Source organism: Paenibacillus spongiae (assembly GCF_024734895.1).
Taxonomy (GTDB): domain Bacteria; phylum Bacillota; class Bacilli; order Paenibacillales; family Paenibacillaceae; genus Paenibacillus_Z; species Paenibacillus_Z spongiae.
This window is the reverse complement of sequence record NZ_CP091430.1, coordinates 7,238,185-7,468,870: the sequence shown is the minus strand read 5'-3', so window position 1 is coordinate 7,468,870 and position 230,686 is coordinate 7,238,185. Positions and strand designations below refer to the sequence as shown.

193 protein-coding genes, 1 riboswitch and 2 other annotated features (2 of these 196 running past the window's edge) are annotated in these 230,686 nt (G+C 53.7%); of the genes, 142 read left to right on the top strand and 51 right to left on the bottom strand.

Going from position 1 to position 230,686, the window contains the following annotated elements:
• From L1F29_RS33495 to L1F29_RS33475, 5 genes are all read left to right on the top strand, one after another.
• A protein-coding gene (locus L1F29_RS33495; protein WP_258386277.1) for a hypothetical protein crosses the window boundary here: on the top strand, positions 1-453 show its 3' portion. It extends 930 nt beyond the left edge of the window; the window shows 453 of its 1,383 coding nt (coding positions 931-1,383); the start codon falls outside the window, past its left edge; the stop codon is at positions 451-453.
• 276 nt (positions 454-729) lie between these two features.
• Positions 730-1,062 (top strand): ArsR/SmtB family transcription factor, encoded by a 333-nt coding sequence (locus L1F29_RS33490; protein ID WP_258386276.1) that lies wholly within the window; start codon positions 730-732, stop codon positions 1,060-1,062.
• Between the two features lie 95 nt (positions 1,063-1,157).
• Complete coding sequence (locus tag L1F29_RS33485) at positions 1,158-1,664, top strand: SRPBCC family protein (RefSeq protein WP_258386275.1); 507 nt, start codon at positions 1,158-1,160, stop codon at positions 1,662-1,664.
• Positions 1,665-1,726: 62 nt separating this feature from the next.
• On the top strand, positions 1,727-2,068 hold the full coding sequence (locus L1F29_RS33480; RefSeq protein ID WP_258386274.1) for a DUF1801 domain-containing protein: 342 nt from the start codon (positions 1,727-1,729) through the stop codon (positions 2,066-2,068).
• Positions 2,069-2,346: 278 nt separating this feature from the next.
• Complete coding sequence (locus L1F29_RS33475; RefSeq protein ID WP_258386273.1) at positions 2,347-3,123, top strand: alkaline phosphatase family protein; 777 nt, start codon at positions 2,347-2,349, stop codon at positions 3,121-3,123.
• A gap of 152 nt (positions 3,124-3,275) precedes the next feature.
• Here the strand turns inward: L1F29_RS33475 and L1F29_RS33470 are convergent, their stop codons facing one another.
• Entirely contained in the window at positions 3,276-4,136 is an 861-nt protein-coding gene (locus L1F29_RS33470; RefSeq protein WP_258386272.1) for a hypothetical protein, read from the bottom strand.
• Positions 4,137-4,701: 565 nt separating this feature from the next.
• On the opposite strand from L1F29_RS33470, the gene L1F29_RS33465 reads away from it, so the two are divergent.
• The 10 genes from L1F29_RS33465 to L1F29_RS33420 all read left to right on the top strand — a co-directional run bounded on the left by L1F29_RS33465 (position 4,702) and on the right by L1F29_RS33420 (position 15,064).
• Entirely contained in the window at positions 4,702-6,141 is a 1,440-nt protein-coding gene (locus tag L1F29_RS33465; RefSeq protein WP_258386271.1) for a PAS domain-containing sensor histidine kinase, read from the top strand.
• A gap of 320 nt (positions 6,142-6,461) precedes the next feature.
• Entirely contained in the window at positions 6,462-7,214 is a 753-nt protein-coding gene (locus L1F29_RS33460; RefSeq protein ID WP_258386270.1) for a class I SAM-dependent methyltransferase, read from the top strand.
• A gap of 223 nt (positions 7,215-7,437) precedes the next feature.
• Positions 7,438-7,779: a zinc ribbon domain-containing protein YjdM gene (locus tag L1F29_RS33455; RefSeq protein ID WP_258386269.1), complete on the top strand. Its 342-nt coding sequence runs from the start codon at positions 7,438-7,440 to the stop codon at positions 7,777-7,779.
• 193 nt (positions 7,780-7,972) lie between these two features.
• A complete protein-coding gene (locus L1F29_RS33450) occupies positions 7,973-9,472 on the top strand; it encodes a sensor histidine kinase (protein ID WP_258386268.1) in 1,500 nt (499 codons plus the stop codon).
• Complete coding sequence (locus tag L1F29_RS33445) at positions 9,441-10,142, top strand: response regulator transcription factor (protein WP_258389895.1); 702 nt, start codon at positions 9,441-9,443, stop codon at positions 10,140-10,142. Before L1F29_RS33450 ends, L1F29_RS33445 begins: the two co-directional genes overlap by 32 nt.
• Before the next feature lie 136 nt (positions 10,143-10,278).
• On the top strand, positions 10,279-11,760 hold the full coding sequence (locus L1F29_RS33440) for an S-layer homology domain-containing protein (protein WP_258386267.1): 1,482 nt from the start codon (positions 10,279-10,281) through the stop codon (positions 11,758-11,760).
• A gap of 74 nt (positions 11,761-11,834) precedes the next feature.
• The gene (locus L1F29_RS33435) at positions 11,835-12,524 is read left to right on the top strand and encodes an ankyrin repeat domain-containing protein (RefSeq protein WP_258386266.1); all 690 of its coding nucleotides are present in this window, start codon (positions 11,835-11,837) and stop codon (positions 12,522-12,524) included.
• Between the two features lie 332 nt (positions 12,525-12,856).
• On the top strand, positions 12,857-13,375 hold the full coding sequence (locus tag L1F29_RS33430) for a DinB family protein (protein ID WP_258386265.1): 519 nt from the start codon (positions 12,857-12,859) through the stop codon (positions 13,373-13,375).
• Positions 13,376-13,433: 58 nt separating this feature from the next.
• Positions 13,434-14,204, top strand: coding sequence for an AAC(3) family N-acetyltransferase (locus L1F29_RS33425; RefSeq protein ID WP_258386264.1), 771 nt, complete (start codon positions 13,434-13,436; stop codon positions 14,202-14,204).
• Positions 14,201-15,064, top strand: coding sequence for a metallophosphoesterase family protein (locus tag L1F29_RS33420; RefSeq protein WP_258386263.1), 864 nt, complete (start codon positions 14,201-14,203; stop codon positions 15,062-15,064). The genes L1F29_RS33425 and L1F29_RS33420 overlap by 4 nt, the downstream gene beginning before the upstream one ends.
• 207 nt (positions 15,065-15,271) lie before the next feature.
• Here L1F29_RS33420 and L1F29_RS33415 read toward each other — a convergent pair whose 3' ends face one another.
• Positions 15,272-16,375 (bottom strand): PdaC/SigV domain-containing protein, encoded by a 1,104-nt coding sequence (locus L1F29_RS33415; protein ID WP_258386262.1) that lies wholly within the window; start codon positions 16,373-16,375, stop codon positions 15,272-15,274.
• Positions 16,376-17,033: 658 nt separating this feature from the next.
• Here L1F29_RS33415 and L1F29_RS33410 point away from each other — a divergent pair.
• The 13 genes from L1F29_RS33410 to L1F29_RS33350 all read left to right on the top strand — a co-directional run bounded on the left by L1F29_RS33410 (position 17,034) and on the right by L1F29_RS33350 (position 37,974).
• Positions 17,034-17,819, top strand: coding sequence for a hypothetical protein (locus tag L1F29_RS33410; RefSeq protein ID WP_258386261.1), 786 nt, complete (start codon positions 17,034-17,036; stop codon positions 17,817-17,819).
• Positions 17,820-17,839: 20 nt separating this feature from the next.
• Positions 17,840-18,955: an ABC transporter ATP-binding protein gene (locus L1F29_RS33405; protein ID WP_258386260.1), complete on the top strand. Its 1,116-nt coding sequence runs from the start codon at positions 17,840-17,842 to the stop codon at positions 18,953-18,955.
• A 13-nt stretch (positions 18,956-18,968) separates the two neighbouring features.
• A complete protein-coding gene (locus tag L1F29_RS33400) occupies positions 18,969-21,956 on the top strand; it encodes an extracellular solute-binding protein (RefSeq protein WP_258386259.1) in 2,988 nt (995 codons plus the stop codon).
• 118 nt (positions 21,957-22,074) lie between these two features.
• Positions 22,075-22,932 carry a carbohydrate ABC transporter permease gene (locus L1F29_RS33395; protein WP_258389894.1) on the top strand — a complete coding sequence of 286 codons (858 nt, stop codon included), beginning with the start codon at positions 22,075-22,077 and terminating at the stop codon, positions 22,930-22,932.
• A 74-nt stretch (positions 22,933-23,006) separates the two neighbouring features.
• On the top strand, positions 23,007-23,843 hold the full coding sequence (locus L1F29_RS33390; RefSeq protein WP_258389893.1) for a carbohydrate ABC transporter permease: 837 nt from the start codon (positions 23,007-23,009) through the stop codon (positions 23,841-23,843).
• A gap of 25 nt (positions 23,844-23,868) precedes the next feature.
• Complete coding sequence (locus L1F29_RS33385) at positions 23,869-26,034, top strand: YIP1 family protein (protein WP_258386258.1); 2,166 nt, start codon at positions 23,869-23,871, stop codon at positions 26,032-26,034.
• Entirely contained in the window at positions 26,031-28,472 is a 2,442-nt protein-coding gene (locus tag L1F29_RS33380) for a DUF5696 domain-containing protein (protein ID WP_258386257.1), read from the top strand. Before L1F29_RS33385 ends, L1F29_RS33380 begins: the two co-directional genes overlap by 4 nt.
• 1 nt (position 28,473) lies before the next feature.
• Positions 28,474-29,337 (top strand): carbohydrate ABC transporter permease, encoded by an 864-nt coding sequence (locus L1F29_RS33375; RefSeq protein ID WP_258386256.1) that lies wholly within the window; start codon positions 28,474-28,476, stop codon positions 29,335-29,337.
• A gap of 13 nt (positions 29,338-29,350) precedes the next feature.
• The gene (locus L1F29_RS33370; protein WP_258386255.1) at positions 29,351-30,313 is read left to right on the top strand and encodes a carbohydrate ABC transporter permease; all 963 of its coding nucleotides are present in this window, start codon (positions 29,351-29,353) and stop codon (positions 30,311-30,313) included.
• A gap of 122 nt (positions 30,314-30,435) precedes the next feature.
• Positions 30,436-31,800, top strand: a complete 1,365-nt coding sequence (locus L1F29_RS33365; protein ID WP_258386254.1) for an ABC transporter substrate-binding protein — start codon at positions 30,436-30,438, stop codon at positions 31,798-31,800.
• Between the two features lie 79 nt (positions 31,801-31,879).
• Positions 31,880-33,925, top strand: coding sequence for an endo-beta-N-acetylglucosaminidase (locus tag L1F29_RS33360; protein WP_258386253.1), 2,046 nt, complete (start codon positions 31,880-31,882; stop codon positions 33,923-33,925).
• Between the two features lie 108 nt (positions 33,926-34,033).
• Positions 34,034-36,247, top strand: a complete 2,214-nt coding sequence (locus tag L1F29_RS33355; RefSeq protein WP_258386252.1) for a helix-turn-helix domain-containing protein — start codon at positions 34,034-34,036, stop codon at positions 36,245-36,247.
• Between the two features lie 92 nt (positions 36,248-36,339).
• Entirely contained in the window at positions 36,340-37,974 is a 1,635-nt protein-coding gene (locus tag L1F29_RS33350) for a type 2 periplasmic-binding domain-containing protein (protein WP_258386251.1), read from the top strand.
• 319 nt (positions 37,975-38,293) lie between these two features.
• Here the strand turns inward: L1F29_RS33350 and L1F29_RS33345 are convergent, their stop codons facing one another.
• Positions 38,294-39,367 carry an LLM class flavin-dependent oxidoreductase gene (locus L1F29_RS33345; RefSeq protein ID WP_258386250.1) on the bottom strand — a complete coding sequence of 358 codons (1,074 nt, stop codon included), beginning with the start codon at positions 39,365-39,367 and terminating at the stop codon, positions 38,294-38,296.
• A 178-nt stretch (positions 39,368-39,545) separates the two neighbouring features.
• Here L1F29_RS33345 and L1F29_RS33340 point away from each other — a divergent pair, with 178 nt between their 5' ends.
• The 3 genes from L1F29_RS33340 (at position 39,546) to ade (ending at position 44,551) form a co-directional block, all read left to right on the top strand.
• Positions 39,546-40,217, top strand: coding sequence for a YdeI/OmpD-associated family protein (locus L1F29_RS33340; RefSeq protein WP_258386249.1), 672 nt, complete (start codon positions 39,546-39,548; stop codon positions 40,215-40,217).
• Positions 40,218-40,488: 271 nt separating this feature from the next.
• Positions 40,489-41,505 (top strand): SDR family oxidoreductase, encoded by a 1,017-nt coding sequence (locus tag L1F29_RS33335; RefSeq protein WP_258386248.1) that lies wholly within the window; start codon positions 40,489-40,491, stop codon positions 41,503-41,505.
• A 1,252-nt stretch (positions 41,506-42,757) separates the two neighbouring features.
• Positions 42,758-44,551: an adenine deaminase gene (ade, locus tag L1F29_RS33330; RefSeq protein WP_258386247.1), complete on the top strand. Its 1,794-nt coding sequence runs from the start codon at positions 42,758-42,760 to the stop codon at positions 44,549-44,551.
• An 83-nt stretch (positions 44,552-44,634) separates the two neighbouring features.
• On the opposite strand, the gene L1F29_RS33325 is transcribed toward ade, so the two are convergent.
• The gene (locus L1F29_RS33325) at positions 44,635-45,477 is read right to left on the bottom strand and encodes an aldo/keto reductase (RefSeq protein WP_258389892.1); all 843 of its coding nucleotides are present in this window, start codon (positions 45,475-45,477) and stop codon (positions 44,635-44,637) included.
• Positions 45,478-45,542: 65 nt separating this feature from the next.
• Positions 45,543-46,766 carry an MFS transporter gene (locus L1F29_RS33320; RefSeq protein WP_373876460.1) on the bottom strand — a complete coding sequence of 408 codons (1,224 nt, stop codon included), beginning with the start codon at positions 46,764-46,766 and terminating at the stop codon, positions 45,543-45,545.
• 153 nt (positions 46,767-46,919) lie between these two features.
• Here L1F29_RS33320 and L1F29_RS33315 point away from each other — a divergent pair, with 153 nt between their 5' ends.
• From L1F29_RS33315 to L1F29_RS33290, 6 genes are all read left to right on the top strand, one after another.
• Positions 46,920-47,282 carry a winged helix-turn-helix transcriptional regulator gene (locus L1F29_RS33315; RefSeq protein ID WP_258386245.1) on the top strand — a complete coding sequence of 121 codons (363 nt, stop codon included), beginning with the start codon at positions 46,920-46,922 and terminating at the stop codon, positions 47,280-47,282.
• Between the two features lie 188 nt (positions 47,283-47,470).
• Positions 47,471-48,469, top strand: coding sequence for a substrate-binding domain-containing protein (locus L1F29_RS33310; protein WP_258386244.1), 999 nt, complete (start codon positions 47,471-47,473; stop codon positions 48,467-48,469).
• Positions 48,466-49,935 (top strand): sensor histidine kinase, encoded by a 1,470-nt coding sequence (locus L1F29_RS33305; RefSeq protein WP_258386243.1) that lies wholly within the window; start codon positions 48,466-48,468, stop codon positions 49,933-49,935. Before L1F29_RS33310 ends, L1F29_RS33305 begins: the two co-directional genes overlap by 4 nt.
• Positions 49,910-51,253 (top strand): AraC family transcriptional regulator, encoded by a 1,344-nt coding sequence (locus L1F29_RS33300; RefSeq protein ID WP_258386242.1) that lies wholly within the window; start codon positions 49,910-49,912, stop codon positions 51,251-51,253. The genes L1F29_RS33305 and L1F29_RS33300 overlap by 26 nt, the downstream gene beginning before the upstream one ends.
• Before the next feature lie 31 nt (positions 51,254-51,284).
• The gene (locus L1F29_RS33295; protein WP_258386241.1) at positions 51,285-51,512 is read left to right on the top strand and encodes a hypothetical protein; all 228 of its coding nucleotides are present in this window, start codon (positions 51,285-51,287) and stop codon (positions 51,510-51,512) included.
• Positions 51,513-51,616: 104 nt separating this feature from the next.
• Positions 51,617-52,960: a sugar porter family MFS transporter gene (locus L1F29_RS33290; RefSeq protein ID WP_258386240.1), complete on the top strand. Its 1,344-nt coding sequence runs from the start codon at positions 51,617-51,619 to the stop codon at positions 52,958-52,960.
• 335 nt (positions 52,961-53,295) lie between these two features.
• On the opposite strand, the gene L1F29_RS33285 is transcribed toward L1F29_RS33290, so the two are convergent.
• Positions 53,296-54,288, bottom strand: a complete 993-nt coding sequence (locus tag L1F29_RS33285; RefSeq protein WP_258386239.1) for a DMT family transporter — start codon at positions 54,286-54,288, stop codon at positions 53,296-53,298.
• A gap of 186 nt (positions 54,289-54,474) precedes the next feature.
• Between L1F29_RS33285 and L1F29_RS33280 the strand changes: the two genes are divergently transcribed.
• The 3 genes from L1F29_RS33280 to L1F29_RS33270 all read left to right on the top strand — a co-directional run bounded on the left by L1F29_RS33280 (position 54,475) and on the right by L1F29_RS33270 (position 56,870).
• Positions 54,475-55,359 carry a LysR family transcriptional regulator gene (locus L1F29_RS33280; RefSeq protein WP_258386238.1) on the top strand — a complete coding sequence of 295 codons (885 nt, stop codon included), beginning with the start codon at positions 54,475-54,477 and terminating at the stop codon, positions 55,357-55,359.
• A gap of 34 nt (positions 55,360-55,393) precedes the next feature.
• Positions 55,394-55,627, top strand: coding sequence for a S41 family peptidase (locus L1F29_RS33275; protein WP_258386237.1), 234 nt, complete (start codon positions 55,394-55,396; stop codon positions 55,625-55,627).
• Between the two features lie 265 nt (positions 55,628-55,892).
• Positions 55,893-56,870 carry a metallophosphoesterase family protein gene (locus tag L1F29_RS33270; protein ID WP_258386236.1) on the top strand — a complete coding sequence of 326 codons (978 nt, stop codon included), beginning with the start codon at positions 55,893-55,895 and terminating at the stop codon, positions 56,868-56,870.
• Between the two features lie 475 nt (positions 56,871-57,345).
• Here L1F29_RS33270 and L1F29_RS33265 read toward each other — a convergent pair whose 3' ends face one another.
• Positions 57,346-58,959 (bottom strand): extracellular solute-binding protein, encoded by a 1,614-nt coding sequence (locus L1F29_RS33265; RefSeq protein ID WP_258386235.1) that lies wholly within the window; start codon positions 58,957-58,959, stop codon positions 57,346-57,348.
• Between the two features lie 147 nt (positions 58,960-59,106).
• Between L1F29_RS33265 and L1F29_RS33260 the strand changes: the two genes are divergently transcribed.
• From L1F29_RS33260 to L1F29_RS33210, 11 genes are all read left to right on the top strand, one after another.
• On the top strand, positions 59,107-60,903 hold the full coding sequence (locus L1F29_RS33260; protein WP_258386234.1) for a cache domain-containing sensor histidine kinase: 1,797 nt from the start codon (positions 59,107-59,109) through the stop codon (positions 60,901-60,903).
• Positions 60,896-62,323, top strand: a complete 1,428-nt coding sequence (locus L1F29_RS33255) for a response regulator transcription factor (protein ID WP_258386233.1) — start codon at positions 60,896-60,898, stop codon at positions 62,321-62,323. Before L1F29_RS33260 ends, L1F29_RS33255 begins: the two co-directional genes overlap by 8 nt.
• A gap of 311 nt (positions 62,324-62,634) precedes the next feature.
• On the top strand, positions 62,635-63,990 hold the full coding sequence (locus L1F29_RS33250) for an ABC transporter substrate-binding protein (RefSeq protein WP_258386232.1): 1,356 nt from the start codon (positions 62,635-62,637) through the stop codon (positions 63,988-63,990).
• 171 nt (positions 63,991-64,161) lie between these two features.
• A complete protein-coding gene (locus L1F29_RS33245; protein ID WP_258386231.1) occupies positions 64,162-65,517 on the top strand; it encodes an ABC transporter substrate-binding protein in 1,356 nt (451 codons plus the stop codon).
• A gap of 84 nt (positions 65,518-65,601) precedes the next feature.
• A complete protein-coding gene (locus tag L1F29_RS33240) occupies positions 65,602-68,523 on the top strand; it encodes an extracellular solute-binding protein (RefSeq protein ID WP_258386230.1) in 2,922 nt (973 codons plus the stop codon).
• Between the two features lie 65 nt (positions 68,524-68,588).
• Complete coding sequence (locus tag L1F29_RS33235; protein WP_258386229.1) at positions 68,589-69,521, top strand: carbohydrate ABC transporter permease; 933 nt, start codon at positions 68,589-68,591, stop codon at positions 69,519-69,521.
• A gap of 5 nt (positions 69,522-69,526) precedes the next feature.
• A complete protein-coding gene (locus L1F29_RS33230; RefSeq protein WP_373876459.1) occupies positions 69,527-70,408 on the top strand; it encodes a carbohydrate ABC transporter permease in 882 nt (293 codons plus the stop codon).
• A gap of 21 nt (positions 70,409-70,429) precedes the next feature.
• Positions 70,430-72,520 carry a YIP1 family protein gene (locus L1F29_RS33225; RefSeq protein WP_258386227.1) on the top strand — a complete coding sequence of 697 codons (2,091 nt, stop codon included), beginning with the start codon at positions 70,430-70,432 and terminating at the stop codon, positions 72,518-72,520.
• A gap of 14 nt (positions 72,521-72,534) precedes the next feature.
• Positions 72,535-75,111 carry a DUF5696 domain-containing protein gene (locus L1F29_RS33220; protein WP_258386226.1) on the top strand — a complete coding sequence of 859 codons (2,577 nt, stop codon included), beginning with the start codon at positions 72,535-72,537 and terminating at the stop codon, positions 75,109-75,111.
• Positions 75,108-75,995 (top strand): carbohydrate ABC transporter permease, encoded by an 888-nt coding sequence (locus L1F29_RS33215; protein WP_258386225.1) that lies wholly within the window; start codon positions 75,108-75,110, stop codon positions 75,993-75,995. Before L1F29_RS33220 ends, L1F29_RS33215 begins: the two co-directional genes overlap by 4 nt.
• A 464-nt stretch (positions 75,996-76,459) precedes the next feature.
• Entirely contained in the window at positions 76,460-77,350 is an 891-nt protein-coding gene (locus L1F29_RS33210; RefSeq protein WP_258389891.1) for a carbohydrate ABC transporter permease, read from the top strand.
• Positions 77,351-77,560: 210 nt separating this feature from the next.
• Here the strand turns inward: L1F29_RS33210 and L1F29_RS33205 are convergent, their stop codons facing one another.
• Positions 77,561-77,986, bottom strand: coding sequence for a MarR family winged helix-turn-helix transcriptional regulator (locus tag L1F29_RS33205; protein WP_258386224.1), 426 nt, complete (start codon positions 77,984-77,986; stop codon positions 77,561-77,563).
• A 290-nt stretch (positions 77,987-78,276) separates the two neighbouring features.
• On the opposite strand from L1F29_RS33205, the gene L1F29_RS33200 reads away from it, so the two are divergent.
• From L1F29_RS33200 to L1F29_RS33140, 13 genes are all read left to right on the top strand, one after another.
• Positions 78,277-78,732: a CBS domain-containing protein gene (locus tag L1F29_RS33200; protein WP_258386223.1), complete on the top strand. Its 456-nt coding sequence runs from the start codon at positions 78,277-78,279 to the stop codon at positions 78,730-78,732.
• Between the two features lie 97 nt (positions 78,733-78,829).
• Positions 78,830-79,012, top strand: coding sequence for a DUF2524 domain-containing protein (locus L1F29_RS33195; RefSeq protein ID WP_258386222.1), 183 nt, complete (start codon positions 78,830-78,832; stop codon positions 79,010-79,012).
• A gap of 165 nt (positions 79,013-79,177) precedes the next feature.
• On the top strand, positions 79,178-80,362 hold the full coding sequence (locus tag L1F29_RS33190; protein ID WP_258386221.1) for an NAD(P)/FAD-dependent oxidoreductase: 1,185 nt from the start codon (positions 79,178-79,180) through the stop codon (positions 80,360-80,362).
• A gap of 37 nt (positions 80,363-80,399) precedes the next feature.
• The gene (sigJ, locus tag L1F29_RS33185; protein WP_258386220.1) at positions 80,400-81,248 is read left to right on the top strand and encodes an RNA polymerase sigma factor SigJ; all 849 of its coding nucleotides are present in this window, start codon (positions 80,400-80,402) and stop codon (positions 81,246-81,248) included.
• A gap of 296 nt (positions 81,249-81,544) precedes the next feature.
• Positions 81,545-82,543 carry a LacI family DNA-binding transcriptional regulator gene (locus L1F29_RS33180; RefSeq protein ID WP_258386219.1) on the top strand — a complete coding sequence of 333 codons (999 nt, stop codon included), beginning with the start codon at positions 81,545-81,547 and terminating at the stop codon, positions 82,541-82,543.
• Positions 82,540-83,469, top strand: a complete 930-nt coding sequence (gene rbsK / locus L1F29_RS33175; protein WP_258386218.1) for a ribokinase — start codon at positions 82,540-82,542, stop codon at positions 83,467-83,469. Before L1F29_RS33180 ends, rbsK begins: the two co-directional genes overlap by 4 nt.
• 26 nt (positions 83,470-83,495) lie before the next feature.
• Complete coding sequence (locus L1F29_RS33170) at positions 83,496-84,560, top strand: BMP family lipoprotein (RefSeq protein ID WP_258386217.1); 1,065 nt, start codon at positions 83,496-83,498, stop codon at positions 84,558-84,560.
• Between the two features lie 164 nt (positions 84,561-84,724).
• Entirely contained in the window at positions 84,725-86,269 is a 1,545-nt protein-coding gene (locus tag L1F29_RS33165) for an ABC transporter ATP-binding protein (RefSeq protein WP_258386216.1), read from the top strand.
• Positions 86,266-87,327 (top strand): ABC transporter permease, encoded by a 1,062-nt coding sequence (locus L1F29_RS33160; protein WP_258386215.1) that lies wholly within the window; start codon positions 86,266-86,268, stop codon positions 87,325-87,327. The genes L1F29_RS33165 and L1F29_RS33160 overlap by 4 nt, the downstream gene beginning before the upstream one ends.
• A 1-nt stretch (position 87,328) precedes the next feature.
• Positions 87,329-88,264 carry an ABC transporter permease gene (locus tag L1F29_RS33155; protein ID WP_258386214.1) on the top strand — a complete coding sequence of 312 codons (936 nt, stop codon included), beginning with the start codon at positions 87,329-87,331 and terminating at the stop codon, positions 88,262-88,264.
• Between the two features lie 19 nt (positions 88,265-88,283).
• The gene (locus L1F29_RS33150) at positions 88,284-89,234 is read left to right on the top strand and encodes a nucleoside hydrolase (RefSeq protein ID WP_258386213.1); all 951 of its coding nucleotides are present in this window, start codon (positions 88,284-88,286) and stop codon (positions 89,232-89,234) included.
• 21 nt (positions 89,235-89,255) lie between these two features.
• Positions 89,256-90,194, top strand: coding sequence for a nucleoside hydrolase (locus L1F29_RS33145; protein WP_258386212.1), 939 nt, complete (start codon positions 89,256-89,258; stop codon positions 90,192-90,194).
• Between the two features lie 45 nt (positions 90,195-90,239).
• Positions 90,240-91,625, top strand: a complete 1,386-nt coding sequence (locus L1F29_RS33140) for an ADP-ribosylglycohydrolase family protein (protein WP_258386211.1) — start codon at positions 90,240-90,242, stop codon at positions 91,623-91,625.
• Between the two features lie 86 nt (positions 91,626-91,711).
• Here the strand turns inward: L1F29_RS33140 and L1F29_RS33135 are convergent, their stop codons facing one another.
• On the bottom strand, positions 91,712-92,455 hold the full coding sequence (locus tag L1F29_RS33135) for an SDR family NAD(P)-dependent oxidoreductase (protein ID WP_258386210.1): 744 nt from the start codon (positions 92,453-92,455) through the stop codon (positions 91,712-91,714).
• A gap of 915 nt (positions 92,456-93,370) precedes the next feature.
• On the opposite strand from L1F29_RS33135, the gene L1F29_RS33130 reads away from it, so the two are divergent.
• Entirely contained in the window at positions 93,371-94,300 is a 930-nt protein-coding gene (locus L1F29_RS33130) for a phosphotransferase (RefSeq protein WP_258389890.1), read from the top strand.
• 180 nt (positions 94,301-94,480) lie between these two features.
• Positions 94,481-94,745: a binding site (T-box leader), on the top strand.
• A 144-nt stretch (positions 94,746-94,889) separates the two neighbouring features.
• Positions 94,890-96,530, top strand: a complete 1,641-nt coding sequence (gene metG, locus L1F29_RS33125; RefSeq protein WP_258389889.1) for a methionine--tRNA ligase — start codon at positions 94,890-94,892, stop codon at positions 96,528-96,530.
• A gap of 51 nt (positions 96,531-96,581) precedes the next feature.
• Here the strand turns inward: metG and L1F29_RS33120 are convergent, their stop codons facing one another.
• The gene (locus tag L1F29_RS33120; protein WP_258386209.1) at positions 96,582-97,340 is read right to left on the bottom strand and encodes a class I SAM-dependent methyltransferase; all 759 of its coding nucleotides are present in this window, start codon (positions 97,338-97,340) and stop codon (positions 96,582-96,584) included.
• A gap of 94 nt (positions 97,341-97,434) precedes the next feature.
• On the opposite strand from L1F29_RS33120, the gene L1F29_RS33115 reads away from it, so the two are divergent.
• Together L1F29_RS33115 and L1F29_RS33110 are read left to right on the top strand one after the other, a co-directional pair.
• Positions 97,435-98,409 carry an aldo/keto reductase gene (locus tag L1F29_RS33115; protein WP_258386208.1) on the top strand — a complete coding sequence of 325 codons (975 nt, stop codon included), beginning with the start codon at positions 97,435-97,437 and terminating at the stop codon, positions 98,407-98,409.
• A 108-nt stretch (positions 98,410-98,517) separates the two neighbouring features.
• Positions 98,518-98,874, top strand: a complete 357-nt coding sequence (locus L1F29_RS33110; protein ID WP_258386207.1) for a nucleotide excision repair endonuclease — start codon at positions 98,518-98,520, stop codon at positions 98,872-98,874.
• Positions 98,875-98,982: 108 nt separating this feature from the next.
• Here the strand turns inward: L1F29_RS33110 and L1F29_RS33105 are convergent, their stop codons facing one another.
• Complete coding sequence (locus L1F29_RS33105) at positions 98,983-99,555, bottom strand: DUF4825 domain-containing protein (RefSeq protein ID WP_258386206.1); 573 nt, start codon at positions 99,553-99,555, stop codon at positions 98,983-98,985.
• Positions 99,552-100,229 (bottom strand): permease prefix domain 1-containing protein, encoded by a 678-nt coding sequence (locus L1F29_RS33100; RefSeq protein ID WP_258386205.1) that lies wholly within the window; start codon positions 100,227-100,229, stop codon positions 99,552-99,554. The genes L1F29_RS33105 and L1F29_RS33100 overlap by 4 nt, the downstream gene beginning before the upstream one ends.
• Positions 100,230-100,486: 257 nt before the next feature.
• On the opposite strand from L1F29_RS33100, the gene rlmN reads away from it, so the two are divergent.
• Complete coding sequence (gene rlmN, locus L1F29_RS33095; protein WP_258386204.1) at positions 100,487-101,581, top strand: dual-specificity RNA methyltransferase RlmN; 1,095 nt, start codon at positions 100,487-100,489, stop codon at positions 101,579-101,581.
• 76 nt (positions 101,582-101,657) lie between these two features.
• Here the strand turns inward: rlmN and yedF are convergent, their stop codons facing one another.
• Together yedF and yedE are read right to left on the bottom strand one after the other, a co-directional pair.
• A complete protein-coding gene (yedF, locus tag L1F29_RS33090) occupies positions 101,658-101,885 on the bottom strand; it encodes a sulfurtransferase-like selenium metabolism protein YedF (protein WP_258386203.1) in 228 nt (75 codons plus the stop codon).
• The gene (gene yedE / locus L1F29_RS33085; protein ID WP_258386202.1) at positions 101,875-103,083 is read right to left on the bottom strand and encodes a selenium metabolism membrane protein YedE/FdhT; all 1,209 of its coding nucleotides are present in this window, start codon (positions 103,081-103,083) and stop codon (positions 101,875-101,877) included. Before yedE ends, yedF begins: the two co-directional genes overlap by 11 nt.
• A 413-nt stretch (positions 103,084-103,496) precedes the next feature.
• Here yedE and L1F29_RS33080 point away from each other — a divergent pair, with 413 nt between their 5' ends.
• From L1F29_RS33080 to L1F29_RS33060, 5 genes are all read left to right on the top strand, one after another.
• The gene (locus L1F29_RS33080; protein ID WP_258386201.1) at positions 103,497-103,784 is read left to right on the top strand and encodes a DUF6509 family protein; all 288 of its coding nucleotides are present in this window, start codon (positions 103,497-103,499) and stop codon (positions 103,782-103,784) included.
• Between the two features lie 654 nt (positions 103,785-104,438).
• Positions 104,439-106,223 (top strand): sensor histidine kinase, encoded by a 1,785-nt coding sequence (locus L1F29_RS33075; RefSeq protein WP_258386200.1) that lies wholly within the window; start codon positions 104,439-104,441, stop codon positions 106,221-106,223.
• Entirely contained in the window at positions 106,198-106,941 is a 744-nt protein-coding gene (locus L1F29_RS33070; RefSeq protein ID WP_258386199.1) for a LytR/AlgR family response regulator transcription factor, read from the top strand. The genes L1F29_RS33075 and L1F29_RS33070 overlap by 26 nt, the downstream gene beginning before the upstream one ends.
• Positions 106,942-107,110: 169 nt before the next feature.
• A complete protein-coding gene (gene cstA, locus L1F29_RS33065) occupies positions 107,111-108,904 on the top strand; it encodes a carbon starvation protein CstA (RefSeq protein WP_258386198.1) in 1,794 nt (597 codons plus the stop codon).
• A 350-nt stretch (positions 108,905-109,254) separates the two neighbouring features.
• Positions 109,255-110,664 (top strand): DHA2 family efflux MFS transporter permease subunit, encoded by a 1,410-nt coding sequence (locus L1F29_RS33060; protein WP_258389888.1) that lies wholly within the window; start codon positions 109,255-109,257, stop codon positions 110,662-110,664.
• A gap of 4 nt (positions 110,665-110,668) precedes the next feature.
• Here the strand turns inward: L1F29_RS33060 and L1F29_RS33055 are convergent, their stop codons facing one another.
• Positions 110,669-111,625 carry a TRM11 family SAM-dependent methyltransferase gene (locus L1F29_RS33055; RefSeq protein ID WP_258386197.1) on the bottom strand — a complete coding sequence of 319 codons (957 nt, stop codon included), beginning with the start codon at positions 111,623-111,625 and terminating at the stop codon, positions 110,669-110,671.
• A gap of 332 nt (positions 111,626-111,957) precedes the next feature.
• On the opposite strand from L1F29_RS33055, the gene L1F29_RS33050 reads away from it, so the two are divergent.
• Positions 111,958-113,088 carry a glycerate kinase gene (locus tag L1F29_RS33050; protein ID WP_258386196.1) on the top strand — a complete coding sequence of 377 codons (1,131 nt, stop codon included), beginning with the start codon at positions 111,958-111,960 and terminating at the stop codon, positions 113,086-113,088.
• 193 nt (positions 113,089-113,281) lie between these two features.
• Here the strand turns inward: L1F29_RS33050 and L1F29_RS33045 are convergent, their stop codons facing one another.
• The gene (locus L1F29_RS33045; RefSeq protein WP_258386195.1) at positions 113,282-114,748 is read right to left on the bottom strand and encodes a methyl-accepting chemotaxis protein; all 1,467 of its coding nucleotides are present in this window, start codon (positions 114,746-114,748) and stop codon (positions 113,282-113,284) included.
• Between the two features lie 262 nt (positions 114,749-115,010).
• Between L1F29_RS33045 and L1F29_RS33040 the strand changes: the two genes are divergently transcribed.
• The 3 genes from L1F29_RS33040 (at position 115,011) to L1F29_RS33030 (ending at position 116,619) form a co-directional block, all read left to right on the top strand.
• Positions 115,011-115,325 (top strand): MGMT family protein, encoded by a 315-nt coding sequence (locus tag L1F29_RS33040; protein ID WP_258386194.1) that lies wholly within the window; start codon positions 115,011-115,013, stop codon positions 115,323-115,325.
• Positions 115,326-115,500: 175 nt separating this feature from the next.
• Positions 115,501-116,277, top strand: coding sequence for a helix-turn-helix domain-containing protein (locus L1F29_RS33035; protein ID WP_258386193.1), 777 nt, complete (start codon positions 115,501-115,503; stop codon positions 116,275-116,277).
• A 63-nt stretch (positions 116,278-116,340) separates the two neighbouring features.
• Positions 116,341-116,619, top strand: coding sequence for a hypothetical protein (locus L1F29_RS33030; RefSeq protein ID WP_258386192.1), 279 nt, complete (start codon positions 116,341-116,343; stop codon positions 116,617-116,619).
• A 191-nt stretch (positions 116,620-116,810) separates the two neighbouring features.
• On the opposite strand, the gene L1F29_RS33025 is transcribed toward L1F29_RS33030, so the two are convergent.
• Positions 116,811-117,848 carry an LLM class flavin-dependent oxidoreductase gene (locus L1F29_RS33025; protein WP_258386191.1) on the bottom strand — a complete coding sequence of 346 codons (1,038 nt, stop codon included), beginning with the start codon at positions 117,846-117,848 and terminating at the stop codon, positions 116,811-116,813.
• A gap of 31 nt (positions 117,849-117,879) precedes the next feature.
• Positions 117,880-118,599, bottom strand: a complete 720-nt coding sequence (locus L1F29_RS33020) for a 3-ketoacyl-ACP reductase (RefSeq protein WP_258386190.1) — start codon at positions 118,597-118,599, stop codon at positions 117,880-117,882.
• A gap of 262 nt (positions 118,600-118,861) precedes the next feature.
• Positions 118,862-119,101: a binding site (T-box leader), on the top strand.
• A 48-nt stretch (positions 119,102-119,149) separates the two neighbouring features.
• Here L1F29_RS33020 and L1F29_RS33015 point away from each other — a divergent pair.
• The 14 genes from L1F29_RS33015 to L1F29_RS32950 all read left to right on the top strand — a co-directional run bounded on the left by L1F29_RS33015 (position 119,150) and on the right by L1F29_RS32950 (position 133,594).
• Positions 119,150-119,962, top strand: a complete 813-nt coding sequence (locus tag L1F29_RS33015; protein ID WP_258386189.1) for a GNAT family N-acetyltransferase — start codon at positions 119,150-119,152, stop codon at positions 119,960-119,962.
• A gap of 230 nt (positions 119,963-120,192) precedes the next feature.
• Complete coding sequence (locus L1F29_RS33010; protein ID WP_258386188.1) at positions 120,193-120,624, top strand: MarR family transcriptional regulator; 432 nt, start codon at positions 120,193-120,195, stop codon at positions 120,622-120,624.
• A 54-nt stretch (positions 120,625-120,678) separates the two neighbouring features.
• Positions 120,679-121,431, top strand: coding sequence for an SDR family NAD(P)-dependent oxidoreductase (locus tag L1F29_RS33005; RefSeq protein WP_258389887.1), 753 nt, complete (start codon positions 120,679-120,681; stop codon positions 121,429-121,431).
• 81 nt (positions 121,432-121,512) lie between these two features.
• The gene (locus L1F29_RS33000; RefSeq protein WP_258386187.1) at positions 121,513-122,271 is read left to right on the top strand and encodes an SDR family NAD(P)-dependent oxidoreductase; all 759 of its coding nucleotides are present in this window, start codon (positions 121,513-121,515) and stop codon (positions 122,269-122,271) included.
• 245 nt (positions 122,272-122,516) lie between these two features.
• Positions 122,517-122,960 (top strand): MarR family winged helix-turn-helix transcriptional regulator, encoded by a 444-nt coding sequence (locus tag L1F29_RS32995; RefSeq protein WP_258386186.1) that lies wholly within the window; start codon positions 122,517-122,519, stop codon positions 122,958-122,960.
• A gap of 178 nt (positions 122,961-123,138) precedes the next feature.
• The gene (locus L1F29_RS32990) at positions 123,139-124,086 is read left to right on the top strand and encodes a ring-cleaving dioxygenase (RefSeq protein WP_258386185.1); all 948 of its coding nucleotides are present in this window, start codon (positions 123,139-123,141) and stop codon (positions 124,084-124,086) included.
• Complete coding sequence (locus tag L1F29_RS32985; protein ID WP_258386184.1) at positions 124,086-124,703, top strand: alpha/beta hydrolase; 618 nt, start codon at positions 124,086-124,088, stop codon at positions 124,701-124,703. The genes L1F29_RS32990 and L1F29_RS32985 overlap by 1 nt, the downstream gene beginning before the upstream one ends.
• 246 nt (positions 124,704-124,949) lie before the next feature.
• On the top strand, positions 124,950-126,266 hold the full coding sequence (locus L1F29_RS32980; protein ID WP_258386183.1) for a uracil/xanthine transporter: 1,317 nt from the start codon (positions 124,950-124,952) through the stop codon (positions 126,264-126,266).
• Between the two features lie 327 nt (positions 126,267-126,593).
• The gene (locus L1F29_RS32975) at positions 126,594-127,403 is read left to right on the top strand and encodes an MBL fold metallo-hydrolase (protein ID WP_258386182.1); all 810 of its coding nucleotides are present in this window, start codon (positions 126,594-126,596) and stop codon (positions 127,401-127,403) included.
• Positions 127,404-127,611: 208 nt separating this feature from the next.
• The gene (locus L1F29_RS32970) at positions 127,612-128,721 is read left to right on the top strand and encodes an ABC transporter ATP-binding protein (RefSeq protein ID WP_258386181.1); all 1,110 of its coding nucleotides are present in this window, start codon (positions 127,612-127,614) and stop codon (positions 128,719-128,721) included.
• A gap of 13 nt (positions 128,722-128,734) precedes the next feature.
• A complete protein-coding gene (locus L1F29_RS32965; RefSeq protein ID WP_258386180.1) occupies positions 128,735-130,291 on the top strand; it encodes a glycine betaine ABC transporter substrate-binding protein in 1,557 nt (518 codons plus the stop codon).
• Between the two features lie 254 nt (positions 130,292-130,545).
• Positions 130,546-131,706: an ROK family transcriptional regulator gene (locus tag L1F29_RS32960; protein WP_258386179.1), complete on the top strand. Its 1,161-nt coding sequence runs from the start codon at positions 130,546-130,548 to the stop codon at positions 131,704-131,706.
• Positions 131,707-131,773: 67 nt separating this feature from the next.
• Positions 131,774-132,778 (top strand): asparaginase, encoded by a 1,005-nt coding sequence (locus tag L1F29_RS32955; protein WP_258386178.1) that lies wholly within the window; start codon positions 131,774-131,776, stop codon positions 132,776-132,778.
• 120 nt (positions 132,779-132,898) lie between these two features.
• Complete coding sequence (locus L1F29_RS32950) at positions 132,899-133,594, top strand: copper homeostasis protein CutC (protein ID WP_258389886.1); 696 nt, start codon at positions 132,899-132,901, stop codon at positions 133,592-133,594.
• An 81-nt stretch (positions 133,595-133,675) separates the two neighbouring features.
• Here L1F29_RS32950 and pepT read toward each other — a convergent pair whose 3' ends face one another.
• Positions 133,676-134,914 (bottom strand): peptidase T, encoded by a 1,239-nt coding sequence (pepT, locus tag L1F29_RS32945; protein WP_258386177.1) that lies wholly within the window; start codon positions 134,912-134,914, stop codon positions 133,676-133,678.
• Between the two features lie 398 nt (positions 134,915-135,312).
• Between pepT and L1F29_RS32940 the strand changes: the two genes are divergently transcribed.
• Positions 135,313-135,987 carry a TerC family protein gene (locus L1F29_RS32940; protein ID WP_258386176.1) on the top strand — a complete coding sequence of 225 codons (675 nt, stop codon included), beginning with the start codon at positions 135,313-135,315 and terminating at the stop codon, positions 135,985-135,987.
• 134 nt (positions 135,988-136,121) lie between these two features.
• Here the strand turns inward: L1F29_RS32940 and L1F29_RS32935 are convergent, their stop codons facing one another.
• Positions 136,122-136,691: a beta-class carbonic anhydrase gene (locus tag L1F29_RS32935; protein WP_258386175.1), complete on the bottom strand. Its 570-nt coding sequence runs from the start codon at positions 136,689-136,691 to the stop codon at positions 136,122-136,124.
• Positions 136,692-137,007: 316 nt separating this feature from the next.
• Here L1F29_RS32935 and L1F29_RS32930 point away from each other — a divergent pair, with 316 nt between their 5' ends.
• From L1F29_RS32930 to L1F29_RS32910, 5 genes are all read left to right on the top strand, one after another.
• On the top strand, positions 137,008-138,357 hold the full coding sequence (locus L1F29_RS32930; protein ID WP_258386174.1) for a cytochrome P450: 1,350 nt from the start codon (positions 137,008-137,010) through the stop codon (positions 138,355-138,357).
• Positions 138,358-138,425: 68 nt separating this feature from the next.
• Positions 138,426-138,575, top strand: a complete 150-nt coding sequence (locus tag L1F29_RS32925; protein ID WP_258386173.1) for a hypothetical protein — start codon at positions 138,426-138,428, stop codon at positions 138,573-138,575.
• Positions 138,576-138,617: 42 nt separating this feature from the next.
• Complete coding sequence (locus tag L1F29_RS32920) at positions 138,618-138,911, top strand: ABC transporter permease family protein (RefSeq protein ID WP_258386172.1); 294 nt, start codon at positions 138,618-138,620, stop codon at positions 138,909-138,911.
• A gap of 51 nt (positions 138,912-138,962) precedes the next feature.
• The gene (locus L1F29_RS32915; RefSeq protein WP_258386171.1) at positions 138,963-140,387 is read left to right on the top strand and encodes a sulfatase family protein; all 1,425 of its coding nucleotides are present in this window, start codon (positions 138,963-138,965) and stop codon (positions 140,385-140,387) included.
• 5 nt (positions 140,388-140,392) lie between these two features.
• Positions 140,393-140,692 carry an alkaline phosphatase family protein gene (locus L1F29_RS32910; protein WP_258386170.1) on the top strand — a complete coding sequence of 100 codons (300 nt, stop codon included), beginning with the start codon at positions 140,393-140,395 and terminating at the stop codon, positions 140,690-140,692.
• A gap of 175 nt (positions 140,693-140,867) precedes the next feature.
• Here the strand turns inward: L1F29_RS32910 and L1F29_RS34285 are convergent, their stop codons facing one another.
• On the bottom strand, positions 140,868-142,169 hold the full coding sequence (locus L1F29_RS34285) for a BclA C-terminal domain-containing protein (RefSeq protein ID WP_309252363.1): 1,302 nt from the start codon (positions 142,167-142,169) through the stop codon (positions 140,868-140,870).
• Between the two features lie 271 nt (positions 142,170-142,440).
• Here L1F29_RS34285 and L1F29_RS32890 point away from each other — a divergent pair, with 271 nt between their 5' ends.
• The 6 genes from L1F29_RS32890 (at position 142,441) to L1F29_RS32865 (ending at position 147,799) form a co-directional block, all read left to right on the top strand.
• Positions 142,441-143,733, top strand: a complete 1,293-nt coding sequence (locus L1F29_RS32890; protein WP_258386169.1) for an MFS transporter — start codon at positions 142,441-142,443, stop codon at positions 143,731-143,733.
• Between the two features lie 772 nt (positions 143,734-144,505).
• Positions 144,506-144,712, top strand: a complete 207-nt coding sequence (locus L1F29_RS32885) for a hypothetical protein (RefSeq protein ID WP_258386168.1) — start codon at positions 144,506-144,508, stop codon at positions 144,710-144,712.
• A 174-nt stretch (positions 144,713-144,886) separates the two neighbouring features.
• Positions 144,887-145,669: a YheC/YheD family protein gene (locus L1F29_RS32880; RefSeq protein ID WP_258386167.1), complete on the top strand. Its 783-nt coding sequence runs from the start codon at positions 144,887-144,889 to the stop codon at positions 145,667-145,669.
• Between the two features lie 183 nt (positions 145,670-145,852).
• Positions 145,853-146,218 (top strand): GntR family transcriptional regulator, encoded by a 366-nt coding sequence (locus L1F29_RS32875; RefSeq protein ID WP_258386166.1) that lies wholly within the window; start codon positions 145,853-145,855, stop codon positions 146,216-146,218.
• Between the two features lies 1 nt (position 146,219).
• Positions 146,220-147,113 carry an ABC transporter ATP-binding protein gene (locus tag L1F29_RS32870; protein WP_258386165.1) on the top strand — a complete coding sequence of 298 codons (894 nt, stop codon included), beginning with the start codon at positions 146,220-146,222 and terminating at the stop codon, positions 147,111-147,113.
• Positions 147,114-147,208: 95 nt separating this feature from the next.
• Positions 147,209-147,799, top strand: a complete 591-nt coding sequence (locus tag L1F29_RS32865; protein ID WP_258386164.1) for a hypothetical protein — start codon at positions 147,209-147,211, stop codon at positions 147,797-147,799.
• Between the two features lie 50 nt (positions 147,800-147,849).
• Here L1F29_RS32865 and L1F29_RS32860 read toward each other — a convergent pair whose 3' ends face one another.
• Together L1F29_RS32860 and L1F29_RS32855 are read right to left on the bottom strand one after the other, a co-directional pair.
• Positions 147,850-148,356, bottom strand: coding sequence for a hypothetical protein (locus tag L1F29_RS32860; protein ID WP_258386163.1), 507 nt, complete (start codon positions 148,354-148,356; stop codon positions 147,850-147,852).
• A 116-nt stretch (positions 148,357-148,472) separates the two neighbouring features.
• Positions 148,473-148,823 (bottom strand): hypothetical protein, encoded by a 351-nt coding sequence (locus L1F29_RS32855; protein WP_258386162.1) that lies wholly within the window; start codon positions 148,821-148,823, stop codon positions 148,473-148,475.
• A 381-nt stretch (positions 148,824-149,204) separates the two neighbouring features.
• Here L1F29_RS32855 and L1F29_RS32850 point away from each other — a divergent pair, with 381 nt between their 5' ends.
• Both L1F29_RS32850 and L1F29_RS32845 read left to right on the top strand, forming a co-directional pair.
• Complete coding sequence (locus L1F29_RS32850) at positions 149,205-150,410, top strand: ParM/StbA family protein (RefSeq protein WP_258386161.1); 1,206 nt, start codon at positions 149,205-149,207, stop codon at positions 150,408-150,410.
• Between the two features lie 42 nt (positions 150,411-150,452).
• The gene (locus L1F29_RS32845; protein WP_258386160.1) at positions 150,453-150,803 is read left to right on the top strand and encodes a hypothetical protein; all 351 of its coding nucleotides are present in this window, start codon (positions 150,453-150,455) and stop codon (positions 150,801-150,803) included.
• A 168-nt stretch (positions 150,804-150,971) separates the two neighbouring features.
• On the opposite strand, the gene modB is transcribed toward L1F29_RS32845, so the two are convergent.
• Positions 150,972-151,634, bottom strand: a complete 663-nt coding sequence (gene modB, locus L1F29_RS32840; RefSeq protein ID WP_258386159.1) for a molybdate ABC transporter permease subunit — start codon at positions 151,632-151,634, stop codon at positions 150,972-150,974.
• 281 nt (positions 151,635-151,915) lie between these two features.
• Here modB and L1F29_RS32835 point away from each other — a divergent pair, with 281 nt between their 5' ends.
• From L1F29_RS32835 to L1F29_RS32815, 5 genes are all read left to right on the top strand, one after another.
• On the top strand, positions 151,916-153,232 hold the full coding sequence (locus tag L1F29_RS32835; protein WP_258389884.1) for an extracellular solute-binding protein: 1,317 nt from the start codon (positions 151,916-151,918) through the stop codon (positions 153,230-153,232).
• Positions 153,233-153,591: 359 nt separating this feature from the next.
• Positions 153,592-154,482: a carbohydrate ABC transporter permease gene (locus L1F29_RS32830; protein WP_258386158.1), complete on the top strand. Its 891-nt coding sequence runs from the start codon at positions 153,592-153,594 to the stop codon at positions 154,480-154,482.
• A 17-nt stretch (positions 154,483-154,499) separates the two neighbouring features.
• The gene (locus L1F29_RS32825) at positions 154,500-155,378 is read left to right on the top strand and encodes a carbohydrate ABC transporter permease (RefSeq protein WP_258386157.1); all 879 of its coding nucleotides are present in this window, start codon (positions 154,500-154,502) and stop codon (positions 155,376-155,378) included.
• A 76-nt stretch (positions 155,379-155,454) separates the two neighbouring features.
• Positions 155,455-157,317, top strand: coding sequence for a sensor histidine kinase (locus L1F29_RS32820; RefSeq protein ID WP_309252362.1), 1,863 nt, complete (start codon positions 155,455-155,457; stop codon positions 157,315-157,317).
• On the top strand, positions 157,298-158,476 hold the full coding sequence (locus L1F29_RS32815; protein WP_258386156.1) for a response regulator: 1,179 nt from the start codon (positions 157,298-157,300) through the stop codon (positions 158,474-158,476). Before L1F29_RS32820 ends, L1F29_RS32815 begins: the two co-directional genes overlap by 20 nt.
• A 110-nt stretch (positions 158,477-158,586) precedes the next feature.
• Here the strand turns inward: L1F29_RS32815 and L1F29_RS32810 are convergent, their stop codons facing one another.
• Positions 158,587-159,537, bottom strand: a complete 951-nt coding sequence (locus L1F29_RS32810) for a phytanoyl-CoA dioxygenase family protein (RefSeq protein ID WP_258386155.1) — start codon at positions 159,535-159,537, stop codon at positions 158,587-158,589.
• A gap of 427 nt (positions 159,538-159,964) precedes the next feature.
• On the opposite strand from L1F29_RS32810, the gene L1F29_RS32805 reads away from it, so the two are divergent.
• From L1F29_RS32805 to L1F29_RS32780, 6 genes are all read left to right on the top strand, one after another.
• A complete protein-coding gene (locus L1F29_RS32805) occupies positions 159,965-160,852 on the top strand; it encodes a helix-turn-helix domain-containing protein (RefSeq protein WP_258386154.1) in 888 nt (295 codons plus the stop codon).
• A gap of 177 nt (positions 160,853-161,029) precedes the next feature.
• Positions 161,030-162,034, top strand: coding sequence for an ABC transporter permease (locus L1F29_RS32800; RefSeq protein ID WP_258386153.1), 1,005 nt, complete (start codon positions 161,030-161,032; stop codon positions 162,032-162,034).
• A gap of 24 nt (positions 162,035-162,058) precedes the next feature.
• Positions 162,059-162,931, top strand: a complete 873-nt coding sequence (locus tag L1F29_RS32795; RefSeq protein ID WP_258386152.1) for a carbohydrate ABC transporter permease — start codon at positions 162,059-162,061, stop codon at positions 162,929-162,931.
• 123 nt (positions 162,932-163,054) lie between these two features.
• Positions 163,055-164,785, top strand: a complete 1,731-nt coding sequence (locus tag L1F29_RS32790) for an extracellular solute-binding protein (protein WP_258386151.1) — start codon at positions 163,055-163,057, stop codon at positions 164,783-164,785.
• A gap of 126 nt (positions 164,786-164,911) precedes the next feature.
• Positions 164,912-166,696 carry a cache domain-containing sensor histidine kinase gene (locus L1F29_RS32785; RefSeq protein WP_258386150.1) on the top strand — a complete coding sequence of 595 codons (1,785 nt, stop codon included), beginning with the start codon at positions 164,912-164,914 and terminating at the stop codon, positions 166,694-166,696.
• Positions 166,662-168,218: a response regulator gene (locus L1F29_RS32780; protein WP_258386149.1), complete on the top strand. Its 1,557-nt coding sequence runs from the start codon at positions 166,662-166,664 to the stop codon at positions 168,216-168,218. The genes L1F29_RS32785 and L1F29_RS32780 overlap by 35 nt, the downstream gene beginning before the upstream one ends.
• 106 nt (positions 168,219-168,324) lie before the next feature.
• On the opposite strand, the gene L1F29_RS32775 is transcribed toward L1F29_RS32780, so the two are convergent.
• The gene (locus L1F29_RS32775) at positions 168,325-168,828 is read right to left on the bottom strand and encodes a cupin domain-containing protein (RefSeq protein ID WP_258386148.1); all 504 of its coding nucleotides are present in this window, start codon (positions 168,826-168,828) and stop codon (positions 168,325-168,327) included.
• A 191-nt stretch (positions 168,829-169,019) separates the two neighbouring features.
• A riboswitch (cyclic di-GMP riboswitch) is annotated at positions 169,020-169,112 on the top strand.
• 266 nt (positions 169,113-169,378) lie between these two features.
• On the opposite strand from L1F29_RS32775, the gene L1F29_RS32770 reads away from it, so the two are divergent.
• On the top strand, positions 169,379-170,836 hold the full coding sequence (locus L1F29_RS32770) for a putative bifunctional diguanylate cyclase/phosphodiesterase (RefSeq protein WP_258386147.1): 1,458 nt from the start codon (positions 169,379-169,381) through the stop codon (positions 170,834-170,836).
• 99 nt (positions 170,837-170,935) lie between these two features.
• On the opposite strand, the gene gdhA is transcribed toward L1F29_RS32770, so the two are convergent.
• The 3 genes from gdhA to L1F29_RS34280 all read right to left on the bottom strand — a co-directional run bounded on the left by gdhA (position 170,936) and on the right by L1F29_RS34280 (position 175,313).
• The gene (gene gdhA, locus L1F29_RS32765) at positions 170,936-172,297 is read right to left on the bottom strand and encodes an NADP-specific glutamate dehydrogenase (RefSeq protein ID WP_258386146.1); all 1,362 of its coding nucleotides are present in this window, start codon (positions 172,295-172,297) and stop codon (positions 170,936-170,938) included.
• Positions 172,298-172,734: 437 nt separating this feature from the next.
• Complete coding sequence (locus tag L1F29_RS32760) at positions 172,735-173,718, bottom strand: diaminopimelate dehydrogenase (RefSeq protein ID WP_258386145.1); 984 nt, start codon at positions 173,716-173,718, stop codon at positions 172,735-172,737.
• 305 nt (positions 173,719-174,023) lie between these two features.
• Positions 174,024-175,313 carry a stalk domain-containing protein gene (locus L1F29_RS34280; RefSeq protein WP_309252361.1) on the bottom strand — a complete coding sequence of 430 codons (1,290 nt, stop codon included), beginning with the start codon at positions 175,311-175,313 and terminating at the stop codon, positions 174,024-174,026.
• A gap of 360 nt (positions 175,314-175,673) precedes the next feature.
• On the opposite strand from L1F29_RS34280, the gene L1F29_RS32745 reads away from it, so the two are divergent.
• The 3 genes from L1F29_RS32745 to abc-f all read left to right on the top strand — a co-directional run bounded on the left by L1F29_RS32745 (position 175,674) and on the right by abc-f (position 178,620).
• Positions 175,674-176,207, top strand: coding sequence for a YceI family protein (locus L1F29_RS32745; RefSeq protein ID WP_258386144.1), 534 nt, complete (start codon positions 175,674-175,676; stop codon positions 176,205-176,207).
• 208 nt (positions 176,208-176,415) lie between these two features.
• Positions 176,416-176,559, top strand: coding sequence for a hypothetical protein (locus L1F29_RS32740; RefSeq protein WP_258386143.1), 144 nt, complete (start codon positions 176,416-176,418; stop codon positions 176,557-176,559).
• Between the two features lie 96 nt (positions 176,560-176,655).
• Positions 176,656-178,620 (top strand): ribosomal protection-like ABC-F family protein, encoded by a 1,965-nt coding sequence (abc-f, locus tag L1F29_RS32735; RefSeq protein ID WP_258386142.1) that lies wholly within the window; start codon positions 176,656-176,658, stop codon positions 178,618-178,620.
• Positions 178,621-178,722: 102 nt separating this feature from the next.
• Here the strand turns inward: abc-f and L1F29_RS32730 are convergent, their stop codons facing one another.
• The 7 genes from L1F29_RS32730 to L1F29_RS32700 form a co-directional block, all read right to left on the bottom strand.
• Positions 178,723-179,517, bottom strand: coding sequence for an ABC transporter ATP-binding protein (locus L1F29_RS32730; RefSeq protein ID WP_258386141.1), 795 nt, complete (start codon positions 179,515-179,517; stop codon positions 178,723-178,725).
• Positions 179,517-180,443: an ABC transporter permease gene (locus L1F29_RS32725; RefSeq protein ID WP_258386140.1), complete on the bottom strand. Its 927-nt coding sequence runs from the start codon at positions 180,441-180,443 to the stop codon at positions 179,517-179,519. Before L1F29_RS32725 ends, L1F29_RS32730 begins: the two co-directional genes overlap by 1 nt.
• 91 nt (positions 180,444-180,534) lie before the next feature.
• A complete protein-coding gene (locus L1F29_RS32720) occupies positions 180,535-181,581 on the bottom strand; it encodes an ABC transporter substrate-binding protein (protein WP_258386139.1) in 1,047 nt (348 codons plus the stop codon).
• Between the two features lie 349 nt (positions 181,582-181,930).
• Positions 181,931-182,611 carry a hypothetical protein gene (locus L1F29_RS32715; RefSeq protein WP_258386138.1) on the bottom strand — a complete coding sequence of 227 codons (681 nt, stop codon included), beginning with the start codon at positions 182,609-182,611 and terminating at the stop codon, positions 181,931-181,933.
• A gap of 260 nt (positions 182,612-182,871) precedes the next feature.
• On the bottom strand, positions 182,872-184,068 hold the full coding sequence (locus L1F29_RS32710; RefSeq protein ID WP_258386137.1) for an MFS transporter: 1,197 nt from the start codon (positions 184,066-184,068) through the stop codon (positions 182,872-182,874).
• A gap of 73 nt (positions 184,069-184,141) precedes the next feature.
• Positions 184,142-184,423 (bottom strand): ArsR/SmtB family transcription factor, encoded by a 282-nt coding sequence (locus L1F29_RS32705; protein ID WP_258389882.1) that lies wholly within the window; start codon positions 184,421-184,423, stop codon positions 184,142-184,144.
• A 139-nt stretch (positions 184,424-184,562) separates the two neighbouring features.
• Entirely contained in the window at positions 184,563-185,963 is a 1,401-nt protein-coding gene (locus tag L1F29_RS32700; RefSeq protein WP_258386136.1) for an MATE family efflux transporter, read from the bottom strand.
• 234 nt (positions 185,964-186,197) lie between these two features.
• Here L1F29_RS32700 and L1F29_RS32695 point away from each other — a divergent pair, with 234 nt between their 5' ends.
• Positions 186,198-187,154, top strand: a complete 957-nt coding sequence (locus L1F29_RS32695) for a phosphotransferase family protein (protein WP_258386135.1) — start codon at positions 186,198-186,200, stop codon at positions 187,152-187,154.
• 133 nt (positions 187,155-187,287) lie between these two features.
• Positions 187,288-189,660 carry an ATP-dependent DNA helicase gene (locus tag L1F29_RS32690; RefSeq protein ID WP_258386134.1) on the top strand — a complete coding sequence of 791 codons (2,373 nt, stop codon included), beginning with the start codon at positions 187,288-187,290 and terminating at the stop codon, positions 189,658-189,660.
• Between the two features lie 447 nt (positions 189,661-190,107).
• On the opposite strand, the gene L1F29_RS32685 is transcribed toward L1F29_RS32690, so the two are convergent.
• Both L1F29_RS32685 and L1F29_RS32680 read right to left on the bottom strand, forming a co-directional pair.
• A complete protein-coding gene (locus L1F29_RS32685) occupies positions 190,108-190,830 on the bottom strand; it encodes an amino acid ABC transporter ATP-binding protein (RefSeq protein WP_258386133.1) in 723 nt (240 codons plus the stop codon).
• Positions 190,823-192,355: an ABC transporter substrate-binding protein/permease gene (locus tag L1F29_RS32680; RefSeq protein ID WP_258386132.1), complete on the bottom strand. Its 1,533-nt coding sequence runs from the start codon at positions 192,353-192,355 to the stop codon at positions 190,823-190,825. The genes L1F29_RS32685 and L1F29_RS32680 overlap by 8 nt, the downstream gene beginning before the upstream one ends.
• 203 nt (positions 192,356-192,558) lie before the next feature.
• On the opposite strand from L1F29_RS32680, the gene L1F29_RS32675 reads away from it, so the two are divergent.
• The 3 genes from L1F29_RS32675 (at position 192,559) to L1F29_RS32665 (ending at position 197,408) form a co-directional block, all read left to right on the top strand.
• Positions 192,559-194,556, top strand: coding sequence for an elongation factor G (locus L1F29_RS32675; RefSeq protein WP_258386131.1), 1,998 nt, complete (start codon positions 192,559-192,561; stop codon positions 194,554-194,556).
• A 103-nt stretch (positions 194,557-194,659) separates the two neighbouring features.
• On the top strand, positions 194,660-195,742 hold the full coding sequence (locus L1F29_RS32670; RefSeq protein WP_258389881.1) for a nitric oxide synthase oxygenase: 1,083 nt from the start codon (positions 194,660-194,662) through the stop codon (positions 195,740-195,742).
• A 253-nt stretch (positions 195,743-195,995) separates the two neighbouring features.
• Positions 195,996-197,408 (top strand): HEAT repeat domain-containing protein, encoded by a 1,413-nt coding sequence (locus L1F29_RS32665; RefSeq protein ID WP_258386130.1) that lies wholly within the window; start codon positions 195,996-195,998, stop codon positions 197,406-197,408.
• A 67-nt stretch (positions 197,409-197,475) separates the two neighbouring features.
• On the opposite strand, the gene L1F29_RS32660 is transcribed toward L1F29_RS32665, so the two are convergent.
• Together L1F29_RS32660 and L1F29_RS32655 are read right to left on the bottom strand one after the other, a co-directional pair.
• Complete coding sequence (locus L1F29_RS32660) at positions 197,476-198,507, bottom strand: DUF2332 domain-containing protein (RefSeq protein WP_258386129.1); 1,032 nt, start codon at positions 198,505-198,507, stop codon at positions 197,476-197,478.
• A 148-nt stretch (positions 198,508-198,655) separates the two neighbouring features.
• Entirely contained in the window at positions 198,656-199,390 is a 735-nt protein-coding gene (locus L1F29_RS32655) for a hypothetical protein (protein ID WP_258386128.1), read from the bottom strand.
• Between the two features lie 397 nt (positions 199,391-199,787).
• Between L1F29_RS32655 and L1F29_RS32650 the strand changes: the two genes are divergently transcribed.
• A complete protein-coding gene (locus tag L1F29_RS32650) occupies positions 199,788-200,009 on the top strand; it encodes an enolase C-terminal domain-like protein (RefSeq protein ID WP_258386127.1) in 222 nt (73 codons plus the stop codon).
• A 26-nt stretch (positions 200,010-200,035) separates the two neighbouring features.
• Positions 200,036-200,821, top strand: a complete 786-nt coding sequence (locus tag L1F29_RS32645; RefSeq protein WP_258386126.1) for an SDR family NAD(P)-dependent oxidoreductase — start codon at positions 200,036-200,038, stop codon at positions 200,819-200,821.
• A 201-nt stretch (positions 200,822-201,022) separates the two neighbouring features.
• On the opposite strand, the gene pgsA is transcribed toward L1F29_RS32645, so the two are convergent.
• Both pgsA and L1F29_RS32635 read right to left on the bottom strand, forming a co-directional pair.
• Positions 201,023-201,610 carry a CDP-diacylglycerol--glycerol-3-phosphate 3-phosphatidyltransferase gene (gene pgsA / locus L1F29_RS32640; protein ID WP_258386125.1) on the bottom strand — a complete coding sequence of 196 codons (588 nt, stop codon included), beginning with the start codon at positions 201,608-201,610 and terminating at the stop codon, positions 201,023-201,025.
• Between the two features lie 39 nt (positions 201,611-201,649).
• Positions 201,650-202,495 (bottom strand): SDR family oxidoreductase, encoded by an 846-nt coding sequence (locus L1F29_RS32635; protein ID WP_258389880.1) that lies wholly within the window; start codon positions 202,493-202,495, stop codon positions 201,650-201,652.
• A 332-nt stretch (positions 202,496-202,827) separates the two neighbouring features.
• Here L1F29_RS32635 and L1F29_RS32630 point away from each other — a divergent pair, with 332 nt between their 5' ends.
• Together L1F29_RS32630 and L1F29_RS32625 are read left to right on the top strand one after the other, a co-directional pair.
• On the top strand, positions 202,828-203,907 hold the full coding sequence (locus L1F29_RS32630; RefSeq protein ID WP_258386124.1) for a Gfo/Idh/MocA family protein: 1,080 nt from the start codon (positions 202,828-202,830) through the stop codon (positions 203,905-203,907).
• A 105-nt stretch (positions 203,908-204,012) separates the two neighbouring features.
• Entirely contained in the window at positions 204,013-205,923 is a 1,911-nt protein-coding gene (locus L1F29_RS32625; RefSeq protein WP_258386123.1) for a DEAD/DEAH box helicase, read from the top strand.
• Positions 205,924-206,723: 800 nt separating this feature from the next.
• Here L1F29_RS32625 and L1F29_RS32620 read toward each other — a convergent pair.
• Positions 206,724-207,089 carry a cbb3-type cytochrome c oxidase subunit I gene (locus L1F29_RS32620; RefSeq protein ID WP_258386122.1) on the bottom strand — a complete coding sequence of 122 codons (366 nt, stop codon included), beginning with the start codon at positions 207,087-207,089 and terminating at the stop codon, positions 206,724-206,726.
• A 227-nt stretch (positions 207,090-207,316) separates the two neighbouring features.
• Here L1F29_RS32620 and L1F29_RS32615 point away from each other — a divergent pair, with 227 nt between their 5' ends.
• The 8 genes from L1F29_RS32615 (at position 207,317) to L1F29_RS32580 (ending at position 214,919) form a co-directional block, all read left to right on the top strand.
• A complete protein-coding gene (locus L1F29_RS32615; RefSeq protein WP_258386121.1) occupies positions 207,317-207,547 on the top strand; it encodes a hypothetical protein in 231 nt (76 codons plus the stop codon).
• Positions 207,548-207,568: 21 nt separating this feature from the next.
• The gene (locus L1F29_RS32610) at positions 207,569-208,258 is read left to right on the top strand and encodes a hypothetical protein (RefSeq protein WP_258386120.1); all 690 of its coding nucleotides are present in this window, start codon (positions 207,569-207,571) and stop codon (positions 208,256-208,258) included.
• Positions 208,255-209,457, top strand: coding sequence for a glutathionylspermidine synthase family protein (locus L1F29_RS32605; protein ID WP_258386119.1), 1,203 nt, complete (start codon positions 208,255-208,257; stop codon positions 209,455-209,457). The genes L1F29_RS32610 and L1F29_RS32605 overlap by 4 nt, the downstream gene beginning before the upstream one ends.
• Positions 209,458-210,150, top strand: coding sequence for a hypothetical protein (locus L1F29_RS32600; protein ID WP_258386118.1), 693 nt, complete (start codon positions 209,458-209,460; stop codon positions 210,148-210,150).
• 56 nt (positions 210,151-210,206) lie between these two features.
• Positions 210,207-210,536, top strand: a complete 330-nt coding sequence (locus tag L1F29_RS32595) for a DUF350 domain-containing protein (RefSeq protein WP_373876579.1) — start codon at positions 210,207-210,209, stop codon at positions 210,534-210,536.
• A 318-nt stretch (positions 210,537-210,854) separates the two neighbouring features.
• Positions 210,855-211,592 (top strand): UMP kinase, encoded by a 738-nt coding sequence (pyrH, locus tag L1F29_RS32590; protein ID WP_258386116.1) that lies wholly within the window; start codon positions 210,855-210,857, stop codon positions 211,590-211,592.
• 149 nt (positions 211,593-211,741) lie between these two features.
• The gene (locus L1F29_RS32585) at positions 211,742-212,767 is read left to right on the top strand and encodes an NADH:flavin oxidoreductase/NADH oxidase (protein ID WP_258386115.1); all 1,026 of its coding nucleotides are present in this window, start codon (positions 211,742-211,744) and stop codon (positions 212,765-212,767) included.
• A gap of 280 nt (positions 212,768-213,047) precedes the next feature.
• Positions 213,048-214,919 (top strand): LTA synthase family protein, encoded by a 1,872-nt coding sequence (locus tag L1F29_RS32580; protein WP_258386114.1) that lies wholly within the window; start codon positions 213,048-213,050, stop codon positions 214,917-214,919.
• 114 nt (positions 214,920-215,033) lie between these two features.
• Here L1F29_RS32580 and L1F29_RS32575 read toward each other — a convergent pair whose 3' ends face one another.
• Positions 215,034-216,062, bottom strand: a complete 1,029-nt coding sequence (locus L1F29_RS32575; RefSeq protein ID WP_258386113.1) for a Gfo/Idh/MocA family protein — start codon at positions 216,060-216,062, stop codon at positions 215,034-215,036.
• On the bottom strand, positions 216,055-216,867 hold the full coding sequence (locus tag L1F29_RS32570) for a hydroxypyruvate isomerase family protein (protein ID WP_258386112.1): 813 nt from the start codon (positions 216,865-216,867) through the stop codon (positions 216,055-216,057). The genes L1F29_RS32575 and L1F29_RS32570 overlap by 8 nt, the downstream gene beginning before the upstream one ends.
• A gap of 127 nt (positions 216,868-216,994) precedes the next feature.
• Here L1F29_RS32570 and L1F29_RS32565 point away from each other — a divergent pair, with 127 nt between their 5' ends.
• Positions 216,995-217,834 (top strand): AraC family transcriptional regulator, encoded by an 840-nt coding sequence (locus tag L1F29_RS32565; RefSeq protein ID WP_258386111.1) that lies wholly within the window; start codon positions 216,995-216,997, stop codon positions 217,832-217,834.
• Positions 217,835-217,938: 104 nt separating this feature from the next.
• Here the strand turns inward: L1F29_RS32565 and L1F29_RS32560 are convergent, their stop codons facing one another.
• From L1F29_RS32560 to L1F29_RS32545, 4 genes are all read right to left on the bottom strand, one after another.
• Positions 217,939-219,621, bottom strand: coding sequence for an ATP-binding protein (locus tag L1F29_RS32560; protein WP_258386110.1), 1,683 nt, complete (start codon positions 219,619-219,621; stop codon positions 217,939-217,941).
• A gap of 20 nt (positions 219,622-219,641) precedes the next feature.
• Entirely contained in the window at positions 219,642-220,490 is an 849-nt protein-coding gene (locus L1F29_RS32555; RefSeq protein WP_258389879.1) for a CheR family methyltransferase, read from the bottom strand.
• Positions 220,483-224,181, bottom strand: coding sequence for a response regulator (locus L1F29_RS32550; protein WP_258386109.1), 3,699 nt, complete (start codon positions 224,179-224,181; stop codon positions 220,483-220,485). Before L1F29_RS32550 ends, L1F29_RS32555 begins: the two co-directional genes overlap by 8 nt.
• A gap of 119 nt (positions 224,182-224,300) precedes the next feature.
• Positions 224,301-224,636 carry a YflT domain-containing protein gene (locus L1F29_RS32545; RefSeq protein ID WP_258386108.1) on the bottom strand — a complete coding sequence of 112 codons (336 nt, stop codon included), beginning with the start codon at positions 224,634-224,636 and terminating at the stop codon, positions 224,301-224,303.
• Positions 224,637-224,830: 194 nt separating this feature from the next.
• Here L1F29_RS32545 and L1F29_RS32540 point away from each other — a divergent pair, with 194 nt between their 5' ends.
• Positions 224,831-225,046, top strand: coding sequence for an alpha amylase N-terminal ig-like domain-containing protein (locus tag L1F29_RS32540; RefSeq protein WP_258386107.1), 216 nt, complete (start codon positions 224,831-224,833; stop codon positions 225,044-225,046).
• Between the two features lie 151 nt (positions 225,047-225,197).
• Here the strand turns inward: L1F29_RS32540 and L1F29_RS32535 are convergent, their stop codons facing one another.
• Together L1F29_RS32535 and L1F29_RS32530 are read right to left on the bottom strand one after the other, a co-directional pair.
• The gene (locus L1F29_RS32535) at positions 225,198-226,241 is read right to left on the bottom strand and encodes a sensor histidine kinase (RefSeq protein WP_258386106.1); all 1,044 of its coding nucleotides are present in this window, start codon (positions 226,239-226,241) and stop codon (positions 225,198-225,200) included.
• Positions 226,238-226,909, bottom strand: a complete 672-nt coding sequence (locus L1F29_RS32530; protein WP_309252360.1) for a response regulator transcription factor — start codon at positions 226,907-226,909, stop codon at positions 226,238-226,240. Before L1F29_RS32530 ends, L1F29_RS32535 begins: the two co-directional genes overlap by 4 nt.
• A 192-nt stretch (positions 226,910-227,101) precedes the next feature.
• Between L1F29_RS32530 and L1F29_RS32525 the strand changes: the two genes are divergently transcribed.
• Together L1F29_RS32525 and L1F29_RS32520 are read left to right on the top strand one after the other, a co-directional pair.
• Positions 227,102-227,869 carry an ABC transporter ATP-binding protein gene (locus L1F29_RS32525; protein ID WP_258386105.1) on the top strand — a complete coding sequence of 256 codons (768 nt, stop codon included), beginning with the start codon at positions 227,102-227,104 and terminating at the stop codon, positions 227,867-227,869.
• On the top strand, positions 227,856-230,686 hold the 5' portion of the coding sequence (locus tag L1F29_RS32520; RefSeq protein ID WP_258386104.1) for an FtsX-like permease family protein. Its footprint extends 367 nt past the window's final position; the window shows 2,831 of its 3,198 coding nt (coding positions 1-2,831); it begins with the start codon at positions 227,856-227,858; its stop codon lies beyond the right edge, outside the window. Before L1F29_RS32525 ends, L1F29_RS32520 begins: the two co-directional genes overlap by 14 nt.

Here is a 230,686-nt window from a genome sequence, read left to right as displayed (position 1 = left end):
CATGTGAAGGTAACGCTTCCGGCTCTGCAGAAGGAGATTACGCTGTTTCTGGCGGCCGGTTTCTTCAGCGGCTCGATTGGCGCGACCGGGTTCGGGGCCTATGTGCCCGAAGTGCTGGAGAAGATTCCTCTTCCGATCTCCTTATCGTTCTCGATATTCACGATCGCTCTCATTACACTAACCTCGTTGATCGGTCTGCATCCGATTGTGCCGGTCACGATTCTTGCTACGGGAATCGACCCGTTGGCCGTTCACATCAGCCCGGTATATTTCGCTATTCTATTGCTTGGCAGCTGGGGCATATCGAATCCGATCTCACCGGCCTCCGCGGTAAATAATCTGCTGGCGGGCATGGTGAAGAAGCCGGTGTTCGAGCTCGCCGGGCCGAATTATAAATACGCCGCCGCTATGGCGCTCGTGCTGCTTCTCTATGTGGCTGCCGTGTTTTCCTAGTCAGCCGAATCCAACTGATAATCAACCATCGTGTTATATATTTACCTTTACGAATAGGGCATCCTCATGTTGAGGATGCCCTAAAATCCGTGTAGTAATCTTCAGCGGGATTCGGTCTCAGAAATATTCCTTACATTTCCGAACATGCGCCGGTCATATCCTTGTTTTCAACCAGCAGCAAGAGGAGATCACAATGCCCATGCTTATTTTTGCAAATTTATTCCTTGACTGGAATATTCCTTATAGTGCATAATCGATTTAAGGGAGGTTCATTACATGAATAGCACAACTTTCACTGCACTTGCCGAACCCAACCGGTTGCATATAATCGAACTTCTGCGGGATGGCGGACCGCTCACAATCGGGGAAATTGCTGTCCGTTTGGAAATGAATCAACCTCAGACATCAAAACATGTCCGTGTACTCAGTGAGGTAGGGATTGTAGAGGTAGAGCCGGCCGCTAATCGGCGAATCATTAAATTGCGCTCCGAGCCGTTTCAACAACTCGACAGCTGGCTGGAATCTTTTCGCTCCATGTGGGAAGACCGGCTGGATCGGCTGGATGATTACTTGCGTGAGATACAGGCTCAAGGCAAAGATTCAGATTAACCCTGATTTTCAGGCGTATAAGCGTTCATCTTCCATGGGAGGAAACGGACTGCTTTTTACCCATAACGTGTTCTAAACAAAAGGAGGAAATAATGATGGCAGAAAACCGTGTAACGGAAAGCGGATTGATGATTTCCCGTGTCTTCGACGCCCCTCGTGAGCTGGTATTCAAAGCTTGGACGGAGCCGGAGCGATTGGCGCAATGGTGGGGGCCGAAAGGCTATGAATTGAAAATCGCCAAGCTGGATCTGCGCCCGGGCGGCATGTTCCTTGGCAGTCAGCGCTCGCCTGAAGGGCACGTGATGTGGGGCAAGTTCGTCTATCAAGAAATCGTTGCGCCCGAGAAGCTGGTCTTTATTCAATCGTTCTCCGATGAAGAAGGCAATACGATCCGGGCCCCATTCAGCGGAACGTGGCCGCTCGAGGTCATCAATCACTTAACGTTAACGGAAGACTTAGGAAAAACAACCCTTACGCTTAAAGGCGGTCCTTATAACGCTGCGGATGAAGAGCGTGTAACGTTCGAAGGCATGCGTCCGCATGTCCAACAAGGTTTTGTCGGAACCTTCGATCAGCTCGATGCTTTCTTGGCGAAGACCTAAGCGCAACGATCAAGCAATGCTACGCTGCGAAACTATAATCTTTGGGAAGGAGAGAGACAGTTATGAACCAGGAAGTAACGACATTTATCGAAAGCATCAATCAACCTTGGCAGGTCGAGGTATGCAATCAACTGCGTCAGATGATCCATCAGTCCATTCCGGACGTGGAAGAGCGTATACAATATAAGAAACCGCATTTTTTGAAAAACGGCAAGTACGCCGCGGTAATCACGCCTTCCAAGGACGCTGTTGCCTTCATGATCATGAATGCGGCTGAGCTTGAACTGCCGAAAGGTCAATTCGACGGTCCCCCTGAGAGAAAATGGATCAAAATTCGCGAAGGTCAATCTCCTGATTATGATATGTTGTCCGGCCTGCTTGTTCAGGCTTCCAGCACATTATAATGCTTGATTCATCAAGGACTCGATGCCGCTGTTCCAATAAAAGTCGCCCTCCAACTGGGCGGCTCTTTATTTTTTAGTGGGAAATTAGACACAGGAAAAAATGTGATTGACAGCTTAAGAGGTAAACATATATATTGTTTGTGTATTTATAAGGATTTAGTTGTATTTGATTGGGATTGGCGGTCTGAAATCATCAAGTTGCTTCAGCAAACGTCTTTTTGATATTTAACGGACTCGACGAAGGGTTGTTAGTTCAAAACTGAACAGGAGTGATTCCAATGAGTGAGAAAGTATTGCTGATTTTGGCTGATGGCATGCGTCCCGATAGTTTCGAGAAGTCCGGCCATCCGTTCATTGAAGAAATGAAAGCGGCAGGCAGCTATACCCTGGAAGCGCAAACGGTAATGCCAAGTGTTACTTTGCCATGCCATATGTCGCTGTTTCACAGTGTCCCCCCAGAGCGTCACGGTATATTGGAAAACATCTATACGGCACAGGTGCGTCCTATAGCAGGACTCTTTGAACAGCTTTCAGCGAATCACAAAGTATGCGGATTGTTCCACAACTGGTCGGAGCTCCGCGATCTGGCTCGTCCCGGGTCATTGGCCCACAGCTGTTTTATTTCGGGAGGGACCTATACCTACGAGGCTTCCAACAAGATGTTGACCGACAAGGCGATCGAATACATCAATGAACAATTACCCGACTTCACTTTCTTGTACTTGGGGCTTGTCGATGAAATCGGACACCGGCATGGCTGGATGTCGGATGAATACATTCAATCCGTCTATGATTCATGGGAATGCATTGAGAAAGCGGTACGCGCGATCCCGGAAGATTATACGATCATCGTCACCTCGGACCATGGCGGGCACGACCGCAGTCATGGAACGAATATGCCTGAAGATATGACAATACCAATCCTGATGAAAGGGAGATCGTTTGCTCCCGGGAAGCTCATTCCGAGCGCCAATATCATCGACATTGCGCCGACCATAACGAAGCTTCTTGATGTACAGAGCAACAAAGATTGGGAGGGCCAAAGCCTGATTTAGCATGTTGGAAGGGACTTATTCGAATTCATGTTCCAAGGGGCTATCGAGTCGAACGAAAGGATCGGGCAGTAGACAAAGGGCGCCAACAAGTCGCCCTTTGTTATTTCCTCAGGTTCATTGCTATCTTCCTGAATGTGCTGCAGAATGGTTTTCTAAACCTTCCTCAACACCATCCACCACTTATCATCATAAGAAGGCATCTTGACTTCTTCCAATCCCAGATTGGCCTCTTTGATCCATTCTCGGGCCAGGTTAATGTATGCGCTATGGAAATCCGATGAGTATCCCAATTCTTCATAACCGGCATAGGTACAATTATCGAAAATCATATAGCCGCCTTTTTTCAACAAGCGATTGCACGTATCGATGATATGGATGAAGGGCTCATATGCGGCATCCTTTAATTCTCCGCTGTTATGATACGACATGACCGCCTGAAGCAGCTGCGGTTCGATCGTCCACCAGTTGTTATTGACCGTGTCGATGCCTTCTATTCCGGCGATGATCGTCTGAATGATATCGTTAAGGGCATGGTGAAAGGCGATAACCTCGAATGATTCCTCGCTATAATAGTTCAGAATATTCGCGCCGTCATCTTGAATGATCTCGACATCTACCTGCATCCCTTGTGTCTTCTCGCGAAAGTTCATGGTGAGTTCGTTATTTAAATTGGCGGTCACGTATTTCCCGCCTTGGCCTGCAGAGTAAGCGTTCAGCGCTTTAGGGATATAAACAATATCTCCGGCACCCACCTCGAAAACGCTCGCATTGCGCGGAAGACCCCGATCCTCGAAGATATTGTACCAAGAAGCGGTGTAGTAGAATTCGAGCAACTCGTGACTCATTTCTCCCGAAAGATTAATCGGAACGCTAATAACTTGATTCAATCGCTCCCGTAATTCGTTTGCGCTGAGTTCACCCATTCGGCGAATAGCCTCCGGCGAAAACTCCTTTTGCAGATGCGCTTTAAACTTTCCCGATGCCATTTGCTTGGCTAGCTCATCCGTATTCATCGTCTACACCCTTCCTACAGCTATTATTGTGCATGCTCGTCAAAATAACTATTGAACGTGGAAGCCAGTCAGATGTCCATCTAGATTGGAAAAATTATACTTTATTAAGGGGGGACGAACAAGAAGTTTTTGTGCCGCCTGCCAATCCATATGTTTTGTATACAGCCATTCCTTTATAACTTCACTTTGATAAGTCTGGTCACTTATTTTACAAATAATGTTATTCTCTTTGCGAGGCATATCGGTCTATCTCCAGATCTCAGCGGCTATCGACCGTTTTCACGGCAATATAGATTAAATATTTCTCTGATGGATGCCGAAATCTATATAATATAATAAAATATGGTATACATGATAGATGGACACACATGAACTCTTGAGGAAATGGCCAAACCGAAGCACATATTTTTTTCAATTTGGATAAAGGAAAACAAGCCTTCATGGAGAATGTACAAGTGACTCTACTCTCCTCCTTTGTTTTTGTGTATAGTCAACCAATTATTTTCCAGATTAAGGTTTATGACTTTTTTAGAATTATATAGCCATGAACTGGGGAGAAAATCAGATGAAATCATCTAATGCTGAGGAGTTCGAACAATCTTTGCAGCAAGAGCTCGAGGAGACTTTGCGGGAACAGCAAGGGATGACCTTTCGTTTTGCGAGAATAGAGGATCGTTTTATTCACACCTATTGCGAAGGAAGATTATTACATAAATTAGGCTTATCTTCTGCAGCTGTTGTGGGTCGGGAACTCAAGGAATTCTATCCAATCGAGATGGCAATCGAAAAAGAGGTTTATTATCATCGTGCATGGAATGGCGAAGAGGATGTATCCTATGAAGGCGAGATTAACGGAACCTACTATCTGGCGTCGTTAAGACCGGTGCGGCGGGATGGGAAAGTCGTCGAGGTCATCGCATCAAGCGTGGATATTTCGGAACGCAAGAGAGCCGAGGATGAATTGAAATCAACGAAAGATTTGTTGGAATCATTGATCGGAAACTCGGCCGATGGCATATGCGTTACAGATGTTGATGGCAATGTGATCAGGGTGAATCGTGCTTTCGAGGAAATATACGGCTGGTCTGAGGAAGAGCTGGTCGGAACACATCTCCCGATTTTCACCGGAGACTCCAATGACGAGCTCCGTATGATTTCAGACAAGCTGCAATCGGGGGAAAACATCGTGAACCTGCAGACGATCCGGCAGCGGAAGGATGGCGAATGCATTCATGTCTGTGTCACCATATCCCCCATTAAGAATGCTGAGGGCAGCGTTGTTGCATTAGCCGGAATGACCAGAGATATTTCCGAGCGAAAACGAAACGAAGAGTTCTTTCGAAAGGCCGATAAACTGAACGTAGTCGGACAATTGGCCGCCGGATTGGCGCATGAAATTCGCAACCCGTTAACTTCATTGCGGGGGTTTATCCAATTAATGCGAACAGGCGGCACAGGCAAGCCGGAGTATTATGATATTCTGATCTCGGAATTGGATCGGATCAATAATATCGTCAACGAGTTTTTAATTATTGCCAAGCCGCATGCCGCAAGCTTCCGAACGAACGATATCATCCATATCCTGTCCAATGTCGTTACTTTGTTGGAAGCCCAAGCAGCCATGAATAATATCCAGATTTACTTGGAGACAGAAGATGACCTCCCTCAACTGGAATGCTCCGAATTAGAAATCAAGCAGGTGTTCATCAACCTCTTAAAGAATGCGATCGAGGCTATGCCGGGTGGCGGAGAAATTCGAATCGTGGCCGCCGTACAGCATAATGAGTTTCTTATTCGTATCATCGATCAGGGAGACGGCATTCCCGAGAGTCAAATTCCCCGGCTAGGGGAGCCCTTCTATACGACGAAAGAAAAAGGAACGGGACTGGGTCTGATGATGTGCTACAAGATCATTAACGACCATCAAGGGCGGATCGCCATCGAGAGTATTGTCGGCAAAGGAACAACATTCGAAATCATTCTGCCGCTGAACAGAAAATGTTAAAAGGCCTCCGGCTTGAAATGTGGTAGGATAGAGGTAATCTTTCTAATGAGGTGAAGTGGATGGCATTCCGTATCGTTCGAGGTATTTAGTCGTCGGGCTGGGTCAAAACGCGTACCAGCTATCAAGGGCGAACTATGCCCTTTTGATCACCTCTCAACGACAACTTCGAACGGTGCCCATTGTCAACGCTTGCGTGAAAGCCAAGGGACACCAAAGGACTTTCTGGAACTCGGGACTGATGAATAATCAGGGCTCCTGCTTCAGCGTTCCTGAGCATCCCTTGGCTTCTTTATCATCTCATGGAGAGGATTTGAGGATCAATGAACGAGTTGGAATATAAGCATTTCTACGATCGTGTAGGGAAATTAAACGGTTGGGACTTTAGTAAAGTGAAATGCGTAGCAGAAGGCGTATTGTGGGATTTCTATCATGAAGTTTCCCGGCGGTGCAGGAAGTCGGACTTCTTGCTCGACATCGGAACAGGCGGAGGGGAACAGCTGCTGTCGATTACCGAAGCTGCCTTGCTGCTGGTAGGGATCGATCAATCGGCCGGAATGATTGAGACGGCGAACGATAACTTGGCGAAGGCAAGGAAAGATAATGTGCGCATGCTGCAAATGGATGCGGAGCGGATTGATTTTCCAAGAGGCTTCTTCAATGTAGTATCCTGCCGGCATTCCCCCTTTAGCGCAAGCGAAGCAGCCAAAGTTTTAACCGAGGATGGACTATTCCTGACGCAGCAAGTAAGCGAAGACGATAAAATCAATCTCGCGCAAGCCTTCGGAAGAAGACAGGCCGATGACGGTGCTAATGACGGGACGCTAAAAAATAAATATATCTCCGAATTGCAGGAAGCGGGATTCCGCGATATCCAGTCCTATGACTATGATGCTGTGGAATATTACGAAACGTACGAGGATCTCATCTTCCTGTTGAAGCACACGCCGATCATTCCGGGATTCGGACAAGATGAGAATGACTTTGCGGTACTGGAGCAATTCATACGAGACAATCAAACGAGCAAGGGCATACGGACCAATGCCAAGCGATTCATGATCATCGCAAGAAAATAGGGAGAGAGGCTGCAGCGGTTTTTGAACAGGCACGCGTGCAGAGTAAGATTGCCCATCCCCGGCTAGGCGCACTGGGAGATCAACGAATAACGGCGAAGCCAGCCCTGAACATAACGAGGTTCAGGGCTGATTCTGTCTCTCTTCCTACGCACCGTGATATTTGCGGAATATCAAGCGGCATTGTATAGTAGAACGAATAATAAGGAATGGAGAACCTGATATTATGTCTAACTTGCCTAATTGTCCTACATGTAATTCGGAATACACGTACGAGGATGGAAGCCTCTTTGTTTGCCCGGAATGCGGCCATGAATGGAGCTTGGAATCCGAGACCGGCAGCGGCGAGGATGCGAAGGTGGTCAAGGATGCCAACGGAAATGTCTTGAGCGATGGCGACTCCGTCACGGTCATCAAGGATCTCAAAGTAAAAGGAAGCTCATCGGTCGTCAAAATCGGAACGAAGGTGAAAAATATCCGTTTGGTTGACGGCGATCATGATATTGATTGCAAAATCGACGGTTTCGGCGCGATGAAGCTGAAATCCGAATTTGTGAAGAAGATTTAGCAGCTGCAGTAACCCTCTTGAATTCCCCAATCGATCAGCGGATGCCATCCCGACAAGTTCAACGGAACGGGGTGGCATCCGCTGCAATGCCACGTGTATGCCCTTCCCCTTGTCATGGATTTCATCGAGCAATTTTCATAAACATGTGATAACATGTGTACGATCAAAATCAGGCTCCTTAGAGGGTGAAACCATGTCGATCCGCATAAAAATATTATTGTCTTTTACGGGCATGCTTGTCATCAGCCTGCTGTTCATCTTGTTAACCGCGAGTCTGTATACGATCGCATCCACAGGGGATGTCCAGAGCTTCCGGGATATCTATAAGGTCCATTATCAGATCAATCCGTTGACGAAAGAAGGGGAGTCGATTTTCTTAGAACTGAAATATTTGGCTAAGAATGACCCCGATGAGCTTCAGAACAAAGAATTGCTGCATGAATACGATTTTAAGCTTAAAGTGGAACAGTCCGGTCTCTACGTCAGGCGCGAGAACGAGCAAATCTTCGAATCGCTGACATTCAATCAGCCCGGTCTAGCCCAAGCATTGCCGCTCTATGATTTGAGCAACAATCAGATTCGCAGCACCTTCAACATCGGGGAACGGTTCTATGCGTATGCGAAGTTTGATTACCGCTATTCGGACGGAGCCAAGGGAAGCGTGTTCGTCATTCGGGAACGGAGTCCATTCGCTGAGCTCACGCGCAGGCTGCTGCCCGTTCTCTCGCTCTTGTTGATCGGCGTGCTGATCATTGCCAACCTATTGTTGTACCGCTGGATTACGCGGAGCGTTATTAAACCGTTGGGCCTGCTCAGAAGCTCTGCGGAACGGATTAAGGAGGGCGACCTTCAATTTAAGCTGGATTTGAATTCGAAGGACGAGGTGGGTCAGCTGAATGACGCATTCGAGAGCATGCGGAGAAGGCTGCAGGAGTCCGTGGATTTTCGTTTGCAGGATGAAGAGAACCGTAAGGAGCTGATCTCGAATATCTCCCATGATCTGCGGACGCCGCTTACAACGATTAAAGGGTACATTGAAGGCATTCGGGACGGCGTCGCCAATACGCCGGAGAAGATGGAGAAGTACGTCAATATTATTTATACGAAAGCTGCAAGCATGGATAGGATGGTCGATGAATTATTCTTATATTCCAAGCTCGATTTGAATCAAGTGCCATTCGTATTCGAAGCGGTCGATATCGTCAAATTTCTGGATGATTGCATCGATGAACTGCGGTATGACCTGGAGGACCAGGGCGTAGCCGTTGATTGGGATTACGCTGCAAGAGAAGCGGTCATGGTCTCCGTAGACTTGGAAAAGTTAAAGCGTACGGTCGTGAACATCATTGATAATGCGCTGAAGTATATGGATAACGAGCAGAAGAAATTAGCGGTTTCCCTTCAGGTGGAGTCCGAATGGATAACGATTGCGTTCAAGGATAACGGCATCGGGATCCCGGAAGAGGCGCTTCCTCATATCTTCGAACGATTCTACCGCGCGGAGCCTTCCCGGAACGTATCGACAGGCGGCAGCGGCCTCGGGCTTGCCATCGCCCGCCAAATTATTGAAGGGCACGGCGGTACCATATGGGCGGAAAGCAAGCCGGGCGCAGGGACAAGTGTATGGATTAAGCTGAAACGAATGACAAGCGAAGGAGCGCATAAACGCGATGACTCGAATCCTGATTATTGAAGATGAAACGACAATTGCGCAGCTGGAGCGGGATTATTTTGAACTGAACGGCTTCTCCGTCGATTTATGCCACCGCGGGGATGAAGGACTGCAGCGTGCGCTTCAAGAAGACTACAATCTCATTATCGTCGATCTGATGCTGCCGGGGCTCGACGGGTTCGAATTATGCCGTCATATCCGCGAAGTGAAGGAAGTCCCCATCCTTGTCGTGTCTGCGAAGAAGGAAGAGATCGATAAGATTCGCGCATTCAATCTGGGGGCGGACGATTACATTACGAAGCCGTTCAGTCCAAGCGAACTGGTCGCCCGGGCGAAGGCGCATCTGACCCGGTACGAGCGGCTGCTCGGCAAGCACAAGCCTGCAGACCGGGATGAGATCCACATTCGCGGACTTCATATCGATAAGGCCTCGCGCAGAGTATTCGTACGAGGAGAAGAGGCTGCGATCACGACCCGCGAATTCGATCTGCTCGTATTCCTCGCCAGCCATCCGAACCGGGTGTTCGGCAAAGAAGAGCTCTTCGAGCGCATCTGGGGGATGGATTCGAGCGGGGATATCGCAACGGTCACGGTGCATATCCGCAGGCTTCGGGGAAAGCTGGAGGCCGATCCGTCGAACCCGCAATATATCGAGACGGTCTGGGGAGCGGGATACCGGTTTACGGTGTAATCCGAGGGTGGCGGATTGTTTTAGAAAATGTAATCTTCTGTTTCTTTTTTGTTAATAAATTGTCTCTTCGGAGTTTCTTTCTACCCTCTATTCTATAGATATAGGCAACAACCAACGATAGAGGAGGAATTCCAATATGAACCCTATTTCCAAAAAAGTCGCAGCAATCCTGACAATTGCAGCCTTAGGGGCAGCTTCGCTGCCGAGCGTGGCAACGAATGTACAAGCAGCATCAGTATCCCAGCTTTCCGACCAAGAGATTCAAGCGGCCGTTAAAGAGCTGAATCGGCTTGGCATTATGGAAGGCTATTTGAATAAAATGAATGAAAATAACCAGCTCACCCGCGCTGAACTGGCCAAATTGGTGTACAAAACCTTCGATCTGAAAGATAAGGCCGAGCAGCCGGCTGAGCTTACGGATGCGAATCCGAAAGCCTGGTATTACGATTACGCGGCTGAAGTCGTCGGTTTAGGAATCATGCAAGCCGAGAACGGCGCGTTTAATCCGCAAGGAGCCGTAACGGACGACGAGCTCGTTCAAGTCGTGGCCAAGGCGCTCCAGCGCGATGTGAAATCCGTCCAGCACTGGATGGAAGCCTTCTATACGGCTGGCAGCACCGTATCCCGCGGGGAGACGGCCCACTTGCTCCATACCGCCCGTCAAGCGATTCCTTCCGAGAATGCGAAGATTACAAACGTGAGATCGCTCAATGCCATTACGCTGATCGTAACCTTCGATAAGCCGCTGACGGCGGCCGATGAAGCGTTCGCCAAGGCGAAGGAGGATTTCGTCTTCAGCAGCGGTCTGACATTGACGAATATGCCGCGTCTGAAGACGGGCTCGGTCTCGACCTATATCGTTCCGACATCCGTTCAGCAGCCGGGAATGACGTATACGCTCACCCATAAAGGCAAGAAAGCAGGCTCCTTCGAGGGAATCGGAACGAAATTGGAGATGACAGAGGCAAGACAGGTCGCGGGCGATACGTTCGAGCTTGAATCGTTGAAGGGGAGTGGCGTCGTTGACTACGGATATGTCATCGCAGCCTACAGCGGCGGCCGCGGCGAGAATGCATTCGTCCTGAACGACCGTGAACAGGCGAATGGGACGACCTATCAAGTCATTCCGTCGATGCAGGCTAGACAAGTGACGATTACGCCGGAGAACGGACAGCCGATCGTGGCCAAGTACGTACCGTTCACGCAATCGACGGACGGGAAGCAGGAGCCGAAATTCCGTCTGCCGGAAGGACAAAAGCTAATCCCTGGTGTAAAATATACCGTAACATCGGACTGGGCGAATGTGGCGAATGCTTCGTTCGTAGCCAAGGCATTCGAGCCGCTGCAAATTACGGGCGCTGAAGCCGTAAGCGAGACTTCGATCCAGGTCGCTTTGGCGCAGGATCCGGGCGATGAACTATTCTCCGGCCGCAGTGTTGTTCTAACAGCTCCGAATGGCGACAAGCTTACTGCAACGTACAAGTATTCCAGCCGTAAAGGCGCTGTAGGCGTATTCGATATCGCAGACAAGGGGGCCATGAGCGCGGGTACGGCATACACCGTGACGCCTGCCGGCGAGTGGGCGACTGCCTCTGCGGTAACCGTAACGATGGAATAAACGAAGCTGAAGCGGCGGCTTATACTGAAGCGGTTCCCCAAGATAAGATCAGCAAGCTAAAGGTGGAGATTATCATGAGGAAATGGCTGATGCTGGCACTAGGCTGCATATTCGTCCTTCAGGGCTGTGTCTCGAACGACAGGAAAGAGCCGGAAAGACAGGAGGTACCTATGGATAAACAACTTATTCAAGCATCTGAGCGCGGCGAGATCGAAACGATCGCCAAGCTGATTCAAGAAGGCGCCAATGTCAATGCACAGGATGCTAAGGGAAGAACCGCAACGATGATCGCGACATACAATAACGATGCCGCGACGGTGAAAGTCCTGATTGAAGCGGGTGCGGATGTGAACATCCAGGACGATATGAAGAACAGCCCCTTCCTGTATGCGGGTGCCGAAGGGTACTTGGAAATCCTGAAGCTTACCATCGGCGCGGGCGCGGATCCTTCGATTACGAACCGGTATGGAGGAACGGCCCTGATCCCTGCCTCGGAGCACGGTTATGTGGATGTGGTCAAGGAGCTTCTCACGAATACGGATATCAATGTCAACCACATCAACAACCTGGGCTGGACAGCTCTGATGGAAGCCGTCATCTTGAATGACGGCGGCGAGAAACAGCAGCAAACGGTGCAATTGCTTATTGATCATGGTGCGGATGTGAACATCCCGGACAACAATAAGGTAACGCCCTTGCAGCATGCGCAAGTGAAGGGCTTCAAAGAGATTGAACAAATCCTGCTGAAAGCAGGAGCTAAATAGCGTGTTATGGAATATAAGAGGGGAAGTTTCCGCATGAGAAATCGGCGGGGGCTTCCCCTCTATTACTTTTGTTGCTTGCCGTAAATCGTGCTGCGGTGACTTTGGACTGGGCGTCGGCCTACGCGTGATCAACGTCATGCCACACCCCGAGCTGGAAGCTGCGTGCAGTGCGAATAGAGTCTGCTGGATTCTCATTGCTCAACTCTAATGCTTGGGATAAACTTGTATCTGCGTATATCCTTTTTTGTATCATTATGTATGCTTTGGTTTGTATCATACTGGCTTTACACGCATTGGAGAGACGTCCAAGCCATTTCTAACGGGAGGTTGCTATGAATACAAGACCGGAGCCGGATGAATACCTGCCGGCAGCAGAGCGATACATTCAGTTGGTGCCTAACGGGAATTTGATCGAAATCATGCGCTCCCAGCTCGCCCAATCGCTGTATATGCTGAAGGATTTGTCGGACGAACAGGCCATGTACCGCTACGCCGAGGGCAAGTGGTCCCTCAAAACGGTTGTCGGACATATTGCCGATGTCGAGCGCTTATGGAATTATCGCATTCTTCGGATCGCACGCGGCGATGCACGGGAGCTGGCGGGTTATGACCGCGACACCTTCGCAGAGCTGGCGCCCTTCGAGCATCTCTCCTTGGCCGAAGTGCTGCACGATCTGTCGGCGGTCCGCGAATCGACGCTAACGCTTATCGGTCATCTAGAGGAGGAAGCTCTTCTGCGCCGGGGGGAGTTCAATGGCCACCCCTTGTCCGCACGCGCCGCCGCATTCGTTATCGCGGGTCATGAAAGGCATCATATGAATGTGATTAAAACGAAATATCTATCGTTGTAGGGCATGAATCGATATGAGTGGAACGAATGAAGGACATACACGTTAGGGGGTACTTCGCTTGCATACGAAGACAAGCTTGATGCGGCAGCTGGAGAACGCGGGAATTGAACGGACAGGGACCTTGCTGGTGCATTCATCCATGAAAAGCATCGGAGATGTGGAGGGTGGAGCCGACACAGTCCTGGATGCGCTATCGGAATATATGCAGGATGGACTGCTCGTTCTGCCGACGCATACCTGGTCCTATATTAATGCGGACAACCCTGTATTCGATGTGGAGACCTCGCCTGTCTGCGTAGGCATATTGCCGGAGCTGTTCCGTCAGCGGCCCGGAGTGCTGCGTTCGAACCATCCGACGCACTCGGTAGCCGCTTTGGGCAAGGACGCGGCTTCCTTCATCGAAGGAGCCGAACGTTACGATACTCCCTGTCACCGGCTATCCGCTTGGGGGAAGCTCCTTGACCGAAAGGCAACGATATTGCTGGTAGGCGTCGATCAGCGCAGGAATACGTTCATTCACGGTATTGAGGAATGGATGGACATCCCGGGAAGATTAACCGACGGCCACCAGCAGCTGTATACGGTGCTAAGCAGCGGGAGTAAGATATCGGTGCCGTCGCGAAGACATCACGGGCTGTCATGGTCCGAGCATTTCTGGAAAGTGGAGAAGCTGCTCGAGCAGCAGGGCGCCATCTACCGCGAGCCGTTCGGCGATGCTCCGACGTGGGTGTGCGATACGGTGAGATTGATGGAGATCCTCTCCGGTATGCTGCGGGATAACCCTGATTTATTCTCGGATAATGAACCATTAAAGGAGGAAGTCCGATGAGCTCTTCCGCATTCAAACCGCTGGAGACGGTGATCCGTATTCCGGGGCTGCAGCGCAAGCTGACCATTATGCAAATTACGGACAGTCATCTGACGGAAGCCGATGAACGGGATGACGACAGGGTGCGGGAGCTGGCTGCCGGGAGAACGGATGTCTTTCGCCGGAGCGGATCTCCAGGCACGCTCCAGTTACTAGCAGAGCAAGTGCGGCTTAGCAATGAACTGCAGGTGGATTACACCGTCTTTACCGGCGATATCATTGACTTTCCTACAGAGGCCAATTTCGATCAGATGGACCGGATTTACAGCGGACTGAGCTCACCTTACCTGTATACGGTGGGCAATCATGATTGGAATTTCCCATTCACCGGCGAACGCGATGAAGTTCGGACGGAGGCTTATCCGAAATTCAGCAAGTGGGCGAAGCATGTGCCGGGCTGCGAAATCGGGGAGCTGGACGGGGTTACGATCATTGCGGTCGATAACAGCACGTATCAGTTGAAGGCGGAGCAAGTTAAGCGGATCCAGGAGATCGCGGATCAGGGGCCTTGCCTGTTGTTCATGCACATTCCGGTTGCGATTCCCAGCCTCATTCCCGATGTGGTCTCGGTATGGCGGGCGCCAATCGTGATGGGAGCCGATGAGCAGGACCTGGAACGGCATAACGCAGCCGACCTTATGGCAACCGAGAGCACCGCTTCCTTCTGCCGGTGGGTGAATGAGAGCGACTCCGTATATGGTGTATTCTGCGGCCATGTACACTTTCCTCATCAGGACGCCTTCTCTACCGGGAGGCATCAATATGTGACGCCGCCGGGCTTCGAAGGCGGGTGCAGATTGATTACTCTACTGCCGGGTTGAGGCCCGAGAGACAGCAGCGGAGATGCGGCAGCTGGAAGACCGAAGAAGGGCGTAACAGCCTCGGAGTCGTGTGCCGCGACCGGTGAACTGTAGCTGTAAGACCGCAAAAGGGCGTTACAGCCCGCCGAACCGGTGGTATCATCCCAAACCAAAAAAGCGCCCAAGACCGCGTGAAGTCTTGGGCGCTTTTGTGCGTATCACATGAAGTTACTGAACTGCAGCGAAGGGATTCGCGCCCTTCGGCAGCAATTCGCCAAAAGTAAATGTATACGTAGGGAAGCCGGCTGCATAAGGCGCAATTTCATACTGCTGGTAGAAGATGGCCAGACCGCCTTCTTTGACGTAGAAGTCAGGCTTATCCTTCAGCCCGACGGCTTCGACCTCGAAGGGTTCCTTCTTCATCTTCTCCTTCAGCTTGCTGTCTAGTGTCTGCTTATAGTTCGGAGCCGACTTCAGCAGGTCGCCCAATTCGATCTGCTTTCCGTCCTTAAGCGAGAACGTAAGCCCTTCGCGCACGGTAATGCCATGGGCTCCGCCTGTGTAGCTGTATTGATCGATTACGATGCTGAGCACGCCTTCCCGGTTGAAGGTCACCGCATAGTTTTGCTGAAACCCATACTTCCTCTCCACTTTGCCGTCTCTCTGACCGGCCTGCTTCTCGCTGGCCGCTGCGAAACTCTCCGCTTTCTGCTTGAGCACGGCATTGATGGCCTGCTGTGCTTCCTCTGTCAGACCGCTAACGTGCGGGTAGCCAATTACAATAGAGGCGTTGTTATTGCTTTTGTCGAGCGATTCCGACGTAATCCGAATATCGTTCATGACCCGTTTGCTGATGTCGAGCGATTTCTGGGCAGGATTGTACACCCCTTGGAAGCCCAAATAATCATTCAACAGCTTAAATGGCACATACAAGCGACCGTCCATAATCTTGGCTTCGTCGCTCGTATTGCTGTACAAATAATATCCGTTCAGGTTCGTTGCCACGCCGTACTCCGAAACCTCCAGATTGAGCTTCGTAGAACCGGTACCTGCCGTGTACGTTCGCGTGACGGAATTATAGCTGATCGAGTAGCCGAACGTATCCCGCAGAACCGTAAGTGGAATCATCGTATTGCCATTCAGTGCCTTCCCCTGCTGGGACAACGTCTTCCCATTATATTTCAGTACGACGGAAGGCTGCTGCGCGCTCTGCTTCGCAGCGGTTGAAGCTGCGGAAGCGGCGTATGTAGAAGTCGCTTCCGTGAGACTTGTCCCTCCAAGCAGTATGCTGGCGGCCAATACGGCTGAGCTCCATTTCATCCCTTTGTTCATGATGATTCTCCTCTCCAAAATTTCTCCAAATCTCAACAGCCCATGTCGATTCATTATTCACATAGAATGGTTTACGTAGCACCTATTTCTAATTATACATAGGGGGTTAGAGATAGGTTTACAAACCAGTTACAAGTTATTACCCGGATGAGGTATGACCGGATCAACCATTTATACTGCAAAGGCGTGAAGCTGCAAGTCATTGTTTCGAAGGTGATCGGCGTTCACCGGTTTCCGACAAGGCGGCCGTTCAAGCCGGCAATCGGAAGAGGCCTTTAGGGCCTCTTTTTAAGCTTATTGAATGTAAGACGTTTCACGCGTGCAAATTTCGATAAGGTCTATGGAAGAAACCACCTTCCTCATCAAGGACGGTCCAAGCTGTTTCAACAGGTGTCCGATTTGCTTGATCAAACGGGGGTCAACATGGCGGAAACCGCGCCGCTCCAAGCCGCAGACGAAAAATGATAGGCGAATGGAAAAAGGTTATATGCTGCGGCATCGCGTTCGATTGCCGTTCATTGCCGTGTGCGGACGGCGGTTCCGGTCAATCTTACGAATTGATAGGCAAGCGAATTTTAAATCTTGTTGGGCCTCGGAACGCGGATATACAATGGCCTCACATTCAAGCCGCATGCCGGCAAGGAAAGGGGATGGAGCGTTGCTTGCAGCGTTTCGAACATTAAATCGTCATCCGGGCCTTGCGATATACCCGATTGCGCTCGACTTCTTCGGCTTTGTCCTGGGCGTGCTGCTCATCGGTTTCGGCGGCGATTCCGGGTTGTCGTTTCAGATCGTTCTCGGAATGGGATTGCCTTCGGTTCATCACGCGCTGGATGCCCCCTTGTTCGCGAACGGGATGAATCTGCTCGGCTCGACCGTCAAGCCCGCCTATGCGCTCCCGATTGTGGCAGCGATGCTGCTCCTATCGGCCTTCGCGCAAGGGGGATATATCGCGGCGCTGCGGCAGATCGCGGAGGGGAAGCGGGTCGCCTTCACGCAATATCTGCGATATGGAAGAGACTATTGGCTTCGCTTCGCCTTGTTTAACGCGATCGTGTACCTCGGCAAGATGAGCTGCGTCATGATCGGCGCGATTCTATTCGCGAATATCGGACCGGCGGCCGCGTTCATTCTATTCGTCATCTTGAGGGTCTTATACGCGTATGCGGAATTTACGCTCATCGTCGATAATGCGCGGTTGGTCGAGGCCTTCCGGAACAGCTTCCGCTATATGAAGCAATGCTTCGTTCCGACCGTCTTGACAATGTCGGTCATGTTCGCCGCGGCAGGCTTGATCGGCATGCTGGTTCAGTGGGCATGGACGCCGGCCGTCGTCGCGCTTGGCATCGTCGTTTACGGTTACGTCATGAGCGGCATTCAATTGTCCTTGATGCTTCTTCTACAGCAGGCGCGCCAAGATCACGTGTCCTACATGCATATGTAAACAAACGGAGGGATTTCATCGTGGCCAGCATTTCATTTCATCATGTCTATAAGAAATACGGCAATAAAGATACCGCGGTCGACGACTTCCATCTTTCTGTCGAAGACAAGGAATTCGTGGTGCTGGTCGGGCCGTCCGGCTGCGGAAAATCCACGACGCTGCGGATGCTCGCCGGGCTCGAAGACATTTCGGAGGGCGAGATCTTCATCGGCGACAAGAAGGTAAATCCCATTCCGCCCAAGGACCGGGACATATCGATGGTGTTTCAGAACTATGCGCTGTATCCGAATATGAGCGTTTACGAGAACATCGCCTTCGGGCTCAGGCTTCGCAAGCTGCCCAAGCACGAGATCGATTTGGCGGTGAAACGGGCCGCGCGCGTGCTTGAGATTGGGAACTACCTGAACCGGAAGCCGCGCGAGCTGTCCGGCGGCCAGCGCCAGCGGGTGGCTCTCGGCAGGGCGATCGTCCGGACGCCGCAGGTGTTCCTGATGGACGAACCGCTCTCCAACCTCGACGCCAAGCTCCGCGTGCAGATGCGCACGGAGATCATCGGCCTGCAGCGAAAAATCGGTGTCACGACCATCTATGTCACGCACGATCAGATTGAGGCGATGACGATGGGCGACCGCGTGGTCGTCATGAATCGCGGGGTTATTCAGCAGGTTGCCACGCCGGAGACGATCTATAACCGTCCCGTGAACATGTTCGTCGCCGGTTTTATCGGCAATCCGCCCATGAACTTCATCGAGGGCAAGCTGGAGGAGAACGAAGGGGAGCTTGAATTCGGCACGAGCCGGTTCTCGCTCAGGCTGACGCCGAAGCAGGCCGCGCAGCTGAGAGAGCATAATCTGATCGATCGCACGGTGATCATGGGCATCCGCGCCGAGCATATGAGCTTCGACGACAGCCGCCGCGAGGCTGCTCCCCGCTGCGTGATTTCCGGAGCGATAAGGCTCGACGAATTTATCGGCTCCGACCGGTTCTATCATCTGGACATCAAGAAGGAGAAGAACTTGATCGTCCGTGCCCAGGATCATGTCCGGTTCGATGACCGTTCGAACGTATCCGCGGCCGTCAACATGGAGAAGGCGTTGTTTTTCAGTAAAGATACGGAACTGCTGTTAACCGATTAAGGAGGGCCCCGCAGTGAACCAACGCAGGAAACGCATCATCGGAAAACGCGGCGCTGCCGCATTGCTCCTCGCCTTGCTGATGGCGCTATCGGTCTCCTCGGGCGCCGGCGTCGGCCCGGATATGACGCACGCGGAATCGGCCGCAGCAGGCGAAAGTAAGGGGGAGCAGTCCCTTACGGAGGACATGGAGCTGGGACCGTACTATTCGGAAACAGCGGAGAATTGGAAAAGTGAAGGCGTCGCGGCGGGAACCGAAACCATTCGCATATCCGCCGCGCAGTTCGCGCGAAAGTCGGCGGAGGCGGACGCCGTTGCCGGCACTTATCAAGGGAAGAGCGGCGTCTTGATCTGGCAAAGCCAGAAAGGCTGGGTCGAATACGAGGTGAGCGTAGGGGAAGACGGTCTCTACGAGATGGCGGCCGATTATTATCCGCTCGCCGCAGAACATGGCGGGAGCCGGCAACCGGTCATTCTGGCGGCCCGGATCAATGGCGGTTTTCCGTTCCGGGAGGCGCGCTCAATGGCATTCGACCGCGCATTCCGGGACGTGCTTCCCGCGAAGCGCGACGCGGCGGGCAACGAAATGCGCGCGCAGATCGCCGAAATCGGCGGCTGGAAGACGAAGCCGTTCACGGATTCCGACGGTGCTTACGAGAGGCCGCTCCTGTGGCGCTTGAACAAAGGCGTCAACCGGATCCGCATTGAAGCGATACGCGAGCCGTTCGCGCTCGAAGCGATCACGCTGAAGCCGCAGGAGGCCGTCCCTGCTTACGAAGAGGCGAAACGGGCGTATCCGGCCGATGCTGGGCAAGGCGGTACAGTCGTAGTCGCGGAAGGGGAGAATGCCAGCGCCAAGTCGTCTCCTGCGATACAGAACATGTACGACCGCGACCCGCGGACATCGCCGCGGGCACTGAAAACAATCGCCTACAACACGCTGGGCGGCGCCCGTTGGTCGAAGGGAGGCCAGTCGGTATCCTGGGAGATCGAGGTGCCTGACGATGGGCTGTATAAGCTGAACATGCGCGTGAACCAGAACGCAAGCAAGAACAAGTCGGTATTCCGTTCGATCGAGATCGACGGCAAGCTGCCTTTTCAAGAAATGGCGAGCTATTTGTTCCCCTACTCAAGCAAGTGGCAGGGCCTCTCGATAGCGGACGAACGCGGTGAGCCGTACGCCTTTTATCTGACGAAAGGCAAACATACGCTCACGATGACGGCCAACTACGATCCGTATACGCCCGTCATCGCCCGCATGAACCGGGCGTCGAAGGAGCTGCGCGCGATCGTGCTCGAAATTCGCACGATGACGGGCAATCGGGAGGACAAATACCGGGTTTGGGACGTGGAGCGGGACATGCCGGGGATCACGGAGCGGCTTCGGTCGCTGCACGGTCAGGTGGATGATCTGGTCGAGCGGATGAAACAGATTAACCGTGAGGTGGACGATGTGGCGCAATCGCTTCGGATCGCTGCGAAAGACCTGGACTCGCTGCTTCGCCGCCCGAACAAGATTCCTTATTCGATAACGACGCTCGGCGCCGTCCAAGAAACGCTCGAGTCGAAGAAGGCGGATCTCGCGGCAAGCTCTCTGCAGGTAGACCGGATTTATGTCTCTTCTTACGGAGCGGAGCTTCCGCGCATGACCGCGAACGCGCTGGAAAAGGCGAAGGGGATCTTCAGCTCGCTCGCATATTCGTTCCGTAACGAGGAAAGCTTCGAGACGGGCTCGGAGAACGTGCTGAACGTCTGGATGGTTTACGGGCGCGACTACGTCAACGAGCTGCAGCAGCTCTCGGACGAGCGGTTCACGCCCGAAACGGGAATCAAGGTGAAGATCAATCTGGTCCCCAGCGCGGATATGCTAATTCTGGCCAACGCGGCCGGCATGATGCCGGATGTCGCGCTTGGTGTTCCGGCGAATTTCCCGTTCGACATGGCGCTGCGGAACGCGGCGCTCGATTTGAGCAAGCTGCCCGGCGCGGACGAGTTGTTCGCACGGTACCACCCCGGCACGCTTCTGCCGTTTTACTACGACGGGGGGTATTACGGCCTGCCGGAGACGATCAACTTCAAGGTGCTGTTTTACCGGAAGGATATCCTCCGACAGCTGAAATTGAACGTCCCCGATACGTGGGACGACGTGAACAAGATGCTGCCGACGCTGCTGCAGAACCAGTACAACTTTTACATGGATCCGGCGGATTTCACGCCGATGTTCTTCCAGAGCGGCGTCGAGCTTTACTCTCAGGACGGTACGACGACGGGGCTGGATTCGCCCGAGTCGTTCGCTTCGTTTAAGACCTGGACCGATTTCTACAACAAACGGGGTCTCGACCGCGTCGTCCAAAGCTTCTACAACCGGTTCCGCAGCGGCGAGATGCCCATCGGAGTGGCCGATTTCAACATGTACATGCAGCTTCTTGTCGCTGCACCGGAAATTACGAACGAGTGGGGCATCGCCCCCGTTCCGGGCACCGTCCAACCGGATGGCAGCATCGTCCGCTGGGCGGGCGGCTCGAACCCGCAGAACGCCATGCTGTTCAAGGCAACGTCGGGCGATCGCCGGGAGAAGGCGTGGCAATTTCTGCAGTGGTACGTATCGACCGAGACGCAGTCGGAGTTCGGCCAAAATCTCGAGCAGTTCTACGGGGAATCGTTCCGGTGGAACTCCGCCAATGTGGAGGCGTTCGCGCGCATGCCGTGGAAACGGGACGACCTGAACGTCATTCTGGAGCAGTGGAAATGGACGAAAGAGATTCCGCAGGTTCCCGGAGGCTACATGACGGCGAGGGAGCTGGGCTTTGCCTGGAACCGGACGGCGGTGGACGCGGTTAATTACCGGCTGTCGCTGGAGAAAGCGATCAAGGAGATCAAGCGCGAGCTGGCCCGCAAGGGGAAGGAATTCCATATCGTCGGCGAAGACGGCGAAATTCTGAAGCCGCTTGACCTTCCCGAAGTGACCGAGCCGTGGAAAGGGGTGGATCAGCTTGTCCGATAACGCGCATCAGCTAGCCCGGCCGCAGCCGGCAACACGCCCGAAGTCTGGCACGGGCAGCGCCCTGAAACGGAACGCGCTCTTGCGGGAAATTTGGAAAAACCGGAAATCGTACGCGTATATGGCGCCGTTCCTGCTCCTGTTCGGCACGTTCATCGTGGTCCCGGTCATCGTCGGCATTCTGCTCGGCTTTACCTATTTCAACTCGATCGAGTTTCCGAAATGGGCGGGCTGGACGAATTACCAGATGCTATTCTCGCAGGACATCATTTTTCTGCAGCATATCATTCCGAATACCTTTAAATTCGCCCTCTTCGTCGGCCCTGTCGGCTATGTTATGGCATTCATGCTGGCATGGCTGATCGCTCAGCTGCCGAGCACCCTCCGGGTATGGTACGCCCTTGCGATGTATACGCCGTCGCTTACCGGAGGTCTCGCCCTGGTGGTCGTCTGGCAGGTCATGTTCACCGGCGACCGGACCGGTTATATTAACAGCTTCCTGCTGAACTGGGGGTTCATCGAGAAGCCGATCCTGTTCACGCAGGATAAGGATTACTTGATGACCATCATGATTGTCGTCTCAATCTGGGCAAGCATGGGCCTTGGCTTCCTAGCGATATTGGCGGGCATTCTGGGCGTCGACAAGCAGCTGTACGAAGCGGCCAGGATCGACGGCATCCGCAGCCGGCTGCAGGAGATCTGGTACATCACGATTCCGATGATGAAGCCGCAGATGCTGTTTGCCGCCGTCATGTCGATCGTAGGCACGCTCAAGTCCGGGGGGATCGGCACCCAATTATCGGGGATGAACCCGACGCCGGACTATGCCGGACAGCTTTTCATGAACCATATCGACGATTACGCGTTCACCCGGCTCGAGCTCGGGTACGCGAGCGCCGTCTCGATGGTGCTGCTGTTCGTGACGATCATCGGCAGCCGTTTTCTATGGTATTTATTCGGTCCGAAAGAAGGTGAGTGAGATTGCAAGCGATCACCCGCGCCAGTAAGGCATTCACACGAAGCTGGTCCCGGTACGGCAGCGACATCCGCGGCATGGACAAGATGCAAATCTGGCTGGTTCTGTCGCTCACGCTGCTGTCCGCGTTCATGCTGCTGCCTCTGGTATACATATTCAACCATGCATTCAAGCCCTTGCACGAGCTGTTTCTGTTTCCGCCTACCTTCTTCGTTGAGCAACCGACGATGCAGAATTTCTACGAGCTGCTCAGTCTGACGGAGAGCGCCGTGCTGCCGGTGACGCGGTATATGTTGAACAGCTTGATCGTGACGGTGCTCAGTACGATCGGCATGGTCGTGCTCGGCGCGCTCTGCGCGTATCCGCTGTCGAAGCATGAATTTCCCGGACGCAAGCTCATCTTCGGCGGCATCTTGCTGTCGCTGATGGTCGCCGTCGAGACGATGGGGATTCCACGATACGTCATCGTCAAGCATCTCGGGCTGATGAACACGTACGCGGGACACGTGCTGCCGCTGCTGGCGCTGCCCGTCGGGGTGTTTCTCCTGAAGCAATTCATGGATCAAGTGCCGAACGAGCTGCTTGAAGCGGCCAAACTGGACGGGGCCTCCGATTTCGGCGTTTTCCGCAGAATCATGCTCCCGTTGGTTACGCCGGCAATGGCCACCATCACGATTCTGGCGTTCCAGACGGCCTGGAACAACGCGGAAACGTCCGCCTTGTTCATGCAAAGCGATGCAATGAAGACGCTGCCGTTCTACATCACCACGCTCACGGCCAATCTGGCCAACAACGTGGCGAGGCAGGGCGCGGCGTCGGCCGCGGCACTCGTCATGTTCATCCCGAATTTGCTCATCTTCATCGCATCGCAGCGGAAGGTAATTGCGACGATGGCGCATTCGGGGATCAAGTAAGCATGGTAAAACGGAGGTTAGACTCATGATCAGGCATGCGTTACGAAAGCAGGCAATCCTCCTCGGCATCATCGCGTCGATCTCGGCGCTCTGGTTTCCAATGCAGGTGCAGGCGGAACCGCCGTACAACACCCTCAGCCGGGACGGATACGGCCGATTGATCTATACGCAAGCGGACTATTATCCGGCCAAAGTGATCGCCAACGATATCTACGTCACCAAGATGAAAGACGGCCGGCAAGTCCGCGAGTATTCGCCGCTGAGCCAACCGCAGGACTTGTTCATCGACAAGAAGGACGACATCTACATCGCGGATACGGGCAACAACCGGATCGTGCGATTGAACCCGGAAGGCCAATTCGTACGGGCGTACGACGTGCCGGAGAGCAAGCTGAACAAGCCGCAGGGCGTGTTCGTCGGCGGTGACGGCGCGATCTACATCGCCGATACGGGGAACCAACGGGTCGTGAAGCTCGATGAGAATGGCCGCATGCTAGGCGAATTCAAGCGCCCGGACTCCGGCTACATGAACGAGACGGTGCAGTATGAACCGACCCGCGTGGTTGTCGATGATAGAGGCTTTCTGTTCGTCACATCGAACGGGAGCTATCAGGGCGTTATTCAGCTCGATCCTGACGGCAATTTCTACGGTTTCTACGGCACGAACCAAACCGAGGTCACTCTGATGGATATCGTCCGAAAAACGTTCTATACCCGGGAGCAGCTCAGCCGCGTGATCCGGACGCTGCCCGAGACGATCACCAATTTGTTCATCGACGGCGAAGGCTACATATATACCGTCTCCGGCGGAAAGGCCGAGCAGGTGAAGAAGCTCAATATCCGCGGGGAAAACTTGTGGAAGGATAAGACGTTCGGGTTCAGAATGCGAAATCGCCAAGCGGAGACCGGGGGGAGCGGCGGAAGCGGCGGTTCGGGAACCGGTCAAACGGATGAGAACGAGAACAAAAGGCGGCTGACGGACGTCACCGTGGACAAGAACGGCAACATGACGATCGTCGACAAGTCGTCGAACGCCGTCATGCGCTATGCCGCGAACGGGAAGATGCTCTTCTTCTGGACCGGTCCCGTCTTGTTCGGCACGCCGCAGCTCGGCATCAGCCAAAGCCCGGCATCCGTTGCGTCCGATTCGAAGAACCGTCTGTTCATCCTGGACGATTCGCAGAATTTGATTCATGTCCTGGAACCGACCGAATTCGGCCTCGTTCTGGAAAGAGCGTACGAACAGCTGCAGGAGGGCAAATACGAGGAGAGCGAAGCCAGCTGGAAGGAAGTGCTGAAGCTCAATGCGCTCTATTCGCCGGCGTACCAGGGATTGGCGGAGGCGGCCTTCCATCGGGAGGATTACCGCGCCGCGCTTCATTACTACAAGATGGCCGGAGACGCCGCGGGCTACTCCGACTCGTTCTGGCAGCTCCGGCTGCAATGGTTCCAGAGCAACTTCTCGTATATGGCGAACGGATTTTTCGCCGTCGCTTTCGTCGCGATCGGGGCGGGAAGAATGCGGGGCAGGCTGCCTTCCTTGCGCAAGCGCAAGCGAGTTCCGGGGAGAAGAGGACTTGAACTGATCGGTCAGCTCAGGCATGCGTTTACGATATTGAGGCATCCGCTCGAAGGCTTTGCCGATTTGCGCTACAGCAAGAAGGGAAGCGGCCTAAGCGCGCTGCTGATCCTCGGCATGACGGCTTGCGTGCTGCTCGTGAAGCAGTTCTACACGAGCTTCACGTTCATCCCGATCCCGGGCAGCGACCGGAGCACGACCTTTCTGACCGTGTTCGGCGTCACATGGCTGACCTGGCTTGTATGCAACTACTTGATCGGCAGCATCACGCAGGGCGAAGCCCGGTTTAAGGACGTGTTCATCGGCAGCTCGTACGCCTTGTTTCCGATCGTGCTGCTCGGTCTGCCTCTGGCGGTCGCTTCGAATGTGATGACGATGAGCGAGAGCTCGATCTATCATTTCATCGAAACGGGGATGTACGTGTGGTGCGGTCTGCTATTCTTCTGGAAAATTCAGGCGACGCAGAACTTCGGCGTCGGGGAGACGATCGTCAACATCCTGCTTACCGGCATTGCCATGATCGTGCTGTGGGTGCTCATCTCGATTACATTTGGGCTGTCTACCGAGGTTCAGGATTTCGTGTACACGATTTATCAGGAGGTGTCCATGTGAGCCGTCAGAACCGAATCAAGCGCGTCCGGCTGATCGCTATCGCCGCGATAGTGGCCGGAATCGCCGCGACGGCCGGTCTAAGCGCCGCCGGCCAAGCGCGTCCGCCTTCGGCCGGCTCGCCGTCAACGGTGAAGGCGGCGTCGAGCGCATCCGATACGAAGGCGAAACCGTCCGTAACGGAGACGAATGCCGAAAGCCGCGAAAGCGCGGCCGCGCCTGCCGCTGCCGCCGGCAGCCAATCAGCCGCGGATAGCCCGGCAACCGCCGACAGCGCATCTCCATTTCCGCGGGACGACGAGTTTGTCCCGGCTGCCGACAGCGCTGTGCTGCAGTTAAGGGCGCATCCGAAGACAGGCCATTTTATCGTGATCGACAAGCGAAACGGCAACGTATTCCGCTCATACCCGGATCCGGAAGGCTGGAATGAGGAGGAGGCCGCCGGCGCATGGAAGACGCATATGCAGTCGGCGCTGCTCGTTCGTTATGTGGAGCTGAACAGCAATCAGAAGAACCAAGTGAAAGATACCAACCTGCTCGATCAGAAGGGCGCCGTCGCCGGCTTCGAGCTGACGGAGGGCGGCTTCAAGCTGACGTTCGCGATGCCGGCGATCGGATTCGCGATCCCGGTCGAGGTCCGGCTCCAGGACGATTTCGTGGAGACGCGCATCGTTGACGAAGGGGTGAAGGACGGGAAGACCAAGGACGAGATGAAGGAATACGAACGAATGCGCAAGAACCAGAAGGACCCGAATGCCCGGATATCCGGCATCCGCTTATATCCGTTTCTCGGCGCGGATACGTCGGATTCGCAGGACGGATATCTGTTCGTGCCGGATGGTCCCGGGATGCTCGTCCGGTTTCAGAACGACCGTCCCAGCACGCAGAGCAACTATTACAACGAGCGCGTGTACGGAGAGGACTGGGCGTTCAGCAACAACCGTTCGCTGTCGATCCGCAAGCCGGTCCGCATGCCGGTATTCGGCATCAAATCCGGCGACCGCGCTATGCTTGCGGTCATACGGGACGGGGCCGAGTACGCCAGCGTCGTAGCGGCGCCTTCGCGATCATTCGGCCCGTACAACTGGATCGCGGCCGAGCACGGCTACCGGTTCCCGTATTTTCAACCGACCAACACGCGCAAGACCGAGGGCTTCCTCGCCTATGCCAAAGACCGGACGGAATCGGGACGCTCCGTACGCTACTACTTCCTAGGCAAAGCGGAAGCCGACTACGTCGGGATGGCGTCCCGTTACCGCAAAGCCTTGCTGGAGGAAGAGGGCATGCGCCCGTTACAGCCCAAAGATGCGAACATCAGCCTGCAGATCGGCTTGCTCGGGGCGGACGAGAAGAAGGGCTTCCTCTTCAACTCGTACATGCCGCTCACGACGACTGAACAAGCGGTGTCCATTATCGACCGATTGACCGGGCAAGGCGTGGCCCGGATGTCGATTCTGTATACCGGCTGGCAGAAGGGCGGAAACAGCGACTATGGGGGCCAGATGAAGGTGGATCACCGGATCGGGGGAAGCGAGGGCATGAAGGAGCTCGCGGCGTACGCTCGCAAGAAGAACGGCACGGTGACGCTGGATGGATCTTTCCTCACGTTCAACAACACAGGCGCGAACGGCTTTCGCAAGAGCCGCGACGGGCTTCGCGACCTCGGATCGGTCATTATCGGCGACAGTTCGTCCCCGAACGGCAGGGCATTAACGTTCGTCAGCCCGCGGTTCAGCGAGAACTACATTCTTCGCGACCTCGACAAGGTGAAGGCGCTCGGCGTGGACGGGATCGCCTTCTCGGGAGCCGTCGGTTCTATGCTGAACAGCGATTACAACGATAAGTATGCCGCGACGCGGCAGCAGGCGATGGACATCCAGGAGACGATCATGCGCAAGACGAAGGAGACGTTCGGACGCGTGGACGTTGCGGACGGCAATTTCTACGCGCTGAAGCACGCTTCGAACATGCTTGGCCTTCAGGACGAGTATTCGTTCGACTTGTTCGCCGACAGTTCGGTGCCGTTCGCCCAAATCGCGCTCCACGGGCTGGTCGGCTATTCTTCGGGGTATGCCAACATGGCGGATAACTACCGGGAATATTTGCTCAAGTCGATTGAATACGGCGCCGTTCCCTCGTTCCTTCTGACGTATGAGCAGTCGCAGTCGCTGCTGAAAACCGTATCGCTCGATCATTTGTACAGCACGTATTATGCCGACTGGGCGGATGACATCTCGAGCGCGTACAAGCGCTTCAACGCAGCGCTCGGCGACGTTCAGGACCAGTTCATCGTCGGTCACCGCCAGCTGGATGACGGCATTCGGGAAACCCGCTATGCAGGCGGCAAGCGGATCGTCGTCAACTACAACGATGAACCGTACCGGATGAACGGACTGGACATACCGGCGAAAGACTTTATCGCGATCGAGGGAGGGAAGTGAAATGCGCAAACTCGTGAGCGCGCTGCGGCTGCGCAACATGGAAACATTGCTTTTCGTCGGACCGTGGCTGCTCGGCTTCTTATTCTTCATGGCATTTCCGCTGTTCTTCTCGATGTACATGAGCTTCCATAAAGTAACGGTTCTGCCGTACCGGTTCAAATACGAATTTAACGGCGTGAACTACTACCGCGAGATCTTGTTCGGCAGCTCGGAGCTGTACGACAAGCTGATACCGTTCTTCCAGGAAATCGTCATCATGGTGCCGGTCATTCTCGTCTTCTCCTTGTTCATCGCGATCATGCTCAATCAGAACTTTCCCGGAAGAGCGTTGTTCCGCGTCGTATTCTTCCTGCCGATCATCTTTACGTCCGGTTACATTTTGACCGAGTTCGTGAACCAGGGGGAGGGGACGCTCGGTTTTCTCGACCGGTTCTCGCTCGGCCAATACTTGAACCAGTTTCTCGGCGACAGCTCCTGGGCGAAGCCCGTGCAGGATGTGCTGAACCGGTTCGTGCTCGTGCTTTGGTATTCCGGCGTGCAGATTCTGAACTTTCTGGCCGGGCGGCAGACGATATCGAAATCCGCCTACGAATCCGCGAGAATCGACGGCGCTTCGCCGTGGGAAGTATTTTGGAAAATTACGCTGCCGGCCATGTCGCCATATATTTTGCTCAACTTGATCTATACCGTGGTCGACATGTTCACATTCCCGTACAACCCCGTCATCGAGCTGATCAATACCGGAAACTATGGCTACAACAGCGCGCTGGCATGGATTTATTTCATTATCATCGTAAGCTTCCTGTCGACCGTCTTGCTGCTCTACAACCGAATCAACAAACATGCGGCGGGAGCCGGAAGGTAAGGAGGTGTTCGAATTGAACGTTATCGTGAACAAGCTCAGGGCCGCGAACAGGTGGACCGGCATCGGCCTTGAGACGCTGAGGTACGCCATTCTCGGCCGGGAAATCAACCGCGGTCTCGTGTTCAAGCTGTTTCTATATTGGATTCTGATCATAACGGCATACATCTATCTGAATCCGGTTATGAAGATGATCGTCAAGATGGTCATGAATGAAAAGGACCTGGTCGACCCGACGGTCGCCTGGATTCCGAACGAGATCTATTGGGGTCATCTGGGAAGCGCGTGGCAAGCGCTCAATTACGCCCAGACGCTCACGATCAGCATGATGGTGTCCGGCTTGGTCGCCGTGTTTCACATCATCACATGCGGACTTATGGGGTACGCGCTCGCCCGGATGTCGTTCCCATTCAAGAAGCTGCTGGTGTTCCTGCTGGTTATGTCGTTCATTATTCCGCCGCAGGTTATCGTGCTGCCGATGATCATCATGTATACGAAGCTGGGGTTTCAGAATCATCTGACTTCGCTCGTCATACCGGCGATATTCGGCTTTGGGATCAAAGGGGCGCTGTTCGTCATCATCTTCCGGCAGTTCTATACGACGCAGCCGAAGGAATTGGAGGAAGCCGCGAAGATCGACGGCGCGAGCGCGTTCCGCTTCTATTGGAGGGTCATGTTCCCGCTCGCGAAGCCGGCCGTGCTGATCGTAGGCATGTTCTCGTTCGTCTGGACGTGGAACGACACGTATTACCCGAGAATGTTCCTGGGTCAGACGGACAATGTGCCGCTTGCCATGCAGATGTCGTTCCTCGATAACAGCATCAAAGCGATGCTGAGTCAGGAAGACGCCGCGCCGGTTCTTATCGAGGCAATCAAGATGTCGGCCAGCTTCCTGACCATCGCTCCGCTGCTGGCGATCTTCTTCTTCGCGCAGCGCTATCTTATGGAGAGCGTGGAGCGCAGCGGGATCGTCGAATAGCCGCATGCGGCAGCCTTTGAAGGGAGTGATGTCCTAGGAGCGTTGGCTGAGCAGAGAGAAGAAGCGAATAGGAGCAAGGAACGCAAGAGACCATCAATACCATCATTCAGGAGGATGAACGAATGAAAAGGAATCAAAAAAAGGGGTTGTCGCTCCTCATTATTTCGGTTTTGATGCTTTCCTTACTCAGTGCATGCGCCGGCAAAGCGAACGAGAAGACCGGCGGGAACGAACCGGTTGGCGGGAATGAACCCGCCGAAACGACGGCTGCGAACGATAAGCAGGAACCGGCTCCGGAGAAGCCGCCGGAACCGGTCACTTTGACCTTGATGGCTCCATGGAGCAAGGAGCAGGTGGCGGAGCGGATCGGCGACGCGGTGAAAGAGAAGTATCCGCACATCACCGTGGAAACGACCAGCAAATGGACGGACAAGAAGGATCTCGAGGAGATGTTCGCCAAGAACGTCGTGCCGGATCTGCTGCTCACCACCGACGGCTTCGGCGTGCTGCAAGAGATGGATCTGCTCTATCCGCTGGATGAACCGCTGGAAGGGTTGAACTTCGACTTCTCGCGGATCAGCTCTGGCGCGCAGGAAGCGATCCGTGCTCGCGACCCCGAAGGGCAGGGCCGGTTAATCGGCGTCCCGATCGAGGACGTGTTCGTCGCGCTGCATTACAACAAGGACATCTTCGATAAGTTCGGCGTGCCGTATCCGAAGGACGGCATCACGTGGGACGAAGTTCTCGACCTGGCGAAGAAACTGACGGGCGAACGGGACGGCGTGAAATATTACGGCTTCGCAAGCACGACATCCATGTCGCAAGCCATGACGCAGCTGTCCGCATCCGGCACCGATCCGGAAACGGGCGAGCCGCAATTCTCGAAGAATCCGGCGTTCGAAAAGTTTTATTCGTTGGTGAAATCGTTCGCGGATATCCCGGGCAACTGGGAGAAAGGGATCGCCTACGACTTCTCCAAGAAAGACGTCGCGATGTCGCTCGGCTTGACCTCCAATACGATCCCGTTCTTTCCGGAGGATCTCAATTATGACGTCGTCAGCTTCCCGACCTGGTCCGATCTACCGGGCGTCGGACCGTCGAACCTGCCGCTCAGCCTCGCGGTCAACAAACAGAGCAAGCATATCGAGGAGGCCTTGAAGGTACTCGACCTGCTCATGAACGACGACCAGCTGACAAGATTGTCCCGCATCGGCGTAAGCGTCTCCTCGAGCAACCAAGACATTCTGCAGCAGTTCGCGGCCGATCGCATGAAATCGCCCAAGAACATCAAGGGAATGTACTCGCTGACTCCGGCCAAGCCGGCTCCATACTCGAAGTTCGGCCCGGACATCCTGCTCTACGGAACGAACTTCGTCGGCTCGCAAGTGACGCCTTTCCTTGAGAGCGGCGACGACGTCAAGACCTTCCTGCGGAAAATGGATGAAACGTACGCGGCGACGGTAAAGGAAATTCAGAGCAAGAAGTAACGCTGCAATCCGGGACAGCCGCAATAAGCAAGCGGCTGTCCCGGATTCGGCCATCCGAACGATCGAAAGAGGTGCGATGATGACTGATACGCAAGCAAAGCTGTCGCCTTACGGCCCCAAGCCGGCCGGGGCGCATCAGCCGTCGATGCACGGCTACGACGCGAACGCCGTCATCCATTGGAGTCCGGATACCGATCCGCATGCGAAATATTTTCGCTCGCGCGTCCCGCTCGCCAAGCGGATCCCCGCTTTCGCTCCGACGCAGGCAAAGCCCGGCTTAAGTCCCGATCCGCAGCTGATGAATTTGTCCGCTGACTACGACAAAGCGAATGAAGGGTACAAATACAGCGATACGTTCACGTGCAACCTGCTGAAATTTTGGCAGTACACCGATTACTACGGGTCGTGGCACGGCCTTCCGGTCCCCGGTTCTCCGGAGGACGACCCGGAATACGGCGTCGTCAATTTGCCGAATCCGGCGTATACCGACGCGGCCCATCGCAACGGCGTGCTTAGCTTGGGCTGCTGGTTCTGGCCCCGCAACGAGCGCTTCGCGGACTGGCTGGAGCGGCGGCCGGACGGCACGTTCCCGGCCGCCGACAAGCTGATCGAGATGGCCGGCTATTTCGGCTTTGACGGCTATTTCATCAATCAGGAAGCGCGCGTTTCTGCGGAAGATGCAGCCGAAATGTTCGCCATGTTCAAGTATATGCGCAAGCAAGCTCCCGAGGGGTTTCATCTCCAGATTTACGATGCGATGCTGCCGAACGGGGACTTGCGCTATCAGAACCAGTTTAACGAGAAGAACGCGCCGTGGCTGCTCGACAGCGGGGAACCGGTCCTTCACAGCATGTTCGTCAACTACGCCTGGAACGAGAAGCGCTTGGAAGACTCCCGCGAATACGCCGAAAGCTTGGGCTTGGATCCGTATCATGCGCTGTTTCCCGGAACCGAGAACGACAAATACGGCTACAATCCGCCGTACGATACGCGCTTGATCTTTCCGGAGAAAGGCACGCCGCGCACGAGCTGGGCGGTGTTCGGCACCGATTTCGTCTGGAACCGGTATGCGAATAAATTTGATCCGAACGATCAGGAGGAGGTCTACCGGCGGGAGCGGAGGTATTGGTCCGGCCCGCTTGAAGATCCGACGGATCCGGTAGGCCGCACGTTATACGAGCCGTACCCGGATCCCTTTCACGCGGTCAACCCGAATGAATACCGGTGCTGGGACGGCGTGGCCCATTACATAACAGAACGGTCGATCATCGGCTCTTATCCGTTCGTCACCCGGTTCAATACGGGCCACGGACGGGCGTTTTACCTGGACGGCGTCCTGGCGAGCGCGAAGGAATGGAACAATGCCAGCATCCAGGACATCCTGCCGACATGGCAATGGTGGGTCAAGAGCTTGGGCGATCAGCCTCCTCTGGAGCCCTCCTATGATTACGATGCGGCGTATAACGGCGGATCGTCGTTGAAAATAACGGGCAGCCTGGGACCGGATAATGCGACGGAGCTGAGGCTGTTCAAGACGAAGCTCGCCGCACTGGATGGGGCGGCCTTGTCCGTGACATACCGGTTTGAGGGGGAGCGGCCGCATACCGGGATGAAGGTCGGACTTATATTCGAGGACCGGCCCGAGACCTATATGTGGCTTGATGTCGGGGAACGGTCGGTCGAAGGCTGGAACGAGAAGCGGTTCAACCTCGCGCCGTATGCGGGACGTACAATCGCCGCCATCGGTCTCGGGTTCGAGTCGAAAGCGCCCATCGACGATTATACGATTCATATCGGCGAGCTGGCCATCGTTGCCGGAGAGCCGCTTCCGAAACCGGAGAAGCCAGCAGGCTTTGCGGTCGAACGGTGTTATGCGTCCGGGACCCAAGCGGAATTGTTCCTTTCGTGGGATTTCAAATCCGAAGGTATCTGGTATTACGAGCTTTGCCGGCGCAAGCAAGGCGGAGCGGTGGAAGCAATTGGCCGAATATATGACGAATGCTATTACATCAAGGCATTGGACCGACTCGGCGAAGCGCGGACGACGCTTGAGCTGTCGGCAGTCGGCTTCGATGGGACGGCAAGCGAAGCGGCTTCGACCCCATTCGATTGGCCGGAATGGTAAGGCCCGAAGACGAATGGGCGCGGGCCAGCAGCCGAAATTCCTTACTTGAGCGGTATCTTTTGCAGGTGGTATAATCAATGAATCTTTGATTCGGAAAAGGGGAGTGCGATGACAAAATCTTGGTTTTATCGGATGCTGCTATCGTATCTTCCCGTTTTTTTTATTTTGACGACGATCCTGTTCATCTTATTCTTCGGTGCGCTAAACGAGCAGAATCGGAGAGATGCGATGAAAGCGAACGCGTTTCTTGCCCGTCAGGCGCTTCAATACGTGGACGGTTCACTTCGGGATATCGACTATCGGGTAACCCGGGACATCTTGAACTCCAAGGAGCTGGATCGTTTCTTCACGCAGGCCGATAAGAATGACGTGTACGATAATATCGTAGCCGTTAAGGCGATGAAGGACCTGAAGCTCACCTTTCCGATCATTCACTCCATATATTTCGTGAGATATCGCGACGGATTCGTGCTAAGCGACAAGTCGTCGGGGCTGGTGTATTCGTATGCGGATTCCCCGTTTATACACGCCAATCGCGGAGCCGCGCTCTCCGGAAACTGGACGGGCGTCCGTACCTTCCGCGAATACGCCAGCGATCCGGGGGAGGATGTGATCACGCTGGCGAGGGGGGTTCCTTATTTCTCGGCCAGCCAGACTGGTCTATTCGTCGTCAACGTCAACTTGTCCGAACTGCGAAACAAGATCGATCAGATGTACGACACGGAAATCAGCTTCGTCCATATATTCGACCTAATGGGCAACAATCTGCTCGAGAAGCCGGACCATCGTCCAACCACCCGCGAGGTATTCGCCTCATTCAAGTCGGAGTATACGGGCTGGCAATTTGAAAGCGGTCTCATTAATGGTGGAATCATCCGATTCATGCTGGACATCTATAACGTGTGGTTCGTGTTCGCCATGGCCGTCGTTCTGGCCGGCGTCGGATGGGTCATCTACGTCACCCGGCGCAATTACAAGCCCATCCGTCAGATCGTGACGCTTATCCAATCATCGTCGGGTCAGCGGACAAGCCTGCTTAACGCAAACGATAAGAACGAATTTCTATATATTCAATCGACGCTCGAGAGGATGATGGAGCAGGCGAAGAAGGTTCAGAGACAGTCGGACGAAGATCTTCCGCTGCGCCGCAAATATTTCTTTCTCGGGCTGCTCGAAGGGACGCGACAGATCGGCCAGGCGGAGTGGTCCTCCCAAATGCAGTCATTCGGGCTGCCGGACACGCTTCGCGCCGCGGTCGTGTTCGTCGTCGAGATCGACGATTACGCAGGCTTCCGCAAAACGTACGGCGGGAATGACGAACCGCTTCTCAAATTCGTGCTGTCCACTGTGGTTCAGGAGACGGTGGATATCTTCGATACGTCTGCATGGACGGAGTGGGTGAGCGACCGCAGGATGGCTTGCGTCTTATGGTTACCGGACAACCAGTCGGAGAAGGCTAAGGGCCGTATTTTGGAGTATTACCGGGTATGGGTGGAGCGGGAGTTAAGCTTTACCGTAACGGTCGGTACCGGAACGGAGGTCGATAACCCTTCCGATCTTCGGGCGTCATTCCGGGCGGCGCTCCTGACGCTGGATTATAAGGCCGTGCTCGGCAAAAACCGCATCATCCGCCATGAACCGGCCATGAGCGCGCAGAAAGAAATGTACGGGCATATGAAAGCGATCCATGCGCTGGTGGATCGGTTTCGAATATGCGATGAAGGATGGAAAGAAGAATACAGTCTGTTCTTCACGGAAATTCGAAGGTCGGTGCTGCCAAGACAGGATGTCGTCAGCCTGATGCGCGTGCTGATCGACCATCTTGACCGGGCGATGACCTCTCTGTCGAAGGAGTATCAGGACGTATGGAAGCAGAAGGCGCCGGCGGATCTTCAATATGCGACGGATCAATGGGATACGCTCGAGGAGGCAGAACGGCTATGTCTCGATGTTCTGGACGCCATCTCCTCGGATCTCATGAAGCTGCGCGATTCCAAGCAGTACCGGACCGTCATTCGGGAGGTTCGCAAGTATATTGAAGATCATTACGCCAACCCCAATTTGTCGCTCGACCATCTGAGCGAAGTGTTCCATATGAATGGCAAATATTTAAGCAAGCTGTTCAAAGACGAGTTTGGCGAGAAGTTCGTCGACTTCCTGATGCGTATCCGGATCGAGAATGCCAAGCGGCAGCTGCTGGATACGAAGCGGACGATTCAGGAGATCAGCGAATCGGTCGGGTATCCGAGCTACATCTCGTTCAATCGGGTATTCAAGAACGTCGCCGGCATGTCGCCGGGAGAATTCCGAAAGCGCAATTGAGGCTGGAAGGGCTGATTACGACCGACGGGAATGCTCCAATGACTTCAATCGCCGGGCGGGTCGTACATTCGCTTAGAGACGGAGGGGTTGCATTGAGACGGGTTTTGTGTTTTATCCTTATGCTGACCGCAAGCGTACTCTTATTGGGCTGCGGCAACCTCGACGGGTTGAACGCAACCGGGGAGAGGAGCGAGAAGGAAGAATCAGGGGACGTTACACTGACGTTCTTCGCACCAAAGCGCCAAGCCCCATGGGAAGAGAATGATTTCACCAAACATGTGGAGGAGAAATTCGGCGTCCGTATCAAGTGGAGCGTTGCGCCCGAAGATGCGATGAAGGACAAATCGCGGATTCTGCTGGTCAGCCGCGACTATCCGGAAGTGTTCCTGGAGGGAAATTTCACCCGAACCGATTTGCTCAAATATGGGCAGCAGGGCGTGCTGCTGCCGTTAAACGAGCTGATCGAGAAGTATGCCCCCAATGTGCGGAAGGTCATGGACCAGAAACCATACATGCGTCGTTCCGTTACCGCGCCGGACGGCAATATCTATGCGCTGCCCAGAGTCAATGAATGCTATCATTGCAGCTATCCGCTGAAATACTGGATCAACCAAGAATGGCTGGACAAGCTGGGGCTATCCATGCCGACGACGACCGATGAGCTGTACAGGGTGTTGAAAGCATTTAAAGAAAAGGATCCGAACGACAACGGGGAAGCGGATGAAATCCCGCTCACCGGCGCGCCAAGCCATGCCGTCTGGAACGGAAACATCGACGCCTATTTGATGAATGCCTTCATTTACAGCGACAACGATAAATATTTGTACGTCTCGGGCGGCAAAGTCGAATTCGCCGCCGACAAGCCCGAGTGGAAGCAAGGGTTGGCCTATATGAACAAGCTGTTCCGGGAAGGGCTTATCGATCCCGCCTCCTTCACCCAAAGCGCCCGGGCGCTCAAGCAGCTGGGGATCGGCGAAGGGGACGAGGTCGTCGGGTCCGTGACGACGGCATCGCTCGCCTACTTGATCGATCCGTATTCCGATAATCCAAGGCAGAAGCATTGGGTTGCGGTGCCGCCCTTGAAAGGTCCGGGTGGCGTGCAGCTTGCCGGATATTCCCAAGACGCCCTCGAATTCGAATTCGCCATAACGAACAAAGCGACGCCCGAGCAGCAAGTGGCAGCCATCCGGATCGCGGATTATATGTACTCGGAGGAGGGAGCGCTATACAGCATGTACGGACCTAACGAGGGGATCGGTTGGGGGAAAGCGAAGGCCGGGGAGTTAAACGCGGAAGGCGAGCAGGCCAAATACACGTTCGAAGGCGTTGGAGAAAATGTAAAGGAGCATAACAAGGGCGACCGCTGGGAGCTGCTCGGGCCGATCAATATGTCCGAAGAATTTCGCGGGCTGTTCGCGACGAATCAGGACCCGTTGAGCGGCAAAGGCTATGAGCTGCGCCTCTCGCGAGCGACCAAGCTTTACGAGCCTTATGCGCCGAAGGAAGTCTATCCGGCCGGCGCATTCATACGTCCGGAGGACGCTGATATGGCTGCCGCGCTGACGGCGGCCATCAAGGAATATGTGCAGTTAAACATGGCGCAGTTCATTACCGGCAGCAAGGATCTCGATAAAGAATGGGAATCGTACGTCAATGGATTCGAAGGGTTGAATCTGTCCACATATATGGAGATTTATAGGCGGGTAATGGAGGTAAAAACGGAATAAACACGCGGCCTCCTTCGGACTGGCCGTAGCACGGCAGAACCCGTCCGGTGCTAGTACCCGTGGATGCACGAGGATCCAATCGACATCCTCGGGTCTAATCGCAAGAGGAAGCATGAGACATCGGCGATATTACTGCAAATCTAGAAGAGAATGTGGACACTGGCAGTCAAGACAAAAGACGTGCGTAGTGTGCAGGTACAATAAAGACGGCTCCTTCATTCACATCATGAAGAAGGAGCCGTCATTTTGTTGCGGTAATTCGATTTGTGAAAAGTGGAGCGTTCATCCGTGTCCTCAAACCAACGGTGAGGAAGCGCAGCTATTCTGCCGCTTCTTGCCTTGCGAGCTCCTTCCGTACGATCGGCGCAACTCTGGTGCCGAGCAGCTCGATGGCGCGCATGACGTCGCGATGCGGCATCGTGCCGACGTTCACGTGCAGGAAGAAACGGGTAACGCCCAGATTTTTGCGCAGCAGAATGATCTTCTCGGCAACGTATTCGGGATCGCCCACATAGAGGGCGCCGCGCAGAGTTCGGGCGGCATCGAATGCGGCTCGGTTATATGGCTGCCCCCAGCCCCGTTCGCGCCCGAGGACGTTCATCTGGGCCTGCGTCGAAGGGAAGAATAAATCGGCGGCCTGCTCGGTTGTATCCGCGACGAAACCGTGCGAATGCGTCGCAATCTGCAGCTTCTCCGGGTCATGGCCGGCGCGTGCGGCAGCTTCTTTATAGAGGGCGACGAGCGGAGCGAAGCTCTCGGGCATCCCGCCGATGATTGCGAATGCGACCGGAAGCCCCAGCAGTCCCGCGCGTATGGCGGACTGGGGATTGCCGCCGCTGGCGATCCAAATCGGCAGCGGATTCTGAACGGAGCGGGGGTAGACGCCGAGGTTATCGATGGCAGGACGATGGCCGCCGCGCCAGGTCACTTTCTCCGAAGCCCGGATCGCCAGGAGCAGCTCCAGCTTCTCCTCGAACAGCTCGTCATAATCATCCAGGCTGTAACCGAACAGCGGGAAGGATTCGATGAACGAGCCCCGGCCTGCCATGACTTCGGCCCGGCCGTTCGAGATGCCGTCCAGAGTGGAGAAGGCTTGATAGACACGAACCGGATCATCCGAGGACAGCACGGTAACGGCGCTTGTGAGCCGGATCCGCTTGGTCATCGCCGCCGCGGCGGCCAGTACGACAGCCGGCGCTGTGCCTGCATAATCGGGCCGGTGATGCTCCCCGATTCCATAGACATCCAGCCCGACTTGATCGGCCAGCACGATCTCCTCCACCGCATTGCGCAGACGCTCGGCATGGCTGATGACCGCTCCTGTTACCGGATCCGGGGTGGCCTCCAAGAATGTACTGATCCCTATTTCCATATGGCTTGCCTGGTCGGACATGGACATTCGCCTCCTTCATTTCCTACAGTTTACTAAAATATTTATGGTTTCTCAACTTTAGTAAGCCGTCGGGGGCGGGGGTATTATCGGCATGTCTGGGCAGGGACAATTATTTTGGGCTATAATGAACAGGAATTCATCATGAGCGCATCGGAATCCAAACAGGAGTTGAAGCAAGATGTCGAAATCCATTGTGGACAAGCTGAATTTGCATAAGTACAATCAAGTGGCCATAATGAATGAACCGGAAGGAACAGGCTATTTTACCGGGCTGACGGGCTATGATACGACGCTTAAGGATCAGTCGTATGATCTCATATTTGCTTTTGTGCTGGATATGGCGTCCTTGAGGGAGCTTGTTGACCGGATTATTGAACGTCAGCATCTAAGCAAGAATGGCTACCTTTTCACGGCATACCCTAAGAAGGGAAACAAAGTCTACCCCACCTTCATTCATCGGGATGACCTGTTCGCAGGGCTGGGCAGCAACGAAGAAGGATACATTGGAACAAGCACGGTCAAATTTGCGCGGATGGTCGGATTGGATGATGTCTTCACGGTCGTCGGGTTCAAAGAGGACGCGGGGGCGAAGAATCAGACTTCTTCTAAACCGAGTCAACGCGTAGACGATTATGTCGCGTTAATACCCAATGTGGAGCAGGATCTGGAGGATACGCCGGAGCTGCTCGCCCTTTACCAGTCGCTTACGCCAGGGTACCGCAAGGATTGGGCACGTTACGTATATAGCGCCAAACAAGAGGATACCCGGGCCAAGCGGCGGGAGGAGATGAAGATGATTCTTCAGGCCGGCTATAAGAGCCGGGATCTCTATCGGAAGGATCACTCCTAGCTTGTTTAAAGTTGAAGCTTCGTCCCTTAGGGGCGGAGTTTTTTTGTGTGTATACGCTGTACGCCGCTGCTATACTGTCCAATGTCCATTGGGGCGGAAACTTACTTCGCAGCGGGGGACGGCGATAGCCGTTACTTCTTGGCTCGATGGTTCGAGCTCTCCACAGAATGGTAATTCAGTGGAGGTATTGGGATAAGAATGGCGAATAAACACAAAGTATGGCTTTGCAATCATGAATGGATTGTCGGCACGATATTAGCGGAGGTGGACTATGAAGGCGCTGTTTATTGGAGGAACGGGAACGATTAGTTCTGCAATCACGAAGCAATTGGTCGAACAAGGATGCGAGCTCTACCTGTTGAATCGGGGAAATCGAAACGCGGCTCTGCCAACGGGCGTGAACCTGATTCAAGCGGATATTAATGATGAAGCCCATGTAGCCGAGCTGATCGAGAACCTGGCGTTCGATGTCGTAGCGGATTTCATCGCATTCGAACCGGCACAGCTCGAGAGAGATTATCGCTTGTTTAAGGATAAGACGAAACAATTTATGTTTATTAGCTCTGCTTCGGCGTACCAGACGCCGCTGTCCGATTATCGGATTACGGAAGGAACGCCTTTATCGAATCCGTATTGGCAGTATTCCCGAAACAAGATCGCATGTGAAGATTATCTCATGAAGCAGTACCGTGAGCACGGTTTTCCGATTACGATCGTGAGGCCGAGCCATACGTATGACGAACGTTCCATTCCGCTTGGCGTACACGGAGGCAGGGGGAGCTGGCAGGTGGCCAGGCGTATGCTGGCGAACAAGCCGGTGATCATTCACGGCGACGGCACATCCCTGTGGACGATGACGCACAATAGCGATTTTGCCAAAGGATTTATCGGTCTGATGGGCAATATTCATGCGATCGGCGAGTCCGTACATATCACGTCCGATGAGTCGGTGACGTGGAATCAAATTTACGAGATCATTGCCGATGCGCTTGGCGTTAAGCTCAATGCCGTGCATGTTTCATCCGAATTTCTGGCGGCATGCAGCAAAGTGGATTACAGGGGCGGATTGCTGGGGGATAAGGCGAACTCCGTCGTCTTCGATAATGCCAAGCTGAAGAGACTCGTGCCCGAGTTTGTAGCAACTACCCGTCTGGACCAAGGGATCAAGCAGACGGTTGCCTACATTCTGGCCCATCCCGAGCATCAGACAGAGGATAAAGAGTTCGACGCGTGGTGCGATAAGGTGATCCAGGCATTGGATGCTGCGGCCAGGTCGATAACGGAATAGATCGTCCTATCTGTTGAGGCGCGCTGATTTCGCTGACTGAGACTCTCGTCATTACACTAGCCAACAAAAAAAGAAATAGACCGCCTTGGACAAGGAACCGGTCTATTTCTCGATCGACTGACTGCCCGATAGCCTGCCGCTCTTCAAGCGGCATATACCCGAACCGTAGATGTTAGCCGCATCTGCGGTTCTTCATGGTTGTTGGGCCAAACACAGACTCCTGCACAGGCAGAAGTCCATACGATCGCTGCAGAAGCCCGAATGTCTAGCTGCTATCTTTTTAATCGTACGCTTGATGCGGATACGGGACTCCCTTTCTGTTTTTTTAGACATAGAATCGCTGCAGATGTTGATATTGTTGTACAATGTGCAACCTGACTTCATCCTTTAGCCCCCATTGGGCGAATTATTTTGTACAGGCCTGTTGATTAACCAGATAATGGAATTACGGAAGGCTAGGTTGTTCGCTAAATAGTCTTCTACCCTTTTGTGCCTAGTCAATAGGTCTGTATTTGATATAATTCCTCCGATTACTAACGTCTCTGGTGTCCGCTGCCTCTCCATTTCGGCTCGGTATTCAATAGTAGCGCATCCGATGTCCGTTAGAAGTCCATCCCACCTTCATTCCACGGTATACGGACATGGAATCCGTTATCTGTGACAAACACCTGATAGGGACGAACCATCCGGACATCAGATCCGCTATTCGCACCAAATGGCCGCATTCGCTCCGATAATCGCATGAATAACGTCTTTGGTGTCCGCAACCTCTTCAATTCGGCTTGGCATTCAACAATAACGTCTCTGGTGTCCGTTACAAGTCCAGCCCACCTACATTATACGGTACACGGACATGAAATCCGTTATCTGTGACAAACACCTGATAGGGACGAACCATCCGGACATCAGATCCGCTCACTTCATCATTTGTCGGTTGTTTGAAGGGGGACAATCGCTACCCAAATAGGCGGATTTTTCTATTTTATGGATAATCAAACAGTAAAGTGGTTATGAAATCATGGATTAACCGCTATTTAAGGGGAGTTTTTGTAGAATGTGCAACAATATCCGCATCACCAGTGTTTTTGCCTGTCCAGTGTTGTATAAAATACGGGATTACAAAGCCATATTCAAAACCATCACCGCATTCGCTTGGCTGACAGAAGGATTCGTTTACTTGACCGTTCAAGTGTGCTACTATCGTGAAAATTAGGGTTGAAGCCATGAGAATTCATAAAGGAGCATCAGACATATGACACAGCTTACAAGACACAAGTTAATTGATGCGAGCAGCGTACTGTCCAAAGTCGCGCTGGGGGAGACCCATGCAGACATCGTTATCCGGAATGGAACCTTGGTCAACGTCCATACGGGCGAATTGCTTGAGAAGACGGATGTGGCCATTGCGGCCGGCCGGATTGCCTATGTCGGGCAAGCGAACCATACCATTGGGGACCGGACGGTCGTAATCGATGCGGCGGGAAGGTACGTTTCACCCGGGCTGCTGGACGGCCATATGCATGTGGAGAGCACGATGCTGTCCGTTACCGAATTCTCGAAAGCGGCGTTAGCCAAAGGAACGACCGGAATATTCATGGATCCGCATGAAATCGCGAACGTGTTCGGCGCTGAAGGCGTCAGGCTCATGCATGATGAGGGGCAGCAGCTGCCGCTCAAAGTATTCACGACCTATCCTTCCTGCGTGCCGGCGACCGACGATCTGGAGGATGCGGGCGCAAGCTTAACCGTAGACGATATTAAAGAAGGAATGGAATGGGACAATGTCGTAGGACTGGGCGAGGTCATGAATTTCCCTGGCGTCGTGTACGGCGATCCGAAGATGCGCGGGGAGATCGCAGAGACGATCAAGCATGGCAAGACGGTCACGGGGCATTTTCCAAGCGAAGACGATCGCATGCTGCAGGCTTATATGGCGTCTGGCGTGACGTCCGATCATGAGACGATTACCCGGGAGCAAGGCCTTCACAAGGTTCGCATGGGGATGCACCTGATGATTCGGGAAGGCTCGGCTTGGCATGATGTGAAAGAGGTTATTAAGATCGTTACGGAGGATAAGGTCAACACGGCTAATATCTCCCTCGTAACCGATGATGTGAATCCGCAGACACTGGTCGAGAAAGGGCATATTAACCATGTCGTCCGCCGCGCGATCGAAGAAGGGGTCGACCCTGTCACCGCGATACAGATGGCAACGATCAACGTCGCACGCTACTTCAAGCTGGAGCATGATCTGGGCAGCATTACACCCGGCAAATATGCGGACATTCTCCTGATCGACGATCTGACGAAGGTCGAGCCTTCCACGGTCATTACCGACGGCCGGGTTATCTTCGACAAAGGTGCGTACTGCGTTGATTTTCCGGCCTTCGTCTATCCTGAGCATATTCGCAGCTCCATGAATGTGAAGCGTGCGCTTACGGCGGAGGACTTCAAGCTGCCAAGCCGCGGCCAGCGGGAGAAGACGCAGGTGAACGTCATTCGCGCGATCGAGAACAGCGCCCGTACGGAGAAGATAACGGCCGAGCTCGATGTGAAAGATGGAATCATCCTGCCGGATCCGGGCCAAGACATTGTCCGTCTGGCCTGTATCGAACGGCATCATGGGACAGGCCAAATTTCACTGGCGTTTGCGCATGGGTTTCAACTGAAGACCGGTGCGGTGGCCTCAACGGTGGCGCATGACAGTCATAATCTCCTTGTGATGGGAATCGACGAGCAGGATATGGCCTTGGCAGCCAATGAGCTGATCCGGATCGGGGGAGGCACGATCGTCGTCGAGAACGGCAAAGTGCTGGCCCAAGTACCGCTGACCATTGCCGGCCTTATGTCGGACAAGTCCTTGCTTGAGGTCGTCGAGGAGGTGAAGCAGCTCGATCAAGCATGGAAGCGGATCGGCTGCATGCTGAATGCCCCGTTCATGACCTTCTCCTTGATCGCGCTGCCGGTTATCCCGGAGATTCGCATCTCCAACCGGGGTCTGGTAGATGTTACGGCTTTCAAGCTGATCGATGTGGAGTTACTCTAAATAAGCTGGCCATGAAAGACAAGAAGGCGCCATCCCTTTCGCAGATGAAAGGAATGGCGCCATTATTTTTAGCAGGCAGGCGATTAGAAATTAAAATTGTCAGGATCCGGACCGACACGGAGATTCTGGTTCAGGCCATCGATCCGCGCGACATCTTCTTGAGAAAGCTCAAAGTCGAACAGGGACGCATTCTCGATAATGCGCTGTTCGTTCACAGACTTAGGAATGGTTATAACGCCATGCTGCAGGTCCCAGCGCAGAATAACCTGGGCGGTGGTTTTGCCGTATTTATCGGCGATTTCCTGCAGGATAGGATCGTTAAGCAGCTGGCCTTGCGCTAACGGAGACCAGGCTTCCATCTGAATATTCTGTTCCTTGCAATAGTTCAGCAATTCCTGCTGCGCTAATTGCGGATGGAATTCCACTTGGTTCACCATCGGTTTAATCGTAGCGTTCTTCAATAACGTCTCGAAATGATGGACGTGGAAGTTGCTGACCCCAATAGCCTTGACTCGCTTCTCGTTATACAGCGTCTCAAGCGCCCTCCAGGTTTCCTCATACTTCCCTTTGACAGGCCAGTGAACGAGATATAAATCCAGATAGTCCAGCCCCAGCTTATTCAAGCTTGTCTCGTAAGCAGCAAGCGTGGATTCGTAGCCTTGATCGCTGTTCCACACCTTGGAGGTAATGAATAGGTCCTCTCGGGCAATACCCGTCTCGGCTATGACTTCCCGGATCGCTTGTCCGACGCTCTTCTCATTGCCGTACACAGCCGCGGTATCGATACTGCGGTAGCCTTGCTTGACGGCGGCCTTCACGGCATCGACCAGCCCTGCGCCTTCTTCTACTTTCCACACGCCGAGTCCGAGCCAAGGCATCCGAACCCCGTTATGCAGCGTCGTCGTATCTTGGATATGCTTCGCGATCATCGTAGAAACCTCCTGAATATTGATTTTTGTTTGTAACCTCTATTACTACTTCTTCTTCTTCTTCAATAAACCTCTAAACAAGAAGCAGACACGCACCTGCTTTTCGCTTCGTCTTTTCGTTTCAACGAACGTGCCCAACCGGTTAAAATGACGGCACCAGCAACCATCAGTGACCCCACCCATGGAGTATGAATTAGACCAATCGAGTCTGTCACAATCCCACCCAAGTATGCCCCGATCGCAATCCCGGCATTAAACGCCGCAATATTGACGGCAGAAGCTACATCTAATGATTTGGGCGCATAACGCTCGGCCAGCATAACCACATACACTTGCAATCCCGGTACATTCATGAATGCAAACAAGCCCATAAAGAAAATAGTAATCAATCCGGCGATTTTGTACGGGATGGTGAACGTCAGAATAAGGAGCACGACGGCTTGTACGATAAACATATAGAACAAGGCAGACAGAGGCTTGCGGTTGGCAGCTTTTCCTCCAATTACATTGCCGATGGCTATGGCCACTCCGTAGACAAGCAGAATGATTGCCGCTGCAGGTTCTCTAAATCCGGTTATATCGCGCAGCAGAGGGGATAAATAAGTGAAGACGACAAAGGTGCCTCCGTACCCGATGGCGGTAATGGCGAAGGCAAGCAGCAACCGCCCATTCGTAACCAGCTTCATCTGATGACGAAGGGGCGTCTTGGTTCCTCTGCGCAAATCGGAAGGGATCAAGATCAAATTGGCAATGAAGGCTGCCAGGCCGATCGCAACGATTCCGATAAAGGCAGCTCTCCACCCCCACTGCTGTCCGATCCATGTACCCAAGGGTACTCCTGTAACGGTGGCCACCGTCAGCCCCGAGAACATGATTGCAATTGCGCTGGCTCTGCGGTTCTCGGGTACGAGGTCGGCCGCGATCGTAGAGCCAATCGACATGAATACGCCGTGCGATAGCGCGGAGATGACGCGGGCTGCCAGCAGAACGCCAATCCCGTTCGCAGCTGCGGCCAGACTGTTGCCCGCTATAAAAACAATCATAACCCAAAACAATAGTGTCTTGCGAGGCAACGTAATCGTTAAAGACGTTAATACGGGAGCTCCCAGGGTTACTCCCAAAGCATATAACGAAACGGTTAATGCGGACGTAGTTACCGCTATATTCAGGTCCTCAGAAATAAGGGGGAGAAGCCCTACGCTAATGAATTCGGTAGTCCCAATCGCAAAAGCACTTATCGCTAGCGCAAGGAGCGCTAACGTACTTCTCTTATGACCGAATGACATGTACTCGACTCCTTTCATATGACATCGTTGGCGGCAAGTGTTATTATGAGTGGTTAATATCGTCGTGACCAGTACGTACTTAAAAGTGATATAGGTACTAAAAAGGAACAATTGGCGGCAGCATTCTATTATTTTGATTAGGGGGACTAGGCCGTGGTCAAGAAGAAATATAATATTTCCGTGGAAGCAACCCTGGAGGTGATTGGAGGTAAATGGAAATGCGTCATCCTCTGTCATCTAACCTATGGCAAAAAAAGAACAAGCGATTTGAAACGTCTTATGCCTGCCATCACGCAAAAAATGCTGATCCAGCAATTAAGGGAATTGGAGCAAGACGGCATCGTAAATCGGATCAGCTATAATCAGGTCCCGCCGAAAGTGGAATATGAGCTAAGCGAATACGGATGGAGCTTGAAATCTATACTGGATTCCCTATGCGCATGGGGCGAAACTCACATTATTAAGCACTACGGCGATAAATTTGCCGTCTTAGAAGATAATGTCCTCAATCATTAGAAGAACGATATCCGGGTAAGCCCGCGAAAGAAAACAGCCTGTCAGTCCGATACCGCATGGGATCGGAAGGACAGGCTGTTTTCTTTTATTTTCCCGATTCCGCCTGCTTCGGCAGCGTCAAGCCTTATAATCTGCGCTTATTTCCGCATACTAAACCTGACATTTTCTTAGAAACGACGGGGTGTTCCATGTCAAAACGAAACTGGGCGCCGGGGCTGATCGCCCTGCTTCTTGTTTGCTGCTATGTGCTTGTGCTCGTTAAGTTCTTCTCTTCCACGCTTGCAATCGATCGTCTGGTTCGGCAGATTGAGCCGGGCAAGGCTGAAGCAGCCACTTTGAAGCATGTGGTGCTTATTGCGCAGGAGCTCGATAATCCATTCTGGCGAATGGTGGAGCAGGGGGCAAGCGAAGCGGCAGGCCAGCTGGGGATGAGGATCGATTACATGGGGCCGATCCGGATCAACCCCTCCGAGCAAATGACATTACTTGCGAAATCCATCGCCGCCAGACCCGATGCGATCGTGCTGCAGGGGATATCCGATCCCGATTATGATCGGCTGATTAACCAAGCGGCGGAGCAAGGAATTCCCGTTATCGCCGTGGATGCCGATGAGCCGGGAAGCCGGCGGCTGGCTTACGTAGGAACGGATAACCGGGAAGCGGGCAGGCGGATGGGGGAGCTTGTCGTGAAGGGTGCAGGCGGAAACGGCCGAATCGGTGTCATTATCGGCAGTGAGCGCGCAGATAATCAGCGGCATCGGCTGGAGGGCTTCCGATCGGTTATCGCCATGACGCCCGGATACGAAATCATGGATGTTCGTTCCTCCAATATTTCGCGCATTCAGGCTGCTCAACAGGCGGAGGCGATGCTGCATGAGCACAAGCGGATTGGAACCATCGTCGGCTTCAGCGCTCTGGATGCACCGGGCATTCTGGAAGGGATAAGAGCCTCCGGTCATACAGATGTGCGCGTATTCGGCTTCGATGAAGTAGAGGAGACTCGTCGGGGTCTGACTGAAGGGGAGATCCAGGCAGCTATTGTGCAGCAGCCCTGCGAAATGGGCGCGAAGTCCGTTCATTTATTAGCCCAATATTTCAAGGGGAGAACAACATTGCCGGAGCGGCACTATATCCCGATTCACATTGTCGATGGCGAGCGGATGAAGCGGGCTGCGGGCAGCCCATGAATATGCGCAGGATGCTGCTAATCGTCATACCGGCGCTATTCATTCTGAATAATGCGGTCTTCTTCTTCATCTTCCAAAGCGGAAGAACGGTGCAGCAAAGCTATAATGTGATGATGGACCGGGTATTGCTGTACAAGCAGGCAGACGAACAAACGAAGGGGAGCCTTCGCGCAATTAATGCTTACCTGCAGAATCGAAGTGAAAACAATCTTGCAATCTACAAGAAGACGCGGGATGAATTGAACCGTCTGCTTATTAGCTTGTCGGCGCAGAACACGATTCCGGCTACCGGCCTCATCAACCGCAGTTACCGCAATATGCTGCAAACCTTTATCGAGCAGGAGGCCGATATCATCGGGGCGTTGAACAGTTCATCCCCTTTGGCCTACGCGGATTATTACGAAGCGGCGGAGCGGACGGCAGCCTTCCTTCAGGAGGAGGGCTACCGTCTCATCGACCTGGAGCTGAGCTATTACCAGCCGCTGTATAAGCAAATCCTAACTCAGACGGATGTCATGAATCGATGGGGCATGGCTATTCTTATTCTAAATACGGCGATCAGCGTCATGCTGGCCTATCGGATATCGCTTCGCATTACAAGGCCCATTAAGCAGTTAGTCGAGACCGCGCAAGATATTGCAAGAGGCAACTTCCAAGCTGCCCCTCCCCCGATAGGCGCCAATAATGAGTTCGCGATCTTGTCCGAAGCCTTCGTCCATATGCAGGACAATTTGAAGAAGCTGATCGAGAAGGAGAAAGAAAGCTTGGAGAAGGACCGGCTGGTCAAGGAGCTGGAGCTGGCCGTGCTGCAGAATCAAATCCATCCTCATTTCCTCTACAATTCCTTGAATGTACTGTCCAAGCTGGCCCTGCTGGAGGGGGCGGAGCAGACGAGCGATCTGACCGTATCGTTGTCCAATCTGCTTCGTTACAACCTGCGGAAGCTGGACCGTCCGGTAACGCTCCGTGATGAGGTGGACCATGCGAAGGAATATTTCATTATCCAACAAGCCCGTTTCCGCGAACGCATCCGGTTCGTCACGGATATTGAGGAGGGTGGACTGGACGTTCTCGTACCGGTGTTGACGCTGCAGCCTCTATTGGAAAATATCTTCGTCCACGGCATCGAGGGCATGGAGGAAGGGGCTGTTGTTAAGCTGACGATTGCCTGCAAGATGGATGAGGTATGGGTCGCCATATCGGATAACGGTATCGGCATGAGCGAAGAGGTCCGCGAATCGCTGCTTCACTATGATTCGGAAACCCTGCCGGATCCGGGAGGGCGAGAGAAGGGGCATTCAACGGGGCTAGGAACACGCAACGTATTCAAGCGGTTGGAATTGTTTTACGGGAAGAAGGATATGATAAGCATTCAAAGTGAGCCGGGACAAGGGACGACGGTTACGATACGGATTCCAGCCGCAGGGAAGGAGGACAGGCATGTACCGCCTGCTGATCGCAGATGATGAAGCGCTGGAGAGGGAAGGCATCGAGTGGATCGTGAAGCGGATGATGCCGGATACCTTCGAGATTATTCACGCTGAGAATGGCCGTACCGCCATTCGAAAGGCGGAGGAATTCCATCCTCACATCATTATGATGGATATTCGAATGCCGGGTATTCAAGGCCTGGAAGCGTTAAAAGAAATCAAGGCACAACATCCGAATGTCAAGATGGTCCTGGTTACCGCTTATGAATATTTCGAGTATGCCAAGGAGGCGCTTTCTCTTGGGGTACACGAATATTTGGTGAAGCCGGCCAAGCGGGATCAGATCGCCCTGCTCCTGCAGCGGTTGGTGGTTGAGATTGAGCAAGAACAACGAAGGCGCAATGATGAGCTGGCGGTAAGGGACAAGCTCTTCCAATTGCTCCCGCTGGCGGAAACGGAATTAGCCTTGATATTCATGACCGATCAGGTGAATGAAGTCGAATTGGAGCATCTTGCCGATATGCTGGAGATCTCCATCGGTCACGGCTGTGCGCTCGTGCTTGCGCTGCCTGAATTAGGTGCGGAGAAGAAGAAGATCTATGAGACGGTGAAAAATGCGGCAAAAGGGATCGTCAAGGAACGGCTCGGGTGCGCGGTCAGCTCTATGGTTCATCGCCATATGGCCGTATTCCTTCTCGATAAGCTGCAGACCGGGGACAAGGTTCTAAGGGAAGAGGCGTTTCATTTGGGCAGCGAGCTGGTCGATGTCCTGGAGCGGCACGGCATCGCCATCACAGTAGGCATCGGATCCGTCGGAGCGGGAATAGAAGGAATCCGGAGATCTTATTACGAAGGCGTATTTGCTTCGACGTATGATAACCAAGGGAGGAGCCTGCACCGCTTCGAGGATTTGAACCTCTCTTCTGCAGAGGGGAACGGAGAGCATGCGAACCCGTCCGTAACAGACTCTGGCACGGAGAGCGCCTATGTGGAACAGGCCATCAATCAGATCCGCGAGGAACGCGAGCAGCGGACCGGGAATGTGCTGGACAAAGCCGTATCGTTCATCCGGGAGAGATACTTGGAGGAGCTTTCGCTCGAAGATGTGGCCGATCATGTCCACTTGAATTCGTATTATTTCAGCAAAGTATTCAAGCAGCAAACCGGAGAAACGTTTATCGACTATGTGACAAGACTGCGCATTGGAAAGGCCAAAGAACTCATGAAGGACGGCCAGCTCAGCTTGAAGGAGGTTTGTTACCAGGTGGGCTACAAGGATCCTAATTATTTCAGCCGCGTGTTTAAGAAGGTTACCGGGGTAACGCCATCCGAGCATCGCATTCAGCTTCAATAGTTTGCGGTTCATGGAGCTCGTTGTATATAACGTGGATGTGGATGTGGATGTGGGCGTGGAAGAAGATGCGGTTATAAATATAGAAATAGGAATGGAAGTGAACGTGGACGTGGACGAATTTGTCGTGTGGAGACGAATTTATGCTAGTGCAACGACTGCTCTCGGAATAGGGCGGGGTGGACGCAATAATGTGCTGTTGATGAACAAATTAGTGAAGGGAATAGACCGCAAGCCGGAACAACGCGCATGTTACAATTAATTTCGTAATAACCGTTGTTCAAAAAAAGGCTTGTTTGCAGACTGAACACGCCAGAAGGGATCCTACAAGTGAACGTTAATATAAAGCAAGACGAGCCAGTTAGCATGAAGTTTGTGACGCTAGTATCGATGGTAGCTGCTCTCGGCGGACTGTTATTCGGGTTTGATACGGCCGTTGTGTCGGGTGCGATCGGGTTTATGAAAGAGCGCTTCGACTTGAATGAGCTGCAGGTAGGCTGGGCGGTCTCAAGCTTGATTATCGGCTGTATCGCCGGGGCTGCCAGCGCTGGCGTGCTCAGCGAGAGGCTCGGAAGGAAGAAGACGCTCATTGCGGCTGCGGTTCTGTTTATTATCGGGTCGCTTGGCTCAGCCATTCCGTCTACGTTCAATGGCTATATTATCGCACGAATCATTGGAGGAATAGGGATCGGCCTTACGTCTACGCTGTGCCCGCTCTATAATGCCGAGATTGCGCCGGCCAAATACCGCGGACGTCTCGTAGCGCTCAACCAGCTGGCCACCGTTACAGGCATTTTTCTCGTTTATTTTATTAACATGTGGATAGCTGGGATGGGCGACGATGCTTGGGATGTGTCTACGGCATGGCGGTGGATGTTCGGATTCGGCGTTCTTCCCGGGGTGGTGTTCCTCGTACTGCTGTTCTTCGTGCCCGAAAGCCCAAGATGGCTGATCAAGCAGGGAAGGGCGGAGGAATCTCTGCCGATCTTGCTTCGTATTCATGGCGAGACATTGGCCAAACAAGAAGTGCTGGACATCAAGGAGTCTTTCAAGCAAGAGAACGGCTCGATCCGCCAATTATTCAGTCCTGCCTTGAGACTGGCTCTTATTGTCGGCGTTGGACTGGCTATACTGCAGCAGGTTACCGGCATTAATGCCATTATGTACTATGCGCCGGAAATCTTTAAGCAGACCGGAGCAGGAACGAATGCCGCGCTGATTCAGACCATTCTGGTCGGTTTCATAAACTTTGTCTTTACGATTCTTGCGATTTGGCTCATCGATAAAGTCGGACGCAAGGCATTATTGCTCGTCGGTTCTTCGGTCATGACGATCTGTCTGGCAGTAATCGGACTGGCCTTCCAAACGGGGCATGCTTCAGGGCCGCTGGTACTCGTCTTTATCTTATTGTACGTAGCTGCCTTCGCGGTATCGCTTGGACCGGTCGTCTGGGTCGTGATGTCCGAGATCTTCCCCAACCGCATTCGGGGCAAAGCGACCGCGATCGCTTCCATGGCGCTGTGGGCTGCCGATTATGTCGTGTCGCAGGCATTCCCGCCGATGCTTGCCTCTTCTGGCCCGGCGATCACCTTCTGGACCTTCGGCATCATGGCGCTCGTTACGTTCGTCTTCACCTGGCGCGTGATTCCCGAGACGAAGGGCAAATCGCTGGAGGAGATCGAGTCGCTGTGGGCGCCGGATAAGGCCTAATTGATATGCCGGATGTCCCGCTAGCACGTAATTGGATGAAGGTTGGGCCTCTGGCTCAACCTTTTTCCGTTCTAGCTGGAGGGGGAGCATGCGGGATCGTGAGCTGTAACGCCGAAAAAGGGCGTTACAGCCGCCGGCGGACGAGCCCCGCATGGCTGTAACGCCGTTTTCGGGACTTACAGGAGAGGCCAACATCAGAGAGGCGTTGGATTTAGCAGCAGCCTAATAGAAAGCTGCCTTCGAATTGGGGCGGGACGAGCAGGTTCGCGCCGGCTTCGAAAAAAGGGATGCCCCCTCTGCCATTGTCGATGACAGTTGGGGGCATCCCTTTTTCATTATTGTGCAGTCTTCACGATATCACCAGCAGCATCGCGAGCGGGCGTAAAGGACCTGCGATTCTGGCGGCCGCGAACGGATTTTCGCTGGAGCGCATTGTGACGTATGAGGGCAAAGATAATGAGCAGCGTCCCGATGATTTCGTAGCTGCTGATCCGGTAGCCTTGGAACGCCATAATAATGAATGTGGTAATGGGAACGAAATTGATAAACAAGATCCCGTTAAGCGGGGTCAACAATTTGATTCCTGCATTCCAGCTTAGCAAGGCGGCGAGTCCCGGCACTAAGACCATGAAGGACATTTCATACTTAATTGAGAAAATCGTGTCCCAGGTGGGAACGGGAAGCAGCTGGAAAGCCGAAGCAAGGGTTACGATAACACCGGATACGGCGCTTCCCAGCAAGCAGGTCAACGTTGAATAGCGCAGTATCGACCAGTCGCCAAACCGGCTTCCTCCCATGGAGTACACGACCCACCCGACAACGCCCACAAATATAAGCAGCAGCGGCATAAGATTCTGTCCTGCCATCATGAAGAATGCCAGCTCCCCCTTGGTGATCACCAGCAAGGCACCGGCAAGCGCAATAGCTACGCTTGTGAGCATGGACGCTTTGGGCGCTTTTCGCGTAGTAATCCAGACGACCAGGATCGAAATCATGGGCATGAGCACTTCCATGATGGAGGCGGCGACTGTGCCGGGCTCGCCCATGAGCTGCTGTCCGAGGAAGACGAACATATTATAAACCGTGAAAGCCATCGTTCCATAGATAAGCAGAGCTTTGCCCCGTCCCTCGAAGCGGAACGAAGCTCTCCCTTCCTTAAACCACAACATTGCGCTGAGGATGACTGCTACGATTACGTATCGGATAAACGAGAAGTAGAAAGGATCGATTTGCTGTAAAGCGAGGTGTGCGACGGGGAACATAGCCCCCCACGACATGCTTGCGATAAGGCACAGCAAGGAACCGAGGATGATTTGCTTCTTGAACATGTAATGGTCTCTCCCTAACAAAAGATCTGCCAGCTTCTAGTACATAACTCATCATAGGGGGAGGAATGCCATTAGTAAAATGATTGAAAATAAAGTTTATCATCATTTATAATGATAATAAACATTGCGCAGCATTTGCGTAGATCCATGAAGATCGGAGAAGAGCAATGGAGAGGATGGTGCGCGTTGGATCTCAATGATTTGAACATCTTTCAGACCGTGGCGAAGCATGAAAGTGTCAGTAAAGCGGCATTGGAGCTCAATTATGTCCAATCCAATGTGACGGCCAGAATTAAGCTGCTGGAGAAAGAGCTCCAGACGCCCTTGTTTTACCGGCACAAACGGGGGATGATCTTGAACACGGAAGGCAAGCGGCTGCTGGAGCATTCGCGTGAGATCCTATCCAAGATGGAAGAGCTGAAGCGTGCCTTCCAAGACAAAACGAATCCTTCCGGCGTCCTCGAAATCGGGATCGTGGAGACCGTGATTGCCCTGCCGGAGATATTATCCTCGTACAACAGCAAGTATCCGGACGTTGAACTGTCGTTGAAGGCCGGCGTCACCGATCAGCTGCTGCAAGAGGTTGTGGACATGAAGCTGGACGGTGCGTTCGTTACGGGACCGATCAGGCATCCGTTAATCGATCAGGTTGAGGTTATTCAAGAGAAGCTGGTGCTTGTTACCAAGGGAAGCGGCTTCTCCGTGGAGGATATTACCACGAAGCCTCTGCTGCTTTACAATAAGGGCTGCGGCTATCGCGGAAGACTGGAGAGCTGGATGAAGGTGGAGGGAATTATCCCGAAGCAGGTCATGGAGTTTGGAACGTTCGGGACCATTATCGGCAGTGTAGCGGCCGGTATTGGCATCACGATACTCCCCGAATCCTCCGTTGCCGATCTGGCTGCCAATGGCACCGTGTTCTGTCACCGCATACCGGAGCCTTACCGGGAAGTGACAACGATTTTTATCCGGCGCAAAGACGCTTATCTAACGAACACCCTGCAATGCTTTATAGACGAAATTGAGGCCCGAACGGGCCAGGCGCTTGCGCGGCAGCCGGAACTGACATAGCGACCGGACATAAGGCATGGGATGTTACCCTGGCATGTGCGCGACCGGCCGAGAGCACACATGGGGTTCGACAGGTCAGCCCGTCATGCGAAAATTCGGCGATGATATCGGAATCGGAATCGGCTCGATCCGCTCGTATTTTCCGAGCGGTGAACCGTTCGAAGGCATCGGGATTGCCCCGGATGTCAAGGCCGCAGGCACGCGGGAGGATCATTACAGCAAGCGGGATGCCGCCTTAGAGAAGGCCATAGAGCTAGCGTCAAGCTGATAGCCGACCACTCCAAGCTTAGGAGTGGTTTTCTTATTAGAGAATATAAGTTCCCGCGATACGTTGCTTAAACAACATCAAAGAGAAGAAACGCCGTTCACCGCCAAAGACGGCGTCTGTCGTTTCTACTTGCCGCATCGCAAATAAAAGCAACAAAAAGCAAGGAAAGCCAATTGTAACCGCAGGGAACATGGATTATAATTTTGTGAATAATGGTTTTTTGTTGCTAGTTACCGCTCGTCATATGTATCGGGGGGAAGGCGTAATGGACAAGAGGTTGAAATTTCGCGAAGATGGCACGTTTGTGATCGTACAGTTTTCCGATGTGGAGTATATCGATGAATATGACTACGATCCGGAATCACCCGAGCTTGACCGGTCTACGCAGGCGACGATGGAGCGGATTATTCGGGAGGAGCAGCCCGATCTGATCGTGTTTGCCGGGGATCTCATCGCAAGTGCAAGAACCAAAGATCCGATCCAATCATTCCGTAATGCGGTGGCGGCCGCCGAGCAGAGCCGCGTGCCGTGGGCGGCCGTATTCGGCAATCATGATTCGGAAGGAAGCGTCACGAGAAAGCAGATGCATGCGGTCCAGCTGGAGCATGAATACTGCGTTGCGGAGGAGGACCCGCAGGGAGTGAGCGGCGCCGGGAATTTTGTGCTGAAGGTGCTGAACCGCGATGGGAGAGCTGGAGCTGCGCTCTATTTCTTGGACAGCGGCGACTACCCTTCCGGCGGGCATAACGTTGGCGGATACGATTGGATTCACAGGGATCAGATCAACTGGTATGCGGATCAGTCCCGTGCGCTAACGGAGCAGAACGGCGGGAGCCCGCTGCCGGCGCTCGCTTTCTTCCACATTCCGCTGCCGGAGTACAATGAAGTGTGGGAGGGGCATGTTTGTTACGGTCACCGACTGGACGGCTGCAGCTCCGCGCCCCGGATCAATTCCGGCTTCTTCGCGGCCATGGTGGAGATGGGCGACGTTATGGGCACGTTTGTCGGCCACGACCACGCGAATGATTTTCATGGCATGCTGCACGGAATCCACCTCTGCTATGGCCGCGCGACGAAGTATGTCAGCTACGTCGATAACGTGCGAAATAACCACTTTCCGACAGGGGCGCGGGTCATTAAACTGCGGGCGGGAGAACGGCAATTCGAGACCTGGATCCGCGAGAGCGACGGTACCGTTGTGTTGGAGCAGCCCGAGCATCAGCCGGAAGGGCGCAAGGGATAGGAACCCCATCCTCTATTCCATGATTTTTACAATTCGGATATCTTCTTGTTGTATTTTCTGCAACTCTGGACGGGCAAAAGTGACCTTGATACGTTTATTATTGCATTTTCTACAACAAAACCTCCTGCCGAGAGGGATAACGTGTGGTATCTTACCCACAAAGTTGTATAAAGTGCATCAATACGGCTACTGGGGCTGATTGATGAAGAAAATGTTGTACGTTATACAACACCTTCAAGATTAATTCACATCAGGAATGAAGCGATTAAAATAAGCTTTGTATTCTAAAGTTCATCCTTATGCCTGCTTGAGGTCATGCTCCAGCGCAGCGGGTTGCGTTCACGAAACAAACTTCGCCTCCAGAGGACGGCGTTAGTCTGCCGGATTTCAACCAAAAAGTCTGATTCAAAGAAATCCGTGAACAACAGCGATCGAAAGAACGTTCCGCCTGCGCAGCGGCTTTTACCCCGTCCGCTCAGTCCGGATTCAGCAATTTCTCATTGACCTCCCGGATCGCCTGCTGAAGCCCCATCTCGTTGTATTGGGCGACGATCTCCTGCCACATCTTCACCGGATCGCCCTTGCTGAGCGCGACTTTCGTCAGATCCTCCTGCGGATTGATTGCGGCGCTCAGCTTATCTTTATTCGGCGTGGACAGCGAGATGGTTGAATAGATAAAGGGCGTCGCCCTTGCATGATTAAGCAGCCATCTCATCTCTTCCAGGCTGGCTTGAATATTCCTCTCCCCGTACTTGAACTTGTTGATGTCGTCCAGCCGGTAAGAGTGTTCCAGTCCCCACGCGGCGAGGGAACGCAATATTTCCGTTGAAGGGTACAGCTTCTGGATGCTGACGGGCTTCCCTGTCTTCTCGTCCCGGGGCCGCGTAATGACAATATTGCCATCGAAGTTCACGTAATCCTTCCCTTCGATGCCGTACTGCATCAATTGCTTCCCTTCGGGAGACAGCAGGTAATCATACAGCCGCAAAATCCGGTCCATCTTATCATCGTCCAGCTTCGCGCTGAAATAGCTCTCGGTCCAATAGGTTGGCGCCACATAATAATAGCGGTTCCCGTCGTCTGCCGGCCACAGATGCAGGATCTTCACCGAATCGTAAAAGTCTTTGCCGGGGTTGTAGGTGTTCCATAGTTCGACCATGCCGCTCAAGCTATCGGGGGTTGCTTTATATGCGAGTGCACCCGCCTTGCCCTGCGTGAATTTCTCCACCGCGTCGGCTTCCTTCCTCAGGAAGAAGCTGCTGTCCAGGCCGCCGTCCGTGTACAGCTTGCGGAATTGGACCACGATCTTGTTCATTTCCTTGGACGCGTAATAAGGGATCCACTGGCTGCCCTCTTGAACCCATTGGCTGGCGGCAAATTGCGGGAATGCCGGACTGAACACCCAAGAGAGATAGCTGATGCTGCCTGCGGTTAAGCCGACGGTATCGGGAAGGCCGTTGCCGTCCGGATCCTTTTCGGTAAACGCTTTCATCATTGCGGAGAATTCGTTGAAATTGCCCGGGTCCTGGAACCCCAGCTGCTCCATCCAGTCTTTGCGGACGAAGACGACCCTCTCCAGCATCCACAGATCATTGGTCGGATAGGCGTTACGGGGGAGCATGTACAGCTTCTTATCCCGGCGCAATGCCCGGGTATCGGCAATCTGGGCGATCTCGAATACGTTGGGGTATTCGCTTAGATCATCGGGAAGCGGGCGGATTAAGTTCTGCTTGATCCAATCCGAGTAGATGCCGGGCGAATCATTGATGATCGAATGCGCGAACAAATCGGGAAACTTATCGGATGCCGCCCATACTTTGAACTTCTCCTCGTAATCGGCCCAGCTTACCTGAACGGGCTGGAGCGTCACGTTGAAATCGCGCTCGATCTTTTGCAGAATGTCGTCTTTCTTCTCGAACGCCCTGCCAATGCCCCAGAACGATACGGAGATATTGAGATGCTTGCCGGTCTCACTGGCTGCGTCATTCGACGGACCCTCTGCAGGTACATTGCCATCCCGGCATCCTGCGGCTGTCAGGATAAGCGCTGTTGTCAGAAGCATGGCAACGATAGGCTTGATACGGCTCATCTCTTCACTCCCTGACGAAGTTGTATATGCCAAGAATAGTAATGGAAAAGTGCAGGTAAGTAAAGCATTCTGCCCATCGCACCTAAAAGTGATATAAAATCAATAGCATGACAATACATATCTGCACATGGGATAGGGGAGCATGCCGTGGCATTTTACCGTCGATTGTCCATTCGGTCACAGCTGTCGTTTATCGCGGTATGCATCGCAGCCGTTATGCTGTTCATCATCTCGATCACCTATATTCAGATGTCCGGGATTATCAGCAGCAACAATGAGCAGTACACGAAAGACATGATCGCGCAGATCAAGCAGACCGTCCATTCGAACAAAGACGTTATCGACCGGCTGATGACCAATATTGCTTACAACAATGACGTGCAGAATTATTTAACCGAACCGGAAATCGCGCAGATCTACATGTATTCCAAAAGAATCAGCAGCCTGTTCATCAACATGCGGACGTTGAAGGAGGGGATTCTGGATATCGTCCTCCACGGGGAGGACGGGCGATGGTACGATCTGTACGGCGGGAAGAAGTGGACGGGGCCCTTCGCCCCGATGCTTGCCCCGAAGGATGCGATTCATTATTTCGGCTTGCAGAACTTTGGAGACGCTTACCAGAGTGAGAACTGCATCCTGGTAGGCATGAAAATCAAGTCGTTTCAGTCGGGCGACCGGTTCAATTCGGTCATTGGCACGCTGTTCTTCGTGATCGATCCGACCGCGCTGATCGGCGAGTCCGGTTCGATCGCGGAGCAGCTCGCCACACAATCGTTTCTGGTGGACCGGGAGAATAAGATCATCTCCAGCAGCAATCCGGAGGAAGTCGGCAGCGAGCTGGATGTCATTATCGCGGAGGATACGTCACCCGGCGAATCGCGGAAGATTATCGTGAACGGGCAGACGTACGCCGTCCAGACGGAGGATCTGCCGGAGATCAGCAGCATGATCGTCAGCATGATTCCCGTTGCCGAGCTGCTGCGCGACATCTCGAAGATCCGCAAGCTGGAGCTGGCCGTGTTTATTTTCGGGGCGATCATTATGTTTGCTCTGTTCATGCTGGTCATTAACAATGTGCTGCTTCCGCTCAAGAAGCTGATGGCCTTCATCAGCAGCATCAAGCGGGGGGATCTGAACAAGCTGAAGAACCGGATTCATCTGCAGGGCTACGCGGAAATTACAGTCATGTCCAACGAGCTGAACAGCATGCTGGACGAGGTCGACAATTTGACGCATCAGCTGCTGGAGACGAATGCGATGCTGTATGAAACGGAGCTGGAGAAGAACAAATCGGAGCTGTCTTTTCTGCGCAGTCAAATTAACCCGCATTTTCTGTACAATACGCTGGAAATGGTCAAAGGGATGGCGGCTGTCAAAGGCGCCAATGAAATTCGCGAGATCGCCAAGGCGCTCGGACAAATCTTCCGTTACAGCATTAAAGGCGGGGACAGGGTGGCGCTCCAAACGGAGATGGGCATTATCGAATCCTATATGTATATCCAACAAATCCGCTTCGGCGACCGGTTCCGCGTCCGATATGAGCTGACGGATGAAGCGATGGCATGCCAGATTCCGAAGATGATTCTTCAGCCGATCGTCGAGAATGCCGTCTTTCATGGCTTGGAGACGAAGGAGGAGCAGGGGACGCTGGTCATCAGCGGGAAGGTGAACGAGCAGAAGGAGCTGGTCATTGCGGTGGAGGATGACGGTCTGGGAATCACCCCCGAGCGTCTGGAGCAGATCCGGAACGTGCTCACGCAGCGGCGGCAGGCGATCCAGGACCGGGAGGACGCGCAGGTATCCAGTATCGGACTGGCCAACGTGAATAATCGGATCAAGCTCACCTTTGGCGATATGTATGGACTCTACATCGACAGCACACTTGGAGAAGGAACGATAATACAGCTGGTGATGCCGGCAAGGGGGACTTTACATGTATAAAGTGCTTATTGTGGATGACGAAAGCTGGGTGGTCGAGAGCCTCAAGGCGAGTGTGGATTGGAACAGCCTTGGCTTCGAAGTGGCGGGGGAAGCATACAGCGGATTGGAAGCGCTGGCGTTCATTCAGGCTCATAAGCCGCAGGTGGTATTCACCGATATTCGCATGCAGGGGATGAGCGGGCTTGAATTGATCAAGAAGGGCGGAGAGCTGCCGGATCCGCCGAAATTCGTGGTCGTCAGCGGCTACGCGGAATTCGCGTATGCGCAGCGGGCGCTCAATTACGGCGCTGCGATGTATTGTCTGAAGCCCTATGACGAGCAAGAGATCGCCGATGTGCTCAGCAAGCTGAAGAAGCACCTGGACGCGGCGCAGCAGCTGTCCGATACGCTGCTGCTCCAGATGCTGGCCGAGGAGGGCGGGGGGAGTCCGGATGCCATCAAACGGGAGTTTGACAAGCATGGCATCCGGATCGATGCCGGCCATGCGGTCGGGGCGATGGTTTGCGATGCCGGGGATGGCCGGTTCCCGCAGGTTGAGCATGCCCTCCGGCTGAAGATCGGGATAAGGAAGATGCTCTATATCATGGCATACGATTCGTTAACCGAGGCGGCCCGGAAGCTGGAAGCCGAGTGGCCGGATGGACTGAAGGGTGCCGGCGTCAGCTTCGCATTCACCGATTCCCATATGCTGAAGAACGCGATGGGGAGCGCCAATTTACTGGCCAGCCACTATTTCATTACCGGCTCTGAAGGGGTTAACTGGCATCGCGAGGCTTCGCAGGGGACGTTGAACAAGGTGATCAAACAAATCGGTTCGGCTATCGGCAGCAAAGAATTCGCCGTGCTGGGCGGGCTGTTCGACGAGGCCGGCCGGTTGTTCCAGCAAGAGGGATATACGGTCAAGCATGCCCTTCGCTTGTATAACGTCGTGATTTCCCTCTTATACAGCATGAATGAAGAAGAGAGGGACGGGATGCTATTCAGCTATGAGCAGCTGATGGAGACGTTCCGGAGCTTGCCGGATATGCTCGACTACTTGAAGGGCGTATCGATGAGGATGATCCGCAAGAATCCGGAATACGCCGTGAAGGAAACGGGCAATGAGACGTTCAAATTGATTCTGCAGGATGTCCATGACAATTTCCGCAGCGACATCTCGATTCAGAGCCTGACGCAGAAATATTTCATCAGCCCGAATTATGTGAGCCAGCTGTTCAAGAAGGAAGTGGGTGAAACGTTCACCTCTTATATGACGAAGCTGCGAATTAACTACGCTTGTGAGCTGCTGGAGCAGACGAATTACCTTGTGAACGAAATCGCCGAGAAGGCGGGCTATCACGACTATTTCTATTTTACGCGAATGTTCAAGAAGATGACGGGCCGTACGCCTACCCAGTTCAGGGAGCAGTCGGGCACATGAATTGCTGCTTGAATGCGGGCGTGACAAGGCAGGTACAGTTTGGGTATGCACATGGCTTAGATGCCGTATGGATTTTTATTCGTTTTTGTTATCTTTTGTGCTAACGAGCGTGGATAGGCAGGCTTTCTATGCAGTTAAAGACTTCATTTGCATGAATACTCATCCGGGTCCGTTTCCTCTATAGTTGATCCTATGAAAGCGATAACAATGCTGTGCGTCGCTGATGATCGCTTATGTGGGGATGGTTTCATTCGGATTCGCGTTTCGTTAGTCCGGGGATAGGAACAACATCTGCTGCGAGGTGATCGAAGATGAAGAACAGATGGTTAACGCTTATATTCGCCGCTATGGTTACGGCTGCCGTCTTCGGATTGTTCGCTTCCGATTCCAGGCAATCCTCTCCTGTCTCGAATACGAGTCAAGACAGCTTCTCCGATGATGCGTATCAACGGGCGAAGCAGGATACGGCAATCATCATACAGGATGAAGCCTCGACGAGCCCTCAGGCAGAAGAAGGGCTTGATCTGCAGGGTGAGCCGCTTCGCATCGGACAATGGTGGGCGATGGAGGGAGAGCTGACGGCCGAAGAGCTCGAACGTCAGCGCAGAGTCGAAGCCAAGTACCATACGAGAGTGCAGTATGTGCATGTCCCGCTCGAGCAGGCTGCATCCCGTCTGATTACATCATCCATCGCCGGGCAGCCGGTCGCCGACATTATGATGCTCGAAGTGAACTGGGCGTTCCCGAAATTGGTCGAGGAGGGATATCTGCAGGAGCTTGACGGTTTGATTGATCTGAACGATCCCAAATTCAGCGACAATCCGATTACGATGAAGCACGGCAAATTCAGAGGCAAGCAATATGGCGTTACCCTTCCCTATTCGGAAGCCAACGGACTCTATTACAACAAAACGCTGCTTCAGGAAGCGGGTGTTCAGGACCCATACGAGCTGCAGGAGAAGGGGGAGTGGACGTGGAGCAAATTTATGACGATATGCAGAGCCTTGAAGAAGAAGGGCACGCCTTGTCTGGCCGACTACCCTGTGGAGAACACGACATTCTTCATCTACTCGAATGACGGAGCCGTCGTCGAGGACAACAAGGTGGCCTTCGACAGCCCGAACGCCATGGAAGCGATCGAGTTCATGCGCAAGCTGTACGATGCCGGCGATCTGATCGGCGAAGAAGGCATTATAGAGAGGAATGTCGCATTCGCATACGGCTACCGCTGGGATGCGCTAGGCTATTCGGGCAATCCCGCCATGAAAGACGAGCTCGGGTATGTGTTCTATCCCAAAGGGCCGAGGGCGAAGGATTATATCGTGCCCTATCAGAAGATGAACCTGTGGTTCATGCCGAAAGGGACGAAATATGCCAAGGCCAAGTGGGCTGCCTGGTCGGAGCTGTATGAGATGGATATGGAGAAAGGCTTTAACGTGCGGCTGGAGAAGGAGAAGCCCTACTTCAAATCCGAGCCAAACATGAAGACGCTGCGGAAGATGTTCGACAGGATCAAGCTGGTCGAGTACACGTCTTACATTGGCTTCAAAGAATTATACGAAGAATCGGTCAAAGAAATCATGGCCTGCAGGCAATCGCCCGAATGGGGGATGCAGCAGATCAAAGCGCAGGCGCAGGCGGCCATTGACATATCGCTCAAGAAATAATGTTTTGCCCATCAATATGTAAGCGATTTCAAATAAATCGGGAACAGGGACTTTTAAAGGGGGGATGCCTGGAAGCTCGCGGAGGTCGAACAGCAGTTATCATGCAATACGTGCAGGTTTATTTTTTTTGAAAAAATAATGCTAAAAAATTCTAATTATGGGGGAAATTCGATGAAGCTAATGAAGGCAGGAACCCTAATCCTTATGTTTGCCTTGCTCATCAATGTGTTGGCGGCATGCTCGGGCGGCAATTCGAATCAACCGGCGGCTAATAACACGAACAATAAGACCGATGCAGGTACCGTGGAACCGCCTGCTTCGGAAGAGCCGGCGGAAGAGCCGAAGGAAGAGGAGCCGGTCACGAAAGTGATGGACTTCGGCGGCAAACCGCTTCGCATCGGTCAATGGTGGGGGATGGATGCTTACCTGAACGATGAAGAGAAGGCCAAGCAGAAGAAGGTGGAAGAAAAATTCAATACGAAGATCGAGTATGTCACCGTTACGGATACGACGGCGCGTCTGATTACGTCCTCCGTTGCGGGCGAGCCGTTCGCCGATATCGTGATGATCCCGCTGCGCGAGGCGTTCCCGAAGCTGGTTGTAGAAGGCTATGTGCAGCCGATTGACGACGTTGTCGACTTGGGCCTGCCGGCGTTCGCCGACAATCTGGTCACGATGACCAACGGGAAGTTCCAGGGCAAGCAATACGGGATATCCGAGCCGTATGCGGAAAGCCATGGGCTCTACTATGACAAGACGCTTCTGCAGAAGCTCGGCTTGCCGGATCCTTATGAGCTGCAGGAGAAGGGCGAATGGACCTGGGACCAGTTCGTCGACATGCTGAAGAAGATCAAAGCCGGCGGCAAGGTTCCTCTTCACGTCGATAGCGAACCTCTGCTCGCCTCGATTCTGATTTACACGAACGAAGGCAAGATTGAGGATCCGGCGACGAATAAAATCGCGCTTGACGAGCCGAACACGATGGAAGCGCTGCAGTTCTTCAACGATCTGTACAACGTTCACAAAGTGATTCACAAGGATGAGCAAGCTTCGTTCGGCGACGGCGGCATTGCGTTCGTTAACGGCTACCGCTGGGATAACCTCGGATATGTGAAGGATAAGCCGAACGATATCGGATATGTGTTCTTCCCTAAGGGTCCGAAGGCAACGGAATATGTCGTGCCGTACGACAAGATGAACCTGTGGTTCATTCCGAAGGGCGTCCAGAATGCGGAAGCCGTGCTGTCCGCCTTCACCGAGCTGTTCGAATTCGAGGTGAAGAAAGGGAAGGATATCAAGCTTCAGAAGGAAGAGCCGAACATGAAGAACAAAGAGTCGCTGGATACGATGAGGAAGATGTTCGACAGCACCTACAAGATTATCAATTATCAAGCCTATGTCGGATTGTCCGACGTTGTGGAGGAAGCGTTCAAGAACATCGCAAGCGGCAAAGAGTCGCCGGCCACGGCGATTGAGCGGATCAAACCCATGGCGCAAGGGGCCATCGACGTGTCCACGAAAAAATAATCCACGCTTGAAAACCTGTGAGAGGCGGTACTCCGGGGTTAGTCACACCCGGGGTGCTGCCCTTGCATCCGAAAGGGGTACGCAATGAAACGAAAGAGCAAATATCGAATGGTTGCGGCAGTAGCCCTGATAACGGCAATATGCATTGCTTTACCGCAGCCGGTGCCTCTTGTGACAGGAAGCTATGCCGATGGACCAGCCCCGACGGGTATCGAGCTCGGATCCACGAATAAGGACGGCTACGACCAATACTTGGCCCGATATGCCCAGGCCGCAAGACCGGAACGCGAGCTGACGATTCCTGGTGATAGGTTCTCGAATGCGGAGGGCATGCAGATCAATGTTGTTGACGGAGTAGACGGGGCAAGCGGCAAAGCGATCGAAACCGGAGAATCGGGAATCGTTTCATGGGAATTGGATGTCCAGGATGAAGGTCTGTACAACATCGAGCTGCGTTTTCGCCCCATGGAGGGGAAAGGCTCGGATATCGACCGCGAATTGAATATCGACGGCAAGCTGCCCTTTGCCGAAGCGAAGAATCTCGTATTCCGCAGACTGTGGAAGAACAATGGCGCAGCGGTCCGCGACGATAACGGGAACGACATGTACACCCCGCAAGCGGAAGTGCCGATTTGGCAGGAAGTGTTCGTACAGAGCTCGGACGGACGCCATGGAGAGCCGTATTCGTTCTATTTCTCAAAGGGAAAACACGTCATATCGCTCGTTTCCGCCAAGGAACCGATGATGATTGATTATATAAAGCTTCGCCAGACGGACAAGGTGCCGTCTTATCGGGATCTCTCGGAGCACTATAAGCGGCAAGGATATAAAGAAGCGTCCGGCGCGATGGTCAAAGTGCAGGGCGAGGCGGCGGGGATCAAATCGAGCGCCGTGCTCTATCCGATGATGGACCGCAGCAGTCCGGCCGTGGAGCCGTATGACGTATCCAAGATCCGGCTCAATACGATCGGCTCCTTCAACTGGTCGGAAGCCGGGCAGTGGGTAAGCTGGGACATCGAAGTGCCCGAGGACGGATTATACAAAATCGGGGTGAAATACAATCAAAGCCTGCAGCGCGGAGTAACCTCGTACCGCAAGCTGATGATTGACGGGAAGGTGCCCTTCTCCGAGATGGAGAGCGTGGCCTTCGACTTCTCGTCCGATTGGCAGATGAAAGAAATCGGCGATGGAGAAGAGCCGTATCTCTTCTATCTCACGAAAGGGAAGCATGTGCTCCGGATGGACGTCACGCTGGGCGAGATGGCGCTGTACCTGCGCAGCATCGAATCGAGCGTTCTCGAGCTGAACACGATCTACCGGCGGATTGTGATGGTGACAGGCACGGTCCCGGACGAATACCGCGATTACCAGCTGGATTTGAAATTGCCGGAGATGACCGGCCTGTTCCGCAAGCAAGCCGACCTGATTGCATCGATTGCGGCGCGGATCGAGAAGACGACGGGCGGCAGCAGCGACCGGACGGCCACGCTGAACCGGATCGTGTACCAGCTGCGCGATATGGCGGACAATCCGGATACGGTTACGCGCAGGCTGGAGACATTCAAGTCCAACATCAGCTCGCTCGGATCCTGGATCTTCTCGGTCAACTACATGCCGTTATCCGTGGACTATATTGTCGTCGCTTCGCCGGAACAGAAGATGCCCCGGGCAAGCGCCACGGCATGGGGGAATATCAAGCACCAGGCCGGCACCTTCCTCTTGTCGTTCTTTAACGACTACAATGCGCTTGGCTCTTCCAAGGGGAAGGACGGGGACAAGATCAAGGTCTGGATCACGATGGGACTCGACCAGGCGAAGATCGTCAAGCGGATGATCGAAGAAACGTTCACGCCGGTTACGGGCGTTGCCGTCGATCTGCAGGTCGTTACCGAAGCCGTCCTGCTGCAGGCGATGCTGGCCGGACGCGGGCCGGACGTGGCCTTCTCGGTAGCCAATGATAAACCGCTGAACTATGCGCTGCGGAGCGGCGTGGAGGATTTGTCGAAATACCCGGGATTCGATGAGGTGAAGAAGCAGTTCAGCGACAGCGCCTTCGTTCCTTATTCGTTCAACGGGGGCGTCTATGCGCTGCCAAGCGATCAATACTTCCCTGTGCTCTTCTACCGGAAGGATATCTTGGAGGAGATGAAGCTGGAGGTGCCGCAGACCTGGGACGATGTCTATGCGATGGTGCCGGAACTGCAGAAGCAGAACCTGATCTTCGGCTTCCCTATTCAAGTGCTGGTCAAGACGGGCTCTAACGTGCAGGACAGCGCTAACCTGCCGGTCAACTTCACCTTCGGGACGATGCTCTATCAAGCCGACGGGGAGCTGTACACCAAGGATGGAAAAGCGAGCGCCCTCGATTCGGAGGAGTCGGTGAAGTCCTTCATCCAATGGTCGGAGCTGTACACCACGTATAAGCTTCCGCTGGAAACCGACTTTACGAACCGGTTCCGCAGCGGCGAGATGCCGATCGGAATCGCCGATTATACGAGATTCAACATTATCAGCGTCGTCGCGCCGGAATTGAAAGGGTTGTGGGACTTCACCCTTACGCCGGGCACCAGGCTGCCGGACGGATCGATTCGCCGGGATGTCCCTGCCTACGGAAGCGGGGCGGTCATGCTGAAGAGCAGCAAGCATAAGGAGAACGCCTGGAAATTTATGCAGTGGTGGGCCAGCTCCAAGGTTCAGGCCAAATACGGGCTGGAGAACGAGGCCATATTCGGTCCGGCGGGGCGGTACGCGACCGCGAACATCCAGGCGGTCGAACAGCTGCCATGGCAGGTGAAGGACTACAAGACGTTGATGGAGCAGTGGAAATGGGTGAAGGGCGTTCCGGAAGTGCCGGGCGGCTATTTCACGGGCCGTCATCTCGACAACGCCTTCCGCAGCGTCGTCATCTCCAATGAAGATCCGAGGGAAGCAATCGACAATTATACGAGATATATTAACGACGAAATTAAGAAGAAGCGTAAAGAGTTCGGCTTGCCGAACGACTAGAAAGAGGGGCGATTATCATTCCTGAGCCGGTTCAATCGAGCGCCGGTTTGCCGGCGCAAAGCCATATGGCTGCATCTCCTGCCCGCAGGAAGCCGCACGGCAAGCTGGCGGAGCTTGCAAGAAACGTCAAGCAGCACAGGCAAGGCTATATGCTGCTCGCTCCATACTTTATCTTGTTCTTCATCTTCACCGCGTTCCCGGTCGTAATGGCCTTCGGGCTCAGCTTCACGTATTACAACGTGCTGGAGACGCCCAAGTGGATCGGCTGGGAGAACTACGCGACCTTGTTCATTAAGGACGAAGTGTTTCTGATCGCACTGAAGAATACGTTATTATTCGCGCTCATTACCGGGCCGATCAGCTACATCGCCTGCTTCCTGCTCGCCTGGCTCATTAACGAGCTATCGCCGAAAATCCGCGCCGTCGTCACGCTGCTCTTCTATGCGCCATCCATATCGGGCAATGTCTATTTGATCTGGCAGGTCGGGTTCTCGGGCGATTCCTTCGGCTACGTCAATGCCTTCCTCATCAAGTGGGGATTCATCCTCGAACCGATCCAATGGCTGCAGGATCCCCGATATATGCTGATCATTATTATGATCGTGCAGCTGTGGCTCAGCTTGGGGACGGCCTTCCTCGCCTTTATCGCCGGCCTGCAGAGCATGGATACGACCTTGATCGAGGCGGGCGCGATCGACGGGGTGAGAAACCGGTGGCAGGAGCTGTGGTATATTACACTGCCTTCCATGCGTCCGCAGTTATTGTTCGGAGCCGTTATGCAAATTACGAGCTCGTTTGCCGTTGCCGATGTGGCGACCAGCATGGTCGGATTTCCGAGCCCGCAGTATGCGGCGCATACGATCGTCACCCATCTGAACGACTTCGGGACGATCCGGTTCGAAATGGGCTATGCGTGCGCCATCGCTACGATTCTGTTCGTCATTATGCTCGGCTCCAACCTCGTGATTCAATGGCTTCTCAGGAAAGTAGGGGAATGAACGCCGTGAAACTTACATTACGCCTGCGCAGAGAAAAGAAAGTGAACCGTTCGGTGCCCGTCGACCTCCTCGTCTTTGCCTTTCTGGCGTGTGTGGGAGCGTTCATGGGGGTTCCGTTCGTCTTCATGGTCAGCACGGCACTGAAGCCCTTGGACGAAATGTTTCTGTTCCCGCCGACCTTCATCGTCCGCACGCCGACGCTGGATAACTTCTACGATCTGTTTCTGATCTTCGCCAACTCGTGGGTGCCGCTGTCCCGGTATTTGTTCAATACGTTCTTCGTTTCCTTCCTGGGCACGGCAGGCCATGTCATTCTGGCTTCGATGGCGGCTTATCCGCTTGCCAAGCTGAAGATACCGGGCCGGAACGTTCTGTTCACGCTCGTCGTGCTGTCGCTTATGTTTGCGTCGCAGGTCACGTCCATCCCCAACTACTTGACGGTCAGCTGGCTTGGCCTGCTCAATACGTACTGGGCGCTCATTTTCCCGGCATTCGCCACCTCGCTGGGGCTGTTCCTGATGAAGCAGTTCATGGAGCAAATCCCCGATTCGCTCCTCGAAGCGGCCAAGATCGACGGTGCGAACGAGTACCGCATCTTCTGGCAGATCGTCATGCCGATCGTTCGGCCTGCATGGCTCACGTTAATTATTTTCTCGTTCAAGGGATTATGGGGAACGGGGAGCGGAAGCCAAGGCGCTTCTTATATCTACAGCGAGCAGCTGAAGACGATGGATTATGCATTCAGTCAAATTTTATCCGGCGGGTTCGTGCGTTCCGGTCCGATGGCGGCAGCTGCCCTGATCATGATGACCGTGCCCATTGCGATCTTTATCTTCACGCAGAGCAATGTGATCCAGACCATGTCGACATCGGGCATGAAAGATTAACGATAGAAGGGAGGAGCAGGCTTGGCTATCAGACAGGTTTCAATATGGCTGCTCCTGCTGGGGCTTCTAAGCGCCGGCATCGTGTCGCCGGCGGCAGCGGAGATACCAGATTACGGCTACAACTACTCGTACTGGCGGGAAGCGGAGCCGGCGCCATATCCGTATTTGGCGGAGAGGCAAATCTATGGATCTGCTTTGGGCATCGGCGATTTCAACGATCCGCAGGATGTGTTCGTCAGCTCAAGCGGTCATATCTATATTGCGGATACGAACAACAACCGCATCGTTCGCCTGAATGAGAGCGGAGAGCTGGAAGGCGTCATCTCCTCATTCGACAATGCGGGCAAGAACGACATGTTTAACAAGCCATCGGGCATATTCGTCGACCGGAACGGGGATCTGTTCGTCGCCGATACGCAGAATGGGCGCATTGTCCAGCTGACCGGCGACGGCAGGCTGATCAAGGTGTTCGGCGCGCCGGTCTCCAGCTTCATTCCGAAGGGCTTTCAATACTTCCCGCTGAAAGTATCCGTGGATAAGACGAAACGTCTCTATGTTGTGGCGCAGGGCGCTTATGAGGGCATTATGGAATTTGACGCGCAGGGCAATTTCCGCGGCTACGTCGGAACGAACAAGGTGCGCTTCAGCCCTGCCGATCTGTTCTGGAAACGGATCTCAACGAAGGAGCAGGCCGGTCAGATGCAATTATTCCTTCCGGTGGAGTTCGCGAACATGGACTTGGACGAACGGGGCTTTATTTATGCCGTTTCTTCGGAAGTGAATGCGTCCAGACCGATTAAGCGGATCAATCCGGGCGGGGAGGACGTGCTGCGGCGGGAAGGCTATTTCGACCCGGTTGGCGATATCTCGGCCATTCAAGTCGACGGCAATGAGCAGCAGGCCGTTCAGAACGCGGGCAGCTCGACGTTCGTCGATGTCATCGCCGATGAAAGCGGCATGTACAGCGGTCTCGATTCGAGGCGCAATCGCATCTTCACGTATAACCGCGACGGCAATTTGCTGTACCAGTTCGGCGGAGTGGGCATGAATGCGAACAGCTTCCAGAAGCCGACCGGGATCGCCATGCTGGGCGACCGGATGGCCGTGCTTGAAGGCGGCATGAACCGGCTCATTATCTTCGCGCCGACTCGGTACGGCATGCTCATCCGCGACGGGGTGAAGGCGCACTATAACGGCAAAGTCGATCAAGCGGCCGATAATTGGGAAGCCGTCCTGAAATTAAACGCCAACTTCGATATTGCCTATATCGGCATCGGCAAGGCGCTGCTGAAGAAGGGCGACAACAAGCTGGCCATGGAATATTTCGAGAACGGCAATAATCGGAAGTATTATTCCGAGGCGCTGAAGCGGTACCGCTCGGAATATATGTGGAACCATTTCGGCATCATCATGACCGTAATCATCGCGGTCGCGGCCGCTCTTGTTGCGGCACGCATCTATTGGGTGAGAAGGAAGCCGGCCGTTCATTTCGTGGATACCGGCATTCTGAAGTCGCCGTTCCGCACGATGATCCGTCCGTTCAGCGGCTTCTGGGAGTTGAAGTACGAGAACAAGGGACGAATCGGCATCGCGGTGTTCATTCTGCTCCTGCTCGTCATCACGATGATATTGAAACGGCAGTACTCGGGTTTCATCGTCAATTTCAACAAGCTTGACGAGTTGAACAGCATCAACGAGCTGAAATTCATCGTGTTTCCGTTTCTATTGTTCTGCATCTCGAATTGGTCGCTTACGACATTGATGGACGGAGAAGGGAAGTTCAAGGATATCGTGATGGCCGCAGGCTATGCGATGCTTCCGCTCGTCATTATTTTCCTGCCGCAAATTCTGCTTAGCAATTTCATCACCATCGACGAGAGCCCGTTCTATTATTTGCTGGATTCGATCGCATACTTATGGTTTATTTGGCTATTATTCATCGGAACGATGACGGTGCACCAGTATTCAATCGGCAAGACGCTGCTCACGTTAGCGTTGACCGCGCTTGTGATGGCCTTTCTCGTCTTCCTGGGTCTCCTCTGTTTCAGCTTACTGCAGCAGATGATCACCTTCGTTAAGGCGTTGTATCGTGAAATCATCGTTCGGTTGTAGGGGAGGGAGAAGGCTTGAGACGTAGAGCAGCGAGATGGATGCTGGCCGGCATCGTGGGGATCTGTTTGGTTTCATATCCAAGCATGCTGATGCTGACAACCATGAAGGGTGATAACAAGAAGGCTGAATATGCTGGGACGGTAAGCGCGGAAAGCGCCGCAGATAAGCCGGTTGAAACGGCCGTTGTCACCGGCAAATTGGATACGAGCGTTAGCGGGCTGAGCCTTGTACAGGAGAGCGAATCGCTCCAACTGTACATCGACCCGTCGACGACGGAGATCGCCATCAAGGACAAGCGCAGCGGGCGCATGTGGTATTCCAATCCCATGGACCGGGAGGCGGATGAGAAAGCGGAAGCGATTAACCGCGACAACCTGTCGGCGCAGCTGTCCATTGTCTATAACAACGATAAAGGGCAAACCTTTTATTCGAATAATTTCGCCGAGGCGATCAAGAACAAGCAGTTCGAGATCCAGACGACGGATAAGGGCATCAAAGTGGTGTATCAGCTGGGAAATTTCTCGAAGGGCATGGAGGCCATTCCGCAGTTTATTTCCAAGCAGCGCATGGACGAGAAGATCTTAAGCAAGCTTCAGGACGAGGATATGAAATTCGAAATCGAGAAGCGCTTCTTCCTCGACGAAGAGACGCAGATCTACAGGCGGAAGGAGATGCCGGATTACGTCGTGAAGGATGTCGTCGCCATTCTCGACTTGGCTGGGTATACGGAAGAGGACGCCAAGCTCGACAATGAGCAAAATAAAGGCGGGGAGCAGCAGTCCGCCGCATCCGCGAAGTTCACCATCCCGATTGAATACGCCTTGGACGGGACAGATTTCCTGGTTCGGGTTGCGGCCAGCGAGATCAAGGATTCGCCGGAATTTCCGATCAATTCTGTCCAGGTGCTCGAGATGTTCGGCGCAGCCGGTACGGACCGGGAGGGCTATATGCTTGTTCCGGACGGCTCGGGCGCGCTCATTCACTTGAACAACGGCAAGACGGCCGCTCTCCCTTATGAGATGCCGCTGTACGGCAAGGATCAGACGCTGAGGGATAAGCCGAATGAGCCGAAGCAATTTACGCAAAAATCGCGGCTGCCCGTATTCGGCATGAAACAGGGCGACCAGGCGTTCTTCTGCATCATCGAGGAAGGGGATGCGGTTGCTTCCATCCTGGCGGATGTCAGCGGGCGCGTCAATTCGTACAACCGGGTCAGCGCGTCTTTTCTGCTAAAGCCGATGGAGCTGTTTACGTATCGCGCGGGCCAAGTGAAGAAGGACAGCCCGATGTTCCCCGACATGTATCAAGGCAATATTAAGCTGCGGTACACGTTCCTGTCCGGAGAGTCGGCCGATTACGCGGGTATGGCTAAGTATTACCAAGGATTACTTGTGAAGAATGGGCAATTGACGAAGCTGGATGAAGCGGCGGATACGCCTTTCATTCTCGATATGATTGGCTCCATTCCCTTGCGCGAGACGTTTCTGGGCATTCCTTACCAATCGGTCAAAGCGTTGACGACCTTCGAACAGGCGGAGTCACTGCTGGCGATGCTGAAGAAGCGAGACATGAACAACATCCAGCTTCGTTATTCCGGTTGGTTCAACAAGGGGATGAACCACGATTATCCGGATGATGTCGATATCGACGGCGTTCTCGGCGGTGAAGACGGATTTCGACAGCTGGTTCAATATGCGAAGGAGCAGCAGATTGAGCTGTATCCGGATGTCTCCTTCCTGCGGGTTTACCGGAGCGGACACGGATTTAAGCCATCGCGCGACGGCACCCAGTTCTTATTCCGCAAAGGCATCGGCCAGTACAAGACCGATCTGGTGACGACGAATCGGGATACGTTAGCCTATTACCTGCTGTCCCCGAAGCGGCTGCCCGAGCTTACCGCGGAGTTTATGGAGACTTATGGGAAGTGGGAGGTTGGCGGGATTTCGCTGCGCGACCTCGGCGACGACATGAATTCCGACGTCAAGCAGTCGGCAACCCTCGACCGGCAGGGCAGCGCGGCGATCATTGCGGAAAGCGTGGAGCAGCTGAGCGAGCAGGCCGGAAAGACGATGGTCAGCGGCGGCAATGCGGGCGTGCTTCCCTATGCCTCAACCATTGTGAATGCGCCGCTTGGCAGCAGCCAGCTGAATATTGCCGATGAGGAAGTGCCCTTCTACCAGATGGTGCTGCACGGATTTGTCGATTATGCGGGCATGCCGATCAACATGAACCGCGACCAAAGCTATAAGGCGAGTCTGCTCAAAACGCTGGAAACCGGATCGAACGTCTATTACCAATGGTTCTATGAGAAGCCGTCCGCGGTGAGAAATACGGAATTCGACGACTTGTATTCGGCTCATTATGCGAATTGGTTCAACGAAGCGGTGCGCTATTACCGCGAGGCGAATGAAGTGCTCAAGGGTGTACGGAATCAGGCGATTATCAATCATGAGAAGCTGGTTGACAACGTGTACCGCACGACATACGAGGGCGGCAGGACGATAACCGTCAATTACAACAAGACGGCGGTAACCGTCGAAGGAATGCGCATGGAAGAGGAAAGCTACGCGGTGGGCGGTGAAGAAAGATGAGGAAAAGCGTCACCCTGACGCAGAAGAAGTCGCTGCTGGGCGTCCTGTTCGTCAGTCCTTGGTTCCTCGGCTTTGTATTTCTGTTCGCGATTCCGCTATATCAATCGCTTGTGTACAGCTTTAACAACCTGGCGGTGGCGATCGGCGGGTTCGACACCGAATTCGCGGGGCTCGAGTTCTATGAAGAAATTTTCTACAAACATCCGACGTTCAACCGTCTGCTGCTCGAGTCGATTGTCGATTTGATCATCAACATCCCATCGATCGTCATCTTCAGCTTGTTCGCGGCGACCCTGCTCAATCAGAAGTTCCGCGGGAGAGTACTGGCGCGCGCGGTCTTCTTCCTGCCCGTGCTGCTGGCCACCAATCTGCTCACCATCGAGCAGAGCAGCGATCTGGCGACCGTCGCGCAGACGGTAACAGGGGGCGTCGACGGGGAAGGCTTGAAGAGCAGCGAGCTTGAAGCGCTTATGCTGCAGTCCGGATTCGGCAGCAGCATTACGGGTTACATTACGGGTTCCGTCGACCGGATCTATGAGATCATCAGCCATTCCGGGGTTCAGATTCTAATCTTCCTGGCCGGCCTTCAGTCGGTATCGCCTTCGTTGTACGAGGCGGCCAAGATCGAAGGCGCTACGAGCTATGAGTCGTTCTGGAAAATCACCTTCCCGATGGTCAGTCCGCTTATTCTGACGAACATCATCTACACGGTGATCGATTCGTACAACTACAACAAGCTCAGCGTATTGATCAACGAGACGGCGTTCAAGGCGCTCGACTTCAGTCTCAGCGCAGCGATGTCGTGGGTATATTTCGGCGTGACGTCGATCATCCTGCTCATCTTGGTGCGCGTCGTATCGAGCAAAGTGTTCTATTACGACTAGATTAAATTAAAGCAATTTGGAACACAACCCGCTGCGCAGGCAGAATGTTCTTCCGATCTCTGTTGTTCCCGGTTTTCTTTGAATCCATTAAAGGTTGAAATCCGGGAACAAAGGCGACCGCTAGCGCTTCTCCAGAATCATTCTTCCTGCTCCACTCTATGTACTTTCTTCGCCCAACTTATGTGGATTAAATTACGAAGTGGTTTTCCTACGGAAAATCCTAGCTTATGCTTACGAAGTTGAGTTTCCTTACGGAAACAAAGCTTATGCTTACGAAGTGGTTTTCCTCTGGAAAACCTTAGCTTATGCTTACGAAGTGGTTTTCCTTCGGAAAACCTTAGCCTATGCTTACGAAGTGGTTTTCCTCTGGAAAACCTTTAGGAGGGATTACTCTGAAACACGCTGTGGTGAGAGCCGGCGCAACGGTCACCCGATACGCACAAGAGAAGCAACCGCTCGCCAAGATGCAGCACTGGGCTTGGATCCTCGTCAGGGCGACGCTGGTCACCGGACTTTGCTTCGTCATCCTGTACCCGCTCTTTTTCAAAATATCGATTTCCTTCAAAGCGCGTGCGGATATGCTGGATCCGACCGTGCTGTGGATCCCGAAGCATTTTACGCTCGACAACTTCCGCTTCGCGGCGGAAACACTGAACTATGCCGATACCTTCGTGAACTCCTTGTTCATTTCGCTCCTGACGACGGTGCTGCAGGTGATCTCCTGCTCGCTCGCCGCATTCGGCTTCGCCCGGCTCCGATTCAAGGGAAGCGGGATTCTGTTCGCGCTTGCGGTGTTTACCATCGTGGTTCCGTCCCAGACGCTGATGATTCCGACGTATCTGAACTACCGGTTCTTCGACATCGCCGGTCTGATCGGCCTGTTCACAGGCACGAACGGCGTTAACTTGCTGGACAGCTATTGGCCGTTCATCCTGCAGTCGGCAACGGGAATGGGCATCAAGAGCGGGCTGTTCATCTTTATCTTCCGGCAATTCTTCCGCGGCATTCCGAAGGAATTGGAGGAGGCTGCTTATATCGACGGGTGCGGCGTGTTTCAGACCTTCTACCGGATCATGCTGCCGAACGCCGTTCCTGCGATCATTACCGTGTTTCTGTTCTCGTTCGTTTGGATGTGGAACGACAATTACTACGTCTCGCTGCTGCTGACGCGGATCAAAGTCTTGTCCACCATGCTGCCGACGATGTGGACGGCTACGCAGTTCGAAGACGGCTTATACGCCTATATGATCAAAAATACGGGCGAGCTGCTGTTCATCGCTCCCATTATTATTCTATATATGTTTGTGCAGCGGTACTTTGTCGAGAGCATCGAGAGGACGGGGCTGGTTGGGTAGTCAATTCGACATGTTCCGCTCTTTAAGGGTCTATACTTTCTTTGACCAGGAAATAGGCCGGGTATGTCGAGATAAACATGATGACTAAGGACAAATATGCTAAAGAGAAGGCTCACCTAGCGGCGAGCAAGGGCATCCGATAATATCGGATGCCCTTTACTCATTAAGCGCGATGCTTCTTCATGAACAAAGCCCCCTGGGAAAGGGGGCTTAAGAAGTGAACGTGCGATTGAATTTTTTCATCAGCTGCCCGAACAGGCTTCGTTCCTCATCGGACCAGCTCTTCAGAAGCTCCTCGATTCTGGCTTGTCTGGCGTTCTTGCTCTCCATCAATTCCTCGATTCCCTGATCGGTAATATGCAAGGAGTAGGCTCTCCCGTCCAGCGGATCGGGAATACGGCTCACATAGCCTTTCTGCTCCAGTGCGGCAGCTTGCCTGCTTACGGTGGATATGTCCAGCCGGAATTCATCCGACAGCGCTTTTACGCCGGTAGAGCCGTGATAAGCGATTCGTTGAAGAAGCAGATAGGCAGACTGATCCAGGTTGCCTATTGTTTTATCGGTTGATATGGATGTAAGACGGCGGTGGAGAAGGGTCAATTCGAATTCGATCATGTCCAGTGAATTTTCGCCCATTGTGTTCTACCTCACTGTTTTTTTGCAAGATTAGCACGTAAAGTTATAAAGCACGCGTGGCTGTTCCCGTGCAGGGGGAAGAAACTAGATTCACCGCAGAGGACGGCGAAAGCTGCATCTTCTCAATAAGCCCTATGGTAACATACCTGCTCATGTATTGAAATAACAGCCATCACGAGAAAACGCGTCCATTGACAACCTGTCTATTAGTTGTATAATACAATCAACATATACTTTCATAATACAACTAGTTTGCGCGCAAATCAAATGTACGGGGGGAGGATGGAGCTATGCAAGCGCATGAAATCATGGTACGTCACGTGTACAAGGTAAAGGAGCAGGATACGATCCGGTCTGTCCTCGAGAAGTTTATCGATCACGGTATTAGCGGCCTCCCCGTCGTCAACGACAGGAATGAAATCGTCGCCTTTATCAGCGATGGCGATATTATGCGATTTATCGGGAAGCATAAGGATTTGGTAGTAGATACGTTCTATTTCGTGAATGTCGTTAAAGGGGACGAAGACGAGTTCGAAGACCGGGTTCAAAAAATATTGGATCTCAACGTCATGTCCATCGCGAAGAAGAAGGTGCATAAAGTGAATTGGGATGAGGAATGCGAGAATTTCGCGGCTCTTCTGGGCGAGAAGCAAATCAAGAAACTGCCGGTCGAGCGCAATGGGGTGCTGGTCGGCATTATTAGCCGGGGAGACGTCATCCGGAATTCCTTCAAAGGATTGTTGTAAGCGTAAGCCGGTAGGAGTGATAGCAGCCGTCATGAATAAACCGGCGGACCGTCCTTCATAATAAGGAAGATCGACCTTACGGATGGAGGGTTTCGCCATGCTCGACAATTTGGAGAGCCGCTACGACTGCGCCAACTCGAGTGAGGATCTGCATCAGCTCAAGCAGGAACTCGCTTCGCTTCGGGGACAAGGCTCGAGCAATTTGGAGGCGCAGGAGAAGATCAATCGGCTAGAAAATCAAATTTCGTTTATTATGAACAAATGCGACATCCGTTCCTAAATCGTCAAACAAAGGAAAAGCAAAAGCCTCTTCTACCGGACAACCGGCGAAGGGGCTTTTGTGCGTTGCCCACTGCCCCCAGTTACATCGGCATCGAATTGCGGCGTGTCACAAACCGGAGTCTTATCTCGTTTTATGCTCACAAAGGATAAGGAGTGAGTATTGATGAGAGAAATGACATGCGTCGTAATTGGCGGAGGCTATGCGGGCATTCATGCCGTTAAAGCGATTCAGAAATCGCTCCGGGAAAAATCGGGCAAAGGAACGGTTCGAATCGTTCTAATCGACAAGAACCCTTACCATCTTCGCAAAGTGCTGCTCTTCAAGCCCGCGGCCGGAGACCACGATATTAAGATTCCGCTGATCCAGCTGTTTCCCGAGGAAGTTGAAATCATACAGGTTGCCGTTACAGCCGTCGAAACCGGGGTGAAACGGTTGTTATACCAGGATGCCGACGGCAATGAGCATGCCATGAACTATGATATTCTCGTGCTGGCGGCCGGCAGTGTCGTGCGGCAGCCCGACTCCGAACAGGGCGGCATAGCGCTTACGGGCTTGGAAGCGGCGATGAAGATACGCGCAGCTTGGCGCATGAATCTAACGAAAGCGGCCGGGGAAACGAATGACGAAGAGCGCAGGCGATTAATGACGGTCGCCGTTGCGGGGGCCGGCATAAGCGGTATCGAGACATCCGCGGAGCTGGCGTACTCTGTCCAAGCAGATGCGAAGGCGCTCGGTTTGGATCCGGACGACGTGACGGTAAGGCTGTTCAATGCGCATGACCGGCTTTTCGGCCAGGGACCGGCTAAGGTAGGGCATAAGCTGGAACAGCTGCTTGCCGCTAGCGGAGTTACGGTCTTGCACAGGAGCAAGGTGATGAAGGAGAAGGACGGGAAGCTAACCTTATCGGACGGCAAGACGGCGCCGGCCGGCCTATGCGTGTGGACATTGGGGCTTGCGCCAAGCCCCATGCTGAGCAGGATCGGGCTGCCGCTCACGCCGGATGGTTACGTTGCCGTAGATGCAAGCTACCGGGTTCAAGGCTTTCCAGGCGTTTACAGTATCGGCGATTGCGCGCAAATCGTAGATCCCGCCAGCGGACAGGCGGACGGGAAGACCTGCAAGGAAGCGACCGCCCAAGCGGCACGGCTCGGCAAGATCGTGCTGGCGGATATGGAAGGGCGGCCGGCACCGTCGCATAAGAGCTTCATGGACTTCTTTTGTTTCGGGCTGGGGCCGGAGCAGGGGATCGTATGGACGCGGCAATGGGGGCTGGACCTGATCTTCACGGGAAGACTCGGCTGGCAAATTCGAAAGTATACATGGGATATAGCCAGTTTGTTAAAATAGAAGACATCAAGCGGTGCGTGAAGACAGGAGTGGTGAGATGCAGGAGCTATACAAGCAGTATAAGAATCTGCTGTTTACGCTTGCCTATCAATTGACCGGTTCGGCCTCCGACGCGGAGGATGCGGTACAGGACGTATTTGTTAAAGCCTACGATGTCAATCTGGATCTTGTTGCCGAGCCGAAAGCCTACTTGTGCAAAATGGTGACGAACCGCTGCCTGGATGTGATGAAATCGGCCAGGCGGCGTAGGGAGCAGTATTTCGGCGAGTGGCTTCCCGAACCGATTCTTACGCCGGAGGATGATTCGCTGGAAACGGTTATCCGCGGCGAACTGCTGTCGTATGCGATGCTTGTGCTGCTGGAGAGGCTGTCTCCGGCGGAACGGGCCGTATTCGTCCTTCGCGAAGCGCTCGGCTTCGATTACCCGGTCATTGCCGAGCTGATTGGCAAGAGCGAAGTGAATTGCCGCAAGCTGATCAGCCGTGCGAGAGGGAAGATGGGCATCGGCCTTGAGGAACCGATACGCGCCGAATCGGGAGGAGAGGAATGGGTCCGCCGGTTTCTATCAGCTCTTCATGAGGGGCAAGTGGACACGGTAGTATCGCTGCTGGCGGAAGATGCTGCGCTCATCTCGGATGGAGGAGGCAAAGCAACCGCCGCAATCAATCGTATTGAATCGCGCGATCATGTCATCCGGTTCCTTATTGGCATTATCCGTAAATATCCGCAATACAGCGAAGACGTTCAGCTCGAAGATATCAACGGCCAGACAGGGGTTGTTATCCGCTCAGAAGGGCGGATCGAGACGATTCTGCTCTTCAGTTTCGAGGATGATGTCATACGGAATCTGTATTTCATTCGAAACCCGGATAAACTGACGATCTGAGGCGGAATTGAGAGTAATTATTCAGTTTCATTGGGGCACTTTAAACAAGTGCCCTTTTTGACATGCAGCAAGCCTAATAAAAGGCCATACCAACAATTACCGTAATGTTTCGACTAAGAAAACGCTTGCACGACATTATTCGACATGATATATTGGAATTCAGAAACCGCTTTCTAGACTGACAAGATTTTGAGAAACCGCTTTCTGACCCGTAAATTTGATCAAAATGAAGAAACCGTATTTTTTTTATTCAAGTAAGAAACCGGTTTCTGAAGAGACGAAGGTGAGCTGAGCGTATGAAACCGACCATTCTTCACGTGGCGGAGCGGGCACAGGTGTCCAAGGCTACCGTATCCCGCGTGCTAAACAACAACCCTCAAGTGAAGGAGGAGATCAAGGAGAGGGTTCTTCAAGCCATCGAAGAGCTGGGTTACCGCCCCAGTGCGATTGCGAGAAATTTGGCGACGAGCCGGACGAACATGATCGGCCTGATCCTTCCCGATATTACGAATCCATACTTCCCGGTATTGGCACGCGGCATAGAGGATGCCGCCCACCGGCTCGGTTATGCGCTCTTCATCAGTAACACCGATAACGAACCGGCTTTGGAGAGAGAATATATTCGCAAAATGGTGGAACAACAGGTAGGAGGCATTATTCTTATTTCCTCGGTTATGGACGAGGAGACCGTATCGGATTTAAGCAGTCTGAGGATGCCTATCGTCCTCTGTGACCGCGTCATCGACAATGCGCCTTTCGACGCCGTGCTGATTGATGATTACAAAGCAGCCTATGAAGCCGTCAACTACTTAATCGGGCAGGGTCATACCCGCATTGCCCATCTGGCGGGACCGAAGGACATTCAATCGGCGGAGAACCGCAAGAACGGATATCTGGACGCGATGCGTGAAGCGAATCTGGAGCCGTTTATTAGCCTCGGTTCGTTCAGCTACGAATCGGGATTGCACCAGATGGGCGCCGTGCTCGACGATTACCGGCCGACAGCTTTGTTCGCATCGAATGATCTGCTGGCGCTTGGGGCGATGCAGGAGATTCACCGCCGGGGCATGAGCGTACCGCAGAATGTTGCCATTATTGGCTGCGACGACATTCCGTTCAGCCGAATGTCGAGGCCGCTTCTGAGCACGATCTCGATACCGGCTTACCAAATCGGGGTTACTGCGGTACAGCTGCTCGACGATCAGATAAAGGGGGTGAGCTCCGGCGCGAAGAACGTGATTATGGAACATAAACTTATACACAGAGAAACAAGCGGTGGGGTGGACCAGAAATGAATGCACAAATAGTTGTAGTCGGCAGTTTAAATATGGACATGGTCGTCAGTCTGAACCATCGCCCCGCTCGGGGGGAAACCGTGCTCGGCAGCGACTTCTTCATGAACGCTGGCGGCAAGGGAGCCAACCAGGCCGTAGCGGCGAGCAAGCTTGGCGCCACAGTGGCCATGATCGGGAAAGTAGGCTCGGATCTGTTCGGGGAACAGCTGCTTGCCAATCTGGCGGAAGCCGGGGTCGATTGTCATGCGATCGAGACCATAACGGAGGACGCAACAGGCGTAGCGTTCGTCACGCTGGATTCGGAAGGCGACAACAGCATCGTCGTTGCTCCCGGCGCCAACCTTCGGCTGACCCCGGAGGATGTTGAGCGGCATGAAGAGCTGATCAAGCAGGCGAAGCTGCTCATGGTCCAGCTCGAGGTTCCGCTGGAGACCGTGAAGGCAGCGATTGCGATTGCCAGACGTTACAAGGTTCCCGTCCTGCTGGACCCGGCTCCTGCGCAGACGCTGTCGGAGGAGCTGCTCGGCCTGGTCGATTACATCGTCCCGAACGAGACGGAAATCAAGCAGTTGACCGGCATACATGTCCATGATCAAGTAACCGCCAAGCTTGCGGCCGTCGAGCTGCTCCGCAAGGGCGTCACGACGGTGTTCGCAAAGCTGGGGGAGAAGGGGATCGTCGTCGTCAACGCGAACCGCACCTTCTTCGTGGAGTCATACGAAGTGGATGCGGTGGATTCCACGGCTGCGGGAGATGCTTTCGCCGGCGCGGTGGGTACGGCAATCGTCGGCGGCAAAGACATCTGGGCGGCGGCGAAGTTCGCTTCCGCCATCGGCGCGCTCACGGTGACGCGCAAGGGGGCGCAAGCCTCCATGCCGAGCCTGGAGGAAGCCGAACAGTTCATTAAGCAGGAAGCACACAATTAGAGATGACAAAGGGGAGACTTACATCCATGAAAACCAAAAAGTTCAGCGTAGTCGGCGTTATCTTCCTCTCGATCGCATTGCTCCTCAGCGCATGCGGCGGCAAGAATACCAACAACGGGACTGCTCCAGCGCCATCCGAAACGGGGGGCGGCGAGCAAATTAGCGCGGTCTACTTCGTAAACAGCACATTGGGCGATAAGAGCTTCTTCGACTCCGCGGAAGCCGGTATGAAAAGGGCCGTTAAAGAGCTCGGCATCAAGGCCAAGACGGTCGAAGGCGGCACGAACCAAGCGGACTGGGCGGCAAGCTTGGAGTCCCTCGTTTCCAGCGGCAACTACAACGTTGTCGTCGTCGGCACGAGCCAAATGAAAGATATTACGATTGACCTGGCAGGACGTTATCCGGACGTGAAATTTATCTTCTTCGACGATACGATCGACGGCGTTCCGAATATCTATTCCATGCTGTACTCCCAGAGCGAAGGTTCGTTCCTGGCAGGCGCATTCGGCGCGTTGGTTACAACCAGCACAGAGCTGAAAGGCGCAAATCCGGAGAAAGTGATCGGCTTCGTCGGCGGTATGGATATTCCGATTATCAATGACTTCAAATCCGGTTACGAGCAAGGCGCGCATTATGTTGACAAAGACGTGAAGGTCGTTGCTTCTTATGTCGGGGATTTCTCCAACGCTCCGAAGGGCAAGGAATTGACGATGGCGCAAATTAACTCGCAGAAAGCGGATATCGTATTTAACGTAGCTTCTGCAGCAGGATTGGGCACACTGGAAGGAGCCAATGAAAAAGGCGTATATTCCATCGGCGTTGACGCCAACCAAAACCCGCTGTACCCGGGAAGCGTACTGACATCGATGCTGAAGAACGTCGATCAGTCCATCTTCCGCGCTTTTGAATTGATGCAGAAAGGCGAATTGAAGTTAGGCTCGAGCGAAGTGCTCGGCATGAAAGAAGGCGGCGTCGGCCTGTCGAAGGACGAGCTGTACGAGCAGCACGTACCGCAATCGATCAAAGACAAGATGGTTGAGATCGAGGATAAGCTGTCCAAGGGCGAAATTACGGTTAAATCGTCTCTGTAGGTAATCCTTATAAGAGAGGTGAGGCAGGTCCACACCTCTCTTTATTAAAAAATAAGCTGCTTTGCTTGTATTTCTGAGGGGAGAAATTCAGTACGCGCCATAGCGGCCGTTTCTTCTCGCATAAGCCCCGAAATGGAATTATTTTATGGTTGGGGGAGTTAGAGATGCCAATTTTACTCGAGATGAAAAATATCCACAAGGTGTATCCGAATGGAACCGCAGCGAACCGGGGCGTCGATCTGACTGTTCACGAAGGTGAAATTCACGCCTTGGTCGGCGAGAACGGGGCCGGCAAATCCACCTTGATGAAAATTTTGTTCGGGCTCGAAGCGCCGACGGACGGCACGATCGAATACAAGGGACATGCGGTTACCTTCGACGGGCCAAGAGATGCAATCAAGCAAGGGATGGGCATGGTGCATCAGCACTTCATGCTGGCGCCTTCCTTGACGGTGTCGGAGAATATCGTGCTTGGCGATGAGCCGAAGAGAGGCCCGTTCTCGCTGCTCCGCGACCGTACGAAGGAATTCAAGGATGTGGAGCATCTGATCAAGACGTATGGCTTGAAAGTGAATATGCAGGCCAAAGTCGAATCCATTCCGGTGGGACAGAAGCAGCGGGTGGAAATTCTGAAGGTGCTGTACCGGGGCGCGAAGCTCATTATTCTGGATGAGCCGACGGCGGTTCTGACGCCACAGGAAACGGATGAGCTGTTCGATTCCATCAAGGCGCTGGTTAGCGAGGGGCATACGATTATTTTCATTACGCACAAGCTGCGCGAGGTAATGGAGATTTCAAACCGCATTACCGTGCTGCGGGCCGGCAAATCGATTGCGACCCTGAACACGAAGGAGACGAATCAGGAAGAAATCTCGCGCCTGATGGTCGGCCGGGATGTCTTGTTCCGGGTCGATAAAATTCCGGCGGAGCCGAAAGATACGGTGCTGTCCGTCCGCAAACTCGGCGCATTGGACGATAAGGGCGCGGATGCGTTAAGAGGGGTATCCTTCGACATTCGCGGGGGCGAGGTTCTTGGCGTTGCCGGCGTGGAAGGGAACGGCCAGACGGAGCTGGTCGAGGTCATTACCGGGCTGCGCAAGGCAACTTCGGGCGAAGTCCGCTATCAGAACAAGGATTTGCTCAGCGCAAGCGTTGCGGAGATCCGCCGGATGAAGGTCGGGCACGTACCCGAGGACCGGCAAACCGCAGGCGCCAGCTTAACGTCCAGCATTGCGGAAAATCTGATTCTGGATCATTATCGGAACCCGGAGTTCAAGTGGGGGCCATTCATCAATCAGAAGAAAGTGAAGCAGTTCGCCAAAATCATGATGGAAACCTTCGATGTCCGGGCACAGAGCGAAGAAACGATGGCGGGTGCGCTGTCGGGCGGTAACCTCCAGAAGGTTGTCGTCGCGCGGGAGCTGTCCAAGAACCCGCTGCTGCTCATCGCATCGCAGCCGACGCGCGGGGTCGATATCGGCGCAATCGAATTCATCCATCGCGAAATTATCAAGCGTCGCGATGGCGGTGCGGCCGTCATGGTCGTATCGGCCGAATTGTCCGAAGTCATGGCATTGAGCGACCGGATTATCGTTCTCTATGACGGCGAGATCGTGGCGGTTCTCGACAACACGCCGGACTTGACCGAGCAAGAGATCGGCTATTACATGCTGGGCATCAAGAAGCAGGAACTGGAGGCGACGAGATGAAATCGTCCAAAGCATTATTTTTGGAGATAGGCGGAATCTTGGCGGCGGTTGTGACGGCACTGCTCTGCGGATTCGTCGTCATTCTGCTGACGAGCAGCGAGCCCTTCACGGCGATTAGCGCGCTGCTCCTTGATCCGCTATCCAGCACGTTCAATATCGGAACGATCCTCAACAAGGCCGTTCCGCTTATTCTGACAGGTCTCGCGCTCTCCGTCGTATTCCAATCCGGCGTGTTCAGCATGGGTGCGGAAGGCCAGCTGTACATCGGCGCCTTCGTCGGAGCGCTTGCCGGCGTCTATTTGCCGGATTTGAGCCCGTGGATTCATTTTCCGCTCGTTATTGTCTGCGCGCTCTTGGGCGGGGCCCTGTTCGGAGCGATACCGGGCGTGCTGAAGGCGTATTTGAACGCAAACGAGATCGTGACGACGCTGATGCTCAACTTCGTGGCGATTCTGACCACGTCCTATTTCGTCAATAACCAGCTGAAGGCGGCAAGTGGCGGCGGATACGCCAAGATGGATAATATCAGCAAAGATATTCTTCTGCCGAAGCTCTTTCCCGGCATGGCTGCCCACGCCGGAATTCTGATCGCGGTGGCGGCGGTCATTATCGTCTACCTGCTGATGTACAAGACATCCATCGGGTATGAGCTGCGATTGGTCGGGAAGAATGGCCACTTCGCCCGTTATGGCGGGATCGCTACGCGCAAAGTCATCGTGGTCAGCGTCATGATCAGCGGTGCGCTGGCCGGATTGGCCGGAATTGTAGAGGTACTCGGCATTCACGGGACGTTCAAGGAGAATTTCTCGGCAAATCTCGGTTTCGACGGGATCATCATCGCCCTGCTTGCCCGCAACCATCCGATCGGCGTTCTGATCGCAGCGCTGTTCTACGCTTATATTCAGGTAGGCGCGCAAACGATGCAGTTCGGAAGCGACATGCCACGCGAGGTTGCCGTTATCATCCAGGTTATGCTCGTACTTCTTGTATCGGCGCAGGCGATTTTCACTTATATCAAACAAAGATATGCCAGATCCGGGCAGAAGGCGGTGAAGTAATATGGTGTGGCAAACGATTTGGGGCCAAATCGTGGACCTGACGCTGGTTGCTGTCCTGCTTCGCGTCATGACGCCGATTCTGTTGGCTTCATTGGGCGGACTGATCTCGGATATCGGCGGCGTCATCAACATTGGCCTGGAGGGTTTGATGCTGTTGTCGGCATTCACCTCGATTGCGGTCGGCTCCAGTACGGGCAACTGGGCGGTCGGCGTGCTCGCCGGCGTTGCGACATCCGTGCTGGTCAGCTACGGGATGGGATTCTTCTCGCTTAAGATGAAAGTCGATATTATCATTACGGGATTCGCGGTGAACATCTTCGGATCCGGCTTTACGATTTTCTTGATGAGCAAGCTCTATGGCATGACCGGTAACTATTCGCCGTCCGGAGCTCCGCGTATTCCGACCGTGAATATACCGTTCATCGAGGATGTACCGGTGCTGGGCAAGCTGCTCAGCGGGCACAGCCTGATGGTCTGGATTGCGCTCTTCTCGGTTATATTCTGCATCTTCTTGATTTACCGGACGCCATACGGCGTGCATCTCCGTTCCGTCGGAGAGGCGCCATATGCCGCCCAGTCGCTCGGGATACCGGCGAAGCGGATTCAATATTCCGCGCTTGCTTGGAGCGGAGTTTTCGCAGGCTTGGCCGGCGCCTTCCTATCCAATGGATTAACGAATATGTTCGTTAAGGACATGACGGCCGGTACCGGCTTCCTCGCGCTTGCCGTCGTCTTGCTCGGCAACCGGAACCCGATCGGGATTCTGATCGGATCGCTTATCTTCGGCCTGGCCAGCGCGCTGGCCACGATCGTTCAGACCGTGCCGAATTCGCCGATCCCAAGCCAATTCATTCAGATGATTCCTTATGTCGTGACGATTGCCGTACTCGTGTTCTTCGCGCTGCGGAATAAGCGACGACTAGCCACTATGCCATAATGAGGAGATGAGTTACAAGATGAGCGGTGCAGAAAGAAGAAAAATCATCATCGATTGCGATCCTGGGCATGATGATGCGATTGCGATATTGCTTGGAGCAGCCAATCCGAACGTGGAGCTGATCGGCATCACAACCGTTGCAGGGAATGCGGAAGTGGAGAAAACGACCGTCAACGCGCTCAAGGTATGCGAAATCGCGGGACTGCAGGAGCTGCCTGTCGCCAAAGGCGCAGGACAACCGCTTGTAAGGAAGCGCGAAACGGCGGCCGATATTCACGGCGACAGCGGTATGGACGGTCCTTCGCTGCCGGATCCGGTGAAGACCATCACCGGAGAGCATGCCGTTGATTTCATCATCCGGCAGCTGCTTGCTTCCGAAGGGGATATTACGCTCGTACCAGTCGGCCCGCTAACGAATATCGCGATGGCTATGCGGAAGGAGCCGGCCATTCTGCCGAAGATCCGCGAGATCGTCCTTATGGGGGGCGGTACGATCGGCAACTGGACGCCGGCAGCGGAGTTTAACATTTTCGTCGATGCCGAAGCGGCCAAGGTTGTCTTCGAGAGCGGCGTCCCGCTTACGATGTTCGGATTGGATTTGACGCATAAGGCGCTGGCGACCCCCGAAATTCAGGAGCGGATTAGGGCCATCGGGAATCCGGTATCGGATTTCGTTGAGGAGCTGCTGCAATTTTTCATGCATACGTACAAGGAAGTATTCGGCTTCGACGGCGCGCCGATTCACGACGCCTGCTGCGTCGCGTATTGCATCGATCCGTCCGTGTTCACCTGCCGCAAGCTGCACGTGGATATCGAGACGCAGGGCGAGCATACGTATGGCATGACGGTCGTGGACATGCTCGGCGTAACGGGTAAGGAGCCGAATGTAAATGTCGCGCTGGAGCTGGATACGGCGAGATTCTGGGATATGATGATCGGCACGCTAACGAGTTACTCCAAGAAGAACTAACAGCAGCGAGGTGGGCATACAGTGAAACCGGTTATTCTGGATGTCGATACGGGTATCGACGATATGATGGCAATTGCCTATGCGGCGCATTCCCCTGAGCTGCGGCTCCTGGGACTGACGACGCAGTTCGGGAACATTTCTTCGGAGGTCGCGACCCGCAATACGTTATATGTCCTCGAGATGCTTGGACAAGGGGACGTACCGGTCTATGCCGGCGCAAGCAAGCCGTTCCGCCGTGCGGATGTGCTGGGCGATGCCAAGCATGTGCACGGCGAGGACGGTCTTGGCGGCGCGCTGCGCGGGGCTTCGCCCACAGGACGGGCCGGTTCGATGACGGCGGCCGAGTTCATGGTCGACCAAGTGCGGCGGATGCCGGGTGAAATTACGATTATCGCGGTCGGCCCGCTGACCAACCTGGCGCTGGCCATCGAAGCGGATCCCGAGTTCGTCAGCCTGGTGGACGAAGTCGTCATCATGGGCGGGGCCGCAACGGTACCCGGCAACGTGACGCCATACGCAGAAGCGAATATTCATAGCGATCCGGAGGCTGCGGCGTTTGTGTTCCGTTCCGGACTCCCGATCACGATGGTCGGCTTGGACGTTACGATGAAGACTTTGCTGCCACGGACCCGGCTGCAGGAGTGGAGAAGCGATGGGACGGAGCTGTCGCGCTTTATGGCAGATGCAGCGGATTTCTACATGGACGCATATGAAAACTTTAATCCCGGCATCGGCGGCTGCGCCCTGCATGATCCGCTGGCGGTCGGGGTCGTCATCGATCCTTCGTTCTGCAAGATCGTGGCGATGCCGATTGAAGTCGACACGGAAGACGGCGCGCCTGCGCTGGGCCAAACCCGGGTTAACGAAACCGGGACGGCGGCCCAGTCGCCAAGCATTCACGTATGCGTGGAAGTCGATGCCGAACGTTTTCTGGCGCATTTTATGAGCCGGGTTGTGTAAAAGCTTGAAGCACTTCAATGGATATTGACGGGGGAGGAATCACCAATGAAAGCATGGGAAAGAGCATACCGTTTGCTGCAAGAGGCGAATCCGGTCGTATTGGATGAAGAAGAACAGACATGGCTGGCGATGAATGAAGTGGAGAAATTCCATGACATGACGCTTAAGCTGTTCTGGCACAGCAATGTACCAGGCTCCGGAGCTCCCGAGATGCTGGCCGTAGCGGCCGTGCAATCGATGCACAATATGGGCTATGAGACGGACCATCTGCTTCCGCTGCTGGACGCGGGCGAAGAGGCCTATTCCAAGGACGATATGGCGGAGCTTCAGCGGATTACGGCACGGCTGATGGCGGAGCTGAACCGTCTGCCGAAGAACGAGCAATCGAACTTCTGGACGTACACCCCTTATACGACCTGGGAAGCGTATGAGCAGAAAGCGAAATTCCCTTCATACGGCCCGTACGATGTGAAAGCGGAAGATTTCGCTTCGCGGATCTATGCGGGATGGCTCGCTCAAATCGTCGGAGGCGCGCTAGGAACCGCGATTGAGGGATACACCTCGGAGAAGCTGAAGGCGAAATTCGGCGATATTCGCCATTACGTCCGCAAGCCGAATACGTACAATGACGACATTACATTCGAAATTGCATTCCTGAGCGCGTTCGATAAACAGGGCTATGAGGTGACTTCCGATACGATTGCCGAGGAGTGGGTCGCCTTGGTGCCGAGCGGATGGTCGGCGGAAGAGATCGCCCTGAAGAACATTCGCACAGGCATCTACCCGCCTGAGAGCGGCTATCGGAACAACCCGTTCCGGGAATGGATCGGCGCTCAGATGCGGGGGGCTATCTGCGGCATGGTGGCTCCGGGCAATCCGAAGGAAGCGGCCAGATTGGCCTGGAAGGACGGCGTCGTCTCCCATGCCGGCAATGGCGTGCTGGGCGAAATCTTCAATGCGGTCTTCGTATCGCTCGCATTCGTCGAGAAGGACATCCGCAAGATCGTGGAATTGTCCGTGGAGGCGATCCCTTCCGACAGCGAGTATTATGATTTCGTTTCTACGGCGCTGGAATGGTGCCGTCAGCACGAGGATTGGCAGCAGACTTGGGCGCTGTGCGAGGAAAAGTTCAAGGAGTACAACTGGATTCACGCCTACCCGAACGCGATGGCCGAAGTCGTTGCGCTGTGGTACGGCAATGGCGATTTCGACGAAACGCTGCACATTATTGCGATGGTCGGACAAGACGTCGACTGCAACGCTGCTCAAATCGTCTCGGCACTCGGGATCATGAACGGCCTGGGAACCATCGACAGCAAGTGGACGGATCCGATCGGCGATCTGGACACTTATCTGAGAGGTCTGAAGAAGATGAAGATCACGGAATTGTCCGATTGGACGGTTGGTGCGGTGCGGAAGCATAGCGTGTAATTGCAGTTAATGAAAGAACCTTCAGCTCCACTCGTATGGTGGTGAGTGCTGAAGGTTCTTTTTCTTATGCGCGCAGGAGGTGCGCCTTATTGAGCGGTATAGCCGCCGTCGACGAGGAGGCTGGTGCCGGTAATGAAGGACGCGTCGTCGCTTGCCAGGAACAGAACGGCCTTCGCCACTTCTTCCGGCTTCCCGAGACGCCCGATCGGGTGCAAGCTGATCAGATGCTCGTTAATCGCTTCGTTCCTGCCGGCAATCAAAGGGGTATCGATGTAACCCGGGCAAATGGCATTCACGCGGATGCCTTCCTTGGCATAGTCGACCCCTAAGCTTTGCGTTAACAGCTTGACGCCGCCCTTGGCGGATGCATAGGCGGTTACACCGCTCTTCCCGGCATGGCTGTGAATCGAGCCGCAATTCACGATGGCCCCGCCTGTTCCTTGTGCCAGCATTTGCTCGATGACATACTTGTCGCAGAGGAAGACGCCGGTCAAATTGATGTCGATGGTCCGCTGCCATTTTTCTAAGGAAAGCAAGTGTCCCGGAGCATCGCTCGCAATGCCGGCATTGGCGAACAGAATGTCGATCTGACCGTATTTGCCGACCGTCTCTTGAACCATTCGCTGCACATCGGCTTCTTTCGTCACATCCGTTTTGACAAACAACGTATCGCGTCCTTGATCGTTGAGCTCCTGTGAAACGGCTGTACCGCGGTCAGAGAAATCAGCGATAACGACTTTGGCGCCTTCCGCTGCGAACAGACGCACCGTTTGCTCGCCGATCCCGCTTGCTCCTCCGGTTACGATCGCTACTTTATCCTGAAATCGCATGAGAACCCCCCCGCCTTTGTGATCATGATCATTCCGTTATCGTTCGCAGCCGGATTCGTTCTCATGCATGAAGGATGGAATGATAAGGAGTCGATTTCATAAACCTTATGAAATTGGATCATAAGCCTGACTTAATAAGAGACAAAGAAGCAAGATGAATGATTTCCGGGATTATCCAAATTAATATATTAATGGAAGTTTATGACATAAAATATCTTGTATATGTACATTACTGGTTAGGGAAAACGCGGGCGAAGTGTGGATTGATTGTTACATAATATGGAGTAACTTCTGCTGTAGAGTGGCAGATCATGACTTCATAGTCAGCATGGTTGTATAAAATACAACACCGGGCAGGGAAATACACAGATTAAGCGGATATTGTTGTATAAAATGCAAGAATTTCTACTGTAGAACAGCAAATCATGACTTCATAGCTAGGATAGTTGTATTAAATACAATATTAAAGAGTGAAAACACTGATTAAGCTGATATTATTGCATAAAATGCAACAATTCCCACTGCAGGGCGGCTTAACAACCCATATTGTTGTATAAAATACACAAAAAGGGGTATTATGAGTCCCAAAATGAAAGCATGCTGCACTTTGCACAACACTCTCTACACCATACAAACTGCATAATCGAATATTGCATGCAAGGATACTAAGCGCATTCAACCTGCGGGCTCTATATACAGCAAAAAAGAAAGCCTCCGGAGCGTCGGCTCCAAAGGCTGTTTCCGTATGGCTATTTTTAACTAGAACTCATTCAACATCATAACAGAGCCTTCCGAAACAGTCTATACTTTCAGGCCGATTTCTTATAAAGTTGGATGGCCGGCAATACCGATAGAATGGAGTGTCGTTCATTGGAAATAAAGGGTCACCTGAGCCAAACCGATTTGCAGGACTATATCGAGAAGGTGTTAGGTTCCGGTTATATTATAGAGCGTGTAACGAGAATGCATGGCGGTGCGCAGAAGGTGGTCTACAGGATCGATTGCAGGAATGGATTCACCTGTGTACTTTATGTATGGGATTTGACCATGAACTACTTTCAAGAAGAAATCGCAAACGGACAAACGGACGATCAGCCCTATGGCGGACGGTTATTTGAATTGAACAACACGTATTTGACCCGGCGGGGCGTCCGAACCCCCGCACTGTATGATCTGAATCAGGACCGGGACCGCTACCCCTTCGATTATGCTCTCGTTCAATATGTGGAGGGACCGAAAGCCGAAGCCTATTTCCAACATGCAGATTCACGGGTTAAAGCGGCTTTATTCGAACAATTGGGTGAAATGCTGACCATAATGCATGGGGATGAGAGGGCTTCCCATGGAGAGCTGTCCCGGTTCGGGCTCCATCCAAGAGCTTGTCATCTGCAGCAGCTTGAGAATGCCAACGTGCAGTTAGCTTATGCCGCCCGGCATATGGACAGCATCGGAGCCAATCAAAGCAAGCTGCTCGACAAGCTGAACGAGCTTGAAGCGCGAATAGAGCCCAGAAACCGCTACGGATTCATTCATGGAGAGCTGGGGCCGGATCATGTATTGGTGAATGACAAGCTGGAGCCTTATTTGATCGACATCGAGGGAGCTTCGTTCTTCGATATAGAGCATGAGCACAGCTTCTTGGAATTTCGCTTCGGGGAATATTACCGCTATCTGAAGAACGACGCTCTCGACTCTGACCGGATGCTGTTCTACCGGTTCCACCATCATCTGTCGTTAATATCGGGGGGATTGAAGCTGCTCCATAGAGGCTTCCCGGATCAACGATTCGCCAGGGAGCTTGCCGGCGCGCACGCCCGCAGCGCGCTGCAGTTTATCGGCCAGTGATGACAGCTTTCTGACGAAATAGAAGCGGAATAGACAGGGCATATTAAGAACTCTATTAGTTGATTCAACGAGCAGAATTTCGCTGGTGTTGGGGGAGCATATCTTCGATTCTGGAAGCATGTCTGCATCTTGACTTTCCCGACCCGCCATCGTATAATTTCCAATAACTTGAATATTCTGACAAAAGCGAAGAAGAGAAGGAGTACCATGGCGATGTCTTTGTACAGAGAGCCCCGGTCGGTGAAAAGGGGTAAAGAATAACCGTGGGAATATGGTCTCTGAGCTGCGCACCGAAACCGTCCTTGGTTGTAGGCTGCGCCGGAACCCGCACCCGTTACTGTGCTAGGGTATACATGCGCCTGCCGCGTCGTACCTGAAGAGGTGAATGCCGCAAGGCATTGATGAAATTGGGTGGTACCGCGTGAGCACAGCTCTCGTCCCTTTGGGGATGAGGGCTTTTTTGTGTGTCCGCAAATAAGAAGGTATAAGGTTCCGCGATACTTTGCTTATATTTCTGAGGGAAGAGACGCAGTTCGCCGCTTACGACGGCGATGGCGGATTCTTCTTAACAAAAGAGGAGGAAATCATGATGGCAGCTGTATTTATCGGCGGGGCATGGCCTTATGCGAATGGCTCCCTGCATCTGGGACGAGTGGCCAGCTTATTGCCTGGGGACGTGCTGGCCCGTTATTTTCGCGCGAAGGGGGAGAAGGTATTATATGTGTCGGGAAGCGATTGTCATGGGACGCCGGTCGCCGTTCAAGCCATTCAGGAGGGCGTCGCCCCAGGCGATATTGCGGACCGGTACCATGCGGAGTTTACGGAGTGCTTCCGGCAGCTGGGTTTCTCGTATGATCTGTATACGCGTACGGACCGGTCCGATCATCACCAAGTCGTCCAAGAGCTGTTCTTGAAGCTGCTGGAGAACGGCTATTTATACAGGAAGACGATCCTGCAGACCTATTGCGAGACGGATCAGCGATTCCTGCCCGACCGCTATGTGGAGGGAAAGTGTCCGGTTTGCGGGAACCGCGCCCGGGGCGATCAATGCGATTACTGTTCCACCCTGCTCGATCCCTTGGATTTATCCGAGAAGATATGCAAGCTATGCGGGAACGCGCCTGTAGAGCGGCCGACGGAGCATTATTATCTTGCCCTCTCCCGGTTCCAGCCGGAGTTAACGGAGTACGTCCGCCAGGCGGAGGGTTGGCGCGACAACGCGGTACAACTGACAGAGCGGTATCTGGAAGAAGGCCTTCCGGACCGTGCCGCAACGAGAGACTTGTCCTGGGGCGTCGACGTTCCGGTCGAAGGGTTCGAGGATAAGAGAATCTACGTCTGGATCGAAGCCGTCAGCGGCTACTTGTCGGCCAGCAAGCAGTGGGCGGCCGAGACAGGCGGCGACTGGGAATCCTTCTGGCGGGATGGAGGCGACCCGATTATCGCTTATTATGTGCACGGCAAGGACAATATCCCGTTCCATACGCTGGTGTGGCCGGCCTTGCTGCTGGGCGCAGGGGGACTTCATCTGCCGGATCGGATCATTGCCTGTGAATATATGACCCTGGAAGGGAAGAAGTTCTCGACCAGCCGCAACTGGGCGGTATGGGTGCCGGATCTGATCAGCCGCTACCAGCCCGACTCCATCCGGTATTTTCTTATCGCGAACGGCCCTGAGAAGCGGGATGCCGACTTTTCATGGCGTGAGTTCATCTACAGCCATAACGGGGAGCTGCTGGGCGCTTTCGGCAATTTCGTGAATCGCACGCTGTCCTTCATTGAGAAGTCCTTCGGGGGATATGTTCCGGAAGGGGAGCTTGGCGAGGAATGGCGGCGTTCAATCGAGGATTTATATCGGGCGTCCGGGGTTTTAATCGAAGAAGGGCGTCTGAAGGAAGCGATCGAGCTGATCTTTGCTTACATTCGAGGGGCTAACAAATATGTAGATGAACAGAAACCATGGGCACGAATCAAGGAAAATCGGGAGGCCTGCGGACAGACCCTCCATACCTGCATGCAAATCATCGCCAATCTGGCCCGGCTGCTGCACCCGTTCATTCCCTTCTCCTGCGAGAAAATAAGAGGGTTCCTCCATCTTGAGCCGCCGGCCTGGCGCTTCACTGCCGTTCCGGCCAATCGGCAAATCCGGAACCTGACGCTGCTGTTCGAACGAATCGATGTGAGCCGGATTGAGGAGGAAGCCCGTCTGCTGGAGAAGCGGCAAATGTAAGCCAGTCCGAAATCAAAGGGCTGCTGTGCTATAACCGGATCGCAATACCGACTAGCAGGGTTTATGGCACTGGATAATCAACGTGGATGGAATCATCCTCGCTTTCGTGCCGGAATACCATTTTGCCGGGCTGACCGAATCGTCATCCGCTACATTTGAATCTTCGATGACTTGATCGATACGAAACCCGGCGGCGATCAGGGTGTTGATGAAGGTGCTCATCTTCCTGTTGTGCATGACGATGGGGGTGCCTCTCCAAGAGTCGTGCTGTTCGGCGCCTTCGGTCACATAGGAGCGTCTGAACCGCAATTGCTCGTCGTGATATTCGACCACGCTGTGGATGGGGTGCTCCCAGCTAAATACGAATATGCCGCCTGGTTTAAGGCTGCCGTAGATATTATGCAGTGTCTTGGGCAAATTTACGGTCCAACCCAGCGCATAGACCGAGAGGGCAATGTCAAAATAATTCATAGGAAGGCCTGCTATCTCCTCCATGGGTGATTCAATCAGGTTGACGGCGGCATTCAGCTTGGAAACGACATCCCGGGCGGTCTCGATTTGCTTGCCTGATAAATCTACGCCCCACAGCTCGCGTGCTCCGCGGTTCGCAAGATACTCCAGCGTATGTCCGCTGCCGCAGCCGATTTCCAGAATGACGCGGTTTTGAACTTCGCCCAGCAGGTTCAGCTGTTCCTCCGAGGGTGCATAGGATCCGTATTTCAGGACGTCGAAGGAGCCTTCGAAAAACTGCTCGGCTACTCTGTTCCAACCCTTCTTGTTTAATTGCAAAATTTCATTCTGTTCCAGCATCCATGCTTCATCTCCTATTTCGTTGTAAAATAGAGAGTATGACTGTTCTGAGGTGAATGATCTTGAAAAATAAGTGCAGAGGAGCAAACGCAGCATGAAATATCGCTATCTTGGCGGAAGCGGGCTTGAAGTCTCGGCATTAGGGTTGGGTACGAATGCATTCGGTAAACGAGCCGATCAAGACACGTCCATTAAGATTATACATTACGCCCTGGACAATGGAATTAACTTTGTGGATACAGCCAATATTTATGCCGGATCGGAATCGGAGCGGATCATTGGACAAGCCTTGGCCGGGAGGCGGCACGAGGTTGTGTTGGCGACCAAGGCTGGATTGCCGAAAGGGCAGGGGCCGAATGCGAGAGGCTCATCCCGCGCTCATCTCCAGCAGGAGCTGGAAGACAGCCTCCGTCGGCTGAACACCGATTATATTGATCTGTACCAGATCCATACCTTCGACCCGAAGACGCCGCTGGATGAAACCTTGCGCACGCTGGATGACATGGTAAGCTCAGGGAAGGTCCGGTATATTGGCGCGTCTAATTATGCCGCGTGGGAGTTCATGAAGGCGCTGGGGATTAGTGAGCGAAAGGGCTTCGCCGGGTATGTGTCGATGCAAGTCAGTTACTCGCTCGCAGACCGTACGCCTGAACAGGAGCTTGTTCCCTTGTGTATCGATCAGGGCGTCGGAATTATTCCGTACTTTCCGCTGGCCGGCGGCATTCTAAGCGGAAAGTATGGCCGAGCAGCCGAGGCACCCGAAGGCTCTAGAGCCGAAACGGACCCGAGCTTCAATCGGTTTATTAATGACCGGACGTTAGAGCTGGGACGGAGTGTGAGCAAGCTGGCTGCGGAGTGCGGCTGTACACCCAGTGCATTATCGCTTGCTTGGTTGATGAACCGTCCTGCGGTCTCGACCGTGATCGGCGGCGCTACGCGCATCGCTCAGATGGAGGATAACTTGCAGAGCGTGCACCTTCAGCTCGATTCGGAAGTCATCGGGGAGCTGGATCGAATAAGCGATTCCTTTCGATATGGGAAGCCCTTTGCATTCTACCGGCTGTCTTAAGCGCGGATCGATTCCGACGCGCCTGTTCAGGGCCATGAGGATATGGCTTTGCAGGGAGAATTATGATAGTATTTACACTTATATTGAACGAGGAAGTGAGCGGATCGCGTGATTAACATTACTATTCCGACGCCGGATGTCAGCATTGAGAAACAGAAGGATCCCGTACTGAGCAATATCTACGGCTTTACGGATTTCCACCTGATATCCAGAGATAAGGGCGGCATCTTTATGTTCTACAATGCGGCCGGCGAGCTGCTGTTCGTGGGCAAGGCCAGGAAGCTGAGGCCCCGGATCAAAAAGCATTTTGAAGATACCGTATCGGTCATCAAGGATCATCGGAACGAAGTCAGCAAAATTGATGTGTGCATCGTAGAAGATCCCGTCGAGCGGGAAATTTACGAGACCTATATCGTGAATAAGCTGAAGGCCAAATACAACGTGGACAAAGTGTTGTTCCGATAAATAGCAAAGCCATAAGCGCAGTCCTCGGGGCTGCGCTTATGGCTTGTTCTCCAGGTTCTAGGGCGCTCTCACTGCTGGTAGATGTTCGCGCGTAATGAACCTGAGCTTCTAACCTGCGATTGTATCTCGCTGCAGCAGCGTTTTCGCACAGTCGCTGACATAGGCTTTGTCGTTCAGCTTGAGCTGTACCTCTTTCTCCCAAACCTCCTTCGGCAGCAAGGCTGCGGGTGGAGCGCCATACCATTGCTCCACGTGACTGCGCGCAACCGTATAGACGGCCTCTTCCGCATAGAAGCGGATGACCTCGAGGTTGTCGATCAAGGCGAATGCAGCTGTTGCATTGTAGATAAAAGCTTGGGTCCGAAACGCCTCGCTTATGCCCGCATTCATGGTCTGATAATGAATTTCTGCCGTTAGTTCGTCCGGATAGAGCTGGAAGGTGAAGCTGGCGCTATTCAAAGGCAGGTTATGAAACAGGTTCCCCAAGTTGCCGGCGTTGCCCATATATTTGTTCTTGTACGGCATGACATGCTCGATATCATGTGTTAGAGGATTCTGCTGGCTGGCAATAAAGTCCCGTTCCTCTTGCTCCATCTTAGGAATGGCAACGCCATGAACGTATCCAGCCAAGATCATCCCAACTGCCAGAAGCGCGATGATGGCTATATTCCTCGATTTCATTGCAGATCACCTGCTTCATATTTGTGAACCAGCTTCAAGGAAGCATGAATGAGCAGCGGTATGACGATGGAGATAAAGGGCAGTGCATATCGAATGCCTAGAACGGCGAATTGATATGGACCGGAGATCGAGACCGGCCTTGAAAACCACAGGTTGCTACCAAATTCAAGCGCCGTCGTATTCAGCGTCATAAGAAGGATATATAACCCCCACAGCAGCCAAGCCAGTCTCCGTGCCCGCAGGGCGGCCTTGTAATTATAGGTCGACACGATTCTGCGGTTAATCATTTTCTTCCCGAAAAGAAGGGCCAGGAACAGTAGGCCGGCGACGATAACGATTACGAGCAGGAAGAAGTTTAACTGGCCCAGCCTCCCAAGCAGTCCAAGAGGGATGGTGGCGACCCAGGCGACAAGCATATACAGCAGGGCAATCTGCACCAATTCCAGGCAGTAGGGGAGCAGTTCGATTTTTTTGCGGCCATCCATCAGAAAATCCACATTATCTATACTTGCTATTGCCTGACGGATCGCTTCCGATTGTGGAACGCCAGCCGCCATCAGATCGGCAGCCTTCGCTTCCAGATTGCTCAGGATCTCCTTCTTCAGCTCCGCTACCTGCTTCGTCTGCCTATAACCTCTAAACAAATGGTCAACATGATTATGTATATGGCTCATGAGGGCTCCTCCTGTTTCTCGATTAACTTGTCGATCAAGTCGCGGGCTGTAATCCAATCGCCCAGATTGCCGCGATAGGCGTCACTATGCGTGTCAATGTAATAGTGATGACATAACACAATTATACCGTGGGATTGGCAGCCATTGTCATCTTGCTTTACCTATCTAATTTTGGGACAATGATAGCATACAACCGGATTTTAGTCTCATCATACGATGAGGTAAGCATATTGAAGATTGTGAAAAGAGGATCGAGAATGAATAAACCATCCATATATGGATTAACCTTTGATCAGCTGGCTGCCTGGCTGCTGGAACGCGGACATCGCAAGTTTCGGGCTTCGCAGGTTTGGGATTGGCTGTACCGGAAGCGGGTAACCGACTTTGCGGACATGATCGACGTGAATGCGGCTTGTATCCAGCTGCTGACTGAGCATTATGTCATCCAGACATTAACCGAGCACGTCAAACAGGAGTCGGCGGACGGCACAGTCAAATTTCTGTTCAAGCTGACTGACGGCAATCTGATCGAAACGGTGCTAATGAAGCATAAGTACGGGCTTTCGGTCTGCGTCACGACCCAAGTAGGCTGTAATATCGGATGCAGCTTCTGTGCGAGCGGATTGCTGACGAAGAGCCGTGACCTGTCCGGCGGCGAGATCGTCGAACAAATCATGAAGGTTCAGCATCATCTGGACCAAGCGCAGCAGGACGAGAAAGTCAGTCACGTGGTTGTGATGGGAATCGGCGAACCATTCGATAATTTTAACAACCTGGTTGATTTCCTGCGGGTCATTATCGATCACAAGGGGCTCGCCATCGGTTCCAGGCATATTACGGTATCGACCAGCGGAATTCCGGATAAAATCAAGGCATTCGCCGACACGAAGCTGCAAATTAATCTGGCGGTCTCCATCCATGCGCCCAACAATGAACTCCGCGAGCGGATTATGAAGATTAACCGCGCCTATCCGATCGAGAAATTGATGCCGGCCATCGATTATTACCTGGAGCATACGAACCGCAGAATAACGATCAGCTACATTCTGCTGCGGGGTGTGAACGACAGCAGGGATCATGCGCTGGAGCTCGCCGAGCTAATTGGCCGTGAGCGCCTTGCGAATGTGAACTTGATTCCGTATAACCCCGTAGACGAGCTGGATCAATACCAGCGGAGCGATCAAGAGGCCGTGAGCGCATTCTACGATACGCTCAAGAAACAGGGGATCAGCTGCAGCGTCCGGCTGGAGCATGGAACGGATATCGATGCCGCCTGCGGACAGCTGCGAAGCAAACAAATCAAGGAATCGGCCCGTACGGGCCAGGAACAGGACGCTGCACGTCTTGGATGATCGGTTCAAAATGAAAAAGGGTACCGCCAACAGCTTCAATCGCTGACTTGGCGGTACTCTTTCTTTTCTTGATCGATTAAGCGGTGATAAAGAGGGAGAACTCCGGCCCGTCTTTGACAGGCTCCTGTGCCATCGTGTAGCCGTGCTTCACGACTTCCTCCGGCACGTTGCGGAAGGCTGCCGCGCAGTCCGAGATGACTTGAAGCAGCTGGCCTTTCTTCATATCGCGAAGCGTCTCCAGTGTGTAAATAACCGGATAAGGACAAGATTCTCCTCGAATATCCAACGTGTAATCAACCGACATGTTTAACGTCTCCTTTCTTGAAGCCGACTCCGAATCTGTACTTTCTTTGCCAGAATACCGCAATGGCGAATCCTGCTCCCAGCAAGACGAGCGTTACGATCAACGCACCGGCAGGACCCATAACCTCAATGAGATTGACAGGCGAACCGCTCTTCACGAGAAGGTTGTAGACGCCCATATGATCCCACGCGTAGGCGAGGGCGGTCGCGCCAATGATGTTGCCGATGAATACGGGCAGAAAGACAACCTGACCTTCCATCAGCCGGTACATCATGCCGGTCTCGCATCCGGCCGCCATGACGATCCCGATGCCGAACAGAACGCCGCCGACGAACGTGCTTGGAGCGGCGATTTTCGTAATCGGGTCTAAGCCGTAGGCCACGATAATAATCAGGGTGACAACGGAGCTTACGGCCATCCCCATAGTGATGGCTTTCGTCATCAAAGCCCGGCCGCTGATGAACAGATCCCGGAACGCGGAAGTAAAGCAGATCTGTCCTCTCTCAATGAGTATGCCGAAGGCGGCTCCGAACAGGGCGGCAACGCCGAGCATCGTCTTGCCCGACAAGAAGAAATATAGGATGAGCGCTGCATAAGAAAGTGCGAGCGCGGCTCCTATATACGGCTGAATCTTTCTGCGCTCCTTGGCAGGAGGAGCGGTATTCCCTTTGCGGAGGACAGGCTTGCCTTTCCACCACTTGGCGCTCACCACCTTGACACCGATATAAGTTCCTACGGCCGTTGCAACGATGAAGATCCAAGCGTGAAAAGAAAACTGAGGCACGCCGGTGAAGAAGGCGGCGAGATTGCAGCCCAGCGCCAGGCGGGCTCCGAATCCGGCAATGATGCCGCCGGCAAATCCTTGGACGAGGCGGCGCTTCTGTTTCGGCACTCTAATCTTGAAATTATTGGCGAGCAGAATGGTAATCAGTGCGCCGATAAACATTCCCCATACAATCCAGCCATCCGTCCGGCTGAACGTCGTTCCGTCCATATGGATTAATTTAAAATAAGCCCAATCGGAAATATCGACTCCGAAGAGCTGCAATATATGTCCGCCGAGACGGGTGAATTCACCTGTTACCGCCCACACGGTATTGGTAATTCCAAAGTAGACCGCACTTAGAATGCCCGCGATCCCAATCGCGACATAAGGGCTCCAATATTGGTTGAACACTTTATTCCACAGCAGTTTCATCAAGCCTAATCCTTTCCGCAGCAATTCTCAGTGATCTCTCGTTAATAGGGGCATCAGCTGTCCTTATGTATACGGGTGACATGAGTGCCCTATTATTTTACTACAATTGAATAGAGCGAGGGATTGTTTTTTTCTGTCGTTTCTTTCGTTGGGTTATAATGGATGGATGCGGCATGCGGCCAGCGGTTCGAATAAGCGCTTATCCATATGGGTATGCAGAATAGTACAGAGTATAAGAGGTATTCGGGGGTCCGCGGCGTACGCTGAGGCGCAGGGGAGTTCGCAACAATCTGTCACGTGCTCAGGGCCTGCGCGATATATGGTACATAGTAAATAACAAGTTCGCAATTGATTGGTGCAGCTTGTGCAATTAGTCGTATAATGGATGCTAGTGTGACGGAGGAGATGAACAATTGCTGACAGTCAAGAAATACAACGTTGAAGCTGTGGTCGATCCCTATGGCATTTTATCGGGTCAGAGATATGAATTCCAGCTGGATCTGGATATTCCGGAAGAGGATGAGCTATATTCCGAGAATGGCGTGTATTTGAAGGTCATCTTCATGGTGGATGGGGAGCAGTCGCGTATTCTATCCTACCATTTCTATGAGATCACGACCAATCAATACCTCGACTTCGATATGGAGCCGGAAGAGGAAGAAGCCTTGACCGCCTATTGCAGGGAGCATTTGCCGGAGTAACGAGATCCGTAAGTATCCGGTCTGGATCAAGGGGCCGGCATGCAGATTAAAGTGAGACGCAGCCGATTAGGGCTGCGTTTCTTTGTTTGTGCTCCGGGTAAGCACGAGGAGGGAACCTAATCCTTGTACTGGTTAAGGACATCAGATCCTTTATTATTGGATTTCACATGGTATTGTAGCTCTTAACGGACATGACGTTCGTTATTTGGGGAAAAGCGTGCTTCAAATCCAAGAAATCATGACAATAACGGATATCATGTCCGTAACTAATGCAAAGCTAGGCTAAATAGCAAATAAGGTATCCTGTGTCCGTCACCTGGCATGGTACTTGATCAAAACAAGAGTGGGTCACTTTTCGTACCCGTACAGCTTCAGGAAAAAGTGGCGGTGCTTGCTTGACGGCCGACAATCTCATTCCTATTGCAGAATAAAGTACAAAGTCCGTACAAGTTAACGGGATGCCTCTGCATACTGGCCGATTCAAAGCAGAACCCGACCGAATGACAGATCATTTGGTCGGGTTTTGCTGCTCATAACCTAATTATTTGCGTGGCATTAAGGAGCTGTGGATTTCATAAAAATACCAACCTGATTTCCCGGATAACTTATATATACTAAATACGAAGAAGAAGAGGGAAGAGGGGAAATTCGGCGATGATCAACTTGTTGCCTTTGATGCTGGAGCGGGTCGGCGTTCTCTTGATCGTGGTGTTCTTGCTCTCCAGGATGAGAAGCTTCCGGCAGATCATTCATAACGAGCATGGAATGAAGGAGAAGCTGCTGCTGGTCGTCGTTTTCGGCGCCTTCGGGATTATCAGCAACTACACCGGGATCCAAGTATACGACGGTCATATCTTGTCACAGGTGTGGCAGACCGAAGTCGACGATGGCAGCGCGATCGCGAATACGAGGGTGCTCGGCGTGGTTCTTGGCGGCTTGCTCGGCGGCCCGCTTGTTGGAACCGGCGTCGGTCTGGTCGCGGGTATCCACCGGCTGTCGCTGGGCGGGTACACTGCCGTTGCATGCGGCTTCTCCACCATATTCGCAGGTATTGCAACCGGCTACATCGGAAGTTATTTGCGCAGACACGGGAAGAACACGCCCTGGCGTGCGGTCGCAATCGGCATTATTATGGAGTGTATCCAAATGGGGATCATCCTTCTGGTGGCCAGACCATTCGATGCGGCATTCGAGCTTGTCCGGATCATTGGCATTCCAATGATCGTCATTAACGGCTTCGGTACGCTCTTATTCATGCTGATCGTGCAATCCATTGTGCAGGAGGAGGAGCGGACGCGCGCGCTGCAGACGCACAAAGCGCTGCGGATCGCGGATCAGACGCTCCCTTTCTTCCGCCAAGGGCTGAACCCGGACTCGTGCCGGGAGGTGGCGGCCATCATTCTAAGAGGGACGCATGCCGATGCCATCTCGATTACCGACCAGCATCAGGTTCTGGCGCATATTGGAGCAGGCTCCGACCATCATATTCCGATGCAGAGCCTCTCCACGCAGTTAACGAAGAATGTATTGGAGCAAGGGCGTATTCTGAAGGCCAAATCCCGGGAAGAGATTCAATGCTTCCATCCGAACTGCACCTTGCAGGCAGCCGTCGTGCTTCCGCTCAAGGTTCACCGCAAGACGGTAGGGACGCTGAAGCTTTATTTTACGCACGCCAGCCATATGAACCAGGTTGAGCAGGAGCTTGCCGAAGGTCTGGGCAATCTATTCTCGACACAGCTGGAGCTGGCGGAAGCCGAGCTGCAGAGCAGGCTTCTGAAGGACGCTGAGATTAAGGCGCTCCAAGCCCAGGTCCATCCGCACTTTCTGTTCAATGCGTTCAATACGATATCGGCTCTGTGCCGCACGAATCCGGAGCAAGCGAGGAAGCTGCTGCTCCAGCTGAGCGTGTTTTTCCGCAGTAATCTGCAGGGAGCGCGTCAGATGCTCATCCCGCTCCATAAGGAATTGGAGCATCTGGAGGCTTATTTATCGCTGGAGAAAGCCCGTTTCCCGGGCAAATACAACGTCGAGCTTCATATCGAGCCTTCGCTGGAGGAGGTATTGATTCCGCCGTTCACGCTCCAGCCGCTGGTCGAGAACGCGGTAAGGCACGCTTTCCCGAAATCGGCTGCCAACCGCCAGGGACAGATTGCGGTCCGCGCTTATGAAGATGACGGCCGCATGGTACTCATTACCGAGGATAACGGCCAAGGGATTTCTTCCGGGCTGCTCCCGTCCCTGGGTAAACAAGCGGTTTCGTCAAGAGAAGGAACAGGTACCGCACTTTATAATATTTGCAAGCGAATCGAAGAAATCTATGGCGGAGAGGCCGTCTTCCAGATCGAGAGCGGAGAGAAGGCCGGCACCAAAGTAGTGATTATATTGCCGCTTAAGCATATGTGGGGGGATCAGCATGTTGAAGGCGTATATCGTGGATGACGAGCTGCTGGCCAGAGACGAATTGACGTATATTCTGCGCCGCACGAAACGGATAGAGGTCATAGGGGAAGCCGAAAGCATCGAGCAGGCTATGTCGCAAATTCATGAGCTGGAGCCCGATGTGGTGTTCCTGGACATCCAGCTTGCGGAGGACAGCGGGCTGGAGTTGGCCAGGCAGCTCTTGGAGACGGTCCATCCGCCGGAGATTGTCTTCGCGACGGCTTACGATGAATATGCGCTCAAGGCATTCGAGCTGAATGCAATCGATTATATTCTGAAGCCATTCGACGAGAACCGCATCCAGCACACGGTGGAGAAAATCATCAAGCTGCACGAGGCCCGCGACAGCCATCGGGCGGCACATCCGAAATCGGCTTCAGTGGAAAGACCCGAGAAATTGGCGATTACCGTCGAGGACCGGATTCTGCTCGTACAGGTGAGTAAAATTTTGTATATCAGCTCCGAGGAAGGGAAGACTGTAATCGTTGCGGACGATCATCAGCAGTATAAAGTGAACGAACCGCTCGTCACGTTCGAGCAGAAGCTGCAGCATACTTCGATTGTTCGCGTCCATCGCGCATTTCTCGTTAATGTGGACAGTATCGTCGAGATTCAGCCCTGGTTCCATTCCACCTATACGTTGATCATGAAGGACGGCTCCAAGGTGCCGGTCAGCCGGACCTATATGAAGGAGCTCAAGCAGCTTATCGGACTTTAAGAGGAAGGTCGATTACCTTCCGGCTCTTAGCTTGTTACCGTTTGCATTCCGGACCGGTTATGCTGTCACTCGTTCCCCATCTTTGGCGTCCTATCCTGAAAACAGCCGATTGTTTGTTACATCGCGTATGATGAAACAACGATAAAGACATCTGGGGAGGACATGAAATATGAATGCGGTTTCAATTGTCATTGGATCGATTTGTATTCTTATGATTGCATACCGGATTTACGGTACATTCATGGCAGCTAAAGTATTGAAGCTCGATGACTCCAAGCCGACGCCTGCTCACGAGCTGAATGACGGCAAGGATTATGTTCCAACGAATAAATGGGTCACCTTCGGCCATCACTTTGCGGCGATTGCCGCAGCAGGCCCGCTCGTCGGTCCGATTCTGGCAGCGCAGTTCGGCTATTTGCCGGGCTTGCTCTGGCTGTTGATCGGCGCCGTTATCGGCGGCGCCGTGCACGATGCCGTCGTCTTGTTCGCATCGATGCGCAAGAACGGTCAGTCGTTGTCCGAGGTTGCCAAGGATGAGCTTGGACCGGTTGCGGGCTTCTGTACCGGACTCGCGATGCTGTTCATCATTACGATTACGATGGCCGGCCTGTCGATGGTTGTCCTGCATGCGCTGGAGAACAATCCGTGGGGAACGTTCGCCGTCGGCATTACGATCCCGATCGCGATGGGCGTTGGCCTGCTATATAAGAAGACCGGCAACTTGAAGGTAGCCTCTACGATCGGCTTCATTCTTCTCATGGTCGGCGTATTCATAGGCCCTTCCATTCAGGATACGGTCATTGGCGAGTGGTTGTCGTTCGATTCCCATACGCTGGCGATTATACTGCCTATCTACGCATTCTTCGCGGCAGCGCTGCCTGTCTGGCTTCTGCTTGCGCCGCGCGACTATCTAAGCAGCTTCATGAAAATCGGCGTATTCATTGCCCTTATTATCGGCGTGTTCATTATTAATCCGGCCATTCCATTCCCGGCCGTAACTGAGTTTATCCACGGCGGCGGCCCGATTCTGCCGGGTCCTGTATGGCCGTTCATCTCCATTACGATCGCCTGCGGAGCCATATCCGGATTCCACGCCTTCGTCGGATCCGGTACGACGCCGAAGATGATCAACCGCTGGAGCGATATTAAAGCGGTCGGCTTCGGCGCCATGCTGGTCGAATGCCTGGTCGGGATTATGGCGCTTATCGCGGCTACTGCTCTGCAGCCTGCGGATTATTTTGCCATCAACTCGACGCCTGAGGTATTCAAAACATTAGGCATGAACGTGGTTAACCTGCCGCAGCTTAGCGAGGAAATCGGTCTGAATCTGGAAGGAAGAACAGGCGGCGCGGTAACGTTGGCTGTCGGAATGACCTATATTTTCACCAAAATTCCGTGGTTCAGCAATCTGGCGCCATACTTCTTCCAGTTCGTCATTATGTTCGAGGCGGTATTCATTCTGACGGCAATCGACGCGGGAACGCGGGTTTCCCGTTATCTCATCCAAGACTTCTTCGGCGAAGTGTACAAGCCGTTGAAGCGCGTCGATTGGGTGCCAGGCACGATCTTCGCCAGCGCGCTGGCGTGCTTCCTGTGGGGCTACCTGCTGTTCTCGGGCGATATCGGCTCGGTATGGGCGCTGTTCGGCGTCTCCAACCAACTGATGGCTTCCATCGGTCTCATCATCGGAGCTACCGTCATTCTCAAGATGGCCGATAAACGCCGGTATATGCTCACGTGCCTTATTCCGCTTGCCTATCTGTTCGTGACGGTCAACTATGCGGGCTACTGGATGGTCAAGAACGTCTATCTCAATACGGAGGCATCCGGATACAGCGTGCTGAACGGCGTGTTATCGATCATAATGCTTGTGCTGGGCGTGATTATCATGGTTGCGGCGATTAAAAAGTGGATCGAGCTCTTCAAATCCCCGCGTGCCAAGCTGGAGGCGGCGTCCTCCTAGACAATAGATCAAAGCAGCAGCAATAACCTAATCATCTCTTGGGATAATAATCTGCTTGCGTCATACAGGCCGTTTGCCAAACCGCTCCGTCCCGGAGTGGTTTTTCTTTTCGATTCAGCCCATAGGAAGAAAAAAGCTTTTGACATCCCATTCGCGTTATGTTCTCATTGGTAGACTGCTTGTAACAAGGTGCGGGAACGATTATTCAAACCGGGGGCGAGTCGTTGAAAGTACACGGGCAATGAAGAGAATATTGGAGGTTTGGGAAAGTGGAAGCAACCGCACAACAAGGCAATCATCATACAAAAACCCATGAAAGTAATGCTGAGAATTACAAAGTATTACCGATCATGATCTCCCTTCTGATCAGCGGGTTTATCGGCATGTTCAGTGAAACCGCATTGAATATTGCCATTAGCGATCTGATGCAGGTCATGCAAATTACAGCGCCAACCGCGCAATGGCTGACCACAGGCTATTTGCTGACACTCGGCATTCTTGTCCCGGTATCGGGTATGCTGCTGCAGTGGTTTACGACAAGACAGCTGTTTATTGCGTCGCTGGCCTTCTCGATCACAGGCACATTAGTTGCCGCCATGGCACCCACCTTCGAGGTGCTGCTCGTATCGCGCGTATTCCAGGCAGCCGGCACGGGTCTGCTGCTGCCGCTCATGTTCAATACGATTCTGATTATCTTTCCGCCTCATAAGAGAGGGGCGGCGATGGGGGTTATCGGTCTTGTCATTATGTTCGCCCCTGCAGTCGGTCCGACAGTCTCGGGTCTGCTGATCGAGCACTTGAGCTGGCACTGGATCTTCTGGCTGTCGCTGCCGTTCCTGGTGGTAGCGCTGCTGTTCGGGATTCTGTTCATGCAGAACGTCTCTACGCTGACCAAGCCGAAGATCGACATGCTGTCGATTCTGCTGTCCACGATTGGATTCGGCGGAATCGTATTCGGATTCAGCAAGGCAGGCGAAGGAACGGAAGGATGGGGCAGCCCTGTCGTTATAGCCGCCATCGCCATCGGTCTTCTCTCGCTGCTCCTGTTCTCCCTGCGTCAGCTGTCGATGAAGCAGCCGATGATGGACCTGCGCGTATTCAAATTCCCGATGTTCATCATCGGTCTGATCATGATCTTCTTCTGCATGATGATCATTCTGTCCTCGATGCTGATCCTTCCGCTGTATATGCAGAAGGGGATGGGCTTGTCCGCCTTCACGGCAGGACTGCTGCTGCTTCCCGGGGGAATACTCAACGGGTTCATGTCCCCGCTCATGGGTTCCCTGTTCGACAAGTATGGTCCAAAATGGCTCGTCATTCCCGGTCTGGTGCTGGCGGCCGCCGCGCTCTGGTTCATGTCCGGCATTACAGCCGCTTCAACGCTGGCGCTGATCGTGGTCCTGCACTCCTGCCTCATGGTGGGCATATCGATGATTTGGATGCCGGCGCAAACGAATGGGCTCAACCAGCTTCCGCCGGAACTGTATCCGGACGGAACGGCCGTGATGAATACTCTTCAGCAGGTAGCGGGAGCCATCGGAACTGCGGTTGCGGTCAGTATATTGTCGAGCGGAATGAACGACTACTTGAAGAGCTCCGCCAATCCCCTCGATCCGAGCGAGGTGACGGAAGCAATGACGATCGGCTCGCAGCATGCGTTTCTGTTCGGGATGATCGTAGCGCTGGCCGGACTTGCGGCCGCCTTCTTCATCAGGCGCGTACAGGTAAGCAAGTCCTCCGGACGCGCGCCGATGCACTGAACCATCAGACGCAAACGATAATATGACGCAAGAAAGATCCCTTTCTTGCGACCGCGCGGTCGGCAATTCGAAACCCTGCCCGTATCAGCATCTCATCCATCGGATCAATCGTAATCACGATCACTCTGCCTGCGATTCGGCGTGCGTGCCGAAGAATGTCGAACTGCTCCTCCGATGAAATGGTAGATACATGATTATAGGGCATATCAATAATGGCTGCATCGTACTTCAAAGTGACATCGGCTATCGATCCCAACGTGACCGGGCAATGATATCCGAAGTGGGCGATATTCTCGCGCGCCCCCCGGCAAATAAAGGGGTTGATATCGCGGCCGACGATGTCAATCCCCATGGAGAGGGCCTCCACCAGCACCGTCCCGATGCCGCAGCAGGGATCGATGGCCCGGATGCCCTCCGGATCGGGAACGGCGATATTGGCAGCGGCTCTGGCTATACGCGTCGGAAGCGCTATGGAATAGCTGCGCGGCTTCTTCTGATGCTGAAGCCAGACCGTCTTGCTTTTGCGGTAATTGCCGAAGTACCATCTCCCGCCCATGGTCACAATGCCGAATACATAGTCCGGGTTGCGGACGTCGGCCTCCCCGTTAATTTGCCAGCCCAGCTCGCGCTCGATAACGCGCTGTTCCTCGAATTCGATTTTAGCTGACGGCTCCAGATCATTCGTCTTCACGAAAATCACCTTGAACGTCATCTCCTGTGTATCGATCTGCGCGACCTGTTCGACGATCTCGGCCACACTATCCCCTTCATAAAATACTTCGATGCGTTCCCGAATAAACGGACTGCGGCTCGGATCAATCCCGACCGGACTTTGAAACAGATTGGGCGGAGCGTCGGTTCCGAAGAACGTGCGCATCTCCAATTGACATAAGGAGAGCTCTTCGTCGGGGCTTGCGTAGGTGTATATATAAGAAGGAAGCTGATCATGCTGGTATTCCACTGCTGTAACCGCCTTTATCGGATAATGAGGTAGATAGATGTAAGTATGTCTCAAACCATATACGTAAACGGCTAGAAAAGCAATCCTCGGTCATGGCCAGTCGGTGCAAGCGCAATCCATCGAGTCACGATGCATTCCCTGACCGGATGCTTGTCCCGCAGCATCGGCGTGAATGTTTCATTTCATAGAATGGATGCATTTTTAAAGAGCCAGGGGGAAGCCAAATCACATGAATGCGGTTACAATGGTAAGCATGAAGCTGCTGGAATAGAGTAGGCCCGGTAGAAAAGAGGACTACTGCGCCGGAGCTTGAATCGAAAGGATGTACGCTCATGAAAATTGTTATTGCACCGGATTCATTCAAAGGAAGCCTGTCGGCGGTCGGCGTAGGGAGCGCGATTGAAAGAGGGATCAAACGCGCGGTACCGGGCAGCGCGATTAAGGTTATCCCGATGGCCGATGGCGGGGAAGGAACGGTGGATTGCTTGGTACATGCGACTAGCGGCCGGATTATGCAGGTGCCGGTCAGCAATCCGCTGGGACGCGTAATTGAAGCCGGGTTCGGCATGCTGGGGGACGGGACGACCTGCGTGATCGAAATGGCGATGGCCTCCGGGTTATACCTGATTGAGGCGCATGAACGGAATCCGCTGCACACAACGACTTACGGCGTGGGTCAGCTTATCGAGGCGGCGCTGGATCAAGGCTGCCGGTCCTTCATCATCGGCGTGGGAGGCAGCGCAACGAACGACGGAGGAGCCGGCATGCTGCAGGCATTGGGCGTCGAGCTGCTCGATGGGCACGGCGAATCAGTCGGATTCGGCGGAGGCGAATTGCAGCGGATAACGGCAATTCGAACCGATAAGCTCGACCCTCGCATTGCGGAATGCGATATTGTGATCGCTTGCGATGTGGATAATCCCTACGTGGGGCCGAAGGGAGCTTCCGCTATATTCGGGCCGCAGAAGGGGGCCACGCCTCTGATGGTCGAGGTGCTCGACCAAGGCTTGCGTCACTTTGCCGATCTTATCGAGAGCACGCTCGGCATAGCGATCCACGATGTGCCCGGAACAGGGGCGGCGGGCGGTCTATCCGGGGCGATCATGGCCTTCTTGAACGGAAGGCTGGAATCCGGCGTATCCGTCGTTGCCCGGGTCATGGAGCTGGAATCCGCCGTTTCGGATGCCGATCTTGTCATTACCGGCGAAGGACAGGTGGATTATCAGACGGCCCGCGGCAAGACGCCATACGGTGTCGCGCAGGTCGCGAAGAAGCATCATGTGCCCGTTGTCGTTCTGGCAGGCTCCATCGGGGAAGGGATCGATAGCCTGTACGAGCATGGAATCTCTGCAGTGGTCAGTATCGTGAACCGGCCCATGACGCTTGATGCGGCGATGGCCAAAGCGGAGAGCTTATTGGAAGAGGCCGCGGAGCAATTGATCCGCATATACCAGCTTAAATAGAGGGGGCTTCCTGCGGATCAGGAGGCCATTCATGGAGGCCCGGTCATAATGGCGCTGGGCGAGCAGAGGGCTTAACGGGAATGATCGCGGTTGAATTCACGGCGTTGTTCTGTTAACAGACATTAAACGTAAACCAGCAGCACGTCCTGTACCCGGTCATCCGGCTGTGCATAGAGGCGTGCTGCTGTTTGCGTCAACGCTCGGTCATTTTGTTCAGATCCGAGGCGAGCTTGTCCAGATTCAGAAAGCTTTCCACGATTTCTTGGATGCTGGTATGCTGGGTATTCATATTATTGGCCATTTCTTTGATGGAGGCCAGATTCTCCTCGGTAATGCCTGCGATCGTAATGATTTCATCGGTTATCTTCGTGTATTGCCGATGCAGATCGCCGGCGGAGCGCTGTACCTGATTCGATTGATCTTCCACCCTGCCGGAATTGGCCGACAGTGTCCGCATCGCTTCCGCAACCTGTTTGGCCGCATGACCGCTTTCGATCACGTTGTGTTGACCAAGGAGAATTTGCTCGGAAGCCTGATCGGTCTTCGCGCGAATGGTTTCTAATATGGTTCCGATCTCCTCCGTAGACTGCTGCGACGTTTCAGCCAGCTTGCGGATCTCATTGGACACCACGGCGAAGCCTTTGCCGTGTTCGCCTGCGCGGGCGGCTTCAATAGCGGCATTAAGGGCAAGAAGATTCGTTTGGGCGGAAATATGGTTAATGGTCGCGACAATCTCGCCGATGCGTTTGTTCTGCTCATTCAGCTCGTTCATGAGTGCCACGGATGCGTTGATCGTGATATGGACCTGATCGATCTGCTTTTCTAACGCGGCCGCCTCTTGGCTTCCACTGCCGGTAAGGGTGACGGAGCTTTCCGACAGCGTTCTCATTTCTGTGGACCGGTTGGCCAGCGACTCGACCGCCTGCTCGATAATCCGAACCGACTCGCTGATGTCGGAAATACTGGCCGTCTGCGTCTCCGTACTGGATGAAATCTCAGCGAATGCAGAAGTGACCTCTACGGAAATCGCGCTTGTCGATGTAATGTTCTGCTTGAGCTTGGAGCTGAAATCGCGAAGCAGATGGAGTGAATCCGACACGTTCTCGACAATGGTCTGCGAATGGTTGCGTTCGGCTGTCGCCTTCTCCCGCTGGTCATTGGCTTCCGCCTGGATGCGTTCGCTGAATCTTGCGGATGCCAGGAGCGGAATGACGATCATGGCCAGATACATCGCGATGGTAAGGGAATCGTTATTGCCGAACATCTCCGCTTTGTATGGACTGAGAAACAGGTACACGGTCAAACCGACGCCGAGGAGGCTGGAGAACGCAATCGCCCGGAAATTGTTGTAAAGGGTCATAATGGCGAGATTCACGAAAACGAGGAAATAAGTCGTAATGATGGGACCGGTCATGATCAACAGCAGGGTGAGAAGCGTCACGATCGCGGCGATGAAATACATTACATATTCGGCCAACCATCGCTTATAAGTCAAGACCGTTGCGCAGCCGCACGTAATGGTGCCGACAACGATCAGTACGATAATCGAGCTTTGAGGTGCGCCGGTAAGGATATCGACGATGATCCCAAGGACTAACAATCCCCAGATGATGTTGACGAGCAGTTTGTTTCTCCGATATAGGGTTTCGACCTGCTTCACGTATAAATCCACCTTCCAATCTAGTTCTTATGTCATATGAAAATAATACCATGTAATACTTATGGCGCAATATATATCCAACTTAAGATCGTCTAAAACTTCATGCTATATCGGTCACTCGTGCGATATGATGAGGAGGCGGAAGATAATCTTGGAATGGTCAAAGGGAACCCGTGCGTAAGAGAATAAATGAACGAGCGAGCAAGCAAGCAATGGAGCAGTTTTCGATTGATAACAGATAGAGGGAGGCATGCGAAGGCGGATGAATCCATTCACGAAACGGGTTATTGAAATTATAAAGGCTATACCGGACGGGTCTGTCATGACCTATGGGCAAATAGCGGCACTAGCCGGAAGTCCGCGGGGAGCAAGGCAGGTGGTGCGGGTTCTGCATTCGATGAGCAAGGCGTACGCGCTTCCTTGGCACAGGGTTGTCAACGCCAAGGGAGAGATTGCCATTCAAGATGAAGAATCCCGTTTGAAGCAGATTCTCTACTTGAATAGCGAAGGCGTCATGGCGGACGAGGAGGGGCGGGTCGAGCTGGCGAGATACCAGTTCATCCCCGGGCCGGAGTAGGCGATTCAAATTCAACTGCAGGAAGGATAAATCAACTGCCGGTTGAGCGCGTAGAGCACGGCTCGATGCCGCAATCGTTCCCTGCATCTTATACTATAGCCGAGGGTAGGGAGACGGACCGTTCCGATCCCGGCCACTCGAATATCATTTGTTCATGAAGGGGAGGCAACTGTCTATGATGCAGGAGGCCGGGAAGCGGATCGCTCTGCTTCGTCATCGCAAAGGATTGACGCAGGAACAGCTAGGACAGCAATTGAACGTGTCCGGTCAGGCGGTTTCGAAGTGGGAGAATGGCGATTCGCTGCCTGATACGGCACTATTAGTCCATCTCGCGCGAGCGTTAGAGTGTACGATCGATTACTTGCTTGGATCAGATCCCAATGGGGGCATCAACCGTCTGCTGCCGGCGATCGAGGCGGAGATGCGGGAGATGGCACCACGCGAGAAAATTGATATGGCGTTCCGATTATGTCATTTGATCGATGAGATGTCCGATGGGCATGTAAGGTCTGCAGGGACGGAGAAGGGCGTGTTCGATCAGGGGCTCCCGTTCGTGCATGCCGGTCCTGAAGGAATCACGGTATGGTGGAAGGGAAAGCTTCATTGCAGCGTCACCTTAGATGCGCTTAAGGAAACGGAGGGCGTCTGGGAGGACGATCAGCTGCCATTCGATCTCTTTCCCGCGCAGTGGGATGGGCTGCTAACGTCACTCTTAAAGCAGAAGCGCTATTTCAATTCCAATGAACCGGTCCCGGCTGCTGCTCTTCAGACGGATGCTTCTACAGAGGAAGATGTTCGATTAACCGCCGAAGAATGGATGAATGCAGGATTAATGGAAAAAGGGAGAGGCGGGTACAGAATAGGCATCCAGGCGGAGGTGCTGCTCCGGCTGATCGCGGCGCTTCTTCACTCGATTGGCAAGCCCGGCGGGGTCTCTCATGCCGCTGTTTAGGCAGTATTGCGATCGTTATGATACAATAGCTCATACGATCACAACAGAGGAGTTGGCGAATAGATGAGCGAGCAAGTGAATGAACAAGAGATGGTTCAATATATCGCGGACAAAACAAAGGCCAGCCCGGCAAACATTCGGCTGGTACTCAAGCATGAACTGGGCTTTATCGACAAGGCGAAAGCAAACGCCAAGGGCGAGGTCGATATCGACAGCGACGAGCTGGTCGATTATGTGCTGAGCCGGCCGGACGTCAAGCTGGACGAAATGACGGTCGAGACGATCCTTGACGCGGAGATGGAATATTTGATGGACAAGGGTCTGGCAGGGTACGTGGATTAATCGATCGGCGCTCAAGCCCGAATAAGGGCTGTCAGGTCCGCAGCTCGTCCGATAACCCTGGAATTCCAAGATAACGGACTGGATGTCCGTTGAGGCCATATGTGCTGCTTACCGATAGTATGAACATGACAAAAAAGGGCGTTCCCCGGCCATTATGGCTGGGGAACGCCCTTTTACGTATAACAAAGGGATCAGGCCTCTTCTTTCACCGCTTCGGCCAGCAGCTGGTAGGAACGCAAGCGGGCCTGATGATCATAGATTTGAGCCGTTACAATGAGTTCATCGGCTTGCGTTTCCTGAAGAACCTGTTTCAAGCGGGCGCGCACGGTCTCCTTGCTCCCGGCAGCAGAGTAGCTGTGCTTGCCTTGAACCAAGGCCTGCTCATGGGGGCTCCATAGTCCGTCCATGCTCGGAACGGGCGGCTGCAGCTTGCCCGGACGGCCGCGAATGAGGTTAAGGAATTGCAGCTGCTGGGAGGTCGCCAGCATGCGCGCCTCTTCGTCCGTATCCGCCGCAACGATGTTCAGGCCAACCATGGCGTAAGGCTGGTCCAATACTTCCGAAGGACGGAAGCTGTTCCGGTACAGCTCTAGCGCAGGAAGCAGATATTCCGGCGCAAAATGGCTGGCGAAGGAGAATGGCAGGCCAAGCATCCCGGCCAGCTGAGCGCTGAACCCGCTGGATCCGAGCAGCCAGATCGGAATGTTAAGGCCTTCGCCGGGCGTGGCCCGCAGCGCCGTAAGACCCGATTCATTCGCCGGCTTCAGGTAGGAACGAAGCTCGCTTAACTGTTCGGGGAAGTTCTGCCCGTCGCTGTCAAGCCCGCGGCGCAGCGCCCTGGCGGTCAGCTGGTCGGAGCCGGGCGCTCTTCCGAGCCCTAAGTCGATCCGACCCGGATACATGGATTCCAATGTGCCGAATTGCTCGGCTATGACCAGTGGAGCGTGGTTAGGCAGCATAATACCGCCTGAGCCCACGCGGATCCTCTCCGTACCGGCCGCGACATAGCCGATCACGACGGAAGTGGCGGAGCTGGCGATCCCGGGCATATTGTGATGCTCGGCAAGCCAGTAGCGGTTAAACCCTAACCGCTCCGCATGACGGGCCAGTTCCAGCGTGTTGCGGAAGGCTTCCGCGGGAGTACCGCCCTCGGTAACCGGGGCCAGATCCAGGACAGACAGCGGGATCTCGTGCAGCTTTTTGCCTGATTCGGAATGCTCGTTGCTCATGCTATTGCCTCCTTATAGGACGGACTATGATTTACTGCGGGTTTGTCGTCCAAATTCCTGCAGCTTTAATAAATACGCGCTCCGGCAGCTTCAACGTTGCCAGAATAAGCTCGGATACATCCTCCGGCTGCATCATGCGGTCCTCATCGCTGACCGTGAGACCTGCATTGACGGCCAGCTCCGTATTGACGGTGCTCGGCGTAAGCGCGGTGACACGAATATTGAATTTGCGGACCTCCTGGAGCACGGCTTCCGTCAGGCCGAGAACGCCGAACTTGGATGCGCAATAGGCGGAGCCTCTGGCAAACCCACGCTCGCCGGCCGTCGAGGCGATGTTGATAATGCTGCCGCTGTTCTGCTCGATCATCGTAGGCAGCGCGGCTCGAGTAACGTAATAAGTCCCCATCAGATTGGTCTGAATGATCTGCTCCCACTGCCTTGGCTCCATATCGACCAGCGTGCCGAAATGCGCGACCCCGGCATTGTTGATCAGAATATCGATCGATCCAAGCTTGGCAGCCAGCGTCCGGATGGCTGTATCGACGTCTTCTTTCTTGGATACATCGGCCGCAGCGTAATAAACGTTAACCCCATAGTTGCCGGACAATTCCGACTGGAGAGCTTCAAGATCGGCGCTGCTTCTGGCCAGCAGACCAAGGTGGACGCCTTCCTTCGCCAAGGCGATGGCAGTCGTCTTCCCAATCCCTTTGCCAGCTCCGGTAATAATAGCGGTCTTATTCTTCAGTTCCATATTGATCTCTCCTATTGTTGACTCTTGTTCTATTCCGACGTATTGTTCCCCAAGAACGAGAACATTTACCCTTGCGAAATGAGCGGCATCCGGCATATCTATATCCTATACTAGCTCTAATAAGTATAGTAACAACAAAAGGGAGAGTCAACCGTACACGTTTTGGTTACAGTTATAGGAGCATGCGCCGGTTGGCGGAGAGTGGTGGAAATCATTTATTGACAGAATATTCATTCAATTATAAACTGGAAAAAATTATATTCCATATGCGATGAAGAGGACATTTCGGCCTGCGCATGAGCTGTACAGAGAGCTGCTGGTTGGTGCGAAGCAGTCAGCGGCGGGATTCGAGCCATCACCTCGGAGCAGGTCCTTCGAAATTAACAGTAGGCGGACCCGGATTCCTGCCGTTACATAGGAGCATCATTGATGGATGATGACTGAGCGGGTGTGCTTTTGTGCGCCAATAAGGGTGGTAACGCGGATATAATCCGTCCCTGAAGGGGATGGATTATTTTGCGTTCTTTTTCATTATGGAGGAGGGAATACCATGTTAGAGAGGCTGGTTCCAAACGACTGCGCATTGTCGCAAAGCCGGTTCAGGCTTGATGAAGCCCGGTATAACCTGATTCATCTCATTAGCGGGCAGCAGGAGAACGCATATGGCTTCAAATCGCCGGATGGGAACATGATTTATGCGCAAACACATGGCAATGCTGCATGGCTGTGGATTTCCGGCGATGTTCCCGGCGAGCGGAGAAGCATCCTTATGAAGGAGCTCGCGCATCGTATTCAAGGAACTGCGCTACCGGGAATTACGGGCGACCCGCAGACGGCAGAGGAGTTCGCAGCGGTCTATTCGCAGGCGAATGCGCTGTCGTATCGTACCAACATGATGATGGAAGCGTATGTCTGCCCTCAGGTGAAGAAGCCTGAGGGCGTCATCGGCCTCCTTCGACCTGCGGCAAGCCAAGACGTGAATATTGTTGCCGAATTTAAGGCAGGCTTCTCAGAAGAGGCGCTCGGTGCCGCTGTGGATCCGGCCAGCCTGCGGTCAGCGGCGGAGCAAATCATTGCCGGCGGCGGGCTATATCTATGGCTGGTAGAGGGAAAGCCTGTATCGATGGCGAATATCGCGCATCGTTCACCGAGACATGCCCGGATTAATGCGGTTTATACCCCTCCTGCAGAACGTTATAAGGGGTATGCAAGTGCAATTGTAGCCGAGTTGTGCGCCATCGCGATGAAGGAAGGCTTGGAGCCGATGCTGTATGCCGATTTGAACAATCCCGTTTCGAATAGGGTGTATAAGAATATTGGCTTTGTCGAGAGCGGAACGGTTAAGGCGATCCGTTTCATGTAGCGTTCTCTAAGACATTCCTTTTATTCATATAGGGACGGTCGTGACGGAGCAAGATGGCCTGTTCGCCCACGGTTTCTATTTTATGGCGGGATCGTCGGAGTTTGACAGCTGGCGCGGCTTGACTCGGTCAATCAGGGTGAGTAAGATAGAGGTATAATAGTTAAGAGGTATTAACTATTTCAATGTTTAAATAGTTTGATGGTCAATCGATGTGCGTAAAGAGGTGATGAATGCTGGATAAGAAAGATCGGTTATCCTTCATGGTTTCCAGCCAGATGACTCAGTTTGTGGTTGGCTATACCAAAATTTTAGAGAACGATTTAACTGCGCCTCAATATTTAATTATTCAAATCCTTGCCGTGGAAGAGAAGCAGAATTGCTCGGATCTTGCGGTCGCGCTCGACATCACGCTGTCGGCTGTCACGAATTTAACGAATAAGCTGGTTGCCAAAGGCTATATTGAACGAACGGTTTCGGAAACCGACCGGAGAAACGTCTACCTGCGCATTACCGACAAGGGCAGAGAAGTCGAGAATCGCATTGTGGAAAAGTACAAGGAGATGACGGAGACGCTCTGGGCTGGCTTCACGGACGAAGAGATCGATTTGCTGCTGGCTTCCTATGAAAAGATGTTAAGCAACATTCAGATGCGAAACAAATAACAGGATATGGGCTTGAAATTAGCTTTCCGGCCTGTCGTCCCACATGGAGGAGACATCATGAGATTAACAGACAAAGTGGCGATTATTACAGGTGCTGCAGGGGGCATGGGCAAAGCCGACGCGATCCTTTTTGCTAAAGAAGGGGCGAAGGTTGTCATTACGGACTTACAAGAAGAGAAGCTGCAGGAAACGGTTCAAGAGATCGTGCGGAGCGGCGGCGAGGCGGTCGGCTTTACGCATAATGTGACTTCGGAAGAAGATTGGATCCGGATTGTTGATGAGACCATCGCCCGTTTCGGGAAGATTGATATTCTCGTCAATAACGCCGGCGTTTCCAACGCGACTCCGATGCTGGATATGACGGTAGAGCAATGGGACAAGACAATGGCGATCAACGTAACGGGCACCTTTCTGGGGCAAAAGCATGTCATTCCGCACATGATCAAGAATGGAGGAGGCTCCATTGTTAACATTTCGTCCATTGCCGGATTGACCGGCGGCAGCGGCGCAGGCGCGTACACCGCCAGCAAAGGGGCGGTCCGCCTGCTGACCAAGGCAACGGCAATCGACTTCGCGAAGCATAATATCCGCGTCAACTCGGTGCATCCAGGCTACATCAAGACTCCTATGTCGATCGAATTGATGGCTGACGAGAAGATGAAACAATGGTTCCTGTCCCAGTCTCCGCTGCCTCGTCTGGGCGAAGCGGAGGACATTGCGAACGGCGTATTGTTCCTTGCTTCCGACGAATCTTCTTATATAACGGGAATCGAGCTTCCCATCGACGGGGGCTACTACGCGAAGTAAGCGGCCATGCCGGACCGTCCGGTAAGAATGAACCGGATCCAAGCTAATCGTGTCAACTAACTTAGAGGAGCGTGTTCTGACATGACTGAATCCAAGCAGGTTGCTGTCGTTACCGGAGCGGGGAGCGGGATCGGAAGAGCGAGCAGTCTGAAGCTGGCCGAGAACGGCGCGGCTGTCGTGCTGGTCGATTTCAACAAGGAGACCGGGGAAGAAACGCTGCGGATGATCAAAGAGCGCGGCGGAGAAGGAATATTCGTCCAAGCCAACGTGGCCAATAGCGAAGAGGTGCAGAATTACGTCAACAAGGCTGTGGAAACGTACGGGAAGATCGACTTCTTCTTCAATAATGCGGGCATCGTACAGAAATTTTCCAGATTGGCCGACGTGGAGGAAGCCGAGTTCGACCGCCTGGTCTCCATCAACGTCAAAGGCGTCTTTCTCGGAATGAAATATGTCCTGAAGGTCATGGACAAGCAAGGCAGCGGCCATATTCTGAATACGGCCTCGACGGCGGGAGTCCGCAGCGAGCACAGCGCCAGCGTCTATTCGGCGACGAAGCACGCGGTAGTCGGGATCACCAAGGGGGCGGCGCTGGAATACGTCGGCAAGGGAATCCGCGTCAATGCGATTTGTCCGGGAGCCGTACAGACGGCGCTGACGGAGGGCGTGGCCAAGTCCTTCGCGGAAGGCGGATATGTGCCGGAGGAAATTTCGAAGGTAAGAATGGGGCGTCCGGCTCAGGCCGACGAGATCGCCGGAGTCGTTGCGTTCATGGCATCGCCGGCTTCCAGCTACATGACCGGCTCCCTGGTCATGGTAGACGGCGGTTTGACGCTGTAATCCCATCATGGTCAATAGCCGCATCTTGATCCGGTTGAATGAACAAAACGGGTTGAGATGCGGCTTTTTTACATAGAAATCAGCGTTCACGCAAAGGTGGAGGATACGGAGTGAGGATCTAGGCGCGCTGCGAAACGGAAAAAGAAACACGAATATGGGTTGACATTTTAAATCAAATCAAGTATCTTAAATTTAAGATACAACAATATGAACCATATGGCGCTATTGGGAAGGGGGAAGGCCGGATGGATCTATCCAAGAACGAGGCATTGAATCTCTTCATCGCCCTGTCCAGAGCCAGTCAATGGGTGAATGCCCACGCGGATCGGGACATTCGAAGATATGGCTTGAATCGGACCGAATTCGGCGTCCTTGAGCTGCTGTATCACAAAGGCGCTCAGCCGATCCAGCAAATCGGCGGGAAAGTGCTGATGAGCAGCGGGAATATTACGTATGTCGTCGACAAGCTCGAACGGAAGAATTTTGCGAAGCGCAGAGCATCGACCGATGATCGGCGTCTCATTTTCGCAGAGATAACCGAGCAAGGGAAACAATTCATTGAAGAAGTGTTTCCTGGACATACTGAAGTTATTGAGAAGGCTGTAGAGGGCCTTTCGCCGGAAGAGCAGCAGGCCGCGGCCAAGCTATTGAAGAAACTCGGCAAGCATGCGCAGGACAGCTTCAAGTAGTTATATTCGCCCGACGTATATGACTACTTTCATTTTCTGCTATATATCTTAATTTTAAGAAACTTTATGCTGAATTAATGCAATCGATTGGAATCGTGGTCCGACCGGGAATCAACCCTGACGATCCCTTTGAAGATCCGGCAGCCAATCGATAATCATGAAAAAGGAGTGGACGATGATGAACAAACAGACTGCGGGTATTCACCACATTACCGCTTTTGTGCAGAATGCGCAGGCGAACGTTGACTTTTATGCCGGGGTGCTGGGCTTGCGCCTGGTCAAGAAAACCATTAACTTCGATGCCCCGGAAGTGTACCATCTGTACTTTGGCGATCAGATTGGAAGCCCGGGCACTATTATTACGTTCTTCCCTTGGGCAGATTCGCGGAAGGGCAAGGTGGGCGGCGGACAGGTTGGCATTACGACCTATGTCGTTCCCGCAGGCACGCTGGATTTCTGGGAAGAGCGCCTGAAGCGTCACCGTATCCCGGTTACGCAGACGACCCGTTTCAATGAACGCTACCTGCAGTTTTCCGATTATGACGGGCTTCAGCTCGAGCTGGTCGCGCGTGAGGAGGGGCCGGCAAGCGAATGGTCGTTCGGCGGCGTGCCGGCAGACAAAGCGATCAAGGGCTTCGGGGGCGCTGTTCTATATAGTACGGCGCCTGCATATACCGGTAATTTGCTGGAGCGGGTAATGGGGCTGCAGAAGGTGGGCCAGGAAGGGGATTATACGCGGTATAGAGCGACCGGTGATTTGGGAAATATCATTGATGTGAATGTAACCCCGATGGCCTATGGCGTCGGTGGAGCGGGCACGGTTCATCATATTGCTTGGCGCGCCAAGGATTATGAGGACCATGCGCAGTGGAGAAGCCATATCGAGGAGAACGGCTTATCGCCGACGCCGATCATTGACCGTCAATATTTCAATGCGATCTATTTCCGGGAAGCTGGCGGCATACTGTTCGAGATTGCCACGGATCCTCCTGGATTCGCACGCGACGAAGAGGCGGATGAGCTGGGCGAAAAGCTGATGCTGCCCGAGTGGTATGAGCCGAACCGGAGCCAAATCGAAGCGAACTTAAGTCCCATTCAAGTACGCGTACTGGAGGCGGATAAATAATGCAACACCTCTATTTGCAAGGAGCGGATCCCCATGCTCCGGTGCTGGTGCTCTTCCATGGAACAGGGGGAACGGAGCGCGATTTGCTGCCGTTGGCGGAGCAGATTTCACCCGCCTCGCCCGTACTCAGCATGCGGGGCAATGTGCTCGAGAACGGTATGCCCCGCTTCTTCCGCCGCTTGGCGGAAGGCGTCTTCGACGAGGAGGATCTGATCTTCCGCACGAAGGAAATGAGCGGCTTTCTTGATCATGCGGCTGAAGAATATGGGTTTGACCGCCGTAATCTTGTCGCCGTTGGTTACTCTAACGGAGCTAATATAGCAGCAAGTCTGCTATTTCACGAAAAAGACGCGCTTCGGGGCGCGGTACTGCATCATCCGATGGTGCCCCGTCGAGGCGTGAAGCTGCCCGATCTATCGGGCGTCCCGATCTATATTGGCGCCGGGACGAATGATCCGATCTGCTCCCCTGAAGAAACGGAGGAGCTGTCGAAGCTGCTGTTGGATGCAGGCGCATCCGTTACCGTGGGATGGGAAGCCATGGGACATCGGCTAACCAGCTCGGAGGTCGCTGCTGCAGCGGCGTGGTATCGATCCCAAGCTTGGACAGCGCGCTAACGTAAGGGGTATTGATATTGTTGAAAGAAGGAGCCAGCCTTTTCGCATGCGCGAGGAGGCGGGCTCCTTAATTTAACCCTAAAGGATGCCGGATGCCGGTTATTCTGTCCAAGGGCTTACATAATTCGGATGTTGGATTCACGGCCGTCGTGGTATCATAATTGATTAGTGCCCATCGGAATCCGCTTGTCGAAAATGGGCGAGCATCTCATCATCCTTGTTTAAGGTAGGAAGGAACACCGAATCATGATGCAAATGCAGTTTACACCTAAGATTGGCCTTGCCGGTGTACAGTGGATGTTTTTTATCCTGACCAATACGGTTGTCGTACCGCTTACTTTGGGGCAAGCCTTTCAGCTGCCCGCGGCACAAATCGCTTATGCGCTTCAGTTTTCATTCATCCTAACCGGGCTCATCTGCATGCTCCAGGCCTTATTCGGGCATCGATATGCGCTTATGGACGGTCCGGCCGGCCTCTGGTGGGGAATTACCCTCAGTCTTGCGGCTTCAGCGTCCATGGGAGGGAGCAGCTTGGCCGCTGTCGGGGGAGCTCTCGCCGTTGGGTATATGCTGTCCGGGTTGATGATGGCGGTCCTGGGATGGCTCGGCTTCGTCAAGATTTTGATCAAGCTGTTTAATCCTGTCGTCATCAGCGTCTCTCTGTTCTTATTGACCGTTCAATTAATGAGGAATTTCTTCACCGGAATGCTCGGCATACAGGAGAACGGGCAGCTCAATCCGTCGGTAGCCTTACTATCGATCGGTATTGCGCTGTTCGTAGCGGTCGTATATTTGAAGGCGCCCGGCTGGCTGAGCAACTTCGCCTTGCTGCTGGGCATCATGCTCGGGTGGCTTGTTTATGAACTCTGTTTTCCGGGGGCCGGCGGAAGCGAGCAGCTTGCTGCCGGTGCCGGGAAGGTGAAGCTGTTCCCATGGGGAGAGCCGCGGCTGGATTACGGCATCTTGATCACTTCGTTTGTCGTTGGACTAATTAATATGTCGAACACCATTACGGCTTTAACGGCTGCGGAGAAGTTGTACGGGCAAACGTCAACAGAGGGGCAATACCGGCGGTCGTTCTTGCTCACAGGCCTGTTCACGATGATCGCGCCTGTGTTCGGCATGATTCCGTTCGGCACGTTCGCTTCTTCGCTTGGCTTGCTGGAGAGTACGAAGATACTGCGCCGGGAAGCGCTGGTCGTCGGCGGCGGATTGTTTCTGTTCCTCGGCCTTATTCCCCCGCTTGGCCATTGGTTCTCGAAGCTGCCGCTAAGCGTCGGGAGCGCCGTATTGTTCATTGCCTATCTGCAAATGTTCGGCACGGCGGTCCGCACGATCAAAGGAATCGCTTTCGATTCCAAGAGCATCTACCGGCTTGCGCTTCCATTGCTGCTCGGGATCTGTATCATGACGATGCCGCCGGTAGTGTTCGCAGGCCTGCCGGCTTACATCCGGCCTTTGGCCGGCAACGGATTGGTTATTGGTATTATCATGGCCATTATATTGGAAAATTGCGTGAACTGGAGGCGTCTGGGAGACCCCTCGGCAGGGAAGCATGCATAACAGGGTCCGGGCAGGAGTGAAGTTCCTGTCCGGACCCTTTTTTCGTTCAACGAGAATCTTACGGAAAATCACCAGGTATGGCATCGGGATTCTGTAAGAAAACAGAATCAGCGTTCCCGGCTGCATTATCTCACCGTCCTTTCCTTGCTTGATATTCCGAACCGTTCCGTTCACGGATTGAGGCTGCTTTCTTTGGGGTTTATTCCCTTGGAAGCGGTTGCTTTCTGCTATAATTGAAGGGATGCATGCTTATGTACATACATGATCTATTGGTGCAGCTTAAACTGCGTCAATAGAGGACTCAAGTTTATGAGGAGGTAACAACGAATGAACGTTCATTTTCTAGGTACCGCCGCTTTTGAAGGAATCCCGTCCTTATTCTGCCAATGCGACACGTGCAAGCAAGCTCAGGCACGAGGAGGCAAGAACATCCGCACACGAACCTCCGTTATGATCGACGGGGAGCTTAAGATCGATTTTCCGCCGGACACCTGCCATCATGCGATTCGCGACAATATCGATATGGATAAAGTGAAGGATTTGATCTTCACGCATTCGCATTCGGATCATCTGTATGCCGAGGATATGCTGATCCGAATGGCGGGGTATGCGAAATCGGGCGATCATCCGATTCATGTCTACGGGCATGATCTGCCTATTCGCAGCTGTATCGAGAAGCTGGGCATGCAGCAGGACAAGTACCGGTTCCATATTATAAAGCCGTTCGAACCGGTGCAGACGCAGACCGCAACGATCGTCCCGCTGGTCGCGGATCACGATATGACCGAGACTTGCTTGGTGTATCATATCGAGAAGGATGGCAAGACGATCTTCTACGGCCACGACAGCGGTTGGTTCCCGGAGCAAACCTGGCAGTGGCTGAAGGGCAAGAAGCTGGATCTGGCGATTCTGGAATGCACCACAGGCAAATTGGGCGGCCGCAGCAACCATATGAATGCGGATTGCGTGCTCGAGACGAAGGAGTGGCTGCTTGCCAACGAAATTATGAATCCAGGCGGCAAATTCGTCGTGACCCACTTCTCGCATAACGCCCATCTGCTGCATGAGGATTTGACCGAGATCTTCGAGCCGCACGGCATTACGGTCGCATACGATGGCATGAAAATTGAGTTGTAATCATCGATTATTAATATAAGATATGATACCTATTCAAGGGCATCCTGCTGAGGATGCCCTTGTTTGCGTCTGTGCAGGGCACCTGCATCCTGTCTGTGACGGCTTCCTCGTATTTAGGCACGCGGGGTGCCTCGGCCGCGCGTAGGAAACGGGATTCTGGGCAGAATATGGCCATACCATGAAACGAGTGGATAGATGGGGTGCTGCCATGATTCAATTCAAACAAGTCACGAAAAAATATAACGACGGCATGATGGCGTTGAAAGGAATCGACCTGGAGATCAAGGCGGGCGAATTAGTGACCCTGATCGGCCCGAGCGGCTGCGGCAAAACGACGACGATGAAAATGATCAACCGGCTGGCCGAGCCCACCTCCGGTCAAATATTAGTCAATGGCAAAGATATCGCTCAGATGAATCCGGTCCTGCTGCGGCGGAATATCGGCTATGTGATCCAGCAGATCGGCCTGTTTCCGCATATGAAGATCAAAGATAATGTCGCCATCGTACCCAGACTGAAGAAAATGAATAAGTCCGACTACGAAAAAAGAATCGATGAATTAATGGATATGGTCGGCCTGGATCCCGATATGTACCGGGACCGCTACCCGGCGGAGCTAAGCGGAGGCCAGCAGCAGCGCATTGGCGTCATCCGGGCAATGGCTGCGGAGCCTTCGATCATTCTGATGGATGAGCCGTTCAGCGCGCTCGACCCGATCAGCCGCGAGCAGCTGCAGGATGAGCTGGTCCGGCTGCAGGAAGAAGTGAAGAAGACGATCGTATTCGTCTCCCATGATATGGACGAAGCGCTCAAGATCGCCGACCGCATCGTCCTGATGAGGGAAGGGGAGATTGTTCAGGCGGATACGCCGGACCGGATATTGAGGCGTCCCAAGAACGATTTTGTTCGTACGTTTATCGGCGAGAACCGGCTGCATGAGTCCGAGAATTTGATGGTAGAGGATGTCATGATCCACAATCCGGTGACGGTCTTCCTGTCGCGCGGATTGGCGCACGGAGCCAAGCTGATGAAGCATTACCGCGTGAATAGCTTGCTTGTGACGGATAAAAACCGCACTCTCAAGGGGATCGTGACCAAAGAGATGCTCGAAGAGCGCTATCATGAGGAAGACATGTCGCTGCAGGAGATTATGAAGTCGGACATCCCGTCCGTTCCCATTGGGACAGGTGTAACCGAGGCGGTTGAGATCATGAAGCAGCACGGCCTCAGCAGTCTTCCCATTGTACACGCCAATGGGCATTTGGCGGGGCTTGTGACCAATTCCAGTCTAATCGATGCGCTGCTGAAGCAGATCTAGGAAGGAGGCTGCCATGAATCTCTGGGATGTATTCGTGAATAGACAGGATGATATTATCCGCGCCACGATGGAGCATATTCAAATATCGTTTATCGCTTTGGTCATTGCGATCGTGATTTCGATCCCGACCGGGCTGGCGCTGACCCGCTTTCCCAGGCTGGCTTCCCCTATTATCGGAGTAGCCTCGCTCTTTCAGACGATTCCGAGCTTGGCCCTGCTCGGTTTCATGATTCCTCTGCTGGGGATCGGGATGGTTCCCGCCATTGTGGCTTTAACGGTATACGCTTTGCTGCCGATTATGAGAAATACGTATACCGGAATTATGAATGTGGACAAGCCGATTAAAGAAGCCGGTATCGGCATGGGAATGACCAGTCTCCAGGTCATGACCAAGATCGAGCTGCCTCTGGCGCTCAGCGTCATTATGGCCGGCATTCGGACGGCGACCGTCATGCTGATCGGGGTAGCCACGCTTGCCTCTCTTATCGGAGCGGGCGGGCTTGGCGACCTGATCTTCCGGGGCATCTCGACGGTGAATACGGAATTGATCCTGGCGGGCACGATCCCCGCCGCTCTGCTGGCACTTCTGTTCGATTTCATGCTCGAGCGAATGGAGCGGGCTGTGACCCCGAAGGGGATACGCAAGAGAACGAGAAAAACGAACAAGGTCGTCAGGGGACTAGAGATCGCGATCGGAGCGGCGTTGATCCTATTGATCGCGGCCGGGATTTTTTCAAAGGTCGGCGGTCTTGGATCGGAGTCGATTGTTGTCGGCGGAAAGAACTTCACCGAACAGGATATTCTCGTGCATATGATGGCGTCCCTGATCGAGGCCAAGACCGAGCTCAAGGTGATCCGCAAGCCGTTCCTGGGCGGATCGTCGGTCACGCACAGCGCCTTGGTCAGCGGCGATATCGACCTGTATCCGGAGTATACCGGGACGGGCTGGACCTCCGTGCTGAAGGAAAAGGCGATCAGCGGCGACCCGGAGATCACCTATCGGAAGGTAAAGGCGGCGTACGAGGAGAAGTTCAATGTCGCCTGGTTAAAGCCGATCGGCTTCAATAACACGTACACGCTGTCCATGCGCAAAGACAATGCGGAGAAGCTGGGCATCGAAACGTTCACCGAGCTTGCCCGGCAGTCGCCCAATTTAATCTTAGGCGCGACCCATGAGTTTATCGAGCGTCCGGATGGATATATCGGTTTGCAGCAGACATACGGGATGAAGTTCAAGCAAACCAAGGGGCTGGATGCCGGATTAACCTATAGCGCGGTGAAGGAAGGAACGACGGATGTGAATGACGCCTTCGGTACGGACGGACGGATCCAAGCGTTTAATTTGAAGGTGCTTGTGGACGACAAGCATTATTTTCCGCCCTACTATGCGGCGCCCGTCGTTCGAATGGAGACGTTGAAGGAATATCCGGAGCTCGAAGAGGTATTGAACCTGCTGGCGGGAAAAATAGATGACCAGATGATGTCCGTCCTGAATGGGAAGGTTGATCTTGAAGGCCGGCAAGCCCGCGAAGTGGCGGAGGAGTGGCTGAAGGAGCAAGGTTTGATATAACGAAATTTCGACTTGCATGGTGGAGCAGGCCGTTTAACCCGTATAATGTGCGGGATGAGCGGCCTGCTTCTTTTATGCCCGATTGCGATTGACCAACTGCGGCAGCTTCCTTTATTATTAACATCAATGGAGAATATAGCGTTGGATTTATAAATATCAAGGCATTATTCAATGAATTTTCCACGAATCTTATGTGATCCAGCGGGTTTGGCGCCTCAATTAATCCAATGGTGAAAATAATAGGAGAGTGGTTCATGAAGAAGCATGACCAAGACGTTATGAAGCGGCACAACAGACGAACGGTTTTTGAACTCATCAAGAAGCATCATCCGCTCTCCCGTGCCGACATTGCCAAGCGAACCGGCATGAGTCCGACGACGGTTAGCCGCATTGCCTTTGAACTGATGGAGCAGGGGTATTTGTCCGAATCCGACCAGGCTGCCGCTTCAACCGGTTTGGGGAGAAAATCGACTCTCATCGGGCTTGTAAATACCGCGGTATTATCGGTTGGCATCGAACTCGACCGTCATCGGGCCAGTATCGGCATTCTCGACCTGCAGGGCAGCGTCTTATGCACTTGCAAGCTGGCCCGCCAAGCGGAAGAAAGCCCTGAAGAAACGATCAGCCGTATTAGCGCGGCCATTGAGGAGCTTGTGCAGAGGAATGCCGTAGATCGAACGCGGATCATCGGGATTGGAATCGGGCTGCCCGGCATAATAAACAATGATAAGGGCGACGTCGTGTTCTCCGTCCAGCTGGGCTGGAAGAATGTCCGTCTGGCCGAGCGGTTGACGGAGCTGACCGGAATCAGGACGGCTGTTGACAATGAGCTGAAGGCCAAGGCGCTCGCGGAGCATTTGAAGGGCGCAGCTGTCGGTTCCCGCCGGACCGCGATTCTAGGCCTCGGCAGCGGAGTGGGCTCTGCGCTCATCCTGGAAGGCGAGGTATACCGCGGCGGCATGAACAGCGCGGGTGAAATCGGGCATATAACGGTCGATCCCGGCGGCATGATGTGCGAATGCGGCAAAGCCGGATGTCTGCAGACGTTCATCAATATCCGTTCCTTGCTCTCGGAGGCGGGCAAAGTGCGCCGGGTTCATAAGATCGAGGAGATCTTTGCAGCCAGGGAAGCGGGAGAACGATGGGCGGTTCACTTAATCGAGCGTGCCTTGACGTATATGGCCATTGCCATTAACAACCTCGTCTGCATGTACAACCCTGACAGCGTGATTTTGTGCGGAGAACTGCCGGATAAGTTTCCGGAAATTTACGGGGAAATTGAGGCGCTCTGTTCCTCGCACATCGTGTGGGAGCCGCTTCGCGGATCATTCCGCATTCATCGCTCGGAGCTGAGCGAGTGGGGGGTTGTAATCGGTTCCGGTTTGCTTTCGCAGAATCGGTTCTTTCAATTGTAGACAGGGGTCGGAAGAAGCCTCGAAGAACGATGCGAAGATATCCATATAACTATTAGGAGGGTACACAATGGGATTTACCACATTAGTAGAAGAATACAGGGGCGGAACGCTTGAGAATATCCATTACGGAGCCATAACAATAGTGGATGAGAAAGGCAAGATTTTGTACAAGGCGGGCAATCCCGATCATGTGACCTTCCTGCGGTCTGCCGCCAAGCCGTTCCAGGCGATTCCGGGCATGAAGCGGCGGATTGACGAAGTTTATGGGTTGAGCGGCCAAGAAGCTGCGCTGTTTGCGGCTTCGCACCGGGGAGAAGCCTTCCACATCGATGCGCTGGAGTCTATTCTGCGCAAGACGGGCATTCAGGAGGAAGGGCTTCATTGCTGCGCCACCTATCCGCTCAATGAGGATGCCAAGGCGGACCGCCATCGCGCCCATGAACCGAAGCGCAAAATATTTCATAACTGCTCTGGCAAGCATTCCGGACTCGTCGCGCTCAGCAAGCATATGGGCTGGGACGAGCGCACGTACTACAAGCCCGAGCATCCCGTTCAGAAGGAAATAGTGGAGGCGCTCGCATACATCGCTGATGTTCCGGCAGCGTCCATTCCGCAAGGCATCGACGGCTGCGGCCTGCCGATCTTCGCGCTTCCGCTGCACAAGATCGCCTATGCCTATCTGAAGCTGGCTTGTCCGGATTTGATCGAGGATGCTCCAACGCGCGATGCCGTCGCCAGAATGGCCCGCCTCATGAATGAGTATCCGGATATGATTGCAGATACGCAATTCGTCTGCTCGGCGCTGCTGAAGGATTCCAATCTGGCTGCCAAGGGCGGGGCGAAGGGCGTATACGGGATCGGTCTGCGCAAGGAGCGGATCGGTATTTCATTGAAAGTATCGGACGGCTCCGAGCAGGTGTGGCCGTGCATCATCGCTTCCATTCTGGAGCATATCGGGTATGACAATAAGGACACGATCAACCGTCTGTACGCGCTTGTTCCGAATACAATCGTCAATGACGGCGGCACGCCGGTCGGGGAGCGGCGCGCGGTATTTACGCTGGAAGCTTAATCTGCACGCTAGCAGGGGGATTCCGGGGGAATGAAACGGCGAAGCGGAGGCCTGCGGGCAAAGCAAGGCCGCAATCGCCATCTTGATTATCATGGAGCGGGGAAGCAGGAGGGTTCGAATATGATTCTGGAAATTATCGCGACTTGCGTGGAGGATGCAATAGCAGCGGAGGAGAACGGCGCGGACCGCATTGAATTAATAACGGCGATTACGGAAGGCGGGCTGACGCCCGGCATCGGAATGGTCGAGCAGGTCGTTCAAGCGGTGAGCATTCCCGTGAACGTCATGGTTAGACCGCACAGCCGTTCCTTTGTCTACGGCAGCTCCGATGTTGCGACAATGGCGGCGGAAGTGAAGGCCATCGCCGCGACGGGTGCGGCCGGCATTGTGCTGGGCGCGTTAACGGCGGAAGGACAGATCGACGAGCGGGCGCTGGAAACGCTGCTGCCCTTGGCGGGCGGTCTGGACGTCACCTATCACCGTGCCTTCGACGAGCTGAAGGATCAAATCGCCGGCCTGCGGACGCTGGCCCGTTATCCGGCCATATCCCGCGTGCTGACCTCCGGCGGGCCCCGACCGGCACCGGAGGCGGTTCCTGAGATCCGCCGGCTCGTCGAGGAAGCGGGAGCGTGCGGAGGCTTGCCGCGCATTCTGGCCGGGAGCGGACTTACGCCGGAGACCGTCATCCCATTCATTGAACAAACAGGTGTTACCGAGGTGCACTTCGGTTCCGCCGTCCGCTTCGGAAGATCCGGTCTGGCCCCGATCGATCCGGCACAGCTGCGGTCACTGGCGGATCGCATCCACGGCATATGAGCGTAAGCACCGTGCGGCAAAAATACACAAAGAACTCCCGAGGGGAATCAAGCTTCCTCCGGGAGTTCTTTGTGTATATCGTTATGCCTTCGCCTGCTGCTCGAAGAGCTTCGCAATCTCGATGACGACATGGGCAGCCTTGATCATATTGTCTACGGAAGCATATTCGAACCTGCCGTGATAGTTCTCGCCGCCGGTGAACAGGTTTGGCGTGGGCAGCCCCATGTAGGAGAGCTGCGAGCCGTCCGTGCCGCCCCGGATCGGTTCAACGACCGGCCGTATCCCCAAATTCTCCATCGCCTTGTAAGCAATGTCGACAACTTCCCGTACCGGTTCGATCTTCTCCCGCATATTATAATATTGATCCTTGATGTCAAGCTCGATGCGCTCTGCGCCGTAGATGGCTCTCAACTCGTCCACGATGGCGGCGAGCCGCGCCTTCCTGGCCTTGAAGCTGTTCGGGTCGAAATCCCGGATAATATAATGCAGTTTTGTTTCCTCTACGTCTCCATCGATGGACAGGAGATGATAGAAGCCTTCGTAATGTTCCGTTTGTTCCGGGCATTCCTCCGCCGGCAGTCTGCCGTGCAGCTCCATGGCGATCTTCGAGGAATGGATCATTTTATCCTTGGCGGTACCGGGGTGAACGTTCTTGCCCTTACACGTAATCCGCGCCGCGGCGGCGTTAAAGCTCTCGTACTGAAGCTCGCCGAGCGGACCGCCGTCCACGGTATAGGCATACGTGGCATTAAAGGCGGCTACGTCGAACCGATGGGGGCCGCGTCCGATTTCCTCATCCGGCGTAAAGGCGACCCTTACTTTGCCGTGCTTAATTTCCGGATGCTGAACCAAGTAAGCCATCGCGGTCATGATTTCGGTAATGCCCGCCTTGTTGTCGGCGCCCAGCAGCGTCGTACCGTCCGTCGTGATTAAAGTATGACCCTTGTAAGCAGCCAGCTCCGGGAAGTCCTTCGGGGAGAGTACGATCTGCAGCGCTTCGTTCAAGACAATGTCCTGCCCGTCGTAATCGTCCACGACCTGCGGCTTGACGCCCGCCCCCGTGAAATCGGTCGCCGTGTCCATATGGGCCAGAAAGCCGATGGTCGGCACCTGTTTATCCGTGTTGGCGGGAAGGGTGGCCATGACATAACCGTTGTCATCCAGGCTGACTTCCTCCATGCCGATTGTCCGCAGCTCGTCGACCAGCATCTTGGCGAGGGTGAGCTGTCCCGGTGTGGAAGGACAGGATTCACTGTGGTCATCGGATTGCGTATTTACTTGCGCATACGATTTAAAGCGGTCAATAATCTCTTGTTTCATCGTTCATTCATCTCCTTGAGTCCATTGTAAACCAATCGCCTCGCCTTTGAAAATCGATGTGCCGCCTGCCAGCATTTTCTCCTGAAATATACGATTGGACTCTTGCTCCTAGTTGTTTAAGATGTTATGATTACAAAGAATAAAGGGGAGTAGCTGTACAACAACGTCGTCATTACGAGGGACCCCCCTCCGGCTTTGTTGGCAACTCGTTTGCTAGCGAGACCTTTACTGTACAGGTAAAGGTCTATCTTTTTTTAATGGCCTTTACCTAATGGTAAAGGTCATTTTTTGTTGGTTGGAAAGGGGTGCTTCTCAGCAAATTCGGGCTGTTTGGGATTAAATTGAACAAAGTTAGGGACAACTAAAGAAATCACAATTATACAAAGGAGCGGATAGGAATGGAATTATTTAGTCCGGAATTTTGGTCGGCGCTATTGGCTATTGTCGTCATCGACTTAGTCCTAGCCGGCGATAATGCTATCGTCATTGGCTTGTCTGCAAGGAATTTACCTAAAGAGCACCAGAAGAAAGTCATTCTATTCGGAACCGCCGGCGCGATCGCTATTCGCTCTCTGCTGACGCTGGTGGTCGTCTGGCTGCTGAAAATTCCCGGGCTTCTGCTCGTTGGGGGCTTGCTCCTTGTCTGGATCGCATATAAGCTTCTGGTCGAAGAGAAGGGCCATGATGTGAAGTCCGCATCCAACATCTGGGGTGCAGTAAGAACGATCGTCATCGCGGATACAGTTATGGGTCTGGATAACGTTCTTGCTGTCGCGGGTGCAGCGCATGGCGACTTTCTCCTTGTCGTCATCGGCCTGCTGATTAGCGTGCCGATCGTGGTTTGGGGCAGTACGCTCATCTTGAAGTGGGTGGAACGCTTCCCGGTCATCATCTATATCGGTGCAGGCGTACTGGCATGGACAGCATCCAAGATGATCGTGGATGAGCCTTTCATGAAGTCGTTCTTCGAAGAAAATGTCGTACTGAAGTGGGGCCTTAGCCTTGTGCTTGTTGCAGGCGTACTGCTTCTGGGCAGAATGAAGAAGCAAAAGCAGGTTGCGCAGAAAGCGTAATTCAGGCATAAACATACAGACGCGGCTGCGTGAACCAAACGACGCCCATAAAAAAACAGACCTCCAAACCATTGCATCCGCATGGAATTGGGGGTCTGTTTCATATTGGAGCTGTGGTGGTACCGTGATTCGATTTAGGTTTCCCCTCTGTAATCCTCCACAAGAAGCTCGGCTTCACCCGTCTCCGGATTCATGACCAAACCGTGGACTTGAACGTCTGCGGGAATTAGCGGATGATTACGGATAATATTGATGCTGTGCATGACGCCTTCTTCCGGGTTCTTGAACCCGCGGAGGAACCGTTCCATGCGAATTCCGGAATGCTCCAAAGTCGAGAGCGTCGTATCGGAAACACCGCGTTCTCTAAACTTATTGACCATCCCTTGGGCATCAAGGTTGGTCATGCCGCAGCCATGGTGGCCGATGACGAGCACTTCTTGAGCGCCCAGCTCATAGATGGCGACCAGTATACTGCGCATGGCGCTTCCGAAAGGCTGCGTCAGAATAGCGCCGGCATTTTTGATGATCTTGGCATCGCCATTGCGCAAATTCAACGCCCGAGGCAGAAGCTCGACCAGGCGTGTATCCATGCAGGTTAGAATTACGAGCTTCTTGTCGGGAAACTTATCGGTTAAATAGGACTCGTATTGCTTTTCTTCGACGAATTGCTTGTTAAAGCTCATTAAACGCGAAATCACTGACAAAGGTCATTCCTCCCCAAATTCTGTCTACCCCATTAATCTCTCTATAGGATATTCATTATTAATGATACGTCGAAGGATTGTCAAATAAAGTCACAGGGGTTGATTGCATGCTCGAATCAAACCGGGGGCTTGCCAGGCAATCTTTCTTTAGTAAAACATTATAGCATTTAATAGCAAAAAGGCACTACACAGATACTGGAGGCCGCGGTATACGATTAACATTTCGTTCATGCCCGCCAGGGCGGATTTGAGGTCCTTCCGTTTTCGTACTATGATAAAATCATGATGCAAGCTCCGAACGAAAGGGAGGATCAAGATGACGCGTATCGCCGGTATTCCGACATCACGTACGGCTAACTTTTTCCGATTTCAACGTGATCCGCTCGGGTTTCTGCTGGACACGCTGCATATGGGGGATGTGGTATCGCTGCGGACCAGCTCCTTTCGCCCCACGTTTATCGTCAATTCGCCGGAGTTCGTACAGGAAATTCTTGTCAATCAGGAGGAGAGCTTCCGCAAGGGCAGAAGCTCGAATGTGCTGCGCCGGACGATCGGCGACGGGCTGCTGACAGCCGAGGACCGGAATCACCGGGGGCAGAAGAAATATCTGAAGCCGGTGTTCTACAAGGAACGCTTACAAGCCTATGCGGCTATTGTGGTTGAGGAGACGGAACGACTGGCCGCTGTGCTGGAGGAAGGCGTGCCGGTCCCGATGCATGATGTGATGATGCAGCTTACGCTCGGCATTATTGCCAGAAGCATGTTCAACACGGAGCTGGACGAGGATAAAGCAGAGCTGGCTGAAGCTGTGAACGATACGATTCAGCAATCGGCCAAAACGATCTTCTCCCCCGTCATTCTCCCCCTCGCCATTCCTACGCCTGGGAATATAACGCACAAGAAAGCCATACGGACGCTGGAGACGATGGTCTATGACGTGATTGCTGCAGCGAAGCGGGAGCCGCAGCGCTATGCGGATACGATGCTGGGGCTGCTGCTGGATACGGCGGATGAGACCGGCCAACCGATCCCGGACCGGGAAATCCGCGATCAGATGATGACGATGCTGCTGGCCGGACACGAGACGACGGCGAATGCGCTCGTCTGGACATGGTATGCGCTGGACCGGGAACCCGCAGTCGCGGAGCGGCTGTATGGCGAGCTGGATCGTATTCGGCAAGAAGAAGAGGATCAGGGTGCACAGCCGAATGCATTTGACCGTTACCGCAAGCTGACCTATACGAAGCAAGTCATTCAGGAGACGCTCAGGCTATACCCGCCCGCATGGGCGATTCTTCGCGAGACGGAAGGGGAGGTTACGATGCTGGGGGATGTCTTCCCGGCGAAGAGCAGCTTTCTCATTAGTCCATATGCGATTCACCGTAACGATCATGTCTTCGGGGATGCCGCGGCGTTCCGTCCGGAACGGTTCGATGACGGGCCGGGACAGTGGCCGCGCTTCGCCTATTTTCCGTTCGGCGGCGGGTCGCGGGGGTGCATCGGCACGCAGTTCGCCATGATTGAGGCGGTGCTCATATTGGCCGCGCTTGCCGACCGCTTCCGCTTCGTGTCCGTCGAAGGGCAGCCGGAAGCGGTGCCGGAACCGCTCGTATCGCTGCGGATCAAGAACGGCCGCTGGATGATTCCGCGGCGGCGGCAATCATAGCTTAAGGCGGGGTGAAATCCGGCTGCGTGAGAAGAGAAGAATGACCATCCATGGGGTGGTCATTTTTAATGGCCATTCTTGAATTTTCGGGCGGCCTCTTTTTCTTGCGCTGCGGCTGGCCGAAAGAACGAACCGCCATCGGATCAGGGTTGGTCGGAACGATTATCAATATTGTTCTAACCAGCCTAATGGCCTACGGCTTGCCAAGAGATGGCTGATCGGGAGGAAGACCATCAACCAACATCGTCGTTCCGCTGTCAATGCCGGCCATCGCCACCTTCACGCTGGTTTACATGGTGCAGAACTGGAATGCGTTCTTCAATGCGCTCATCTATATCAACGATTCCGACAAATGGCCGCTTCAAGTATACTTGAGACAAATGTTGATCGAATCGGCCGATTCGTCCATGTCCCTCGATATCGAAGGGTTCGAATACGGTCCGCCGATGAAGATGGCGACGGTCGTCGTGACCGCTGTGCCGCTTCTCGTCGTGTATCCGTTCCTGCAGAAGTATTTCAATCAAGGGATGCTGCTTGGCTCCGTGAAGGGGTAACGAGCGGAAATCTGCCGACGTTCGGCGTCTATAGGGAGAGGTGCTGGTGATATGAGCAAAGCAAGCGAAATGAGTCAAGCAAGCCTGTCGGAGCTTTCGAGTCGAACATCTAACCGCAAGAGACCGAACGTGGTGTTTATCATCTCCGACGATCATCGTTACGAGGCGATCGGTTCAAACGGCAACCCCGTTGTGCATACGCCCGTCCTGGATACGATAGCCGGGGAGGGGGCGTCAAGCTGCGGTACGCATATCTTCGGCGGATTGACTGGCGCCGTGTGCGCGCCGAGCCGGGCATGCGTGAATACCGGCCGGTCGATTTTCAAATCGATGATCGGCAGCGATGTGTCCGTGTGGGAGCATTCCGTCGTCATCCGGCCGGAAGCCCGCTTGATGCCGCAGACGTTCAAGGAGGAAGGCTACCGGACGCATGCCATCGGCAAGTGGCATAACGACAAGGCCAGCTTCGCGCGCAGCTTCGAAGGCGGGGACAAGCTGTTCTTCTACGGCATGAGCGACCACGGCCGGGTTCCGGTCCAGGATTTCGATCCAGAGGGCGTCTATCCGAAGGAACGGGAATATATCGGAGAAACCTTCTCCACCAATCTGTTCACGGATGCCGCCGTTGATTTTATACGAGATTATGACGAGGAACGGCCATTCTACCTCTATATGGCCTACACAGCGCCACATGATCCGCGAACCGCGCCGGAGCCATATGCGGCGATGTATGATCCGGCGGCCATTCCGCTTCCGGACAATTTCTTGCCTGCGCATCCGTTCGACAACGGCGAGATGGATGTCCGGGACGAGCGGCTGGCGCAGCTTCCGCGGGAAGAAGGGGAGGTACGCCGGCATATCGCGGACTACTATGCGATGATCGCCCATCTGGACGCTCAGATCGGCCGGGTCGTCGAAGCGCTGAAGGCCAAGGGCATTTATGAAGATACGATTATTGTGTATACGGCTGACCATGGGTTGTCGGTGGGACAGCACGGTTTAATGGGCAAGCAGAATATGTACGATCATAGCGTGCGCATTCCGTTCATTATGAGAGGGCCGGGCATGCCCGAGGGTGAACGGATACGGTCACTGTCCAGCAATATCGACATCTTCCCGACAGTCGCGGAGCTATGCGGCGTTCCTGTGCCCGTTGAGGTGGACGGCGTCAGCCTGCTGCAGCAAGCTCACGGAGCGGGAGCAGGCCGCGATGTGGTGTGTTCGGTGTATCGCGACGTGCAGCGCATGGCGAAGGATGAGCGGTGGAAGCTGATCCGGTATTACCGGTCGCCCGTTGCGAATACGGGCACGGACCGCCTTCAATTATTCGATCTTGAAGAAGACCCATGGGAGACAAAGGACGTTTCGGGCGATAAGGCGAATGAACCGCATATCCGGCGGCTGGCCCGTGAGCTGGAGAATTGGATGGTTGAGAACGGGGATTTCATGCAGGGAACTCCGGTATTGATGACATAGTTCCCGTGCTTGACGGACAAGAACTCCCGGATTGGCCGGACAGTATCGTTACCGAAGGCGCGGGCTTGGAGGGCGTCATGTACACCCAGCGGATGATCCGCAAAGGGCCGTACAAGTACGTGTTCAACTGCGGCGATCTGGACGAGCTGTACGATCTGAGCAAAGACCGCCACGAGCTGGACAATCGGATCGACGACCCGGATTACGGCAGCATCTTGAGCGAGATGCGGCAGGCACTGGCAGATTGGATGGTCCATCATGAGGACGGGGCGCTGAATCAGTACAAGCGGTTGAGAATGGGATAGGCACAAGCCCGACGGAGCAGCTGTCTAACGAATGCGGCTATGTATGAAATCATCAGGGGCGAAAAACCTCCAACCCTTGGAGAGGGTTGGAGGTTTTTTCGCAGCTCCGAAAGGTTCGCCTGTATACCAGGCGATTAAGCTATATATCCTGCATGAGATTATCCACAAGCGTATCTTATTGAATCTTTATAATCGTAAGAGCGGCTCCCTGGCTGTTTGATAGTAACGTAGCAGCACCAAGCAAGCCGAATAACTGGAGTGAAACGGTGGATCCTGCTTGTAAATTAACGATGGTGCTCGCCAAGAAATGATCGCGCGACAACATTGGTGAAACTGTACTTGGAGTGTCTTGCATGCCGTTTATGAGCAATCTGCTGCTCGCCAGAAGACTCGCTGTCAAGTTAATGGAATAAGAAATGTAATACGTTCCTGCTTCACTAACTGTAAAAACAGTGTTGCTCCCGTCCACCGTTATGCCGGTACCCAATTTCTGTCCGGGCAGCGGGATGCTGGTTCCTCCTAATACGACTGCTATTACTGCGCCGCTAATATTTGATGCGAAAGCGTAGGGCAGCTTGGCGGTTCCAGCCGGTCCGGTATCGCCTTTCTCGCCGGGTTCTCCTTGCGGCCCTTGAATGCCTTGTATGCCCTGCGGTCCAATCGGTCCAGTAGCTCCGGCAGGTCCAGCCGGTCCTTGCGGCCCAACGGGCCCAGGATCGCCCTGCGGCCCAGCCGGTCCAATCGGTCCAGCTGGCCCAACAGGCCCTTGCGCGCCTGTATCTCCTTTTGGCCCCTGCGATCCTGAGCCGCTGGAACCCGCTGGTCCTTGCGGTCCGGTATCGCCCTCTTCCCCTTTATCTCCCTTATCTCCCTTAGGTCCGGGTGCTCCTTGCGGCCCTGTTTCGCCTTTCTCTCCCTGTTGGCCACCGCTCGATTGCTGCTTCTCGATCGTAATTTTCTTATTCACATTATCCCAGGCTACATTCAGTCCGAGCGCTTGTCCCAAGGACCTTAAGGGCAAGTAGAAGGTCCCTTCGATCAGGGTAGGGTAAACCCGTTTGCCGGCCGTATCAAGAAGCTCTGTTTGCTGTCCGTCGATGAAGATTTCACCTGTGCTTACTGCCGCCTTCAAGCTCCTGCCCGGGGCTTCCCCTTGACCCGGCTCTGCCGCCGCCTTATCGGATGAACTGGCCGAAACGCCCGTTGCAATATAAATCGCGTTGGTGTCCGATTTCCATTCCACTTTCAAATCAAGAGCTTCCGCGATTGCCCGCAGAGGGAGATAATAAGCGCCATTTACCGTAACCGGCATTGTACTTGCGTGCAGCTTCTCGCCTTGGATGTAAACCGGGGCTGCGCTAGTTATGGCAATTACGCTTGGACTGCCGCCTGCCGGCTGCCCCCAAGCCGTCTGGCCCAGAATTGCCGTTGCAAGGACGACGGCTGCGGTCAACCCGCTGATTTTTTTCGCTTTCACATGTGATTCCTCCTCGTTCTCGTGCTATCGACCAGAATTTTCGACAAAAAAATCAGAATTCCTTCTAAAAAATGTTAATTATTCGATAGAATTTTCTTTTTTTCTTCATCCCGCATGAAGAGCTTTCATTCGCTTACTCCTAACGAGGCGTTGACGGGGAATAGAAGCTGAATCCAAGCATACATAGTACTAACACCCTGTATGCCTCACGCACACGGGGAGACGATCCGATCCGAACCTTCGGGCTCGGTAAAGGAGCTGAACGTATGCGATGAAAAATAAGTTTATGAACTCACCGATCGCTTATGCGCTTGGGATGTTCGCGATCATGATTCCGAGTACGGCCTTTGGTTCGTTCTATAGCTATTATTATGTGGAGAAGCTGGGCTTGGGCGTTGGATTGGCGACATTGGCACGTACGATTTACCTGATCTGGGATGCGGTCAACCAGCCGATATTCGGCTATTTGTCCGACCGTACCCGTACCCGTTATGGACGTCGAAGGCCGTGGCTGATGTCTGCCATTCCGCTCTTCATGCTTACCTTTATCCTCGTGTTCGCCGTTCCGGAGGGGATGACGGGTTACAGTCTATTCACATGGTTCCTGGTTGCGTTGATCCTGTATGAGGGCGTGGCTACGATGCTATGGGTGAACTATGGCGCGTTGTTTCCGGAGCTCTTCAGAGGCGAGCGGCTGCGGGCGAAAGCCTCCGCGGTGCAGCAGGGGTTTCAGATTGTCGCGCTGCTGATCGGGACTGCGCTTACGCCAATCCTTTACGATGCGTTGGGGTTCGGTTCAATGGCGGTTGTTTACGCGCTAGCTTTTGCGTTGTTCATGCTGCTCTTTCTTCGCTATGTAAGGGAAGGGGAAGAGGCCCGTCTGGAACCGCCTCTGCGGATGAAGGAAGCCTTCCGGGAAACGTTGAAAAACCGGACGTTCTGGATTTTTAATATCGCCAACTCCTTTGCTCAGACCGTCAACGGGCTGGTCAGCTCGATGATTCCCTTTTACGCGAAGTATGTGCTCCATATCCCGGAAGCACAAGTGTCGATCCTTCTTGCATCCGTGTTTGTATCGGTCATCCCTCTGGTCGCCGTATGGTACGTCATTGCGCGCAGACTAGGAGGGATACGAAGCTGGCGGCTTTCATTGGCCATATACGGCCTGTCCGTTATTCCATTAGGATTCGGATTTAATTTGATCACCGGAATCGTGGCAGGGATTGCGGTCGGTTTCGGTTTAGCCGGGTTTCTCGTTACGCCTCCCGTCGTGAGCAGCCAAATCATCGATGAGGATTTCGAACGGACCGGGCGAAGGAGGGAAGGCGTCTATACGGCCGTCGGCGGATTCATCACCCGCTCAAGCGGGCTTATATCAGCGCTTGCCTTCTGGGTGGTCGGCATGATATTCGGCTATGTCAGCGGCGATAATCCGGGTCCTAATCCGGAAGGGACATTTCGAGTATTGATCAGTATCGTACCGCTTGGTCTGCTGCTAATCGCTTTCGTGGTCTCCCTCTGGATCAGAATGCCCGGTCGCAGCCTGTCTGGCCGAAAGGATTGATGGCGGAGAACTTCATATTGAGAACGGAGCGCCTATGTAAAAAGTCTAGTCCTTCGTAATGAAAAGCAAGCCGGATTGTTCCGGCTTGCTTTTTTATTGCATTCGCTTGGGCTGAGCAGGAAGGCGTTACAAGCGCCGCCCGTGGACCCGCGGCCGTCTGTAAGTTCGTTTTACGGTCTTACAGCGCGGTTGACCTTGCTCCATCCATGCTACAACGCTGTAACGCTCAATAACGTGTCAATTGCGTGGAGGTTAATTTTGCATATATACAACTATTTAAAATATTGAATAAACCCGTATTTATTCAAAAGTTTTTCTTTGATTTTCATAATAACAACTAATGGTTAGGCCGCGTCCGTTAATTGGATTGACAGCGGATAGAAGCCGTGAACGTCTGGACATCCTAGAATGTAAAGGAACATGCTTGCATGAAGCATTTCATCCGGATCTATATCGAAAATAAAATTTCCATATGTTACAATACGTACGACAATCGAACAGGAACAACGCGTCTGCCCGCACGATAGCCGTCCAAAAGCAAAGTTACATACCAAGCTTGTTTGATGCATGGAAGATTATAAATTGGATGGTATGACGGCCCAATTGGATGGTCTAATCCGAAGTAAATTGGATGGTTCTTAAGTAGCCAGTTTGAAGTATTGTGTAGCTATGAAGTTCATGCAAGAGTGTAACGCACTTTTGCTTTCAAATTATAGGATTATGATCGATTGCATCAGGGGCCATTATACCGTATAAAGAGGGAGGGATTTTCATGAATATTTTAATCGTACTAGTGATTGTTTTCATGGTGCTAGCCTTGGTCACGACCTTTCTCGTCGGTTTCTCGAAAGAGAATAAAGAAGGCAGCCCCACATACGAGCAAAAAACGGGTGCCAAGTGGGCCCGCTTGTCGAGCTTCTACGTAATTGCCACGATCGTTTGCTTGGCTATATTCTTTATGATTTTGATGAACGGGTAGAACATATGCATTGCGTATATTAGACAATCACTGACGATGAAGTCAGTGATTGTTTTGCGTTCGAACGTCATTTTCTTGGAAAGCCGTTAAGGGACTAGCCCTTATCTTTGAAACTGAGCAAACGTACAATTCCTCAAGGTGCGAGATTCATAATGTATCCTGAGGTGATCTGCGTTGTACTCGAAAAGATATAAGAGCAATACGCTCAGAGGGAAGCTCCGAGTGTGCCGGTACTTATCCGCCGATAAATCGACGAGCGGCATGGTTCCTTATACGGTCAAATTTACGGAATCGAACTTGAAACGAATGACCGAGAAATACAGCACGCTCTACATGAAACCGGATATCGGTTCACTTGGCATCGGAGTATATAAATTGAACCGAACGTCGAATGGCTTCCAGCTCCATCGGATATCGGGGAAGAAACAAATCTCGAAGACGTTCAAGACGCTGTCGGGTCTGTTTCATCATGTGAAATCCCTGGAGAAAAATAAGCGCATGATTATTCAAAAAGCGATTCGGCTCGACCGGGTGGAAGGACGTCCCTACGATATTCGGATGATGATCCAGCGCAAGCCCGGAGGGGCCTGGAGATGCACGGGCTTCATGGTCAAAGTAGGATCCCGCCATAAAATCGTCACCAACTATTATCAAGGCGGCAAGATCTATACCATTCACAAATTGCTAAAGAAAAAGGGATTCTCCAAAGAGAGTTCCGCTGCACGGATCGAATCATTGACCCGCAAAGGAATAACCGTCGCCAACGTATTGAGCCGCAAACGGTCCGGCATGCGCGAGATGGGGATCGACTTTGCCTATGATGGGGACAATGCACTCTGGATCCTGGAGGTCAATTCCAACCATCCGCAGTTCCATCCCATCAAGAAGCTGGATCGCGAATCGTATAATCGCATGATGGAATATGCCAGAAGCTATGGTAGATATAACGCCAAGTAAGCATATATGGCAAGAGAGGGCCCCGTAAACAGGCACTTCTTCGATGAGAAGTGCCTGTTTACGGGGCTTTATTGTTTTTAGGCCGGGACACGGATATAAATTCGGGTGAGAAACGGTTGACATCCGACTGATTTACTTATATGGTTAGTTACATAAGTAATTAACCAAAGTGGTGAATAGACAATGACATTGATCATGGACGACAGCCGTCCGATCTTCGTACAGATCGCAGAACGGATTGAAGAAGACATCATTGCAGAAACGCTGCTCGAAGAAACACAGGTGCCTTCGACCAACGCGTTTGCTTCGTTCTATCAGATTAACCCGGCGACAGCCGCGAAGGGCGTTAATTTGCTCGTTGATCAAGGGATTTTGTACAAGAAGCGGGGGATCGGCATGTTTGTTGCGGAAGGCGCGCGCGAGAAGCTGGTGGAGAAGCGGAGAGAACAGTTCTATGAGCAGTATGTCGTGAAGATGATCCAGGAAGCGAATAAGCTCGGCATAACGTCGCAGCAGCTGGCGGATATGATTCGGAGAGGGGATGTGTAGCATGCAGAGCGTGGTTGAAGTCCATAACCTGACGAAGATGTATGGCAAGGAATCGGCGGTAAGCGAAGTTAGCTTTACCTTAGAGCCTAACAAAATATACGGGCTGCTGGGAAGGAACGGCGCCGGTAAGACGACCATTATGCACATGATTACGGCACAGCTGTTCCCTACATCCGGTGAGATTCGCGTATTCGGGGAAGCGCCTTATGAGAACACTCGCGTCCTCAGTCAAGCCTGTTTTATTAAGGAAAGCCAGAAATACCCTGATACTTTCCGGATCGCAGACGTGATGGAGGTTGCGGAGGCTTGCTTTCCTAATTGGGATAAGGCATATGCGCATGCGTTGATCAAGGAGTTCCGGCTGCCAGCAAAACGCAGGATGAAGAAGCTGTCCCGGGGAATGCTCTCCTCCGTTGGCATCATCATCGGGCTTGCGAGCCGCGCACCGTTGACGTTGTTCGATGAGCCGTATCTGGGACTCGATGCGGTGGCCAGAAGCATGTTCTATAATCACTTGCTTGAGGACTATGCGGAGCATCCGCGGACCATTGTCTTATCCACTCACTTGATCGACGAAGTGAGCCAGCTTCTGGAGCATGTGATCGTCATCAACGAAGGGAAGCTTATGCTGAATGAAGAAGCCGAAAGTCTTCGCGGCCGGGCACTAACGGTCGTAGGTCCTGCGTCAGTAGTCGAGACGTTCGCGGCAGGCAAGCAAATCATTGAACGGGAAGCTTTCGGAGGGCTGCTTAAAGCCACTGTAATGGGCGGATTGAATGAGACAGTGCTCAGGCAGGCGAAGGCGCTCGGACTCGAGACGACGGCCGTCTCGCTCCAGCAGCTAATCGTTCATCTTACGGGCGGCAATTCGGAGAGGAAAGCGGTGAGCGTATAATGAATTCGAACATGTCCGGAGTAATGAGAATCCACTATAAGTACAGAGGCTTTTGGGTGTTCCTTCCTTGGGGCGTGGTGCTGGGGAGCTTCATCATGAATTATATATTAGGCTACTTCTTCGATGAGGAGCTCTATACCGGCGGAATAAGCTCGATCTTTATTTTTATGCTCATCATAGGAATGATTCTGCAGCAGCAAACCTTCCCCTTTGCTATCGGTCTAAGCGTCCGAAGAACGGACTACTATTGGGGAACGGTCGCGGTGAGCGGTATCGTGATCGGCGTCACGTCGCTCTTGCTGATGCTGCTGTCCGCCGTCGAAGGTGAGCTTCTCGAAGGATGGGGTGTCGGCTTGCATTTTTTCTACTTGCCTCATTTCAGCGATGGACCGATCCTGTTGCGGGTGTGGATCTCATTCGCTTTGATGCTTCATTTGTTCCACCTCGGATTTGGCATAGCAAGCGTACACCGCAGGTATGGAAAGCTCGGCATGCTCGTATTGTCGCTTTCTGTCTTCCTGGCTTCCAGCATTGCCGGATTCCTGCTCACATACTACCGATGGTGGGATGATCTCTTCGAAATGCTGATTGGCTTGTCCGCGGCCGAGTTGGCTTCATGGTCGTTTCCGATTACTGTGCTATATGCGATAGCCTCCTATGCGCTGCTTCGGAGGTCTACCGTTTAAACGAAGGAAAGCCTCCCCGGTATCGGTATTCCGTCTGGGAGGCTTTCGTGCTATACTTCTCTCTTCCGCATAACGATCATCAATGCGCCGATCAGAATGACTGCGACAGCCAAGAACGGACGTCCCAAGGTGAGATGATGCATGAACGATCCGATCGAGAAGACGGCGAAGAAGAGCAGTGACAAAACCGTCAAGATGTTAATCGGGATTAACAGCCACTTATTGCGGCTGCCAAACCAGTATAATTCGAATAGACCTACTGCTGCGGCGAAAATAAAGCCCGGCCAAGTGTACGCCCACGAATCGAACAGCATGGAAATCTGGCATACCAAGCCTGCCGTAAGTAGAACGCCCCCGGGAACCAATAGTCCCACGCCTCTCCGATTGGTCATAAAGAAGTACATCCAATGGAAGAACAAGCCAAGCGGTATAACGAACAAGGTCGGCCAGAAATAGCCGAATATGGTCCCTGGTCCATAAGATTCAGGCCCGTTGCTGAATAACAAGTAGGCGCCGAGCAGGATGAGCAAGGGACCGAAGATTGTCCGGGTATTCAATGTGTAAACCTCCTCGAAATGGTCTCATTGGTTCTAGAATAGCACTGCAATGAAACGTTTGTCTTCATTCTCGAGGAGGAGAAGATCTCCATCTGGAGAAGTTATTTGTAGAATGGTTACTCCCCAAGAGGAATCCGATACTGGGACAGCTCTTCGATGATATGCTCGCCCTGCTGATAAACCCATTTGAACCGGAACTGGTTGTCCTGATAGTTCGTCCGCGTCCGGATATCGGGTATAATCAAGGTTTCGAGGTTATGGTTTATGGTTTGCTCCAGCTCGTCAAAGCGTTGTTTGTTCGCTGCGCTTTGTTTCACTGCGGCATCTTCATCCATGGTTTGCATGAAATAAGCTACAGCGATGTCCTCTTCGTCCATATCGTCGGGAAGCGGGTGGCCGGAGCCGCGAAACACTTCCTTTACCGTATCGATCCAATCCTGATATAAATTGATCGTGACTTCAAACATGGTTTCTACTCCTTTCCTGCTGTGCGGAATGAACCCCATCCGTCGCTAGTCCAACATCCTGTTCGCAAGGGGTACGAAAGTTACTTCGTATGCTGCGCCATAATGCGTTATATTACTGGGCACTACGACATGTTAATTATTGTCTGTCTATTGTTCCCTATCATCAAGGAATCGTAAACCGATCTATGTAAACGTACCATAATTTTTCTCCATTAGAAACATTAGAACGCATTAACCTTTTATAAAGCAGCAGGAAAATGCCCCATGAAGATGGAATTTATAAGTGACATAAAACGAAGTAGAGCTCGTGTTACGAGTTTATGCACACGAAGTGTGGTAAAGTAATGCTTGATAATATCGTGTATAAAGGAGGAAATCATTATGAATTATCATTTTTTTGTAGGTAACGACAATGGCAACAGCGAGCATGACATGATTGTCGACGGCCGGTTAATTCAACAGCCCAATGTCAATTGTACGGTAGACGTGCTGCCGTGGAGCGAGGAACAATCCCCGGAGAGCTTCATCAAGAATCTCCAGGAGCAGTTGGTCGTTACGATCGATTCACCGTCGACGCGTCCAGGCATGTACTATGTCGGTAAATTCGCGCTGGAAAGCGGCGAAATTCTGGACAACCTGCAGATCGGCATCGATCTGAAGAGCGAGATGGATCTTCCGGTCGTGAATACGCTGGCCCAAATCGCAGCCGTAGCGGTCCAAAAGGCATATGAAGAGGAGAAGAAGATCCCGGATCAAATCGATGTCGAGATTGATATGGCGACTGCGCTGCCGGTTACGCAGCACACCGATGAGAACGCGGCGAAGTTCGAGAAGCGCTTCATGTCGGGCACGCACCATGTTACGGTTCATTTGGGTATTCACCGGGTGGCAGTGAAGCTCGTCTTCTCCTTCACGAAGGTCGTTCCGGAGGCGACGCCGGTCATCTTTACGCTGCAGAAGGATGCGGAGGGCAGCTGGCGCGAGGGCGAAATCTTCAAGCAATTTACGGAGACGTACGAAATCGATAAGAAGTTTAACGGAAGCTATTTCAAGGACAAGCGCATTCTTCATGTCGATATCGGCGACGGCTCTACGGAATATCCGATCACGGAGGGCAATAAGTTTCTCCGCCAGTTCGTCCACGGCAGCCATCACGGCATCGGCTATGCCATCGAAGATGCGCTCGATGACTTCAATAAGCAGATTCATCTCCCTGACAGCCCGCGGCAGTTCTTCAGCGATGTGATCAAGAACGGGAAGCATAAGTATCATGCCCGCGCGATCCGTACCTTGAAGCGTCCGCTCGAGAGCCAGGCCAGACAGATCATTCAGAACGTGAAGAGACAGCTTACGAAGGCGCGCAATGAAATCGACGTGATCTGCGTATACGGAGGCGGCAGCATTCTGTTGAATACGATTCTGTATCCTCTGCTGAAGGAGCTGTGCGACGAGCGGGAGATGAAGCTTCTCTACATCCCTGCGGAATTCGCGGTTCAATTGAATGCGATGGGGCTTGATTCCTTCGTCCGCGGGAAGATATATGAGGCGCTGAAGAGCAAGGCCGCTCAGCCAGTAACCGCCGGGTAGAGAAGACGTTGATAATTCAAGGATTGGCAGAAGGTGACAAGGATGAAGAAAACGAAAGAACCCGGCGGCAATATTAGTTTGAAGACGAAGAAGAACGAAGATCCTGCTATCATGCAATGGCTTAATGCGCAGTCCAATCTGATGGATTCCATTCGCTATTTGATCGAGAATGAAATCCGTCAGAACGGGGTGCGCAATCTGCAGGCCTTCGTTCCGGCCGAACGCGCTTTTGGAGCTTCGAGTCAACCGCTGTCGAATACTGGCGTTCCGGTCGAGTCCGCTGCAGCCTTCTATCAGGAAGCTGCAGCGGGGATCGAAGAGCCCGAAACGCAGGCATCCGAACCGCCGGTAGAAGACGATATCGATGACGAAGATATTGAGTCGTGGACATAAAAACAAAAGTAATGCATAGTGGTATCCGGTAATACTAAGTGTTATCCGGAAACACCTTGCATTACTTTTTTGCTGTCAAAATGGTGTTACCCAGTATTGTTCTGTAATACTATTGCAAAAGGCCTTCCTCAAAATTTGCCGAGGAAGGCCTTTTTTTTATCCCTATCATTACTCCCTGGAGAAGCGGTTCGCAAGCATGAGCATGATGAAGGACAGAAGAATCATCGCCCCCGCCCATGCCCAAACCAGCTGCATGTTGCCGCTATCGACCGCTACATAAATCGCGGTTGCGATCGTTTGGGTTTGACCCGGAATGTTTCCGGCAATCATAAGAGTTGCTCCGAACTCTCCAAGTCCGCGCGCGAAGCCGAGGATATATCCGGCTGTTAATGTACGGGCCGCCAACGGGGCCGTGATGTACCGGAATACCTGCCATTCCGATGCGCCTAGTGCCCGCGCCGAATCCTCCAGCTCGCGGTCCACTCCTTCGAAGCCCGCCCTCATCGTCCGGTAAGCGAGCGGGAAGGCGACGACGACCGCGGCGACGACTGCGGCTCCCAGTGTAAATACGATCGGTCCTCCGAACAGCTTCTCATATGCGATCCCGATCCAGCTCCGCCTGCCGAGGGCTACAAGGAGGAGGAAGCCGACAACGGTCGGCGGCAGAACCAGGGGAAGCAGGAGCAGCGTTTCTACGATGTTCTTGCCGGTGAAACGCGCTTTGGCCATCCAGCGGGCTGCAGCCATGGACAGTAAAAATACGAGGATACTTGCGGGAAGCGCTATTTTGATCGAGATGACGATAGGTGTAATAAACTCATTCCAGCTCATAGCCTCTATCCTAGCAAAGCCCGCACGTAGGCGGTTTCCTTGTATGGGCTGAAGTGCTTGTCCTAATTGAAAGAAAGACTGCTGCGATTACCATGATACCCTCCATCGAAAGTGATTCCTACCAACGATCGTACCACAATCAAGGGACAGAGCGTTACAAAATCTAAAGAAAGCAAACCTCATACCTGAAGTTACCGCATTGTTGGGGGAAGCGTTCAGCGCTCATAATAAAGCTATAAACGAACAAGGGGGATTAACAAGTGGCGAATAAATTTAGCGTGATGAAGCTCGTTCTGGCCGGCACACTGGCGCTTTCCTTGACTGCGTGCGGCAGCGGGGGGGATAACGGCAATGAGGGGAAATCCGATAATGCTGCCGCTGGCGGCACGAATAAATCCGATAAGAATATTACGATCACCTTCCAGAACATCTATCCGGATCCGACCGATCCGAAGAACGGCATGATGAAGAAGATCGTGAAGCAATATGAGACCGAGCATCCGAATATCAAGATCGAATTGGATTCGCTCAACACGGATCAGCAGAAGCTGAAGCTGAAGACGCAGGCTGCTTCGAAGGAAGTGCCGGACATTACCGTCGTCAATCCGGCGGCGCAGATGAAGCCTTTTGTTGAAGCCGGTTTGTTCGCGCCGCTGAACGACATGGTGGAGCAGAACGGCCTGAAGGATACGTTCCAAGAGGGAATCCTGGACTGGTATACATTCGATAACAATTTGTATGCGCTGCCAGACGGCAATAATATCGGCGTTGTTTATTATAACAAAGAGTTGTTCGAACAGGGCGGCGTGGAAGTGCCGACCACATTCGAGGAAATGGTCGAGGTCGTGAAAGCCCTAAAGGCGAAGGATATCCAGCCGATGGCGATCGGCGAGAAGGATACGTGGACGGGTTCATTCTTGTTCATGAACATGCTGCTCCGGACCAATAATGGCCCCGGCTTCCTGCAGGATGTCATTGACGGCAAGAAAACGTTCGAAGATCCGGCGTTCAAGGATGCCGTTAACAGCTTCCAAGAGCTGATTCAAGCCGGTGCCTTCCAGGAAGGGGCAACCTCATTCGATTACAATGCAGGCGAGAACCTGTTCAAGACCGGCAAAGCGGCGATGTATTACATGGGCAGCTGGGCGACCGGCGGCATTGAGACCTCTTCGGTCAATGGCAAAGTCGGCGTATTCAAATTCCCGACGATCAACGGCAAAGGCAATCCCGACGAGTTCATGCTCGCTCCGGGAAGTGCGTTCGCAATCTCGGCCAACAGCAAGCATCTGCAAGAAACGAAGGATTTCCTGAACTACTTCATGATCAATTTCCCGAAAGAAGCTTTCGCTGTGAAAGGCGCCGTAGGGCTTGCGCAGAAGGTGGAAGGCGACTTCAAAGAAGCCGGTTACTCCGACATGGCCATGGAAGTGCTCTCCCTGTTTAAGGACGTGAAGGGCGGCGACCTGGCGTTCGATAATACGATGAATCCGGGAACGGCGCAAGGCCATCTCACCAGCATCCAGAATCTTTTCGTACAGAAGAAAGATGCCGCTGACGTAGCCAAGGAGCATCAGTCCGCTTACGACAGCAACAAGTAAGGATGATTTCGGTGTGAAGGGGTTCGAATGAACCCCTTTCCTATTGGAAGTGTACTGTAATGCTCCACAAAACGAAGCTCATGCTTACGAAGTAAGTTTTGTTCCGAAGTGGAATCAATGAAGTTATGCTCCGTAAAACGAAGCTCATGCTTACGAAGCAAGTTTTGTTGCGATGCTGATTCACAGTAGTAATATCACCACAACAAAACGAAGCCTATGCTTACGAAGCAAAGTTCCGAAGTGGAATCAATGAAGTTATGCTCCACAAAACGAAGCTCATGCTTACGAAGCAAGTTTTGTTGCGATGCTGATTCACAGTAGTAATATCACCACAACAAAACTTTTAGGAGGCGAAAAGTTTGAATGTGCTTAAAGTCTCCAAGTGGACGATAGCCGCTTTTGTTCTGCCCTGTTTGCTGCTTTACGTCGGCCTGGTGTTTGTGCCGATCCTCGTCTCGGTCTACAGCGGTCTGCTGGATTGGAACGGAATTGGCGAGTCCAAATTTATTGGGCTGCAAAATTTCCAAAAGCTGCTGTTCGACGATCCGGTATTCTGGCCTTCGGTCCGCCGAACGCTCATGTTTGCCGTGTTCTCCATGGCGGAAATTCCGGTCGCGCTGTTCGTGGCCATTCTGCTCAACCGGTTTATCAAGAAACCGAATTTTCTTGTATCCAGCTATTTTCTGCCCGTTATTTTATCGGTCGTCATCATCGGCCAACTGTGGAAAACCATCTATAATCCCGCCTCAATGGGCGGCATGCTGAACCAAGTCCTCGAAGCGGTTCATCTGGACAGCTGGACGCGGTCTTGGCTGACGGATCCAAGCGTCGCGATGTACGCGCTCTACTTTGTCGCCCTGTGGCAGTATCTGGGCTATCATACGCTGATCCAGTTCACCGGCATTCAGAATATCCCGGCCGATATCTACGAAGCGGCCAAGATCGATGGCGCCGACGGCTTGAAAGCCGACTGGTACATCACCTTACCGATGAATATTCCGATTATCAAAATATCGATCGTCCTCGCCTTTATCGGCTCCCTGCAGGCATTCGACATGATCATGGTCATGACGGGCGGCGGACCGGCACATGCGACAGACGTCATTTCCACCCATATGTACAACATGTCCTTCCTGTCCATGAAATATGGGTATGGCAGCGCGATCGCCGCTTTCCTGGTTGGTTTGTGTCTGTTGGCAACGCTAATTATCAACCTCGTCTTTAACCGACTGGAGAAAAAATTCACTTAAAGAGAGGAGGCTGCGGCATGAGTCAGGCCCTTCCGGCAGCAGCTAATCGCGTCGAGAGAATCGGTCGCAAACCGTTCTCCCTGACGAAGGCGATCGTTGTCGTGCTGTTGTCCGTTCTGTTCGTCACGCAGCTGTATCCGCTCCTCTGGCTGCTGATTTATTCGCTCAAGACCAATGAGGAGATATTGTCCGGCAGCTTCTTCTCCCTGCCGGCTTCGCCGCAATGGGTGAATTTCACCAATGCCATCGAGTCCGGCAACTATTTCAAATATTTGTATAACAGCCTCTTCGTTACCACGGTGACGATGGTCGGCGTCCTGCTGCTGAGCACGCTGGCATCATTCGCTATCGGACGCTTCAGATGGCGTTACGGACCAGCGGTTCTCGTGCTGTTCCTGATCGGAATGATGATTCCGATGCAGGCGACGCTGCTGCCGCTCATGATTATTTTCAAGAACCTCGGCATTCTGAACACGCATCTCTCGCTCATTCTGCCATATATAGCGTTCCAAACGCCGATCGCCGTATTTATCTTGAGCGGCTTCATGAAATCCATCCCTCATGAAATCGAGGAATCCGCGGTCGTCGACGGCGCTGGCATCTTCCGGATCTTCCGGAGCATCATTCTGCCGATTTCCGTTCCTCCGATGATGACCGTGTGCATCTTGACGTTCATTAACATCTGGAACGAATATATTATGGCGGCGACATTCATCTCCTCCGAGCGGCTTAAGACGCTGCCATTCGGGGTCAACAGCTTTGTCAGCCAATATTCCGTCAATTATGGAGCTATCGGGGCGTTCCTCGTACTCGGCGCGCTGCCGGTCATCATCATTTATTTCCTGCTGGCGGATAAAATAACGAAAGGTATGGTCGCGGGAGCGGTGAAGGGATAATTTCACCCTTCTCTTTCTTTTTGTTTCCTGTGATAAGATGTGATGATATGCCTTTAGGAAAGGGGATGACTTCGATTTGGCTCGGGCACGGGGTATGCATTCCATTCATAACCGGCTGTTCCTGTTGTTTCTCTCCTGTATGATGGCTCTTCTGATCATCGGAAGCTACCTGTATTACCGGAGTACGACGGAGATCATTCACGACAAGATCGGCGATATGGCTGAGAAAAATATTTCCCAGACGGCTGGTCTGTTTGACCTGCTGCTCGAAGGGTATGACAGCGTAACGAAATCGCTCAACAGCAACTACGAGCTGCTGCGCCTGCTGGAGCTGAGAGATAAAGAGACGAATCCGGCGGCCAGTGCGAATATGGAACGCTCGATTACGAATATACTAGGAGCTGCATTCTATTCAAGGGAAGATATTATCGGCATACATGTCGTAACACATAAAGGCAAGCTGTATAACTACGAGAAGCGTTTTGCAGGAGTAATTGATCCGGGCTTTACCGATACGGACTGGTTCAAGAAGCTGAAGGATTCGAGCGGCGAGATGGTGTGGATGGGATTGTATGACGGATCGGTCATCAATACGATGCAGAAGGAAGCGGTATTCGTCTTCGGCCGTCAGCTATACGATTTGGACACGTACAAGAAAATCGGAGTTGTCTTTATCGAGACCGACCCGAAGCCGATTTGGGCCGCGATGTCCAATGTGACAATCAGTCCGAACAGCCGCGTGTACATCGCAAATAACGAGAACCGCATTATTGCGACGACAGAGAAGGATGGTGTGGAGACGCCGTCCTTCTCCGGCCTGCCGCGGCCGGATAGCGATCATGTCATCGTCGACAAGAGCACCGATCAGCTGATTGTCGCGGCGAAGGCGGAGCTGGCGGATTGGACGGTCTTCGGTCTGACGCCCAAAGCCGATATCAATGCGCAGGTTGTGGAAGCGAGAAAGTATTTGCTGATCGTCGTACTCCTGTTAGTCGTGATGTCTACAGCACTGGCCACCTTGATTTCCCGTAATATCGCTTCGCCGCTGAAGCTGCTGATCCGTCAGATGCGCCAGGTCGAGATGGGGAATTTCACGGGGACGGTAAACGTCAATTCATTCGAAGAAATCAACAGTCTGGTATCCTCCTTCAACCGGATGGTGCACCGGATGGATGAGCTGATCGAACGGATCACGCTCGCCTCGATCAGCGAGAAGAATGCGGAGCTGCAGGCGCTGCAATCGCAGGTCAATCCGCATTTTCTATACAATACGTTAGATATGATTTATTGGATGCTGGACGAGAGGGAGAATGACCGGCTGGGACGGGTGATTCTGGCGCTGTCGCATATGTTCCGGTACAGCAGCGACTGGCAGGAGGCCTCCAGGACGACGCTCCGCCAGGAGCTCGATCAGATGCGCCACTACTTGACGATCATCGAGAACCGGCTGGAGGGCAGGGTTCGAACCGAAATTCGCATCGACGACGCCTGGCTGGATGTGATGCTGCCGAAGATGACGATTCAGCCGATTATCGAGAATGCGGTCAAGAGCGGCCTGGAGCCGCTCAATCGTCCAGGCTTGCTTCAGGTTTATACGAGAACGACGCAGCGCGAGCTGTGCATTGTCATTGAAGATAACGGAATAGGCATGGATGAACGCACGCTGACCGAGCTGCAGACGGCACTGTCGGATGGAAGCTCCGCGATCCGCGGCAATGAGGGGCATGTATCGGCCGCAAATGGCGGTACTGCAGGGGATCGGGCGGTTATGAAGCGCCGGGGGATCGGACTTCCAAACGTGCACCGCAGGATCGTCCTCATGTTCGGGGAGCAGTACGGTCTTCGGATCGAAAGCAAAGAAGGGGCGGGAACGACGGTTACGATCGCCATGCCGCTTCCTTCGAAAGGCAGGAAGATCGATGAACATACTGATCGTTGACGACGAAACGACTATACGGGAAGGGATTCAGCGAACGCTGCACAATCGGTTTCCGCAATACCGCACCTTTCAGGCTTCCAATCCGGAGGAGGCTGCCGGTCTGCTTCGGAAGCATCATATACACATTGTGCTGACGGATATTCTAATGCCGGGCATGACCGGTCTGGAGCTGATGCGTATTTCCCGTCACACGCATCCTCATGTCAAATGGGTGGTCATCTCCGCCTATTCGGAATTTGCCTACGCCCAAGAAGCGGTTCGTCTCGGGGCCAAGGATTATTTGCTCAAGCCAATCGGCAAGGATGCGCTGACGGAGATGATCGGCAAGCTGAGCGAGGAGATTGCCCGGGAAATAGGAATGATGGAAGAGACTGAGCTGCTGATGAGCGGGCGGAAATATTTGCGTGAAGCCGTTTTTCAGCGGTTTGCGTCAGGCTTGGATACCGGCCGGATCAATTTGGAGCCGTTCATGGAAAGCCATCCTTCGTTCTATCTCATCATGGTCAAGATGGAGAGCGACAAGGCTGTGAATCTGGAGCATTTCATCATTGAAAATGTATTAAGCGAGTTGATCGAAAAGCATGGCCGGGGCTTTGTAGCGATACATGACCATAAGAGTATGCTGGGACTCGTTACGGTGAGCAGCGAGAGCACGCTGGCTGCCCTGCTGGATGAGCTGAGAAAGCATCTGATCCGTTATTTGAAGGTTCCGTTCCAGATCATGCATTCCGGTCTTATCGAGCATTTCGATGCGGTTCCGGAGGAAGTGCGGCGGTTGGGCCGGGCCTCTACAACCCAAGTGTACGAACACTACTCATCGGGAGGCGAGCGCGCGGTCGAGGTGGCGCAGCAGTATATCCGGACCCATTATCAGGAGGACTTGTCGCTGGAGAAGGTGGCATCGATTGTTTACTTGAATCCGGTCTATTTCAGCCAGCTGTTCAAGCAGAAGACGGGACATGGATTCAAGGAGTATGTCATCCAGTTACGAATGGAGAAGGCGGAGCAGCTGCTGAGCAATCCGAAGCTGAAGCTGGCCGAGGTGGCCGAGCGGATCGGCTATCAGGATATGCGCCATTTTTCGACCGTATTTAGAAAGAAGTATGGGGTATCGCCGTCGGAATACCGGCAATCGGGAATGAAGGCTCCTTTATCCTAGGGAGAAGTTGAAACTGTTGATTCGTAATCGGATCGGCAGTTTTTTTAATTCATGAACTGACAAAGGCCCCGATCCCCGGTATGAATAGAGGATGGAGGCCTTTCCGTCATTTAGCAAATTTTCTCCTGCTGCCACCGTATGGAGACATCGAACGGCTTGAAGTCGAACGTTTCTTTCTGCCAATAGAACTGAAGGTCGGTTCTGCTCCAGCCCTCGTATAATTCGTCCCACGCATAAGGACCGTGAGGGAGCAGGGAATTGTTCTCGATCGGCGCGCTCAGCGGCTGATAGCGGTAGTCGCAGGATAGACGAAGCTGGTTCGGGATATGGTTCGGCGTCGATTTGTGGACGGTATGGCTGTGGAACGTGAGAATATCGCCGGCTTGATAATCGCAGGTTTGCCACTCGTAATTCAGCCCGCACAGAATGCTCTCCAGACCGCCGGCGCCGGGCGCTTCCGTTACGCCAAGCAGCCCTGCTTGCCGGCTTCCCTTCAGAACCGTAAGCCCACCGAGAGATTTGGGAATATCTCCGATCGGCATCCAGCACGTCCACGTATTGTCTGCACCTTGAATGTGCAGGAAATCCTGATGCGACGGCGTCACCTTCTGATCCTGATGGGGCAGCATGATCCGGCCGATATTGCGCGGATGAACGAAAGGCGTTTCTCCGAACAGCGTCCGGTACATCGCGATTAGCCGCGGATGGTGAGCCAAAGCATGGAAGGACTCGAGCTTTTGCACTTCATGGTATAAGTGCATGGGTACACCGACACCGTTCCAGGAGATTTCCTCCTGCGTATATCGGTGCACTTCTTCCGGAAGCGTCATTCCTTCCATGAAAGGATGAGCCGGATCGAGAAGGCCGTCGCGGCTTATGATCTCCAATATCTCTTTACGAACATTCATAACCTCTTCCCGTTCCAGAAATCCGCGGAAGTACAGGTACCCGTCTGCGGAGGCTTGCGCCCGGAGGGCCTCCGGATCGTCAAGCAGCGGCGTGGCATCCCGGAGTTCTGACGCAATGGGCTTCTTGTCGTTGTCTGTTAAGGGGGTGGACATGGTGGAACCTCCTGAAAGTTTTGTGGAGTGATACTACAGTGAACTACGTCGCAACAAAACTGGCATCGGAAGCATAGGCATAAGTTTTTGCGTGCTGTGCCCGACGTCAGTCGAGCAAAAACTAGCTTCGGAAGCGTGTGCTTAAGTTTTGTGGAGTGATACTACAGTGAAACTACGTCGCAACAAAACTGGCATCGGAAGCATAGGCATAAGTTTTTGCGTGCTGTGCCCGACGTCAGTCGAGCAAAAACTAGCTTCGGAAGCGTGTACATAAAAATAATGACGAGTTGAAAATAGTTCGACTAGTGTTAAGAACAGCATAGTACGGCGGCGCGCGGACGTCTTTGGCTGCGGCGGGACTCATTTGTACTTTATCGGTCGATGTGCTACATTGAGGGCGATTAAGACCTTGACAGGAGGCGTCGCTATGAAGATGAATCGCGATTTGACGCAGGAGACACTGTACCCTGCCGTCCGCTATGCCAACCGGCTAATTTGCAGCGGAGGGGAATCGTTCGGCCCCCGTTTCATACACGATCATCAATTTATCTATGTAGAAAGGGGCACCGGCGAAGCCGTCATCACCGGACAGCGATTCGACGTCAGACCGGGTCAGCTCTTCTATTATGGTCCAGGTGAGCCACATTGGTTCCGGGCCGACGATCATGACCCGTTCACGCTGTTCGGCCTGCATTTCAAGCCATATGTACGTTCGGGCGAGGAAGAATGGACGGCTCCGGGCGGGCTCATGATCGAACCTGCAAGCAACCTGACCGACCTGCATGATGTACCGGCGGGGCAGCCCCGTCTGCCGGGCGTTGCGGCCTGCCTCGAAACAGGGGGCTGGCCGAGGGCATTGTTTCAGGAATCGGTTGCGGAGTTCCGCAAGAACGATTCGTTCAGCCCGCTCATTCTGCGCGGCATTCTGCTGCAGCTGCTCGGACGGACGTCCCGTACACTTTCCGGCGGCGGGCAGTCGGACGATCCGCGTCTTCTGCATATTACGTTCATTAAAGGCAAGCTCGACGAACTGGCCAGGGAAGCGTACGATCCGGGCTGGCTGGAAGCCTGGTCGCCATACGGTCATGATTATGCCTCGAGGCTATTCCGGCGCATCTATGGCGATTCTCCGCACGGTTATCATCTGGCGCGCAAGCTGGAAGCTTCCAAAGCGATGCTGCAAGAATCCGACCGGTCGGTGACCGCTATCGCGGCTTCGCTCCATTTCAATAGCGTCCATTATTTCTCCAGGCTGTTCAAATCCCGTTTCGGTGAAAATCCGAGCGATTACCGCAATCGTTACCGTTGGTTGTAAGTTTTGTAATCGTAAGCGAATACATTAACTTCCATTATCCAGAGTACTACCCTAATGATTTCCTGAAGCGGATACAGTTCCACCGTGTACATTTTCAATCGCACAATGAACATTCCCTTAGAATCAGCATGATAGAATGAGCTTTAGAAAGCGCTATCACGAAAGGGAGGAACAAGCATGTCCGAAGCAAGAAGGCCATCGGCGGGCAAGACGGCAGCCGTCGCAGTACCCGGTGTGGGGAATCCGGGAACGGCAGGATTATCCGCTGGCCGCAAACCATCTTTGTGGAAGCGCATTCAACAGCACCGTACGCTCTATTTGCTGTTTATTCCCGTATTGGCGTACTTCCTGGTGTTCAAATATTGGCCGATCCTGCTGGCCTGGGTTGTAGCCTTCAAGGAGCTGCAGCTGGGATCGGGCGTATTCCAGAGCCCGTGGGTCGGCCTGCAAAATTTCAAAGACATCTTCTTGTCGCCGGACATTCCGAACGTCATCAGCAATACGATTGAGATCAGCGTGCTCCGGCTCGTCTGCGGCTTCCTGCCGCCGATCATTCTGGCGATCATGTTCCACGATATGGCGACCAGGCGGCTCAAGCGCTGGCTGCAGACGCTCGTCTATATTCCGCACTTCTTCTCTTGGGTGATCGTGTTCGGCGTCGTATTCGGCTTTTTCTCGGTCGGCTCGGGCTTCGTCAACAATATGCTGGCGGCTTTCGGATTCGACCGGCATGAATTTCTGCTTGATTCATCATGGTTCCGGCCGATTCTGATCGGTTCGGCGCTGTGGAAGGAAATCGGCTGGAGCACGATTATCTATCTGGCCGCCTTGTCTACCGTCGATGCGCAGTTGTACGAGGCGGCCGTTATCGACGGCGCAGGCCCGCTCAAGCGCATGCGGCATATTACGTTCCCGAGCATCATGCCGGTCGTCACGTTCGTGCTATGCATCAATCTGGGCTTCCTGTTGAACGCGGGCGGCGAACAAATTCTGTTGTTCTATAACGATGCCGTACTCGATAAGGCGGATGTCATCGATACTTGGGTGTACCGGGAAGGGCTGGCGAGGCTGCAGTTCAGCCTGGCGGCGACCGTCGGCTTGTTCCAGTCGGTTATCGGACTTGCGCTTGTCGTCATATGCAACTATTTCGCCAAGAAGCTGTCCGGCCGCGGCATCTGGTAAGGGATCGCTATAGGAGGGGAAGCCATGTATAAATCCAGGTCGGAGAAAACCTATCAAATCGTCATTCACGTCCTCGTCATCCTGATTGTCATTTCGGCGGTTTTCCCGCTGCTCTACGTGCTCGGCATGTCGCTGACGGGCCAAGTGGAGATGATGAAGCGCAATTATTTCGTCATCATTCCCCATGAACCGACCTTCGCGGCCTACGAACGCATTCTCGTCTCACCGCTGATCTGGAAGTCGTTCGGCATCTCGGTCTTCCGCAGCGTCATCGGCACCGGCCTCATGCTGCTCCTGACCGTCGTCGGCGCCTACGTGCTGTCCGTACGGACGTTGCCGGGCCGCAATATTATGCTGTTTCTCGTCGTTGCGACGATTCTGTTCAATGCGGGCCTGATCCCGACTTATCTGGTCGTGAAGGAGCTGGGTCTGATCGACTCCATCTGGGCGCTCGTTCTGCTCTATCTCGTGGACAGCTTCGGCCTGCTCGTCATCAAGATTTTCATTGAGAACCTGCCGGACGGGCTGATCGAAGCCGGCAAGATCGACGGCGCGTCCGAGATTCAGATGCTGGTGCGCATCGTTGTGCCGCTGGCTGCTCCGGCGCTGGCCGCCATTGGGCTGTTCAGCATGGTGTTCCATTGGAACAGCTGGTTCGACGCGATGGTGTACCTCAATGATGCGAATTTGTTTCCGATGCAGCTCATTCTAAAAAATATGCTGACCGCCGCATCGAGCGACGCCATGCAATCACTGGTGATCAACGGAAGCGCGATTACGCCGGAATCGATGAAAATGGCGACGGTCATCGTCGGAACTTTGCCCATTTTGTTGGTATATCCATTCCTGCAGAAGTATTTCGTTAAAGGGGTGTATATGGGAGCGGTCAAAGGATGATTCATTGAAAGTGAAAGGCAAGGCGCATTGTGTTGCTAACGAAGCACCGCGGGCTTCTTGGCATAGAAGAATGCAAGACCTAATGCAAGATCACCAAATTACGAACGAAAAGGGGATACAGGCATGTTTAGAAAAACAACCGTACTCGCGATTTCGTTAATGCTCGTCCTATCGCTGCTGCTCGCAGCATGCAGCAGCGGAGGCAAGAACGCGAACTCCGGCGGAAACGGGACCGGGAATCAGGCCGAAACAGAGAGCGGCGACAAGCAAGGAGGCAATGCTTCCGGCGGCGCAGAAGGCGGGGCGGAAGACGCCGTCAAGCCGGAGGACCTCGTGTTTCCCGAGAAATTCCCCGACGTGCCGAAAGCCGTCGATTACGACAAGAGCTACGCCTATGACGACATGAGCAAAAACTACACGATCGACATCATGCTCAGCGGTTTCATTAATCAGCCTGCCACCAAGGACATGATTAAAGAATTTTACGAGAAAACGTTCAACGTTACGCTGAAATTCACCAATCTGTCCGGCGAAGACCTCGTCAACAAGACGAATGTCCGCTTCGCGTCGGGCGATGCGCCGGATGTCGTCCTGCTGGGAGACAAAGCGATCGCGCAAGCACTGTTCAAGCAGGGCCAGCTGCTGGATGCGACGGAAATATTGCCTTATATGCCGCAGATGATGACGTACGTCACGCAGGAATATAAGAATTGGTCGACCGATAACGGCAATATGGTGGGCATTCCGCGTCTGCCGGTATTTCCGGACGTATGGGGCAACTTCATCCGTCAGGACTGGCTGAAGAAGCTGGGCATGGAGATGCCGAAGACGGCGGACGAGGTATTCGCGTATGCCAAAGCGGTCACCGAGCAGGATCCCGACGGCAACGGCAAGCCGGACACTTATTTCATGGGTGCGGCCGGCGCCGGTCAAGGCTTCGGCATGATGGCCGGACTGATGGATATGTTCGGCCACAGAAGCTGGAACGTCAAGGATGACAAGATCAACCATCCGATGCTGGACGGTACGATGAAGAGCTACCTGGAATTCATGAAGAAGCTGAACGACAACAAGCTGCTCGCCCCAGACTGGTATACGATTCAATGGGAGCAGTTTAAAGCCTACACGCTGCAGAACAAAATCGGCATGGTGAATTACCCGGGCTGGAACCTGCTGCAGGAGCAATATTCCGCTTCTCAGAACGATGTCAAGACGATCGAGAACTGGGCGCCTGTACCGCCGCTCTCCGCCGTGGCTGGTCAAGAAGGGCTGATGCCTCCGGGCGGATCGCCGGGCGGAATCTATGTTATCTCCAAGAAGGCCGGCGAGGATCCGGGCAAGCTGAAACGGATCGCCCACTTCCTTGACGCCGTACAATACCCGAATAAATACTACTGGGTCGGCAACCAAGGCGGCGGTTCCGAAGTTTGGCCGGATTACACGAAAGTTGTTCAAAATGAAGATGGCACGTACTTCTATGAGTCCGATATGGCCAAACTGCAGAACGAAATGAAGCCGGAGCTGAAGGGCATGATGGACTGGCAATCCCTTGGTTATACACTGATCTGGGAACGTCACCGTTATGCGCCGGATGTACCGTATAACGAACCGGGCGATAAATATCAGGACATCGTTCGCGCTTATCCGCGCCAGACGAATTATGATATGCTGCTCAATCTGGACGGTCCGACGATGAACCGGCTGAAGGATTTCACGCAGAAGAACGAAATTGCCTTCGTACTGGGCAAACGCAGCTTTGACGACTGGGATAAATATGTCGACGAATGGAAGAAAGCGGGCGGACAGAAGCTGATCGAGCAAGCCGCCGAGCAATTGAAAGTAACGGCCCCTTAACCGGCGGCTCCAGAACGCGCATAACGTAAGCCGAGTATATGACCTGCCGCTTGACCAATAGGCGGCGGGCCATATACTTGATAGTACATACATGCGCTTACATCGGAGAGCAAAGGGGGTCAGGCAATGCGGGGCGGACGGCTCGGAGCGCGGACGAAGCTGCTGATTTGGCTCATTATGCCGAGCCTTATTCTGGAAGCGGCGGTCATTCTATTAGCGCAATCGGGCACGACGTCCTTTTTGCGTCAGACGCAGGACAGCGCGCTGAACGGGATGGTTGTGCAGTCGGTCCGCATGATGGAAAATCAGATGAACGACCTGGTGCTGAACGTGCTCGGCATCGAATCGGAAATTTTATACGGGCAGCAGGGGCCTTCCGACTGGATCCGCATGATGGAGGCGGCTGCGCTGACGCGGCCGGAGCTGGTGCGGGGCGTCGTCTACATCCGGAAAGACGGACTTGTCGCCGGCTATCCGGAATATTACTGGGACAGCTTCGGGCAGAAGGAAATTGCCATTATCAAAGGTCAATCGAACAGCTCCAAGACCGGCGTCGTCTGGTCGGAGCCGTTCACCTCGACGATGGGATCGACGGGCCCGAACAGTCTCGTCAGCATCGTCACCAAGCAGGTTATCGACGAGGATGGGGAGCAGGAAGGCGTGCTCGCTTTCGTTACGGACGTGACCAACATCGTGCAGCGGAGCGCCGCGTTCGCGGGAAGCTATGATACCCGGACGCTGCTGTACGACCGCAACGACCGGCTCATTTATTCCATTACGATCGTAGCCCGGAACAGCTATGAAACGCTGGAATATGCGGAACGCAACACGGAAACGCTTGAACAGGCGAAGGCCTATTTCGAGCGGTCCGGACAATATTACGTCATATCCGACATGAAACAGGCACCGTTCTGGAAGGCTATCGTCGTCGGAGACGTCAAGGCTCTGGAAAACAATTACCGTCCGGTCGTGCAATTTGCGCTCATGGTACTGCTTCTGGGCTCGGCCGGACTTATTTTCATATATATCGGCGTTTCCTGGTGGTTTACCAAGCCGATCGTTTCGTTAACACGGGGTATACGCCACATTGCACGGGGACATCTGGATCATCAATTCGAGGTGAAGCATCAGGATGAGTTTGGGGAGATGGCGCGCGAGTTCAACCGGATGATGCGGACGATCCAAGAGCTCATCGAGACGCTGAAGCAGACGGAAGAGCAGAAGCGGCAGGCCGATTTTCAAATGCTGCTGTCGCAGATTAATCCCCACTTCCTGTATAACACGCTCAATACCATCGACATCATGGTCGATATAAGCAGCAAGAAGGACATCCATCGCGTGATGGCCGTTCTGATCCGGCTGTTGAAGTACGGACTGGACCGTACCACGGCGGTCCGTTCGCTGAACGAGGAAATGCTCTATGTCAAAGATTATTTATATATATTATCGGTCCGCTATGACAATAAGTTCGAATTCGTTGTTGAGGATCTCCCGGACGCGCTGGCTTCAACGCCGGTGCTCAAGCTGGTGCTGCAGCCGATTGTTGAGAACGCGGTATTCCACGGGCTGCGCCCTCTTACGGACCGGAGAGGGAAGCTGACGGTATCGGCGAAGAGATGCGGGAACGAGCTGATGATCACCGTCGCCGATAACGGCGTCGGCATGGCGAAGGAGAAGATTGCAGGGCTGCTGAAGGGGGCAGCTCCGGAGGAGACGCCTTCCGCAAGCGGAGGGTTCCATATCGGTGTATGCAACGTGCACGAAAGGATTCAGCTGTATTACGGAGCAGGATACGGGCTGTCCATCGTCAGCGATCCGCAGATCGGGACGACCGTGACCGTGCGCCTCAGAATCATCGAAACGGGGGATGTAGCGGATGGAAGAGCAAACCGTCAAATTACTGCTGGTTGATGACGAGCCGTTAGCGCTGCTGCGGCTTCGCAGCTTCGGGCTGGCTGCCCGGGGATTCGAGATTGCGGGGGAGGCGGAGAACGGCCTGCAGGCGCTCCAGGCTGTGGAACGGCTTAAGCCGGACATCGTCGTAACGGATATTGGCATGCCGGTCATGGACGGTCTGGAGCTGCTCAAGCGGCTTCAAGCGCTGCCGTCGCCTCCCAAGGTTGTGCTTCTTACATGCTACGAGGATTTCGAGAAAGTGCAGGTTGCCCTGCGTTACGGGGCTGATGATTACCTGACGAAGGTTCTTCTCAGCGAGGATGAATTCGTCGGCGTGCTGCAGCGGGCGGCTGGTACCCTTCGGAAGGAAAAGGGGGACGCGGAGCAGATGGTCCGGTTGCTGCTGCAGGAGCTGCTGCTGTTCCCGGCAGGGCAGCTGCCGGATAAGCTGAGGCAGGCCGGATTCACGCATGACGGGTATGCGCTCTCCGTTATCCGGACCGCAGGACAGCTGCCGGATGAGGCGGCCGAGGAATGGCTGGCAGCCGCGGAGCCCGATCCCCGGTTCCGCTATCTGGCGATCCGCATGGCGCCGGATACATGGTGCCTGTTCTTCTATTCGGTGGACCGGGAGAGCTTCGCATCCTTCTACGGCTGGTTCTACGAGCAATGCGGACGCATCGGAGAAAGGCTTCGCTGCGGGTTTGCTGCCGCGTCTGATGTTCTCGATTACGTCATGAGCGTTGGCGGTGTGTATCATCGGACTTCCGATATGCATGAGGCATATAGCCGGGGGCTCACGCTTTGCGAAGCGGGATTCTACGCCATGCCGGGGGAGCTGGTCCGGGAGCCGGAGCCGTGCGAGTATGAACCCCTCCCGCCCGAACGGTTCCGCGCGCTCTTGGCGGCGATCGGCGACGCGGCCTTGCGGGACGACGGGCAGGAAGCGGGCGACCGCATTCGAGAATGGGCCGGTCTGATCGGGGGAGAATATCGTCCCGTGCCGGTCCAAGCGAGACGGATGGCGCTGTTAATCGCGGCCCAGTTGGAATCGTTCAGCTGGGAGAAGAGCGCGGACGCCGAGCCGGCCTGGCCGCTGGAGCGGTTCAAGCAAGCGGCGGAATCGGCGCTTCACGCTTCCGTGCTCGCTTGCGAGGCGCGGCAGCTTGCCGGTCTCATGGCGCAGCGCAATGGCGGGCATACCGGCCGCATGCGCAAGGAGATCAAGGAGGCGCTGCGCCTTATCGCGCGCGATTACGCGCAGATTGAGCTGGCCAACGCGGCGAGGCAGGTCAACTTGAGCCCCAGCTGGTTCGCCGCGCTCTTCCGCAACGAGACCGGCAAGAGCTTTCACGACTATGTGCAGGATTGCCGGCTGGATCGGGCGAAGAGCCTGCTTCGGACAACGGATATGAAGGTATACGAAGTGGCCGATAGCGTGGGGATACCGAATTCGCGATATTTTTCCCGTTTGTTCTCCGAATATGCCGGCGCAACGCCGCTGGACTACCGCAAGGGGCAACAGGCAGCCAGATGATTGTGTGAAATACTGCAAAAATCAGGATGACGCGAGAGAGCGAATTCCTGATTTTTTATTTTAATATAGGGGCTGTTACAGGTTGATTATGTTATAATGATATGGTTTATTTTCGCCAATATTTCATAAGGGGTCCAATAGGTCCATACACAGGATCCATCTCCGGCAGAGGCACATGCGGAATCTCATCCAAGGACTTCAATCTGTCTTCAGGTGCTTCCTTGCGGAGGTTGTAATTCATACCATCCGGGTATGCCCCTACAACTTGAAAGTCAGCGCTTGCGCTTAGCTTCTTATGCGCGGTGCCTGCCGGGAGAACGACGACATCCCCGGCCTGGACAGACACTTCAGTTCCTTGCACGCCTCCCAGCTGCAGGGCTGCTGAGCCTCTCGTCACGCCCAATACTTCATGTGCGTTGCTATGGTAGTGATGGAAGTCGAACACGCCGTTCGTCCAGCTGTTCCGCCAATTGTTCCGGTTAAAACGGCGTTCGGTTTGCGCGGTATCCTCTTTCATGGCGCCCAGGTACAGGATGACAGGGAGATGGCGGTTATTCGGCATGACGCCATCGTCTTCGAAATAATAGATTTGAACCCCGGTTTGTTCCATTGTAAAGCAGCCTCCATTCATCAGCTCGAATCGATTTATACGCGAACCCATTCTTTTCCGATTAAACATTCCTTATTTCGACATGATTCGATATTACTATATAGACAGTGGAAGTCCACGCCCCTATAATGGTTATATAGTCATGTTATTAATAGTTAATAAGCACTACATCAACCAAAACATACATAATTTCATCTTAAAGGCAAACTTATTGAAAAATAAGGACGCAAAGTCATGGGCCTAACGCAGATCGGCAGATTTGCTATGGTTGCCAGACCGCCAGCTGTGGAGAACTATCCGGGGGGCGGATAGTTCTTTTTTATATAAGCAAAGCGTAGGCTTTGCTTATTTCTGAGGGGAGAAACTACTGACGTCGCTGGGACGGCGTCCGCCGCTCTCCCCGCGCGATCGGAAAGTTCAAGGCTGATTGCCAACGCGATTCTGGTCTTATTCAGAGGGAGAAGCTTACTTCGCCGCAGAAGACGGCGAAAGCGTCTCTGCTTATTACTCGGACAAAAACGAAGACAAGCCTGTAGGAGGGAAGATGGAAGTGCCGGCATATGTTTTTGCTTTGCTCCTGGTTATCGTATATCTTATCGCTCATTTGTATTGGTTAAGCAAAAAAAGAATGCTATCGGCGGAGAGTGAAGCGTTCCTGCGAAAGGAACGAAGACTGCTGGAACGAACGGCATTTATGACCCATCATGACATGCTCTCGGGATTGCCGAACCGTCACTATTTCGAGAAGAAGCTGACGCAAGAGCTCCGGCGGCTGGAAGAGCCGGACCAAGCAAGTCGTATGCTGGCGGTCATGTTCATCGATCTGGACCGGTTTAAATACATAAACGATATCTACGGCCACACAACCGGCGACGAAATTATCCGGCTGGTCGGCAGACGGCTGAAGGAAAGCAGCGATAGCCGGATTACGGTAGCCCGGCTCGGCGGAGACGAGTTTGCCGTACTCTTCACGGACATCGATGGGCGCGACGAGCCTTTCGAGTGGTCGCAGGCCATGCTGGATGTGATGGGTACGCCGTTGCAGCTCGCTCCGCTTGAGCTGCGATTGACGGGCAGCATCGGAATTACCGTTGCCCCCGAGGACGGAACGACGACGATGGATCTGATGAGGAATGCGGATATCGCCTTATACAAGGCGAAGGCGCTCGGCCGAAACAAATGCTGCTTCCATACGAAGGAGTTAAATCGCGCGTTCAAGAAGAATCTTGCCATTGAGCAAGCGTTGCGCAAGGCGCTCGAGCAGGAGGAGTTTGTGCTCCATTACCAGCCGCAATATGGCGCCGGCAATAAGCAATTGGTCGGCGCAGAGGCTCTGATCAGATGGCAGCCGCGGGTTGGTCCGCTGGTATCGCCGGCCGATTTCATTCCCCTTGCCGAAGAGACGGGACTTATCGTGCCGATCGGGGAATGGGTTCTGCGAACCGCCTGCAGCCAAGCCGCCGATTGGCTCCAGCGGGGGTTACCGCCGTTCCGAATTTCGGTGAATGTATCCCCCCGTCAATTGGACGAATCGGATTATGCCGAGAATGTGCTGGCGATTCTGGGGGAGACAGGGCTGCCACCCCAGTATTTAATGCTTGAGATTACGGAAGGCGTCGCCATCCGGGAAGAGAAGGAGACGCTTGCCAAGCTGCTCCCACTCAAGCAGCAGGGCGTTCAATTCGCGATAGACGACTTTGGGACCGGCTATTCTTCGTTGAGCTACTTAATGGGGGTCCAGGCCGATGCGCTGAAGATCGCTCAGATGTTCATCAACTACGTTCCCGGTTGTCCGGGTCAGGCGGCGATTGTGAAGGCCATCGTGGCCATGGCGGGAAGCTTGAAGCTTACTGTCATCGCCGAAGGCGTAGAGACGGAGGAGCAGTTCGAATTTTTGCGTTCGCAGGGTTGTCATTGGATTCAAGGTTATTACTTTATGAAGCCGGTTACGGCCATGGAGTTCGAACGGCTTCATCCCATATCGGATCGCGAAGAAGGCGCCGTGTAGCGGCGCTTTTTTTCTTCGTTCCAACGCGGTATTAATTAAAAAAGTCCCCTTCCGCTATAATAACGGTCAGGGGACTTGTCGTATGAGTCCTGTGATAAATTAGATAACGCCTTGAGCAAGCATGATTCTTGCAACCTTCAGGAAGCCAGCGATGTTGGAGCCGACAACCAGATTGCCCTTGCTGCCATACTCTTCAGCGGCTTTCATGCTTTCGCTGTAGATGTTCTTCATGATTTGGAGCAGACGTGCATCCACTTCTTCTGCCGTCCAAGCGAAACGCATGCTGTTCTGCGCCATTTCGAGAGCGGATACGGCTACGCCGCCTGCATTGGCTGCTTTCGCAGGTCCGAACAGGACGTTGTTGTCCAGGAACAGGTCGATCGCTTCCAGCGAGGAAGGCATATTAGCTCCTTCAACGACGGCTTTGACGCCGCCCGCGATCAATTGCTTCGCCGCTTTCGCATCGATTTCGTTCTGAGTGGCCGACGGAATTGCAACTTCGCATGGGATCGACCAGATGTCCGTGAAGTTAGGGTGGAATTCCGCTTCAGGGTGAACCAGCGTGTAGTCGCTAATTCTTTTGCGGTCAACCTCTTTAAGCTGCTTGACCGTATCCAGGTTGATGCCGTTCGGGTCATAAATATAACCGCTTGAATCGCTGCATGCTACGACATGAGCGCCTAATTGCTGCGCTTTCTCGATCGCGTATATGGATACGTTGCCGGATCCCGATACGATGACGCGCTTGCCGTCCATGCTGTCTCCCGTAGACTTCAGCATCTCTTCTGCAAAGTATACGGCGCCGTAGCCCGTTGCTTCCTTACGGATCAAGCTTCCGCCGTAATCCAGCCCTTTACCTGTCAGAACGCCAGCTTCATTCGCATTGCGAATGCGCTTGTATTGTCCGAACATATAACCGATTTCTGCGGCACCAACGCCGATATCGCCGGCAGGAACGTCCGTATCCGGTCCGATGAAACGGTACAATTCGGTCATGAAGCTTTGGCAGAAGCGCATCATTTCCATGTCGGATTTACCTTTAGGATCGAAGTCCGCGCCGCCTTTGCCGCCGCCGATCGGCAGTCCAGTCAGGGAGTTTTTGAAGATTTGCTCGAAGCCGAGAAACTTGATAATGCTTGCGTTAACAGAAGGGTGGAAGCGCAGTCCGCCTTTATAGGGGCCGTTGGCACTGTTGAACTGCACGCGGAATCCGCGGTTAACGCGGACCTTGCCTTGATCGTCTACCCAAGGCACTCGGAAGGAGACCATTCTTTCAGGCTCCACGAGGCGCTCTAGAATACCGGCTTTAATAAATTCCGGATGCCGATCGAACACAGGCGCAAGAGAAAACAAAATTTCGTAAACGGCTTGATGAAATTCTTCTTCATTCGGATTGCGTTTAATGACGGACTCATAAACTGCTTTGACGTAATCGGTACCTTTTCCAGTCGTAATTAGCATCCAAGGGCTCCTATCTGTTGTCTTTTGTATAAATCCCCATAAGATTTGTACTTTTTATCAATTATATAGGGAATATCGCGAAAAACAAAACAAAAATTATTTAATTACCCCTCAAAAAAAAAGTGATAAGGCCAAAAGTGCCAATAAAACCGCTGGTTTCACGGTTTATATCATCCACAATTCGGCAGATAAAATCCGGCCGATATCGGACAAGAGTGATGATTTCGTTCGGATCTGGCATATTCAAGAGGGAGTGAACCATGCTTTTCGTCCGATGCGGCGCGGCAAATGATATGAGGTGCGGACAGCCTCCGAATAACGCTAAAATAGCGGCACTCAAGGCTTGTCCGCATGGAATGGACGGTGTATCCGTTCATCGTATTTCTATAGGGCTAACGATCCCAAATTTGACTCTAATCAACCAAAGAGAGGGAGGCTTACAGAAGCTCTGCTCTTAGCTGCTCCGGCGACTTCGGTGATAAATAGCCTGGCGCGATATCGAAGACGGTCTTGGCGCCGGATACGCCTTCCTTGGATAGGCGGTAAGCGGCCCTCGCATATGCAACAAGCACGCTGGCGGTAAATTCGGGATTGCTGGCGAGCTTTAGAGAGTATTCTATAATTTGACGGTTGTTCTTTCCGGTTACGCCGCTGCGGATCACGAACCCGCCATGAGGCATCTCTGCGTGATTCGCTTCCAGCTCTTCTTGCGTGATGAAGTGAACCGTTGTATCGTAATCGGCAAAATAGTTTGGCATCGAAACGATATCGTTCGTGATGCGTTCCCGGTCGGCATTCTCTTCCGCGACGACAAAGCATTCCCGCAGATGCTTCTCGCGAGTGGAAAGCGCAGGCGTTTCTCCGTTGCGGATCGCGTCGATAACCGATTGAACCGGTACCGTGTACTGTACGCCGGCCTTCACGCCCGGCACGCGGCGGATCGCATCGGAATGCCCTTGGCTGACGCCTTTGCCCCAGAACGTGTAGTCGGTGCCTTCGCTAAGAATGGATTCCGCCATCAGCCGGTTTAAGGAGAACATGCCTGGATCCCAGCCGGTGGAGATGACAGCGACTTTGCCGGATTTGACGGCCGATTGGTTGACTTGCTCGAAGTATTCGGGGATTTTCGCGTGGGTGTCGAAGCTGTCCACGGTGTTGAACATGGTGGCGAAGTGAGGTCCTTGCTCAGGCAGATCCGTTGCAGAGCCGCCGCATAGGATCATAATGTCGATTTCGTTCGAGTACTGCTCGACCTCGCGCACATGAAGAAATTTCAATCCGTCCGGGTTGTTCAGGGTAGAAGGTTCCCGGCGTGTGAAAATACCGACAAGCTCCATGTCCGGATTTTGCCCGATTGCAGAGACAACGCCTTTGCCCAAATTGCCATAACCGACGATTCCTATTCTAATGCTGTTACTCATTCTTGTTAACCTCCACAAAAGATTGAATGCATCTTCCGGTAGTCCCTTAAAGCGGTGGTTGATCATCCCCACACACAAAGCTTACCCATCTCGTCATTATAGCAATTTTTTCAGAAGTATGCCGCTGCTTTCCGTTCAATTTTATTTGCAGTTTTTGCCCTATTATTTGCACAAATCGTGTAGTCGGCAGTCCGGAATTCATCTTATTTGTGTCAATTGCTGCAGAATGAGAGTGATCGATATCAAAAATAGCCCGAGTGCGGCTAGTGCCGCTTCGGGCCATTTCAATTGCTGCAAAATGCGGGTTACGTCGGGGAGTTTCCGGTAATTTGATGCATCGACCATACGACATTGCTAATATTGAGACCCAGCGTCATCCCGCTCGATTCGTAAAACAACTCGATCGTATCTCCGGCCGTCAGACTGGCATCTCCCTCCAACGTTACGGTACCGCTGCCAAGCGCCGCTCTTAAAGTAAGCACAAGCGCAATATTGACATCAAGGATCGGGAGATATCCTTTCAGCAATTCGGTTTGACTCGGTGCCGTGCGTTTAATCGAGAAATAGGGGTTCACACCAGCTCCCAAGGAAACATTTTGCGGAGCAGTCAATTGATAATTTATCGTTGCTTTTATCGTATATTTGCCTGTTGCGGGGACAACAAAGCTTCCTGTGGGATTAAAGTTTGCTCCACCGTAGTATGGGGCAGCTGTGCTCCAGCCAGTCAATCGGGCAGACTGAGCGGTATTCAATTGCGGGAGAAATGCGGAGAACCCTGTTTCGGCAAAATTCGTTCCACCCGAGCCTGCCGGGCCTTGCGGACCTGCCGGACCTACCGCACCTGCCGGGCCTTGCGGACCCTCTGGACCTGTTGGACCCACCGGGCCTTGCGGACCTGCCGGGCCAGCCGGACCTACCGCACCTGCCGGGCCTTGCGGACCCTCTTGACCTGCTGGACCCACCGAGCCTTGCGGACCTGCCGGGCCAGCCGGACCTGCTGAGCCTTGATCGCCCTTGTTGCCCGTGGCTCCCGATGGACCGGTCGAGCCTGCCGGACCTTGGTCGCCCTTATCACCCTTGTCGCCTTTTTCGCCTTTATCACCTATTTCGCCCTTATCGCCTTTAGGTCCAGTGATGCCTTTCGTCTCTGCCGCATTCGTCGTGAGCATGACCATTTTCTTGCTTTGGTTCCATTCTACTGTCGCCCCGTACAGATCTGCCAAAAACCGCACCGGAACCATCAGGTTGTTATTAATCATTTGAGCAGGCTGCTCCAGCGTGACTTCAGCCGTGTCGGAACCGGTCGTTACTGTCGCCGTGGGACTGCCAAGTATAAATGCAACGATGATATCATTCTTCGTGAGCTTTAACGTCTTGGTCTCATTGTCCCATTGCGGTACAGCGCCGAACGTATCCGCAATCTGTTTGGCGGGAACAAGCACCGTTCCCTTCAGCACAGTTGGCTGGACGCTTTGCTGTACCAAATTGCCATCGACATTCAACATAATTCCTGATGCCTGCGCTGCGGGGACCGAGATCATAGTAAAGGCCAATAATGCAATCCCGGCAGGCTTAAACCATTTTCTTCTGAACAAAATAACCACTCCTCAATATTTATTTTTCATGCTGCAGATCATCTTTCAACGATCTATTAGACATGCGAAGCATGACTATCGAACAATGACATCGTTCTTACTGCGCAGCTCTTTCGTTCATTATAATGAATCGCACTGAACAAACTCTGAACCAAAGCCCGTCTCTTTAAGCTTGTTGTTATATATATCGGTCATCTGAGATTCAGTATTAATCCAAAATGCTAAAATTGCTCCGTTATGGAAATAATCGATATCGAAAAGGGATTGACAAAAGATGGGATGGGGAACTACAATAGGTTCATAAATTAAAATTAGTTAGTACATTATTAAAAGTAAGTTAAACACGAGGAGGAAAATATCATGGCATTATCGCAATGGACGGTTGATCCTACGCACAGCAGCATTGATTTTTCCGTCAAACATATGATGATCGCGAAGGTGAAAGGGACGTTCCATACGTTCGAGGCCCAGATCGAAGCCGACCCGGCGGATCTGACTACGGCATCCATCAAATTCAGCGTCGATCTCAGCAGCATCGATACGCGTAATGCGGACCGGGATGCGCATCTGCGCTCCGCCGACTTCTTCGATGTAGAAGTCAACCGGCATATGACTTTCGAAGCCAGCCAAATTACGAAGACGGGCGATGGCGAGTACAATGTAACCGGCGATTTCACGCTGCATGGGATTACCCGCCAAGAAACGTTCGCCGTCTCGTTCGAGGGCGCCGGCAAGGATCCATGGGGCAATGCGAAAGCGGGCTTCAGCGCACTGGGGAGCATCAAGCGGGGCGACTACGGCTTGACGTATAACGCTGTGCTGGAGACTGGCGGCGTGCTCATCGGCGATGAAGTGAAGATTTCGATTGAAATCGAAGCGCTGCAGCAAGTGTAAGATTTTACAGCAAGCGGCGGGGAACGGCAGTGCGGGGAGAGTCCGCTTGCCGTTCTTTTCTGTATAAGCGGGCAATGAAGCTCATCGAGATGCCATCATGAACGAGGGGGGCTTGTCCGCTATTATCGCAGTGTTACCGATCGAGTTGCCAACACTGGAATAGTTGTGGTAAATTGTAAGGAAGTGAACGTGAAGGAGGTGAGGTAGGATGAATCGCGAATCGGTGAACAACCGGATCAGCCAACTGCCAATGGCGATGGCTGGCATTGTGCATGCTTTTTCCCAAGACGGGAGAAGTCTGTCCAATTATGCCCATACGGTTTCACCATTCGCGAAAAGACGCCTACCTTAACCTCAGACGGATTGTATCCGAGAGGGTCGCGGGGCTTTTCCCGCGGCTCTTTTTTGTCGTTTCTGGCTAGGGTCTTCATAAACAGGAGGATCCATTATGTTGATCGTAAATAGTCAAAATATAAAGCAATACCATGGTGCCCAGCTCGTTCTGGAGGATGTGACATTCGATATTCATGAACGGGAAAGGGTCGGGCTCGTTGGCCGCAACGGAAGCGGCAAGACGACGCTGCTGCGTCTGCTCGCCAAGGAACTGAAGCCGGATGAGGGGCAGCTGTCAATCCGCAAGGATACGCAGATCGGCTACTTGGCGCAAGTGCCGGAGGAATGGAGCGAGTCTACCGTCCATGACGTGCTGGCTTCAGGCTATCGGGAACTGCTCGATTGCAGGGCCAATATGAGCATCCTGGAGCTAGGCATGTCCGATCCGGAAGCTGCGGAGGATCCGGACCGGCTGAGCCGGATGCTGGAGGAGTATGCCAAGCTGCAGGAACGCTTCGAGCGTGAAGGCGGCTACGAGATGGAGGCGCGAATCGACCAGATCGCAGGGGGCCTCCAGATTGCCAAAGAGTTCTACGTCCGGCGGTTCGACACCCTCTCCGGAGGGGAGCAGACCAAGATCGGTCTTGCCGCAATGCTGATTCGCGGGCCTGAATTGCTGCTGCTGGATGAGCCGACCAACCATCTGGATATGGCCGGCGTCGAGTGGCTGGAGACGTTCATCGGCCAGTATGACGGCACATGCCTCATTGTCTCCCATGACCGTACCTTCCTGGACCGGGTCGTGACGAAGATTATCGATCTGGAGGATGGCGAGGCGCATACGTACCTGACCAATTACACCGGCTACGTGAAGGAGAAGGAAGAGAAGCTGCTCCAGCAATTCGCCGACTACCAAGAACAGCAGAAGCAGATGAAGAAGATGAAGGAAACGATTCGCAAGCTGGAGGAATGGGGGCGAGTCGGAGATAATGAGAAGTTCTTCCGCCGCGCGGCTTCGATGAGGAAGGCGCTGGATCGGATGGAGAAGGTCAAGCGTCCGGTATTGGAGAGGAAGGGGGCGGAGTTCGGGCTCTCGCAAGCGGACCGTTCCGGCCGAAAGGTGATCCGGTTCGAAGGGGTGACCAAGAGCTATGGAGCCAATCCAGTGCTGAGCGGCATGAACGGCGAATTGGAATACGGCGACAAAATCATGCTCGTCGGACGCAACGGTTCCGGCAAATCGACATTCATCAAGCTTCTTCTCGGCGAGGGAGATGCCGACGAGGGGACGATTGAGTGGGGCTCCCGGGTAGAAATCGGCTACCTGGCTCAGGCAGATCCGCCGGGAGACGGCCGGTTATCCGTTCTGGCCTATTTCCGCGAAGAGGCCGGTCTGGAGGAAGGGGAAGCCCGCTCGCGGCTTGCAAAGTATTTGTTCTATGGAGCAGATGTATTCAAAGCGGTAGGCCAGCTCTCCGGGGGCGAGTGGACGCGGCTGCGGCTTGCGCTGCTTATGATTCGCAAACCGAATCTGCTTATTCTCGATGAGCCGACCAACCACATGGATATCGCTTCTAGGGAAGCGCTGGAAGAGGCGCTGGAGGAATTTAGCGGGACTCTGCTGGCTGTTACGCACGACAGGTACTTCATCAACCGGTTGGCCGACAAAGTATGGGAGCTTGACCGGGGGCAAGTGACCGTATATCTGGGCGGATTTGATGCCTACCAGGAGAAACGGCTGCAGCTGCAAGCAGGCAGAGGGTCCAGCCGGAGCATGGGCAGAGAGCAGGCACCCGTCGCCGCGGCCAAACGGTCTGCTTCTGAGCCGGATGAGTCCAGGGTGGTTAATGATGCGCGTCCAGGAAAGGCGAAAGCTGCTGCGGGGCAGCTGGAGCCGGCCATAGCCCGCGAGGAGAGCCGGCTGGCCGAGCTGGATGCCCGGTTGGATAAGCTGTCCGGAGAACCTCCGGAGCCTCGTTATGAAGAGGAGCTGGCAGCGGTATGGGCAGAGCGGGAGGCCGTACAGGAGAAGCTCGACCGGCTGTATGAAGAGTGGATGCTGGCGCAAGAGCATTCATGAGCCGGGACCGCGCCGCTATCGGGATATGACAAAGAGGGCTGGCCTAAAGTCAACAAGACTTTAGGGCCAGCCCTCTCTTCAAATCGCTCTCTGCCAGGCCAACTACCCGAATACGACGCGGTCGTCGGCCATCTTATGGCCGCTGATCTGCTCGAATTCGCCAAGCAGCTGCTCGACGGTCAGCGTCTTCTTCCGCTCTTCGTTCACATCGAGGATGATCCGTCCCTTGTCCATCATGATGAGCCGGTTGCCAAGCCGGATCGCCTGCTCCATGTTATGGGTAACCATCAGCGTCGTCAGATTCATCTCCCGGACGATGCTGTCGGTCAGACGCGTGATCAGCTCCGCCCTGGACGGGTCCAGCGCGGCCGTATGCTCGTCAAGCAGCAGGATTTGCGGTCTCGTGAACGTCGCCATCAACAGGCTTAGCGCTTGGCGTTCGCCGCCGGACAGCTGGCCGACCTTCGCCCTGAACCGATTTTCCAAGCCCAGATTAAGCCGTTGAAGCTGTTCAAGGAACAGCTTGCGCCTTCTTGCTGTCGTACCGAACCCCAGACCGCGCGACTTATCGCGAGAATAGGCCATGGCGAGATTCTCTTCAATCGTCATATTCGGTGCAGTGCCTGCCATTGGGTCCTGGAAGACGCGTCCGACCCAGCGGCTGCGCTGATGCTCTTGAAGATGCGTGATCGCCGAGTCGTTGATCTTGACGTGGCCGGTGTCCGGAGTCATAACGCCGGATATGATGTTCATGAGCGTCGATTTGCCGGCGCCGTTGCTGCCGATGACGGTAATGAAGTCGCCGGGATTCAGCTTCAGGTTAATGCCGAACAAGGCGATCTTCTCATCCGGGCTTCCGGGATAGAACAGCTTCGACACGTTGGATAGTTCGAGCATTAACGCGCACCTCCTGTTGACGTCTTCGATGCTTCGGCGGCAAGCTGAGCCGACCGCTTCCTGGCCATGCTCTTCTGCTTCATCGACCTCCGCGCAGAAGGAAGCACGAGCGCCACGATAACAAGCAAGGCGGTGATGAGCTTCAAATCCGAAGCCTCGAGCCATTCCACGCGCAGGGCGAGCGCGACGACGATCCGGTAGATGATGGAGCCCAGCACAGCGGCAAGCGTCGCCATGAAGATGGTGCGCGCCCCCAGGATCGCTTCGCCGATAATGACGGATGCCAGACCGATGACGATGATCCCGACACCCATCGAGATATCGGCATAACTGGATTGCTGGGCGATCAGACCGCCCGACAAGGCGACCAGACCGTTGGACAAGCTGATGCCGAGCATCTTCGTATTATCCGTATTGGCCCCGAAGCTGCGGATCATGCGGGGATTGTCGCCGGTCGCCCGGAGCGCAAGTCCCAGGTCGGTGCGGAAGAACATGTCGAGCAGAAATTTGATGAAGAGAATGCAGATGGCCACGACGATAAGCTTCAACCATATCGGAGATATGGAAGAGAACAGGGGCTCTAAGCCAAGCAAGGACGTATTCGGCTTGCCCATGATGCGAAGATTGATCGAATGGAGCGCGATCATCATCAGGATCCCGGACAGCAGTCCGTTGATTTTGCCCTTGGTGTGCAGAAGCCCTGTGCAGAGGCCCGCTGCTGAACCCGCAAGAAAGGCCGTAATCAAGGCAATCCAAAGTGAATATCCGTTCGACAGCAGGACGGCGGCAACCGCGCCTCCCGTTGCGAAGCTCCCGTCCACGGTCAAGTCGGGGAAATCGAGAATACGGAATGTAATGTAGACGCCAAGCGCCATCAAGCTGTACAGCAGACCGAGCTCGACTGCACCATACATCGAGTCAAGCATGATTGTCCTCCTTTACTCCTTATGAATGATGAATTGAAAGTAAGCATGAAGAGGGAGTGAACGAAAGAACGTTCACTCCCGCATGTATCGATTATTGAATCAGGTTTTGTTCAGGGTCCTTCACTTGGCCCTTCATCTCGTCCGTAACTTCGATGCCATAATCGGCTGCGGCTTTAAGATTAAGAATAAGATCGAGTTTGTCCGGTACGGTCACTTTCATCTCAGCCGGTTTCTTGCCGTTCTTCAGAATGTCGACGGCCATCTGGCCTACTTGGTAGCCATGGTCGTAGTACTTGAAGCCAACCGTTGCGAAGGCACCCTTCTCGACGGTGTCGCGGTCGCTGGAGAAGAACGGAATTTTCTTATCCTTGGCCACTTTCAGAATGGCGTCAACGCCGCTTACTACTTTGTTGTCGAGCGTAATGTAGAACGCGTCAACGCGGCCTACCAGCGATTCGGCAGCCTGCTTCACTTCCGAAGTATTCGTGATGGCAGCCTTCACGAGCTTGATATCATGCTTGGCCAATGCCTCTTCGGCTTTCTTGGCCATAATGACGGCATTCGGTTCGCCTTCATTGATCACGATGCCGACGTTCTTCACATTCGGGAAGCTGCCCGCGATGAAGTCCATCAGCTTCACGATCGCTTCCGGGTTCGTATCGGATGCGCCCGAGATGTTGCCGCCGGGGGCGTCCACATTGGTGACCAGCTTCGCATCGACAGGATCCGTTACAGCCGCGAACAACAGCGGCGTATCCTTCACATTGGAAGCGAGTGCGACCGCGGACGGGGTTGCGATCCCGAGAACAAGGTCGTTCTTCTCGCCGGCGATTTTCTGTGCGATGGACAGGTTGTTCGTCGAATCATCCTGTGCATTGTTGTAATCCACCTTCAGGTTGTCGCCTTCTGTCAAGCCGGCATCCTTGAGTGCGGCCAAGAAGCCTTCGCGCGTCGCGTCCAGGGATGGATGCTCGACAATTTGCGAAATCGCGATTTTGTACGTCTTTTTCTCGGCATTGCCGGCTCCGCCCCCCGCGTTGCCTGAATCGGTGTTTCCTTTCTCGTTCGCTTTGCTTCCGCAGCCCGCTACAATCAAGACCGCTGAAAGGACAAGCATCAGCCATGTCAACTTTTTCAAGAAAATCTGCCCCTCTCGATTATAAACGCAACCCCTCGAACGGTTTAACGCTTTTGTCCATGAAAGCTTAAAAGCATTGACGTTACGCCGTTTTTCGTGTATGCGTTAACATATAATATATCATATTAAGGTGCATTACCCGATTCGTCAAATGAATAAAAAAACCAACTATTTACATGCGAAAGGTCAGTTCGCATCATCCTTTATTCATTATACAGGCATTAACTCCCCGCGTCATGATACATACATTAATTACCTTTCAAGGCGGTAGGATAGATCCTTATAGGAAAGGGGATCGTTAACGTGAATACCCCTTCACGCAATCTGCGGAAGGGGTTCTGCTCAATCTTCAACTATTATTGAAATCGATTTGTCCGGCAATTTCGGGTCCGCTCGCTCCGGCGTGATACACGATCAGCTCCTGCTTCTCGTTCTCAACGACAAGATAAGGGCAGCAATCATACAGGACGAGGCCTCGCAGCTTGCCCTTGACCCGGATTGCTTCATGATAGCCTTTCTTCAGATTATCGAAGTCATTCGCCACATAAGCGACAGCCTCGCCATTCTGCTGCATGGCCATATGATGACGGGTCTTGCTCCATATCTTGGTCTGCGCCGCGGTGAAAACGCGACCGCTATAGTAAGCTTCCTTCTCGTCCTTTTCCTTGCCCTTGGCGAATTTGGGCCACAGGTCGCTGAACACGAGGTAGCCGTTCTTCTCATTATGCACAAGCACGAAAGGGATTTGCTCCGCCCCGTAAGGCAGAACGAAGAGATCCTTAAGGGTTCCGGCCCGGTCCGCGCCCTGGGTTTCGAACAGCTGGCCATTCTCATTATAAACATGAACGACGTTGCCCACTTGAAGGGCAGCGAAGGAGCCTTCCGTTAAGAGTGAAAAGGAGAGGGATTTGGTCTCGGGCGGGTTCGAAACGGGCGTTTCTTCGGCGCCGGCTGCATAGACTGTCATTGGAATCGCGATAATGGCTGCAAGAGCAGCGAATATAATGAGACGAATAGTCGATTTTATCATCAATGGTTCAATCCCCTTCTAATTGGTAGATCGGCGCGCCTTCCGAACTCATTATATCTCAGCCCTCTTCTGTTGCGTTAGTTGCCAAAGTCATGTAATAAATGGAATTTTATAGGTATTTTATAATCCATCCTGAGACATACGGAATGTAAAATGCATTCGTTTGTTGTCAGGCTCCCGCATTCCTTGCCGTATAGAATCAGGTGTTGTGGATAATGTGAATAAGTTGTTGATAAAAATGGGGATAAGAATGGCCCGCCTCAAGCTCCCGCTTTCTCCAGCGCCTGCTGTGCCGCGCACCGAAGCTTTCGGGTACGGGATTGTCTAACGGAAGCGATGGCAGTCGCTGCTGCGACGGCAACGCCAGCGGCGCCGATCCAGCTGATGGACGATAACGAGGCGCGTTCCACGACAACGCCTCCGATGCCCGCTCCGGCGGCCATGGCAAGCTGCAGAACGGAGCTGTTCAGGCTTAGCATAATACCGGAAGCTTCAGGAGCAAGCGTCATCAAGTTATATTGCTGCGTAGGGCCCGTCGACCACGCGGAGAACGACCACAGCATCAGCAGGACAAACACGATGGATGGCGACCCGGCTGCCAATGACAAGAGGATCAGCGCCGCGGCATGCACCGCGATTCCGCCAACGAGCGTAACGGGAACGCCCCATCTGTCCGTACTGTAGCCGCCGAACTTGGAACCGATCAGGCTGGCGATTCCGAAGGCGAACAACCCTGCGCTCACAGCCTGCTCGTTCATTCCTGTAACGGTAAGCAGAAATGGCGAGATATAGGTATAGGCAATGGCGTACCCGCTGATCCAGAAGAAGGTCACCGACAAGGCGATCGCGATTCGGGGTTGTTTCACCAGAGCCAGCTGGCTTCGGAGCGGTACGGGCTCCTCGCCTTCCGTCTGCGGCAGGGAGAAGTAGATGATGAGTATGGCGGCTACGCCCAGCAAGCCAATGCCCCCGAAGATCGACCTCCAGTCATAAACCGAAGAAATAACCCGGCCCAGAGGAACGCCCACGATTAAAGCCGTACTGAAGCCCATAACGAGCGTTGCGATGGCGCTTCCTTGCTTGCCGGCCGGCGCCAGCTTGGAGGCAACCGTCAGTCCCGTGACTACGAATACCCCGGTACTCAGCGCAAGGACGATTCGGGAAAGCATCAGAAATTCGAACCCCGGCATTGCGGCGGCGATGATGTTTCCGGCAATGAATACAGCCAGCGAATAGAGCATCAGCTTGCGTCTTTCCATACGGGCCGTGACGGCCATGAGGAATGGCGTGCCGAAAGCGTAGGCAAGGGAGAATACGGTAATAAGCTGGCCTGCCGACGACACGGATACGCCGGTATCCTCCGCTACCTTATCGAGAATCCCCGCGATAATAAATTCCGACGTGCCGACCAGAAAACTGACGATGGCCAGCATATAGATTTTCCAAGCGTTTGACATGGTTCTCTTTCTCCTCTCGACTCTTAACCAAAATTCTATATTTCTAGAAACATGGAAATAGTAAGCAAAAAAATTATGCCAGCAAATACGGCGCGTACTTCTGCGCCATCTCGCGGTTTACGCTGTAGTAGATATATGTGCCGTCCTTGCGGAGATGCAGCAGTCCGCTATCGGTCAACTGCTTGAGATGATGAGACAGTGTCGAGCCGGCGACAGATTCCAGCTTGCCTGCGATATCGGAGCAGCACAGATTGCGCTCTTCGGTCAGCAGCAGAGCGATTTTGAGGCGGGTCGGCTCGCCTAATGCTTTGTATACCTTGACGGCTTGCTTTATGTCTGCGTGTTCTTCCGCCATCATGCATTCGCTCCCGTCTGTATCTATATTTCTAAACTTATCGAAATAAAAATAACACAGTCTGCAAGGGATGTAAACCATGTATGAAAAAAGACGGCCCCGGAATCACGGAATCGAGGCCGTCTTGTTATTCGTTCAGCTAGTTCCCCGAGCCGGCCGCAGCCGCTGCCGCAGGCTCCAACGGTTCCACAAGCGAACGCTTCTCCCACACCCGGCTGCGCCAACGATGGCTCATAATAATTCCGCGCAGCCATTCATCGGCGGCGATGGCGATCCATACGCCGGGAAGTCCCATGTCAAGCTTGAATACGAGCAGGTAACCAAGAGGCAAGCTCATGCATACCATTGAGATGAATCCCATGTAGACGGGGAATTTGGCGTCACCCGCCGCCCGCAGGGCATTAATGAACACAAGGTTAATCGAGCGGCCCGTTTCAAGCAGGATGCTGAACAGAATGACCTGCGTAGTCATGCGTATGACTTCCGCGCTGTCTGTGAACAGGTTGACCAACGGCTCGCGGAAAGCAATGATAACCAGATCTACCGCAATCGTAATGCTCAAGCTCCAGACGACGCTTTTCATCACCCGGCGATAAGCTTGATCCTTCAGCTTGGCTCCTACATAGCGTCCGACGATAATGGCCGTGCCCATTCCGATCGCGGCGCTGAATAAATAAATGTACTGGGATATCGTCATCGCATAGGAGCGCGATGCGAGCGCTTCGGCCCCCAAGAAGGTGACGTAGTAAAGAAATACCGTCTGGCAGGCATGATAGGTTACCTGCTCGAGCGCGGACGGAATGCCGACCGACAAGATTTTGCGCATATACGTTTTGGAGAAAGTGACATAGTCGCGCAGCGCGATACGAACCTCCATGACACGGTAGAGCACCCAGGCAAAGACGACAAACGCCAGCGCCCGGCTGATTACGGTGGATACCGCGGCACCTGCCACGCCCATTTCCGGAAATCCGAGATATCCGAAGATAAGCACAAAGTTAAGTCCGACGTGAACGACATTCATTCCGAAGGCGACGTACATCGATTCTTTCGTAAATCCGTAGGTGCGGATCAGGCTTGCGAGGACGTTGATCAGCGCCTGTATGAAGATGAATCCGCCGACAATATCCATATACGTCTTCGCATACGCCAGCACTTGGCCTTCCAGGTTCATCGAGCTCAGAATGGCATCGCTGAATCCGAACAGCGCCGCGCTGACCGCAAGCCCCAGCACGAGATTCATCGTTATTGCCAGCGCTGCGATTTTCGAAGCTTCAGCCATCCGGCGGGAGCCGATATATTGGGCAACAACGACGGACGCGCCGTTGCTGATGACCTCCATGATCAGGATACAAATAAAGATATACTGGTTTACGACGCCGACTGCGGACACCGCATCGTCGGAGACCCCGCTGAGCATAAGCGTATCCGCCGTTCCCATCATCATAAACAGTAACAATTCGAGGAATATCGGCCACGTAAGCTTGTAGAGGTTCAAGCTGACGCCGCCTGCCTTGTTGTCCATAGCTGCATGTTCCATTCTAACCCACCAACACTCCTGTTCTTCTGGCTGCAAAAAGCAATGAGGTAATAGTATCATAGAACGATGAAAGTTTTCATGGATTTTCACAAAATTAATATAATTCCAGCGGATGAACCGTCCGCCGCTAATTCTTATAAAAAAGTAAAGGACATCTGAACGAAACGAACGCAGGATGATATAATAGGTAATCAGCTTGTGGAAAAGAATGGATTACGAAACGGAGGATCAACCATGGGGCTTCCGAGGGGCATGATACTGCCCGATGGCACGTTAGATGAGCGGCTGATCGCCAGACGGGAGCCGCTATATACGGGAATGAACGGCAGCCGCGTCGAGCGGCTTCGACTCACCGTCGGCGGCAGCTTTATTTTTAAACCGCTAACCAATGATGGACAGTGGGGTTCCGAGCTGTGGGTTTATGAGCACATCCTGCCTTATTTTCCACCCTTATACCCCCGCTTGCTCGCCTCATCTATCGATAGCCGGCAGGGAAGGCATTGGCTGCTCTTCGAAGATCTCGGTTCATTGGATCATACGTTTCGGGAGGAGACAGCTGCGCAGCTCATCCAGCATATGGCCTGGTGGCACGGATTTCCGACGGGCGCTTTGCGCAATGGCCCGCTGAAGGGTCCGAAGCCTCCGATCGGGGTGCTCGCGGCAGAGATTTCTGCCAATGAAGAGGAGATCCTGCGGATCTGTGAAGAGATTGGCGCGGGGCTTCCCCGCGTTCAAGAGATGCTGGAGATGCTGGGGCGGGAAGAGTCACCGTTCGAACAAGCGAAGGTGCTGTCCCATGGCGATCTTCACGCCGGCAATTATGCCGTGGCTGGCGGGCGGCTGCTGGTGCTTGATTGGGAGCATATGCACCTGAATTCGCCCTTCTGGGATTTGTACCATGCGCTGGACATGTCGCATCCGACATTTCCGGGTATGATGAATGAACCTGTGAGAGAGCGCCTTCTGGATAGTTATCTTGCCGCGGCGGGAGAGTGCGGCATGCGCCACGATGCGGAACCGTTCAAACGGGCATATGCGCTATATGCGGCCGTATTCTCGCTGTGGATGCTGCGTCTGATCGATGGCGACATTCGCCGCGGATCGGGATTGTGGCCAATGTCCGCACTGCTCCGGCAGCGGCAGGAGACGGCGGCCAGCCTGCTGCAATGCCTAGAGCGAATGACAGGTTAGGCAAGCTCTGTAGCAGCAGGAGCAAGAGAATGACGATGACAGGAACGGCGCAATCGGCGTTAAATAATTGCCATGCATAAGCCGCTTCCGGGGGTGCGTCCGCCGACTTCGCATGCTACAATGGAAGGAACAAATGTTCTCTCATGAGGGCGGCGGGAGAGGCGCGAAGATGGTGAATACGGCGAATACGGTTCAAATTTCGGTAAGGGCGCTTGTCGAATACGTGTACCGGAGCGGTAGCATCGAATCCGGGTTCTGCACGGCGGCATCGCTGACGGACGGCACGAAGGCCCATCAGAAGATCCAGAAGGAGTACGGCGAGAAGGATCGCAAGGAAGTATATGTGAAGACGGAGATGCCCCGGGGCGATCTCCTCTTCGTCGTGGATGGGCGATGCGATGGCCTGCTCGAGACGGACGAGGGGCTCACCGTGGACGAGATCAAATCCACGTCGGGCAGTCTGGAGGCCATCGGCGAAGACGGATATCCGGTTCATTGGGCGCAGGCGATCTGCTATGCCTACATGGTAGCGGAGGAGCAGGGACTCCCCAGCATGCGCATACAGCTGACCTACGTGCAGGTGAACACCGAGGAGCAGCGCCGTTTCGTCCGCGGGATGACCTTCGGGGAGCTGGCGCAGTTTATGGAAGAGATGATCCGCGGTTACGCTCCCTACGCCGAGCTGAGGCAACGGCATGTGATCGCTCGCGATTCGAGCATGAGGGCATTGGCGTTTCCGTTCGACGCCTATCGGGAAGGACAGCGGAAGCTGGCCGGGTCCGTCTATAAGTCCATCGCGGACAAGCGCAAGCTGTTCGCCAAGGCTCCGACCGGAACGGGCAAGACGATCTCGACGCTGTTCCCGGCGGTCAAAGCGATGGGCGAAGGACTGCTGCAGCGGCTGTTCTATTTGACGGCCAAGACGATTACGCGAACAGCCGCTGAGGAAGCGCTGACCCTGATGCAGGCGGGCGGACTGCATATGCATACCGTGACGATCACGGCGAAGGAGAAGGTATGCTTCCAGGAGGAGATGCGCTGCTCCAAGGAATTCTGCGAATATGCCGACGGCTACTATGACCGGGTGAATGCGGCAATGCTGGACATGCTGTCCCAGGAGACGGCGATGACCCGGCAGGTGGTGGAGCGTTATGCCCGCAAGCACAAGGTGTGCCCGTTCGAGTTCTCGCTCGATGCCGCTTACGCCGCCGACGGCATCATCTGCGATTATAACTATATCTTCGATCCGCGAGTGAGCCTGAAGCGGCTGATCGAGGACCAGAAGCGGCAGACGGCCTTGCTCGTCGACGAAGCGCATAATCTGGTGGACCGGGGCAGGGAGATGTACTCCGCCGAGCTGAACAAGGCGGATTTCCTGGAGCTGCAGCGGACGTTCAAGACGATCCGCGCGGACGTGTACGAAGCATCCAAGGATGTGAATCAGCATCTGCTCCGCGTCCGCAAAGCCATCGGGGAACGAAAGACCCTCGTTGAATTGGAAGCGCCGGGCGAGCTGATCGAGCTGGTCGAATTCTTCGTCTATACGGCGGAGAAGGTGCTCGCCGCGGGTTCTCTGGGCGCAGAGCAAGGGCATGCGGCGGCGCTGCTGCTGGAGGGCTATTTTGCCGCTTCAGACTTTCTGCGTGCGGCCAAGCTGTACGACGAGCGGTATGTCACCTACACGGAATGCTTCAAGAGCGAGGTGCGCATCCGGATGTTCTGCCTGGATCCGTCTTACCTGCTCAGTCAGATGGGCAAAGGCTTCCGCAGCCATATTTTCTTCTCCGCCACACTATCTCCCTTGAGCTTCTATACGGAGATGCTCGGCGGCAGCAAGGAGGACTATGCGGTTGCGATCCCTTCGCCGTTCTCGCATGAGCAGCTGGAAGTGAAGATTCAGCCGCTGTCCACACGCTATCAGGACCGCGAACGGACGAAGGAGCCGCTTGCCCGAATGATCAGACAGATCACGGAGAAGCAGCCAGGCAACTACCTGGTGTTCTTCCCTTCCTACGCCTACATGGAGGATGTGTACGAACGGTTCATGACGATGGACGGCGGCCAAACATACGCGGATACGCTCGTTCAGCAGACCGGCATGACGGAGGAGGAGCGCGAAAGGTTTCTGGCGGCGTTCGATGCCGCGAATGCAAGAACGCTGGTCGGCTTCGCCGTCATGGGCGGTATTTTCTCGGAGGGGATCGATCTGGTGGGGGACCGGTTGAACGGCGTCATTGTCGTCGGCGTGGGGCTTCCGCAGCTCGGCTTGGAGCGGAATGTCATCAAGGATTACTTCGAGCGTACAGGCAGGAACGGCTATGATTATGCGTACGTCTTTCCCGGCATGAACAAGGTGCTGCAGGCGGGAGGGCGCTTGATCCGCTCGGAGCGGGACAGCGGCACACTCGTGCTCGTGGACGACCGGTACCTGCAGCCGCAGTACCAACGGCTGCTGCCCGAAGAGTGGCGGTCGTACTCCGTCGTCAATATCGAGAGCCTTTATTGATTGATGTCCCCCAGATGAATACGGCCCATGCCGTCTTTGGCGGCGGAGTCGATCCTTTCTATAGACCGCAGAAATCGATCAATCGCGGACTTGAGTAATAACCTTACGGACAATGAATCCCTTATTTGCGCAAATTTCTTCGTTATACGCCCGCAGCGGACATACGGTTCGTTATTTGCTGGAATTCAATCAATGATGAGGAGATTTGAACTAAATAACGGCTCTCGTGTCCGAAACACGCTCGAGAATGGCCCGGGAACCGTAAATAACGCCTCTTGTGTCCGCAGTGGTCATTCTTCACCCAGCGAATCAGCGTTTGCTGACGGACGTCGGACAGGCTTGTCGGCATTTTGATGCAGGCCGGCACGCAGGAATAGAAAAACAACGAACCGCCTGGAGTCATCTCCTTGGCGGTTCGTTGTCTCTAGAGAAGCGTATGATCGTATCCTACAGCACCTGCTCGAGGAAGCGGGCAGCCCGTTCGCTCTGCGGCCGGCTGAAGAACTGCTCCGGCTCGGCGCGCTCGATCAGCTTGCCGCCGTCGAGGAAGAAGATCGTATTCGCCGCTTCGCGGGCGAACTTCATCTCATGCGTTACGATCAGCATCGTCATGCCGGACGAGGCGAGATCGCGGATAACCGCGAGCACCTCCTTCACCATCTCCGGATCGAGCGCCGACGTTGGCTCATCGAACAGCATGATATCCGGGTCCATAGCCAGGCTGCGCGCGATCGCGACACGCTGCTTCTGGCCGCCGGACAGCTTGGAAGGGTAGACGCCGGCTTTATCCTTCAGCCCGACGCGCTCCAGCAGCTGGAGGCCCTTCGTCCGCGCCTCGTCGGCTGACAGCCCCTTCACCTTCATCGGAGCGAAGGCAATATTATCGATCACCGTCATGTGCGGGAACAGGTGGAAGTGCTGGAACACCATGCCGATCCGCTGGCGAAACCGGGTAATGTCGGTCTTCGGATCGGTAATATCCGTTCCGTCGATCGTAATGCGGCCTTCTGTCGGCGTCTCCAGCATATTGAGGCAGCGCAGGAAGGTCGATTTGCCGGAGCCGGAAGGGCCGATGATGGCGACGACCTCCCCGCGGCTTACGGTTGTCGAGATGTCGCGCAGCACCTCCAGCTTGCCGAATGTCTTGGTTAAATTAGTTACGTTAATCACTGCGGCGCATCCTCCTTTCTAGCAAGCGGGCAAGCGAGGTCAAGACAAGCACGAGCACGTAATAAATCGCTCCGATGAACAGGAGCGGCTCCAGCGCGCGGCCGGTATCGGCCTGCACGACATTCGCCCTGCGCATCAAGTCGGCGACGCCGATGACGGAGATGAGCGACGATTCCTTCACCAGCGCAACGCATTCGTTCACGAGCGCGGGGAGGATGTTCTTGATCGCCTGCGGGAAAATGATGCTGATCATCATCGTTCCGTATGGAATGCCAAGCGCCATTGCGGCTTCGCGCTGGCCCTTGTCCACGGCTAGAATGCCGCCGCGGATCGTCTCCGACAGATAAGCGGCGGAGTTCAAGCCGAATGCAAGGCCGGCCGCCTGCAGCGCCGGTATATCATAGCCGAGCACCTGCGGTGTAGCGTAGTAAATAAGCACCAGCTGCAGCAGCAGCGGGGTACCGCGGAACACGGAAGTGTAGAACGTGGCGAACCATTGCAGCGGCTTGATGCTGGATATTTTGAATAAGGATAGAATGGCGCCCCAGACGAAGCCGAACAGCGCCGATACGAAAGTAAACAGGAGCGTAATGTATATGCCGCGAAGCAGATAACCGGCATAACCCTCCAGCATGCTGAAGTCGATGACCCCGGAGCCCTGCTTCTTCTCCTCTTTCTCAACGCCAAACCACTTGTCCGTGATCGCCTGCAGCGTGCCGTCGCTCTTCATCTCTTCCAGCACGCGGTTGAACTCGCCGGTCAGCGCGGAGCCCTTCGGGAAGGCAATGGCATATCCCTCGTCTCCGGCGGCTGCCGGGATCATATTTAATTTCAAATCGTTCGCCGATGTGTAATCCAACGCAACGGCATCCTCTATGATGGCCGCATCCAGGCGTCCTGACTTGATCTCCTGAATTAAATCGGGAATGCGGTTCAGCTTCAGGACGGACGCGTTCTTGATTTCATTGGCGACCTTCTCCTGGGTCGAGCCGAGCTGGACGCCGACCCGCTTGCCCTCCAGCTGTTCCAGGGAGGCGAAGTTATCGTCCGCGCTGGAGACGATGGTGTTGCGCGCGGCATAATAGCTGTTCGAGAAGTCGATGCTCTGCTTGCGCTCCTCCGTCACCGACATCGCCGACATGACAAAGTCGACCCGCTTGGTCTGAAGCGCCGCCAAGAGGCCGTTGAAGTCCATGCCGGAGATCTTCAGCTCGTAGCCTAGTTCCTCTGCAATATGCTTGGCAATATCAATGTCCATCCCGATAATTTCGCCGCTGCCCTTGGCATCGACGTCTTCATAGGGGGCATAGTCCGGGGATGTGCCCATCACGATAGTTTTCTTGTTGTCATTATCTGCTGCCGCGTTCTTGCCGGTATCGCCGACGAGGCCGGACAATAAGCCACCCGACTCGGCTTGACCGGAGCCGTTTCCGGACAGAGACAATGCATTGACGTTCGCGAAGCCGCCGGTCAGCAGAAGAATGCCGACAAGCGCCGTCAATGTCCATTTCATCATTTTGTTCATCGTGCGTTCCTCTTCCAGAATGAATTTTTATAAATAGCCATCAGTATACTATACCCAAAAGTGGAACACCCCCTCAATGTAAATAGTTCCCTGACCAGCCGGGGCTGAACAAAATGTTGCAAATATTATACTATTCGCTTGAATCTGTCGCTTTCATTCCGCATGATAGAGAAACAACGATAAGTGGAAGGAGAGCGTCAGAGATGAACGAGCAACTTCAACCGATGCGCAACGTAGGCCTGTTCGCTCATGTCGATGCCGGCAAGACGACGACAACGGAGCAGATGCTCTTCCGCAGCGGACAGCTGCGGGCGCTGGGTAGCGTAGATACGGGGACGACGCAAACGGATTCGCTGGAAGTGGAGCGGGAGCGGGGCATATCCGTTCGCGCTGCGGTAACCCGGCTGTCATGGGGCGGTACGGACATCAACCTGGTGGATACGCCCGGACATGTCGATTTCCTGTCGGAAGTCGAACGGTCGCTGCGGGTCATGGACGGTGCAGTGCTGATCGTGTCGGCCGTCGAAGGCGTTCAGGCACAGACAGAGGTGGTCTGGCAGGCGCTGCGCGAGCTGCGCATTCCAACCTTGATTTATGTAAACAAGATGGATCGCATCGGAGCGGATGCGGATGCGGTGCTGGCGCAGATCCGCCGGCTGATCTCGCGCCAGGCGGTGCCGATCGGGGCTCCTGACGGCGTTGAAGCGGACTTTCGCGGATCTGCCGATTTGCTGGGCAGCCGTGACGATGAATGTCCGCTGTGGGCGGAGACTTACCGGGAACAGCTGATGGAGGCGGCAGCGGAGCGCGATGAGGCGGCGATGGAGCAGTATATCGAGCAGGGCGGGCTGTCCGCCGACGCCATGCTGCCGCTGCTTATTGAAGGCGTCCACGGCTGCGAGCTGTTTCCCGTCCTGTTCGGCGCATCGGGCCGGGGTATTGGCGTAGAGGCGCTGCTGGATGCGATTGTTCGGTTCATCCCCCCTCCACCAGGCAGGGTGGACGCGCCGTTATCGGGGGTCGTATTCAAGATCGATCGCGATCCGGCTATGGGCCGTATCGCTTTCGTCCGCCTCTATAACGGCGTTATCCGCAACCGCGATATGGTCCGGAACCATACCCGGGAGCTGGAAGACAAAGTGACCCAGATCCGCCGCCTGATCGGGCAGAAGTCGGAGGACATCGGCGTCCTCAAGGCAGGCGACATCGCAGCCGTGTACGGCTGGAACAGGGCGCGCATCGGCGATATTATCGGAACGCCGGACGGGGTGCCGGGCGAGAAGCGGCTTGCGGTGCCGCTGCTGACCGTACAGGTGCAGTGGCGCAATGCGGCGGAATATCCGGCCGTCGTGGCCGCCTGTCAAGAGCTGGCGGACGAGGATCCGCTGCTGGATCTGCAGTGGCTGCCCGAGGAACGTGAGCTTCATCTGAAGGTGATGGGGCAAATTCAAGTGGAGGTGCTCACGCATCTGCTTCAGAGCCGGTTCGGCCTGGAGGTCGCCTTCGGAGCGCCGAGCGTCATCTACAAGGAGACGCCGGCAGCCGCAGGAGAAGGCTTCATCGCTTATACGATGCCTAAGCCGTGCTGGGCCATTCTGAGGTTCCGGATCGAACCCGGGGAGCGGGGGAGCGGGCTGGTCTATCAATCGCTTGTCCGCGGCGAAGATCTGCTCGAGAGCTACCAGAACGAAGTGGCGCGCCGGGTGCCGGAGGCGCTGCAGCAGGGGCTTCGCGCCTGGGAGGTGACGGACCTGCGCGTAACGCTCGTGGAGGGCGAGCATCATGTATGGCACACGCACCCGCTGGACTTTGTCATTGCGACTCCGATGGGAATCATGAACGGCCTCATGAATACGGGGACGAAGCTGCTGGAGCCGCTGCTCCGGTTCCGGTTGTCGGTGCCGGAGGAGTATGGAGGCAAGCTGATGAACGAGCTGATCTTGATGCGCGGCGAATTCGATACCCCGATCGTCAGCCAAGAGCGGATGGAGATCGAAGGGCTGCTGCCTGTGGCGACTTCACTTGAGTTTCCCGCCCGGTTGGGATCGCTGACCAAGGGCCGGGGCACGCTGTCGGCTTTCTTCGCCGGTTACCGGGAATGTCCGCCGGATGTCGATGTGGAACGGCCTCGAAGGGGCGTTAACCCGCTCGATCAGGCGAAGTACATCCTGGCGGTGCGCAATGCGCTGTCGAACCAATAGAACCCGCGGCCTAATTTCGTAGTATAATAGATGCATCATAACGAACATGAACAGGTGGGATCTTCCATTGGAACATCTAGCGGCTGCACATCATCGAATACGAATGGAAGAATCGGAAGCCTTCATCCGAGCCTGCTACCGGGAGCTTGGAAGGAGCCGGGCGGAGACGGAGGAGCGCGTGCGCGAAGTGCGCGGATCGATTGAAGGCAGCGGTACATACACCCATACCTTCGAAGAATTGGAGCACGGGGCAAGGATGGCGTGGCGCAACAGCAACCGCTGTATCGGCCGCCTGTTCTGGGAGTCGATGCACGTCCTGGACGCACGCGGCGTTCAGACGGAAGAAGAGATGGCGGAGGCGCTGTACCGCCATATCGATTATGCCACGAATGAGGGCAGGATCCGCCCTGCGATAACGGTGTTTCCGCAAGCGGCGGATACGGAATCCGGGAAGGGACCCCGCATATGGAACTATCAGCTCATCCGGTACGCCGGTTACGAGACGCCGGATGGCGTTATCGGCGACCCGGACTCGGTCAAGCTGACGCAGCTTTGCCAGTCTATGGGCTGGACCGGGGCGGGCACGGCATTCGATGCGCTTCCGCTTATCGTTCAGCTCGAAGGCCGCACGCCGGCGCTGTTCCGGATTCCGGAGCGGCTCATTCTGGAGGTGCCGCTAGCACATCCCGAGTATGAGCGGTTCTCGGAGCTTGCGCTGAAGTGGTATGCGGTTCCGATGGTATCCAGCATGCGGCTGGAAATCGGGGGGATAAGCTATACGGCCGCCCCTTTCAACGGCTGGTATATGGGGACGGAAATAGGAGCGCGCAATTTGGCCGACGAGTTCCGGTACGACATGCTGCCCCGGGTTGCGGAGATTATGGGGCTGGATACAAGCAGGGAATCGAGCTTGTGGCGGGACCGTGCGCTTGTCGAGATGAATGTGGCGGTGCTGGACTCCTTCAAGCGCGAAGGCGTGACGATCGTCGATCATCATACGGCGGCCAAGCAGTTCGCGAGGTTCACGGAGAAGGAGCGCCAGGAAGAACGGGCCGTCACCGGCGATTGGACATGGCTGATCCCGCCGGTGTCCCCCGCGACGACGCATATTTTTCACACGCATTACGACAATAAGTCCGTGAGCCCGAACTTCTATTATCAGGAGGATCCGTATTGGTCTGATTGAAGGGAGCCGGGCGAACTCAGGTAGGCGATTGCCACGCTGACGGTATCTGGGGAGGGCGGTAGCTGCACTATTTTCAGGTAAATTGCAGGTTAGAAGAGCGGCGTACATTCGATTAGTTAGGACAAGCCCACATATCGATCATCTTAGTTTTGTATAAACGGTCGTTAACTTCGTTCATGTCTCTTCGTAAGGGTTTCCATCATAATAAAGAACAGCACTCCAATATTCATAAATTGGGAGGTTCCAAATTAAGATGAACCAACAATCACCCTTATTATTGACTGACGAGCAGATGAGAACGTTTATTACGAATGGATTCCTTATTCTGAAGACGGATTTTTCGGACGCTTTCCACGAGCAGCTAATGGCGCAGCTGAACCTGGTATATGAGAACGAAGGCAATCCGGGGAACAACCTGCTGCCCCGCATCCGCGAGCTGCAGAAGGTATTCGATCACCCGGTCATCACCGGCGCGCTTACAAGCGTGCTCGGCGAAGATTATATGCTGCATGCCCATCGGCATGGACATTATAACGCCAGCCCGGTGGCGGGCGGATGGCATAAGGACAGCTACTGGGGTTACGGACGGATGCGCAACCATCACCCATGGTGGGCCATGATTATGTACTTCCCGCAGGATACGCCGGTTGAATTGGGGCCGACAGGCGTAATGCCGGGCACGCAAAACTATGAAACCCGCACCTTCGCCAAGGACGACAATGCAGAAGAGGCGGTTGCCAGCGGCAAAGCGGGAACGTTCGCCCTGATCCACTATGATATCTGGCACCGTTCCACGCCGAATGTGCTCGGACAGCACCGCTACATGCTCAAGTTCGAGTTTATGCGGACGAAAGCGCCGGTATCGCCAAGCTGGAACAATCAAGAAACGGCATGGCAGAAGCCTGCTTCGATCAGCCCGTCAATCATTGAGCATGATGTGCTCTTGGAAGAGACGTGGAACTGGATGTCGGGCCGCATCGGAAGCGTAGCCGGAACGAAGCCGGCATCTGCGGAACAGGTAAACGGTCTAGTTCAAGCGCTGGAGGATGTCTCTGAGCCGGTGGCGCTTAATGCGGCATACGATCTTGCTGCGGCGGGCTCGCCAGGGTTGGAAGCGCTGCTGCAGGCGATCCGCCATGAGAGCGTGAAAGTTTCCCGGCTTGCCGGATACGGCCTGTCGGCGTCCGGTGAGGCTGCCGTGCCGGGTCTGATCGCCGCTCTGAGCGATGCCCGTCCGGAGACGGTTGTTCACGCCGTGTTCGCGCTGAGCGAGCTTCGCGGTCTCGCTGCGGAAGCGGTACCTGCGCTGAACGGCTTGCTGGACGGAGCGGCGCCCGTCGTCCGCCGTGCGGTCGTAGAAGCGCTCGGAACCATCGGCGTTCCGGTGGACGGGGTTCTGGCTGGTTTGGGCCGCTGCCTGCAGGACGAGGATGTACAGGTGCGCTTCATGGCCGGCTTGTCGCTGTCGAGAATTGGAGCGGCGGCTGCGCCGGTCGTACCGCAGCTGGTTCAATCGCTCGACGACGAGAACCGCTACGTTCGCGCCCATTCCCTGGAGGCGCTGCGCTATATCGGCACGGAAGAGGCGAAGGAAGCGCTGATCGAGGATCTGCTGCGTTCCCGCTGGTGCTGGACGACGACGAAAGAAAGCACGTTCTATCCATAAGAAACGGCGAAAGAGGGCCCTGGAGGCCCTCTTCTTTATTGTCGGCATATCGCTGTCGCGGCATGATTCATTTGGCCTCCCATTGAAACCACCGTCCGTGCCCGTCCGTCACCGCTAACTTCTCTGTACCGCTCACACCGGACAGCATATAGTCCAGGTGGAGGATGTTCGTGTCGTGCATATTATTGTACAGATGGAACACGTCCCTCGTCCGGCCGATGGCGTCAATAGCATCGATGAGCGATTCCTTGGCCGACGGGGACAGCTGATTCGCCACATGGGTATGAAAGACGCACAGGGCGGAATTAGCGGGAATTTGAGCGGCGATTGACGCAAGGGAGGCGCTGCCGTCGCCCTCGATCAGCGCTGCCGGATGCTCCTGGAAGAAAAGCGCGGCTTGCTCGAAGAGCGCAGCCCTGTCCCGATGCTCCGGCCAGATCAGTGATTTCAGCCATAAATAGTCGTCATGGCTGGTTAAGTCGTTGACGTGCAGATCAATGCCGCACCGGAATGAAACGGGAGGACTGTTCTTCATGAATGGCGGCATGCGGTCGCCCCTTAGTTCAGCGTGGATTTCCACGGCTGCAGACGGGTCTCCCAGCAGCTCGCCAGAATTATAGCGGTAGCTGAATCTGTCCCATAGCAGCTGGAGCCCTGCGCTTGTCCCGATTTCAAGAAGCGCCAAGGGCCTCCGGACCTTCTCGTAGATGAAGCAGAAGCTGGGATAGAGGTAAGCGCAGCGCCTTACTTCATTCGTCTGCACGTATCTTTCCTTCAAGATGGCGATCATCCGGTCGTTGTGCAGCCGGCAGAAGCTCTGAAAAGCAGCGTAGGTAGGCTCTCCGATTTCCCCCGGGCGATCGGTCAGCGTTTCATAATAGGTCATCAGCTCATGCTCGGTGCCTTGCTGCAGTAAGTAATGCACCGCTCCGAAGAAAAGGTTGGGGACCGGCTGGCCCTCCTTGGCGTGAGCGGCTAATTCCAGCATTTCATCATCATCGGCGATACGCATGGCCAAATACTCATATAGCCTGCTGGAGCCTCGGCATTCATGAATGGCAAAGCTTCGGAAGCGATTCGACAATCCATCCCTTCCCACGCTAACCCCTCCTAAGTGAATGGATCCTAATTGGCTCTATCGTATCACCCCGTCTCGATAAGGAAAACCTTATAAATTTAATCAAGGTGATTACAATATTTTATGAAAATGCCAATTTACACAAAGGATGGCAGATCGGGTGAGTCACTCAAGCAAGCGGCTCGAACAAGGCAAAATGCCGCTTGCCTATCTTTTGAACCTGCAGCCGTTTGAACTTGGGATGGCGCAGCGACTGGCTTTTATCCGCGATTACGGCTAATACAGTGGAAGCGGGGGAGGCTATCTTATGCATGCTTTCGAAGAAATCATGGACCGGGCTTGCGCTGCCGCTGATCCAATCGACGATTCCGCCGTAGGGAAGGTCGGTCAAAATAATGTGGGCGTTTCGGCATCTTTCGTCGCGGCTGTTGTCGACCGTGCTGTCGGCTTGGAAGCAATCAAGCTGCAAGGCAGAAGACTGCTCAACGAGCCCCATCAAATAATCGGCGCTTTGCAGCGCCTCCATATGGGACGGCTTCTGGTACAACTCGAACAGCTCGCGCACCTGTTCCTTCCGCTTCGCCAGCCCGTCCGGCCGCAGCAAGGACAAGTTCTGCGCCGCGAATTTTACCATCGCTTGATCCTGATCCGAGGCCGTTATCCGGTTGATCCGGTCATGATGCAGCAGTCCGATAACGGTCAGCATGTATCCCCCGCCGCAGCAGGGATCGTAGAGGTGATAGGGCCCGGAAACCCCTTTCTCCCGCAGCAGATGGAAACACCGCTGGACGATTTCGCTGGCAAGCCGAACGGGAAACGACGTTGTCCCCGGCGCATTGTAGAGCACTTTGCCGCTTGCAAAATGCTCGTAACTTTGTTTGGCCGTATGAAATAAGTAGTTCATAATGCCTCCTTTATGCATAAGGGGTTTGATCCGAGACACCCCCGAATTTCAGACGATTGGCTATATCGTACCACTCCGTTCCGATAAGGAAAAGCTCGGCGTGATCCCGCAGGCCAAGAAAGCAAGAGGACGGTCAAGGAGCTCAGGGGCTCTATTGACCGTCCTTTTGCTATTGCGTACGCACTTCCCATCGGGAAGGAGGCATACGGAAGCAATAGTTTTAATATTGTTGACAATATTAAAAATCGAGAGTTACAATGATCGCATGAAAAACACCGAATAATGAAAGCGCTTATTTAACACGGTATTTGAAAAGCATTGCAGCGCCGGCGGAGCGGTCCGGCGATTCACGCCATGAGCGGGATTGATATGGCGCTGTGGGATATTGTCGTGCTGCATGCTTTTTAAAACCGGCATTCTTGTGGCGGCCGGCGCGCATTTCGCAGCCGCGATACCTAATGGCTTCATGATCGAGCACACCGTCTCGACGTCTCCATTGACGCGGGATCTGGTAGAGGAGCCGATCACGTTCAAAGACGGCTACGTTCATGTACCGGACCGGCCAGGACTTGGCGTGACGGTGAAGGAAGACATCGGCAATAAATATCGGGTGAGCTAAGCCGCCCGGTCAAGGAGGCAATGCAAGTGGCAGAGATCCGCAGATTCGAAGGTAAAGTCGCGCTTGTCACGGGAGGCGCAACGGGCGTGGGCTTCGCGACGGCAAGGCGTCTCGCAGGGGAGGGCGCGAAGGTGGTCATAACGGGCCGGCGCGCCGACGTCGGGGAACAGGCTGCCCGCGAATTGAAGGGCGAAGGATTGGCTGTTGAATTCGTTGCGGGCGATGTGGCAAGCGAGCCGTCGGTGAAGGACATATTCGCCTACGTGGATCGTGTGTACGGACGGCTGGATATTCTGGTCAACAACGCGGCAGCCTTCCAGCCGCTGCGTTTCCTCGGGACAGACCGGAAGGAATGGCGCAAAGTGTTCGATATTATCGTAGACGGCACCTACTTCTGTACGCAGGAAGCGGCACAACTGATGGCGGCCAAAGGAATTCGCGGCCATATCGTCAATGTGTCGTCGATCAACGGCAACCGTGCGCTGGAGGAATCCTCGCATTACAACGCGGCGAAGGGCGCGATGGACCAATTGACCCGGAATACGGCGCTCGAGCTGATGGATGCGGGCATCCGCGTCAACGGCGTGGCGCTAGGCTTCATCGAGACGCCGATGTCGGTCGTGGACGGCGTGAACGAGCATGAAACCGAATGGTTCAAGTCGATCTATGTCGGGCGCGGCAAAATCGCCCAGCGGCGGCAGGGGCAGCCGGAAGAGGTGGCGGGCGTCATCGCGTTCCTCTGTTCCGAGGATGCGTCCTATATGTGCGGAGCGATCGTGCCGGTCGATGGCGGACTGTCGATTACGTTCTAGGGGGAGAAGCAAGCATCATGCAAGCACTTATCTATAAGGTCCTCAATCAATGAAGCTGAGGGAAGTGGAGATACCGGTACCGGGCGAGGACGAGGTCGTCATCAAGGTCGCCTATTCCGGCATCTGCTGCCGTCGTATCGTACGCGTGAGGCACGGATTTGAAGAGAAGAGGGCAGTCCCAAAGGACTGCCCTCTTCTCTTTTATCTATTCAGCTCTAACCGGACATAGTTATTGCGAATATAGTTATAGCCGGAATAGATCGTAATGACGACCGCCGCCAGCATAATGATGTAATCGATTCGAATGTCAATAATGAGCTGAAACGGGTAATTATCCAGCAGGACGGCTACAATGGCGACAACCTGCAGGACGAGCTTCAATTTTCCGTAGTGATCTGCGGCCAGTGCAATTCGCCGGGCGGAGGCGACGATTCGCAAAGCCGTGATGACGAGCTCGCGCGCGATAATGATGAAGGCTACCCAGGACGGCAGCATATGCTTCTGGACGAGCATGATCAGCGCTACTGAAATAAGCAGTTTGTCGGCCAGAGGATCCAGCAGCTTGCCGATGTTGGTAATCATGTTATACTTGCGGGCGATATATCCGTCCAGCTTATCTGTAGCGGCAGCTAGTATAAATATGGCTGTGGCAATGTATAGACCGTAACTGTTCATAAAGCTGAGGGCAGGAATGCGTTCGGTTAACCAAGAAGGGTAAGTCTGAAGAAACAGGAAGAAGAAGGGAATCAACATCATTCTCGCAACGGTGATCTTGTTCGCTAAGTTCATAGAGCCTCACTCCATTCGTTATTGAATAGACAGACCTCGTTACCGCATTCCGACTTCACTCTCGCTCCAGGTCCACAGCTTATCGGCAAGCAGCGGATCCTGCGCAGCCCGGGAGATCTTGGCCGTCTTCAGCTTGTAATAATATTCTCCGCTTACACCGGTTACCTCCGGACTTGAAGCGAGGTAGACCGCTGTACGGGCGCCTTCTTGGGGCGTAAGAAAAAAGGGCCGGAGCGAAGTGTGAATCATTTTGCCGAATCCGGTTTCCCGGCTCACGCCCAAGTTCGTGCTGACCGCACCCGGATGGACGCAGTTGGCGGTAGCATTCGTGCCCTTCAGCCGATCGGCGAGCGATCGGGTGAACAAGATGTTGGCGAGCTTGGATTGACCGTAGCCGCTCCATACGCGAAATCCCTTGGTTAAGTGGGCATCGGCAAAATCGATCTTCCCCACCTTATGCGCACCCGATGAGACGGTGACGACACGGCCTTGCGGGGCGAGCAGCAGCTGCTCCAGCAGCAGGTTCGTCAGCAGGAAATGGCCCAGATGGTTGACGCCCATCATGGCCTCGAAGCCGTCCGCCGTTGTCTGCCGTTTGATGGTTACAACGCCTGCATTGTTGACGAGCACGTCGAGCTTTGCATATATGGCCGCGAACTGCTCCGCGAATGAACGGATGCTGGCCAGCGAGCCGAGATCGCACAGCATGAGCTCGATATCCGCTGCTGCCCCGCTTAGCCGCCGGGCTTCCGCCAACGCTTGGGCGCCTCTCTCGGCGCTCCGGCATGCCATAACGACATGCGCACCCTCCCGCGCCAGCTGCACGGTCGTCGCGAGCCCCATGCCAGAGTTGGCGCCAGTGACAACGACAATGCGGTCTTTCATCAACATCGGGCCGCTCTCCCTTCATGAATCCGGAATCCGAAATACTACTGACTCTATTATAAAGTAGTGGGGGGCGGATATAAAACAATCCTTTCGAACATAATTGCGATCGGCTGTCGGCGGTTTGAAACGTGGGCTATAATGAATCCATAAGGAAATGGGGCCGTCTGAAACGGTTATATTCACAGGGAGAGTCTTCGCATCGCTCGCAGCTCCTAAGCGGCATCGGTGCCGCGCTGCATGACGGCGGTCGGTCGATCACAAGAGGTCGATTTTTTAAGGGGAACGAAGTGAATGCAATCATTTCTATATTTAAAGGAGACCGGGGAGATATGGGGAAAATCCGATTTGGCATCATTGGCGGCGGCTGGCGGGCGGAATTCTACTTGCGCATAGCGGCGGCGCTGCCGGAACGGTTCGAGGTCGCGCGCATGCTGGTGCGCAGGGAAGAGAAAGGAGCGGCGCTTACCGCGCAGTGGGGTATTCGCACCGTCAGCAGCATGGAGCAATTCGTGCGAGAGCGGGACTACTCCTTTGCCGTCGTGTCTGTATCCCGGGAGAGTTGTCCAGACTATATTGCAGAATTGGCAAGCCGCGGTATACCGGTACTGGCGGAGACGCCCCCTGCGAAGGATCTGCAGTCGCTTGTCCAATTGTTCGAGGCGGTCGGAGCTGAAGCGAAGGTGCAGGTGGCCGAGCAGTATCTGTACCAGCCGATGCATGCGGCTAGAATCGCCGTTGCGCATTCCGGAAAGCTTGGCAGCGTCTCGCATGTACAGGTATCGGCAGCGCATGGCTATCACGGGATCAGCTTGATCCGGCGGCTGCTCGGGGTGCGGTACGAGGATGCGGTTATCCGCGGCGAACGCTTCACCGCACCTCTGATGGCCGGACCGGGCCGCGGCGGTCCGCCGCAGGAGGAGTCCTTCCGGGATTCGGTGCAAGACATGGCGACGCTGCGGTTTGGCGGACGGACGGCTTTATATGATTTTGCGGGCGATCAATATTTCTCGTGGGTGCGCAAGAACCGGGTGCTGGTCCGCGGCGACCGCGGCGAAATCGCCGATGAAGAGCTGCGCTATCTGGTCGATTACCGGACGCCGGTCTCGATGGAGATGCGGCGGGTCGAAACGGGGCATAATGGAAATTTGGAAGGCTATTATCATCAGGGTATATTGGCCGGTTCGGAGTGGGTGTACCGCAATCCGTTCATACCCGCGAGACTGACCGACGATGAGATCGCCATTGCGACGAGTCTGGCGAATATGGCCCGCTACGCGGAAGGCGGACCGTCCTTCTACAGCTTGGCGGAAGCGTCGCAGGATCACTATTTGTCGCTGATGATGGCACAGGCTGTGGAAACCGGCGAGACGGTGCGCACAACACCGCAAATTTGGTCGGAGAGGGAATAAGGGTCATAAGCGGCGTTTTGTGGTAGGATAAGATGTGCTTGTATTCGTGAACGGATTCAGGGATCGATTTATAGGATAGATACACATTTAAAAGAGGTGGCTATATTGGCTGGTTTTGCACAATTAGGTATTTCGCCGGAACGCGTCGAGGCGCTGAGCAGCGGCGGCATTCATGAGGCGACGCCGATTCAGGAAGGGGCTATCCCCGTTATTCTGCAGGGATACGACGTTGTTTGCCAGGCGCAGACGGGAACCGGCAAGACGCTGGCGTTCCTGCTGCCGATGCTGGAGAAGCTGGATCCGGAGAAGAACCGTCTTCAGGGACTTATCCTGACGCCCACGCGCGAGCTGGCGCTGCAAATTACGGAAGAGCTGAAGCGCTGGCTCGCTTCGCGTTCGGAATTCAAAGTGCTGGCCGTCTATGGCGGACAAGACGTTGAAGCACAGATGAGAAAGCTGGAGAACGGCGTTCATTTTGCCGTTGCGACGCCGGGGCGCCTACTCGACCATATGCGCCGCGGAACGATCTCGCTTGGTTCGATCTCGATGCTGGTGCTGGATGAAGCGGACCAGATGCTTCATATGGGCTTTCTGAACGAAGTGGTCGAGATTCTCGAGCAAATTCCGTCGCGCCGCCAGACGATGCTGTTCTCCGCGACGATGCCGCAGCAGGTTCGGACGCTTGCCCTGCAGTTCATGAATGCGCCGAAGGACATTACGGTGCGTACGCCGCAGGTAACGGTGAAGGGGATTAAGCAGGTGGTGATCGAGACGACTGACCGGGGGAAACAGAAGGCGCTGAGCCAGCTGATCCTCGACCATCGTCCGTATTTGGGCATGATCTTCTGCCGCACGAAGCGCCGTGCGAAAGCGCTGAACGAAGCGCTGCAGGAGCAGGGCTTCGCGAGCGACGAGCTTCACGGGGACCTGTCCCAAGCGAAGCGGGAGCAGGTCATGAAGCGGTTCCGCGATGCGAAGCTGCAGCTGCTCGTCGCGACCGACGTGGCTGCGCGCGGTCTGGATGTCGAGGGCGTGACTCACGTGTACAACTATGATGTCCCGCACGATGTCGACAGCTACATCCACCGGATCGGGCGTACGGGCCGCGCCGGAGGAGACGGGCTCGCCGTAACGATCGCGACCCCGCATGACCGGATGGCGATTCAGGCGATTGAGCGCGGCATCGGCATGACGATTGAGCATAGGCGCGCGGACGGGGCGGCTGTGCCGAAGGCGCCGCGTCCGGCAACCGAAGGCCGCAAGGAGCGCGGAGCAGCAGCGGGCGCCCGTCAAGGACGCGGCGGTTCCGGCGGGCGCGATGCCCGCGAGGGCGGCCGTTCGGGGCGTGAGCGCCGAGGAGCGGCTGCAGGCGGCGCGCGGCAGGGGCGCAGCGGAGCGCGTACGGAGACGCGTCCGCAGCGTGGCGGAGCAGGAGCGCGCGCGGGCAGTGAGGGCGGCGACTTCCAGCGTGGCCGCGGAGCGAATGCGGACCGCCCACAGCGGGGCGGAGCAAGCGCAGAGGCGCGTCCGCAGCGTGGCGGAGCAGGAGCGCGAGCGGGCGGCGAGAGCGGCGACTTCCAGTGGGGCCGGGGAGCGAATGCGGACCGCCCACAGCGGGGCGGAGCAAGCGCAGAGGCGCGTCCGCAGCGTGGCCGCGGAGCGAATGCAGATCGCCCACAGCGGGGCGGAGCAAGCACGGAGTCGCGTCCGCAGCGTGGCCGCGGAGCGAATGCGGATCGCCCACAGCGGGGCGGAGCAAGCACGGAGTCGCGTCCGCAGCGCGGTGGAGCAGGAGCGCGTACTGGCGGCGAACACGTCGAAACGCCGTGGAGCCGTGCGGCAGAAGTGCGCACCGCTTCGGAGCGGCAGCAGCGTGGCGGAAATTCGAAGCCGCGCTCGGCGGGGAAAGGGGCACCGCCCCGAGGCCGCGGCGCCTCGCCGGCATCCTCGGGTCCAGCCGGACAGCGCGGCGGCGGCAGGGGCGGCCGTTCGGGCCACCCTGGCAAACGCAAATAACGAAAGCAATACAACGAACAACCGCCTGGGCATCCTGGCGGTTGTTCTTGCTGTGTGCCGTTTCAATTAATACGAGCTTCTCTGATACGGTGGATGCAAATGCAGGAATGTTGTATAATGTGCAACACTTTGTCGTCATTCAGCGCCATAAGACCGTATTGTTGCACTTTATACAATAATTCGGTTCAATAAGCAGCCTGACAGGTGGAATTGTTGCAGAAAATACAACAATACCCGTATCGACGGCCATTCTACCCGTCTAATGTTGTATAACATACAACTTGAAGTAGCCGCCGCGCTCGATGTCAGCGCGTCCTCACATCCGTATGTCCACCCTTCCGCACGCTGCCACTCCTGCACGGTCTCGCATCTACACCGTCTCGACGTCAGCGCGTCCTCACATCCGTATGTCCACCCTTCCGCACGCTGCCACTCTTGTACGGTCTCGCATCTACACCGTCCTCACGTCAGCACGTCCTCACATCCGTATGTTCACACTTCCGCACGCTGCCACTCTTGTACGGTCTCGCATCTGCACCGTCCTGACGTCAGCGCGTCCTCACATCCGTATGTCCACCCTTCCGCACGCTGCCACTCCTGCGTGGTCTAGCATCTGCACCGTCCTGACGTCAGCACGTCCTCACATCCGTATGTTCACCCTTCCGCACGCTGCCACTCTTGCACGGTCTCGCATCTACACCGTCCACACGTCAGCTCGTCCTCACATCCGTTTGTTCACCCTTCCGCACGCTGCCACTCTTGCACGGTCTCGCATCTACACCGTCCTCACGCCTGTAACTCTACTTCACATGCTTAAACACGTTGACGACCAGCAGAATGACCGAGACGATGACCAGCAGGCCGCCGACAGAGGAGAGCGGAATGCCGATGCTGCTCTTGTCGTTGGCGAAGAACATCATGCTGATCACCAATAGCGGCAGTCCGATGTTGTGCATCCAGAATTGCGCTTTGGCGAGCGAGGTTTCGCCGGCTTTGGGAAAGAGCACATACAGGGCACCGATCAGCCCCAGCGATGCCCATCCAAGCAGGTTGATGTGCGCGTGCGCGGAAGTGTACTCGAACGCTTCGGCAATCCCCATCACCATGCCCGCAATAACGCCGATCAATAAATAGACGACCGCTACCTTTATAAACCGGATACCCATACGACCGCTCCTTTGGCATCAGATTGCCACCCAATTAACTCTATATTCTTCCAGTTTGGCCGTTATTCCCCGCTGGCAGGGTATAAGTTAAAATTGTACAAGAAGGAACGGTGCCAGCCGATGATTAGATCGTGTCGAAAGAAATGCCTTTAACAAAATTTACGCAACATTCCAGTTGGAATAGACGTATGTAAGTCATGTCTTTATATGGAATAGGAGTGAAAACTGTGGAAAATGAAACGATTCGGGTGACGCTGGTGGTCAAGGAAACGGGCGGCGAGCTGCGGCAGATCGATGAGCGGCTGTGGAAAAAAGGGATGCTGGACGCGCTGCAGCATGCGAATTACTTGACCGTCGGCGGCAGCGAATACGAGACGGTGGAAGGCCGTCTGAATATCGACAGCCAGACGCTGGAGCTGCTGGTCATTCCAGTCCTGCACGGTACGCGCATTAAATAGGGAAGGGAAGGGGGAGTCGGCATGAACCGGGATGAAGATAAAGCGGGTGCTCCGGCACGCGCATTCTTATTTAACAAGGATGGAAAGCCGCTGCGCGTGCTTTCCACCTCGCTGGGCATTGCGCTGCTGGCGAATGCGTTTATTGGCGGAGGGCTCATCGGGGAGGCGTCAGCGGAACCAGGTACGGCTGCAGCGGGCGCAGGCGAACCCAAGCTTGTCGAGTGGTCGACGGAAGCGGTCAAGGCGTTCTACGATCCGTCCGTCGACTGGAATATTCCGCTGCCGGAAGCCGGCCAGCCGGCGACAGAGGAGGAAGATGATCAAGGCTCCGGCGCAAGCTCCGGAGGCACGGGAGCGAGTACCGGAGGCGGCACAACAGTTATTCAGCATTCCGCCTTCGGCTGGGACGATTTATTGCTCTATCATTTGATCTTTAACCGGGGTTCAGCGTATTCATCCGCATCCTGGTATTCGAATCACAAGGCCTACGATACAAGGACGGGAACGGCATATAAGCCGCGTACCTATTCCGCGGATACGTTCCAGAACAAGCCGGTCGTCGGCTCGGCCGTGCGACCGCGCACAACGGATACGACAGGCTCCGTTACCCGCCGTTCGACCTCGTCCTCCAAAGGCGGAATCGGCGGAAACTCCAGCGGGTTCAGCTCCTCAAGCTCCGGGAAGAGCTCTTTCGGAGGTTTCGGGGGATGAGCCATTCCGCTGCATTCGAGGTTGTCGGCCTGCCGCAGCCGGACCGTGCCGAGCGTGTGAAGGCATTGGCCGGTATGGGATTCGGCTGGGCGGACTTGGACGGCGAGCCGTACTGGCTCGACCAGGTCGTCGCCCTGCGCAAAGAGATCTATATGGAATTGGAGGCGGCTTCCGCCAAGCTGTGGCACGTCTTCGACCGAGCCGTTCGTTACGTCGCGGGCCGTCATGATCTCTATGCGATGATCGGTATTCCCGAGCTGCTATGGGAAGCGCTGGACACCATCGCATTGAATCCGGAAGGGATGCTGAGCCGGTACGCCCGGTTCGATTTTGCCCTGTCGAATGAGGGGACGATCAAGCTGCTGGAGCTGAATGCCGATACCCCGACAGGCTATGTGGAGGCGGCTGTCGCGACGCCTTGGCTGTGCGCCCAGCATGGAATCGATTCGCCGAACGTGCGAATGAAGGAGAATCTGGCGGCCGCATGGGCGGAGGAACGGCCGGACACTGCCGCATGCGTAGCCTACGGCTCGCATATGGAGGATTCCGGGACGATCGAGATGCTTGTTCGTCACAGCGGGCTTGTTGACGTGACCTGTACGGATTGCTTGGAGCTATGGGTCGATGAAGGCGTGCTGAAAGATGGCGATGACCGGATCATTAAGCGCATGTTCGCGCTCTATCCGAAGGAATGGATGGCGGTCGACGACGGCGGCGAAGCGCTTGCCTATGCGATCGAATCCGGGAATTTGCAGCTGTTTAACCCGATTCACGCCATTCTGCTGCAATCCAAGGGGCTTCAGGCGCTCATATGGGGCTTATATGAGCTGGAGATGCTCTTCGACGCGGAAGAGCGGGAAGTCATCGGCACCTATATGCTTCCTACCTATAACAGGGCAGTATTCGACGGCAGCTTCGTATCCAAATCGATGTTCGGCCGCGAAGGCGGTTCGGTCATGCTCTATAATGACGAAGGCGATTTGGAAGTGAAGGATGAGGCAGGCTTCGATACGAGCCTATTATTTCCGCTGGTTTATCAGAAACGGGCGGAGCTTGCCCGTGTACGGCTGGAAGCGGGGGAGTTTCATCTGCTGACGGGGATGTTCGTTATTAACGGGACGCCCTCCGGCCTGCTCGGGAGAGCAGGCGGGCTGATTACGGGGAATACGAGTCATTTTGTAGCTATAGGGGTGAAATAAATGATCGATTACAGGAAGCGAAGGCCGCAGGGCGGTAACGATGGCTCGCGTCTGCTGCCGCTGCTGTTTGGCGGCATTTTCTTCATCATCATTATCGGTATATTCAGCAATTCCTCGTTATTCTCGGGATCGGAATCGAGCCCGGTCATGGATAGCGCGGACTACATGACGACAGCCGTTGCAGAGGATACGACAGCTCTTCCATGGGACTATAGGGTGGTGGAAGGAACGGTTGGCGATCTGATCGGCAGCGATATGACCGTGCTTCCGGACAATGATCTGCTGCCGAACGATAATAACTATGCGACGGGCGACAAGGTATGGACGCTGCAATATATGGCCGCGCATATGATAACGAATTCGAATGGCCGCAATGACGTAACGCTTACCGGCTGGAAGCCGATCAAGTCGTTCAAGTCGGAAGCGGCGGCGAAGGCAGATCTCGATAAGTTGAAGATACAGCTCAATTCGGAGGTCGATCTGGTTGGCGTATATAAGACGGAGCTGGACGGGAAGCAACGGCAGTTCGCGGTCTTGACGCTGCCATCAGGAAACCAGATCAAGCAGCCGATCGACGAGCAGCGTTACGAATCGCTAAAAGATGCGAAGAAGGTCAATGTAATTTTGGAAGAAGTGCATGATTTCGCGAATTATGATATGGCATATGCCAAGTTTCGGGGGTGGGCTTCGTGATCGTAGTGGATATATTAATCAGTGTCGTTGTCATCGTCGTGCTGCAATTATTAGGAATGGTCGTCTTCAACTGGATGACGCCTTTCCGTGATATGGATGAGCTGAAGCGCGGCAATACGGCCGTCGGGCTGGCGATGGGCGGCAAATTTCTGGCGACGGCCATCGTGCTGGGCGTCGCGGCCTACACGAATACATCCATCTGGCATATGATGCTGTGGTTCGCCGTCGGCTATGTCTGTCTGGTGGCGGCATACTGGGTGTTCGAGTGGGTTACGCCAAGCTTCAGGCTGTCCGAGCAATTGAAGGAGGGCAATGTTGCCGTTGGGGTACTGCTCTGCTTCGTATATATCGGCACGAGCTTTGCCATCAGCAGCCTCATTATTTAATAGGCGGTAGCTGAGGAATAGCAGCGGTCGAGGTCACTGGGTCGAAGAAATGATCGGGCGGCACGGCCGGAAATTAATCGAACCATTCATGGATGCAATGCCGCCGTACGGCAGAAAAAGGACGGCATTGCCAATTGGAAGCGGATAGGGTAATCTTCTAAGTAAACCATGTCGAACGGAGGGATGAGGAATGAGGCGGATTACGGGAGCGAATGACCGTTATGCTTATTTTCACATCTTATTCGTTCCTCATGAGCGAGACACCAAAGCCATCGCGGCTTTGGTGTTTTTTATTTCTGCCTGGAGGTGGCGCGTTCGATGATCAAGTATAAGCGGGTGCTGGTAAAATTGAGTGGAGGCGCGGTTGCGGGGCAGAGCGGTGCCGGATTCGATCCGGAGCGCATGAACCGCATTGCCGGCGAAATCATGTCGGTCATCGAGCTCGGCGTCGAGGTATCGATTGTCATTGGCGGAGGCAATATCTTCAGAGGCAATCTGGCGGAGCATTGGGGCATCGAGCGGGCGGAGGCGGATAATATCGGAACGCTCGCGACCGTAGTCAACAGCCTGATGCTGCGCGGGGTGCTGAAAGCGACGACGAATAAGGAAGTTCGGGTCATGACGGCCATTCCGATCGCGTCCGTGGCGGAGCCGTATATCCGGCTGCGGGCGATCCATCACCTGGAGAAGGGGTATATCGTAATCTTTGCCGGAGGGAACGGTCAGCCTTATGTGACGACCGACTACCCGTCCGTTCAGCGGGCCATTGAAGTGAACAGTGAAGCGCTGCTCGTCGCCAAGCAGGGGGTGGACGGCGTGATGAGCGGAGATCCGAAGACCGATCCTAAGGCGCGCAAATACCGTTCCCTTCATTATGACGACGTGATCCGGCATGACTTGAAGGTGATGGATCAATCGGCATTCATCTTGGCGCGGGACTATGGGCTGCCGATTCATGTGGTCGGTTTCGATGCGCCGGGATCGCTGCGCGCCGTCTGCGAAGGGGCGGACGCCGGAACCGTCATCAGCCGGGAAAGCAGACTTACTTACGCATAAGGAGAAATAATTGTCTTCATGGGGACACTACTGTTACGGGGCTAAGCCGCCACTGTTACGTAAAGTGCCCCCCTTTCCTTTGCAATCCGATTGTTTTATAATGATAAATATATAAGTAACTATATAAAATTAATTAGGAGGTTGGAGAGATGACCTATTTGGACCAACCATTCACCTTCAAAAATCTTGCTCTCCGCAATCGGGTCGTTATGCCGCCGATGTGCCAATACTCGGTAGAGGCCAAGGACGGGATTCCGAACGATTGGCATCATGTTCACTATGTGTCGCGTGCGATAGGCGGGGCCGGATTAATTATAATGGAAATGACCGATGTCGAGCCTGACGGAAGGATTAGCGATTATGATCTCGGACTATGGTCCGACGACCATATCCCGGCATTCGCGCGCATTATCGACCAAGTGCACCATTACGGCGCAAAAATCGGGATCCAGATCGCGCATGCAGGCCGGAAGGCGGAGGACGCGGAAGTGCCGGTCGGACCTTCGGCAATCCCGGTAAGCGGCGATTTCAAGAAGCCGCGCGCGTTATCGACGGAAGAGGTCAAGGCGATGGTAATTAAATTCGGCGACGCGGCGCGGCGGGCCATTGCGGCCGGCGTCGATACGATCGAGCTGCACGGCGCGCACGGGTATCTCATCCATCAATTTCATTCGCCGGGCATTAACGACCGCAAGGATGAATACGGACGTCATCTATGGGCGTTCGGCACGGAGGTTATCCGTGCCGTGAAGGCCGAGATGCCTGAAGGCATGCCGCTGATCATGCGTATCTCTGCCGTTGAGTATATGGACGATGGTTATGATGTCGATCACATGATCGAGATCGCGAGACATTACCGCGATGCAGGGGTGGATATATTCCATGTCAGCAGCGGCGGAGAGGGTCCGGCAGGCAAGCGCAAGCCCGGCAACTATCCGGGCTATCAAGTGGGCTTCGCGCGCGCGGTCAAGCAGGCGCTCGAGGTGCCGGTCATCGCAGTCGGCAACCTTGACGATCCGAAGCTCGCGGAAGCGACGGTGGCGAGCGGCGATGCCGATCTCGTAGCCGTCGGAAGAGGCATGCTTCGCGATCCCTACTGGGCCTATCATGCGATTCGCGCGAATGGCGGTCAGTTCAAAGGGGTTCTGCCGAAGCAATATGGACGGGCTGAATAATGCAATTAAGCGAATAAAGCGCGGTGCACCTACAGGTGTGCCGCGTTTTTTTTACGTTTTCTTAAAAAAAGAAGACTTTTGGGCGAGCAGTATCGTATAAGGTAGCGAGGGTTTAAAATGCCGCGGAAAACTGCAGTGAAATATACAGAATACGAGCTCAGCCCTTTTGACATCTCATCTTTACAAAGGCATAATAAGTCTAGTATCGGCAACATGCAAAATTCATGCGAATTCTAATAGTTTTTTTAATGTTACGTGCAGTTCATAAGGAGGTGCGATCATGTCCTTATCGGCGTTTATCCGTCGAATAAGCACAAGACCGTTTATATTTTTTACAATCGTCTTGCTTATAAAGAGTTATCTGGCTTGGTTCGTTACGTTCGATACGGTTCCCACTTGGCAGCCTTTGGTAACCGAAATTCCCTTCATCTGGCTTGCTTTCTGCCTCATTGAGTGCTTTGCCTCCAAGCGGAAGCTGATGCTATATAATGCGGTGAATTTACTTTTTACAAGCATTTTCTTTGCCGTTATTATGTATTACAAATATTACGGCGTTATCGTTACCTACCATGCGCTTGAGCAGGTTAATCAAGTAACGGCGGTTAAGAACAGTGTGTTCTCGCTGCTGGATCCCTACTTTTTATTCATATTCACCGATATTATATTGCTTATGGTGCTCTCGTTCCGCGGCAAGAACAAGCCGTTCTGGAGCATGATCAACGTTCGCAAGGAGAAGCGGTCCGTTGTCATGGCGCTGTTCGTCGTTTCGTTCGCGATCTGTCTGATGAACGTATGGCCCAACCGGGCGAGCATGAACGAAATCAAGAAGGCGGAAGAGATGGGGATTCTAAATTATGAAGCCTATACCATCCTGAAGAACGAGGATCAGGATCTGCTGCCGCCCGAACAAATCACGCAGGATGCGATCCGCAGCATTAAAGGCGTTCAAGAGCCCCAAGAGCCCAAGCTGAAGAATGCGGCTGAAGGCAAGAATGTCATCGTCATTCAGATGGAGTCATTCCAGAATTTCCTGATCAACCTGAAGATCGACGGCCAAGAAGTCACTCCGAACATGAACCGGCTTATGAAAGAGAACTTCTACTTCCCTCACTTCTATCAGCAGGTGGGCCAAGGGAATACGTCCGATGCCGAGTTTATCGTGAATACGTCGTTCTATATACCGCCGCGCGGCGCGGCAACGATGGTCTATGCCGGCAAGGAGCTGCCGAGCCTGCCGAAGATGCTGGAAGAGAAGGGCTACCAGACCGCTACCTTCCATACGAATGTCGTCGAGTTTTGGAACCGCAAGGAGCTTTACAATGCATTAGGATTCGACCGTTATTACGATCAGGAATTTTTCGGTACCGAGGATACGGTGTTCTTCGGGCCTTCCGATGAAGTTCTGTACCGGAAGACGGCGGAAGAGCTTGAGAAGATGCAGCAGACGGGGAATCCTTTCTACGCCCATGTCATCTCGATGACGGCCCATCACCCGTACAGCACGCCGGAAGAGAAGGATCATATTACGCTTCCGGATCGTTATAAGGATACATTCGTCGGCGATTACATCCGTGCGCAGAGCTATGCCGACTACGCGCTCGGAAAGTTTATCGAGGATCTTAAGGAGAAGGGGATCTGGGATAACAGTCTCGTTGTCGTGTATGGCGATCACTTGGGATTGCCGATTTACTCGCTGAACAAAGATGATGAGAAGCTGATGGAAGAAATATACGGCTACGAGTATGGATACACCGATATGATCAACATTCCGCTTATCGTGGCATCGCCGGGCGTTACGTATCCTAAGGTATTCGACCAAATCGGCGGTCAAGTTGACGTGCTTCCGACGATTGCGAATTTGACGGGCGTATCGCTTAAGGATCGGATTTACTTTGGTCAAGACTTGCTCAATCAGACCTACAATATCCTTCCTCAACGTTATTACTTGCCATCCGGATCATTCGTCAGTCAGCAGTCGCTGTTCATTACGGGAAGCGGCTTCCAGGACGGCACCGAATATCCGCTGGCCGGCGACGGGGCTTCCAAGCCGGTAGCCTCAGAGGCTGAATACAACAAAGCGCTGAAGCTACTCCATTATTCGGACAGCTATGTCAGTCAGCTTCCGGATCGGGAGCCAAAACCGGATCAATAGAAACAAATAATCGCGATTGCGGCGTTCATGCGCTGCAATCGCGATTTTGTTCATACGATGCATCCAGGAAGGGCAAGAACGGGTCACGCAGCTCCATTCGTCCAAGAACCCTGCTTATTCCGGATGCTTGTATTCGACGATTCTGCCGGTAACGGCCGATTCGATGGCCGCCAGGCTAATCGTCAGCATCTCCTTGCCGTCCTGAAAGCCGACCGGTGCCGGAATACCCTGCTCGATCGCCTGGGCGAACGTCTGGAATTGCTCGGCATGCAAGCTTTGCCGATGACCCTCAATTCCTAATTCACGCCGCTGATCTCCCTCATAGATCGTAATGCTGCCCGTTATATTCGTAAAATCGCCTTCTGCGCCGCCCCTGGGGCCGTACAGCCTGTCGCTGCGCCCGCCCAGCTGAAAGCCCTTCGCCATCCCCCACGTAATGACCATCTCGGCCATATCCCCCGACTCGTATTTCACGGACATAACCGCCGTATCGATCGCCAGCTTCTCAATATGCGATAGCTCCGGACGGTCTTTGGCGAATACATCCCCGATGCAATAGATGCTCTTCGGCCTCGATTGGAAAATATGCTTCCACATCATGAAATAATGGCAGCAATTGTCCATTAACGGCCCCATATTGCCATTCGCGTCATGCATCAAACGCTTCGGCCGCACCTCCGCCACGCCCGTGGAGGTAATCAGCATCGGATGTCCGAACACTTGATCCGCCGCCATTTGCTTCACTATCTTCAAGCTGTTGGCGAAGCTGCGCTGGAGACCGATGCCGAAATGGACACCCGCCTTGTTTACCGCCGCTTCCATCGCCTTCACTTCCTCGAACGACCGCGCCAGCGGCTTTTCGCAAAAAACATGCTTTCCTTGCTCCGCCGCATAGATGGTAACCGGGGCGTGCAGCGCAAGCGGCAAGCAGATCGAAACGATATCGATCTCCGGATCGGCCGCGGCTTCCCTGTAATCCAGATACATGTTTGGAATGCCGTATTTCTCCTTGGTTTTCTTGGCCAGCTCTTCACTAATGTCCGTAACCGATACGACCCGGTGTCCGGCATTCTGCCAGGCTCCTACGTGCGTATTTCCCATGTCGCCCGCGCCGATGACGGCAATATTCATCCTTTTACTCATGAGGCACCTCTTTCATTGAGATGTAGGCCGGATAGGCATGCTTGATGCGTTGAAATGCGGCTGCATAGTCTCCGGACGGCGCATACTCCAGCCCGATGAATCCGTCGTATCCCGATGCCGCTACGGCCTCCAGAAGAGCTTCATAGTCGATTTCTCCGCCGATCGGCTCGTTTCTTCCCGGGACTCTCGCGAGATGGTAATAGCCGATCATCGCATGATTGCTGCGGATCTCCTGGACGACATTCCCGTGCATAATATGCATGTGGTAGGCATCGTACAACAGCTTCACGTTCGGGCTTCCGGTATCGTGTATGATTCGGAAACCTTCCTCCGCCGTGTCGCAATACACGCCGTTATGGTCGATTTTGCTGTTGAGCGGTTCGATTAGTGCCGTTACGCCGGCCTCCTCCAGAATCGGAGCTACATATTTCAACGATGTAACGGCTTCCTGTCTATGTTTGTCAATGCTCCAGCCCTGAATCAGGTTCCCCGACACCATGACCAGGCTGCTGCAGGACAACGCCCGGGCATAAGCGACAGCCGATTCCACATCGCGGGCAAGCCTTTCCCGGTCTTCGGGGAGGACCAATACCGGCCGCGCGCCTGCGGCTATTCCTGTCGTGCCGCCCAAGCAGCTTATTTCGAGCGGAGCCGCTTGCCGCAATTCGACCGCTTCCGACAGCTCATAATTTCGCCAAACGAATTCACATCCTTGAAAGCCGCTGTTTCTCGCAGCCATCCAACGATCGTGAAATGAATGGCCTGCACCGAAATTCATTTCCAAATGCGCGGCAAACCTGATCACGGATATCACCTCTCTTGGTTAAATTCTCATATAAGTATACGCTTACATATAGTTGTGGAAAATGGTACAATGTTGCCGGTTGATTCGCAGATTGTGACATTGATCGATCAGGGGAGGGACGGAGCGGGTGGAAGAGAATGATCGCGAATATTGTGAGATGTGGCGTCATTTGCCTGGTGATCTGGAGAAGTCCGGCGGCATTCAGCTCATACGCGCCGGTCGGAACATCGCTAAGCCGACCTATGAGGTCGGTCCGCAAGTGCGTTACGACTATAGCCTGCATTTCGTGCTTGAAGGCGAGGTTCGGTTCATTCAAGGCAATCAGCGACATATTGTGAAGGAGGGCGGCTTGTTCTGCATTTATCCGAATGTGACTTTTCACACGGTAAACCATCAGCCTGACAAGCGCCTCAGGATGTTCTGGCTTGCCTTCAGCGGGGAGCAATCGGCTGCACTTCTTCGTTCCATTGGCATCGGAGAGGGCCATTATTGTCTGTTCGACCGGATCGGCAGCGGGGTGCAGAAGTGCATTGAACGCGTTATTGCCGCCTTTGCCTGTCAAGATAACAGCGACAGCGGGATCCATCTGCTATCCAAAGTGTACGAGCTGTTCGATACGCTGTCGGATACCGGTCAGCCTGCAATTGGACAACGTCAGGAGGATTGGCTTCAGAAAGGGATCGATTACTTGAACCTGCATTATCGGGAGAAGGTGACCGTTGAGGATGTATCGGCGTATGTCGGCGTGAACCGCTCCCACTTTACCCGAACGTTCAGGAGCGCAATGGGCATGCCTCCTAACCGCTACATCCTCTCGCTCAGAATGGAGGAAGGAGCGCGGCTGCTGAATGGCTCCGTAATGTCCGTTGAAGAGATCGCGCTTTCGCTCGGGTATTCCGACATTTATTCCTTCATACGGGCTTTCAAAAAAATGAACGGCGTATCGCCGTCCTTCTACCGGAAATAACTTGCGAGCGTAAGCCGGCGCATAGCAGTCGCGACAAGCAAGGGCTGCGTGTCACACTTAAGCAACAAGCAGCCCGTTCCGGACAAGGAACGAGCTGCGGATCATTATGTAAAAGCTACCGGCGGTTCCGTTGAAAGACCAGACGAGGAGGATGGGTCCGTCAAATAAATCCTTTTGCCTGTGCTGCGGCGGTCGGGATCTGCGGGCGTCCCTTGCGGCTTCATCGTCACGCTGAACCGGAAGGTCGTGCCGACATTGACCTTGGTGGACACTTCGATCGTCCCATTCATCAGCTCCACCAGGTTTTTGCAGATGGCAAGCCCGAGTCCCGTTCCGCCATAACGCCTTGTAAGCGACGTGTCGACTTGAGAGAAGGGCTGGAAGAGGAGAGGCAGCTTCTCCTCCGGGATGCCTACGCCCGTATCCTCAACCGCAAATTCCAGCGTAATGGCGTCCTCCTGCTTCTCCAGAAGATGTACGGCAACATGAATGCCGCCCTGCGCCGTGAATTTGACGGCGTTGCCAACCAGGTTGATCAACACCTGCCGCAGCTTCATGCCATCGCCAACGACAATGGCAGGAAGCTTAGGGTCGAATTCGCATGTCAGCGCGAGATCCAGCTCCTTCGACTTGGCGGTGAACAATTCGAAGGTTTCGGCGACGACCATTTCGATCTGGAACGGAATCTCCTCCAGCTCCAGCCTGCCGGACTCAATCTTCGCATAGTCAAGGATATCGTTGATGACCGCCAGCAGCGCATCGCCGCTCTTGCGGATAATGTCCGCATATTCCCGCTGTTCATCGTCGAGCTCGGTCTCCAGTATAAGGCCGGTCATGCCGAGCACGCCATTCATAGGCGTACGAATTTCGTGGCTCACCATCGCCAGGAAATCCGTCTTTGCCCGCGCGGCGATTTCCGCCTCATCCTTCGCATTCATCAGCTCCTGCTCGAAACGCTTCCGCTCCGTCATATCGCTGATGGTGCAGGCATAGATACATTCCTCATCTACCATCGCCAGGCCTAGCTGAACCTCTGCCGGAAACCGACTGCCATTCTTGCGGATCGGGGAAAGCTCGATTCGCTGGCCGCCTTCGCCGGCCGCCACGTTCTTAAAGTTCTCTCCGCCGAGGCAGGGAATCAGCTCGGCAATGGAACGTCCGATAATTTCGCTCTCGAGATACCCGAACATGGGCGTTAATGCGGGATTAACGGCCAATATGATGCCTTCCTCATCGAAGGTTACCATCGTGTCGATGCTCGTCTCCTGAATGACGCGCGCCATGACCTGCGTCTTGTTCAGCTGGTACGCGGTGCGCATCAGCTCGCGGTTCATCCTCTCCAGCTCTTTGGTCTTCTGATGCAGCAGCTCTCTCTGAAGCTGGAGCGTCTTATTGTTGGCGTACATGCGGACGAAGCCTTCGATTTTGGTCCGCAAAATTTGCGGAACGAACGGCTTCAGCAAATAGTCGATGGCGCCGACCTCGTAACCGGTGAAGAAATGCTCGGATTCCTTGCTGGTCGCGGATATGAATATAATCGGAGTTTCCCGCGTTTTCTCGCGCATCTTAATAAGTCGGGCGGTCTCGAACCCGTCCATCTGCGGCATTTGAACATCGAGCAGTATGACCGCAAACTCGTCCTTGAGCAAGCAGCGCAGCGCTTCTTCCCCTGAGAGACATTTGACCAGATTGTAATTCAAGTCCCCAAGCACCGCCTCCAATGTCAGGAGATTGTCCGGATGGTCGTCGACTAGCAAGATGTTGATCGGTCCGTCGTATGAAATCATCAGCTGAGAATTCACCTGCCTTATCTTAACTTACGGTAAAGCCGACTGTGCGAATCATCGAGCTCCTGGTAAGCGTCGGCATGCCGTGTGAACGTAATCGATTCCTTCGTGCCAAGCGCAAGGACGCCGAAGCTGCTCAAGCTGTCATACAGCAGCTCATGCACGTGATCCTGAAGCTCTTTGTTGAAATAGATCATGACATTGCGGCAAAAGATAACGTTAAATTCATTAAACGACCGGTCACTCACCAAATTATGCTGGGCAAATACGATATTTTCCCGCAGCCCCGAATGAAAGATGACGGAATTGTATTTAGCCGTATAGTATTGGCTGAACGATACCTTGCCGCCTGCCTCCATATAGTTTCTCGTGAAGATCTGCATCCGTTCAAGGGGAAAGACGCCGGCCTTAGCCGTTTCCAGCACCTGCTCGTTCATATCGGTGGCGTAGATGCGCGTCTTATCGTATAATCCTTCCTCCTTCAGCAGAATGGCCATGGAATAGACCTCTTCGCCTGTTGAGCAGCCCGCATGCCAGATGCGGATAAACGGATATGTGCGGAGCATGGGAACCACCTTCTCGCGAAAGGCGAGGAATACCTGCGGATCCCGGAACATCTCGGTGACATGGATCGTTAGGTCCGACAGCAGCCGGTCCATCGCATCCCGGTTATGCAGGATTTGCTCGGTCAAGGCCGTGACGGACGGCAGACGCTCGGCACTGACGCGGTGCAGGATGCGGCGGCGTACGGACGAGAAGGCATAGTTGCGAAAATCATATCCATAGAACCGGTATAAGCCTTCGAGGAGCAGCTCGATTTCGATCCGCTCCCGCTCACCGGACCGGTCATGTTTCTGTTGATTATTTATATAACCACACCCTCATCAGAGATAGGAGCTGATCGATATTGACGGGCTTCGCGATATAATCGGAGGCGCCGGCCTCGATACACTTGTCCCGGTCTTCCTTCATCGCTTTGGCCGTGATGGCGATAATCGGCAGACGTTCATACTCCGGCTTGGAACGGATGCGGCGCATCGTCTCATAGCCATCCATCTCCGGCATCATCATATCCATTAGGATAAGCTGGATGGATTCCTTGCTTTCAAGCATCTCAAGCGCTTCGATTCCATTCTCTGCGAATACGATATCCATCTTGTATCCTTCAAGGGCGCTGGACAGCGCGAATACGTTGCGGATATCGTCGTCGACAATCAGAATCTGCTTGCCCTCGAAGATGGCTTCCACGCTGTGGAGCTTGCGCAGCACGCTTCGCTTGTCCTCCGGCAGGTCGGCTACGACCCGGTGCAGGAACAAGGTGGTTTCATCCAGCAGCCGTTCCGGCGATTTGACATCCTTGATAATGATGGTCTCCGCATATTTCTTCAGCTGCAGCTCTTCCTTCTTGTCCAGCTCGCGGCCGGTATAAATAATAATCGGCAGGTCACGGAGGTCATCGTTCCGGCGAACGCCGTCGAGCAGATCGAATCCGGAAATATCCGGCAGGCCAAGATCGAGAATCATGCAATCGTAATGGTGCGCATTCAGCTCGGACAGCGCCTCGCGGCCTGTCGATACCGCCTGGATGGCGACATCGTCATGGCCGACCAGCTCCATAATACTGGATCGCTGCACGGCATCGTCTTCGACGATCAAGAGATGCTTCAAGTTGCGCTCCAGGAAGGATTCGATCTGCTGGAACAGACTGTCCAGCCGCTCCTTCGACGCCGGCTTCTTCAAGTAAGCGATCGCGCCCATGGACAACCCTTGCTGCACTTCGTCCATCACGGAGATGACATGGACCGGAATATGCCGCGTGTCCGCATTGTGCTTCAAGTGATGAAGGACCGACCAGCCATCCATAACCGGCAGCATAATATCGAGCAGAATGGCATCCGGTTTGTGATTCTTGGCATAAGCCAGACCCAGATCGCCCTGCAGCGTGACGACGCCCTTGAAGCCGTGCGAACGTGCGATATCAAGCATAACGCGGGCAAAGTGCTCATCGTCCTCAATAATCAGGACGACCCGGTCATCGGCGGTGATCGTTTCGCGATCGTCGTTCACGACCGCTGCAACCCGCTCGGGCAGATCCGCGGACTTGACCGGCGGTTGCGCGGTCTGCGTTCCGGCTGCTTGCAGAGCTGCCGCAACCGCCTGTATGCCAAGCTCCTGGCTCTGCATGGCCGAATCCGTCTCTTCGATGGCAGGATCGGCGACATGGAATTCCGGCAGGAAGAGCGTGAACGTGCTGCCGCTGCCTTCCGAGCTTTCCAAGGAGATGAAACCGCCGAGCAGATGCGCCAGCTCCCGGCTAATGGCAAGCCCAAGGCCGGTACCGCCATACACGCGGCTAGTCGTGCCGTCCACCTGCTGGAACGCTTCGAAAATAATGTCCTGCTTCTCCTCGGAGATGCCGATGCCGGTATCCCGCACTTCAAACGCGAGCATCCGCCCGCTATCGATGCTGACGGATGCCGTTTCAACCGGTTTCGCCAGACGGACATGCAGGGATACTCCGCCTTGATGAGTAAATTTGAATGCGTTGGACAGCAAATTTTTGATGACCTGTTTGACACGATGGCCATCGGTGTACATTTGTTCGGGAACGCCGTCTTCGACGGACATGTCGAAGCCGATCTCTTTCTGCTGGCCTACCGGCATGAAGCTTCTGCGCAAGCCTTGCAGCATGTCACAGATCGGCACATGCTCGGTGACCAGATTCATTTTGCCTGCACCGATCTTGGACAGATCCAGAATTTCATCGATCAGCTTCAGCAAATCGCCGCCGGATGAGTGAATCGTCGTCGCGAATTCAATCTGCTTCGACGAAAGATTGTTCTCCGTATTGGCCATCAGCATCTGAGATAGAATGAGGAGGCTGTTGAGCGGCGTCCGCAATTCATGCGACATATTGGCCAGGAACTCGGATTTGTATTTGGATGCCAGAGCAAGCTGCACGGTCTGCTTCTCGAGCGCATTCTTCGTTTTCTCGATTTGTTCGTTCTTCTGTTCCGTCTGGCGCATTTGCAATTCAAGCAGATGCGTCTTCTGTAGCAGCTCCTCGTTGCTCTGTTCAAGCTCTTCCTGCTGGCTCTGAAGCAGCTCCTCCGATTTCTTCAGGGCGCGTGTCTGCTCCTCAAGCGTATCGTTGGAACGGCGCAGTTCTTCCTGCTGGGACATGAGCTCCTCCGACTGCGCCTGCAGCTCTTCGCTGAGCGTCTGCGATTCGCGCAGCAGCTCTTCGACACGCATTCGGCCGAACAGGTTGTTCAAGATAATGCCGAAGCTCTCGGCAAGCTCGCGCAGCAGTTCTTTCTCGCGGCTCGTGAACGGCTGCAGAGAGGCAAGCTCGATAATGCCAAGCAGGCTGTCGTTCTGATACATAACCGGCATAAGCATAAGCTGGAGCGGCGCTGTCTCGCCTAACCCGGATTTAATCTTAATGTGGGAGGCCGGCAGATCGGACAGCTCGATCGTCTCTTTGCTGACGGCACACTGTCCGACCAGGCCGTGACCGAAGGCGAATGTCTGCTCGAACACGGTCCCGTCATGCGGTGCGTATGCGCCCATGAGGCGAAGGCGGTTCTCGCTTCCCAGCCCTCCACGGATATAGAGTCCGCCATATGAGGCTCCTACAAGAGGTACCATCTTGGTGACGAAGGCTTGGGCGATGTGCTCCAAATTCGTTTCGCTTTGCAAATCGACCGTCGTATTCGCCAGGTTGGATTTGACCCAAGCTTCATCCTCGACGTTCTGATTATAGGCTTGTTCAATTGCCGTCTTCTGCTCCAGCGTATCGGCCAGCCGGTTGAACGCTTTGGCGACATCGCCAAACTCATCGCCGGTCTCCGTCTTTTGGCGCAGGTTGCGGTCAAGGGTGCCCTTCGTATAGGCCGTAATCAGCATCGACAAGCTGTTGAGCCCGCGCGTAACCCCGGTCAAATTCCACAGCATCGTACCGAGCCCCAGCAGAAGTCCGAGAATGGTTGTCCAGAGCAAGATGCTGCGTGAATACTGATTCGTATCCTGTGCAGCCTGCACGGCTTCGTCGGTCAACCGTCGCTGGCTGTCGGCAAGCTTGTCCAACAGGGCGACAGTGTCTTCCTGATATTGAATGCCTTCTTTCTCCCGCAGCGCGATCGCTTCGCTCCCTTTGCCATCGCTGATCAACTGAGTGATTTGCTTCTGATAGCCGAAGAAGAGATCCATATTGCGCTCCACGTCCTGCAGCAGTGTAATCTCCGCCTCAGTGGAAGCCCGGCTCTTCAGCTGAGCCAGACGGTCCAATGCAATTGCCGGCTCGTTGGTGAGCAGGTACTCATTCTTGTTAATGCTGTCGGTGGTCGGCACGGTCAGCACATTAACGAGCCCGTTGGCCGTATTATTAACGGCGCCGCGGGTTTCGAAGGCGAGCATAACCTTCTGGTAACGTTCCTCATATACTTCATCGAGCTTGTCCCCGACACGGGAGAAGTTGCTCAGCCCGGACAACGATATGAATAAGATTAACAGCATCATGACGATAAAGCTGGTGATCAGTTTCGTTCTTGTTTTCATTCGATCTCTCACCTGTTACCCTTCTATTCCATATAAATGGGCGGATTATTTTACGAACATGCGAACAGGCCGCCAGCCTCGCAAGGCTTGCGACCTAACCGCATCAATCGTCAATCGATTCAGTGGACGTTCGTAATAACAAGTACACGGCCTCGATCAAGCTCCTCTTCGTACCGCTCGGCTTCGGTCTCGGTCAACCCGATTGATGTCAGCTTGGAGCGAATTTCATCGCCGCGCGAGCGGAAGACGTTGGCCATCGAGGTGAACATCCCTTCCTCCGACATGCCGATTTGGTTAGCGTCCGTTGCATCGGCGAGCGATTTGGTCTGATCACTGTCATGGGCTAGAACATAGATATCATCCTGTTTGTAGCCGCGTTGGTTCAGTTCCCGGACCGCGTGCAGCGCATCCATGGCAGTTGTCACAATTTGAACAGTCGGTTTGATAGATTGCATCATAATCCCTCCGTCTTTCATGTGGATTTGCCAGGTGAGGCTTGATCTGTATTACCACCTTATAGGGTGATTGAAACAAGCCTGGTCCGACTGGTCCGACTATGCCCGGGATTCAGACGCCTTGGTTAATGTGTGATTCTCCTTAATGGCCGCACATTGCAGACCGGCCGTATCGAATAGAGGAGATGGAGTCTATGCAATGGGAATGTTTTCACCGCTCGCCGCGTAGCAGCTGGGCGTATACCTATGACCGGGCTACGATTCACCTGCGGGTCCGAACGAAGCGGGATGACGTTGAAGCGATTACAGCCCTAACCGGAGACAAATACGATTGGGATGGATTTCATGAAGATATTCCGGTGGAGAAGGTGGCATCCGACCACTTCTTCGATTATTGGGGGGCGCAGTAAAGCCGGCATACAAACGGTTTTCGTATGGATTCCGTAGCGCGCGAGGATCTCGACCGATCCGAACGCGAGCGCACGCTCGCCGATCGAGAGTGCGAGCTCAACCGCAAGACCGTTGGATTCTTGAGGGAGGAACACGCTTAATCTGAGTTATTCATCCGCCAGGATCATAATCGAACGGGTAATAATTTCGGTATTTGGGAAAATGAATAAAAACCGTCGTGTGCAAGCCTTCTTCCGACTGAATGGAAAGGTCATGATCCAATTTAAGAGCCAATTGTTTTGCCAGATATAGCCCTATGCCTGTTGATTTAGAATATCTTCTGCCAGTCGAGCCCGTAAATCCTTTCTCAAATACGCGGTGGAGCTCCTCCTCTTTGATTCCGATGCCGTTATCTTGAATCAACAGCCTTTTTTCTTTGTGGTCCTCTTCAAACCTCACCGAAATTTCCCCGCCGGGCTCCGTGTATTTTAACGAGTTGAATACGATTTGGTCCAGGATAAACCTGAGCCATTTGCTGTCGGTATGAACTGCTTGCAGGGTATCATCCATATGAAAGCGGATCTTTTTGTCTATAAAGGTTTTGGCATATTTTTTGACGGTTTTTTTAACCAAAGGATCCAGCAGTACTTCCATAATGAAATAGTCTTTGGAAAAGGAGTCTATCCTGGAATAGTACAGAGCCTGTTCCACATAATTTTCGATTCTGTCAATTTCATCCTCCAATTTGTCAATCGTAGATTTGGTCGCTATTTCGCCACCGGTTTCCATGAGCAAGCGGCTTGCGGCAATCGGAACCTTGACTTCATGAATCCATGAAGCAATGAAATCTTGATGATCCTTCATCTCGGTATGCAAGCTTTGCAGCTGCCTGACATGCGTATCGCGTAATTTCTTTAGCAGCTTTACATAAAGCTGTTGTTCATTATTTTGAGGTTTGGGCATGGCCGCAAGAAATTCCTCATGCCCGGTGCCGGCCAAATCATTCAATTCACGGTAAAAGCTCATACGGCGGTAATATCCGATGAGGATATATACAAGGACAATAAATAAGCCAATCGTATGGATATAAACGACATTATGGGCCTCATAGAGGCTTTCCGCCCCCACCGCCGTCATGATCGTAACGATACCCATCAAAATGATGTAAAAGACGAAGAAGCTCCCTTGATCCCGCAAATATTGAGAAAAACTCATTGGATGATATAACCTCTCCCCTTCTTCGTCATAATGAAGTTGTCCTTTCCAAGCTCGGCAAGCTTCTTACGCAAGCGGGCCATGTTGACCGACAACGTATTTTCGTCCACGAAGCTTTCATCTTCCCAAAGACTTCGCATCAATTTCTTCCGGTCCACGATCATCCCTTTATGTTTCATGAGAATATTCAGAATGAGAAATTCCGTTTTGGTCAGATCCGCCTTCTGACCATCGATCCGGGCATCCCCGTCATCCAGACTTAATACGACTCCGTCATGTTCCATAATGTTAGAGCGCGGTTCCGGATAGGAGTAAGTTCTTCGCAGCAGCGCATTTATTTTGGCCAATAGGACATCCGTATGGAAAGGCTTCTGAATATAATCGTCCCCACCCATATTCATCGACATCACCATATCCAATGACGTATCCCGGGAGGACAGGAAGATGAGGGGAACCTTCGAGACTTCTCGTATTTTATTGCACCAGTAAAACCCGTCGAATGAAGGCAAGTTGATATCCATAATAACCAGATGCGGGCTTTCATGGAGAAACAGCGTCAACACCTTGTCAAAATCTTCGGCTTGAACGATTTCAAAACCCCATCTTGCCAATGTTTCGCCAACTATATCGCATATTGTCGGATCGTCTTCAACGATCAGTATTTTCACAATATCGCTCTCCATTTTCCGTCATGACGATGCCTTATACATGATTATAATCGATCATAGTAATCGAACAAGGCTTCGAATGCCAATGTGACGAAAATGTAAGTTTGCGATGAAGCTTGTAAGCTTGTGTTTAGGTGCCCCGTTATACAATGGAAAATATAAATCAAACGTATGACGAATGGAGAGAAATCGATGAAAACCATAGTGGAGGCAAAGCGAATAAAAAAAGTGTACGGCTCTAATGGGCACATATACCCTGCATTGAATAACATTGACCTCACCGTGCAAGAGGGCGAATTCGTAGGCATAATGGGTCCGTCAGGCTCGGGCAAATCGACACTGCTTAATGTATTGGCTACGATTGACGAGCCGACTTCAGGCGACATCGTCATTGACGGAACGAGACCGGCCAAGATGAATGAAGATCAATTAGCCGCCTTCCGACGGGAAAAGCTCGGCTTTATATTTCAAGATTACAATTTGCTGGATACTTTAACCGTGAAGGAAAATATTGTGCTGCCATTGGCGCTGGCGAAGACGAGGGTAAAGGAATTGGAACAAAGAGTGGAACAAATCGCGGACAAATTCGGCATTCACCCGATTTTGGACAAATATCCGTATCAGCTATCGGGTGGACAAAAGCAGCGTACGGCGGCATCCCGCGCTATAATTTCCAAGCCAAGCCTGATCTTGGCGGACGAGCCTACAGGCGCGCTTGACTCCAAGTCGGCAACCGATTTATTGGAGAGCTTGAGGAATCTCAATGAGCAGGAGAAAGCCACGATATTGCTCGTTACCCATGATGCTTACGCGGCGAGCTTCTGCAAACGGGTGCTGTTTATTAAGGATGGAAACATATTTACAGAGCTTGCAAAAGGCAGCACATCCCGAAACGACTTTTTTAAGAAAGTATTGGATGTGCTCACCGTATTGGGAGGAAGCTCCAATGACATTATTTGATATCGCCAAGAAAAACATCCGGGGAAATGTGAAAAATTATTTTGTCTACTTCATTTCCATGCTTTTCAGTGTCGTGATTTACTTTACTTTCGTTTCCTTGCAGTATAGCCCGGATGTGCAGAAAAATATGGAATCGCAAAGCATGCAATCCGTTTTCATGTCTGCATCCGTTATTCTATTTTTATTCGTAGCCGTATTTGTGCTGTATTCAAACAATTTTTTCATGAGAAAACGCAAAAAAGAAGTCGGTTTATACGCATTGCTCGGTTTGAAGAGGTCCACGATCGGAAAAATGCTGTTTTACGAAAATCTGATTTTGGGTGCCTTTGTTCTAGTTTCAGGAATTGCAATAGGTACTCTATTATCCAAACTATTCAACATGATATTGCTAAAACTGCTGGGAATGCCGGCAGATGCGGGAATGACGTTTTCCGTTGATGCTGTCATCAATACCGTTATCGTATTCGCAGCCCTTAACTTATTCACATCTATTCAGGGCTATCGCATCATTTATGCAAATAAGTTAATTGAGCTCTTTCGAGCGGAGCAAGCCGGGGAACAGCAGCCGAAAGCTTTCGTAATCCCTTCAATATTAGCGGTTGTCTGCCTGGCGGTCGGTTATTGGTTTGCCTTCAGGAGCTTCAATAACACGACGGAAATTCTGACCAATATTAGCATTATGCTTGGCGGAATCATTCTGGGAACGCTACTGCTGTTCTCATCGCTTGCGGTTCTGTTTCTGAAAGTCGTAAAGCGCAGCAAGAAATATTATTACAATCGAATGAATCTGGTCACCGTTTCAAATCTGGTTTATCGCATTAATGGAAATGCGCGCACCTTGAGCGTCATCTCCCTTTTGTCCGCTGTGGCGCTGTGCGCCTTAAGCGTAGGTTTCGGCACATATTACGGGTTTGAGAAGACAGCGAAGCTGACGGCGCCATTTAGCTACATGTTTATCAAGCAGGACAAAGATTTTAATCAGAGGGTCGACAGCATCATTCGAGCGGATGAGGATCATCCGGTCATCTCGCAAATAACCATTAGCGTCATTAAAAGCAAGGGAAAAGATTCGAGCCGGGATCTATTGTCGGAGAAAGAATTGAAAGCGGACGAGAACCCCGTGAAAGTGATCTCAATCCAGCAATATAATCAGGTTGCCCGAGCATTAGAGTTCCCTCCTCTTGACCCGGTGGATGAAGGGAAAGCGATTGCCATTCGCCCCATGTACACCGATTATGAACTCTCTGATTATGAAGGCGAGTCCATCACGCTCCGACTGCCTGACGGAGACATGACGCTTCCCTTTGCCGGAATGACGGTCGAAAGAGTCCTTAATTGGAGCTATCCGGATGTGATGATCGTAGTCAATGACCGTACGTATCAATCGATCGAGACTCAAATTCCGCCAACTGACTACATCGGTTATTCCGTACAACAGCAAAAAACGACAAAAGCGACTGCCGATGCGCTTGCAGCCGTCAAAACGCCGGAATCGAAGCTGTCTTCATTCTATTCGGTTTACCGGTTCAGTCTGGAAGAGTCGGCCGTCAATGTTTTCGTATTGGGATTTCTTGCGCTTGTGTTTGTGATGGCAACAGGCAGCATTATTTATTTTAAGCAGCTGACAGAGGCTTCAGCCGATAAATCGAGATACGATATTCTTAAAAAAATCGGCGTTAGCAACCAGGATATTGGCAAGTCACTTCTTAAGCAGAATGCCTTTATCTTTCTTTTACCTTTGACGGTCGGATTGGCGCACTTTTTTGCGATATTAAATCTGTTGAAAAAGCTGATGAGCAGTATGGCTGGCGTCAATTTAACTTTGCCTATTGTTTATTGCGTCATTGCATTTGTACTCATTTACGCAGCTTATTACACAATTACCGTCAACTCCATCAGCAAGAGCGTCATAGAACAGTCGGCTCCTATGCTAAGAGCGGCTGCCGTATCGGTCATTGCGGTTTGTATGATTGCTTTAATCGGTATATCCGTCTGGTCGGCGGCCACAGCCCCGCAGGAAGAGGCCGCCTCTTTCGAGAAGGTACAACTGGAGCTGCCTAAGCCGACAGGCACATATGCGGTAGGTACGGTTGAATTGCATTTGACAGACAGCGAGCGGGTCGATCCATGGATGAAGGACCGGGCAAGAGAACTCATGATTAGCGTATGGTATCCGGCACAGCAAGAGGGCGAGAAGCGTGCACTATACATGGAGCCCGGGGCTGCCGAGCATTACGACCGGAACATACTCCCCACCATCGGGCTGGATGCCGGACGAATTGAATGGTCGAAAGCCCGCACCAACGCATGGCTCGGAGCACCCGTGGCAATTAACGAGGAGGGCTGGCCGGTGATCTTGTACTCCCCTGGGGGTTCGATTCCGCGAATCTTTGGCACGGTGCTGGTTGAAGAGTTGGCCAGCAAAGGGTATATCGTGGTGACCGTCGATCACACTTATGAAACATCTGTCGTTGAATTTCCGAACGGGCATCTGGTAACGGAGCAGTTGCCGGGAGGCAATAGAGCACAGATTATTCTAAAGATGCTGGACGTCAGAGTCGATGATATGCGTTTCGTGCTGGACCAGCTTGCAGCAATCCGGGAAGGCGGAAATTCTGACCACAAACAAATACCACTGCCATCAGGTCTTGATAAGGTTATGAATCTGTCCAAGATCGGCATATTCGGTCATTCCGCCGGCGGTGCGACAGCCGCTCAACTGATGTATGTCGATGACAGAGTCGCTGCAGGAATCGATATGGACGGGACTATGGGTTTTATGCCGGATTACCCGCTGCCGGTGGCGCAGCACGGACT

Bases quoted from the DNA above. Each gene is read 5' to 3' on its own strand.
- L1F29_RS33490 (WP_258386276.1), top strand. From the start codon at position 730: ATGAATAGCACAACTTTCACTGCACTTGCCGAACCCAACCGGTTGCAT.
- L1F29_RS33485 (WP_258386275.1), top strand. From the start codon at position 1,158: ATGGCAGAAAACCGTGTAACGGAAAGCGGATTGATGATTTCCCGTGTC.
- L1F29_RS33480 (WP_258386274.1), top strand. From the start codon at position 1,727: ATGAACCAGGAAGTAACGACATTTATCGAAAGCATCAATCAACCTTGG.
- L1F29_RS33475 (WP_258386273.1), top strand. From the start codon at position 2,347: ATGAGTGAGAAAGTATTGCTGATTTTGGCTGATGGCATGCGTCCCGAT.
- L1F29_RS33470 (WP_258386272.1), bottom strand. From the start codon at position 4,136: ATGAATACGGATGAGCTAGCCAAGCAAATGGCATCGGGAAAGTTTAAA.
- L1F29_RS33465 (WP_258386271.1), top strand. From the start codon at position 4,702: ATGAAATCATCTAATGCTGAGGAGTTCGAACAATCTTTGCAGCAAGAG.
- L1F29_RS33460 (WP_258386270.1), top strand. From the start codon at position 6,462: ATGAACGAGTTGGAATATAAGCATTTCTACGATCGTGTAGGGAAATTA.
- L1F29_RS33455 (WP_258386269.1), top strand. From the start codon at position 7,438: ATGTCTAACTTGCCTAATTGTCCTACATGTAATTCGGAATACACGTAC.
- L1F29_RS33450 (WP_258386268.1), top strand. From the start codon at position 7,973: ATGTCGATCCGCATAAAAATATTATTGTCTTTTACGGGCATGCTTGTC.
- L1F29_RS33440 (WP_258386267.1), top strand. From the start codon at position 10,279: ATGAACCCTATTTCCAAAAAAGTCGCAGCAATCCTGACAATTGCAGCC.
- L1F29_RS33435 (WP_258386266.1), top strand. From the start codon at position 11,835: ATGAGGAAATGGCTGATGCTGGCACTAGGCTGCATATTCGTCCTTCAG.
- L1F29_RS33430 (WP_258386265.1), top strand. From the start codon at position 12,857: ATGAATACAAGACCGGAGCCGGATGAATACCTGCCGGCAGCAGAGCGA.
- L1F29_RS33420 (WP_258386263.1), top strand. From the start codon at position 14,201: ATGAGCTCTTCCGCATTCAAACCGCTGGAGACGGTGATCCGTATTCCG.
- L1F29_RS33415 (WP_258386262.1), bottom strand. From the start codon at position 16,375: ATGAACAAAGGGATGAAATGGAGCTCAGCCGTATTGGCCGCCAGCATA.
- L1F29_RS33395 (WP_258389894.1), top strand. From the start codon at position 22,075: ATGGCGCCGTTCCTGCTCCTGTTCGGCACGTTCATCGTGGTCCCGGTC.
- L1F29_RS33390 (WP_258389893.1), top strand. From the start codon at position 23,007: ATGGACAAGATGCAAATCTGGCTGGTTCTGTCGCTCACGCTGCTGTCC.
- L1F29_RS33385 (WP_258386258.1), top strand. From the start codon at position 23,869: ATGATCAGGCATGCGTTACGAAAGCAGGCAATCCTCCTCGGCATCATC.
- L1F29_RS33375 (WP_258386256.1), top strand. From the start codon at position 28,474: ATGCGCAAACTCGTGAGCGCGCTGCGGCTGCGCAACATGGAAACATTG.
- L1F29_RS33365 (WP_258386254.1), top strand. From the start codon at position 30,436: ATGAAAAGGAATCAAAAAAAGGGGTTGTCGCTCCTCATTATTTCGGTT.
- L1F29_RS33360 (WP_258386253.1), top strand. From the start codon at position 31,880: ATGACTGATACGCAAGCAAAGCTGTCGCCTTACGGCCCCAAGCCGGCC.
- L1F29_RS33355 (WP_258386252.1), top strand. From the start codon at position 34,034: ATGACAAAATCTTGGTTTTATCGGATGCTGCTATCGTATCTTCCCGTT.
- L1F29_RS33345 (WP_258386250.1), bottom strand. From the start codon at position 39,367: ATGTCCGACCAGGCAAGCCATATGGAAATAGGGATCAGTACATTCTTG.
- L1F29_RS33340 (WP_258386249.1), top strand. From the start codon at position 39,546: ATGTCGAAATCCATTGTGGACAAGCTGAATTTGCATAAGTACAATCAA.
- L1F29_RS33335 (WP_258386248.1), top strand. From the start codon at position 40,489: ATGAAGGCGCTGTTTATTGGAGGAACGGGAACGATTAGTTCTGCAATC.
- ade (WP_258386247.1), top strand. From the start codon at position 42,758: ATGACACAGCTTACAAGACACAAGTTAATTGATGCGAGCAGCGTACTG.
- L1F29_RS33320 (WP_373876460.1), bottom strand. From the start codon at position 46,766: ATGTCATTCGGTCATAAGAGAAGTACGTTAGCGCTCCTTGCGCTAGCG.
- L1F29_RS33310 (WP_258386244.1), top strand. From the start codon at position 47,471: ATGTCAAAACGAAACTGGGCGCCGGGGCTGATCGCCCTGCTTCTTGTT.
- L1F29_RS33305 (WP_258386243.1), top strand. From the start codon at position 48,466: ATGAATATGCGCAGGATGCTGCTAATCGTCATACCGGCGCTATTCATT.
- L1F29_RS33300 (WP_258386242.1), top strand. From the start codon at position 49,910: ATGTACCGCCTGCTGATCGCAGATGATGAAGCGCTGGAGAGGGAAGGC.
- L1F29_RS33290 (WP_258386240.1), top strand. From the start codon at position 51,617: ATGAAGTTTGTGACGCTAGTATCGATGGTAGCTGCTCTCGGCGGACTG.
- L1F29_RS33285 (WP_258386239.1), bottom strand. From the start codon at position 54,288: ATGTTCAAGAAGCAAATCATCCTCGGTTCCTTGCTGTGCCTTATCGCA.
- L1F29_RS33275 (WP_258386237.1), top strand. From the start codon at position 55,394: ATGTGCGCGACCGGCCGAGAGCACACATGGGGTTCGACAGGTCAGCCC.
- L1F29_RS33270 (WP_258386236.1), top strand. From the start codon at position 55,893: ATGGACAAGAGGTTGAAATTTCGCGAAGATGGCACGTTTGTGATCGTA.
- L1F29_RS33265 (WP_258386235.1), bottom strand. From the start codon at position 58,959: ATGAGCCGTATCAAGCCTATCGTTGCCATGCTTCTGACAACAGCGCTT.
- L1F29_RS33255 (WP_258386233.1), top strand. From the start codon at position 60,896: ATGTATAAAGTGCTTATTGTGGATGACGAAAGCTGGGTGGTCGAGAGC.
- L1F29_RS33250 (WP_258386232.1), top strand. From the start codon at position 62,635: ATGAAGAACAGATGGTTAACGCTTATATTCGCCGCTATGGTTACGGCT.
- L1F29_RS33245 (WP_258386231.1), top strand. From the start codon at position 64,162: ATGAAGCTAATGAAGGCAGGAACCCTAATCCTTATGTTTGCCTTGCTC.
- L1F29_RS33240 (WP_258386230.1), top strand. From the start codon at position 65,602: ATGAAACGAAAGAGCAAATATCGAATGGTTGCGGCAGTAGCCCTGATA.
- L1F29_RS33235 (WP_258386229.1), top strand. From the start codon at position 68,589: ATGGCTGCATCTCCTGCCCGCAGGAAGCCGCACGGCAAGCTGGCGGAG.
- L1F29_RS33215 (WP_258386225.1), top strand. From the start codon at position 75,108: ATGAGGAAAAGCGTCACCCTGACGCAGAAGAAGTCGCTGCTGGGCGTC.
- L1F29_RS33210 (WP_258389891.1), top strand. From the start codon at position 76,460: ATGCAGCACTGGGCTTGGATCCTCGTCAGGGCGACGCTGGTCACCGGA.
- L1F29_RS33205 (WP_258386224.1), bottom strand. From the start codon at position 77,986: ATGGGCGAAAATTCACTGGACATGATCGAATTCGAATTGACCCTTCTC.
- L1F29_RS33200 (WP_258386223.1), top strand. From the start codon at position 78,277: ATGCAAGCGCATGAAATCATGGTACGTCACGTGTACAAGGTAAAGGAG.
- L1F29_RS33195 (WP_258386222.1), top strand. From the start codon at position 78,830: ATGCTCGACAATTTGGAGAGCCGCTACGACTGCGCCAACTCGAGTGAG.
- L1F29_RS33190 (WP_258386221.1), top strand. From the start codon at position 79,178: ATGAGAGAAATGACATGCGTCGTAATTGGCGGAGGCTATGCGGGCATT.
- sigJ (WP_258386220.1), top strand. From the start codon at position 80,400: ATGCAGGAGCTATACAAGCAGTATAAGAATCTGCTGTTTACGCTTGCC.
- L1F29_RS33180 (WP_258386219.1), top strand. From the start codon at position 81,545: ATGAAACCGACCATTCTTCACGTGGCGGAGCGGGCACAGGTGTCCAAG.
- rbsK (WP_258386218.1), top strand. From the start codon at position 82,540: ATGAATGCACAAATAGTTGTAGTCGGCAGTTTAAATATGGACATGGTC.
- L1F29_RS33170 (WP_258386217.1), top strand. From the start codon at position 83,496: ATGAAAACCAAAAAGTTCAGCGTAGTCGGCGTTATCTTCCTCTCGATC.
- L1F29_RS33165 (WP_258386216.1), top strand. From the start codon at position 84,725: ATGCCAATTTTACTCGAGATGAAAAATATCCACAAGGTGTATCCGAAT.
- L1F29_RS33160 (WP_258386215.1), top strand. From the start codon at position 86,266: ATGAAATCGTCCAAAGCATTATTTTTGGAGATAGGCGGAATCTTGGCG.
- L1F29_RS33155 (WP_258386214.1), top strand. From the start codon at position 87,329: ATGGTGTGGCAAACGATTTGGGGCCAAATCGTGGACCTGACGCTGGTT.
- L1F29_RS33150 (WP_258386213.1), top strand. From the start codon at position 88,284: ATGAGCGGTGCAGAAAGAAGAAAAATCATCATCGATTGCGATCCTGGG.
- L1F29_RS33140 (WP_258386211.1), top strand. From the start codon at position 90,240: ATGAAAGCATGGGAAAGAGCATACCGTTTGCTGCAAGAGGCGAATCCG.
- L1F29_RS33135 (WP_258386210.1), bottom strand. From the start codon at position 92,455: ATGCGATTTCAGGATAAAGTAGCGATCGTAACCGGAGGAGCAAGCGGG.
- metG (WP_258389889.1), top strand. From the start codon at position 94,890: ATGGCAGCTGTATTTATCGGCGGGGCATGGCCTTATGCGAATGGCTCC.
- L1F29_RS33120 (WP_258386209.1), bottom strand. From the start codon at position 97,340: ATGCTGGAACAGAATGAAATTTTGCAATTAAACAAGAAGGGTTGGAAC.
- L1F29_RS33115 (WP_258386208.1), top strand. From the start codon at position 97,435: ATGAAATATCGCTATCTTGGCGGAAGCGGGCTTGAAGTCTCGGCATTA.
- L1F29_RS33105 (WP_258386206.1), bottom strand. From the start codon at position 99,555: ATGAAATCGAGGAATATAGCCATCATCGCGCTTCTGGCAGTTGGGATG.
- L1F29_RS33100 (WP_258386205.1), bottom strand. From the start codon at position 100,229: ATGAGCCATATACATAATCATGTTGACCATTTGTTTAGAGGTTATAGG.
- rlmN (WP_258386204.1), top strand. From the start codon at position 100,487: ATGAATAAACCATCCATATATGGATTAACCTTTGATCAGCTGGCTGCC.
- yedF (WP_258386203.1), bottom strand. From the start codon at position 101,885: ATGTCGGTTGATTACACGTTGGATATTCGAGGAGAATCTTGTCCTTAT.
- yedE (WP_258386202.1), bottom strand. From the start codon at position 103,083: ATGAAACTGCTGTGGAATAAAGTGTTCAACCAATATTGGAGCCCTTAT.
- L1F29_RS33075 (WP_258386200.1), top strand. From the start codon at position 104,439: ATGATCAACTTGTTGCCTTTGATGCTGGAGCGGGTCGGCGTTCTCTTG.
- L1F29_RS33070 (WP_258386199.1), top strand. From the start codon at position 106,198: ATGTTGAAGGCGTATATCGTGGATGACGAGCTGCTGGCCAGAGACGAA.
- cstA (WP_258386198.1), top strand. From the start codon at position 107,111: ATGAATGCGGTTTCAATTGTCATTGGATCGATTTGTATTCTTATGATT.
- L1F29_RS33060 (WP_258389888.1), top strand. From the start codon at position 109,255: ATGATCTCCCTTCTGATCAGCGGGTTTATCGGCATGTTCAGTGAAACC.
- L1F29_RS33050 (WP_258386196.1), top strand. From the start codon at position 111,958: ATGAAAATTGTTATTGCACCGGATTCATTCAAAGGAAGCCTGTCGGCG.
- L1F29_RS33040 (WP_258386194.1), top strand. From the start codon at position 115,011: ATGAATCCATTCACGAAACGGGTTATTGAAATTATAAAGGCTATACCG.
- L1F29_RS33035 (WP_258386193.1), top strand. From the start codon at position 115,501: ATGATGCAGGAGGCCGGGAAGCGGATCGCTCTGCTTCGTCATCGCAAA.
- L1F29_RS33030 (WP_258386192.1), top strand. From the start codon at position 116,341: ATGAGCGAGCAAGTGAATGAACAAGAGATGGTTCAATATATCGCGGAC.
- L1F29_RS33025 (WP_258386191.1), bottom strand. From the start codon at position 117,848: ATGAGCAACGAGCATTCCGAATCAGGCAAAAAGCTGCACGAGATCCCG.
- L1F29_RS33020 (WP_258386190.1), bottom strand. From the start codon at position 118,599: ATGGAACTGAAGAATAAGACCGCTATTATTACCGGAGCTGGCAAAGGG.
- L1F29_RS33015 (WP_258386189.1), top strand. From the start codon at position 119,150: ATGTTAGAGAGGCTGGTTCCAAACGACTGCGCATTGTCGCAAAGCCGG.
- L1F29_RS33010 (WP_258386188.1), top strand. From the start codon at position 120,193: ATGCTGGATAAGAAAGATCGGTTATCCTTCATGGTTTCCAGCCAGATG.
- L1F29_RS33000 (WP_258386187.1), top strand. From the start codon at position 121,513: ATGACTGAATCCAAGCAGGTTGCTGTCGTTACCGGAGCGGGGAGCGGG.
- L1F29_RS32995 (WP_258386186.1), top strand. From the start codon at position 122,517: ATGGATCTATCCAAGAACGAGGCATTGAATCTCTTCATCGCCCTGTCC.
- L1F29_RS32990 (WP_258386185.1), top strand. From the start codon at position 123,139: ATGAACAAACAGACTGCGGGTATTCACCACATTACCGCTTTTGTGCAG.
- L1F29_RS32985 (WP_258386184.1), top strand. From the start codon at position 124,086: ATGCAACACCTCTATTTGCAAGGAGCGGATCCCCATGCTCCGGTGCTG.
- L1F29_RS32980 (WP_258386183.1), top strand. From the start codon at position 124,950: ATGATGCAAATGCAGTTTACACCTAAGATTGGCCTTGCCGGTGTACAG.
- L1F29_RS32975 (WP_258386182.1), top strand. From the start codon at position 126,594: ATGAACGTTCATTTTCTAGGTACCGCCGCTTTTGAAGGAATCCCGTCC.
- L1F29_RS32970 (WP_258386181.1), top strand. From the start codon at position 127,612: ATGATTCAATTCAAACAAGTCACGAAAAAATATAACGACGGCATGATG.
- L1F29_RS32965 (WP_258386180.1), top strand. From the start codon at position 128,735: ATGAATCTCTGGGATGTATTCGTGAATAGACAGGATGATATTATCCGC.
- L1F29_RS32960 (WP_258386179.1), top strand. From the start codon at position 130,546: ATGAAGAAGCATGACCAAGACGTTATGAAGCGGCACAACAGACGAACG.
- L1F29_RS32955 (WP_258386178.1), top strand. From the start codon at position 131,774: ATGGGATTTACCACATTAGTAGAAGAATACAGGGGCGGAACGCTTGAG.
- L1F29_RS32950 (WP_258389886.1), top strand. From the start codon at position 132,899: ATGATTCTGGAAATTATCGCGACTTGCGTGGAGGATGCAATAGCAGCG.
- pepT (WP_258386177.1), bottom strand. From the start codon at position 134,914: ATGAAACAAGAGATTATTGACCGCTTTAAATCGTATGCGCAAGTAAAT.
- L1F29_RS32940 (WP_258386176.1), top strand. From the start codon at position 135,313: ATGGAATTATTTAGTCCGGAATTTTGGTCGGCGCTATTGGCTATTGTC.
- L1F29_RS32930 (WP_258386174.1), top strand. From the start codon at position 137,008: ATGACGCGTATCGCCGGTATTCCGACATCACGTACGGCTAACTTTTTC.
- L1F29_RS32925 (WP_258386173.1), top strand. From the start codon at position 138,426: ATGGCCATTCTTGAATTTTCGGGCGGCCTCTTTTTCTTGCGCTGCGGC.
- L1F29_RS32920 (WP_258386172.1), top strand. From the start codon at position 138,618: ATGCCGGCCATCGCCACCTTCACGCTGGTTTACATGGTGCAGAACTGG.
- L1F29_RS32915 (WP_258386171.1), top strand. From the start codon at position 138,963: ATGAGCAAAGCAAGCGAAATGAGTCAAGCAAGCCTGTCGGAGCTTTCG.
- L1F29_RS32890 (WP_258386169.1), top strand. From the start codon at position 142,441: ATGAAAAATAAGTTTATGAACTCACCGATCGCTTATGCGCTTGGGATG.
- L1F29_RS32885 (WP_258386168.1), top strand. From the start codon at position 144,506: ATGAATATTTTAATCGTACTAGTGATTGTTTTCATGGTGCTAGCCTTG.
- L1F29_RS32875 (WP_258386166.1), top strand. From the start codon at position 145,853: ATGACATTGATCATGGACGACAGCCGTCCGATCTTCGTACAGATCGCA.
- L1F29_RS32870 (WP_258386165.1), top strand. From the start codon at position 146,220: ATGCAGAGCGTGGTTGAAGTCCATAACCTGACGAAGATGTATGGCAAG.
- L1F29_RS32865 (WP_258386164.1), top strand. From the start codon at position 147,209: ATGAATTATATATTAGGCTACTTCTTCGATGAGGAGCTCTATACCGGC.
- L1F29_RS32855 (WP_258386162.1), bottom strand. From the start codon at position 148,823: ATGTTTGAAGTCACGATCAATTTATATCAGGATTGGATCGATACGGTA.
- L1F29_RS32850 (WP_258386161.1), top strand. From the start codon at position 149,205: ATGAATTATCATTTTTTTGTAGGTAACGACAATGGCAACAGCGAGCAT.
- L1F29_RS32845 (WP_258386160.1), top strand. From the start codon at position 150,453: ATGAAGAAAACGAAAGAACCCGGCGGCAATATTAGTTTGAAGACGAAG.
- modB (WP_258386159.1), bottom strand. From the start codon at position 151,634: ATGAGCTGGAATGAGTTTATTACACCTATCGTCATCTCGATCAAAATA.
- L1F29_RS32835 (WP_258389884.1), top strand. From the start codon at position 151,916: ATGAAGCTCGTTCTGGCCGGCACACTGGCGCTTTCCTTGACTGCGTGC.
- L1F29_RS32825 (WP_258386157.1), top strand. From the start codon at position 154,500: ATGAGTCAGGCCCTTCCGGCAGCAGCTAATCGCGTCGAGAGAATCGGT.
- L1F29_RS32815 (WP_258386156.1), top strand. From the start codon at position 157,298: ATGAACATACTGATCGTTGACGACGAAACGACTATACGGGAAGGGATT.
- L1F29_RS32810 (WP_258386155.1), bottom strand. From the start codon at position 159,537: ATGTCCACCCCCTTAACAGACAACGACAAGAAGCCCATTGCGTCAGAA.
- L1F29_RS32805 (WP_258386154.1), top strand. From the start codon at position 159,965: ATGAAGATGAATCGCGATTTGACGCAGGAGACACTGTACCCTGCCGTC.
- L1F29_RS32800 (WP_258386153.1), top strand. From the start codon at position 161,030: ATGTCCGAAGCAAGAAGGCCATCGGCGGGCAAGACGGCAGCCGTCGCA.
- L1F29_RS32795 (WP_258386152.1), top strand. From the start codon at position 162,059: ATGTATAAATCCAGGTCGGAGAAAACCTATCAAATCGTCATTCACGTC.
- L1F29_RS32790 (WP_258386151.1), top strand. From the start codon at position 163,055: ATGTTTAGAAAAACAACCGTACTCGCGATTTCGTTAATGCTCGTCCTA.
- L1F29_RS32785 (WP_258386150.1), top strand. From the start codon at position 164,912: ATGCGGGGCGGACGGCTCGGAGCGCGGACGAAGCTGCTGATTTGGCTC.
- L1F29_RS32780 (WP_258386149.1), top strand. From the start codon at position 166,662: ATGGAAGAGCAAACCGTCAAATTACTGCTGGTTGATGACGAGCCGTTA.
- L1F29_RS32775 (WP_258386148.1), bottom strand. From the start codon at position 168,828: ATGGAACAAACCGGGGTTCAAATCTATTATTTCGAAGACGATGGCGTC.
- gdhA (WP_258386146.1), bottom strand. From the start codon at position 172,297: ATGCTAATTACGACTGGAAAAGGTACCGATTACGTCAAAGCAGTTTAT.
- L1F29_RS32760 (WP_258386145.1), bottom strand. From the start codon at position 173,718: ATGAGTAACAGCATTAGAATAGGAATCGTCGGTTATGGCAATTTGGGC.
- L1F29_RS32745 (WP_258386144.1), top strand. From the start codon at position 175,674: ATGGCATTATCGCAATGGACGGTTGATCCTACGCACAGCAGCATTGAT.
- L1F29_RS32740 (WP_258386143.1), top strand. From the start codon at position 176,416: ATGAATCGCGAATCGGTGAACAACCGGATCAGCCAACTGCCAATGGCG.
- abc-f (WP_258386142.1), top strand. From the start codon at position 176,656: ATGTTGATCGTAAATAGTCAAAATATAAAGCAATACCATGGTGCCCAG.
- L1F29_RS32730 (WP_258386141.1), bottom strand. From the start codon at position 179,517: ATGCTCGAACTATCCAACGTGTCGAAGCTGTTCTATCCCGGAAGCCCG.
- L1F29_RS32725 (WP_258386140.1), bottom strand. From the start codon at position 180,443: ATGCTTGACTCGATGTATGGTGCAGTCGAGCTCGGTCTGCTGTACAGC.
- L1F29_RS32715 (WP_258386138.1), bottom strand. From the start codon at position 182,611: ATGATAAAATCGACTATTCGTCTCATTATATTCGCTGCTCTTGCAGCC.
- L1F29_RS32710 (WP_258386137.1), bottom strand. From the start codon at position 184,068: ATGTCAAACGCTTGGAAAATCTATATGCTGGCCATCGTCAGTTTTCTG.
- L1F29_RS32705 (WP_258389882.1), bottom strand. From the start codon at position 184,423: ATGGCGGAAGAACACGCAGACATAAAGCAAGCCGTCAAGGTATACAAA.
- L1F29_RS32700 (WP_258386136.1), bottom strand. From the start codon at position 185,963: ATGGAACATGCAGCTATGGACAACAAGGCAGGCGGCGTCAGCTTGAAC.
- L1F29_RS32695 (WP_258386135.1), top strand. From the start codon at position 186,198: ATGGGGCTTCCGAGGGGCATGATACTGCCCGATGGCACGTTAGATGAG.
- L1F29_RS32690 (WP_258386134.1), top strand. From the start codon at position 187,288: ATGTTCTCTCATGAGGGCGGCGGGAGAGGCGCGAAGATGGTGAATACG.
- L1F29_RS32680 (WP_258386132.1), bottom strand. From the start codon at position 192,355: ATGAACAAAATGATGAAATGGACATTGACGGCGCTTGTCGGCATTCTT.
- L1F29_RS32675 (WP_258386131.1), top strand. From the start codon at position 192,559: ATGAACGAGCAACTTCAACCGATGCGCAACGTAGGCCTGTTCGCTCAT.
- L1F29_RS32670 (WP_258389881.1), top strand. From the start codon at position 194,660: ATGGAAGAATCGGAAGCCTTCATCCGAGCCTGCTACCGGGAGCTTGGA.
- L1F29_RS32665 (WP_258386130.1), top strand. From the start codon at position 195,996: ATGAACCAACAATCACCCTTATTATTGACTGACGAGCAGATGAGAACG.
- L1F29_RS32655 (WP_258386128.1), bottom strand. From the start codon at position 199,390: ATGAACTACTTATTTCATACGGCCAAACAAAGTTACGAGCATTTTGCA.
- L1F29_RS32650 (WP_258386127.1), top strand. From the start codon at position 199,788: ATGCTTTTTAAAACCGGCATTCTTGTGGCGGCCGGCGCGCATTTCGCA.
- pgsA (WP_258386125.1), bottom strand. From the start codon at position 201,610: ATGAACTTAGCGAACAAGATCACCGTTGCGAGAATGATGTTGATTCCC.
- L1F29_RS32635 (WP_258389880.1), bottom strand. From the start codon at position 202,495: ATGAAAGACCGCATTGTCGTTGTCACTGGCGCCAACTCTGGCATGGGG.
- L1F29_RS32630 (WP_258386124.1), top strand. From the start codon at position 202,828: ATGGGGAAAATCCGATTTGGCATCATTGGCGGCGGCTGGCGGGCGGAA.
- L1F29_RS32620 (WP_258386122.1), bottom strand. From the start codon at position 207,089: ATGGGTATCCGGTTTATAAAGGTAGCGGTCGTCTATTTATTGATCGGC.
- L1F29_RS32610 (WP_258386120.1), top strand. From the start codon at position 207,569: ATGAACCGGGATGAAGATAAAGCGGGTGCTCCGGCACGCGCATTCTTA.
- L1F29_RS32605 (WP_258386119.1), top strand. From the start codon at position 208,255: ATGAGCCATTCCGCTGCATTCGAGGTTGTCGGCCTGCCGCAGCCGGAC.
- L1F29_RS32600 (WP_258386118.1), top strand. From the start codon at position 209,458: ATGATCGATTACAGGAAGCGAAGGCCGCAGGGCGGTAACGATGGCTCG.
- L1F29_RS32595 (WP_373876579.1), top strand. From the start codon at position 210,207: ATGGTCGTCTTCAACTGGATGACGCCTTTCCGTGATATGGATGAGCTG.
- pyrH (WP_258386116.1), top strand. From the start codon at position 210,855: ATGATCAAGTATAAGCGGGTGCTGGTAAAATTGAGTGGAGGCGCGGTT.
- L1F29_RS32585 (WP_258386115.1), top strand. From the start codon at position 211,742: ATGACCTATTTGGACCAACCATTCACCTTCAAAAATCTTGCTCTCCGC.
- L1F29_RS32580 (WP_258386114.1), top strand. From the start codon at position 213,048: ATGTCCTTATCGGCGTTTATCCGTCGAATAAGCACAAGACCGTTTATA.
- L1F29_RS32575 (WP_258386113.1), bottom strand. From the start codon at position 216,062: ATGAGTAAAAGGATGAATATTGCCGTCATCGGCGCGGGCGACATGGGA.
- L1F29_RS32560 (WP_258386110.1), bottom strand. From the start codon at position 219,621: ATGATTTCATACGACGGACCGATCAACATCTTGCTAGTCGACGACCAT.
- L1F29_RS32550 (WP_258386109.1), bottom strand. From the start codon at position 224,181: ATGAAAACAAGAACGAAACTGATCACCAGCTTTATCGTCATGATGCTG.
- L1F29_RS32545 (WP_258386108.1), bottom strand. From the start codon at position 224,636: ATGCAATCTATCAAACCGACTGTTCAAATTGTGACAACTGCCATGGAT.
- L1F29_RS32540 (WP_258386107.1), top strand. From the start codon at position 224,831: ATGCAATGGGAATGTTTTCACCGCTCGCCGCGTAGCAGCTGGGCGTAT.
- L1F29_RS32535 (WP_258386106.1), bottom strand. From the start codon at position 226,241: ATGAGTTTTTCTCAATATTTGCGGGATCAAGGGAGCTTCTTCGTCTTT.
- L1F29_RS32525 (WP_258386105.1), top strand. From the start codon at position 227,102: ATGAAAACCATAGTGGAGGCAAAGCGAATAAAAAAAGTGTACGGCTCT.